The organism is Mucilaginibacter hurinus (assembly GCF_003324525.1).
GTDB classification, from domain to species: domain Bacteria; phylum Bacteroidota; class Bacteroidia; order Sphingobacteriales; family Sphingobacteriaceae; genus Mucilaginibacter; species Mucilaginibacter hurinus.
In genome coordinates, this window is record NZ_QGDC01000009.1 from 1 (window position 1) to 178,667 (window position 178,667).

At 45.0% G+C, this 178,667-nt stretch carries 171 protein-coding genes and 1 tRNA gene; 114 read left to right on the forward strand and 58 right to left on the reverse strand.

The annotated features are described in order from the left end of the window. Nucleotides 1-96 precede the first annotated feature (96 nt). From DJ568_RS14895 to DJ568_RS14905, 3 genes are read right to left on the reverse strand one after another with little or no spacing between them, the layout of a single operon-like run. On the reverse strand, nt 97-1,290 hold the full coding sequence (locus tag DJ568_RS14895; RefSeq protein ID WP_114006095.1) for a metallophosphoesterase family protein: 1,194 nt from the start codon (nt 1,288-1,290) through the stop codon (nt 97-99). Then, entirely contained in the window at nt 1,290-2,297 is a 1,008-nt protein-coding gene (locus DJ568_RS14900) for a hypothetical protein (protein WP_114006096.1), read from the reverse strand. Before DJ568_RS14900 ends, DJ568_RS14895 begins: the two co-directional genes overlap by 1 nt. Continuing rightward, nucleotides 2,278-3,537: a hypothetical protein gene (locus tag DJ568_RS14905; protein WP_114006097.1), complete on the reverse strand. Its 1,260-nt coding sequence runs from the start codon at nt 3,535-3,537 to the stop codon at nt 2,278-2,280. The genes DJ568_RS14900 and DJ568_RS14905 overlap by 20 nt, the downstream gene beginning before the upstream one ends. 412 nt (nt 3,538-3,949) lie before the next feature. Between DJ568_RS14905 and DJ568_RS14910 the strand changes: the two genes are divergently transcribed. From DJ568_RS14910 to DJ568_RS14950, 9 genes are all read left to right on the forward strand, one after another. Beyond that, entirely contained in the window at nt 3,950-4,531 is a 582-nt protein-coding gene (locus DJ568_RS14910) for an RNA polymerase sigma factor (protein ID WP_158534946.1), read from the forward strand. Nucleotides 4,532-4,625: 94 nt separating this feature from the next. Beyond that, complete coding sequence (locus tag DJ568_RS14915; protein WP_114006099.1) at nt 4,626-5,798, forward strand: FecR family protein; 1,173 nt, start codon at nt 4,626-4,628, stop codon at nt 5,796-5,798. A gap of 202 nt (nt 5,799-6,000) precedes the next feature. After that, entirely contained in the window at nt 6,001-9,318 is a 3,318-nt protein-coding gene (locus DJ568_RS14920; protein WP_233496701.1) for a TonB-dependent receptor, read from the forward strand. A gap of 29 nt (nt 9,319-9,347) precedes the next feature. After that, nucleotides 9,348-10,967 carry a RagB/SusD family nutrient uptake outer membrane protein gene (locus DJ568_RS14925; RefSeq protein WP_114006250.1) on the forward strand — a complete coding sequence of 540 codons (1,620 nt, stop codon included), beginning with the start codon at nt 9,348-9,350 and terminating at the stop codon, nt 10,965-10,967. A 23-nt stretch (nt 10,968-10,990) separates the two neighbouring features. Next, nucleotides 10,991-12,115 carry a SusE domain-containing protein gene (locus tag DJ568_RS14930; protein ID WP_114006101.1) on the forward strand — a complete coding sequence of 375 codons (1,125 nt, stop codon included), beginning with the start codon at nt 10,991-10,993 and terminating at the stop codon, nt 12,113-12,115. A 77-nt stretch (nt 12,116-12,192) separates the two neighbouring features. Next, a complete protein-coding gene (locus DJ568_RS14935) occupies nt 12,193-13,389 on the forward strand; it encodes a glycoside hydrolase family 76 protein (protein ID WP_114006251.1) in 1,197 nt (398 codons plus the stop codon). A gap of 40 nt (nt 13,390-13,429) precedes the next feature. Continuing rightward, a complete protein-coding gene (locus tag DJ568_RS14940; RefSeq protein WP_233496702.1) occupies nt 13,430-15,793 on the forward strand; it encodes a GH92 family glycosyl hydrolase in 2,364 nt (787 codons plus the stop codon). A 24-nt stretch (nt 15,794-15,817) separates the two neighbouring features. Next, nucleotides 15,818-17,023, forward strand: a complete 1,206-nt coding sequence (locus DJ568_RS14945; RefSeq protein WP_114006102.1) for a glycoside hydrolase family 76 protein — start codon at nt 15,818-15,820, stop codon at nt 17,021-17,023. Between the two features lie 43 nt (nt 17,024-17,066). Then, the gene (locus DJ568_RS14950) at nt 17,067-18,281 is read left to right on the forward strand and encodes a glycoside hydrolase family 76 protein (protein WP_114006103.1); all 1,215 of its coding nucleotides are present in this window, start codon (nt 17,067-17,069) and stop codon (nt 18,279-18,281) included. A gap of 98 nt (nt 18,282-18,379) precedes the next feature. Here DJ568_RS14950 and DJ568_RS14955 read toward each other — a convergent pair whose 3' ends face one another. The 3 genes from DJ568_RS14955 to DJ568_RS14965 all read right to left on the reverse strand — a co-directional run bounded on the left by DJ568_RS14955 (nt 18,380) and on the right by DJ568_RS14965 (nt 21,897). Beyond that, nucleotides 18,380-20,302 (reverse strand): SulP family inorganic anion transporter, encoded by a 1,923-nt coding sequence (locus DJ568_RS14955; RefSeq protein WP_114006104.1) that lies wholly within the window; start codon nt 20,300-20,302, stop codon nt 18,380-18,382. A 245-nt stretch (nt 20,303-20,547) separates the two neighbouring features. Continuing rightward, a complete protein-coding gene (locus DJ568_RS14960; RefSeq protein ID WP_199560998.1) occupies nt 20,548-21,225 on the reverse strand; it encodes a cupin domain-containing protein in 678 nt (225 codons plus the stop codon). Between the two features lie 87 nt (nt 21,226-21,312). Next, nucleotides 21,313-21,897, reverse strand: a complete 585-nt coding sequence (locus tag DJ568_RS14965; protein ID WP_114006105.1) for a DUF421 domain-containing protein — start codon at nt 21,895-21,897, stop codon at nt 21,313-21,315. A 25-nt stretch (nt 21,898-21,922) separates the two neighbouring features. On the opposite strand from DJ568_RS14965, the gene DJ568_RS14970 reads away from it, so the two are divergent. After that, nucleotides 21,923-22,699, forward strand: a complete 777-nt coding sequence (locus DJ568_RS14970) for a helix-turn-helix domain-containing protein (RefSeq protein WP_114006254.1) — start codon at nt 21,923-21,925, stop codon at nt 22,697-22,699. 62 nt (nt 22,700-22,761) lie between these two features. Beyond that, nucleotides 22,762-23,157 carry a DUF1398 domain-containing protein gene (locus DJ568_RS14975; protein WP_114006106.1) on the forward strand — a complete coding sequence of 132 codons (396 nt, stop codon included), beginning with the start codon at nt 22,762-22,764 and terminating at the stop codon, nt 23,155-23,157. A gap of 65 nt (nt 23,158-23,222) precedes the next feature. Here the strand turns inward: DJ568_RS14975 and DJ568_RS14980 are convergent, their stop codons facing one another. The 8 genes from DJ568_RS14980 to DJ568_RS17265 all read right to left on the reverse strand — a co-directional run bounded on the left by DJ568_RS14980 (nt 23,223) and on the right by DJ568_RS17265 (nt 32,996). Further along, the gene (locus DJ568_RS14980) at nt 23,223-25,685 is read right to left on the reverse strand and encodes an AsmA family protein (protein ID WP_114006107.1); all 2,463 of its coding nucleotides are present in this window, start codon (nt 25,683-25,685) and stop codon (nt 23,223-23,225) included. A 155-nt stretch (nt 25,686-25,840) separates the two neighbouring features. Beyond that, on the reverse strand, nt 25,841-26,188 hold the full coding sequence (locus tag DJ568_RS14985; protein WP_114006108.1) for a HopJ type III effector protein: 348 nt from the start codon (nt 26,186-26,188) through the stop codon (nt 25,841-25,843). 94 nt (nt 26,189-26,282) lie between these two features. Then, entirely contained in the window at nt 26,283-27,971 is a 1,689-nt protein-coding gene (locus tag DJ568_RS14990; RefSeq protein WP_114006109.1) for a PepSY-associated TM helix domain-containing protein, read from the reverse strand. A gap of 6 nt (nt 27,972-27,977) precedes the next feature. Further along, nucleotides 27,978-28,259, reverse strand: a complete 282-nt coding sequence (locus tag DJ568_RS14995; RefSeq protein WP_114006110.1) for a hypothetical protein — start codon at nt 28,257-28,259, stop codon at nt 27,978-27,980. A 4-nt stretch (nt 28,260-28,263) separates the two neighbouring features. Further along, nucleotides 28,264-28,593, reverse strand: a complete 330-nt coding sequence (locus DJ568_RS15000) for a hypothetical protein (RefSeq protein WP_114006111.1) — start codon at nt 28,591-28,593, stop codon at nt 28,264-28,266. Between the two features lie 59 nt (nt 28,594-28,652). Further along, nucleotides 28,653-29,873, reverse strand: coding sequence for a DUF4374 domain-containing protein (locus tag DJ568_RS15005; protein ID WP_114006112.1), 1,221 nt, complete (start codon nt 29,871-29,873; stop codon nt 28,653-28,655). A 4-nt stretch (nt 29,874-29,877) separates the two neighbouring features. Further along, on the reverse strand, nt 29,878-32,235 hold the full coding sequence (locus DJ568_RS15010; RefSeq protein ID WP_114006113.1) for a TonB-dependent receptor: 2,358 nt from the start codon (nt 32,233-32,235) through the stop codon (nt 29,878-29,880). 605 nt (nt 32,236-32,840) lie between these two features. Beyond that, complete coding sequence (locus tag DJ568_RS17265; protein WP_158534947.1) at nt 32,841-32,996, reverse strand: hypothetical protein; 156 nt, start codon at nt 32,994-32,996, stop codon at nt 32,841-32,843. A gap of 435 nt (nt 32,997-33,431) precedes the next feature. Here DJ568_RS17265 and DJ568_RS15015 point away from each other — a divergent pair, with 435 nt between their 5' ends. The 9 genes from DJ568_RS15015 to DJ568_RS15055 all read left to right on the forward strand — a co-directional run bounded on the left by DJ568_RS15015 (nt 33,432) and on the right by DJ568_RS15055 (nt 48,571). Next, nucleotides 33,432-33,794, forward strand: coding sequence for a response regulator (locus DJ568_RS15015; protein WP_114006114.1), 363 nt, complete (start codon nt 33,432-33,434; stop codon nt 33,792-33,794). Nucleotides 33,795-33,840: 46 nt separating this feature from the next. After that, nucleotides 33,841-35,922 (forward strand): PAS domain-containing sensor histidine kinase, encoded by a 2,082-nt coding sequence (locus DJ568_RS15020; RefSeq protein WP_114006115.1) that lies wholly within the window; start codon nt 33,841-33,843, stop codon nt 35,920-35,922. A 147-nt stretch (nt 35,923-36,069) separates the two neighbouring features. Then, a complete protein-coding gene (locus tag DJ568_RS15025) occupies nt 36,070-36,456 on the forward strand; it encodes an SPW repeat domain-containing protein (RefSeq protein ID WP_147238770.1) in 387 nt (128 codons plus the stop codon). Nucleotides 36,457-36,458: 2 nt separating this feature from the next. Further along, complete coding sequence (locus tag DJ568_RS15030; RefSeq protein ID WP_114006117.1) at nt 36,459-36,665, forward strand: hypothetical protein; 207 nt, start codon at nt 36,459-36,461, stop codon at nt 36,663-36,665. Nucleotides 36,666-36,889: 224 nt separating this feature from the next. Beyond that, a complete protein-coding gene (locus DJ568_RS15035) occupies nt 36,890-38,809 on the forward strand; it encodes an NAD-binding protein (RefSeq protein WP_114006118.1) in 1,920 nt (639 codons plus the stop codon). Between the two features lie 5 nt (nt 38,810-38,814). Continuing rightward, entirely contained in the window at nt 38,815-40,353 is a 1,539-nt protein-coding gene (locus DJ568_RS15040; RefSeq protein ID WP_114006119.1) for a TIR domain-containing protein, read from the forward strand. A gap of 3 nt (nt 40,354-40,356) precedes the next feature. Beyond that, the gene (locus DJ568_RS15045) at nt 40,357-43,425 is read left to right on the forward strand and encodes a WD40 repeat domain-containing protein (protein ID WP_114006120.1); all 3,069 of its coding nucleotides are present in this window, start codon (nt 40,357-40,359) and stop codon (nt 43,423-43,425) included. Between the two features lie 2 nt (nt 43,426-43,427). Next, entirely contained in the window at nt 43,428-46,067 is a 2,640-nt protein-coding gene (locus tag DJ568_RS15050) for a TonB-dependent receptor plug domain-containing protein (protein WP_114006121.1), read from the forward strand. Beyond that, nucleotides 46,064-48,571, forward strand: a complete 2,508-nt coding sequence (locus DJ568_RS15055; protein ID WP_114006122.1) for an MFS transporter — start codon at nt 46,064-46,066, stop codon at nt 48,569-48,571. The genes DJ568_RS15050 and DJ568_RS15055 overlap by 4 nt, the downstream gene beginning before the upstream one ends. Here DJ568_RS15055 and DJ568_RS15060 read toward each other — a convergent pair. From DJ568_RS15060 to DJ568_RS17270, 4 genes are all read right to left on the reverse strand, one after another. Beyond that, nucleotides 48,568-49,254, reverse strand: coding sequence for a hypothetical protein (locus DJ568_RS15060; RefSeq protein ID WP_114006123.1), 687 nt, complete (start codon nt 49,252-49,254; stop codon nt 48,568-48,570). The two genes, DJ568_RS15055 and DJ568_RS15060, sit on opposite strands and share 4 nt — an antisense overlap. Before the next feature lie 299 nt (nt 49,255-49,553). After that, nucleotides 49,554-50,108, reverse strand: a complete 555-nt coding sequence (locus DJ568_RS15065; RefSeq protein ID WP_114006124.1) for an REP-associated tyrosine transposase — start codon at nt 50,106-50,108, stop codon at nt 49,554-49,556. A 307-nt stretch (nt 50,109-50,415) separates the two neighbouring features. Further along, entirely contained in the window at nt 50,416-54,348 is a 3,933-nt protein-coding gene (locus DJ568_RS15070) for a hybrid sensor histidine kinase/response regulator transcription factor (RefSeq protein ID WP_114006125.1), read from the reverse strand. A 198-nt stretch (nt 54,349-54,546) separates the two neighbouring features. Next, complete coding sequence (locus tag DJ568_RS17270) at nt 54,547-54,861, reverse strand: hypothetical protein (protein ID WP_158534948.1); 315 nt, start codon at nt 54,859-54,861, stop codon at nt 54,547-54,549. 57 nt (nt 54,862-54,918) lie between these two features. Between DJ568_RS17270 and DJ568_RS17120 the strand changes: the two genes are divergently transcribed. Continuing rightward, on the forward strand, nt 54,919-55,056 hold the full coding sequence (locus DJ568_RS17120; protein WP_158534949.1) for a hypothetical protein: 138 nt from the start codon (nt 54,919-54,921) through the stop codon (nt 55,054-55,056). Here the strand turns inward: DJ568_RS17120 and DJ568_RS15080 are convergent. Next, a complete protein-coding gene (locus DJ568_RS15080; RefSeq protein ID WP_114006127.1) occupies nt 55,053-56,336 on the reverse strand; it encodes a sugar MFS transporter in 1,284 nt (427 codons plus the stop codon). The two genes, DJ568_RS17120 and DJ568_RS15080, sit on opposite strands and share 4 nt — an antisense overlap. Nucleotides 56,337-56,508: 172 nt before the next feature. Between DJ568_RS15080 and DJ568_RS15085 the strand changes: the two genes are divergently transcribed. The 6 genes from DJ568_RS15085 (at nt 56,509) to DJ568_RS15110 (ending at nt 61,771) form a co-directional block, all read left to right on the forward strand. Then, a complete protein-coding gene (locus DJ568_RS15085) occupies nt 56,509-57,351 on the forward strand; it encodes a sugar phosphate isomerase/epimerase family protein (protein ID WP_114006128.1) in 843 nt (280 codons plus the stop codon). A gap of 187 nt (nt 57,352-57,538) precedes the next feature. Then, nucleotides 57,539-58,498, forward strand: coding sequence for a D-2-hydroxyacid dehydrogenase (locus tag DJ568_RS15090; RefSeq protein WP_114006129.1), 960 nt, complete (start codon nt 57,539-57,541; stop codon nt 58,496-58,498). A 136-nt stretch (nt 58,499-58,634) separates the two neighbouring features. Continuing rightward, complete coding sequence (locus DJ568_RS15095) at nt 58,635-59,492, forward strand: sigma-70 family RNA polymerase sigma factor (protein ID WP_114006130.1); 858 nt, start codon at nt 58,635-58,637, stop codon at nt 59,490-59,492. Nucleotides 59,493-59,540: 48 nt separating this feature from the next. Then, nucleotides 59,541-59,993, forward strand: coding sequence for a cold-shock protein (locus tag DJ568_RS15100; RefSeq protein WP_114006131.1), 453 nt, complete (start codon nt 59,541-59,543; stop codon nt 59,991-59,993). 163 nt (nt 59,994-60,156) lie between these two features. After that, nucleotides 60,157-60,351, forward strand: coding sequence for a cold-shock protein (locus DJ568_RS15105; protein WP_114006255.1), 195 nt, complete (start codon nt 60,157-60,159; stop codon nt 60,349-60,351). A gap of 121 nt (nt 60,352-60,472) precedes the next feature. Beyond that, nucleotides 60,473-61,771 carry a DEAD/DEAH box helicase gene (locus DJ568_RS15110; protein WP_114006132.1) on the forward strand — a complete coding sequence of 433 codons (1,299 nt, stop codon included), beginning with the start codon at nt 60,473-60,475 and terminating at the stop codon, nt 61,769-61,771. Between the two features lie 120 nt (nt 61,772-61,891). Here the strand turns inward: DJ568_RS15110 and DJ568_RS15115 are convergent, their stop codons facing one another. Continuing rightward, nucleotides 61,892-62,113 (reverse strand): VF530 family protein, encoded by a 222-nt coding sequence (locus DJ568_RS15115; protein WP_114006133.1) that lies wholly within the window; start codon nt 62,111-62,113, stop codon nt 61,892-61,894. Between the two features lie 94 nt (nt 62,114-62,207). Here DJ568_RS15115 and DJ568_RS15120 point away from each other — a divergent pair, with 94 nt between their 5' ends. The 11 genes from DJ568_RS15120 (at nt 62,208) to DJ568_RS15170 (ending at nt 75,451) form a co-directional block, all read left to right on the forward strand. Further along, nucleotides 62,208-62,798, forward strand: a complete 591-nt coding sequence (locus DJ568_RS15120; RefSeq protein WP_114006134.1) for a tetratricopeptide repeat protein — start codon at nt 62,208-62,210, stop codon at nt 62,796-62,798. Nucleotides 62,799-62,933: 135 nt separating this feature from the next. Further along, nucleotides 62,934-64,820: a PAS domain S-box protein gene (locus tag DJ568_RS15125; protein WP_114006135.1), complete on the forward strand. Its 1,887-nt coding sequence runs from the start codon at nt 62,934-62,936 to the stop codon at nt 64,818-64,820. 596 nt (nt 64,821-65,416) lie between these two features. Further along, nucleotides 65,417-66,490: an L-rhamnose/proton symporter RhaT gene (gene rhaT / locus DJ568_RS15130; protein WP_114006136.1), complete on the forward strand. Its 1,074-nt coding sequence runs from the start codon at nt 65,417-65,419 to the stop codon at nt 66,488-66,490. A gap of 29 nt (nt 66,491-66,519) precedes the next feature. Next, nucleotides 66,520-68,640, forward strand: coding sequence for a bifunctional aldolase/short-chain dehydrogenase (locus DJ568_RS15135; RefSeq protein ID WP_114006137.1), 2,121 nt, complete (start codon nt 66,520-66,522; stop codon nt 68,638-68,640). A 7-nt stretch (nt 68,641-68,647) separates the two neighbouring features. Then, on the forward strand, nt 68,648-68,962 hold the full coding sequence (rhaM, locus tag DJ568_RS15140; RefSeq protein ID WP_114006138.1) for an L-rhamnose mutarotase: 315 nt from the start codon (nt 68,648-68,650) through the stop codon (nt 68,960-68,962). A gap of 9 nt (nt 68,963-68,971) precedes the next feature. Next, nucleotides 68,972-70,246 (forward strand): TIM barrel protein, encoded by a 1,275-nt coding sequence (locus DJ568_RS15145; protein WP_114006139.1) that lies wholly within the window; start codon nt 68,972-68,974, stop codon nt 70,244-70,246. Next, the gene (locus tag DJ568_RS15150) at nt 70,246-71,640 is read left to right on the forward strand and encodes an FGGY-family carbohydrate kinase (RefSeq protein ID WP_317047549.1); all 1,395 of its coding nucleotides are present in this window, start codon (nt 70,246-70,248) and stop codon (nt 71,638-71,640) included. Before DJ568_RS15145 ends, DJ568_RS15150 begins: the two co-directional genes overlap by 1 nt. After that, a complete protein-coding gene (locus DJ568_RS15155; RefSeq protein WP_114006141.1) occupies nt 71,631-72,368 on the forward strand; it encodes a (Fe-S)-binding protein in 738 nt (245 codons plus the stop codon). Before DJ568_RS15150 ends, DJ568_RS15155 begins: the two co-directional genes overlap by 10 nt. Beyond that, complete coding sequence (locus DJ568_RS15160) at nt 72,365-73,738, forward strand: lactate utilization protein B (RefSeq protein WP_114006142.1); 1,374 nt, start codon at nt 72,365-72,367, stop codon at nt 73,736-73,738. The genes DJ568_RS15155 and DJ568_RS15160 overlap by 4 nt, the downstream gene beginning before the upstream one ends. Then, nucleotides 73,735-74,313, forward strand: a complete 579-nt coding sequence (locus DJ568_RS15165; RefSeq protein ID WP_114006143.1) for a LutC/YkgG family protein — start codon at nt 73,735-73,737, stop codon at nt 74,311-74,313. Before DJ568_RS15160 ends, DJ568_RS15165 begins: the two co-directional genes overlap by 4 nt. A gap of 106 nt (nt 74,314-74,419) precedes the next feature. Continuing rightward, complete coding sequence (locus DJ568_RS15170) at nt 74,420-75,451, forward strand: GntR family transcriptional regulator (RefSeq protein ID WP_114006144.1); 1,032 nt, start codon at nt 74,420-74,422, stop codon at nt 75,449-75,451. Between the two features lie 1,129 nt (nt 75,452-76,580). Here the strand turns inward: DJ568_RS15170 and DJ568_RS15180 are convergent. Beyond that, the gene (locus DJ568_RS15180; protein WP_114006146.1) at nt 76,581-78,491 is read right to left on the reverse strand and encodes an AMP-dependent synthetase/ligase; all 1,911 of its coding nucleotides are present in this window, start codon (nt 78,489-78,491) and stop codon (nt 76,581-76,583) included. Nucleotides 78,492-78,619: 128 nt separating this feature from the next. Between DJ568_RS15180 and DJ568_RS15185 the strand changes: the two genes are divergently transcribed. Beyond that, nucleotides 78,620-80,746 (forward strand): alpha-amylase family protein, encoded by a 2,127-nt coding sequence (locus DJ568_RS15185; protein ID WP_114006147.1) that lies wholly within the window; start codon nt 78,620-78,622, stop codon nt 80,744-80,746. Between the two features lie 167 nt (nt 80,747-80,913). Here the strand turns inward: DJ568_RS15185 and DJ568_RS15190 are convergent, their stop codons facing one another. The 3 genes from DJ568_RS15190 to DJ568_RS15200 form a co-directional block, all read right to left on the reverse strand. Further along, on the reverse strand, nt 80,914-81,240 hold the full coding sequence (locus DJ568_RS15190) for a HesB/IscA family protein (RefSeq protein WP_114006148.1): 327 nt from the start codon (nt 81,238-81,240) through the stop codon (nt 80,914-80,916). Nucleotides 81,241-81,522: 282 nt separating this feature from the next. Continuing rightward, nucleotides 81,523-81,936, reverse strand: a complete 414-nt coding sequence (iscU, locus tag DJ568_RS15195; protein WP_114006149.1) for a Fe-S cluster assembly scaffold IscU — start codon at nt 81,934-81,936, stop codon at nt 81,523-81,525. 103 nt (nt 81,937-82,039) lie between these two features. Further along, nucleotides 82,040-83,251 carry an IscS subfamily cysteine desulfurase gene (locus DJ568_RS15200; protein WP_114006150.1) on the reverse strand — a complete coding sequence of 404 codons (1,212 nt, stop codon included), beginning with the start codon at nt 83,249-83,251 and terminating at the stop codon, nt 82,040-82,042. A gap of 207 nt (nt 83,252-83,458) precedes the next feature. Here DJ568_RS15200 and mce point away from each other — a divergent pair, with 207 nt between their 5' ends. The 5 genes from mce to prmA all read left to right on the forward strand — a co-directional run bounded on the left by mce (nt 83,459) and on the right by prmA (nt 87,495). Then, the gene (gene mce, locus DJ568_RS15205; protein ID WP_114006256.1) at nt 83,459-83,869 is read left to right on the forward strand and encodes a methylmalonyl-CoA epimerase; all 411 of its coding nucleotides are present in this window, start codon (nt 83,459-83,461) and stop codon (nt 83,867-83,869) included. Nucleotides 83,870-84,199: 330 nt separating this feature from the next. Beyond that, complete coding sequence (locus DJ568_RS15210) at nt 84,200-84,448, forward strand: type B 50S ribosomal protein L31 (protein ID WP_114006151.1); 249 nt, start codon at nt 84,200-84,202, stop codon at nt 84,446-84,448. A 65-nt stretch (nt 84,449-84,513) separates the two neighbouring features. After that, the gene (locus tag DJ568_RS15215) at nt 84,514-85,698 is read left to right on the forward strand and encodes a GlmU family protein (RefSeq protein ID WP_114006152.1); all 1,185 of its coding nucleotides are present in this window, start codon (nt 84,514-84,516) and stop codon (nt 85,696-85,698) included. 28 nt (nt 85,699-85,726) lie between these two features. Continuing rightward, complete coding sequence (gene tpiA, locus DJ568_RS15220; protein ID WP_114006153.1) at nt 85,727-86,491, forward strand: triose-phosphate isomerase; 765 nt, start codon at nt 85,727-85,729, stop codon at nt 86,489-86,491. A 167-nt stretch (nt 86,492-86,658) separates the two neighbouring features. Further along, entirely contained in the window at nt 86,659-87,495 is an 837-nt protein-coding gene (prmA, locus tag DJ568_RS15225) for a 50S ribosomal protein L11 methyltransferase (protein ID WP_114006154.1), read from the forward strand. A gap of 106 nt (nt 87,496-87,601) precedes the next feature. Here prmA and DJ568_RS15230 read toward each other — a convergent pair whose 3' ends face one another. Then, nucleotides 87,602-88,051, reverse strand: a complete 450-nt coding sequence (locus DJ568_RS15230) for a hypothetical protein (protein ID WP_114006155.1) — start codon at nt 88,049-88,051, stop codon at nt 87,602-87,604. 210 nt (nt 88,052-88,261) lie between these two features. On the opposite strand from DJ568_RS15230, the gene DJ568_RS15235 reads away from it, so the two are divergent. Together DJ568_RS15235 and DJ568_RS15240 are read left to right on the forward strand one after the other, a co-directional pair. Beyond that, entirely contained in the window at nt 88,262-89,617 is a 1,356-nt protein-coding gene (locus tag DJ568_RS15235; protein ID WP_114006156.1) for a UDP-N-acetylmuramate--L-alanine ligase, read from the forward strand. Between the two features lie 73 nt (nt 89,618-89,690). Then, complete coding sequence (locus DJ568_RS15240) at nt 89,691-90,032, forward strand: helix-turn-helix domain-containing protein (RefSeq protein WP_114006157.1); 342 nt, start codon at nt 89,691-89,693, stop codon at nt 90,030-90,032. A gap of 18 nt (nt 90,033-90,050) precedes the next feature. Here the strand turns inward: DJ568_RS15240 and DJ568_RS15245 are convergent, their stop codons facing one another. From DJ568_RS15245 to scpB, 3 genes are all read right to left on the reverse strand, one after another. Next, on the reverse strand, nt 90,051-91,181 hold the full coding sequence (locus tag DJ568_RS15245) for a GNAT family N-acetyltransferase (protein WP_114006158.1): 1,131 nt from the start codon (nt 91,179-91,181) through the stop codon (nt 90,051-90,053). A 64-nt stretch (nt 91,182-91,245) separates the two neighbouring features. Further along, complete coding sequence (locus DJ568_RS15250) at nt 91,246-91,446, reverse strand: hypothetical protein (RefSeq protein ID WP_233496703.1); 201 nt, start codon at nt 91,444-91,446, stop codon at nt 91,246-91,248. Nucleotides 91,447-91,577: 131 nt separating this feature from the next. After that, complete coding sequence (scpB, locus tag DJ568_RS15255; protein ID WP_114006160.1) at nt 91,578-92,138, reverse strand: SMC-Scp complex subunit ScpB; 561 nt, start codon at nt 92,136-92,138, stop codon at nt 91,578-91,580. A gap of 124 nt (nt 92,139-92,262) precedes the next feature. Here scpB and DJ568_RS15260 point away from each other — a divergent pair, with 124 nt between their 5' ends. Both DJ568_RS15260 and DJ568_RS15265 read left to right on the forward strand, forming a co-directional pair. Next, a complete protein-coding gene (locus DJ568_RS15260) occupies nt 92,263-92,949 on the forward strand; it encodes a ferritin-like domain-containing protein (RefSeq protein ID WP_114006161.1) in 687 nt (228 codons plus the stop codon). Nucleotides 92,950-92,960: 11 nt separating this feature from the next. Beyond that, nucleotides 92,961-93,821, forward strand: a complete 861-nt coding sequence (locus DJ568_RS15265; RefSeq protein WP_114006162.1) for a ferritin-like domain-containing protein — start codon at nt 92,961-92,963, stop codon at nt 93,819-93,821. A gap of 53 nt (nt 93,822-93,874) precedes the next feature. Here the strand turns inward: DJ568_RS15265 and mqnC are convergent, their stop codons facing one another. The 3 genes from mqnC to DJ568_RS15280 all read right to left on the reverse strand — a co-directional run bounded on the left by mqnC (nt 93,875) and on the right by DJ568_RS15280 (nt 97,445). Continuing rightward, nucleotides 93,875-94,999, reverse strand: coding sequence for a cyclic dehypoxanthinyl futalosine synthase (mqnC, locus tag DJ568_RS15270; protein ID WP_114006163.1), 1,125 nt, complete (start codon nt 94,997-94,999; stop codon nt 93,875-93,877). A gap of 242 nt (nt 95,000-95,241) precedes the next feature. Continuing rightward, on the reverse strand, nt 95,242-95,562 hold the full coding sequence (locus DJ568_RS15275) for a hypothetical protein (RefSeq protein ID WP_147238772.1): 321 nt from the start codon (nt 95,560-95,562) through the stop codon (nt 95,242-95,244). 377 nt (nt 95,563-95,939) lie between these two features. Next, a complete protein-coding gene (locus DJ568_RS15280) occupies nt 95,940-97,445 on the reverse strand; it encodes an ATP-binding cassette domain-containing protein (RefSeq protein ID WP_114006165.1) in 1,506 nt (501 codons plus the stop codon). A 90-nt stretch (nt 97,446-97,535) separates the two neighbouring features. Here DJ568_RS15280 and DJ568_RS17415 point away from each other — a divergent pair, with 90 nt between their 5' ends. Together DJ568_RS17415 and DJ568_RS15290 are read left to right on the forward strand one after the other, a co-directional pair. Further along, complete coding sequence (locus DJ568_RS17415) at nt 97,536-97,700, forward strand: hypothetical protein (protein ID WP_199560999.1); 165 nt, start codon at nt 97,536-97,538, stop codon at nt 97,698-97,700. A gap of 14 nt (nt 97,701-97,714) precedes the next feature. Beyond that, nucleotides 97,715-98,176: a PA2169 family four-helix-bundle protein gene (locus tag DJ568_RS15290; protein ID WP_114006167.1), complete on the forward strand. Its 462-nt coding sequence runs from the start codon at nt 97,715-97,717 to the stop codon at nt 98,174-98,176. Between the two features lie 138 nt (nt 98,177-98,314). Here DJ568_RS15290 and DJ568_RS17275 read toward each other — a convergent pair whose 3' ends face one another. Further along, a complete protein-coding gene (locus tag DJ568_RS17275) occupies nt 98,315-98,515 on the reverse strand; it encodes a hypothetical protein (RefSeq protein ID WP_114006168.1) in 201 nt (66 codons plus the stop codon). Nucleotides 98,516-98,656: 141 nt separating this feature from the next. Beyond that, nucleotides 98,657-98,875, reverse strand: a complete 219-nt coding sequence (locus DJ568_RS15300; RefSeq protein WP_114006169.1) for a hypothetical protein — start codon at nt 98,873-98,875, stop codon at nt 98,657-98,659. A 281-nt stretch (nt 98,876-99,156) separates the two neighbouring features. Here DJ568_RS15300 and DJ568_RS15305 point away from each other — a divergent pair, with 281 nt between their 5' ends. The 3 genes from DJ568_RS15305 to DJ568_RS15315 all read left to right on the forward strand — a co-directional run bounded on the left by DJ568_RS15305 (nt 99,157) and on the right by DJ568_RS15315 (nt 101,647). Then, nucleotides 99,157-99,729 (forward strand): RNA polymerase sigma factor, encoded by a 573-nt coding sequence (locus DJ568_RS15305; RefSeq protein ID WP_114006170.1) that lies wholly within the window; start codon nt 99,157-99,159, stop codon nt 99,727-99,729. An 11-nt stretch (nt 99,730-99,740) separates the two neighbouring features. Next, entirely contained in the window at nt 99,741-100,847 is a 1,107-nt protein-coding gene (locus DJ568_RS15310) for a S1 family peptidase (protein ID WP_114006257.1), read from the forward strand. A gap of 149 nt (nt 100,848-100,996) precedes the next feature. Then, nucleotides 100,997-101,647 (forward strand): YceH family protein, encoded by a 651-nt coding sequence (locus DJ568_RS15315; protein WP_114006171.1) that lies wholly within the window; start codon nt 100,997-100,999, stop codon nt 101,645-101,647. Between the two features lie 51 nt (nt 101,648-101,698). Here DJ568_RS15315 and DJ568_RS15320 read toward each other — a convergent pair whose 3' ends face one another. The 4 genes from DJ568_RS15320 to DJ568_RS15335 form a co-directional block, all read right to left on the reverse strand. Next, nucleotides 101,699-101,935, reverse strand: a complete 237-nt coding sequence (locus tag DJ568_RS15320) for a hypothetical protein (protein ID WP_114006172.1) — start codon at nt 101,933-101,935, stop codon at nt 101,699-101,701. An 18-nt stretch (nt 101,936-101,953) separates the two neighbouring features. Then, on the reverse strand, nt 101,954-103,096 hold the full coding sequence (locus DJ568_RS15325) for a putative sensor domain DACNV-containing protein (RefSeq protein WP_114006173.1): 1,143 nt from the start codon (nt 103,094-103,096) through the stop codon (nt 101,954-101,956). Between the two features lie 1,407 nt (nt 103,097-104,503). After that, nucleotides 104,504-106,501 carry a PAS domain S-box protein gene (locus DJ568_RS15330; RefSeq protein WP_114006174.1) on the reverse strand — a complete coding sequence of 666 codons (1,998 nt, stop codon included), beginning with the start codon at nt 106,499-106,501 and terminating at the stop codon, nt 104,504-104,506. Between the two features lie 165 nt (nt 106,502-106,666). Next, the gene (locus DJ568_RS15335) at nt 106,667-107,587 is read right to left on the reverse strand and encodes an AraC family transcriptional regulator (RefSeq protein WP_147238774.1); all 921 of its coding nucleotides are present in this window, start codon (nt 107,585-107,587) and stop codon (nt 106,667-106,669) included. 293 nt (nt 107,588-107,880) lie between these two features. On the opposite strand from DJ568_RS15335, the gene DJ568_RS15340 reads away from it, so the two are divergent. Genes DJ568_RS15340 through DJ568_RS15350 form a run of 3 tightly spaced genes read left to right on the forward strand, consistent with a single transcriptional unit; the run spans nt 107,881 to nt 111,615 of the window. Then, nucleotides 107,881-109,017: a DUF5005 domain-containing protein gene (locus tag DJ568_RS15340; protein ID WP_158534950.1), complete on the forward strand. Its 1,137-nt coding sequence runs from the start codon at nt 107,881-107,883 to the stop codon at nt 109,015-109,017. After that, nucleotides 109,017-109,961, forward strand: a complete 945-nt coding sequence (locus tag DJ568_RS15345; protein WP_114006177.1) for an alpha/beta hydrolase — start codon at nt 109,017-109,019, stop codon at nt 109,959-109,961. The genes DJ568_RS15340 and DJ568_RS15345 overlap by 1 nt, the downstream gene beginning before the upstream one ends. 22 nt (nt 109,962-109,983) lie before the next feature. Further along, on the forward strand, nt 109,984-111,615 hold the full coding sequence (locus DJ568_RS15350) for an RICIN domain-containing protein (protein ID WP_114006178.1): 1,632 nt from the start codon (nt 109,984-109,986) through the stop codon (nt 111,613-111,615). A 289-nt stretch (nt 111,616-111,904) separates the two neighbouring features. On the opposite strand, the gene DJ568_RS15355 is transcribed toward DJ568_RS15350, so the two are convergent. Beyond that, the gene (locus DJ568_RS15355) at nt 111,905-112,729 is read right to left on the reverse strand and encodes an SMP-30/gluconolactonase/LRE family protein (RefSeq protein WP_114006179.1); all 825 of its coding nucleotides are present in this window, start codon (nt 112,727-112,729) and stop codon (nt 111,905-111,907) included. A 575-nt stretch (nt 112,730-113,304) separates the two neighbouring features. Here DJ568_RS15355 and DJ568_RS17560 point away from each other — a divergent pair. Both DJ568_RS17560 and DJ568_RS15360 read left to right on the forward strand, forming a co-directional pair. Beyond that, a complete protein-coding gene (locus DJ568_RS17560) occupies nt 113,305-113,433 on the forward strand; it encodes a hypothetical protein (RefSeq protein WP_262510685.1) in 129 nt (42 codons plus the stop codon). A gap of 560 nt (nt 113,434-113,993) precedes the next feature. Next, nucleotides 113,994-114,197, forward strand: coding sequence for a hypothetical protein (locus DJ568_RS15360; protein WP_114006180.1), 204 nt, complete (start codon nt 113,994-113,996; stop codon nt 114,195-114,197). Between the two features lie 198 nt (nt 114,198-114,395). Here the strand turns inward: DJ568_RS15360 and DJ568_RS15365 are convergent, their stop codons facing one another. From DJ568_RS15365 to DJ568_RS15375, 3 genes are all read right to left on the reverse strand, one after another. After that, a complete protein-coding gene (locus DJ568_RS15365) occupies nt 114,396-114,584 on the reverse strand; it encodes a hypothetical protein (protein WP_114006181.1) in 189 nt (62 codons plus the stop codon). Nucleotides 114,585-114,748: 164 nt separating this feature from the next. Further along, nucleotides 114,749-115,252: a hypothetical protein gene (locus DJ568_RS15370; RefSeq protein WP_158534951.1), complete on the reverse strand. Its 504-nt coding sequence runs from the start codon at nt 115,250-115,252 to the stop codon at nt 114,749-114,751. A gap of 26 nt (nt 115,253-115,278) precedes the next feature. Further along, nucleotides 115,279-115,932, reverse strand: coding sequence for a S24 family peptidase (locus tag DJ568_RS15375; protein ID WP_114006183.1), 654 nt, complete (start codon nt 115,930-115,932; stop codon nt 115,279-115,281). Nucleotides 115,933-116,037: 105 nt separating this feature from the next. Here DJ568_RS15375 and DJ568_RS15380 point away from each other — a divergent pair, with 105 nt between their 5' ends. The 15 genes from DJ568_RS15380 (at nt 116,038) to DJ568_RS15435 (ending at nt 123,243) form a co-directional block, all read left to right on the forward strand. Further along, on the forward strand, nt 116,038-116,286 hold the full coding sequence (locus DJ568_RS15380) for a hypothetical protein (protein ID WP_114006184.1): 249 nt from the start codon (nt 116,038-116,040) through the stop codon (nt 116,284-116,286). 157 nt (nt 116,287-116,443) lie between these two features. After that, nucleotides 116,444-116,881 (forward strand): hypothetical protein, encoded by a 438-nt coding sequence (locus DJ568_RS15385; RefSeq protein ID WP_114006185.1) that lies wholly within the window; start codon nt 116,444-116,446, stop codon nt 116,879-116,881. Then, entirely contained in the window at nt 116,881-117,120 is a 240-nt protein-coding gene (locus DJ568_RS15390; RefSeq protein ID WP_114006186.1) for a hypothetical protein, read from the forward strand. The genes DJ568_RS15385 and DJ568_RS15390 overlap by 1 nt, the downstream gene beginning before the upstream one ends. After that, nucleotides 117,110-117,271: a hypothetical protein gene (locus DJ568_RS17280; protein ID WP_158534952.1), complete on the forward strand. Its 162-nt coding sequence runs from the start codon at nt 117,110-117,112 to the stop codon at nt 117,269-117,271. Before DJ568_RS15390 ends, DJ568_RS17280 begins: the two co-directional genes overlap by 11 nt. 14 nt (nt 117,272-117,285) lie before the next feature. Further along, complete coding sequence (locus DJ568_RS15395; RefSeq protein WP_114006187.1) at nt 117,286-117,738, forward strand: hypothetical protein; 453 nt, start codon at nt 117,286-117,288, stop codon at nt 117,736-117,738. An 11-nt stretch (nt 117,739-117,749) separates the two neighbouring features. Continuing rightward, nucleotides 117,750-117,914 (forward strand): hypothetical protein, encoded by a 165-nt coding sequence (locus tag DJ568_RS17285; RefSeq protein ID WP_158534953.1) that lies wholly within the window; start codon nt 117,750-117,752, stop codon nt 117,912-117,914. Between the two features lie 182 nt (nt 117,915-118,096). Continuing rightward, nucleotides 118,097-118,285 (forward strand): hypothetical protein, encoded by a 189-nt coding sequence (locus DJ568_RS17290; protein ID WP_158534954.1) that lies wholly within the window; start codon nt 118,097-118,099, stop codon nt 118,283-118,285. Nucleotides 118,286-118,302: 17 nt separating this feature from the next. Beyond that, entirely contained in the window at nt 118,303-119,178 is an 876-nt protein-coding gene (locus DJ568_RS15400; protein WP_147238776.1) for a hypothetical protein, read from the forward strand. A gap of 3 nt (nt 119,179-119,181) precedes the next feature. Next, the gene (locus DJ568_RS15405; RefSeq protein ID WP_114006189.1) at nt 119,182-119,994 is read left to right on the forward strand and encodes a hypothetical protein; all 813 of its coding nucleotides are present in this window, start codon (nt 119,182-119,184) and stop codon (nt 119,992-119,994) included. After that, nucleotides 119,981-120,193, forward strand: coding sequence for a helix-turn-helix domain-containing protein (locus tag DJ568_RS15410; protein ID WP_114006190.1), 213 nt, complete (start codon nt 119,981-119,983; stop codon nt 120,191-120,193). Before DJ568_RS15405 ends, DJ568_RS15410 begins: the two co-directional genes overlap by 14 nt. 253 nt (nt 120,194-120,446) lie before the next feature. Beyond that, nucleotides 120,447-120,866, forward strand: a complete 420-nt coding sequence (locus tag DJ568_RS15415; protein WP_147238777.1) for a hypothetical protein — start codon at nt 120,447-120,449, stop codon at nt 120,864-120,866. Between the two features lie 247 nt (nt 120,867-121,113). Then, nucleotides 121,114-121,533 (forward strand): hypothetical protein, encoded by a 420-nt coding sequence (locus DJ568_RS15420; protein WP_147238778.1) that lies wholly within the window; start codon nt 121,114-121,116, stop codon nt 121,531-121,533. Between the two features lie 187 nt (nt 121,534-121,720). Next, nucleotides 121,721-122,080, forward strand: a complete 360-nt coding sequence (locus tag DJ568_RS15425) for a hypothetical protein (protein ID WP_147238779.1) — start codon at nt 121,721-121,723, stop codon at nt 122,078-122,080. Nucleotides 122,081-122,203: 123 nt separating this feature from the next. After that, the gene (locus DJ568_RS15430) at nt 122,204-122,587 is read left to right on the forward strand and encodes a hypothetical protein (RefSeq protein ID WP_114006194.1); all 384 of its coding nucleotides are present in this window, start codon (nt 122,204-122,206) and stop codon (nt 122,585-122,587) included. 149 nt (nt 122,588-122,736) lie between these two features. Next, nucleotides 122,737-123,243 carry a hypothetical protein gene (locus DJ568_RS15435; RefSeq protein ID WP_114006195.1) on the forward strand — a complete coding sequence of 169 codons (507 nt, stop codon included), beginning with the start codon at nt 122,737-122,739 and terminating at the stop codon, nt 123,241-123,243. Nucleotides 123,244-123,545: 302 nt separating this feature from the next. On the opposite strand, the gene DJ568_RS15440 is transcribed toward DJ568_RS15435, so the two are convergent. Next, a complete protein-coding gene (locus tag DJ568_RS15440) occupies nt 123,546-124,640 on the reverse strand; it encodes a Fic family protein (protein ID WP_158534955.1) in 1,095 nt (364 codons plus the stop codon). Nucleotides 124,641-124,945: 305 nt separating this feature from the next. Between DJ568_RS15440 and DJ568_RS15445 the strand changes: the two genes are divergently transcribed. The 22 genes from DJ568_RS15445 (at nt 124,946) to DJ568_RS15555 (ending at nt 146,681) form a co-directional block, all read left to right on the forward strand. Further along, a complete protein-coding gene (locus DJ568_RS15445) occupies nt 124,946-125,524 on the forward strand; it encodes a hypothetical protein (RefSeq protein ID WP_114006197.1) in 579 nt (192 codons plus the stop codon). Then, complete coding sequence (locus DJ568_RS15450) at nt 125,517-126,683, forward strand: PBSX family phage terminase large subunit (RefSeq protein WP_114006198.1); 1,167 nt, start codon at nt 125,517-125,519, stop codon at nt 126,681-126,683. The genes DJ568_RS15445 and DJ568_RS15450 overlap by 8 nt, the downstream gene beginning before the upstream one ends. Then, the gene (locus DJ568_RS15455) at nt 126,680-127,285 is read left to right on the forward strand and encodes a hypothetical protein (RefSeq protein ID WP_114006199.1); all 606 of its coding nucleotides are present in this window, start codon (nt 126,680-126,682) and stop codon (nt 127,283-127,285) included. Before DJ568_RS15450 ends, DJ568_RS15455 begins: the two co-directional genes overlap by 4 nt. An 11-nt stretch (nt 127,286-127,296) precedes the next feature. Then, nucleotides 127,297-127,491 (forward strand): hypothetical protein, encoded by a 195-nt coding sequence (locus DJ568_RS15460; RefSeq protein ID WP_114006200.1) that lies wholly within the window; start codon nt 127,297-127,299, stop codon nt 127,489-127,491. A 20-nt stretch (nt 127,492-127,511) separates the two neighbouring features. Then, nucleotides 127,512-127,940, forward strand: coding sequence for a hypothetical protein (locus DJ568_RS15465; RefSeq protein WP_114006201.1), 429 nt, complete (start codon nt 127,512-127,514; stop codon nt 127,938-127,940). Next, nucleotides 127,940-128,347, forward strand: coding sequence for a hypothetical protein (locus tag DJ568_RS15470; protein WP_114006202.1), 408 nt, complete (start codon nt 127,940-127,942; stop codon nt 128,345-128,347). Before DJ568_RS15465 ends, DJ568_RS15470 begins: the two co-directional genes overlap by 1 nt. Beyond that, nucleotides 128,344-130,587: a SprB repeat-containing protein gene (locus tag DJ568_RS15475; protein WP_114006203.1), complete on the forward strand. Its 2,244-nt coding sequence runs from the start codon at nt 128,344-128,346 to the stop codon at nt 130,585-130,587. Before DJ568_RS15470 ends, DJ568_RS15475 begins: the two co-directional genes overlap by 4 nt. A 5-nt stretch (nt 130,588-130,592) precedes the next feature. Continuing rightward, nucleotides 130,593-132,554: a hypothetical protein gene (locus tag DJ568_RS15480; RefSeq protein ID WP_114006204.1), complete on the forward strand. Its 1,962-nt coding sequence runs from the start codon at nt 130,593-130,595 to the stop codon at nt 132,552-132,554. Nucleotides 132,555-132,556: 2 nt separating this feature from the next. Next, nucleotides 132,557-135,118, forward strand: a complete 2,562-nt coding sequence (locus tag DJ568_RS15485; RefSeq protein ID WP_114006205.1) for a hypothetical protein — start codon at nt 132,557-132,559, stop codon at nt 135,116-135,118. Between the two features lies 1 nt (nt 135,119). Beyond that, nucleotides 135,120-135,362, forward strand: a complete 243-nt coding sequence (locus tag DJ568_RS15490) for a hypothetical protein (protein WP_114006206.1) — start codon at nt 135,120-135,122, stop codon at nt 135,360-135,362. A gap of 398 nt (nt 135,363-135,760) precedes the next feature. Beyond that, nucleotides 135,761-136,864, forward strand: a complete 1,104-nt coding sequence (locus tag DJ568_RS15495; protein ID WP_114006207.1) for a Clp protease ClpP — start codon at nt 135,761-135,763, stop codon at nt 136,862-136,864. Next, the gene (locus DJ568_RS15500) at nt 136,864-138,258 is read left to right on the forward strand and encodes a fibronectin type III domain-containing protein (RefSeq protein ID WP_114006208.1); all 1,395 of its coding nucleotides are present in this window, start codon (nt 136,864-136,866) and stop codon (nt 138,256-138,258) included. Before DJ568_RS15495 ends, DJ568_RS15500 begins: the two co-directional genes overlap by 1 nt. A 14-nt stretch (nt 138,259-138,272) precedes the next feature. Then, nucleotides 138,273-138,878, forward strand: coding sequence for a hypothetical protein (locus DJ568_RS15505; protein ID WP_114006209.1), 606 nt, complete (start codon nt 138,273-138,275; stop codon nt 138,876-138,878). A 56-nt stretch (nt 138,879-138,934) separates the two neighbouring features. Beyond that, on the forward strand, nt 138,935-139,489 hold the full coding sequence (locus DJ568_RS15510) for a hypothetical protein (protein WP_147238780.1): 555 nt from the start codon (nt 138,935-138,937) through the stop codon (nt 139,487-139,489). 13 nt (nt 139,490-139,502) lie between these two features. Further along, nucleotides 139,503-140,633, forward strand: coding sequence for a phage portal family protein (locus tag DJ568_RS15515; RefSeq protein WP_114006211.1), 1,131 nt, complete (start codon nt 139,503-139,505; stop codon nt 140,631-140,633). After that, complete coding sequence (locus DJ568_RS15520; protein ID WP_114006212.1) at nt 140,611-141,162, forward strand: DUF6712 family protein; 552 nt, start codon at nt 140,611-140,613, stop codon at nt 141,160-141,162. Before DJ568_RS15515 ends, DJ568_RS15520 begins: the two co-directional genes overlap by 23 nt. After that, nucleotides 141,163-143,145 carry a sialate O-acetylesterase gene (locus DJ568_RS15525; protein WP_114006213.1) on the forward strand — a complete coding sequence of 661 codons (1,983 nt, stop codon included), beginning with the start codon at nt 141,163-141,165 and terminating at the stop codon, nt 143,143-143,145. 2 nt (nt 143,146-143,147) lie between these two features. After that, the gene (locus tag DJ568_RS15530) at nt 143,148-143,963 is read left to right on the forward strand and encodes a hypothetical protein (protein ID WP_114006214.1); all 816 of its coding nucleotides are present in this window, start codon (nt 143,148-143,150) and stop codon (nt 143,961-143,963) included. Between the two features lies 1 nt (nt 143,964). Beyond that, on the forward strand, nt 143,965-144,384 hold the full coding sequence (locus DJ568_RS15535) for a M15 family metallopeptidase (RefSeq protein ID WP_114006215.1): 420 nt from the start codon (nt 143,965-143,967) through the stop codon (nt 144,382-144,384). Between the two features lie 13 nt (nt 144,385-144,397). Continuing rightward, complete coding sequence (locus DJ568_RS15540; RefSeq protein WP_114006216.1) at nt 144,398-144,742, forward strand: hypothetical protein; 345 nt, start codon at nt 144,398-144,400, stop codon at nt 144,740-144,742. A gap of 177 nt (nt 144,743-144,919) precedes the next feature. After that, nucleotides 144,920-145,561 (forward strand): hypothetical protein, encoded by a 642-nt coding sequence (locus DJ568_RS15550; RefSeq protein WP_158534956.1) that lies wholly within the window; start codon nt 144,920-144,922, stop codon nt 145,559-145,561. Nucleotides 145,562-145,784: 223 nt separating this feature from the next. Beyond that, a complete protein-coding gene (locus DJ568_RS15555; RefSeq protein WP_114006219.1) occupies nt 145,785-146,681 on the forward strand; it encodes a DUF808 domain-containing protein in 897 nt (298 codons plus the stop codon). 60 nt (nt 146,682-146,741) lie between these two features. On the opposite strand, the gene DJ568_RS15560 is transcribed toward DJ568_RS15555, so the two are convergent. Then, nucleotides 146,742-147,761: an LLM class flavin-dependent oxidoreductase gene (locus DJ568_RS15560; protein ID WP_114006220.1), complete on the reverse strand. Its 1,020-nt coding sequence runs from the start codon at nt 147,759-147,761 to the stop codon at nt 146,742-146,744. 221 nt (nt 147,762-147,982) lie between these two features. Next, entirely contained in the window at nt 147,983-148,174 is a 192-nt protein-coding gene (locus DJ568_RS15565; RefSeq protein ID WP_114006221.1) for a hypothetical protein, read from the reverse strand. A 331-nt stretch (nt 148,175-148,505) separates the two neighbouring features. Between DJ568_RS15565 and DJ568_RS15570 the strand changes: the two genes are divergently transcribed. Genes DJ568_RS15570 through DJ568_RS15580 form a run of 3 tightly spaced genes read left to right on the forward strand, consistent with a single transcriptional unit; the run spans nt 148,506 to nt 150,411 of the window. Then, complete coding sequence (locus DJ568_RS15570; RefSeq protein ID WP_114006222.1) at nt 148,506-149,492, forward strand: YihY/virulence factor BrkB family protein; 987 nt, start codon at nt 148,506-148,508, stop codon at nt 149,490-149,492. A gap of 59 nt (nt 149,493-149,551) precedes the next feature. Then, nucleotides 149,552-149,983, forward strand: coding sequence for a hypothetical protein (locus tag DJ568_RS15575; protein ID WP_233496704.1), 432 nt, complete (start codon nt 149,552-149,554; stop codon nt 149,981-149,983). After that, complete coding sequence (locus DJ568_RS15580; protein ID WP_114006224.1) at nt 149,980-150,411, forward strand: DUF1810 domain-containing protein; 432 nt, start codon at nt 149,980-149,982, stop codon at nt 150,409-150,411. The genes DJ568_RS15575 and DJ568_RS15580 overlap by 4 nt, the downstream gene beginning before the upstream one ends. 98 nt (nt 150,412-150,509) lie before the next feature. Here the strand turns inward: DJ568_RS15580 and DJ568_RS15585 are convergent, their stop codons facing one another. After that, nucleotides 150,510-150,884 carry a hypothetical protein gene (locus DJ568_RS15585; protein WP_114006225.1) on the reverse strand — a complete coding sequence of 125 codons (375 nt, stop codon included), beginning with the start codon at nt 150,882-150,884 and terminating at the stop codon, nt 150,510-150,512. A gap of 148 nt (nt 150,885-151,032) precedes the next feature. On the opposite strand from DJ568_RS15585, the gene DJ568_RS15590 reads away from it, so the two are divergent. Further along, a complete protein-coding gene (locus DJ568_RS15590; RefSeq protein ID WP_114006226.1) occupies nt 151,033-153,006 on the forward strand; it encodes a DUF4365 domain-containing protein in 1,974 nt (657 codons plus the stop codon). A gap of 291 nt (nt 153,007-153,297) precedes the next feature. Here DJ568_RS15590 and DJ568_RS15595 read toward each other — a convergent pair whose 3' ends face one another. Continuing rightward, nucleotides 153,298-154,917 carry an RICIN domain-containing protein gene (locus DJ568_RS15595; RefSeq protein WP_114006227.1) on the reverse strand — a complete coding sequence of 540 codons (1,620 nt, stop codon included), beginning with the start codon at nt 154,915-154,917 and terminating at the stop codon, nt 153,298-153,300. A 361-nt stretch (nt 154,918-155,278) separates the two neighbouring features. Here DJ568_RS15595 and DJ568_RS15600 point away from each other — a divergent pair, with 361 nt between their 5' ends. Beyond that, on the forward strand, nt 155,279-155,830 hold the full coding sequence (locus DJ568_RS15600; RefSeq protein WP_114006228.1) for an alpha/beta fold hydrolase: 552 nt from the start codon (nt 155,279-155,281) through the stop codon (nt 155,828-155,830). 255 nt (nt 155,831-156,085) lie between these two features. Here the strand turns inward: DJ568_RS15600 and DJ568_RS15605 are convergent. From DJ568_RS15605 to DJ568_RS15630, 6 genes are all read right to left on the reverse strand, one after another. Beyond that, a tRNA-Ser gene (locus DJ568_RS15605) sits at nt 156,086-156,170 on the reverse strand. Nucleotides 156,171-156,267: 97 nt separating this feature from the next. Then, a complete protein-coding gene (locus DJ568_RS15610; protein ID WP_114006229.1) occupies nt 156,268-157,248 on the reverse strand; it encodes a YihY/virulence factor BrkB family protein in 981 nt (326 codons plus the stop codon). 11 nt (nt 157,249-157,259) lie between these two features. After that, entirely contained in the window at nt 157,260-157,667 is a 408-nt protein-coding gene (locus DJ568_RS15615) for an acyl-CoA thioesterase (protein ID WP_114006230.1), read from the reverse strand. Continuing rightward, on the reverse strand, nt 157,667-158,722 hold the full coding sequence (mltG, locus tag DJ568_RS15620) for an endolytic transglycosylase MltG (protein WP_114006231.1): 1,056 nt from the start codon (nt 158,720-158,722) through the stop codon (nt 157,667-157,669). Before mltG ends, DJ568_RS15615 begins: the two co-directional genes overlap by 1 nt. A gap of 15 nt (nt 158,723-158,737) precedes the next feature. Then, the gene (locus tag DJ568_RS15625; RefSeq protein WP_114006232.1) at nt 158,738-159,043 is read right to left on the reverse strand and encodes a rhodanese-like domain-containing protein; all 306 of its coding nucleotides are present in this window, start codon (nt 159,041-159,043) and stop codon (nt 158,738-158,740) included. Further along, nucleotides 159,024-159,818 (reverse strand): PASTA domain-containing protein, encoded by a 795-nt coding sequence (locus tag DJ568_RS15630; RefSeq protein WP_114006233.1) that lies wholly within the window; start codon nt 159,816-159,818, stop codon nt 159,024-159,026. Before DJ568_RS15630 ends, DJ568_RS15625 begins: the two co-directional genes overlap by 20 nt. 287 nt (nt 159,819-160,105) lie before the next feature. On the opposite strand from DJ568_RS15630, the gene DJ568_RS15635 reads away from it, so the two are divergent. Next, on the forward strand, nt 160,106-161,083 hold the full coding sequence (locus DJ568_RS15635; protein ID WP_114006234.1) for a D-alanine--D-alanine ligase: 978 nt from the start codon (nt 160,106-160,108) through the stop codon (nt 161,081-161,083). 300 nt (nt 161,084-161,383) lie between these two features. Here the strand turns inward: DJ568_RS15635 and DJ568_RS15640 are convergent, their stop codons facing one another. Beyond that, nucleotides 161,384-161,920 carry a hypothetical protein gene (locus DJ568_RS15640; RefSeq protein WP_114006235.1) on the reverse strand — a complete coding sequence of 179 codons (537 nt, stop codon included), beginning with the start codon at nt 161,918-161,920 and terminating at the stop codon, nt 161,384-161,386. A 50-nt stretch (nt 161,921-161,970) separates the two neighbouring features. After that, entirely contained in the window at nt 161,971-162,402 is a 432-nt protein-coding gene (locus DJ568_RS15645) for an acyl-CoA thioesterase (protein WP_114006236.1), read from the reverse strand. Nucleotides 162,403-162,660: 258 nt separating this feature from the next. On the opposite strand from DJ568_RS15645, the gene rpsO reads away from it, so the two are divergent. From rpsO to DJ568_RS15660, 3 genes are all read left to right on the forward strand, one after another. Next, nucleotides 162,661-162,939: a 30S ribosomal protein S15 gene (gene rpsO, locus DJ568_RS15650; RefSeq protein ID WP_114006237.1), complete on the forward strand. Its 279-nt coding sequence runs from the start codon at nt 162,661-162,663 to the stop codon at nt 162,937-162,939. Between the two features lie 133 nt (nt 162,940-163,072). Then, nucleotides 163,073-165,199, forward strand: a complete 2,127-nt coding sequence (gene pnp, locus DJ568_RS15655; protein ID WP_114006238.1) for a polyribonucleotide nucleotidyltransferase — start codon at nt 163,073-163,075, stop codon at nt 165,197-165,199. A 185-nt stretch (nt 165,200-165,384) separates the two neighbouring features. Next, nucleotides 165,385-165,657, forward strand: coding sequence for a hypothetical protein (locus DJ568_RS15660; RefSeq protein WP_114006239.1), 273 nt, complete (start codon nt 165,385-165,387; stop codon nt 165,655-165,657). A gap of 475 nt (nt 165,658-166,132) precedes the next feature. On the opposite strand, the gene DJ568_RS15665 is transcribed toward DJ568_RS15660, so the two are convergent. Further along, a complete protein-coding gene (locus DJ568_RS15665; protein WP_114006240.1) occupies nt 166,133-167,371 on the reverse strand; it encodes a hypothetical protein in 1,239 nt (412 codons plus the stop codon). A 203-nt stretch (nt 167,372-167,574) separates the two neighbouring features. On the opposite strand from DJ568_RS15665, the gene rpe reads away from it, so the two are divergent. From rpe to DJ568_RS17565, 6 genes are all read left to right on the forward strand, one after another. Continuing rightward, nucleotides 167,575-168,243 (forward strand): ribulose-phosphate 3-epimerase, encoded by a 669-nt coding sequence (gene rpe, locus DJ568_RS15670; protein ID WP_114006241.1) that lies wholly within the window; start codon nt 167,575-167,577, stop codon nt 168,241-168,243. Nucleotides 168,244-168,406: 163 nt separating this feature from the next. After that, nucleotides 168,407-169,474, forward strand: coding sequence for a 3-phosphoserine/phosphohydroxythreonine transaminase (serC, locus tag DJ568_RS15675; protein WP_114006242.1), 1,068 nt, complete (start codon nt 168,407-168,409; stop codon nt 169,472-169,474). Between the two features lie 94 nt (nt 169,475-169,568). Further along, entirely contained in the window at nt 169,569-170,519 is a 951-nt protein-coding gene (locus tag DJ568_RS15680; RefSeq protein ID WP_199561000.1) for a D-2-hydroxyacid dehydrogenase, read from the forward strand. 405 nt (nt 170,520-170,924) lie between these two features. Next, complete coding sequence (locus tag DJ568_RS15685) at nt 170,925-171,305, forward strand: hypothetical protein (protein WP_114006243.1); 381 nt, start codon at nt 170,925-170,927, stop codon at nt 171,303-171,305. Nucleotides 171,306-171,390: 85 nt separating this feature from the next. Further along, the gene (locus tag DJ568_RS17295) at nt 171,391-171,546 is read left to right on the forward strand and encodes a hypothetical protein (protein WP_158534957.1); all 156 of its coding nucleotides are present in this window, start codon (nt 171,391-171,393) and stop codon (nt 171,544-171,546) included. 205 nt (nt 171,547-171,751) lie between these two features. Continuing rightward, nucleotides 171,752-171,874: a hypothetical protein gene (locus DJ568_RS17565; RefSeq protein ID WP_262510686.1), complete on the forward strand. Its 123-nt coding sequence runs from the start codon at nt 171,752-171,754 to the stop codon at nt 171,872-171,874. Here the strand turns inward: DJ568_RS17565 and DJ568_RS15690 are convergent. The 3 genes from DJ568_RS15690 to DJ568_RS15700 are packed head-to-tail and all read right to left on the reverse strand — an operon-like array spanning nt 171,869 to nt 174,622. Then, nucleotides 171,869-173,260 carry an MBL fold metallo-hydrolase gene (locus tag DJ568_RS15690; RefSeq protein ID WP_114006244.1) on the reverse strand — a complete coding sequence of 464 codons (1,392 nt, stop codon included), beginning with the start codon at nt 173,258-173,260 and terminating at the stop codon, nt 171,869-171,871. The genes DJ568_RS17565 and DJ568_RS15690 overlap by 6 nt on opposite strands. 34 nt (nt 173,261-173,294) lie before the next feature. Beyond that, nucleotides 173,295-173,840, reverse strand: coding sequence for a hypothetical protein (locus DJ568_RS15695; RefSeq protein WP_199561001.1), 546 nt, complete (start codon nt 173,838-173,840; stop codon nt 173,295-173,297). Nucleotides 173,841-173,845: 5 nt separating this feature from the next. Beyond that, entirely contained in the window at nt 173,846-174,622 is a 777-nt protein-coding gene (locus DJ568_RS15700; protein WP_114006245.1) for an SAM hydrolase/SAM-dependent halogenase family protein, read from the reverse strand. Nucleotides 174,623-174,722: 100 nt separating this feature from the next. Here DJ568_RS15700 and DJ568_RS15705 point away from each other — a divergent pair, with 100 nt between their 5' ends. The 4 genes from DJ568_RS15705 to DJ568_RS15720 all read left to right on the forward strand — a co-directional run bounded on the left by DJ568_RS15705 (nt 174,723) and on the right by DJ568_RS15720 (nt 178,140). Next, on the forward strand, nt 174,723-175,682 hold the full coding sequence (locus tag DJ568_RS15705; protein WP_114006246.1) for a PhoH family protein: 960 nt from the start codon (nt 174,723-174,725) through the stop codon (nt 175,680-175,682). A 147-nt stretch (nt 175,683-175,829) separates the two neighbouring features. Beyond that, a complete protein-coding gene (locus DJ568_RS15710; RefSeq protein ID WP_114006247.1) occupies nt 175,830-176,774 on the forward strand; it encodes a phosphoribosylaminoimidazolesuccinocarboxamide synthase in 945 nt (314 codons plus the stop codon). A gap of 52 nt (nt 176,775-176,826) precedes the next feature. Further along, nucleotides 176,827-177,204, forward strand: coding sequence for an STAS domain-containing protein (locus DJ568_RS15715; protein WP_114006248.1), 378 nt, complete (start codon nt 176,827-176,829; stop codon nt 177,202-177,204). 21 nt (nt 177,205-177,225) lie between these two features. Then, a complete protein-coding gene (locus tag DJ568_RS15720; protein WP_114006249.1) occupies nt 177,226-178,140 on the forward strand; it encodes a ribonuclease Z in 915 nt (304 codons plus the stop codon). Nucleotides 178,141-178,667: the final 527 nt, after the last annotated feature.

Sequence of the window (178,667 nt, forward strand, 5' to 3'; positions counted from 1 at the left end):
TGGAAAATCATCTTTAAATAACTACTTTTGACAACGCTTCTACAGCGTTTGCTGCGCTCGTTCGCCAGCACTTTGGGTGGTCAATTTGCCACGGAATCACCTGGTCAACTTCTCCGTATTATACAGGAAGTGTCCGGAATGAAAAAGTTTTTTTTCTCTAACAAGATTATAAAGCTTATCAGAAAATGCAGGATTGTCATAGCGAATCACACTCTTTACATTTTTCTGAGTTACATCGGTTTCATTATCACTATCACTTGCCTCGGGCTCCGATGGAATATCCTTGATATCTTGAATTACTTGAGTATTTGCTTTATATAAAACGAATCTATCTAACTGCTTAGCATTTAAATTATTTCTCGCGTCCCAAAAATATTTTAAGTCGTTGCCACTATATGGCTGTAATGCGAACATTTTATTTTCGAGTGCTATTTCATCACCCGTAGTTAATATATAAGCTTTAAAGGATGATTCATATTTAATGGTTGAGAAAGTACCACTGTCAGAAGTATAAATTGACAACACAGTTTTAGCGTCCATGATATGCTCATTCCCAGATACAATAAGCTTTATTTCTTGACGCTCGATTTCACTCAAAAGATGTTGTCGATTTTCGGTTTCCCACTGACCATTATTGCTATTATCATAGCCAGCAGTTAGGTTATGATGCCAACATGCCACCCATTGTTTTCCACTGTCAATACTTTGTTTAAGTTGATTGATTTCTTCATTAAACTTTGAAATAGGAATATGTCCTAGGCCGCCCCCTGCATTGATTTTATAGTTTGAATTGAAACCCACGAAGACAACAGAATCAACGATCATGTGATCAACTATAACATTGTCAAAAGGAAAATCCTTTAAAGTTACGTCCTTGTAGAATTCAGCAAAGTTCTGGAACTTAATAGAATTTAAAAGGTGTGAATTTCGGTTAGGACGTTGTTCAGTTTCATTTTGCAAAGATCTTCTATGAACGTCGTGGTCACCGGGCAGCAGTAGAAGCCTTTCAACAGGAATATTGAGATCACCCATAATTTTTGTGATCAGTCTTTTTGCTTCAGAAAATTGAATCTTCTCGCCGGAATCCGAGATGTCTCCTGTTATCAGGAGGTGAAGGGTTTCATTTGGGAAATCCTTTTTAACAGTATCGGTAAATGTTGCAACATAATGGGTCGATGCTGCTTCATCGTCTGTGGTAAGGTAAGAATCCAATCTTGCATTTGTAATACCACCATCGTCAACTTTTGTGCTGATGTGCAGGTCTGAGATATGAATAATAACGTTGCCCATTAAAATTGCTCTAAGTCGGTTTTGATGTTGTACCCGAGTTCCCGATTATTTGATTTATTGATTGAAAAGACAGCGATAGTTGCATCCTGCCTTAAAATATCAGCTTTGCTTAATGTTTCAGTTTTAATTATTGAGACATTGCCTAAATATTTGCCTCCGATGAATTGAATTAAACTTTTCACAATTTTCACCTCAGTGCCTAAGCAGACCAAATCAGATACTACTATATATTCCCTATTTTCATCTATAGTTTTGTCAAGGGTATTGTAGATTTTATAAATAGGACCGATTTTATCAAGAATTAAAATATCTAATTTCAGCAGATTTGACAAGACAGAAACTATATAAGCACTATTCATACTTTGACAAACCAGGATGGGATTATTCGCTAATTTTTCAGCCCATTCCTCCTGTATTTTCAATGCGAGTTTATAAATTGAAAAGAGCATGAACTCCTTTTCGTAACTGATGAATTTTTTAATGTCGACGTATGAAGTCAAATAAACGTAGGACGATGTATGAGGTTGAGTATGTGGGTTTATGTATTGTTTTATCTTTTCCTTAAAGGCATCCGTAAATAATTCGTGGGTGTTTATTACTTCATCTGTAAATGGTTCGTGCTCAGATTCAAACAGGAAAAATTTTTTATAAAGGTCGCCATCTAGAAAGTTCTTACTATTTTGAATCACTGATAATCCGAAATCGTCTACAATGTTCTTTTTTATGTTTTTCAGGTGAATATTGTACCCTGCGCCTTTAAGTTCGATAAGGATTGCGTGTAGATTCGGCTGGCAAGCATTTATTCCTTTGAAGTCAAGGACTATATTTTTTAACTCCTGGTTTTCAAAACCTTTCAAGTATTCAACCACCCTGTTTAGGGTAACTACTTGCAGCCTGTTTTCAAGCATGCCAATATTGTCCTCAGCTATGAAGTTTGAACTAACGACTTCTTCAGCGTGCAAATTGAAATATAAAAATCCCTTATGTTTAATCGCTGATATGATCATTTTCTAACGTATTAGGGATTTCCACTTCTATATGTACACCTCTAAATCTTACCGGAAAAAATCGTAAAGAAGAATACTTGATATCTTCACTATATTTTGAGACAGATTTTTCACAGAAAGCAAGGAATAACTGCTTTATTGCTTCCGCCTCTTCGGCTATTTCCTGCTCGAATATTTCCTTGGTTATTTGCTTTAGTTGAAAGGCTAAGTGGTAGGAAAAGATTTTTTTCCGGTAAAGTTGTAAGCCATATAACTCGTCAGCCATTCTTGAGGAAACAATTATTTGCGTATTGTCGCTGTGAATTCTAAAATAACCTTTGCTTTCTAAAACTACGGTAAGCATTAAATCAAAAAGACCATGACGATCTTTTAAAGACGAATAAAATAGGGTATCGTAAATAGTATAAAGTCCACCTAAAATATTCTCAGAAATGTTCTTTACAGTTATATTTTTAAGCAAAAGCGTCTTCAAACCTTCAGGCTCATAAAAGGCCGTTTTTGGTTTTAGCTTCATTGATTCGGCAAAACCTACACCATTGTCAGTTATAGAAAACTTGGTTTTAAACCGGTCAACAAACATTAGGGCAAAGGCAATCGATTTACTGTGCAGAACAGAATTGGTAATTAACTCAGACAGAATGTCAATGTAGGTGTTGTATTGTTCAGCAGTATAATTATTATCAAAAAGTAAGTCCTGAAAGTGTTCCCTTACCTTATAAGTGAAATGGGATATCAAAAAATCTCGTTGTTTTTCTTCTGATGATAGATTTTTCAATACTGATTTAAGCTCGTCTTCATCCAGTGAATAGGCTCTTACCTTATGCTCAGGGCGCATTTCTTTTCCGCTAAATGCTCCCAAGTAAGCCTTATTAAACTTTAGTATATTTCTACCCTTAGGAAAATTTGGGTTTTGATTATCTCCTGCGATGTAAAAGAAGTCACATCTATATAGAAATTCTAAAACATTTACTGTTGCCCTATTATTGAAAAGCAAAAGTTCTAATGGTCTGCGATGGAATTTGCTCAACTGCTCGATTAAGCTGAGTAATAGTGGAATTGCTATAGGATCGATTCTGTAGGTTGAATCGTAAATTTTTTCATCGCCGTTTTCAAAGAGTTTCAAGATAACCGGTTCTCTGCTTTGAAAATAATAGTTAGCTACATCTTCCAAAAACTCGCTATAGAATTTGTAGGGAGTGAAAGTCGTATTTGCCTGAAGTATTGGTTTGACAGTATCCATTGTTCGTAGAACTAATTTAAGGATTATCTTTATTTCGTAGCTAGACTTTCGTAAACTATAAATATAACAATTTAGGTATTTATCTTTTGGACGTAATGTAAATGACTACATACACGTGAGTGTTGCTGATCAACGGAATTTTCAAACCATGCGTGGTTGCAATTATATCCCACTCCAAAGGGTCTGCTGAATTATCGTTTGTTATAGAATATATATTAGTGGGATTATTGAAGTTTAGCTCCTGGATTGTCATAAGGCTTAAATTGTTTACTAAACATACTTAATCTTTCAATAAGTGTCAGAGAAATTAACCTCACCGCCGCAATCCCCCACAAAATATTTTAATTGTAAATATTATAATACTTTTTACATTTATACGCTTCAATTATATCACGTTAAAGTTCCCGGCATTTTGAATAACCAAGTTTCAGATAGTGATCTTATAAACCAACTGGTATCGGGTGATGAAGCTTCATTTACTGTTATTTACAACCGGTATAGTGCAAAGGTGTACCGGTTGGCTTTCAGGTTTTTAAAAGACGAGGACCAGAGCGAAGAAATAGTACAGGAAGTGTTTATAAATTTATGGCTGAGCCGCGACAAGTTGACCCCCGATGGCAACCTTTGGCTGTATTTATATGTGATTGCCAAACGGCTGTCGTTAAACGCGCTGCGGCAGGTTTACCGGTCATCAGATCTTTCGGAAAAGCTGCTGAAACACATCAGTATTGAAGACAACCATACCGAGGAGGATGTGTTGGCGCATGACCTGGAAGTATTTACCGAAAAGATTATTCAGCAGCTGCCAAAACAGCAGCAGCTTGTTTACAAGCTGAGCCGGGTAGATGGTTTATCGCACAAAGAAATAGCCGAGCAACTGCACATTTCGCAAAATACTGTTAAAAACCACATGGTGAGTGCCTTAAAAACATTAAAAGACCAGCTGAAACAGTCGGAATTTGTGTTTCTTATCGCTCTGCTGTTCTGCAAATAATTTTTTTTTGTGATCGACTAGTCCTTTACCGCTTTATCTGTGTTCTGTAATTATAACCAAGGCTAACCGGCCGTATTATAAACTTACAATATATATGAACCAGGACAGATTACGTTTGCTGCTGCGCCAGTATTTTAATGATAGTATAAGTAAGGCAGACTGTCTTGAATTATTAAACCATCTTGATAAAAACCCCAACGAAGTAGCCGGCTTTATTGACGAAACCTTGCCCGACCTTTCGGCAGGCGAGGTTTTTAGTGATGACAGGGCCGCGGCGGTACTCAACCGCATTAAGGCCGACGCCCGTTTCCGCCGGGAAGCCAAAGTGGTTAAATTTTACCAAAAACGCTGGCTGCAGGTTGCAGCTATGCTGATAGTGGTGTTGGGTGTGTACCTGCTTGTGGTTAACAAAACACAGGATGCCGAAAAAAATACCATTGCGGTTGTGCCGGCAAAGCCGATTGTGCCGGGGGGCAGCAAAGCTACCCTTACCATGGCCAATGGCAACGTTGTAGTGCTGGATAATGCGGCCAATGGTATTATTGCCGATGATGGTGCTGCCCGTGTTATTAAGGCGGCCAATGGCGAAATTGTATATAAAGCGGGTGATAATGCAGCGGGTAAACCACTTGCTTATAATACGTTAACAACACCCCGGGGTGGCGAGTACCAGGTAACCCTGCCTGACGGTACAAAGGTTTGGCTGAACGCGGCATCGTCCTTAAGCTATCCTGAAAGATTTGACGGTACCGAAAGGCATGTTAAATTGACCGGTGAAGCTTATTTTGAGGTAGCTAAAAATAAAGAAAAGCCATTTTTTGTAGAGGTGAACAAGGTAACCGTAAAGGTACTGGGTACGCACTTTAACGTTAATGCCTATAACGACGAAAATGAAATAACAACAACCCTGTTAGAAGGAGCCGTGCAGGTTACAAAAAACAACGCCCATAAAGTATTAACACCGGGACAGCAGGCGGTGATCAGCAACGGCTCCAACAATATTCAGGTATCTGCCGCCAATGCGGACGATGCCATAGCCTGGAAAAACGGCTACTTTACCTTTAATGATGATGATATTGCCGGGATAATGAAAAAAGTTTCGCGCTGGTATGATGTTGAGGTTGAGTATCGCAGCAGCCGCACGGATCAAAAATTTGGCGGTACCTTTTACCGCTCAAAAAGCATAACGGAGTTATTGCATCACCTTGAAAAAGTAGGAAATATTCACTTTAAAATTTCAGGAAGGAGGATAATTGTTATGGACTAGAGTTTACACCATAAAAATTATCTGGAAAAAATAAACCAGGAGCGTTCGCACCGCCCCCGGTTTTAAAGCCTGTTGGCTTACCAGGTAATTGAACGAATTGCAGCTAATACAAATCAATAATTAACCTGATAACCAAATGTATAAAAATTTTACTGCTTTTTGCGGCAGGAGGCCTTGCCGCATTTATAAACCTCTGCTCGTCATGAAACTAATATTGCTATTGCTGACAGCAACCTTTTTACAGGTGTCTGCAGCAACATATGCCCAGAAGGTTACGCTCGAAGTTAAAAACGCGGGCATAAAGCAAATATTCGAGCAAATACAGGCTCAAACCCAGTACGACTTTCTGTATAATACCGATGACCTTAAACTGGCGCACGGCATTAGTATAAAGCTAAAGAATGTGCCTTTAAAACAAGCGTTGGATAAATGCTTTGACGGCCAGCCGTTAACCTATACTATTGAAAATACCACCATCCTTATAAAACGGGTGCCCGCGGTTACCATTACCAAACAGCAGCAGCGAAAAACCGTTACCGGGACCGTTACGGATAGCTCAGGCATAGGGCTGCCCGGTGTAACCGTAAAAGAAAAAAACACGCAGAATGCCGTGAGCACGGATAACCAGGGCCGCTACAGCATTGAGGTGGCGGATGAGGGTGCCGTGCTGGTGTTTACCTTTATTGGGTTTGATAGCCGCGAGGTTGCCGTAACGGGTAACGATCCGGTTAACGTATCGCTTACAGAGAGCAACACTGCCCTTAATGAAGTAGTGGTGGTGGGCTATGGTACGCAAACACGTTTAACCTTAACCGGCGCGGTTAACCAGATAAAGTCTGAAAACATTGCCAACAAGCCCGTAACCAATACCTTCCAGGCATTGCAGGGTGAGGCGCCAAACTTAATTATACAGCAAAACCAGTTAAACCCCGGCAGCAATGTAATTGTAAACATCAGGGGCATAGGCACACTGGGCAATAACGATCCGTTAATTGTGATAGACGGGATTATAGGCGGCAACCTGAATACGCTTAACCCTAATGACATTGCCAGCGTATCGGTACTTAAAGATGCCGGTTCGGCCGCAATATATGGTTCGCGCGCTGCTAACGGTGTGTTACTGGTAACTACCAAAAGCGGTAAAATGAACCAGAAAACCACGGTAAATATTAACGCCAACTATGGTATACAAACCCCGCGGGTACTGGTAAAAAAAGTAGGGGCCTGGGATAACGCGTATTTTAAAAACGAATCGCTGGTAAACTCTGATCTGCCGCCGATATACACCCCGGATGATATTCAGCAACTGCGCGACCAGGGTAACGGTACCTGGGATGTTGAGCATATATTAAAAAACGCCCCGCTACAATCGCATAACTTTAGCATAGGCGGCGGCGGGCAAACCAGTTCGTACTATGTATCGCTCGGTTATCAGGATCAAAAAAGCAACCTGATAGGTAACGGGGGATCGGGCGCCGATTTTGGTTACCAAAAGTACAACGTGCGGGTAAACCAAACCTCTGTTTTAGGCAGGTTTAAAGGCAACATTATACTTAATTACACCAAAACCCGTAACAAAACCAATAGCGTTGGTGATAACAATATTTTTGCCGACGCCAACCGCGTGCCTTTAAATTACAGCTGGACGGACGCCAACGGCAATTACCTTACCAACACGGTAGCATCGCAATATAACGAGTACGGTGTGCTGGAAAAAGGGGGCTTTAACCAGGCTGATAACGACGAGATATTTGCCAATTTAAACGGGCAGCTAACCATTACAAATGATTTAAAACTGACTGCCGTTGTAGGCGGAACGCTTACCAATAACGGCAACTTCTTTAAAAGGACACAGGTAGACTACCTCCCTACGGGCGTGTATGGTAATGACCGTACGGTGTTTGATAATAATGCAAAGTCGTTTTTGCTGAATACACAAATTTATGCCGACTACACCAAGCGTTTTACCGACCATAACCTTGCGGTAAAGATGGGTGTGTCTAATGAGTCGTTTAACAGCAGGGGCTTTCAATTGCAGAAAACATTAACCGACCAATTTTTAGGTACGCCTACTACAGGTACAATTGTTGACCCGGTTAACTCGTACAACAGTTTGGATGTTACGGAGTCGAGCCTTAACTCACTGTTCGGGCGTATATCCTACTCGTACAAAAACAGGTATTTGTTAGAGGGTACTTTCCGTGTGGACGGATCATCAAAGTTTGCACGCGGCAACCGTACAGGTTTTTTCCCGTCAATAAACGCGGGGTGGTTAATATCCGACGAAGCCTTTATGCAGCCGTTAACCAATGTGGTTAATACCCTTAAGTTGCGTGCTACTTATGGTATACTGGGTAACCAAAACGTTAATGCGTACCAGTACCAAACCACTTATTTTAACTACACCAGCGCCTATGGCTTTAACGGTGTGCCGGTTGGTGGCGCAGGCTATTTGTTAAGCAACCCACTTTTAACCTGGGAAAAAGCTGCCACCTTTAACGTAGGTGTTGATGCAAGTTTCTTCAACAACAAGTTGGATTTGTCATTTGATTATTTTGACAAGATAACCCGCGATATTTTACAGCGCAGGTATGATGTGCCGCTGTTGTTTGGTGCAGGCCTGGCCGATTATAACGTGGCTAAAGTGAAAAACAGGGGCTGGGAGTTAACCTTAACTTATAATGTTAAAAGTCGTAATGTTAGCCAAAGCTTTAGCTTTAATGTTGGCGATAGCAAAAACACACTGTTAACCCTTACGGGCGGCGCAAGCCAGGAAATAGTGCAGCAGGATGTATTTAGTTTGTTGCGCAGGGTAGGCGAGCCTATAACCCAATACTATGGCTATGAAACTGACGGATTTTTCCAAAACCAGTCGGACGTAAACAACTATCCAAAACCGGCCGGTTCAACAGTAACCCCCGGCGACCTGAAGTTTGTTGATCAAAACAATGATGGTTTGATAGATGATAAGGATAAAGTGGTGTTAGGTAATCCTTTTCCACGGTATACCTTTGGTTTTACGTACAGGCTGGCTGTTAAAGGCTTTGATTTAAGCTTATTTATACAAGGTGTGGGCAAACGCGACGCGTTTTTACGCGGCGAACTGGTTGAGCCGTTCCACTACAATTACGGTGCAACCATGTATGAGCATCAAACCAATTACTGGACGCCAAACAACCCCGATGCGAGATATCCTAAACTTGCGGCTATCGGCTCGGCTTCAAACTCTTACAACTGGCGTAACGGATCTGATCTTTACAAATATGATGCGGCCTACATCCGGCTGAAAAATGTAAACCTGGGGTATACCTTCCCAACGGCAATGTCTAGCAAAATAGGTATTCAGAAACTGCGTGTGTCGCTCATCGGCCAAAACTTGTTAACGCTTACCAAACTAAAGTTTATTGACCCGGAAACCACCGAGTTTGATAACAGACTGGCAACAAACTCGCTTTCAAACAGCGCGCGTACATACCCGCTGCCGGTATTTTATGGTGCAGGTATAGATGTTACCTTTTAATAATGGATGATATTTTAAAAAGAATAGCGATGAAATTTTTAAAAAAGCTCTTTATCACATTGCTGGCTGCTGTTGCGGTAACAGGATGTAAAAAACTGGACCTGGCGCCTTCTGACAGGTTCTCTGAACTTAATTTTTGGACCATAGAGCCAAACGTATATAACGCTTTGTATAACAACTACAGCCTGATGTATAATGCCAACCTGTATTTTTATAACGAAGCCCTGTCTGATAATGCATTTTCATCTTCCGGCGATTACAATGTAATTGCCAGCGGAAACTCAAATTCCAATCTGGCCAAGTTTCAAAATGATTGGGAAGATTACTACCAAACTATAAAGTCATGTAATCTCTTCCTGGCGCATGTTGATGAAAATACCACCATGAGCACCGAAGTTAAAGACAGGTTGAAGGCCGAAACGCGCTTTATACGGGCCTTTGCGCATTTTAACCTGGCAAAATGGTATGGTAACGTGCCGCTGATTGACCGCGATATAACGCCGGAAGAAGCGCAAACCATTGCGCCATCTACCAAAGCACAGGTAATGGATTTTGTAATTGCCGAGTTGGGCGCGATAGCTGAAGTATTACCATCAAAAAATGAGCTTCCCCCGGCAGAAAATGGGCGTATCACCAGTGGTGCGGCACTTGCGCTGCAAGCCCGTGCCTTGCTGTACCAGGGCAATAAAATGAACGAGGTGGTTGCAGTTTGCGAAAAGCTGATGAACCAGCAGGCCGTTTATGGCACCTATGGCCTTGTGGGTGATTACAGCGCCCTGTTTAGCAACCCGGCTACCAACCGCACCAATGACGAGGCCATCCTTTCGTTACAATATGTACCCGGTGTACGTACCTGGAATGAAATGTGGGATTTTGCGCCGCGCTCGGTGGGCGGGCGTGTAAGCTCAATGGCGCCGACGCAGGAACTGGTTGACGACTACCTGATGGCTAACGGAAAGCGTATTGATGAAGCCGGCTCAGGTTATAACGAGAATACCCCATACATTAACCGCGACCCCCGTTTAACTGCTACCATTGTATATGATGGCTACAACTGGACGGGCGCTGTAAATAAAACCATTTACATAAAACCGGGTACCGATCCCGACGGTGCGCGTTTAGACGAGTACAACCCGGCATCGCAAAGCGCCTCGCCTACAGGGTACTACTGGCGTAAATACTATGACCCGACGGCTTTACCCAATTTTGTATCGGGCCTTAATTTGCATTTGCTAAGATATGCAGAGGTGTTGCTGAACTATGCCGAAGCCAAAAACAGCCTGGGCCAGATGGACGCTACCGTATGGGACAAAACCATACGCGAGCTTCGGAAGCGTGCGGGTTTCACTGATGCCGGTGCACTAAATTATCCCGGCAACGACGGCATGACCGATATAATAAGGCGCGAAAGAAGGGTTGAAACGGCTATGGAAGGTTTGCGTACCGATGATATTTACCGTTGGAGAATTGCCGAAGATGTATTGAACGGCTGGGCGCACGGTGCCAAATTTTCATCAGACCCAAGTACAGACAATGGTTATATACGGGCCCAGGACAGGAATTTTGATCCGGACAAAAACTACCTGTGGCCAATACCTGCCCGCGACCTTGGCCTTAACCCCAACCTGAAACAAAACCCCGGTTATTAATTTACAGCTTAAAAAATAACACAATGAAAAATATTTTATTGTATTGCAGCATGGCCATTTTGGCCGTGCTTGCAGTAACTTCCTGCAAAAAAGATACGAGGAGTTTAAATTCAAATATCGGCTCGGTAAGTACGTTAAACCTGCCCGAAAACGGGGCGAATATTGATCTTAAGGATACGTCTGTTACTGCAGTGCAGTTTACCTGGGAGCCTGCCAGTGCCGAAGATGGCGGGGTGGTTTTATATGAGATAGCCTTTGCCAAAGAAGGCGGTGATTTCAGCGCGCCTATTTATAAGGTGATATCTGACGGTGCCGGTATACAGCCGCGTGTAACCATTACCAATAAGGAATTGCTTAAGATAGCTGCTTTCGGCGGTATAGAAGCTTTAAGTTCAGGCAAAGTGAAGTGGACGGTTATTGCATCAAAAGGCACTAACAGGAAAGCCAGCAACGTAAGCAGTATGATTGAACTTGAAAGGCCGGCCGGCTTTGCCGAAATTCCGGCGAACCTGTACATCACCGGCAGCGCTACCGAAGGCGGGGAGGACATCAGCAAAGCTATCCAGTTAACACAAAAGGAGGCGGGTGTATTTGAAATGTATACCTCGTTAAAAGCGGGAACTTACTGGTTTACCGACCAGCAGACCGCCGGTGGTAAAAAATACTATGTGGATGGCGATCAGCTTAAAGAAGGCGATAACCCGGTAACTGTAAGCGGTGAAGCCAAAACCCACAGGTTGAACCTTGATTTGAACGTAGCCGAGTTTAAATCATTGGAGGTGCAAAATATGGCCGTGTTTATGTCGGCCTACAACACCGAGATAGGCACCTTAACTTACCAGGGCAACGGTACCTGGGCCATAGCCAGCATGCCTGTGGAATTCTACCAGTTTTCGTGGGGCAGGGATGAGCGTTACAAATTTAAATTATATACCTCGGCAGGTGTTGAGTGGTACGGCAGCGCCAACCAAAACAACGTAGCCCCTGCGGGTCAGCCGGCCTCATATTTTTACCTGCTGCCAACAAATGATTCTCAGTGGGATTATACCTATAAATTCGATCCATCGGCTGATTTGCATAACGTAAAAGTGGAAGTGTTTATGAAAGCCGGCGACGCTTACACCCACAAAGTAACCGTGGTAAACTAAGCATACAACCCTTATCGCAATAAGTGATAATTATTAAATGATCCGTGCCTCCGGGCACGGATCTAAACAAACTATTTATGAAAAGTGTATTTTTTTATTGTTCAGTTGTGATAACGTCATTGGTGCTGTTGTCATCGTGCGGAAAAGAGACTGTTAAACCGGCTCCGGTAAAACCTGATACTACTGTTACCCCTCCGTCTGAGTCAAGATATCTTACCCAGGCTATTGAAACCAATGCCTTTATTAAGGGCAACCTGCTTACGCCATACGGTAACTACCGTATAAATACCACCACTACCGAAAATACGGCATACGAATGGTATAACGTAAGTCAGATTTATGCTGATGCCGCAATGGTAGCAGCGGGCGATAAAAATTACCTGGCATCTATGCACAAAACTTTTGACTGGATGAAGAACATGTGGGATAAAAACGATCCCAACGGCGGATACTTTGCAGCAGCAAACCTGGATGGTGCCAATGCCGGGGGCGACAAATATGTTGATGATAACGGCCTTACCGGTATGGTTTACCTGGATTGTTATGACCTGGCCGATAATGACAGGAAGGCTGATTATCTTGAAGCGGCAAAAAAAGCGGCCAACTGGATGATGCACAGCGGGCTGTGGGATGATACACATGGCGGCGGGTTTTGGTGGAGTACCGCAAAACAGAATAAGCCTACGCAAACTAACGGGCTGGCCATGCAGCTTTTTTTACGATTATATAAAATTACGGGCGAAACCTACTATCGCGATTGGGCGGTATCTATACATAACTGGCTTAACAGCAAAATGTACGACAGTAATACCGGCCTTTACATTTGGATGTATGACAGTGCCGGCAAGCATACCGAGATATTTGCATATGACAATGCAATTATGCTCGAAGCATTTTTAATTTGGAAGGATGTGATGAATGATAACGCCTACCTGGGCAAAGCGCAGGCCATAGGCAACGCCATGAATAAAACTTTATGGGATAAAGGTTATAACGTTTACATTTTTAATACAAAGGATATACGCGTTACACCGGCATGGTGCGGATGGGCATCGCAGGCCATGATAAAACTGTACGAGGCCGACAAAAATACGGCCTGGCTCAGCTACGCCAAAGGAAATATAGATGCCATTAATAATGTATTGCGCAGTACCGCTAACAAAGGGTATTATCAATTTGCCGGCCTAAACGGTGCCGGAAGATACACGAACATGGAAGGCGTTGACCAGGCCTGGATGCAGCGCATACAAGCAATGCTGTCCAAATACAAATAGCAGGCATAAGCGAGGTTTAAAATTAAAATCTAAAATTTCGATGAAAACAGTCAACCCTATAAAGTATATGATATTCACGTCGGCGATGGTACTGCTGATGGCCTGCGGGGCACAGCGCAGGAGCGTGCTGACGTATGTCGACCCGAACATCGGCACGGCGCACAGCCGCTGGTTTTTTTACACACCTGCGGCCATCCCTTACGGCATGGCCAAGCTGGCGCCGTCCACCAACGGCAGCTACGGTAATGCGCAAGGCTGGGAAGCAGTAGGTTACGATACACGGCACAACTCGATAGAAGGCTTTGTGCATTTTCACGAGTGGCAGGTAGGGGGAGTAAGCGTAATGCCCGCCACCGGCGAGCTGAAGGTAAAGCCAGGCAAGCTGGAAGACCCGGACGGCGGTTACCGGTCGCGGTTTGACCGGAAGAACGAAACAGCCGAACCCGGGTATTACAAAGTATTGCTGGACGATTACGGCGTAACGGCCGAGCTGACGGCCACCAAGCACGTCGGCTTCCACCGGTATACGTTTCCGCAGCACGACAAGTCAAGGATACTGTTCGACATCGGCAACGTACAGGGCGAAAGCGGCGAAGTACGCGATGCCGGTATAAAAATGATTGATGACACCCACTTTGAAGGCTTTGTGATCACCTACCCGAAATACGTACAAAAGTACGACGAAGGCGGCATAGTAGCGATGTACATTTATGGGCAGGTAAGTAAAAAGCCCGGTGCGGTAGGCAGCTTCAACGCGCAGGGCATCCGGCACAACACCACCTCGGCCGGCGGCAAAGGCGCGGGCCTGTTCCTGGAATATAAAACCGGCGATAAAGAAGCCATAGAGCTCAAGGTAGGCCTATCCTACACCTCGGTAGCCAATGCCAGGATAAACTACCAGGCAGAAGCCGCGTCACTCACGTTTGACCAGGCCCGGCAGCAGGCACGGGAAACCTGGGAAAAAGAGCTGGGCAAGCTGTATGTAGAAGGCACCAACGATAAAGACAAAGTAAAATTCTATACCGGTTTGTACCACGCGCTGCTTGGCCGCGGCAGCGCCAGCGACGTCAACGGCTCGTTCCCCCGGTTCGGCGGCGCAATAGGCGTACTGCCCAAAGACCAGAAAGGGAACTTTAGCTATAACTTTAACAATACCGACGCCATCTGGGGCGGTTTCTGGAACATCACCCAGTTATGGACGCTGGCCTACCCCGGGCAGTACAACGACTTTGTACACACCCAGCTGGAGATATACAAAGACCGGGGCTGGTTTGGCGATGGCATAGCCAACAGCAACTTCGTATCAGGGGTAGGCACCAACTTTGTAGGGCTGGCCATAGCCGCGGCCTATAATGCCGGCATCCGCGATTATGATACCGCGCTGGCCTACAAAGCCGTAAAAGCGAACGAGCTGGAGTGGGCAGGGCGCAAGGTAGGGTCAGGTAAAATGGATACCAAAGCCTTTGTAGACCATGGCTATTCACCCTACCTGGAAGCCGATATAACCGACTCAACAGGTTCGCACTTTTCAGCCTCGCACACCATGGAGTACAGCTTCAGCGCCTTTGCAGCGGCGCAGATGGCAAAAGCCATGGGCAAGCAGCAGGACTATGCGCAGCTGATAAACTATGCCGATGGCTGGAAGAACCTGTTTGAACCCACCAAAAAGCTGATCCATCCCAAAAAGGCCGACGGCACCTTTATAGACCGTTTCGACCCCTACGAAGCGTGGCGCGGTTTCCAGGAAGGCAATGCCATCCAGTACACCTTTTACGTACCACATAACCCTAAAGCCCTGATAGAGGCGATCGGCAAAGATGAGTTCAACACCCGGCTTGACGGGATATTCGCCACGGCGCAAAAAAGCGGCTTCGGCGGCGGCAAGACCATCGACGCGTTTGCCGGCATCAAATCATTGTATAACCATGGCAACCAGCCCAACCTGCACATCAGCTGGCTGTTCAACTTCTCGGGCAAGCCGTGGCTGACACAAAAGTGGACCCGCGCCATATGCGATGAGTTTTACGGCACAGAAAGCATACACGGCTATGGGTACGGGCAGGACGAAGACCAGGGTCAGCTGGGCTCATGGTATGTGATGGCCTCATTGGGTTTGTTTGATGTAAAAGGCTTTACCGATGCCAGGCCGATCATACAGCTGGGCAGCCCGCTGTTTGATAAGGCGACAGTAAAGTTAGGCAACGGCAAAGCGCTGACGATAGAAACCAAAGACAATTCGGCCCAGAACATCTATGTACAATCGGCGGAGTTTAACGGCAAACCGCTTAACAATTGCTGGCTGTACCTTGATGAGCTGATGCAGGGCGGTAAGCTCAGGCTGGTAATGGGCAATAAACCTAAAATTGACTGGGGGGTTAAAACACCGCCGCCATCTGTTCAGTAAAACAACACTTAACAAACATATCCTATGAGTTTTAGCGACAAAACATTGAAGCTATGGGCGTGCTTTGCCCTGATTTTTGCAACATCTGTACAGGTGTGCCCGGCACAAACCAAAGCTAACGCCAAAATATATCAACAAAGGGCCGATACATTTTACGATAAAATATGGCACAGCTATCGTGCGCCGGCCTATGGCCTGTTTACTGAAAATTTTGGAGCAGGCAAAGCAGATAGTCTTACTTACTTTCAGGGGGCGGGTGTCGAGCAGAAGGAGGTAAGCTACCTCTGGCCGTTTTCGGGTATGTTTTCTGCTACCAACGTAATGCTTAAAATGCCCGGATTGCGACAAAAGCACCTGGCTTACCTGGATAGTTTGGTAACAGGCGTGGAGCAATACCGTGATACCACGCGCAAGCCGCCGGGCTACCAGGCTTATCCGGCGCGGTTTGAAAAGGTAGACCGGTATTATGATGATAATGGGCTGGTAGGGATAGATTACGCCGAAGCGTACTTGAATACTAAAAACCCGGTTTACCTGAGCCGTGCAAAGGAGGTGTTTACTTTTATATTAAGCGGTTGGGATGAAAAACTTGGCGGCGGCGTAACCTGGCTCGAAGGTCACCGCGATCAGAAACCCGCCTGCAGTAATGGGATGGCGGCTTTAACTGCGCTAAAGATATACCAGGCCAACAGGGATTCGTACTATTTGGAGTGGGGTCAGAAATTCTACAATTGGATGTATGACAACCTCCGGGATCCGGCCGGGGTATATTGGAATGATAAGAAAATGGACGGCAGCGTCCTTAAAACCCAGTGGACGTATAATTCCGGTTCTATGCTGGAGGCTTCGGTATTGCTGTATCAATTTACCAAAAATAAAAAGTACCTGGCCGAGGCGCAAGCCATAGCCGCAGGCACGTTAAATCATTTTTCAGGGCAAAAGCGTAGCAAACACCTTGATCTGCATATTGATCTGCCATGGTTTGTAACCGTGCTTTTCAGGGGCTATGAAGCACTTTACCATGTCGACGGTAATTACAAATACATAGCCGCAGTTGAAAACTCATTAAACTACGCGTGGACCCATGCGAGGGACAAGCATGGCTTGATAACCAAAAGCTGGACACCCGACAAAGCGGAACTTCAAAAACCAAAATGGCTGCTTGATGAGGCGTGTATAGCCGAATTATATGCGCGTTTAAGCCTGATTAATACTAAAAAGGAGAAATAATATGATCTGAGTGAAATAGCAAACAATTTAAAAATCAACTCTTATGAAAAACAACCAATCAATTAAATGGCTGGCAGCTATTATGCTGCTGGCTGTTGTAACCTCATGTAAAAAACAAAACCTGCCGGCTACAGCATCTTCGGGCGGGCAAGACAAGTTAAAGAACAACGGCCCCAGCTCCGCCTACTGGCAAAAAGCGCAGGAAACGCATAATTTTGTGTACGGGAACATTTTAACCAGCTACAATAGTTATCGCGTTAATACCACAACAACAACCAACACCGCGTACGAATGGTATAATTCAAGCCAGATATACGCCGATGCAGCCATGATAGCTGCCGGAGACGCAGCCTACGCCTCGTACATGAATAATGCATTTGCCTGGATACATCACATGTGGGACAGCACCAGCCCCGTGGGTGGATACTACGCAGCCGCCAACATTGACGGTACCGGGGCAGCCGGCGATAAGTATACCGATGATAACGCGCTTGCCGGTGTAGTATACCTGGATGCGTATAATGTAACCACGGGTACTACGCAAACCAACTACTTAAACTCGGCTAAAGCCTGTGCCAACTGGCTGATGAACAGCGGCCAGTGGGACAATACCTATGGCGGCGGATTTTGGTGGAGTACTGTGAAAGAAAGCAAGCCGACACAAACGAACGGATTGGCCCTGCAGCTGTTTTTACGGCTGTACCAGATAACGGGGCAAACCTTTTACCGCGATTGGGCCGTATCTGTTAAAAATTGGCTGCTTAACAATATGTATGATTCCGGTACCGGCCTTTACATCTGGAAGATTGACGGCGCCGGGTCGGGCACAAAGCACTATGAAAAGTTTACGTATGACAATGCCATTATGATTGAGGCTTTTTTACTGTACGCGCAAATAATGAGCGATAACAGTTTTACCACCAAAGCGCAAAACCTGGGTATAAGTATGAATACCACGTTGTGGAACAGCACCTACCACGTATATATTTTTAATACGGCGGATGGCAGGATAAACCCCGCATGGTGTGTATGGGGATCGCAGGCCATGATAAAGCTTTACCAACGCGACGGCAATACGGCCTGGCTTGATTATGCCCAGCAAAATATTGATTACATGAACACCTATTTACGTAACAGTACAAATCACGGCTATTACCATTTTTGCAATTTCAACGGCTCCAATATCGAAACACGGTTTGAGGGTGTGGACCAAGCCTGGATGCAACGTACGCAGATCATGTTATCAAACTACCGGTAATTATTGTTGATCCCCTGTTACACTATATAGCAAACAGCCTGAAGTTGAAAAACCTCAGGCTGTTTAATTTGAAGGCAATATAGAAGTTGCAAACCTTGCTACGCGTATTGTTTATGTATATCGTTAACAATCCACGTTACGCTTTCTTTAAAGGTTTTAAATTTTTGTTCTTCCTTCACCAGCAACGGTATAATTTCTAATTTCCTTATCAGGTATTCGGGTTGTTTTTGTAAGCCGGTAAGTAAAATTTCGATGTTATTACTCTTTAGATCATTAAAAATATCTTCTAAAGCGTACAGGCCGCTCTGGTCAATATACGGTACCTTTTCCATCCGGATAATAATATACTTTGAGGTTTCGGGAACTTGTGATGACAGTATCTGCAACTCATTTGTGTAACCAAAAAAAATAGGGCCGTCAAGGTGTTTTATAAATATTTCGTCCTTAAATTCTTCAGGCAAACTGTCTTCATCCAGCCATGGAAGATCATTGCTCGGGTCAATTTTGTTTACGCCTGATTTGGCAGTAGATATTTCCCCCATTTTTTTCATAAATATCAATGCGGAAATAACCAGCCCTATACCTACGGCAATTACAAGGTCCCAAAAAATGGTTAACAACATTACAATAAGCATAACTACAACATCACCCACAGGCATTTTACGTATGGCTTTTAAGCCGCGGTAATCCATAATGCCAACACCTACAGTAATTAGCACTCCGGCCAGTACCGCCGCCGGAATCATGGATGCTACCGGCGCTAAAACCAGCAATATGAGTAGTAAAAGGCTGGCTGCAAAAATGCCCGAAAGCCTTGTTTGACCACCTGAGTTAACGTTAACAATGGTACGTATAGTGGCACTGGCACCCGGTATACCCCCAAATATGGCCGACATGCTATTACCAATACCTTGTGATATAAGCTCCTGGCTGCTGTTATGCCTTGTTTTGGTGATATTGTCAACAATAACCGAGGTAAGCAGCGAGTCGATAGAACCTAATAAGGCCAGCGAGAATATTGCCATTAAAAACGGCCGCACAGCTTCAAAGCTAAACTCGGTAAACATGGTGAAGTTAAACGTAGGGAAGCCCTGCGGAATTTCCTCAATCGACCTTAAATTAAGCCCCATAAGTACCGCGATGGATGATACCGATATAAGCGCTACAAGTGTGCTTGGTATTGACGATGTTATGGTTTTTAATCCGTGGATAAATGAGTTTTTAGTTGGGATGACAGCGATTAGTTTTTGAAACCCGTATATCACCACAATGGTTGCACTAACTATCAGAAACTCTATCCAGTTAAAGTTTTGTATAGCCCTGCCCAGGTTTTTTACCACCCCAACGGGCGATTTAACCTGTGCCTTGCTAATAGCTACAGCTTCCTGCCGTACATCGCCAGGAGTGATTTCTTTAGCCAGCATTAATTTGGTTTCAACACTGTCTAAAGTTTTCAAAGAGATAACGCTGGAGGCATCGTCCTTTTCAAATATTTTGCTGATGAGATGCGCTTCAGCTTTGGGTATATTTTTTTCTATCAGTGCCTTATCGGTTGCAGCATCATAACCTAATAACGGTAAAATTTGTCCGATAATAATAATGATGCCGATTCCTGTCATAAAACCTGATATAACAGGGTAGGGCACGTATTTAATGTACTTGCCTATGCCCGCCAAACCCAGTATAACCTGCACCACGCCTGCTAAAAAAAACACCAGTAATATAGAGGGTAAAGCTTTTTCTAAACTGCCGTTAAACGCCTGGATAATGTTAGTTATTACCACCATACTTACCGCCGTCATAGGGGCAGTAGGGCCGCTAATTTGCTGTTGAGTTGAACAAAACAGCGACGCGAAAAACCCAATCGCAATAGCACCAAACAAACCCGCCGCCGCGCCCATGCCCGACTGCTCACCAAAGGCCATAGCCAGTGGTAAAGCAACTATGCCGGATGTAAGGCCTCCAAACAGATCACCTTTTAAATGTTTAAAAGTAAAATAACCACTTAAGCTTGTTTTCATAAATATTAATTTTAAACCATAACTGTTTAACTACAAAATAAGATAACTGCGCCGCAATTTGCGTACATTAATCTTCTTTAGCAGTTTAATTGACAACCAAGCAGGCGGGTTCTTTAAATATAGCAATAATAGTTTGGTAAGCAGCATTTTCAGCAAATAAATAACAGGCCTGGGCGACGATTGCAAAATTCAAAAGGCGCTTCGCCAGCCCCGTAACAGTATGTAGCTTATACCCGTGCCGTACCTTACGACGATATACAGATAGTCAATAAGAAGACAGATTCTTCTCTAGCTGTAACGCTGTGCGGAATATGTGCAGGAAGTGAAAGCATTTGCCCGTTTTCGAGGTTGATAGATTCGGTTTCGGTGCTGAAGGTAATGCCGCCCTCCAGTACTTGTACCGTGATTATGCCGGGCGCGGTGTGCTTTTTTAATTCAGCGTTTTCATGCAGGCCTATCATTATTATGCGTAAGCTGTCTGATTTAAATAGCACTTTGGTGTCGCGGTCGCCGTTTACCCATTTATCACCAAGCTTTAGCTGGTCTATTTGCTCACGTAAGTCAACTGCAGCTAGTTCGGTGTCTAACGCCGTGGTATCTCCCGGCGATTCTTGGTTTTCGGGTTTTGTTGCCAACGCAGATACCATTTGATCAGTAAGCGGATCGCTCGAGATGCCGTATCCATTTACCAAAACCCCCTTTAAGTCGTGTTTGCGCGATGATATGGCATAAACAACTGCCGAGTCGCCCGGGTCTGACGGGCCTTCAAACCGGTATGACTTATCAACTACAAAATCTTCGGGGCGAATTTCCAGGGTGTTGCCATGGCATACCAGACAGTTCTCTTTCAAATTAAAGTCAACTGTATATCCGTTTTCTTTCAGGTATGCAAGTACTTCGGTAACTGTGGTCATGGTATTCATAAAGGTTTGACAGGTAATGTGATACCCGTTACCAAATGTAATAAAATACTGCTGTAAACCTGCCGGGTTTAAAATGCTGACGCAAAATTATAGAGGATGATCAATATCTTTTAATGAGGTATGGCTTACACCATCGGCTTTTTTAATTACCGTAAGTTCCCCATTAAGTTCCATTACCACGGCCTCAACCTGGTCAACATCAAGCATCCGGTATTTTCGTATCTCGGCGTACACTTCCTCTTCAGTGAGTACTTCCTTGTCCATTGCCTGCGTTAAAAATCTGCCGCGGTAAAAAACCATCGTAGGTGATGAATTTATAACTTTTTCAAGAACTTTTGATTCCTTCGCCGTCCATGCTAACACGTATTGCAGTATAATGATTACCGACAATGCTGTTGCGCCTTCCGCAAGTGTTACTTTTCCTAAAATTATTGATGATAAGGTTGATCCCAGGGTTACTGTCACTACAAAATCAAACGCCGTAAGCTTGGCGAGTGTCCGCTTGCCTGAAATACGTATAAACAGGAATAATACAAAGTAAGCCAGCAATGCGCAAACGGCTACGTGCCAAACGCTTTCCCAATTTTTAAACAATAGTTCTTTCATGTAGGTGTTAACACGTACCGGCTGGCATTGTTGCTGTATGTCAGCAGATAATGCTGAATTTTTCATTATCAAACACTATCTTTATTTTACAATGAGTTACCACATCAGCCAGCCAATCCCGGCGTTGCGTGCGTATGTGCGTTACCTGGCCATTTCTTACAGTGAAGCTCCGCAGGTGTATAAGGTATTGCCGGATACCTCTTTAGTTGTTGGGTTTCAGTTTAGCGGGCGGCTATCGCACATTACCGATGGCCATGATAAGCCGTTGCACAACAGTGGAATAACCGGCTTGCTGGATACTTACCGTGTGTTTAAAAATGACGCGGAAACAGGCAGTGTATTGGTTGGTTTCACAGAAACGGGTGCAGCCAGTTTTTTTGAGGCGCCGCTCCACGAGTTGTTCGGGCAAAGCCTTTCACTTGAGCATTTTTTTGAAAAGGCGACTATTAGTGAAGCAAGGGATAAACTTTATACCGCTACAGACGACCAGGCGAGGTTAAAAATTATCCAGGGTTTTTTGCTGAGCCAACTAAAAGAGCGCGAAGAAGACCGGTTGGTAACCGGGGCACTTCAACACATTTATGGCTCAAGAGGTACTGTACGGATAGCTGCCCTGGCAGCAAAGCTGCACACCAGTCAGAGCCCGTTAGAGAAGCGTTTCAGGGCGGTTGTAGGCGCATCGCCTAAAAAATTCGCCTCCATTGTGCGGTCGCGGTATATGTTAGAGGCCCTAAAGCATAATAATCACAATATTGCAGAACACCTTTTGGCTTATCATGACCAAGCACATTTTATCAAAGACTTCAAAAAATTTAGCTCGGTGACGCCCGACCAGTACCTCAGGACAATTTTGAACGGGCAGAAATAAACGATTTTTTACAATTCGCGCCGCCCTGGCAAACCTAATTTTGGGTAATAAAACAAAAAGTCATGTTTACATTGCAACAAATTAAGGCCGCACACGCGAAAGTTAAAACGGGTGCCGATTTCCCACGATATATACAGGAAATAAAAAGTTATGGTTTAAGCAGGTACATATTTAATGTAACCGACGGAGCTATCGTGTATTATGGCGGTAACGGGCATAAGGTTGCCGGGCCGCCAGTATATACGCCTAAAATTATAAACCCTTCGGCGTCGCCGGATAGCTTGCGTAATATTATCGCTGTTCATCAGCAGGGAAAAACAGATTTTGCAACCTTTTGCAGCCAGGCTGCGGGGGCAGGTGTGAAACAATGGGTAGTTGATACCGAACGTATGCTATGTATTTACGAAGATGCTAATGGTAACGAAATGGTGGCTGAGCCAATACCGGAAGCTTACTGATTTTTAACAGACTTGCAATTACAGTAAGTTGATAAAGGGCACATTACGGGCAACAGGCGTAGAGATTAACTTTTTTCCTTGTCCTGCCCTTTTTCATCGTCTTTCTTTTTATCGCGCCCTAACTTTATTTTGATACCACCATCTTCGTCATCAACGGCGCGCAGGTGTACAACAATACCGCGCATGCGTTTCTTTTTACGTTCCTCTATATCGGTTATTTTATAGTCATCCTTTGGATTGCGCAGGGGCACTGCCAGCGCTATATTGGTGCCCTTGGTGAGTGAATACACGCCGGAAACATCCATATTGAGCACGCTGGAGCTTATTTGCATTGGCCGGATGGTAACCAGGTTGCCGCGCATATCAAACGTACCGCCCAGGTTATAAAAAGCAATATTATCCAGGTTGCGTAGCGGGAATACAAACTTGCCTACTTTTTTAATCGGCTCAAAGTTAAGCAGCGCGCCTTTAGCGATATTAAAGCTTACCACCCCGTTTACCGAACGTGCTACGAGGTCGCCGGTATTACTTATGCGCCCGGTTACACGTGCTGTGGACGACAGGTTGCCACGCAGGTTTTTTGACGTAAGGCTTTCTAGCCCAAAGTTGCTAAACGAGTAAAAAAACTGGCTGATATTAACGTTGCTAACCGTGCTGTTAAGGGCAAACGTATTGTAGCTGCCGTTTTGCACAAGCTTGCCGTTAAGCTTAATGCCGCCGCCTGCATGCCGCAGGTTGATGTTTTTAATAATAACGCTGTTATCGCGCAGGTAAAGGTTTGCAATACCGCTGGTAGCTAAAAACTTGCGGTAGTAAATTTTATCTGCCTTAAGGTGTATTTCGGCAGCACCTTTTGTAAACGCTTCCTGCAGCTGAGCGGCATAGTTTATTTTTGATGATCTGCGTGGTGCGTAGCGCTTGCCTGCCCGGGCATTAAGCAAACCCAAAAATTCGCCAAGCCGTACCTCCGGACTGTAAATGTTCCAGATAAGGTTGATTTTTTCGGGCGAGTTGTAATACAGGTTCAAAAAGTTATCAACCCGTCCGTCCATGCGTACAATACTTCGGCCGCTCATTAATTGTATGTTACGCAGCAGCAGGTTGTCCTTACCAAAATAAAGGCTGAAAGATGTATTGGTGAATTTAAGGTTGCGTGGCACGTAAGTTACATCAGCACCGCTTACCTGTATGGTGCCGGTTAAAACAGGCTTATGAATTTGATAGTCTACCACATCGGCATTATAACGCAAATTTAATTTTGCCGCTCCCTTGCCAAATTTAAGCGGATCGCCGCCGAGCGAATTGTTTAAACTAACAACCGGGAACGACGATTTAAACGTACCCACCGCTACGGGTTTAATTAGATTGATGATCATGGTTGTATCGGCGGTGAAGGGCATTTGCTGGTAACTGCCCTTCAACTTAAACAGTTTGATGGCCGAGTTTTCGTCACCATTGGCTTTACCTTTATCAAAGTTGTTGGTAAATACACCATCAAAGTAGCAGCTGTCAACCTGTCCGCCCGGGCTGGTAAGTACATTGTCACGCACCTGGCAGCTCACGTCTATCTTAGGGTCGCCGCCGCTGCCGAAATCGCCCGCTATAACGGCCTGCACTTTAAGCGGCTTTTGCAGGTTAAACATATTTAGCTTTTCGGTAATATTGGGCGCCAGCAGGGCTGACGCGTTTTTCCAGAGCAGCTCATCAGCTTTTATATTGATAGCAAACGCTACCGGCTCTTTCCCGGTGTTGAAAGTGGCGCCAATAATAAAATCATCACTGCCTATTTTAAGGTTATTAGGCTTAACGTTTATAACACCGTTTGCGGCATCATACCTTACATCAAACGGCCCGGCTACACGTTTGCCCTGTAAAAAGCTGCCGCGCTGGGTATTAAAAGCCATGCTATTAACCCGGGTATCTAAATCAAACCTGCCATCCCAGTTATCACCATCATAATCAAGTGCGCCGTTTAGTTTATTTACCTCGAATTGAAATTTTTTACCCGCCCGGATGTTATCCATGGTAAAGCTCACCTTATTTAAATTTATCCGTTTAACGGTGGCCAGGCCGCTTTGGTCGGCTTCAGGAGCACCGGGCTGGGGTTTGCTTTTTTTAAATACCGACGTGTTGCTGTAACCCAGGCTATCGGTATACAAATAAACCGCCGCGTTATTGATAACCACTTTATTAATAACCGCCTTACCTTTTATAAGCCCAAGCGCGTTTACGGTAACGCCAACATCCTGTGCCTGCAATAGCGTGTGGCGGTGTGCGGCCCACTTATTGTCTTTCAGGGTTACATTTTTTAGCGATAAGGATAAATCCGGGAAACCTGCCAGCAGGGTAGGGTCCATGTTGCCTACTGTGAGCGTGCCATTAAGGCTTTTGTTAAGGCTCGCGGTAACCAATGCGAGTACCTCTTTTTTATTATAACTGATGTAACCGGCCAGTGCAATAAAAACTATCAACACCAGTGCAACAAGGCCCGCAATTAGTTTAAGCGTAAGGGATGTCCATTTAGGCATAAAAAACAATCAGGCGCAAATAGCGGCCATGTGTGGGTAACACCGCTTTAACAGCAATTGTTTATTAATTTGTAAACGGTATAGCTATAACGGTGCCGGCTGCCTGCGCATACTGATACAAAACTAATATTTTGCTGGTAACTGTAAACAGGGGGTTAGCGGGTAGTGAGTGCATCGCCTTCAAAGGCTATGCCTTGCCAGCCATGCGCCATAAATTGCCGTATATTTTGGTGGTCTGTGGCGCTTGGATGGGCCAGTACTGCCTGGTAATGCTCGCCGAATAAATAAAGCGTGTCTTCGGCGCTCAGATGGTTAAGCTGGGCAAATGCAAACACCTTGGCGCTACCCTGGTTTTGGGTGGCCTCATTATAAGCATCGCCATTTTTAAACGCAGTAGCATGGTGCTCGTAATACGTCTCAATAAAATTGATAACCTCGGCAAAGTTAACCGACTGGTTTTTTAAACCGGCTATAAGTGCGCTTATTTGTTCGTGGGTTGGCATGTGCTTTTTGTTGCGAAAATAAACTTAAAAGCGATACATCCCTACATCAATGTGAAACAACGTGATAAATCATCGGCACTTATCGCCTGTTTTATCAGGCAATGCGTACCGGTTCGGCTTTGGACTTAGCTGGAATGTTTTTTTGCTGCCTATGCCTGCCGGTTGTGATTTTGCGGTACACTACGCAGCTTATGATGCCCAGGGTTAAAAACAGCGCGTCAATAAATAAAATATCCAATGCGCCCCGCTTATATGTTTGCCAAAACCAGTTATCGCGCACAATACCATCAAGCACCGGCAGCAGCAGGCACAATATAGCTGATAGTAAGGTTGATTGCCGGTTTACAGCATCGAGGTTGCGCCAGGCTAAAAAATAAATACCCAAGGCCAGCCACGAGTAGAAAAACCAGTGATAAATATCTGCCTGCTCGGCGTTTTTTATAAACAGCAGTACGATCATGGTAAAGGTGGTCACGGGCAGCAGGCTAAGGCTTGATGACATGTAAACGTTAGCCGTCCAGAAGTTGAATTTGCGTTTATGCGCAGGTGTATTTTTTTTATCGCGTGCTACCAGCCATATCAGTACCCCCGAGTTGATAACAATGCATCCCAATATCCCTAAAACAAAATACATTACTTTGAGTGGTCTTCCGCCGTAATCTCCAAAGTGTAAGTGATACAGTGTCCCTTTCATCTGGCTTACGTAATCTGCCGGCTCAAGCGGCGATCGTTCTGATAATATTTTACTATCGCGTACGCGGTACACCAATTCGCCCTGCCCGTTCATTTGGGCGCCGGTATGGGGTTTTCCCTGTATAACCACGTGCATATTATAGTCGCCATAATTGCGGATGGCTACCAGGCTTACATCGCTCTTTTGCCATTTTTTTTCTGTTTGCGATACAAGGTTATTTAAGTTAAAGCTTGTTGCCAGGGGTTTATATTGGTATTTATAATCGGAGTTTAAGCCGTAGCCTAAATCCTTATATATCTTTTCTTCGTCGCCATTATAAAAAAGTTTGGTGTAAGGCACTATTAAAAACGAATTGAAAATAAGCACCACCCCGGTTATGGCAAACATAAGCTGGTAGGGGAAACCAATTACCCCTAAAACGGTATGCAGCTCGGTCCACACGTTCTTCCATTTGCTCCATGGCCTGAAAGTGAAAAAGTTTGATACCAGTTTATCCCAATGGAGCATTAATCCCGTTATCAGCGCAAACAGGAAGATAAAGGATATAATGCCCGCCAGCATATACCCGAAAGGCACGCCGATACGAAAGGGGAGCACCTGATTTAACTGCGCCAGGAAATGCAGCCGGTACAAAAATTCGCCCATTGTATATGACGACGCATAGTCGGCCTCTTTTTGTTTTGCAAAATCGTAGCCAAAAAATGCCGAGTCATCATTGCCGCCGCGGCCCCTGCCACGGCCCCGTTTGCGTTTTCCGTCGGACGGGGCCTTTGCTTTAGTAGCCTTAACCGTGCTATCATGCGATGCCGACATGGAAACATAGGCCCCTGTATGATTACGCTGGATGGTAAAGTCAAAATCGCGGCCCTTCAGGGTGTGTTTTTTGGCAAGCGAATCCAGCAGATAATTAAAATCCTTGTTAACCTGCACATCTGCAGCGCGGTTGGATTGGTTTTCTTGCCACGCGGCAATGTCGTCCTTAAAAAATGAGAATGATCCGGCAAAGAACATTACATACAGCACCCCGCAAATGATAATGCCGCTGATAGTGTGCGTGTTAAAATAAATGTTATATTTTCTGTTATCCATGGCTAATTATATAGGGAGATAATAAATGCCTGCAAACACAACTGTTAATACGGTATACAGCGCCCAGGTTTTCCAGGCCTGCCTTATCAAAAAGGCAAAGAGCAGCAGCACAGCCCAAAGCAGGTAGCCGGTAATAAATGAGGTTATTATAACATCTTTAGGCAAAAAAATACGGGTTAGCGCCGCATGGAAACTTATGGTTACCAAGTACCCGCCCAATGAACCTGCCAAAATCTTTGAAAATTTGGTCCATGCTGATTTGGTTAAGTATTTTTTATTTGCCGGCATGGTATCAAAGTGTGTTTTCCATAATAGTGCTGCAAACGTACAGCAGCCCAACCACAGGCATACGCAGGTAATTAACGGGGGCTAGCACCACACTCAGGCATCCTACACCCATTAGCCCGGTTAAAAAGCCGCAAATGCCGCTCATTAACCCCAGCGTGCTAACAAACCCCGCGAGTGCTGCAAGCACCAACAGGAAACCTGCAACCCGTGATAGCTGCTTATTTTGTAGCGCGATTGTTAATACAGGCCCCGCCGGTTTTTTTTTAGCTGAGGCAGATGTTATTTGCCACAGGTAAAACCCGGCAAACAGTGTTAGGTAAAAAGTGCTTATCATAAGCGGTAAATCAATAGTCGGTGACCAACTGGCCACCGATTACAACTTGTCAGGAATAATTATTTTAAATTTTGGATAGCAGTTATCACGCCCCCCTCTACTTTAAGGCCGCGTGTTGCACTTGCTGTGCTTGCATCTATTTTATAAACATAACTGTTGCCATTTTTCAGGTTTACCCCCAGGTAGCCTATTTTACCATCTTTAGGTGTGTAATTATTGGTAGTTATATTGGCTATATCGCCTACAGCCGGGAAACCGGTTACTGCTTTGTACGTTTTATCAACCACATTAACAATACCTACGCGCAATCCAGCTGGGAAAGACGTCTTTTCAACTTTGGCTTCCGACTGTACAATGTAGGTGTTATTGCCAACATACATCCAACCTGTAATGTTCATACCACCACTGGCGGCTTCTACGTCAAAATAATAGCTTTGATCAAATTCGGTAGTGCCGGCTTTAATCCTTAATACTGCCGATGGTTTAGTGCTTGAAAGTTTATTATCTGTAGTTGCAGCAGATGGAGAGAACCCATAAACGTCGCCATTTTCCTGCACTGACAAACCATCACGGAAATAGCTACCGATAAAGCTCGCCCTATCGTCAGTTATCACTTTTTCAAGCTGCATGTTATCGTAGTTGAAAATTGCGATAAACGCTTTATCAGGGTAAGCGGTATTAAAGCTTCTGTCAATAATAGTTTGATAAGGGGCAAAGACTTTCTCGCCGACTTGCTTAAGCCAGGTAAAATGCGCCAATTCGCCTAAACCTGTCAATTCAAGGGTATTAACAACACCTTCGCCTACAAGCGTTAAGCTATTGGTACTAACTTTATACCAGCTTGAATTAGGTGAGGCAGCATTTCTTGAAATTTTGAACATTAATATATCGTCCTTAACGGGCGCAAAAGCTTGCACGGTTTCTGACTGAAAATTGGTAAGTTTTTTTAGTTTCCCATTCTCTACGCTATAAGCGGTAACCGCCCCGGGGTTGCCCTGGCCATACAGCATGCTGAAGAATTTGTTATTGTGTGTTACATAGTAACGGTAAGTGCCGTCTTGTTCAACGCCATTGCCTATGATAGTTGTTGTGCCTGTATCAAGATCTGCCGTAGTAAGCAGGTAATCGGCCACGCCCGTTGACGCCGTTGGGCTCACTGTAAGGATATAAGTTCCTTTTTCGGTGGGCACAACCGGGATAGGATTATCTTTTTTATTGCTGCTGCATGATGCTAGTGTGGCCGCCGCAAAAAGTAAAGCAAGTGTGTTTTTAATTTGCATGATATTATATTTTAAATGAATTGAAGAAATAGCGAAAATTGAGGTAAAAGCCACGCCCAGGCTTTTGCAGGCTAAAGTTGTCGTATAAATTAGTATCAGTGATATTTCTCACTTCCAGCCCCACATTGTATCGACCGCTTTTAAATGAATAAACAGCGCTTAAATCATGACTCAATTGCATGGGAACAACATATTTTTCATCAAGCACGTCTCTACCACCGGCACTTGGCCAATACAACCAAAATGCATGAACATATAGGAGATTATATCCCAGGTTAAGTGTATTGCCTTTACCTTTGAAATCTCTAAGGGTAACTGTGATGTCTGCATTGCCAAAAAAATAAGGGATATTGGGCATTTGATCGTTATATACACTACTTTTCACCATCACACCACTCTGATTCAGAACCGAGTCCTGCTTATTCTGCAAAAACTGATAGGTTAGCGTGGTGCCTGCAGAAAGCCATTTTTTATAAGAATACCGCATCTCGCCTTCCCCACCTATCACAAACACCCCCTTAGTATTGTCTAACATTAGAGCTGTCTGATTTTGATTAAACCTGGTGTAGATATAATTATTAGAGTAGCGGTAGGTAGCATTCGCGTTTATCAGGAAGTGGTGGTCACGGTTTACGTTAAAGCTATAACTCATGCCCAGGTTGGCGTTATTGCTTTCCTCAGGGTTAAGTGAAGCGTTACCAACTTGCAATTCCATATCACCAAATAGTTCATTAGCCTCCGGTAAGCGTTGCGCTTTCTCGTACGATGCTTTAAGTTGGAATTGGGACGATAAAAATAAACTTGCCGCGGCACCAAAACCGAACCGGTTAAAACTATTTTGACCAGCTGATTTTTGATGAAGATATTTACCGAAAAGGGATACACTCCACTTATCTCTTTCGTTAAAGCTATAAGCTAATCCCAATACGTTTTTACGTACTTTCTGTTTAGGGCCGGGTAGGAAATTTACGCTGTAAGTATCCCTGCCTGTACGGGTAAAGGTATTGAACACATTGCTTAACGCTAGATTTTGATTATCTGATAGTTTATAATTGGCTGTCGCGCTTAGTAAGCCATTGTTGTTCTTATACCGTGACAGACTTTTTGAGCGCTCGCCGGCGTTAGTATCTAATTTAGGTTTTGAGTTACCATACCAGTCATACTCTACCGCCACTGTGTCTATATTCTGTTCTGTGCCAAGGTTGTAATTTCCGTTTACTGTAATGTCCAAACCTTTTATTAAATTAAGTTTACTGTATTTTAAACTTGGCATTACAATATTACCACGCCTATGCCAGCTACCATAAGGCAGGTTCATACGTACGCTGGTTTGAAATTCTTTATAGTTTTGCCCTAACGTTACGCCTAATAGCAGTTGATCGGCCCAACTTTTGCCAACAACGCCCACATTAGCAATTAATGTTTCATTATGGTAATTATCGTGAAAACGCCTTAATCTGGCTTTCGGGTTATATGCTTTTGTATTTATATCGGCAGCCTCTACGGTTACCTTATAGCTATTGTCTGAATAGTTCTGGAAAGCGTTAAGCCTGAAAGTGAAGCCCTTTTTGTTAGTCACCGCCGCATTTATAACACTGCGGTGGGTATTAAATGAGCCGTATGAATAGGAGGCATCTACATAGTTTTTAAACCTGTTTCCGGTAACAATATTAATGGCGCCCCCTAAAGCGTCTGATCCAAGCCATATAGGCACTACGCCTTTGTAAACTTCAACTCTGTCGGCTATGTTAATGGGGATGTTGTTTATCTGGAAAGATGAGCCGAAGTTATCCATGGGTACCCCGTCAATAAAATAGCGCACACGGTTACCTGAAAATCCGTTTAACGACAGGTTAAAAGTTGAGCCTACGCCACCGGATTCCCGTACCCGGATGCCCGAAACACGGTCAAGTGCTGACGATAGATCCAGCGTGGTGTTATATAGCTGCTTTGCGTCTACAGCGGTTACATTAAACGCCAGGCGGTTTATTTCCTGTACTGCCGTGCGGCCGGTTACCTGCACAGTTTGCAAGCCCTGGCTGGCCTCGTTAAGCGCAACATTAACGGTGCTTTCTTTATTGGCGGTTACTGTCGTATTAATTTCGGTTTGCTCAAAACCTACCGCCCTGAAAGTAACAGTATAATTGCCTGACGGAATTTTTGTGAAAGCGTAAGCACCATTTAAATCCGATGTGCCCGTTTTGCTAAAGTTAGCGCCGGTGAGTTTGACGGTTATAGCCGGAAGGGCTTCGCCGGCCTTGTCATGAATGGTGCCTTTTACTGAACCCTGGGGTTGCTGGGCAAAAGAACATAAAGTAATGGCGCAAAAATGCACCAAAGCAAAAATTTTTTTAATTTGCATTGTTTTTTAAAGTCACGTTTAAAAAGCGCCCCTTTCGGGGTTAGCCGCACAGCGCCAACTGTGCGGTATTTTTTTGTGCAAATATATCTTTATTTAGATTAAATACAAATAAGGTTTTAAATTTCTTGTTGATTAGTGCGAGGCGACTGAATAGACTAATCAAAACTCCAAGTCAAAGTTGATGCCGCTGCCAGGCATCTTCCATTAACGCAAAGTTCGTCCAAAAAAAGCCCTGCCAAGCCCGCAACGTCATTTGCAAGGCACGAAGCAATCTGTACTCAAGAACGTTATTGCGAAGCATGAATCAATCTCGTTAGACAGTTCAGTCAGTGCTTCGTTAGGCTTGGTAAAGTGCTTTGCCGAAAGCCAGTGGATGTACTTTCTTTTTTACCGCAAAAAAGAAAGTACCAAAGAAAAAGCTCCCGGCTGCGCCTGACCCTGTTAAAGTTAATGCTAAAGGACTGCCAGTGCTACCCGTGCCAGCCGATGCCGGTTTTTGCTGTGAACCTCTGTTCGTCAGGCTCTATTATATACATACGTGTGGCTGAAAGCCCTGCCAAGCCGCAACGTCATTGCGAGGAACGAAGCAATCTCTTTTATGCTTGTCATCCACGCAATACTTCGTTAGGCTCGGTAAAGTGCATTATCAGCGTCAGTGGATGTACTTTTTCTTTTTCCGCAAAAGAAAAAGTACCAAAAAGAAAACTCCCGGCTGCGCCTGACAGCCCCACCCAACCCTCCCCCAAAGGGAGGGCTTTCAAAAAGTTCCCCTGTTGGGGGAGATTTAGAGGGGGCTCGATGCCGGTTTTTTTTAATAAACCTCTGTTCGTCAGGCTCTATTATATACATACGTGTGGCTGAAAGCCCTGCCAAGCCCGCAACATCATTGCGAGAAACGAAGCAATCTGTTTTGCCACTGCATGTGCAACTTGCTTTAATAGACCCTCGTCCTCGTGATGACCCGTTGCGACTGCAGGGCAGCGTTAATAAGTTTCCCTCATGGGGAAGATTTAGAGGGGGGCCGATGCCGGTTTTTAAATGAACCTCTGTTCGTCATGCTCTTTTTTGACTTTTTAATTTTGAATTTTAACTTTTTTCTCCTGTTTGCTTATGAGACATACTTTCCTTAAATCTCTGAAAAACACGTTGTGCTGATTGTTAATTCATGCTATTTTTGCGGTACCCTAATTAAAACGATGATAAAGAAAGTACTCTTAGTTGAAAACGACCGGGATACGCTCGACATCTTAATTTATATCCTTGAAGACAAGGGTTATCATGTAATATCTTCTGCAACCGGCGCCGTGTTAAGCAGGATACATGAGTTACAGCCCGATATAATTATATTGGATGAATGGCTTGATAATGGTGAGTCGGGAAGCGAGTGGTGCCGCAGGGTAAAAGCTGATAATTCAACGGCCGGTATCCCGGTTTTATTAATATCAACGCATCCCCGGTTAGAAGATATCGCCCATGCGGCGGGGGCGGACGGCTTTATAAAAAAGCCCTTTGACATAAACGGGTTTTGCTCCACTGTTGAGAGGTATCTTAACAGCTAACGCATTTTACCCAAACCTGCAATTGATTTATTTGTTATTTAGTACTATGGCTGATAATCCTGGTAAATCCGCAACACAAACGCACTCCACTAATCTTGCCGATCAGGCACCCGCGCTTGTGTGGCTTGCGGATGCGAACATGCTGAGATATTCATTCAACAATAGGTGGCTTACATTTACGGGCCGCCCTCTTGAACAGGAGTTGCAAAACGGCTGGACGGAGGCTATACACCAGGAGGATGTTATACGCTGTTTTTCAACCTATAGCGCTTCTTTTAAAGCACAAACCGAGTTTACGGTACATTACCGGTTGCGCCGGCACGATGGCGCATACCGTTGGCTGGTTGAACAGGGAGTTCCGCGGTACGCAGCCGATGGCGCTTTTACTGGCTTTGCAGGTTCATGCCTGGATATTGACGAGGTGCTTAAACAGCAACTGGAAGATTTATATAAGCCATCAATGATTGAGCAGGCGTTGAATGAAGAGCTTGCCGCCACCAACGAAGAACTATCGGCTACCAACGAGGAATTGGTTACCACCAATGAAGAATTGGTTGAAAGTCAGCACCGCCTTGAAACGATGGTTGACGACCTGGCCGGCCGCGACCAGAAAATACGCAGCATTGTTGAAAGCGCGCCCTTCCCGATAGGCGTTTACATCGGGCGCGAGATGCGCATCGAACTGGCTAACCAGTCTATCATCGATGTATGGGGAAAAGGCAGTGATATAGTTGGACGCACCTACGCCGAGGTACTGCCCGAACTACGCGACACGGGTATTTATGAGCAGCTGGACCGCGTGTTTACCACCGGCGAACCCTTTCATGCCCGTAACCAGCGGGTAGATCTGGTGGTTGATGGCAAACTTCAGCCGTTTTATTTTAACTACAGCTTTACGCCGCTTTATAGTGCCGCAGGCGAAATTTACGGCGTAATGAATACCGCTGCCGAAATTACCGACCTTGTAGTGGCCAAGCAGCAAGTAGAGCAAAGCGAGCGTAATTTGCATAATATGATATTGCAGGCGCCGGTTGCCATGTGCATTTTACTGGGGCCTGATTATGTGGTTGAGGTAGCCAACGAAAAAATGATTGAGTTGTGGGGCAAGCCGGTAAAGGCTGTTTGGAACAAACCCATATTTGAAGGTTTGCCTGAGGCCCGCGAGCAGGGGCTTGAACAACTGCTTTTTGATGCCTATCATAACGGTGTTGCCTACCATGCCAGTGAGCAGCCGGTGCAGCTATTGCGCGACGGCACGATTGATACCATTTACCAAAACTTTGTTTATGAGCCATACCGCGATATAGACGGTACCATACTGGGCGTTATAGCCATTACTATTGAGGTTACCGAGCAGGTAATGGCGCGACGCGAACTTGAAGCCCGCGAGGCAGAACTGCTGTTAACAAAACAGCGGCTGGAGGAAGAGCTGGAGGCGGGCAAAAAGCTGCAGGCCCAAAAAGATAGTTTTATAGGTATAGCCAGCCACGAACTTAAAACGCCCCTAACATCGCTCACCGCGATTATACAGATTGTGGGCAACAAGCTTAAAACGTCGGCAGATCCGTATATACCAACAGCGCTTGAAAAAGCCAACGCCCAGGCAAAAAAGATGGCAAGCCTGATTAACGGCTTTCTGAATATATCCCGTCTTGAAGCCGGGAAGATAGTAATGGACAAACAGCAGTTTAATCTGCATAAATTACTTGAGGAAACGGTGGATGATTTGGGAATGACCACCCAGGGGCATACCATTGAACTGGCAGACAGCGCGACAACGGAGGTTTTTGCCGATCGCGAAAAGATCGGATCGGTTGTTTCTAACCTGATCAGCAACGCCATTAAATACTCACACAAGGGTACCAGCATAACCGTACGATCGCAGGTTGAAGACGGCTTTGTAAAGGTAAGCGTTACAGATACAGGTGTGGGCATAAGCAGTAATGATATCAATAAACTGTTTGAGCGTTATTACCGTGTTGAATCGTCGCAAAACCGCCATATCTCAGGGTTTGGCATAGGTTTGTACCTAAGCTCAGAAATCATCAAGCAACACCAGGGCCGTATTTGGGCCGAGAGTGAAGAAGGGATTGGTTCCACTTTTCACTTCACACTGCCATTGCCGTAAATCCATTTTTAAAAGGCACCTGCTCATCATGATAACGATACCATTACTGGCTTGATAAGTTGCACTCCAAAATTTCACTTTCTGCGTCCATTTTGGTACGATAAATGTATAATGATTACTGATGATACATCTAAAAATCAATATACTATGAAAGCAGCAATTTCAACAAAAACGCATGCCGTATTGGATTATGTCGGCGGCATCTTAATCACATTCTCCCCATGGATATTCGGATTTGCACATTTGGGCGGGGCGCCGGTATTTATTCCTGTTGTATTGGGTGCGTTGCAACTGGTAATGGCTATTTTCAGTAAGCATGAGCTCGGGTTGTTTAAATCTGTACCCATGCAATTGCACCTTACTATCGATATGTTTGCCGGATTTATTATCCTGGTGTCGCCATTACTATACGGCTTTTATCACCTTGTATTTGTGCCGCATTTACTTTTGGGTATGATGTCTTTTTTCGCGGGCTTGCTTACGCGGCACTCGCCATTGTACAAGTTGGAGCAATTTGACGAACGGGGGTATTAATCATGAAAAGGATATTATTAGCCGCATGTATGTTTGCCGCGGTAATGGCAACGTCATGCAATCCGCAGGGCACGTCGCACAGCGCTTCAGGCGCCGAAGCCAGTCCCGGTAATGATGTAGATACTTTAAGTGAAGCTGAACGTGATCCGGTGCCAACTGAGGCAGACTCGGCGGGCAGGGTGGGTGACACTACCAGCCTGAAGCAATAATTTGAAAGGCCTGTTTTATACAGGCCTTTTTTATTTCCTTTTCTCTACATCGCATCTTCTAAATTAACAATAGGTTAACATGTGCAGGCGATATTTCACAATTGTTAATTTGATTAAGGTAAAGCCGTTCACTATCAAATTTATTCACTATTTTCAACCCGAAATTTAAGCCGCCGGCTTGCCCTTAACTTTAATTTAAACATTATTAATCCCGTTGTCCCGCAATGAGCTCTGAAGCTGAAAAGCCTTTAAAAATCCATCCGTTTATTGCAGTATTGGCCGTTGTGGTAGTTTTTGTGTGCGGCATCATCGGGTTTTACCAAAAACTTGGCGCCGATTTCACCATTTTAGGCGTGCTCTACTCCATATTGGGGATGTTCTTTTTAGAAAATCCCGACCCTGTTCCGGATAATGTTTATATTTTAATAGCAGAATACCTGGCCTCCGCGGTACTTATTCTGAGTATCGTATCGCTTATCTTCCATAAGCTCCGCAAGGCGTATGTAGTTGCGCGCGTCAGGTTGTTTTATCGTAATCACATCGTAATATTTTCGCTTACGCAGATCGGTCGTAAAATAGCGCTTGAGCTGCTTAAAAACGGCTACAAAGTGGTGGTGATTGAAAAGGATGAAGCACTTTTTATAACGGAGATACAGGAAAGCGGCGGTATTGTACTTGCAGAAAAAAATGTCACCAAAGAATTTGAGAATGCGCTTGTGCGCCGTGCCTCAGCCTGCGTGCTGGCCGGTACCGATGATCTGCACAATATGAAGCTTGTAAATTCGCTGATAAGTTATTTGCATGATAAGGCCGCAGACCGTGTTACAAAAATAATGATCCACGTTAACCAGTCGGATAACATCAACGTGTTAAAGGACTACCTGGATATAAACAACAAGCATGAGCATTATGATCTGGAAACGTTTAATGTGAGTGAGTTAGCCGCCCAAAAGATATACGACCAGTACACCCCGCACAAATATTTTGTTGACGCCGAGAAGGAGGAGGAACAGTCAATAGCCATTATAGGCTTTAATGCCGCCGCACAGAGTTTCCTGTTAGAGAATATCATACTCAGCCACTCGCCGGTTATGGCCAACCTTACTATTTACCTGCTGGACAGGAATGCCGATACCGCCATTAACCAGTTTGCATTTAAGCACCCATACTATGCAGATTATATAAACCTGGTGCCCGTAAAGCTGCTGAATGATAGTTTTTACGCCAATTTTACGTGGTCAAAAAAAGACATAGAAAAAATAAGCAAGGTAAAGGTGGCTTATATGTTCGGCGATTCGGAAGCGGCGCTGCTGACAGCGTCTACCAATTTGCGCCAGTTTTTTTACGCGCAAACGCTCAACTTATCGCAAACCCCCATCATTGTTTGCATGCCCGAAGATTCGGATGTAATGAACCTGTTAGATGAGGATGGGGTGAGCGTTGTGCTGAGCAAACAGCTTAATATACAGCAATTAAGGCTTATAAGCGATACCTGTACCAGCGAAGCACTTATAGAGGAATCAGTGCTGACGGACAGATTATCGAGAATTATAAATTTTTATTATTCGCTTAAGTATGAATTTTCGTCGGAATTAAAGCAAAAGTTTAATTTTGATAATGGCAACCAGGCTATTATTGATGTACTTGAGAAAGAGCTTATTGCGCTGCCCGAAAACAGGGATACGGTTACTGAAAACATAGTTGAAGACTTTGTGCTGAAATACCTGGCCGACAAAACTTTTGTATCATACGATGCGCTTAAAAAGCAATTGTCTATTCAAAAGCGGTGGAATATTTTATCGCACCGCAAAAAAGACTCAAACAGGTACGCCGCACGGCAAATAGCCATGAAGGTTATCTGGCTTGAACGTATAGGTTGCTGGCCGCTTAACCGTGCTAATGTGCAGCGCTTTTACCCGCGCCTTGCGCCAATGGAGCATAAGCGCTGGAGTGCCGAAAAAATTGTTTTCAACTTTAAGTACGGTCCGCTTCCGGCCGACAAGCATGACAGGGTTATTTTAAAAGACATATTGAAGATCCATGACCAGATAATTCCTTTTGAAAAACTTACAGAGAGTGAGAAAGAAAAGGATCTTAACCTTTTTATGTTGCTGCCGCTATTAAATTCAATTAAGGGAAGTTAATTACTATGCAGTTCGCAACCGACATATTTATCAGTTACGCCCATATAGATGATGAGGCCCTGATTGAGAATCAGAAGGGCTGGATATCAGATTTTCACCGTGCGCTGGATATCAGGCTGGCGCAGTTACTTGGCCGTCGCCCGGTTATTTGGCGCGACCCTGCCTTGCAGGGCAACCATATTTTTGATAAGCAGATAGTTGACCAGTTTAGTAATGTGGCCATCATGCTATCCATACTTACGCCGCGCTACGTAAAATCTGAGTGGTGCATGCGCGAGGTGAATGAATTTTACGATTCGTGCCAGCAAAATATCGGGTTTAATGTTAATAACAAGGCCCGTATATTCAAGATCATTAAAACACCTGTGCGCGCCGAACTGCACCCCGAAAAGATACAAAGCGTACTGGGTTACGAGTTTTATAATATCGACCCATCTACAGGCCGCACCAAGGAGCTTTCGCAAACTACCGGCCAGCACGTTGAAACCGCCTATTGGGATAAGCTGGACGACCTGGCACATGATATTTGCGCTTTCCTTGAAACTCTTGAAAACCCGCAGGCCGCGTCATTACACAGTGTGCCCGCGATAGTTGCCGGAGGTAAGTCTGAAGATGATAAGGTTTTCCTTTGCGAATCAAGCTATGATACGCAGGAGTTTCGCGACAGCCTTAAGCGCGAGTTGCAGGGCTACGGGTACCAGGTGTACCCTGATAAGCAGTTGCCGCTGATGGCACTGCCTTTAAAAGAAAGTGTTGCACAATACCTCGACAATTCGTCGCTCACGATACACATGGTGGGCGAAAACTACGGCATTGTGCCGGAGGGCGCTCAAAAATCAATAGTAGAAATACAAAACGACCTTGCATCGGCCTACAGCGCCGCGCATAGCACACCCCGCCTGATATGGGTGCCGGAAAACGCCCAGCCTGTTGATGAACGGCAGATAAGTTTTGTTGACAAGCTAAATAAAGGGGGCGACGGCGTAGCCGGGGCCGACCTGATAAAAGGCAACCTGGAAGAGTTTAAGAGCATTGTTATAGATAAGCTTAACCGCATGAAGCAAAAGCGCGAGCAGGAAGCGCAAAAGCAACAAGCCGAAGTTGCAGCCTCAGCCCAGGCCGGTACTGATGTTGCAGTTGAAGGCGGCGCAAAGGTTGTTTACCTTATTTGTGATATGCTTGACCTTGAGGCCATACAGCCTTTAGAAGATTACCTGTTTGATAACGGTTACGAAGTAGTGCTGCCCATTTTTGATGGCGACGAATCAGAGATACGGGAAGACCATATAGAGAATTTAAAGACCTGCAAGGCTGCCATTATTTTTTACAGCAACGCTAATGAACTATGGCTGCGCAGCAAAATGCGCGATTTTATGAAAATAAGCGGCTACGGCCGTACCGAACCGCTTGCCGCGAAGGCTGTGTTCCTGTCGCAGCCGGAAACCCCTACAAAGGGAAGGTTCAGAACGCTGGAAGCAGAAGTTATTAACGGATTGCAAGGCTTTCCGGAAGAGCAGTTAAAAAAATTATTATCGAAAATTTAAGATATGGAAGCCATGACAGATGACACTACATTCTTAAATCCGTTTCCCGGCCTCCGCGCATTCGAGGAGCATGAGGACATCTTGTTCTTCGGCCGCGAAAAGCAGGTAGACGAGTTATTAAAAAAATTACGTTTGGTGCGCTTCCTCAGCGTTATCGGTTCATCGGGCAGCGGTAAATCGTCGCTTGTAAAATCGGGGCTGATACCCGCGTTGCACGCCGGCTTTATGTCGGGCGCGGGCTCTAAATGGAAAATATGTTCCTTCAGGCCGGGTAACGATCCTATCGGCAACATGGCCGCATCGCTGGTTAATAACGTGCTGTATGATGATATACCCGGCGAAGAGGAAAGGGCGTTATATACGTCTATAACCGAAAGTACGCTGCGCCGCAGCAATTTTGGCTTAATTGACACCTACAAGCAGGCGCATGTTGAAAAAGGGCAGAACCTGCTGGTACTTGTTGACCAGTTTGAAGAGCTTTTCCGCTTTAGCAATTATGAGAAAAAAGCTGCCGAGGGGCGGCGCGATTCGGTAGCCTTTATTAACCTGCTGATAAAAGCCGCCGAGCAAAGAGAGATACCGATATATGTGGTATTTACCATGCGGTCGGACTTTTTGGGCGAGTGTACCGAGTTCAGGGGGCTGCCCGAAGCTATTAACGAAGGCCAGTACCTGGTTCCGCGCATGACGCGCGAAGAGCGTCGCGAGGCCATCACAGGGCCGGTAGCCGTTGGGGGCGCTACCATGTCGCCGCGGTTAATTAACCAGCTGCTTAATGATGTGGGCGACAACCCCGATCAACTGCCTATATTACAGCATGCCCTAATGCGCACCTGGGAAAATTGGCAGGTAAAAAACGGCACATCAAATGATCCTGATCCGCTTGATACCGTTAACTACGAAGAGATAGGCACCATGGCGCGCGCGCTGTCGCAACATGCAGAAGAAGCTTACGCCGAACTGACTACTGATCGCCAGCGCGAAATATGCGAGATAATGTTTAAGGGCATTACCGACCAGGGCTACAACGTTACCGGTATACGCCGGCCGCGCAAACTGTCGGAAATAAGTAAACTGGCTAACGCAAGCCACCAGGAAGTGATAGATATAGTGGAGATATTCCGCAAAAAAGGCCGTGGCTTTTTAATGCCACCTTCCGGAATTGAACTGACCGCCGATTCGATCATAGATATATCGCACGAGAGCTTGATGCGTGTGTGGGAGCGGCTCATTGCCTGGGTTGACGAAGAGAACCAGTCATCCCAGATATACCTGCGCCTGTGCGACGCTGCACATATGTACGACATAGGAAAAGGCAGTTTACTGCGCGACCCGGAACTGCAGCTAACCTGGCGCTGGAAAGAGGAAAACCAGCCCAACGCTGTTTGGGCGGCCGGCCATAACAACCAGTTTGAGCAGGCAATGGCCTTCCTTGAAAAAAGCAAGCAGCAGCACGAATATGAGCTGGCCGAAAAAGAACGTTTGCAGAAACAACGGTTGCGCCGTACCAGGCGAATTGCCGCCGTAATTTCTGTAATAGCACTGGCTGCTGTCGCTTTAGCGGTATACTCGTTAGAACTGAAGAACCTGGCTACCCGGCAATCTAAAATTGCAGAAAAGAAAAGCAAAGAGGCTATTGCCCAGCGTAAAATTGCGCTAGCCCAGCAGCGCAATGCCGAGTTAAGTAAAGAGCAGGCGCTATTGAGCAGGGAACAGGCGCTTGAACAAAAAGGTATTGCCGAAGGTGCCAAAAAGAAATCAGAAATAAGCGAGAAGAACGCGCTGGTGCAGAAAACACTGGCCGAGCAGCAAAAAGCGTATGCCGAACGCCAGAAGTTGGTTGCCGAGATGAATGCCAAACTGGCCAAACAGCAACAAGGTATTGCCGAAACGCAAACCGGCAAGGCGGTAGCTAACGAAAAGCTGGCGCTTGAGCAAAAGCAAATATCAACGCGCCTGCGCGACCTGGCCGAGTCACGCAACCAGGCCTATGAGGCCATGATGTTGCTTAACGATAACAAAAGGGAAGAAAGCGAGCGCCAGGCACTGGCAGCGTACAAGCTGAATGCCGATAACAACGGGCCGCAGCAAAGCAACGATATTTACTCGGCATTGCACTATAACTGGGTTGCCGGTATTAATAATAAAAACCAGTTTACCGTGCATAAAGCTTCGGTGCGTAATATACTGGCGTTGCCGCAAAGCGGGCAAATGCTGTCGGCAGATGAGTCGGGCTGGTTGTATTTGCTGGGTGAGAACAATGGCACCCTGCAAGCAATTACCAGCTACAATTTAAGCCAGGATGTACGGGTAATAGCGTCTGTACCCGGTACCCAAAACGTGGTGGCCATTACTGCCGGGGGTAATGCCATAGTATTACAGGTAGCCGGCAACACCATTAAAGAAATTTCACGCGCGGCGGTTGAGGGTATTGCAAAATCGGCACTGGTTGCCAATGATAAAGTGCTGATAGTTACCGGTAAAGGTATAGGCAACTACACTATAAACAATGGCTTGCTCAGCTTAAATAAATTTACCCCCGGTAATAACTATACTGATGTTGTATCAACATCTGCAGGCATTTATTTAGGTGCCGGTAATAATATACAGCAGTTTAAAGCTTTGGCCGATGTACCGGGTAATCCTGTAGCCACGTACAATACACGCTCAAAAGTTTTATGTGTAGCTACCGACGCTGCCAACAGTTACATTGCTGCAGGTACCTACGGTGGCGATCTTTGGATTAAACGGATAAAACCCGATGCTAAAGAAGCGAGCTTTAACCTGCATACATCGGCTATCAATGATATACAGTTTAGGCCGGGTAATGGCGGCATACAACTGGCAACTGCCAGCAGCGACCAAACGGTTAAGCTGATAGATGTAGCATCGCTGATGCAATCGCGCAGCACTGCGGATATAATTACCCTCAGGAGCCATGCAAAGTGGGTGTATGAGCTGGCTTACAGCAATGATGGCGACTTTTTATACACGGCAAGCGAAGACAAAAAAATTATAGGCTGGCACGCCACAATGGCCGGCATTTACAATGACCTGAAAAAGAAGAAATAATAATGGCTAAACAATTACGCGGTATATTATTGCTTATCACTTTTTTAACTGCATCATACAGCGTGCACGCCCAGGATTGCGGCGTTACGGCTATTACCGATGCGGAGGGCTTGTACAATGTGGGTAAGTTTGACGAATCGGTAACACGGCTTAATAACTGCCTCAACAGTAATGGCTTTAATTACCAGGAAAAGGTACAGGCATACCGGTTGATGGCCATGTCATACCTGGCAACAGACTCAACAGTTACCGCAGATGAAGTTATCCGTAAAATGCTGTCGCTTAAAAATAATTTTGATGTAGACCCGCGCGATCCTGACCGTTTCCGCATACATGTTACTTATGTGCGCGCCATGATGCAGGCCAACCTTACTTCTTCTGTATCAAAAAAGGCCGAGGATATTGAGCTCGCACCGGCTACCATCAGTATTATTACCGCCCAGGATATACTGGACAGGGGTTATACCAATATCGAGCAGCTTTTTCATGACCTGCCGGGTTTTGATATTTCGCGCACCTCGGGCTTAACCTACGCCGTAATGTTTCAGCGGGGCTATCGCGGCGCTGCCAATACCGACCGCACCCTGCTGCTGGTAGATGGGGTAGAGGATAACGAAATGTGGTCAAACTCGGCCTTCGCTACCCGCCAGTACGCATTAAGCAATATCAAGCGGGTTGAAGTTATTTACGGCCCGGCATCTACCATTTACGGGGCCAATGCCTTTGTGGGGGTAATCAATATTATTACTAAAAGTGCGGATGATTATTTTAAGGTGAACCCGGCCAACCCGGAAGAATCAACAAAGGCTAAATATCGCGTCACCGGTCAAATAGCTGCAGGCAGCATGAACTCCCGGTATGGCGACGTTACAGTAGCGATGAAAAAAAATGACCTGTTCTTCTCCGTAACAGGACGTTTGTATAAAGGTAACGATAACGATCTTTCCGGATACCCCGACTGGGACAACAAATGGAACGCGGATGAATTTGGACCAAACAGGTACCTGAACGTATTTACGCAAAATTATACGCAGGCGCTTGCGGATACCTATAAGAAAAGCGACCCCAATGGCTTGTATCACTATATAAGTGCCGACAGTACGAAGATAATTCCTACAGAAGCGGCCATAAGACGCGCAGACTCGCTTGACCAGGCCAACTACAAAAATGGTACAGGCATTAACGGCCACAACACCGCCTTTACCGATCCTGTTAAAGATTATTCGGTTGCGGCCAAGCTGCAGTTTGGCGATTTTAAGCTGGGCTTACAGTATCAGCATTGGTCGGAGGGTGTATCGTCAGATTATAACGACAAATTTTACGCGGTAAATGCAGCGCTCACAAGCTGGGGTGCGCGTCAAACTTATTTTTACGCCCGGTATGACCGTAATCTTTCCGAACGGTTAAATTTTACCAGTTTCAGTTATTACCGCTCAAGCGACTTTGGCGACGAAGCCCACAGTACCCAATACCTTGGCTACGCCAATGGTAACGTGTCATTTGCCAATTTCCTGGCGGGCACTGCGCCAAGCTTTCGAACAACTTACTTTTCGCAACAGTCTGAACAGTTCCGTACGGATAACCGCATAAACTATGTAATAAGCGAAAAGATAGATGTAAATTTCGGGGTAGAGGTACGTAAAGGCTTGTTCCAGGGCGATTACGTACGGTCGGGAATAGCTGACCCTATTACCACCGGAACCGCCGCGGCGGGTATAAAGGGCGGCAACTACTATTCTGTTTTTGATGTGGGCGTATATAGCCAGGTAAGTTACCAGGACAGGCCCCGCAGGCTAAACCTGTCTGCCGGCGGCAGGATGGACAACAACAAAATAAACGGTAAATTTGGTTACGGCACCGTATTTAACCCGCGTTTGTCGGCCGTTTATTATCCCGGTAAGTTTATTTTTAAGGGCATTTATTCCGAGGCCTTTTTGGATGCATCGGTGTACAACAAGTTTTCAACCTCTACCGTACGGCTGCTCAACAACCCCACGCTTGAACCCGAGCGCGTAAAAAACCTTGAGTTTAGCGCAAGGCTGGTTATTGGCGCTAAAAGCTATATACAGGTTGCCTATTATAATGCAAGGTATAGCAATATTTTAGGCTCAGTAAATGTGCCGTACGACACCACGGGCACGCGCACTACGCAATTTCAGGCCATCGGCAAATCGCGTATACAGGGTATACAGTTAACCGGCGAGCACTTTTTTACCGGTTACTTCTCGGTATTCGGTAACGCCACTTATACCAACCCACAAAGCCTTGTTGCCGAAAAATGGACGCGCATAGGCGATATCAGCGACTTTTCGGCCAACCTGGGCGGCAACCTTCGCCTGTTGAACAATAAACTTACGCTTAACCTGCGTGCCAATTATGTAGGAAATAAGCCTGCCGGTAAAAACACTACCATCAGCGGCAGTCCGTTTGCGGTAAACGAAGGTTATACGGTGTTTAACGGCGCTGTAAGCTACGCAGTTACTAAAATGTTTACGGTGCAATGCGCTGCAGACAATATCACCGGAGTTGATTACTATTCGCCGGGTGTACGTGCGGCGAGCGGCGTACAACCGTCGCGGGTGCCGCAGCCGGGCCGTATTATATTTGTAAAGTTAATTGCCAACGTAGGTAACGCATTATGAACCAATTGAAGGCTTCATCGGGCCTTTTTGCTCACAGTGCCGAGGAAAAAATGAACCTCAGGCTGCTGTTTATGCTTTCCCTGTTTACCGGCATATCCACATCATTGTACTTTGTTGCAGCTAATACCCTGCTTATTCAAAACAGCAGTGTGGCTAACTTGCCTTATGCCTACATGATATCAGGTGTGGTAGGCTTCCTTATTATCAAGCTGTACAGGGCGCGGCAAAAGCAAACAGATATAGTACGCTGCTACACCGAAATGATATTCTGTTTTGCCGTGGTAAGTATTGTAATGTATTTTATCGTTATCAATTACGGGCGGTACAAAGCGTTTGGGATATATGTGGCTTACCTGGCATACCTCTTTAACATGCCTTTTACCATTATTTTTTCGTTAGGATTTTTTTCTGTTTGCGCGCGGGTTTTCAACCTGTCGCAAAGCAAGCGGCTACTGGCCCTGGCCGGTACCGGCGATACCATAGCATCCATAATAGCATACCTTGCCGCCTCGGGCTTAACACACCTCACCGGCAACAGTAACAACCTTATGCTATTTGGCGGGGTTTGTATTTTGCTAAGCTTTTTCCCATTGTTTATGCTTAACCAGTACAACCGCAATAAGCTGAGCAATACGGTGGCGGTGTCGGGTTATGTACCTCAAAAAATAAACGTAGCGTTTTTCCTGAAAGATAATTTTTACCGCCTTATTGCCGGCGTTACCTTGTTTTCGGTGGCTGCCATTTACTTTGTTGATTATGCTTACCTGGTTTCGGTACAATTTTTAGCTAATGACACCGGCTACAATATTGCCACCATACTTGCCATATTTTTCACGGTAGTGAAAATCGGCGAGCTGGTGTTCTCGGTAATATCCGGGCATGTTTTAAGCACAAGGGGTATAAAATTTGGGATGGTGCTGCTGCCCGGTATGCTTGCCGGCTGTTTTTTGCTGGCTTTTTTAGCCGGATTTGCCCTGCATTACTCGGTGCTGCTTACCGGCCTTATCTTTTTGGCCAAATGGGGCGAGCGCGTTATCCGCAAAGCCTTTTTAACGCCGGCAACAAAGGTTATTTACCAGGTAACGGGCAGGCACCAGCGTATGCAGATAGAAGCTAATATTGATGGGTTGCTTAACCAGGTAGCCACTGTTGTAGCGGGCTTGCTGCTGGTGTTTTTTTCAAACATATTTTTAGCAAAAAACACCATGCCGTACCTAACGGCCATAGCCGCTATATGTTTTTTAGCGGGACTGGTTTGGCTGGTGCTTACCGCCAGGCTGCATGTTAACTACAAACGTAAAATTAAGCGTTACCTGCTTAACCTTAAAAATACCAAAGCACCGCCGCCTGTTGCGGTTAAGCGCTATGAAATCAGCGCCGATGATGCCAATGGCATAGCGGGCCTTTACCCGCAGCTGCATACCAAAATAGGCGAGGGTATTAAAGCATCGTCCACTAATGCCGGCAGGTTAGGGCAAATCGCGGTGTACAACCCCTCCGTTACATTGCAGGGTACTGACGAGGCGCTAAAGCAAAAACTTATAGCAGCTTATCATGTAAACGCTAATTATTTCAGTCGTGCTGAAATCATTAATTACCTGGGGCTGCAGGGCATCAGTTTTAACCTGTTTCGCGAACTTTGGGATGCGTCGGACTTTGAACTGCGGGTAAGGCTGGTAGCCGTGTATAGTCACGGTGAGCGGTATATTGAGGACGACGCGTATTTTGAGGAATTGTGCATAAACTATGCCCACGAAATGGTATGGACGATGTGCGCCGCCTATGATACTGAGGGGTTAAATAATGCCGTACTGCAACAGGAGTTTGAAATGCATTACGCCAAGGTGCGTAAACTTATGTTTGAGCTGCTGAAATGTATATATGATCCGGTTTCAATTCAGCTGATAGCCGAAATTTTTTCAGCAGAAAACGAGGATACGGAAAACCAGTTATTTGCGCTTGAGTTGCTTAACAATATCATGAGCCGCAGGCTGCGTAATATTTTGATACCGGTACTGGAGCCTGTTGACCACGAGCAAAAGATGAAGGCTGTAAGGCATGTTGCGCAGGTTACCAAACGCAGCAGCGCCGCACGCCTGAAAGAGGTTTTGTTGAAGGACGACAGCCTGATAAATATGGCGATTGCCGAATTTGCCCTTGTAAATTATTTTGCCTTAACCGCCGACAGGGAATTTACCGGTACATTAGTTAACAGCCCTAAGCCAAACATTAAACTAAAGGCTACGCAACTGCTGCAAGGCGATAAGGAAGATGAATTGGCTAAATACGAGGTAATAGCTAACCTGAAACGATATTACCAGCTAAATAATGCCGAAATTGCCGCGCTTGAAAATTGGGGGCTTTACTGGTACAGCAGTAAACAGAAACATGCGCTTGGGCCGCGTACACGTTTAAGAGACAATGCTTACCTTGTTGATATTGATTTGGGCGAGAAAGGCGGCATTATCATTGATACTTACGCGCTGGCTTTACTGCTGGCCTAAAAGTTATCGGGCGAGTAACCTATCATTAAAAATCTGTCGCCGTTTACTTCATTTATATTAAATTTTTCAAACACATCTACGTTCAGTTCTTTGCCTGCGGCGGCTATCCGGGCAACTTCCTTATCAGAGTAGTTTACTTGCGTAGCTATGCCCCGTAAAATAAACGGGTGGTGCTTATCAGCGATATCTTCAGGATATTTTTCGGCAGTTATCATGCGCACTATCTGCTCGCCTTCGGCGGTGTAGCCTCCCTGCTTGTCAGGCTGTACGCCCTGCGCGTATTTATTAAAAAAGTAGTACACAATAGGGGTGCCGGTTGTCCACCACAATAGTATTTTTTTTCCCTGCTGTTTTTCCAACTGCCTGCAATCGTGCATCAGCTGCAGGTATAACGATTTAACCAGGCCTTTGCCCTTATGGTCGTCATGGCAGCCGCTCAGGCCAAGGTAATAGGTGTCTTCGCCGTTAACCTTTTCAGGATTTACCATAAAAAAGGCCAGTAACTCACCCTCATCACCACGTATAATATAGATGTCGCGGTTATACAGCACAGTTTTTTTCACCAGGTGCATGCTCGATTTATAGCTTGGTGCCGTCAACTCGTAAATCTCATCAATAAGCGACTGGTCATCCTTAAAATTATTGATGAATACAATTTTGTGCGATAAAACTTCGGTTTCCATTATTGCGATACGCGGTTTTTGTTATTTGGTTATCAAATATAAAGTAAAATCTAAGACCAGTAGACAAATTATTTGTCTACGCTACTTCTTAAAAGTAAGTAGGTGCCCATTGCTCTCCAACTCAACTTTTTACAATAACTGGTTTAAGAGTTAGCGCAGCGCTCTTAAATCCGATAAGAAAATGAAGGACTCTGTCCGGGTATGAACCACCAACTTGTTTAAGAGTTAGCGCAGTGCTCTTAAATCTGATTAGAAAATGGAGGACTCTGTCCGGGTATGAACTCAAATGCTCCTTGAAATTATCTTATTACGTGTATTGGGATCAATCCATCGGTATCGCTATAGTAATCAACAGCGCTGCTATATTTATAGTGCTGCGCTTCCGTTACTATTCCTGCTTTAACCGGGTTTTGATGGAGATAATCAAGACGCTGATCCATCATCAGGTTTGTGCTTAACTCAATAGGATGATTATCCTGCTGCCAAAATTGGTAAACATCATTGTTAATATTCTTCGAACCGGCCCGTTTAAACATCCATAGCATCCAATCCTTACGGCTTTCCTGCAAGTTTTCTTTAATAGCTGCTATGATTTGCCAACTGGTGTATTTTTTAAAATCGCGCATAATGTCACTCAGCTTTACGCCTTCTTTCGCGGAGGCGATTAAATGTACGTGGTTGCTCATAATAACCCATGCGTGCAAACGCAAACCCTTGTTTTCAATGCAAAACTTTAAACTTCCCAGTAGGATCTCCTTGTAGGCTTCCCGGGTGAATACGTCAATCCAGTTTACAACTGCAAAAGTTATAAAGTGCGGCAGTTCGTTGTTGCCGAAGCGATAGCGTGTAGCCATTGTATTATATTAGTTGCTGAAGATATGCATTTGATAGTAGCAGACAGGTATTCTTAATAATCCGTATACTACCCAGACGAAGTCTCGCTAATTCTTTATGATTTAAGAGCGCTGCGCTAACTCTCAAACCAGCAGAGGGATATTCTTAATCATCCGTATAGTACCCAGACGGAGTCTTGCTAATTCTTTTATGATAAGAGCGCTGCGCTAACTCTTAAACCAGTAGATGGTTAATTTTTAACCAGTAGACAAATTATTTGTCTACGCTACTTCTTAAAAAGCAAGTAGGTCCCCATTGCTCTCCAATTCAACTTTTTACTGTCATTGTATTTAAGTACTCCGATGGCGACATGCCGAACTGCCTGGTGAAATTACGCCGGAAATGATCGAGCGAGCTATAACCGACCATGCTTGATATACGGTAAAGTTTATAATCGGTTTCGGCAAGTAATTCGGCGGCGCGTTTAAGGCGTGTAACATTAATCAGCTCATGCGGCGACATGTTGGTAATAGCGCTTATTTTACGGTAAAGGGTGCTGCGGCTCATATTCATTTGCCCGGCCAGTAATTCAACATCAAGGTTAGTATTTACAAGGTTATCGCGGATAAACTTGTTCAGCGCCTCTAAAAACTGTTCATCGGCCCTGGAGTGAGCTATGGCCTTAATAGGGGCGAGGGGAGTATTGGCGAAATGTTCCTTTACCTTATCGCGGTTGGTAAGCAGGTTTTTTATTTGCACCAGCAGGTGCTTGGGCATAAAAGGTTTTTCAATATAGGCGTCGGCTCCCTGTTCAAGCCCATCTATTTTAGCCTGCATGGTGTTTTTTGCAGTAAGTAATATAACCGGTACATGGCTGCATTCCAGCTTTGATTTAATGCGCAAGCATAACTCCAGCCCGTCCATTACCGGCATCATTACATCGCTTATTACCAACGCTACGGGTTGTTGTGCGAGTAAATCTAGCGCCTCCTGCCCGTTGGGGGCCGTTAGTACCTCGTAAGCAGGGTTTAGTACACTGCTTACAAAATGCAATATATCGGCGTTATCATCAACAACCAGTATAACCGGTCGGTCAGCTGCCTCATCCTTCGTGGCTTCGTTAAAATAATATGACTGCTCAGGTGGCGGCGCTTGTTGCTGCTGCGCCAGGTTGTGGGGCAGGGCAGGGAGGCTTAGCTCAAAAACATTCATGTCATCTTCAGGCTCTTGCAATACCAGTGTGCCCCTGTTTAACTCGGCCAGCGACCGGGCCAACGCCAGGCCAATGCCGGTACCCGTTTGCCGTTCTGTTTCCTTCAGCCTGAAAAAGGTTTCAAACACTTTGTCCTTTAAGTCGTAAGCTATTATATGGCCGTCATTTTTTACGCTGATTGTAAATTTTTCACCCGTATCAACCAGCGTTACATATACCCGGCTTTTGGCATACTTTATAGCATTATCAAAAAGGTTGCTTATAATTTTATTCAGCGCTTCCTTATCCGCGTAAGCGAAATAGGTTTGAGGCGCGTTAATGGTAAACAGCAGCCTTTTTTGTTCGATAGCAGGTTTAAACCGCAGGTAGTGGTCTTTCAGCAAATCGGTAATATTGCATTTTGTAATATTCATGCTGAAGCCTTTGTTTTCAATCTTCCTGAAATCAAGCAGTTGATTAGTTAGCTCCAGCAGCAGGTCGGTATTCTTTTCCATAATCTCCAGGTTCTCCTGTATAGCAGGCGCGTGGCTTGCTTCAATAACCTGGTCAAGCGGGCCTTTAATCAAGGTAAGCGGGGTGCGTATTTCATGGGCTATGTTCGTAAAAAATTCAAGTTTGGCCTGGTATAGCTCCTTTTCCTTTTTTGCGACAGCCCTTTGGTGATAATGCCGGACTATGAAATAGATAGCTGTGCCGGCTATTGTAATGTAAAATAAATAGGCCCAAATACTTGCCCAAAATGGCGGCAAAACTTTAATAATAAGTACAGCAGGCTTACTGTGCCAATCGCCGGTGTTTGATGCTTTTACCGAAAAGGTATAGGTGCCTGCCGAGAGGCCCGTAAAGTATACCTTGCGGTTAGTTTTTAAGTATGTCCAGTCGTTGCTTAACCCAGCCATGTGGTAAGCGTACTGCGTTAACTCGGGCGTGGTATAGCTAAGCGCGGCAAAATCAATACTGAAGGATGATTTATAGGGCAGCGTTATTTCGCGGGTGTAGATAACAGACCGTTTTAAAGGGGATTTGGTATTAACGGCCACCTCCTCATTATTCACCTGGAAACCGGTAATATAAACAGGCAGCGCGGCGCGGCTGTCTGTAAATTCGGCCGGATGGAAGCTGATAAGACCCTTTGCCGTGCCAAAATACATGCGGCCATCGGCATCCTTGTATGCCGAATGGCTGTTAAACTGATCGCTGTAGAGCCCGTTGGCGGTGGTGAAGATCTTCAACTTCGCGGTAGACGGCTTGAAACATACCAATCCCCGCGATGTGCTTATCCACAGGTTGTTGCGTGCGTCTTCCAGAATTGACAGCACAACATTGCTGGGGAAGCCGTTTTCGGTAGTATACGCGGTAAACCGTTTACGGTCACTGTCCAGTTTACATAAACCTTTTGTGGTGGCCACCCAAATGGTTTTATCAGCCGACTCAAACACTGAATTTATCCAATTGGAGTTTAGGCTACGACTGTTATTGGCAGTGTAGCGGTAATTACCGCTTCGGCCTGTACGCGGATCAAAAAAGTAAACACCCTCTTTAAATGTGCCGGCCCAAAGTACGCCGCGGCTGTCTTCGCGCAGGGTAGTGTAAAAGCAATTAGCCACTTGTGTTACACGGTCAAACCGGTTGAGTTTAGGATTAAAGTAAAACAAGCCCGACAGCGTTCCTGCGTAAATAACGCCGGCACGTGTGCGGTACAGGCACGAAACGTTTTTACTGAAAATATTACCCTTGCCCAGGTAATCGGTGCCGGTATCATAATGGCGCACTACTTTGGCGCTTTTGCTATCCCACAGGTCAACACCGTAGGAGGCACCTGTCCAGATTTGGTCACCGGCTACCAGCACCGCGGCTATATTATTAAGCGCTATGCCCGACGCGTTGCTGGGCTGGTAGTTGGTAAATACCCCGGTAGCGGGCGTCATTTTGTTTAAGCCCGACTCGGTAGTGCCTATCCACAAATCGCCGTTTTTATCCTGGGCTATATTGGTTAATATATTGCCGCTGGTTGAGTTGCCTGCATAGCGCGGCGTGTAATTTTTAAAAGCCGAATATTGCCGTGGAAAATAATGTACGCCACGGTAATTGGTACATATCCAGATGCCGCCTTCCCTGTCTTTATACAAGGCGTTGGTGGTATTGGTAGCAATTGAAAACGGGCCGTCATTATCTTTAACAGGCAACAGGTAATCGCCGTTTTTCGGCGTATAAATAAACAGCCCCGACTCGGTGGATATCCAGTAATCATCCTTAGTATGCCGTACAAAATCAGTTACAAAGGGCCGGTTTTTAGCATTTTTGGTTACAACGTCCTTATAACTGCCACTGCCGGTATCAAACAATTTAAGGCCATAATTCATGGTGCCCACCAGCAGGTGCCCGTTACCGTCATATTCAATTTTTTGTATCCACTTGCTCAGCGAAGCTTTGGAGTTTTTAAAAACATCAAACCCGGCAAAGCTGTTGGTTGACCGGCTGTACCTTTTAAGCAAGCCGCCAATAGTTGATATCCAGATGGTGTTATCGGGCGCCAGGCATACCGATGTTACAGCATAGCCGGATTCATTGTATTTGCTGATGCGGCCTGTTTTACTATCCCTGCGGTACAGGGTATAATCGGCTATATACCACAGATCACCCTGCTTATCGGTCTGTATTTCGGTAACGGAAGTGGCGGAAGTTTCTTTGATGACATGGAATTGCTCCAGCACAGGGTCATACCGGCATAAACCGCGGTCGGTACCTACCCATAATACGTCGTCGGTATCGGCATGCAGGCAGTAAATATAATTGTTGCTTATGCTTAATGAGTCGTGCGCCTCGTTCCGGAATACTTTAAACAGGTAGCCATCAAACCGGTTAAGGCCGTCTTTGGTGCCAAACCATACAAAGCCCTGCTTATCCTGTATGCTGCTGGTAACCGAGTTGCTTGATAGGCCATGCTCAACCTGGAAGCCCCTGAAATCATACGACTGTGCCCTGCCACGACCGGTTGCCACAATAACAAAAAAAAGTGCGATAAATAGTTTACCGGTGAAACTCATCCTTTACCCCGAAATCATGTTTACATTACTATTGGTAATAAGGCAGGTTAAAAAAGAGACCCAAAACAACGTATAAATGAAACAAAATAAAGTTTCCAGTTACCGTATTTTGGAGATAATTGGTATGTGTAAATGTACCAACAAATTGCCATAAATAAAACTAACCCGGAAAAATCGGAGGGCTTTTTATTCATTGGTTTAACGGTAAATGTGGTTAGCAAAGGCCGGAGTGGTTACCGGCCTTTCATTAAATGCCCAGGTGGCTTTATGCCTCACCCCATTAACGGTAGTATTTATAGCAGGGGCTATGCCACCCTCTCCAATGGAGAGGGTATAATTGGCATTGCAAGTTGCAGTGTCATTCACGGGGCGAGGTTTATGCAGAAGCCTCACCCGATTAAGGGTTGTATTGAAAGCAGAGGCTGTGCCGCCCTCTCCATTGGAGAGGGTATAATTGGTAATGCAAGTTGCAGTACCATTGATGGGTGAGGCTTCGACGTGCGACTCACCCAATACACGATAACATTTAACGCAGAGCCTGTACCACCCTCTCCATTGGAGAGGGTAAAATTGGCATTGCAAGTTGCAGTGCCATTGGTCGGTGAGGCGTCGACATGTGCCATAGATACGGTACCGGCTTATCCGCGTTGCATTAAAATTGACGAGAGGGAGTATACCTCGCACGGCGCCGTTGATGGCTATCCCTAAACCGGAAGGTTAAGCCGTTTGCGGCCAGCTTTGTAGCCCCACACAGCGAAGTATAGTATAAACAGGTAACATGGCAGTAGTATAAAGTACCCGTACTGCTGGTTGGTAGCTTCACTTAACCAGCCGTAAACCAGCGGGCCAACGGCAGCGCCTGCCACGCCCATTATCAGCAGTGCCGAGCCTTTGCTGGTATGCCGGCCAAGTCCGTTTAACGATAGCGGCCATATGGCGGGCCAAAGCAGCGAGTTGCCAAAACCGAGCAGCGCCAGGCACCATAATGAGGTATATCCTCCGGATAACAGGGTAAAGCTGGTAAGCGCAACGCCCCACAGCGCGCAAAATATAAGCGCGTTGCGCTGGCTGATGAGCTTTGGCATCAAAAAGGCGCCTGCCAGGTAACCGGCTATCATAATAACCAGCGCATAGGTGGCAAAATATTTAGCAAGGCGAAAGCTGGCGCCGTTAAATTCGGCATATTGTATAATGGTATCAACTACCAGCACTTCGTTATTAACTGCACAAAATATGGCTAATGCGCCGAGTAGCATGTAGGTGTGCTTGTATAGCGGCGCATCGCTGCGCGGTATTGAATTCTCGGCAGCCACAGTTTGATCTTTGATTTCGGGCAGATGGATGAACTTTACCGCCAGTATCAGCAATAGCAAAACCGCCATTATAACCAGGTAGGGCCCAACCAGCCGTGCCGAAAGATCATCCAGCACAAAGTTTTTTTGTTGAACGCTAGCAGTAAGCAACTGCCGGTGCACAAGGTCAATCTCGTCGGCGTTGTGCACCAATACGCCAATAAGCAGCAAGGGTGCTATAGCCCCCGCGGTTTTACCGCACACACCCATAATACTCATGCGTGAGGCCGCGCTTTCAATTGGCCCAAGCGTTATAATGTAAGGATTGGCCGCTGTCTGCAGCAAAGTTAACCCGGTGGCCTGCACAAACAGGCCAGTTAAAAAAACGATGTATTGGCGGCCGTTAGCGGCAGGTATAAAAAGTAGCGCCCCCAATGCCATTAAAAGCAACCCCAGTATCATGCCGTTCTTGTATCCCATTTTACTGTGCAGGTATGATGCCGGCAAAGCCATCAAAAAATAACCGATGTAAAAAGCAAAGGTAACCAGCAGCGCCTGTTGTATGGTTAGTTCACAAATCAGCTTAAAATAAGGGATGAGTATAGAGTTGGCCCATGTGATGAATCCTAAAGCAAAAAATAACGCGCCGATAGTTACAATAGCGCCATATCTGCTAAATAAATTGCTATTGGTCATGCTTTAGGCGTGGGGATGATGCTTTCAAAAATGCCATATTAATTTAAAACAGAAAAATAAATGTCATTGAAGTAATGTACAGACATAAAATGCAAATAAATAATATATTAGGCCGCAAGTGATGTAACGATGTACTTAACGTAATTAATTAACCATATAACCATAAATACCCATGAAATTTGGCATTAACACTTTCTTATTCACCTCGCCATTTACTACTGATAGCATAGCACTTTTCCCTAAATTTAAGCAATGGGGGTTTGACAGCGTTGAACTGGCCATTGAAGATGCCGCGCATATTGATGCCGCCGCGGTGCGAAAAGCGCTTGATGATAACGGACTTGTTTGCGATTCTATCTGCGGTGCGTTCGGCCCCGGCCGCGACCTGCGCGGTACCGCCGAAGAGCAACAAGGCTCGGTCGACTATATCAAAAGCATATTGGATATTATGCCCACGCTTGGCTGCACCATCTTATCAGGGCCCATGTACTCCACTGTAGGCCGTACCGAACCGGTTGAGGACGCCGACTATAAGCAACAGTGGGACACAGTAGTTGGTCACCTGAAACAACTGGCGCCTTATGCGCACGAGCGCGGGCTGAAACTGGCCATTGAGCCGCTTAACCGCTACGAAACCGATTTTATAAACACCGTTGACCAGGGCCTGAAAATGATAGCTGATGTAAACCACGAAGCGGTGGTGCTGCATTATGATACCTTCCACATGAATATTGAGGAAAAGGACCAGGCAGATGCCATTGTACGTGCGGGCGACAAACTCGGTCATTTCCACGCCTGCGGTTCCGACCGCGGCACCCCCGGGCAGGATCACCTGGACTGGACTGCACTGAGCAATGCGCTTAAAAAGGTAAACTACAATGGTCCCATAGTTATCGAATCGTTCACTACCGACGTAAAAGTTATAGCCCGTGCTGCTTCCATCTGGCGCAAACTTGCGCCTTCGCAGGATGACATTGCTAAGGAAGGATTGAAGTTTTTAAAGAGTGTATTATAGATCGTTGTGCAGCCTCACCCATAAAAGGTATAGCAAACTGCAGTTCTGCGCAAACCCTCTCCAATTGGAGGAGGTACCATTTGCAGTGCGCTTCGCACTGCCTTATTGGGTGAGGCGTTCGAGTTCTTTCATAGGGAGAATATGTTATATGGTTCTTATCTTTGTGAGGTAACCATCCGCTCCGCCCATGCAAATAACCATTCTCGACGGCCACACCCTTAACCCCGGCGACCTTAGCTGGGACGCGCTAAAGCAATTTGGTAACGTAACCATATATGAGCGCACCGCGCCGCATGAATTGCTTAAACATGCCGAAGGTGCGGACGTGCTGCTTACCAACAAATGCCCCGTAGGCGGCGAGGCTATGGAGCAGTTACCGCAGCTGAAATACATTGGCGTAACGGCAACCGGCTACAATATTATTGATACCCAAACAGCTAAAAGCAGGGGCGTGGTTGTAACCAATGTGCCGGGCTACAGCACTGCCTCGGTGGCGCAGCTAACATTTGCTTTGCTGCTTGAACTTACACACCATGTACAGCGGCACAGCGATACGGTGATGGCGGGCAAATGGTCCGCTTCCCCCGATTTTAGCTATTGGGATTACCCGCTGATGGAGTTGGAAGGCAAAACCATGGGCATCATCGGCTTTGGTACCATAGGGCAAAAGGTGGCCGATATTGCCGCGGCTTTTGGTATGAGGGTTATTGCCAGCAGTCGTACCCACACTAACCAATCGCACCGCGTTAACTTTAATTGGGCAACGGTTGAAGAACTGCTGCAACAGGCCGATGTAGTAAGCATACACTGCCCCCTGGTGCCCGAAACGCAGGGGCTTATGAATAAACGAAATTTACAGCGCATGAAACCGTCGGCGTTTCTATTGAATACTTCACGCGGGCCTATAGTTGTTGACCATGACCTTGCCGAAGCGCTAAACAATGGCATTATTGCCGGCGCCGGCCTGGATGTACTTTCGGCCGAGCCACCCCCGGCTGATAACCCGCTGTTTAAGGCCAACAACTGCCTTATTACGCCGCATATTGCCTGGGCCAGCAAAGAGGCACGTACCCGGCTAATGGAAATTACAGTTAATAACCTGGCCGGCTGGGTAAACGGCAAGGCGCAGAACGTGGTTGACAAATAAATTTAAATAAAAAAGTGAATTTTAAGTGCATATGTTACTGGAAATAAGCATAATGTAGGTGTGGCTGCAAAGTAAAAGTGCCGGATAACAGTTTAATTACATTGAGTCCATAATACTTTCGGTACCTTTGCCTAACATGAGGCAACTGAAAATCACCCAATCCATAACCAACCGCGAATCACAATCACTTGATAAATATCTAACAGAAATAGCTAAAGTTGAGCTGATAACCGCTCAGGAAGAGGTGATACTGGCGCAAAAGATACGCGAAGGCGACCAGGCCGCGCTTGAGCGATTAACCAAAACCAATTTGCGTTTTGTGGTATCTGTAGCCAAGCAATATCAAAACCAGGGCCTTACACTGGGCGACCTGATTAACGAAGGTAATTTGGGCCTGATAAAAGCTGCCGGCCGTTTTGACGAAACTAAAGGGTTTAAGTTCATCTCATACGCCGTATGGTGGATCCGCCAGTCGATACTATCGGCTGTTGCCGAGCAATCGCGCGTGGTGCGCCTGCCTTTAAACCAGGTAGGGTCGCTTAACAAGATACGCAACGCGTCGTCAAAGCTTGAGCAGCATTTTGAGCGACCGCCAACACCTGAGGAACTGGCCGAGGATCTGGAAACAACGCCCGAAAAGATAGCCGATGCTTTAAAAAATGCGGGTCGCCACGTATCCATGGACGCGCCTTTTATAACCGGCGAAGAAAATACCTTGCTGGATGTATTGCAAAATGAAGACGCCGGTACTGATGATAGCCTGATGGCCGATTCGCTGGCACAGGAAATCAAACGTTCGTTAGGCATATTGGCACAGCGCGAACGGGCGGTTATCGAGCTGTTTTTTGGCCTTAACAGCACCGCCGCGCACTCGCTGGAAGAGATTGGCGAAAAGTACGAATTAACACGTGAGCGCGTACGCCAGATAAAAGACAAAGCCTTGCTGCGGTTAAGGCAAAATTCAAAATCTAAATTACTTCAATCTTATTTGTAAGGTTTTAGCTATATTGTAACCAAATTAAAAAGAACATTTAAATTATATATGGGTAGATCAACGGAAACGTTTAGTAAAAAAGAGAACGAAAAGAAGAGATTAAAGAAGCAGAAGGAAAAGAAGGAACGCGCTGAGGAACGTAAAGCAAATGCCGCTAAAGGCAAATCCCTGGACGAGATGATGGCGTACGTTGACGAGGATGGTAACATTACCGATACTCCGCCCGATCCGTCAAAAAAGAGAAAAATATCTTCGGAAGATATACAGATAGGTACGCCTAAGCAGGAAGATTTGCCGCAGGAAGACCCGGTAAGGAACGGTAAAGTTACGTTCTTTAACGAATCAAAGGGTTATGGTTTTATTAAGGATACCCAAAGCCAGGAAAGCATTTTTGTGCACATCAATGGCCTGGTTGAGCAGATAAAAGAAAATGACAAAGTAAGCTTCGAAGTGGAAAAAGGCCCCAAAGGCCTAAACGCTATCAAAGTAAAAAAGGTGTAACATCACTATACTTATGCAAAGCCTGTTAGTTAGTTGCTGACAGGCTTTGCCTGTTTAAAGTGCCGGCACTATAGTCATCTGAATTTAACAATAGTTAAATATTTTTACCAAAAGATAAATTAGCCGATTGTTATATGTACCTTGCGCACTTATTATAAATAAAATGCAAAACGAAGGAACAGTAAAATTTTTCGATACCGTTAAAGGTTTCGGATTTATCTCACAGAGTGATAACAGAAGCGATGTTTTTGTACACTCAAGTGGCCTAATCGACGAGATTCGTGAAAACGATAAAGTATCGTACGATGTAGAAGAAGGCAAAAAAGGCCTTAACGCGGTAAATGTGCAGGTAATTTAAAAAATCAGTATAAAATTAATCGTTAAAGCACCTGTCCGTTTGGGCAGGTGCTTTTTTGTTGCGTTTGTATGCGGCTTGGCTGGCATTAAAAAGGTAGTTTTGCCGTAACAAAGAACAACACATGAGCTGGCCGGACAAATTAAAACTAAAAAAGCAACTGGTAATATCGTTAACCGAAGCAGGATACCCGGGGCCTAAAGAGGTGCAGCTTAAAACCTTGTCGCGTATTGCCGGCGGTCAGGATGTAATTGTGGTGGGTCCCGAGGGCAGCGGCAAAACAACAACATACGTAATGGCGGTGTTAACCCGCTTTAACTACAATCCTGACGGGGTTCCGCGGGTGTTGATATTAGTGCCTGATAAAGACAGTGTGCTGGCCGTTGCCGAACAGTTTAGCCGCCTTAACCGTAATAAATCAATTTCCATAGTTGAGCTGTATGCCGCCCCGGGCACCGAAACACAAATGAACGCCCTGGCAGATGGGGCCGATATTGTGATAGCAACGCCCGACCGCGCCCGTGCCTTGTACCTGAAACTGGGCCTTAACCTTAACAAGATTGAGCTGATAATAATTGACGACGCCGACCTTGTGGTAAAACAGGGCTTGCAGCTGCCCGTAGCCGAACTAGCCAACAGCGCGCAGAAGTGCCAGCACCTGGTGTTTACCGAGGTAATGCACAACAGGCTGGAAAAAATGATTGATCCGTTTATGAACCTGCCCGCCATGGTTGAGGTGGAGCAGGCAGGCGTTGCGGCGATGGACACGCACCCGCAGGTATTGTACACCCTGCCCAACTTTGGCACCAAGTTAAACCTGCTGTACCTGTTTATGCAGGACGATGAGGTATTTACCAGGGTAGTAGTATTTGTAAACACACGCCCCACAGCCGAGAAGATTTACCAAAACCTTGGCAAATATTTAAAGGACGCGGTTGCAATATTAAATCCATGGTTTTTTGAGCAAACCGGGTTTGCAACTATAGAAGAATTTAAACAGTCGGCAGTGCGTTTACTTATTGCGGTAAATGATAACGATAACTACCTTGACCTGGACGATATTCCTTTTGTGATACATTTTGAACTGCCGGACGAAAAGGAAACCTACATAAAGCGCGTAACGCTCGAAGCGCCTGCGGCCAGTGGCGACGAAACATTGTTTTTAACTTTTGCTACCGACCTTGAGCTTAACGCCGTTAAAAAAATAGAGCAGGCCACCGGCCAAAAAATGCAGCCTGCCGACTTGCCCGATGACCTGGTGATTGACCAGGGGAAAAAAGCAGCTAAACAGGCCGATAACCTACCGGAAAAAGATACCGGGACAGGCGAAGCTTTCCATCAAAAAAAGGCCAGTAACTCAAAAACCTACAACTACAGTTCGGGCGAAAAAGCCAAAATGAATAAAAAGCGGAAGCACGGCTAGCAGATTGAATCAGATTCAGGAAAACAGATTGAATCAAGATTTAGGAAGTAAGAACCAGGAGAGAAGGCGAGATGTGCAGATGTACCCTGTCAGGCGTCTGGTCTGATAACAGGTAACACATTATTTAGCCGCTTGAAATTTTGTACTCAAGTATAATTCTTCAACCTTCTTTCGTGCCCACTCTGTTTTGCGCAAAAACTTAAGGCTTGATTTAATGCTCGGATCATCATTAAAGCAATTGATGCGGATGCGCCAGCCCAGTTCCGGCCAGCCATAATGGGCCACCAGTTCGGTAAGTATGGCTTCAAGCGTTTTGCCGTGTAGCGGGTTGTTGGGCTGCATAGTGTAAATGTAGCGATTTATTATATTAGCGTTAAGATAACGTAGTCACCGTACCGTGAATTTAAATAACACAAAAATATTAGTGTGCTTACTAATGCTTGTTACAACGGCTTGTAAACGTAAGGGACCACCGCCAGACTGTATCAGTTTAAATAATAAAGGCGCTGAGTACTTCGGTGACAGTTACGGTGAAGAAACTAAACTAAACAATGCTATCAAAATGTATAAAAAGGCAATAGCGTGTGATTCACTTTATGTTATTGCGCATTTGAATTTAATGGTTGCTTATGGTGAGAAGCACAACTATAAAGAAGAAAGTGCAGTTATTGATAAGCTTTTAAAACTCACTAATAACGACCCTGCAATTTTACTTCATAAAGGGATGTATTTGAAGAAGACAGGCAAGGTTGATTCAGCAACCAAAATCTTTTATTTGGCGAAAAGTATTTACGATAAGAGATTATTAAAAGAACCCGGAAATGTAGAACATATCAAGCGTATGATAGAAGTGATTGCCTTAATTCATGGGAACGCTAAAGCAATTAAGGAACTTGATAGACAAATCGAGCTACATTCGGCACTTTCACAACAATTATCAGAAGAGTATTTCTTATACAAAGATTTTGACGGACATAACCCTCTTAACGACGCGACGACAACTGAATATCCGGCGAAGCAGCAATAAAGTATCTATAATTAGAAGACGATCTTAAACAGCACTATATTTAGTGTCTTTTCTTTTAGTAATTTAGTTTATGATATATTGCTGCAGCACTAATTATAACGTAGCTTTAAAATTCATCGCAATTACCTTACACGAATGATCAAACCAATACCCGGAGAAGAATACAGGGATATTTTTTACAATACCTCTGCCGCGATGCTGGTTATAGCACCTGATGGTCCGGTGTATACTATACTCGATGTAAACCAGGCTTATCTTAATTCCACCAACACCACCCGCGAAACATTGGTGGGTAAATCGGTTTTCGGTGCCTTCCCGGCTAACCCTACAGATGCCGAGTCGAAGAATATCGAACGCACCATTGATTCGTTTGAGCAGGCCATCAATACCAAAAAAGCACATACCATGTATAACTACCGGTATGATATACCCATACGCGGTACTGATGCGTTTGAAGAACGGTACTGGACAACCAGCAACACCCCAATACTTGACCCGGAAGGTAATGTAAAATATTTTTTGCATTCGCCGGCCAATGTTACTGAGTTGTACAAGCTTGGCGAACGCGAAAACAAAGCCAAGGAAGAGCAGCAAAAACTGCTTACCCTGGTGGCCAACAGCGTCGACCTGATGTCTATCCTTAACATGGATGGAACCAACTCGTATATAAATGAGGCCGGGCGCAATATGCTGGGTTTTGAAAGCGAAGAAGAAGTTGCAACAACGCCCATAGCAGACCTTCACCATCCTGATGATTTTGCCTACGTGCAGCGTGAGGTATTGCCCAATGTAATACGTGAGGGCCGCTGGACCGGCATTATGAAGGTACGGCATTTAAAAACCGGCGAAATATTTCCTGTATTTAACAGCTGCATTCGTATTGACGACCCTGAAACCGGTACGCCGATGGCGGTAGGCGCCGTAATGCGCGACATGCGACCGGAAATAGCCGCCAAGCAGGCGCTGGCCGATAGTGAACACCTGCTGCGCAACATCACCACGGCGGCTCCTACAGGTTTATGGATGGCCGATGAAAATGGAAAAATTAACTATGTAAACCAAACCTGGCTTGACTGGACCGGCCTTACCTATGAGGATTGCACGGCTGGCAGATGGGTTGATGCCGTGGTGGCGGAAGATAAGGCAAACGCTGCTGAAGCATTTACCAGTAGCATAGCTAACAGGGTATTATACCAATCAGAGTTCAGGATAAACCACGTAGACGGCACGGTGCACTGGTGTATAGCAAACGGCAGCCCGCAGTACCGTACAGACGGTACCTTTGCAGGTTATATAGGAGCCTGCGTGGATATTACTGTACAAAAGCAGTTACAGCAGCAAAAGGACGATTTTATAGGTATCGCCAGTCATGAATTAAAAACGCCTGTAACCAGTGTTAAAGCGTATACCCAGGTGTTGGAGCGTATGCTGCTAAAAAAAGGCGAGACTGTGGAAGCCAGCATGATAAGCCGTATGGACTTACAGCTTAATCGCCTTACCAGCCTCATTGGCGACCTGCTTGATGTTACCAAAATAAATACCGGCAAGCTTCAGTTTAACGATCGTGAGTTTGATTTTAACGAACATGTAAAAGAGTTAATTGAGGACTTGCAGCGCACCACCGAAAAGCACACCCTGATAGAAGATCTTAAACCCACCGGTATGGTTTACGGTGATAAAGAGCGCATAGGGCAGGTAATAACTAACCTGGTAACCAACGCCATAAAATACTCACCAAACGCCGGCAAAATCATCATACACAGCGCAATTGAAAATAACGAAGTAACCCTTTGCGTACAAGACTTCGGCATCGGCATCCCGCAGGAAAACCTCGGGCAGGTGTTTGAGCAGTTTTACCGTGTAAGCGGCACCATGCAGCATACCTTTCCGGGCCTTGGCCTTGGCCTGTATATCTCATCAGAAATAATTAAACGCGAAGGGGGCCGGATATGGGTAACCAGCAAAGTGGGCGAAGGCTCAACATTTTGCTTCGCTCTGCCAATTGCTAATCCGGACCGTTGAAGTGCTAAAACAGTTTCTTTCACTGGTAGAGGGCACGGCGGTGAAGCGCCATGATTTTACTTTTTCATACTGTACAATCAACAAAAAAACCGTCATTGCGAGCTACGAAGCAATCTCTTCTTTAAAGGTGCAGGTTGAGCTGAATTATAGATCTGCCTTGTTTCCGCCTCACCTAAATTCTCTCCAAAGGAGAGGACTTTAAAAAAGTATTTAGCCCCCTCTCCCTAGGAAAGGGCATGGGGGTGAGGCGCCATAATTTTACTTTGTCAGACGGTACAATCAAAAAAAAACGTCATTGCGAGGTACGAAGCAATCTCTTCTTTAAAAGGTGCAGGTTGAGCTGAATAATGAATCCGCCTTAATTACGCCTCACCTAAATCCTCTCCAAAGGAGAGGACTTTATAAAAAAGCATTCAGCACCCTCTCCTTTGGAGAGGGCGGGGGGTGAGGCTCTACAGTCAGGACGGCTAAGGACAGTTCCTTTTTGATATTATTTAATTTAGCCCCGGCCAACCAGGTAGCTGTCGTAGCTTTTTAGCATCGGTTAGACGTACCAGGTATAATAGTTAATTTTCATAATTATAAACCACACATAAATGCAGGCAATATTTGGCGTTATTTTTCACTTGATAGGTGGTTTTGCCTCAGGCAGCTTTTACTTGCCTTACAAAAAGGTTAAAGGCTGGGCCTGGGAGAGCTATTGGATAGTGGGCGGGCTTTTTTCGTGGCTGATTGTACCGCCGCTGGCAGCATGGTTAACCATTCCCGGGTTTGCTGATATTATTGGTGCCTCTACCGGCAATATACTGGGCTTAACTTATTTAATGGGGCTGTTGTGGGGTATAGGCGGACTAACCTATGGTTTAGGCGTGCGCTACTTGGGTATGTCACTAGGCAACTCAATCGTACTGGGCTTTTGCTCGGCATTTGGTGCGCTGCTGCCGGCTATATATTATGATTTTAACCCGGCGGATGGCAAGGTGAGCTTTACCGGTATGCTGCAAACGCAGGGCGGTTCCCTGGTGCTGATAGGGGTGGCTGTATGCCTGTTGGGTATTTTTATATGCGGCAGGGCGGGCATGCTGAAAGAGAGAGAAATAACCCCAGCCGAAAAAAACGAAAGTGTTGAAGAATTCAGCCTGGTTAAAGGGCTTATAGTGGCCATCATATCGGGCACGTTAAGCGCGTGTTTTAACTTTGGCATCGAGGCGGGTAAATCAATGGCAGATGCAGCCAATGATTTATGGAAGGCTGCCAATCCCGGGCAAGGCGAGTTTTTGTTTCAAAATAATGTAATCTATGTAGTAATACTTTGGGGCGGGCTTACCACTAACCTTATCTGGTGCGTCATGCTTAACATTAAAAACAAAACTTTTAACAATTACACCAATGTTAAAACGCCTTTATTACGCAACTATATTTTTTGCGCCATAGCCGGTACCATGTGGTTTTTGCAGTTCTTTTTTTACGGCATGGGCGAGAGCAGGCTGGGTAACGGTGCAAGCTCATGGATACTGCACATGGCCTTCATCATATTGGTAGCAAACTTTTGGGGGCTGTTGTTAAAAGAGTGGAAAGCGGTAAGCAAAAAAACATTCAGAACTTTTGTACTTGGTATATTAACCATCATCCTGTCGGTATTCATCGTAGGATACGGTAACTCATTGTAAATAAATTAAATAAAAAAAGAATAAATATTATGTCTGTTGATAAAACACGGTTTAAGCATGTAAGCTATTTATGGGACGAAGCAGAAGCGGCCAGGCTGGCGGGGGATGAAGTAGCCCTGCTTATTTACCGCTCGAATTTACTGGGTGCCGATTTACGCCTTACCAACTATGGCGGCGGCAACACCTCTTGCAAAGTGATGGCTAAAGATCCTTTAACCGGTCAGCAGGTAGAAGTGATGTGGGTAAAAGGTTCAGGCGGCGATTTGGGCACGCTGAAAAAAAGCGGCCTGGCGGCACTGTATGTCGACAGGTTGCGCAGCCTTAAAAACGTTTACCGCGGCGTGGAGTTTGAAGACGAAATGGTTGAATTGTTTAACCACAGCATATATGACCTGGCATCTAAAGCGCCATCAATAGATACGCCATTGCACGGTTTTTTACCCTTCGCGCATATTGATCACCTGCACCCCGACGCGGCCATCGCTATCGCGGCAGCAAAAGACGGTAAAAAAATTACTGAAGAGCTTTTTGGCGGTACTATTGGCTGGGTTGAATGGAAAAAGCCGGGCTTTGAATTGGGTTTGCAGCTAAAGGCCTGCCTTGATGCTAATCCGGGCATACGGGGTATTATGCTGGGTTCGCATGGCTTATTTACCTGGGGCGACACGGCTTACGAAAGCTACATCAACACCCTTGAAGTAATTGAAAAATGCGCCGAATACCTGGAGCAGAACTACGGCAAAAAAGGGCCTGTTTTTGGCGGTGCAAAACTGCAAAGCCTGCCCGAAGCTGACCGTAAAAAACAGGCTGCTGCACTAGCGCCAATTCTGCGCGGCTTTTGTTCATCTAAAACGCAGATGATCGGTCATTTTACTGATGATGCCCGTGTACTGGAATTTATCAACTCAAACGACCTGGATAGACTGGCACCTTTAGGTACCAGCTGCCCCGACCACTTTTTGAGGACTAAGATCAGCCCGTTAGTGCTTGATCTGGAAGCGGGTGAGGATTTAAGCGATGTGGCGGCTGTAAAAGAGCGGCTTGCACCGGCTTTTGAGGCTTACCGCAAAATGTATGAAGATTATTATAACACCTGCAAGCATCCCAACAGTCCGGCCATCCGTGATGCCAACCCGGTTATCATACTGTTTAAAGGCGTGGGTATGTTCGCTTTTGCCAAGGATAAACAAACGGCGCGCGTGGCGGCAGAGTTTTACACCAATGCCATCAATGTAATGAAGGGTGCCGAAGCGGTATCTGAATATACGTCACTGCCGCGCCAGGAAGCCTTTAATATTGAATATTGGCTGCTTGAAGAAGCCAAACTGCAGCGTATGCCTAAACCTAAAGCACTATCTGGCAGGGTTGCACTAATAACCGGCAGCGCTGGTGGCATAGGTAAAGCCATTGCCAAAAAACTAGTTAGCGAAGGCGCGGTGGTGGTGCTAAATGACATGAACGCCGAACGTTTGGATAGTGCTGCCGAAGAATTTAGGGGCTTATTCGGTAAAGACTCTTACACCACAGCGGTTATGGATGTTACTAATACCGAACAGATACAGGCAACAATGGACATCGCCGCGCTTGCCTTCGGCGGGGTAGACCTTATTGTGAATAATGCCGGTTTATCCATTTCAAAAACAATAGGCGACCACACAACAAAGGACTGGGATTTATTATACGATGTATTGGTAAAAGGCCAGTTTTTGGTAACCCAGGCAGCTGTGGCCGTAATGAAAAAGCAGGATATAGGCGGCGATATCGTTAATATCGTTAGCAAAAACGCGCTGGTAAGCGGCCCTAACAATGCCGGTTACGGCAGTGCTAAAGCAGCACAACTGCACTTGAGCAGGCTAAACGCTGCCGAATTAGGCGGCGATAAAATACGCGTAAATGTAGTTAACCCCGATGCGGTTATCAGCGACAGCAATATATGGGCAGGCGGCTGGGCCGAGGGACGTGCAAAAGCCTATGGCGTTACCGTAGAAGAGTTACCTGCCTACTACGCCAAACGCACCTTACTTAACGAAATTATACTGCCGGAAGATATCGCTAACGCCTGCTTTGCCTTTACCGGCGGTTTGCTCAGCAAATCAACAGGTAATGTGCTGAATGTTGACGGCGGTGTAGCCGTGGCATTTGTAAGATAGATAAACCATGGAACGCATTGCATTTAAAATGAAGCTGCATGAGGGCTGTGCCGCAGAATATAAAAAGCGGCACGATGAGATATGGCCCGAATTGCCCCGGTTTATAAAAGACGCGGGTGTGCATGATTATTCGATCTTTTTAGATGAGGATACCAACACGCTTATCGGCGTACTAAAAGCTGATAACCCTGCTTTGATAGCTGAATTTGGCAAAAGTGATTTAATGCAGCGTTGGTGGCGCTACATGAGCGATATTATGGCAAGTAACCCGGATGGTTCCACCGTTGTAATGCCCTTAAAAGAAGTATTTTATTTAAAATAACCAGTTATAATGCAATTAGAGAAGAAGATAATTGAGCAGCACAACGATGGGTTGATAAGCGGGCACCAAAAAAAGTTTGATTACAGCGCCGGCAGCGTAGCCAACATTAACAATGTGCTGGCAAAGCTGGCAGCTTTTCAAATTGCCATACCCAGCTGGGCGCTGGGCACCGGTGGTACCCGTTTCGGCCGCTTTTCGGGTGGCGGCGAGCCACGCAGTTTAGAAGATAAAATGGAAGATATCGGCTTGCTGCATGCACTCAACCGCTCAAGCGGCGCCATATCGCTGCATATCCCCTGGGATATTCCAAAAGATGTACAGGCTATAAAAGCATTGGCCGCGCAATATGATTTAAAGTTTGACGCCGTAAACTCCAATACTTTCCAGGATCAGCCGGGGCAGCAGCACAGCTATAAATTTGGTTCGCTGCAGCATGTAGATAAAGCTGTGCGCCAGCAGGCTATAGATCATAATATTGAAGTGATCCGCCACGGCGAGGCTTTAGGTTCTGATTCGTTAACCGTTTGGCTGGCCGATGGATCATGCTTTCCAGGGCAGCTCAATTTTCGCAAGGCGTTCCAAAACACGTTGGACAGCTTGCAGCAGATATATAAAGCATTGCCTGCTAACTGGAAAATGTTTGTTGAGTATAAGGCATTTGAGCCTAATTTTTACTCAATCACTGTTGGCGATTGGGGGCAGTCGTTATTGTACGCTACCAAACTTGGTCCGCAGGCATACACGCTGGTTGATTTAGGTCACCACCTCCCCAATGCCAATATAGAGCAAATTGTATCGCTGTTACTGATGGAAGGCAAACTGGGCGGCTTCCATTTTAACGATTCAAAATACGGTGATGACGACCTTACAACCGGCAGCATTAAACCTTATCAATTGTTCCTGATATTTAATGAACTGGTTGACGGCATGGATGCAAAAGGTATGGACCATGCTACCGGCCTCGGCTGGATGATAGATGCATCGCATAATGTAAAAGACCCGCTTGAAGACCTGCTGCAATCAGTAGAAGCGATTATGATTGCCTATGCGCAAGCGCTTACGGTTGACCGTGAGGCGCTAAACAAAGCACAGGCAAATAACGATGTGGTTGCCTGCCAGGAAATTTTGCAGGAAGCTTTCCGTACCGATGTGCGTCCGCTGGTTGCCGAGGCACGGCTGCGCGCAGGCGGGGCATTAGCGCCGGTTGCTTTATTCAGGGAGTTAAAGGTGCGCGAGCAGTTAATAAATGAACGCGGACAAAAAACGGTGGCTACCGGCTTGTAATGATGGCGGCGATACCGGTTATAGCGATATTTGATATTGGCAAAACCAATAAAAAGGTTTTCCTTTTTAACGAGGATTATAAGGTGGTGTATGAGCGTACGGCACGTTTTGCCGAAGTGGCCGATGAAGATGGTTACCCCTGCGAGGACCTGCAAACATTAACTGATTGGTTTTTTGCATCGTTGCAGGAAATTACTTCGTTAGATAAATTTAGCATCAAGGCGATAAATTTTTCTACTTACGGCGCAAGCTTTGTATATATAGATGAGTCGGGCCGGGCGCTTACACCTTTGTACAACTACCTTAAACCATACCCCGAACAGCTAAAAACGAAATTCTACGCTGATTATGGAGGTGAAGTAACACTATCCGGCGAAACCGCTTCGCCTGTTTTAGGAAGCCTTAACTCGGGGATGCAGCTATATCGCTTAAAATATGAACGGCCGGATGTTTTTAAGAAAATTAAATACGCGCTGCACTTACCGCAATACTTAAGTTTTTTAGTAACCGGTGAGGCATATACCGACCTCACCAGTATCGGCTGCCATACCGGCTTGTGGAACTTTAAAGCCAACGATTACCATCATTGGGTTAAAAACGAGGGCCTGGTGGTTAAGTTTGCCGCCGTTGCCCCCGCGCATATTACCGCAAATGTTAACTATCACGGGCATAATATTAAAGCGGGATCGGGCCTGCACGATAGTTCGGCTGCCTTAATACCTTACCTGGTAAGTTTTCACGAACCCTTTTTGCTGCTATCAACCGGCACCTGGAGCATTAGTCTGAACCCGTTTAACCACGCGCCGTTAACGCAGGATGAGTTGCTTAATGATTGCCTGTGTTACCTGCAGTATAAAGGCAAGCCGGTAAAAGCCTCAAGGTTTTTGGCCGGGCTTGAGCATGAGGAGCAAACCGCGCGTATCGCAAAACATTTCAGATCTCCGCATAACGAATATAAACATGTACGTTTTGATGTAGATGTGTTATTAAACCTTCAGCAAAACGCGCCGTTAATACCGGCACAGCACAACGGGCTTAAAACTTCAGTATTTCCGCAACGGGATCTGTCGGTATTTGCTAATTATAGCGAGGCCTACCACCAGTTGATGCTCGATTTGGTGCAGCGGCAGTACGAATCAACACGGCTGGTGTTAAAAGGCACCGCGGTGAAAAAAATATTTGTGGATGGCGGCTTTAGCAAAAACTCCATTTTTATGCACCTGCTGGCCTCAGCCTTCCCCGATATGGAAATATATGCGGCCTCAATGGCGCAGGCTACGGCTATGGGTACCGCCCTTGCCATACACAAAAGCTGGAACCGGCTGCCCTTACCGCATAACCTCATTACATTGCAATACTTTTCGGCAACCAGCGAGATAAAAATATGCGCATAGGTTTATTCATACCCTGCTACGTTGATCAGTTTTACCCTAAGGCCGCTATCGCGACATTGCAGCTGCTTGAAAAATTGGGGCTTGATGTTGATTTTCCCTTAAGGCAAACCTGCTGCGGTCAGCCTATGGCCAATTCCGGCTTTGAGCATTTAACCGGCGGTTGTAACGAGTTGTTCGTTGATAATTTTGCCGCGTTCGATTATATCGTTTGCCCTTCAGGCAGTTGTACGCTGCACATAAAACAGCATCTGCACTCGCATAAAAACGAAGCCGCCGCCACAGCCATCCGCGGTAAAGTTTATGAGCTGGTTGAATTTTTAACAGATATTATCAAGGTGAAACACCTGGAGGCAAGCTTTCCGCACAAGGTAGGCTTGCACCAAAGCTGTCATGGGCAGCGCGGGCTCCACCTGTCGCAAATGACGGAACTTGTAGCCGCACCGTATTCAAAACCCATGCAGTTGCTAAACATGGTAAAAGGCATCAACATGGTGCCGCTCAAACGCGCTGATGAATGCTGCGGCTTTGGCGGTACATTTTGTGTAACGGAAGAAGCCGTATCCGTAAAAATGGGCAAAGACAGGGTGGAAGACCATGTTGTTGCCGGCGCGGAGTACATCACAGCGGCAGACCTGTCATGCCTGATGCACATGGAGGGCATATTGCGCCGGCAAAACAGCCCGGTAAAAGTGATACACATAGCCCAAATTTTAAATGCAGCCTTATGAAACAGAGCACGATGGACCACGCTGCAAGGGCAAACGATTTTAACAGGGATGAGGAACGGGTTAACTGGCATGATGAAACGTTATGGTGGATACGCCAAAAGCGCGACCTGTCTGTAAACCGTTTGCCCGAATGGGAAGAACTGCGCGAAGCCGCATCGCAAATAAAACACAACGCGTTATCAAACCTGCATGGCTATTTACAGGCATTTGAGGCTAACGCCATTGCCAACGGCGTAAAAGTGCACTGGGCAGCAAATGCCGATGAGCATAACCGCATTGTGCATAATATTTTAAAAAGCCACGGCATAAACCGTATGGTAAAAAGTAAGTCAATGCTTACCGAAGAATGTCACCTGAACGACTATCTTGCCGAAAATGGTATTGAAGTAATTGACTCCGATTTAGGCGAACGTATTGTACAACTGGCCAACGAGCCGCCCAGTCACATTGTGTTGCCATGCATCCACAAGAAAAAAGGAGAAATTGGCGACCTGTTTCACCGGCACTTAGGATCTGCCGAAGGCGAGACGGACCCGCAAGTACTTACCGAAACCGCCCGCCAGCACCTGCGCGAAGTGTTTTTAACACGCAAGGCGGCGTTAACCGGCGTAAATTTCGCCGTGGCCGAAACCGGCGAGTTTGTAGTTTGTACCAACGAAGGTAACGCCGATATGGGCGCACACCTGGCAGATGTACATATAGCAGCCATGGGTATTGAAAAGATTATACCGTTACGTAAGCATTTAAGCATATTTTTAAGGTTGCTCACCCGCAGCGCCACCGGGCAGCCCATCACCACCTATTCCAGCCATTTTAAAACGCCTGCTGCAGGTAAAGAAATGCATGTAATACTGGTTGATAATGGCCGCAGTACGCAGCTTGGCCGCGAAGACTTCCGTAATTCCCTTAAATGCATACGCTGCGGCGCCTGTATGAATACCTGCCCTGTATACCGGCGCAGCGGCGGCCACAGTTACCACAGCGCCATAGCCGGCCCCATAGGTTCAATACTGGCGCCCAACCTGGATATGAAACAACACGCCGATCTGCCCTTTGCCTCAACGCTTTGCGGCTCGTGTTCAAATGTGTGCCCGGTTAAAATAGATATTCACGACCAGCTGTACAAATGGCGGCAGGTTATTGTAAAAGAGGGCTACGCGCCCGAAGCAAAAAAACTAATGATGAAGGGGATGGCGCTAACCTTGTCGTCGCCGGCATTTTACCGGTTTGCGGGCAAGGCCGGCCGTACTGTGATGCGCCTGGCGCCATTTGCTGCCGGAAACAAGTTAAACCCCTGGTACAACCAGCGCGATATGCCCGAAGCCCCGGCACAATCATTTGCCGAATGGTATAAAAAAAACAGGTTATGAGCAGCAGGAGCAATATACTCGCGGCCGTATTGGCCAATCAGCCGGATAACTCGCCGTTGCCTGATGTAAGCATTTTTAATGACCTGTACACCAGTGAGGATGCAGTGGAGAGGTTTATTGCAACAGCTATGGGTATTGGCAGCAGTGTACACCGTGTAGCCGGTATTGATGAAATAAACAAAGTAATAAGTGAGCGGTTTACGCACGGCCCGGTGGTATCAAACCTGTCGGGCATAAACAATGCATTAGCTGTTGATGACGATAATTACCATGCCGCTGATGTGGAGCTGAGCGTTTTTAAAGTCCGTTTGGCTGTAGCAGAGAATGGTGCCTTGTGGTTAACCGAAGAGGATATACAAAAACGGGTTTTGCCGTTTATATGCCAGCACCTTGCGCTGGTTGTTAACGCGGCTAATATAGTGGGCAGCATGCACCAGGCCTATGAACGTATAGGCAATGCCCGGTACAATTATGGTACCTTCATTTCAGGCCCGTCAAAAACAGCAGATATCGAGCAATCGCTGGTACTGGGCGCACACGGGCCGCGAAGTTTAACCGTTTTTATTATTGACTAGCACAAAAACACCGGCCTTGGCAGCATTGGGCAGCGGGGAGGGCATATCGCCGCTAAAATTGCTAAATTAGGCAATATTTTAGGTATTGATACCATACTATCTGCTCATGAAACCGCTAAGCATCTTTGAATATATTTTTATAGACGAGTATTCGGCCACGCCCAAATACCTGCAGATCTCCAATTCAATAATGAAGGCGATTGAGGCAGGGCAGATAACTAAAGACCAGTTGCTGCCATCTATCAACGAGTTGAGTAATGTGCTTGAGGTATCACGCGATACAGCCGAACGGGGTTATAAGCACCTGAAAAAGATAGGCTTGCTGGGTTCGGTGCCGGGTAAGGGCTACTATATTATTAACACCGACCTGGTGCAAACCCTTAAAATCTTCCTGCTTTTTAATAAACTGAGCGCGCATAAAAAAATCATTTATGATGCTTTTGTAAAAGCCATAGGCGACCACATAGCCGTAGACTTTTACATTTACAACAATGATTTTAGCCTGTTTAAAAAGCTGTTGAACGAAAAAAAAGATAGTTACTCGCATTACGTTATTATTCCGCATTTTTTAGAGGACAGGGACAATGCGCATGAAGTGATAAACACTATCCCTAAAGAAAAACTGGTGTTGCTGGATAAGCAGGTTAAAGGCGTAAACGGAGAGTATGCGGCGGTTTATCAGAATTTCGACAAGGACATTTATACTGCTTTAGAGAGTGCGCTTAGTCGGCTAAGTAATTACAATACGTTGAAGGTGTTATTCCCCAAACGCAGTTATTTCCCGGTGGAGATATTAAAGGGCTTTAACCGTTTTTGCCATCAATATGCCTTTACGGGTAAAGTTGTGTATGATATAGGGGCCGAGCCGATAGCTGAGGGGGAGGTGTATATTATTTTAATGGAGGACGACCTGGTCACCGTTATCGAAAAAATTATCAGTCAGAAATTAATTGTTGGCGAGCAGGTAGGGGTAATATCCTATAATGAAACCCCGCTTAAAAAAATAATCCTGAACGGGATCACTACCATATCAACAGACTTTGAAAAGATGGGTGCTATGGCCGCTGAACTTATCCTGCAAAACTTAAAGCAACAGGTTGAGGTTCCTTTTTATCTTACTTTAAGGGCATCGTTGTAGGTGAACGTCATCGCGAGGCACGAAGCAATCTCTTTAGACTGTTCAGCCAGTGCGTCGTTAGGATCGGATGTGTGCCATATCATTGCCAGTGGATGTACTTTTTCTTTTTCCGCAAAAGAAAAAGTACCAAAAAGAAAACTCCCGGCTGCGCCTGACCCTGTTAAAGTTAGTGCTAATGCACTGCCAATGCTACCCGTGCCAGCCGATGCCGGTTTTTGCGGTGAACTTCTGTTCGTCAGGCTCTATATTCTCTTTTGTAATGTCTTTAAACTAATTAAGTATATAAATAACCGTCATTGCGAGGAACGAAGCAATCTACATGCTTGTCATACCTGCGGCGCTTCGTTAGGCTTGGTAAAGTGTTTTGCCGAAAGCCAGTGGATGTACTTTTTCTTTTTCCGCAAAAGAAAAAGTACCAAAAAGAAAACTCCCGGTTGCGCCTGACCCTGTTAAAGTTAGTACTATGGCACTGCCAATGCTACCCGTGCCAGCCGATGCCGGTTTTTGCGGTGAACTTCTGTTCGTCAGGCTCTATACTCTCTTTTGTAATGTCTTCAAACGAATTAAGTATATAACCGCCATTGCGAGGTACGAAGCAATCTACATGCTTGTCATACCTGCGGCGCTTCGTTAGGCTCGGTAAAGTGCTTTGCCGAAAGCCAGTGGATGTACTTTTTCTTTTTCCGCAAAAGAAAAAGTACCAAAAAGAAAACTCCCGGCTGCGCCTGACCCTGTTAAAGTTAGTACTATGGCACTGCCAATGCTACCCGTGCCAGCCGATGCCGGATTTTAAGGTGAACTTCTGTTCGTCAGGCTCTATACTCTCTTTTGTAATGTCTTTAAACTAATAAGTATATAAATAACCGTCATTGCGAGGAACGAAGCAATCTCTTTAAGGCTTGTTACGCCGAATATTTCCTTTATTAATGCAAGACCTCTTGCAGAAAACAATGCATACACCCTTACAGAAATGACGTTTCAGGCTTGGTAACGTTCTTTAGTGACGACCTTATTAGGAACTGCGTTTATGAAGCCATAGCATGTGGTGGCGCAGAGATTGCCTTGTCCCTTGCAATGAAAGCCCGGTGATAACTAAGATTTTTACTTTTGAATTTTGACTTTATCTTTATCAATCCCCAATCTCTTCGCCAGCATACAATCCCTCAATCACATCAGCGTATTTCTTTTCAATCACTTTGCGTTTGGCTTTCATGGTAGGGGTTATCTCGCCTTCTTCCATGCTGAATGGCTTGCGTTTTATGGTGAAGTTTTTGATACGCTCAAACTTGGCCAGTTCGTTGGATAGCTGGCGTATATCCTGGTTTATCCACTGGATGATCTCGTTGTCGTCAATAAAAGGTTCCGGCTTTTCAAACCAGGCATCTTTGAGGCCGAATTTTTCCTGCATGGCATCTCTTGACGGAATTATAATAGCAGTAACATAATCACGTTTGTCGCCCAACAAAAATACCCCCTCAATCTTCGGACTTTTCAGGTAGGTATTCTCTACCGGCGTGGGGTAAATGTTTTTCCCGTAGGCGTTAACCAGCATGTTTTTCAGCCTGTCGGTTATTTGCAGGTTGCCCTTAAAAAAGCGGCCGATATCACCGGTATGAAACCATCCGCCCTTATCAATAGCCGCGGCGGTTTCTTCGGGCTTGTTCCAGTAGCCTTTCATTACACAATGGCCCCGCACAATAATCTCGCCCTCTTCCGACTGAAAATCGGGCTTAAAGCTTTCGTGCGTTTGTACAGTATATATCTTCTTGGTATCCACATTTTGTATGGCTACCTCAATGCCGGGTATAATACGGCCTACCGTGCCATAAACCTGGCGGTCATTCTCGGTAACTGACATTACCGGCGATGTTTCTGTAAGTCCGAACCCTTCGAGTACTTTAATACCGAGGTCACCAAAAAACTCACCTACATTTTTAGGCAGCGCGCCGCCGCCAGACAGGATGAACTTTAAGCGCCCGCCTGTTTTTTCTTTTATCTTACCAAATACCAGCTTATCGGCCAGGGCGTGCTGTGTGCTTAACCATATACCCGGCGTTTTACCGGCCTCTTTTGTTTCGCGGTATTTACGGCCAATGCCTAACGCCCAATTAAATATACCTGTCTTAACACCGCCTCCGGCCGTGCCTGCTTTTACTGCTTTATCCTGTATGCGTTCAAGCAGCCGGGGTACGCAGTTCATAATTGTAGGCTTCACTTCGGCCATGTTTTTGGCTAGCAGGTCAATGCTTTGCGCAAACACCATTTTACAGCCTACCGTCAGGCAAACATGATAGGTGGCCGTACGCTCAAACACGTGAGACAGCGGCAAAAACGACAGAAATACATCATTTTCAGTTACCACGGTTATTTGCATCAGGCTGGCCCAAACGTTGGCTGTAAGGTTATCATGCGTTAGCATAACACCCTTGGGCGTGCCTGTGGTGCCCGATGTGTAAATCAGGCATGACAGGTCTGACGGCAATATCGCTTCGCGCGCAATATCAATGGCTCGCCGGTGTGCCGCTACTATTTTCAGTCCCTCATCAATAACCTGTTTAAAGTTGATAACCCCCGCTTTAAGTACAATATTTATATGCTTGGCATGGTCGTCAAAGGCCGGTATTATACGTATTAATTTAGGGCAGTTGTTAGCCACTTTTGCTACTTTACGGAGCAGGAACGGGTTACCCACAAGGATGGTGCGCGCGCCCGAGTCGTTCAGGATATATTCAATATCGGCTTCGCTAAGGGTAGGATAGATAGAGGTGTTTACGGCGCCTATCTGTTGCAAAGCCTGGTCGTAATAAACAAAATCGGGTCCGTTTTCAATAATCAGGGCCAGGTGGTCGCCTTTTTTGATACCAATGCTCAGGAACCATGCCGATATGGCGTCGATCTTTTCAAGGGCTTCTTTATAGGATATATCCACCCAGGTACCGTTTACCTTATGACTTAAAAACGGATGCGTATCGGGGTGCACGTTAGCAACAACGTTGCGTATTAAGCCGGGAATAGTAGTAAGCTTATTTTCGAAGACCATTTACTAACGGGGTTTATAGCACAAATCTATATTATTTTTGCAAAATGTCTGATTGTATGAAGTTATTAAGTTTTTAGTTTTGCCCATCTGTTAAACTAATCAAATTAATAAATCAGACCTCCCGTTACATGAAAAAATATCTTTTGCCGCTATTGCTGACAGGTATACTTAATATCTGCTGCGCGCAAACAAACCTTGTTCCCAAAAAGGTGATAATGCAGGGGTTTACTATGGGGCCCTATTGGGACGGCACGGCATGGGATACCGCGCATACCTGGGGCGTACCGTGCCCTAACGATAAGCAATCATTGCCGCAAACCGATGTTTGGTTTTACGACAGGCTTTCGCAAAAGGCTAATGAGATAGCCGCAAGCGGCATTACGGCGGTGTGGCTCCCCTCGTTCCCTAAGGGCAGCGGTGGTTATTACGGCTTTGCTTTGAAACCCAAGTACGCGCCGGGAGGAATATATGATGTAGGCTACGGCATATTTGATGATTACGACCTGGGCGATAAAGTTCAGAACGGCACTTTAGAAACACGTTACGGCTCGCGTAACCAGCTTACGCGTTGTATAGCTACCCTGCGTGCCAACGGGTTAGAAGCTTACCATGATTTTGTGGTGAACCAGCGTAACGGCCTTAACATAAAGCCGGTTGCGCCGCATTACCAGGTGTTAGGATATAAAGACGCTTATGGTAATGATAACGGCGGCAGGTTCCCCAAATACGCGGGCGACTTTGCCCAGTACGGCACGATACCGGGTGCCCCCGGCGATACCGACCTGCCATCGCTGTTATACCCGGACGGCACGCCTACCGGCGATAAGGAAACACGCTGGGGGCCTGATTTTGCACACATAACAGGGCAAAAAAACATAAACGGTACTACCGGGGTGTGGTGTGCCGAGCAGATAAAAATTGCCGGCGACTGGCTGGTGCGCGCTACCGGGGTGCAGGGCTACCGGCTTGATAATGCCTCGGGCATATCATGGAACTTCCTGCGCGACTTTGTGAATTATGGCGCTATGAAGGGCAAGTTTTCAATGGCCGAACTGGTGGGTACCTGGTACAGCAACTACCAGCTACAGGAGTGGCTGGAAAAGAGCATTGGCGAAAAGGGAAACAACTTTACCATGATGGACCAAATGCTGCAGCCGCTGCTTATTGCTATCTGCAAAACTGACAAGTATAAAATTGGCGCGCTGCAATCTAAATACCTCAGCTGGAACAGTAAAGATAGCAGCCGGCTGGTAAATGCCATTAACCCGCAGCAAAAGCCGGAGAATCCCGGCAAATTCAGCGGCTACCGCAGCGTAATGGCTATTGACCCCGAGCAGGCAGTTACAGTGTTAAACGAGGCAGATATGGAAACGCCGATAGGCACCATGCCGCGCGTTGCGCTGCCTAAAGAGTGTTTGCTGGGTTACGCTTACATCCTTACTATTGGCTATGGTACACCGCTGATAGCCTCAAAAGACTGGAATACCGACGCGGGTAGCTACGGGGCCACCATGATAGGTAAGAAAACGCTTAATCAGCATTTAAATAAGTTAATATGGTGCCATAACTTTATTACCACAGGCGGCCTAACCAACGAGCAGGTGGCGGGTAACGGGTATGTTTACGCCTTTCAAAAAACAGGTGGAAGCCAGGCCATGGTTTTTTTAAACAGCGATCAGCAAAATGATATTTCGGTAACGGTAAACACCACTATACCCAATGGTACTGTTTTGACAGACTATACCGACCATGACGCTAACGCTACTGTAACAAACGGACAGATAACTGTAAAGGTACCGGCCAATATTAATGGCAGGGGTTACCTGGTGCTGGCTCGCCCCGGTATAACAGGTACTTATAAAATCCCGTCGGCCGATATTACACAGGAGTGGGAAGGAAATAAGGATTTGGGTATTAAACCGGCAAGCGGTACCCGGCAGGAAGTATGCCGTATATGGGTTGATGGCAATAAAAAACTTACATCAAAAATGCTTGACTATTATACCGCGGGATGGTCGCGCGGCAGCAACCTGGTGCTTGAGGTTTGTAAACTGCTGCCGGGTAATACGCTGTCGAAGCCGGTGGCGTCGCGCACGTTTACATCCGCGCAGCCGGGGCAGGAGTTAACATACACCACAAAGGGTACACCTGCCTGTTACGTTATCAATATAAAAGGAAACAACCTGCCTGCAGGCGAAAGCAACTGGTGGTTTAAACTGCAAAATACCTATACGGCACCGCCGAAATTTAATTAGCATCCAAGTTGCAACACAATGCCTTGCAAGTGTGGCGGAAGGGCTGCGGCAGGAGCGGCTATGAACTGCAAGGAAAACGCCCCCTCACCCTTGGAAAGGGCGGGGGGTGAGGCACAAAAAAAGGCACCCGTTTGGGCGCCTACTGCTATTTTTTTGTTTCCTGATATTTATACCGAAAAACTTTCTCCGCAACCGCAGGTACGGCTGGCGTTGGGGTTATTAAAGTTAAAGCCCTTGCCGTTCAGCCCGTCGCTAAAGTCAAGCTCGGTGCCGGCCAGGTATAAAAATGATTTCATATCAAGCGCCATGCGTATGCCTTTATCCTCAAAAAACTGGTCGCCCTTTTTTTCTTCATTATCAAAATCAAGGTTGTACGATAAACCTGAGCAACCGCCACCTTGCACAGACACCCGCAGAAAGTACGACGCATCAAGCCCCGAATCCTGCATCAGGCGTTCTACCTTTTCTTTTGCTTTATCAGTTACTGTTACCATTTCATTATTAGTATCAAGTAGTTAGTATCAAGTCGCAAGTATTTTTTGTATTAAATAACTTTTAAGACAATCTTGATAACTGATACTTAACATTTTTTATTCGTATCAAGTCGCAAATATTTCTATCATGTATTAACGGTTCTAAATAGTCTTTAAAACCTGATACTCGCTACCTCAATACTCAACTTTTATTTATCAGTATCAAGTCGTAAGTTGTATCAGTGTCGATATTTCTATCTAGTCTTGATACCTGATACTCACTACTTGATACTATACACCAATTTAGTGATGCGATTTCTCCAACTCTATCGGCTGCATACCGTTTTTTACGCGGTAATCGTTAATGGCCGATTTTATAGCGTCTTCTGCTAAAACCGAGCAGTGAATTTTTACCGGCGGAAGGGCAAGCTCTTCAACAATGTCCATGTTGTCAATCGCCATGGCGTCGTCAATGGTTTTGCCTTTTAGCCATTCGGTAGCCAGTGATGATGAGGCGATGGCCGAACCGCAGCCAAATGTTTTAAACTTAGCGTCGGTAATGATGTTGTTATCATCAACCTCAATCTGCAAGCGCATCACGTCGCCGCACTCAGGGGCGCCAACAAGGCCGGTACCCACTTTGTGGCTGCTTTTATCCAACGTACCCACATTGCGGGGGTTGGTGTAATGATCAATTACTTTATCTGAATATGCCATTGTCTTTATTTTTTTAGTTTGTGAATGATTGATTTATAGTATAAACCTGCATTCATATAATATTTTTAATTCGCACCTGCGCTTTAGCGCATCTGCATATCAATTAATGTTCTGCCCACTCAATTGAGTTAAGGTCAATGCCTTCTTTAAACATTTCCCACAGTGGTGAAAGTTCGCGCAGATGGTTAACCGCTTTTTTGGTCACTTCTATCGCGTAATCAACCTCTTCTTCCGTGGTAAAGCGTCCTAAGCCAAAACGTATCGAAGAATGTGCCAAATCGTCTGACAGGCCTAAGCTTTTTAATACGTATGACGGCTCAAGCGAAGCAGATGTACAAGCCGAACCTGACGATACTGCCAAATCCTTCATTGCCATCATCAGGCCCTCGCCCTCAACATACTTAAATGATATATTGGCCACATGCGGCAAGCGGTATTGCTTGTTGCCGTTTACATAGCTCTCTTCAAGTTCTGTTAATGATGCTTCCAGCTTGTCGCGTAATGACGATAGGCGCAATGCCTCTGATGCCATTTCCTGGTTAGCTATTTCACATGCTTTACCCAGGCCAACAATACCCGGTACGTTCAACGTGCCCGAACGCATGCCACGCTCATGGCCACCGCCGTCCATTTGGGCTGTAACCTTAACACGCGGGCCTTTACGGCGTACGTACAAAGCGCCAACACCCTTAGGGCCGTACATTTTATGTGCCGATAACGCCAGCAGGTCAATCCCGTCGGCATTTACATCAACAGGTATTTTGCCTACCGCCTGGGTAGCATCTGTCATAAATAAAGCGCCGTGCCTGTGGGCAATGGCTGCAATCTCTTTAACGGGCTGTATAACACCAATCTCATTATTGCCGTACATAATGGATACCAGGATGGTCTCGGGCGTCATGGCAGCTTCCAGCTGGGCAAGGTCAACCAAACCATCCTCTTTAACAGGAAGGTAAGTTACACGGCCACCCAGTTTTTCAACATGCTTGCAGGCGTCAAGTACGGCCTTATGCTCGGTAACCGCGGTAATAATGTGGTTGCCTTTATCTTTATACATCTCAAACACGCCCTTAATAGCCAGGTTGTCTGATTCGGTAGCGCCTGAGGTAAAGATGATCTCTTTTTCGGTGGCGCCAATTAACTTTGCCACTTGTTCGCGTGCGTAGTCAACACCTTCTTCGGCTACCCAGCCAAAATGATGGTTGCGGCTTGCCGCATTACCAAACTTTTGTGTAAAGTATGGAATCATCGCTTCAAGCACCCTGGGATCCATAGGGGTGGTTGCGTTATTATCTAAGTAGATAGGAATGTTCATTGTATATGTTTAACATTACAAAGATATACAAATAAATTATTTAAAATTGTCATACGGAGGTTGATTTAAGTAGTGCGAAAGGTGGTTTGTATAGCCGGAATGTTTGAAAGTCAGACAGTCAGAAAAGACAGGTTAAACCGTATGTCGATCCCTGCCACAAATATCTTCCGGACCTTCGGGCTTCCCTGGCTTCCGGACCTAATAAAAATGAACAAAATAGAACACATCGGCATCGCCGTAAAAGACATCAAAACCGCGGGCAGTTTGTATGAAAAACTGTTGAATACTTCAGTGTATAAAGTAGAGGAAGTGGCTTCTGAATTTGTAAAAACCGCTTTTCTGCAGGCCGGGCCTAACAAAATAGAACTGCTCGAAGCCTCATCTTTAGATAGTGCTGTAAGCAAGTTTATTGAAAAGAAAGGAGAGGGTATACATCACATCGCTTTTGAGGTAGATGATATTGAAGCGGAAATGGCGCGTTTAAAAGCTGAGGGATTTATTTTATTGAATGATAAACCTAAGCCAGGCGCCGATAATAAGCTGGTTTGCTTTGTGCACCCTAAAAGCGCGGGCGGGGTGCTGGTGGAGTTGTGCCAGGAGAACCCCCTAACCCCCTGAAGGGGGAATTTTTGATGTTGAATTTATGAATAAATATCATGTCAATTAAGGCTGCTGCCTTTGTTGATGTTGTCACCCATCGCTGGTTTAAGAGTTAGCGCAGCGCTCTTAAATCCAATCAGATAAATGCAGGACTCCGTCCGGTTGTGAACTTGCTTGTTATTCTAAAACATTCGTCTTGGCGGTCGCTTGCAGAGCACCATGCGCATACGAGCCAACCGGCGCTTTGCTTAACGCTAAACGGGTAGCGAAACTATTTTAAATTAGCCTTTTTACATTATAAATAAATAACTATATTTGCGCCTCTTTTAATAGAAGAACTATATAACAATGAAAAAAGATCTGCATCCATCAAATTATAGGTTAGTTGTTTTTAAGGATATGTCTAACGACTATTCTTTTTTAACCAAATCATGCATCGATACCCGTGAAACAGTAAAGTGGGAAGATGGCAACGAGTATCCGTTAGTTAAATTAGAGATTTCGCACACTTCGCACCCTTTTTATACTGGTAAAATGAAACTGGTAGATACTGCAGGCCGTATTGATAAATTCCGTACACGTTACAACAAAAAGTAACTGTTGCAGTAAAATATATTTACAGGTCCCGGCTGTGCAGTCGGGACTTTTTTTATTTTTGCGCCATGGCAATCATCCTTTTTGACGATAACGCTCATCATACATTACTGCCGTTAACCTTTACCCGCCCGGTTGCCAATTTGCGTATTGGTATTTTAACCATTGCCGAAAAGTGGGCCAAGTATCTTAAAGCCGACTACTCATACCACACGCAGGATTATCTGCAGGCTAAATTTCCGCTGCGTACAGAGGGGAATAATATTTTTATTAACGGGGCAGTTTGCCCCGACGACGCTTTAACAGCCGCTGTAAACAATCTGCAGCCCGGCGAAGCTTTAAAAAAGGATGATATGCTTATAGCGGTTAGGCTGGACGAAGCCGCGGCTAAAAGCTTTGATGTTAACAACAATTTTGAGAAAACAACCCCCTACGAAGAAAGATTTACCTTTATACGCCACCCCGAAGACATTTTCAGGCAAAACGGCGGGGAATTAGAAAAAGACTTTGACCTGCTTACCAAAGGGCGTACAAGCGCCGCCATAAGTAAAACCAATACCATAATTGGCGACAGGTTTTTTGCCGAGGAAGGCGCGGTTGCCGAGTGCTCAACCTTTAACACCACTAATGGGCCCATTTACCTGGGCAAACAAACCGAGGTATGGGAGGGCGTACATATACGCGGAGGATTTGCGTTGTGCAATAACTCGCAGGTTAAAATGGGCGCTAAGATATACGGGGCTACCACAATAGGGCCGTATTGCCGTGTTGGCGGCGAAATTAACAACAGTGTTGTGTGGGGCTACTCATCCAAGGGGCACGAGGGTTTTTTGGGCAATTCGGTATTGGGCGAGTGGTGCAACATAGGGGCAGACACTAATAACTCAAACCTTAAAAATAATTACGAGGAGGTGCGGTTATGGGATTATGCTACCCAGCGTTTCCGTAAAACAGGCTTGCAGTTTTGCGGCCTTATCATGGCCGACCATGCCAAGTGCGGTATAAACACCATGTTTAACACCGGTACGGTGGTAGGGGTTAGCGCCAATGTATTTGGCTCGGGTTACCCGCGCAATTATATACCTGATTTTGCCTGGGGCGGTCCGCAGGGGTATGAAGTATATAGCTTGCAAAAGGCTGTTGCCACTACCGAAAGGGTTTTTGCCCGCCGCGACGGCCGTGAGTTTGACAAGGTTGAGCAGGATATAATGGCCAGGGTTTTTGAACTGACCGAAACGTACCGTAGGTTTTAAATAGTAACAACAATAAGATTATATTATCATGAGGAAAAAAATAGTAGCCGGAAACTGGAAAATGAACCTGGATTATAACGAAGGGTTAGCTTTATTTTCAGAGGTCATCAACATCGTTAAAGATGAAGCCACCGGCAGCCAGCAGGTAGTGGTTTGCAGTCCGTTTATTCATCTGCACAGCCTGGTACAGTTAGCAAAAGGTTACAACAATATTGCGGTAGGCGCGCAAAACGCCCACCAAAATGAAAGCGGTGCTTATACCGGCGAAACATCAGCCAAACAGGTAAAATCAACCGGCGCGGAATATGTAATATTAGGCCATTCAGAGCGCCGCCAGTATTTTGGCGAAACAAATGAGCTGCTTGCCGCTAAAACTGATACCGCGCTAAAGAATGACCTGAAGCCTATTTTTTGCATCGGCGAAACTTTGCAGGAGCGCGAGGCCGGCTCACATTTCGGCATTATCAAATCGCAGTTAGAAGAGGGTGTTTTCCACCTGGATGCCGCGGCGTTTGGCAAGCTGGTTATAGCTTACGAACCTGTTTGGGCCATAGGTACAGGCGTAACGGCTACATCAGAGCAGGCGCAGGAGATTCATGCTTACATCCGCAAGGAAATTGCTGACAAGTACAGCCAGCAGGTTGCTGATGATACAACCATACTTTACGGCGGAAGCTGCAACCCTAAAAACGCTGCCGAACTGTTTGCACAGGCGGATATTGACGGTGGCCTTATCGGCGGCGCGTCACTTAAATCGCGCGACTTTGCCGATATTGTTAAAGCGTTTAATTAATTAGATTTGAGTTCCGATAAGCTATCGGGATAAGATGTGAGATATGTTACTCCGGGTAAGTTTGCCTGTTCGGTACCATATCTCACCTCTTTTGGGTATTGTACTTTTTACGATATTGTGCCTGTCCCTCAGTAAACGTGTTCTAATTCCCCGTCTGATATTCACCCATGGACTATTACGAATTACATTTTAAACTTGAATCGGCTGAAGAATACCAGCAGGACCTGCTGATAAATGAACTGGCAGACCTTGGCTTTGATACCTTTGAAGACGTGGACGATGGGTTTAAAGCATATATTCCGGCTCTGCAGTTAAGCTTGCAGGGGGTAGAAGACCGTTTGCTGCTCTACCGGGATATGTTCGGTTTTAGTTACGAGACAAACCTTATACCCCAAAAAAACTGGAACCAGGAGTGGGAGAGTAACTTTGAACCGATACAAATACAGGATAAGATATTTGTACGGGCTACGTTCCACGCTGCCAGGCCGGAGTTTCCGTATGAGATCATTATCGACCCAAAGATGGCATTTGGTACCGGGCATCATCAAACCACCAGCATGATGCTTGAGCTGATGCTGGAGAACGATTTTGCCGGCAAGGCTGTGCTGGATATGGGCTGCGGAACGGGCATATTAGCCATTATGGCTTCAAAGCTGGGTGCCTCGGCTATAACCGCAATTGATTACGACCCGGTTTGTTATGACAGCACGCTTGAAAATGCCGCCTTGAATAATGTGGCTAATATAACCGCACTATGCGGCTCAAAGGAGGTAATACCCAATGAGCAGTACGATAGTATACTGGCCAACATTAACCGTAATATACTGCTTGACCAGATGCAGCGTTACAGCGAGGTTTTAAAGCCACAAGGTGAAATATATTTCAGCGGTTTTTACGAAAAACCTGACCTGGATATTATTGCTGATGAAGCCCGCAAGTATGGGCTGACGCATATTACCCATAAAAAGAAACAGGATTGGGTGGCCGTTAAGTTTGTGAAGTGATGCATCTTAACCTATTTAAAGATGCTGGTTTAGTGGGATAACTTATATTAAAGTGAGATTTAAAAAAGAGCGTATGTTATTTCTGATAACATACGCTCTTTTTCAATTAAGGCACTAATGTGAAGCCTGACAAATGACTTTCCATGACAACCTGATTGTGTAATGGGTATGGTCCCTGGAATGTGGGTGATATCGTAAATGACATATTCATAGACGTGGTCCATGTATGCGAGCCGAAATCGCGATAATATGATCCTGAGTAAAAATCTTGATAAACGGGTGTCCACTCTGGCTCTCCCAATGTTAATGTATAATCGTTGGTAGCCGTTAAAGGGCTATACTCTTGTGTGGTGTAATTCACTTTTAACAGATAAGCTTTAATGTTATTCCATCCCGGCGAGCCGCTTATTGGTGTAAACTTTAATACAAATACCGCTTTTATAACATCCGTTTGAGGTTTGCTCGATTTTTTAGGCGGTTTTGTATCCGCGAACGAAGTTGAACATACAAACATGGCAATAGCAATAGCCAAACTAAGCCTTAGCATTTTTTTCATGATGAGTAATTTAGATTATGAATAGGTTAATTAAAAGTAAATGTATAAAATTAAAAGAAATATAATAATGAAATAATTAGTTAAAAATTAATTCATCACTGATTATACTTTGTGATTTGATATATCAAATTTCTAAAACGTCAATGGACTTCAATTAGGCTAAAATATCTTAATATTGCGTTTTTGTTAGCTCGCACGAATTTTAATCAAATGAGGGTACATTTTATCGCTATAGGCGGCAGCGCCATGCACAACCTGGCCATTGCCCTGCATAAAAAGGGTTTTACGGTTACCGGGTCTGACGATCATATTTTTGAGCCGTCGGCATCGCGGCTGGCCGGGTATGGTTTATTGCCTGCTGCTGAGGGCTGGTATCCTGAAAAGATAAGTACCGGGCTTGACGCTGTTATATTAGGCATGCATGCCCGTACCGATAATCCCGAATTGCTCAAGGCGCAGGAGCTGGGGTTAACTATATACTCGTATCCCGACTATATATACGAGCAATCAAAAAACAAACTGCGGGTGGTAATAGGGGGCAGCCACGGCAAAACTTCCATCACATCCATGATATTGCATGTGCTGCAGCAGGCGGGTAAAAAGTTTGACTACCTGGTGGGCGCACAGCTTGATGGTTTTGAAACCATGGTGGGCCTTACCGAAGATGCCCCGGTTATTATTATTGAGGGTGATGAATACCTGGCATCACCTATAGACAGGCGGCCTAAGTTTCATATTTACAAAGCCAATATCGGCGTTATCAGCGGTATAGCGTGGGACCATATCAACGTGTTCCCCACATTTGATAATTATACCGAACAGTTTAAAATATTTATTGAAACCATACAGCCGAGCGGCAAACTTATTTATTGCAAAACCGATGAAGTACTAAATGATGTTGTTGCCGGGCTTGAGACCGGGATTGATAAGTTGCCGTATGCCTTGCCGCCGCATGTTATTGAAAACGGTATAACAAATATTATTTACGACGAAAAAATATATCCTTTACAGGTTTTTGGCGAACACAACCTGCTCAATATTGAGGCCGCGCGACTGGTATGCCGCCAGCTTGATATTGATGCCGATGCGTTTTACACTGCTATGGGAACCTTTAAAGGCGCGGCCCGCAGGCTTGAGCTGGTTGGCAAAAATGACCTCGCCGCCATATATAAGGACTTTGCCCATTCGCCATCAAAATTAAAGGCTACTATACAAGCAGTAAAAGCTCAATTTGCTGATAGAGAGTTGATTGCTTGTATTGAACTGCATACATTTAGCAGCCTTAACGAAGATTTTTTAGCGGAGTACAGCGGCACTATGGCGCAGGCCGATACTGCCATTGTATTTATTGATAAAAAAACCTTTGAACAGAAGAAACTTGAGCCTTATGGCGCCGACACGGTAAAAAAAGCCTTTGCCAACCCCCGCCTGGTGTTTTTTGATGACCCTGAGCAGTTATTGCAATATATAAACCATATTAAATTAATAAATTGTAACCTGTTGATGATGAGTTCAGGCAACTTTGGCGGGCTTGATTTAGCTGAGGTAAAAAATAAATTATTGTAATTATATTATTTTATTAAAATTAAGTTTTAACTTTATTAACTATTGGGAAACCGATCCTTAATTAATCATTGAAATGAAAACACTGGGAAAAAAGATCAGGCTACTACGTCATCAAAAGGGATGGAGCCAGGAAGATGTTGCGAAGAAATTAGACATTTCTATTCCGGCATTTTCTAAGATCGAAACCGGCATAACCGATATAAATTTATCACGCCTTGAGCAAATAGCCACTTTGTTTGAAATGTCGGTAGTGCAACTGCTTACATTTAACGACACGGAGGCCGAACAAAAGTTTGTTAATGAACTGGAAACCATCCACAAAAAGTTAACCGAGCGCGAAACCGAGGTAATTGACTTGCAGAAAAAAGTGATAGAGCTTTTTGAAGAGCTTAGGGTTAAAAAGGTTACCGCATAAAATACTTAAAGGCCGTTTTTACATGGCCTTTTTAAATTTGCACCGCATAGTTAAATGCTTTTTACCAAATACCGCCCCAACGGCATGATGGATAGAAAGCATTTTCTCGTTAAAGTCGCCCACCCACGATAGTTCAAGCTCGTTGTATCGTTTTAATGGCAATACATATTCCTTTAGTTTTATAAAGATACCCGACTCAAGCCCGTGGTTTTGGTATTTCTTTTTGGTGCCCATTACAATAGCGCGCATACGGGTTACACCTTTCCACCTGTAATACAAAAATTTTAGTTTGCCAATAATATCCAGTTTACCGTTTAACGGCTTTATCATTTGGTTGGCGTCCGGCAGTATTATAATAAACGAGGCCGGTTCGCCATTTACGTAGGCAAACCAAATAAGTTTCTCGTCCATTATCGCTTTCATTTTTTCAAAGCTTTGCAGCACAGTAGCCTTTGTAATAGGTGCAAAGTTTTCAAAGTCATGCCAGGCATCATTATATATAGCAATAAAATCAGCCGCAAAGCGGTTAATATCCTTTACTTTAAAATGCCTGAACTCGTATCCCGGTTTTTTTATTACCCAATTGGCAATTTTGGTAAACCGCTCGTCAAATGGCTTGGTGGTATCTAAATGGTTGGTAATTTGCTCATACTCGGTAACAAACCCATAATCCTCAAAAAATTTACGGTAGTAGGGCGGGTTGTAGTTCATGCCGTATGATGGTGGGGTAAACCCTTCAACCAGCAGGCCCCAAAAGTTATCGTTTTCTCCAAAATTAATGGGCCCATCCATGGCTTCCATGCCCTGGGCGGCAAGCCAGTTTTTAGCTGTATCAAATAATGCGAAGGCCATAGCCTGGTTATCTGCACACTCAAAAAAACCTATACCGCCCGTAGGTTGCTCATAGTTATACGCTTTTTTGTTGTTTATAAAAGCGGCTATACGTCCTGCGGGCCGGCCGTTATCATTATATAATACCCAGCGGGTGCAGGTGCCGTGGGCATGAAAATCATTTTTTTTAGGGTCAAACACCGCTTCAATATCACTATCAAGCGGACAAACCCAGTTTGGGTCGTTTTGATAAATAAGGCGGGCAGTATCTAAAAATGCTTTACGGGCTGCTTTGTTGTTAACCTCTTTTATAACCATACAACGTAATAACGCCAAATATAAAAAAAGCATCCGGTGAGTTTCCGGATGCTGCAGCTATATGCTAATATTTATAATCGTCGTCGTCATCGTCATCATCGTTGTATGACATGTAACCATCAAGGTCATCTAGTGGCTCTTCAAAATCGTCGTCATCAATCATCCTTTTTTTAGGTGTTGCATCATCAGCCAGGCCGCTTTGTTTTCTCTCGCCGGAAATTTTAGAAGCGGGGCTCTTTGGAGTTTTCTTTGGCGTTCCCATCATTATAGCGTTAGGGTAAAAGTTTTATCAAATACTAATGTCGGTTTCGTGTTTAATACTAATTGCAGGTAACACGGTGTCGTGTTCAGTAAAAATAATCAAAATCCAATTTCTTATAAAAAAAACTAAAATAATTATTCGGCAGCTTCGCCAATGGTTGATGACGAATCAGTAAGCTCTTTAATATGAGGCAACTCATTAATAGAGTTTATGCCAAAATAATCCATAAACAAATTGCTTGTGCCATATAAAATAGGCTTTCCTACCGTTTCAGATTTGCCTACAATAGCTATTAATTCCTTCTCCAGCAGCTTTTGTATCGAGTAGTCGCAGTTAACGCCGCGTATTTGCTCCACATCAATTTTGGTTACCGGTTGCTTGTATGCTATAATTGCCAGTGTTTCCATGGCGGCTTGGCTCAGCTTCTTTTTTGCGCGCTGCGCCTGCAGCAGGCTCACCATAGCATGGTAGTTTTTTTTGGTTAAAAACTGGTAGCCATTATTCAACTTCACCAACTCAATAGCCATCGTCTCGTCATCATATTTCTTTTTGATGTTACCCAGGTTTTTTATCACGTCCTCGGTGGTAAAGTCGCGCTCAAAGGTGGCTTGCAGGCAATACAAAATCTCTTCGGTACGTATGCTTTGTTCCGATGAAAAGATGAGGGCCTCAATATGTTGTTCAATATTTTCCATCGGGTTTTAAGTTCAAATAAGGGTTGTATTCGCTGAGGTTGTGGTTATTATATTAATAATAAAAACTGTACGGTCAAAAATACGGTATGTTCCTAATATAATTATTTAATCATTTATCAACATTATGAAAACAGAAACACAACTTAACCAAAGCGATGCAGGAATGGCCAGGCGGGCCTTTTTGCGTTATGCAGGTGCGGGCGTGGCGGTTGCTGGTTTGGCTGCCGTTGGCGCTTGTAAAAAAGACAAAAATAACCCTAACAACGGGTTAACCGACGTAGGATCGGGCGACATTGGTGTATTAAACTATGCTTACGCGCTTGAGCAGCTTGAAGCGGCGTTTTACATACAAGTAGCCGATACAAGCGGCAACGTGTTTAACAATGACGAAAAAAGCCTGCTTGGCGAGATACGTGACCACGAGGTAGCGCATCGCGAATTTTTTAGAAAAGCACTTAAAGACAAGGCTATAAAAGATTTAACCCCTGATTTTAGCGCGATTAATTTTGGCGACCGTACCAGCATACTTACTGCCGCAAAAGCCTTTGAAGATTTGGGTGTAACTGCTTATAATGGTATTGCATTTAAAATAACCAGTGCAGATATTTTAACCGTTGCCGGTAAAATAGTATCTGTTGAAGCCAGGCATGCCGCGTTGATAAGCAACCTGATTAACCCGGGAAGCTTTGTTAATGCCGACCAGGTTGACCTTGCAACCGGACTCAACAAATCAAACGGGCCTAACGCGGTATTAGCTGCTGCCAATATGTATCTGAAGACTAAGGTTAGCGCTTCAAGTTTTAACTTTTAATATCCATCGCCATGAATTTATTTAATATAATAGAAGAAATAGAAAAGGTAGACCCCGAGGTTAGCGAACGCATTAGTCCGCGCCGGGCAGCTATCAAAAATATAACAAGCTTTGGCTCAAAAGTTGCCGCGGCATCTTTACCGTTTGCTTTTGGCAGTTTGTTTAAAAAGGCTTACGCGCAATCATCGCCTTCAGAAGTTATCGGCGTGCTGGATTTCGCGTTAACACTGGAGTACCTTGAGGCTGAGTTTTATAAAGCAGGCCTGGCTGCAACAGGCCTGGGTATGCCTGCTGCGGACCGCACAAACTACTTTGAAAAAATATCAAGGGATGAAAACGCCCACGTTACTTTTTTACAGTCAACCATTACCGCATTAGGTGGCCAGTTTACGCCTAAAAGCGCGTTAAAATTTGACTTTACCGGCGGCGGTGCTTTTGGTAATGTAATGTCAAACTACGAAACATTTTTAAAGGTGTCTGTAGCTTTTGAAGATACAGGTGTACGTGCCTATAAAGGACAGGCCCCTAAGTTGTTGGGTAACGAGGTTGTTTTAGGCGCAGCTTTAGCCATACATGCTGTTGAGGCGCGCCATGCCTCGGCTGTGAGGTATGTATTAAATGATAAACTGGGTTTAGGCCTTCGTCCGTGGATAGTAAGCACCGGGTCAAAAGGTAATGATACAGGTGTAGCCGGCGTTGACGGAAATTACAACGGCGAGCAGGAAATTATGCAGCTTGGCATAAATATTACTGATTTGCCTAACACCGGCAACAGTAAAACAATACAGTCGGCAACGGCTTCGTTTGACGAGCCTTTGACCAAAGATCAGGTACTTGCGTTACTGATACCGGCCTTTATAAAACCGGCATAATAATTATATAACGATAAAAAAAGCGGTCCCTGCATTAGGGGCCGCTTTTTTTATTAGTAATTTATCACTTGTTCCTCTATTTCGACAGGTAAATCGCGCCACTCGTACCTTTGGTTGCGCAACTGCGGCTCAAAGCCTGCTTCAATAATAGATTGCTGTATGCCTTTGGCCGTAAACCTGTGCGGCGCACCTGCTGCCGATACCACGTTCTCTTCAATCATTATTGAGCCAAAATCGTTTGCACCCGCGTGCAGGCAAAGTTGTGCCACCTGTTTACCAACCGTTAGCCATGATGCCTGTATGTTTTTAATATTGGGCAGCATAATGCGGCTTAACGCTATCATGCGGATATATTCGTCGCCGGTTACGTTGTTGGTGATGCCACGCACTTTACGCAGCAGGGTACCATCGTCCTGAAAAGGCCAGGGAATAAAAGCGATAAAGCCATAATGGTTTTCGGGTTTCTCACTTTGTACCTCGCGTATCCATACCAGGTGCTCAAAGCGTTCCTCAATGGTTTCAATATGGCCAAACATCATGGTAGCCGAACTGGGTAAATTCAGTTGATGCGCGGCCCGCATAACATCCAGCCACTCACGGCCCCCGCATTTGCCTTTTGATATCAGGCGGCGTACCCGGTCATTCAGTATTTCGGCACCGGCGCCGGGAAGTGAGTCGAGCCCCGATTCTTTCATCGCCTTCAGCACATCGTAATGGCTCATGTTCTCCAGTTTGGCAACGTGCGCAATTTCCGGCGGACCCAGGGAGTGCAGTTTTAAGGTAGGGTATAGTTGTTTTAATTTGCTAAACAGATCGGTATAAAAAGCCAGCCCCAGATCGGGGTGGTGGCCGCCCTGTAACAGCAGTTGGTCGCCGCCGTATTTAAAGGTTTCCTCTATCTTTTGCTTATAAGTTTCAATATCGGTTATATACGCCTCATCGTGTCCCGGCCGGCGAAAAAAGTTGCAGAATTTACAGTTGGCAATACACACATTGGTAGTGTTCACGTTACGGTCAATCTGCCAGGTAACCTTACCGTGGGGCACCTGCACCTTACGCAGTTCATTAGCTACATAGGCCAGCTGCGCGGTAGGGGCGTTGTGATACAAATAAACCCCCTCTTCCAAACTCAAAAAATCAAATTGAAGGGCGCGTTGCAGCAGTTCGGCGGTATTCATATACAAATATAAGGGTTGTGTGATTATGGTTGGTGTAAGCGGGTTGTAAAAGTTTGACTGATCGGGGTGGCGATTACTGCTTCATTTCTGCGTTTCTCTGTTAGGAGTTTTTGCTTTTCAATTTCCTGTCAGCTGATGAACCTGCCGAACCACACCACAACTCGTCATTTCGAGGAACGAAACAATCTCTTTACGCTTGTCACAATAAGCATTTGGATACATTATTAACTTCTGCTAATACATCATCCATGCAGTGCTACGTTAGCATTGGTAAAGTGCGTTATCATCGTCAGTGGATGTACTTTTTCTTTTCCCGCAAAAGAAAAAGTACCAAAAAGAAAGCTCCCGGCTGCGCCTGACCCTGTTAAAGTTAGTGCTGATTCACTGCCGGTGCTACCCGTGCCAGCCGATGCCGGTTTTTGAGGTAAACTTCTGTTCGTCAGGCTCTTTTTTGATTTTAGAGTTTTTACTGTTGACTTTTTCTTCTGTTTGCTTATGAACCTTCCAAACCACAACACAACCGTCATTGCGAGGAACGAAGCAATCTCTTTATGCAAGTTCACTCATTTGATGTAAAGATGTCTAAATACCTAACTGGTTTAAGTGTTAAGCGTAGCGTCACTTAAATCCACAACATAAATGAAGGACTCCGTCCGGGTATAGCATTGTATCATTTCAGAATAACTAATGCCCATATGCGAGTACGAGAATCATCTGTTATAAAATTAAAATATCGTGTCCTTACTTTCGTAAGCGACGCCTCACCCCCAACCCCTCTCCAAGGGAGAGGGGCTTTTCCTCGCTTATTGATGTTTTCAAGTCCTTTCTTTAGAGAGGGTTTAGGTGACGCTCCCGTATTTGTACCAAAGCATCTCCACCTATTCCTTTTCAAGTCCTAACCTTTGGAGAGGATTTAGGTGAGGCCTCTTCAACCTCCAAATCAAACCACTTCACCCTTCTCCAGCCTCAGCACTTTATCCACGCTATCCGGTATCTCATGCTGATAATGGGTAACATATATCAGGGTAACATCTGTTAAGCGGCATAATTCGTCAACTACTTTTTTAAAGTGCAGTTGCTGGTGGCTGTCCAGTCCCTGGCAGGGTTCGTCAAATATCAGCAGGGGTGGATTTTTTATAAGCGCGCGGGCCAGCAGGCACAGGCGCTGTGCGGCGGCAGGTATGTTTTTTAGCGGCATATGGGCGTATTTGTCTATCTCCAAAAGCTTCATCCAGGCAAGGGCTTTCTCCTGCCGTTGCGGGCTGCTCTGCCTGAACAGGCCCAGTGTGTCAAAATACCCTGATTCAATCACTTGCAGGCAACTGTTATCGGCAGGGAAATACTGGTATAGCTCGGGCGATACAAAGCCGATTTTGGCTTTAATATCCCATATGCTTTCACCTGTGCCGCGCTTTTTATCAAACAGGATAATATTGTTGGCATAGGCCTGCGGGTTATCACCATTAATAAGGCTTAATAAAGTTGACTTGCCAGCGCCGTTAGCGCCAATCAATGCCCACCTATCGCCCGGTTTTACCTCCCAGTTTACATGGCTCAATACGTTATTGCTGCCATATTTTGTGCTCACATCCTGCATTTTAATAATGTAAGTGTAAGGGCTTTCGCGGGGCACGTCAATAAGCTGTTGTATAGCCGATAGGTCAACATGCACGTTATTGTAATGGCTGAAATCTTCGGGCTTAAAATCTTCGCGGTTAAAAGTTTGGATAGTGGAGCCCCCTGCCAACACCGCTATATTGGTTATGGCCGCCGGCATTTCACCGGGTGCGGCAGTCATAATCACGGTGATGCCTGATGCAGTTATCTCTTGCAAAATGCTGTCAAACTCCGCCCTGGTTTGCACATCAAGCCCTGCCAGCGGGTTATCCAGTAACAGCAGCATGGGGTTTTTAAGCAGTGCCGATGCCAGCCGCAGGCGTTTGGTTTCCCCGTTTGATAGTTTGATGATCTGCTTTGGCAGCAGGGTGTCTAAATACAGCAGTTTAACCACTTTGGCCTTGTTCCAATAATCATTGCCGGGCAAGTGTACAATGCTGTCCAAGTAATCACCCGCGGTAAGCGCGTCTTCCGAGTCAAACGAATTGTAGCGCTGCTGGTAATAAAAATCGGTAGTGTTACTCAGGTTTTTAAAATGGTGCCTTGGCTCAACCAGCGCCAGTAATTTATGATAAGTAAACAGCCCATCCTGCAGGCCGGGGCTATGCTTTAAATACTCGTTAAAATAGTGGTGAACTATCTGCCCGTTACTCACGTTTAGCTTACCGGCAATGGCCTGCAACAGCGCGCTCTTGCCTGATCCGCTTTCGCCAATCAACGCCCAGTGCTGGCCCCTTTTAACTTCAAAATTAATATCGCTGAATAATACTTTGTTTATAGAGCGTATGGTAATGTGGTCGAGTGATAAAAAATCGGCTGATTTAGTCATACAGGGCTAAAGTAAGAAATTAAGAAATGCTGATGATGAAAAATGGGTCTGATTATTGTATTGGTAAATCGTACCAAAATAATTACACCTATGAAAAAGCTAAACTTGTTATTAATTACCATGGTGATGTTTTCACTGGGCGGGTGCTCGGTAGTGGGCGATATTTTTAAAGCCGGATATTATGTAGGGATTATTGTGGTGGTTGTGGTATTGCTGCTGCTTTGGTGGGTAGTTTCCTTATTCAGAAAAGGTTAATCAGCTAAATTGTTATGGATAATACACAAATAACCATCGAAGCACTTAATGATCTGGTGCAAATAAATAACGACCGCATCAGGGGCTTTGAGCTGGCCTTGAAAAAGTTAACTGATAACGATGCCGGGTTACGCCGTTTGTTTTTAGATTGTATTGCCGATAGTCATCGTTTTAAGATGCAGTTAGGCACCGAGATAGAAGCTTTAAACCAAACCAAGGATATCGAAAATACAACCACATTTGGCGGAGCTGTACATCGTGCCTGGATAGAACTTAAGGGCGCCTTTAGCGACACGGTTTCGGCCCGCAGCATACTTGAGGAATGTGAGTTTGGCGAAGACAGTATATTAAAGGCTTACCAGTTGGCACTGGACGACGAAAATATGCCGGCCTACATCAGGGAGATGTTAACCGCGCAATACGATTCGTTGCAGGATTCGCACGAGGAGATACGCGCGCTGCGCGACAGCGCTTGACAATAATTTATTACGTCAGTAATGGCGACCAAAACTCACCGTTAGCCGATGATAACAAGCTCGCTTACCATATAGGGGAGTAGCGGGCAAAAAAAAACCGGGCCAAATGGTCCGGTTTTTTTTGCCTGAATGCAAAAATTACATTTTAGCTGTGTCAGCAGCAGCAGTGTCAACAACTGCAGTATCAACAACTGTAGAATCAACAACAGTAGTAGAATCAACAATTGTAGTAGAATCAACAACAGTTGTATCAGCATCTGATGAACCAGAACCTTTACAAGCTGCAACTGATAAAGAAACAGCGATGGCTAAGAAGCCTAATTTAAATGCGTTTTTCATTTTAATTTTTTTAAAAGTGATTAATAGTTTAACGTTAATACCAAAACTACAAAAAGGTAACCCATTAATTTAAAAAAAAATTAACAGGTTACCTTTTTAGTATAAATTTCACAATTTTAAAGGGTATTACCCTTTTTCAAATTAGTGAGTTTCAGTTTTTTCAACTTCAGTAGTTACAGTAGTATCTGTACCTGCAGAATCAGTAGTAACAGTTGAATCAACTGAAGTAGTATCAGTGATGATAGTTGATGAATCAGTTACAGTAGTATCAGCACCGTCACCTTCTTTGTTACCACCACAAGCAACAACTGAAAGAGAGATAGCTACGGCTAAAAAGCCTAATTTGAATGCATTTTTCATTTTTTATGAGTTTTTAGTGTTTGTTACGCTTAATACCGCTTTTAATAAAAGGTAACCCCAAAAAAAGTTATTTTTATGTAAAGTGCTTGTAATCAGTGTTTTTAAATTTATTTGCAATGGGTTAACCGGCAGTAGCCAAGGTAAACACAGGTATTTTAAAAAAAGTGCCCGCTAAGGGTTACATTTACCTCCTTATGGTATTAAGCACTACATGTAACTTTTATCATATTAATTTTTTTTTATGAAGTATGGGTTACATTTTCGCATAAATTGTATTAACAGTGAATAGCAAGGTAAATAGTTCTGCACCAACTGATAGTGAAGCCATTTTAGGTATCCTCAACAATTCCGAGGCCATATTAAAGCGGTTGTACCTGGCCTACTTTCCGATGGTGATGCAGTTGATTATAAATAATAACGGTAACCAGGACGATGCGAAGGATATTTACCAGGAAGCTATTATTGTTCTTTATAATAAAATCAAGTCGGGTGATTTTGAATTGAGCAGCAAACTCAAAACCTACATTTACTCGGTAAGCCGCAGGTTATGGTTAAAAAGGCTTGCACAAATGAGCCGCTACGGAGGCGATATTAAGGATTTTGAAGAATACTCTGCCCATGATGAGGACGAGGCTGAAAAACACACCGACCGCGACATCCAGTTTGGTAAAATGGAAAACGCCCTAAAGTTGTTAGGCGAACCCTGTAAAACCATTATGGAAGATTTTTATATCAACAACAGATCAATGCAGGATATATGTGAGCGCTTTGGGTATACCAATGCCGATAATGCCAAAACACAGAAGTACAAGTGCCTGCAAAGGTTAAAAAAGCTGTTTTTTCAGCAAAACTAAATAAAGAGGTAATGAGCGATAGTAAATTAATTGAGGCGATTGACCGCTACTTAAGCGGAGAGATGAGCGGAGAGGAGCGTGAACGCTTTGAGCAATTGCGTGCAGAAAATGCCGCTGTGGATAGCCAGGTTACCGAGCATAAGCATTTTGTAGGCCTGTTAAAGCAGTATGGCGAGCGTATTGAGCTTGAAAACCGTCTTAACGCCATACATGATGAAATTGATGTTGATACGCTGCATGAAGATTTATTTATACAGCCAACCTGGATAGTAAGGTTGTGGCGTCATCATCACTCAAAAATATCTGTAGCGGCATCTATAGCCATTATTGCAGCATTAACTACCTTGTTTTTTACAGGTAAATTCAACAGTAACGATTCCAAATATGAGTTGTTAAGCCGCGAGATAAATGGCGTTAAGCAAAATAACGCCCGGCAGGACCGTATTAACAAAATGCTGAGCAAGGAGCTTACAGGCGTTAAACGGCAAATGGCTAACCCCGGCAGCTACAGGGGTACCGGCTTTGCCCTTACAGGTAATGGCTATATAGTTACCAATTACCATGTTGTAAAAGACGCTGATTCTGTTTATGTGCAAAATGTTGACGGCGAATCGTTCCGTGCCAAAATTATTTACAGCGAGCCGGCGCAGGATATAGCTTTCCTGGCCATAAACGATCCGGCCTTTACCCCGCTGGGAACAGTGCCATACAGCTTTAAAAAATCAAAAAGCGACTTAGGGGAAGATGTGTTTACCGTTGGTTACCCTAAAGATGCGCTTGCTTTCAGCTCCGGCTCGTTAACGTCGCCTGAGGGTTCAAACGGCGATACCACCTCATACGAGGTATCAATAGCGGCAAGGCCCGGCAATAGTGGTGGCCCGCTGCTTGATAGCAGGGGTAACCTGATAGGTATACTTACCGGCAAACAATCGCGGTATGAAAGCATGACCTTTGCCCGTAAATCAAGCTATTTGCTGGATGCAATAGACGCCATCCCGGCTGATTCGCTTCAGAAAAAACTTAGTTTAAATACTAAAAATGCTTTAGCCGGTTTAACACGCACACAGCAGATAAAAAAACTGCAGAATTACGTGTTTATGGTTAAAGTTTATAATTAAGCCAGTCACCCTAATAACCATATTGCAAGCCCGGACGTTTAACTGCTCCGGGCTTTTTTTTGTCTCTGTTACCGCTGGCAGGCTTACAAAGCCCGGCAGCTGTTACCGCCGTGCCGTAACATTTGCCAACAACTCATATATTTGCTGCCATGGATACCCCGCAAACATTACCTGTTTTAACTGATACCGAGCTGCGCGTATTGGGCGCTTTGATGGAAAAATCACGCACTACGCCCGAGTATTATCCGCTTACATTAAATAGTCTTACTACAGCCTGCAACCAAAAAACAGCACGCAAACCTGTGGTTGAATATGATGATGATACTGTTGTGGCCGCCTTGGATGCGCTGAAAAAGAAAGGATTAATTTCTACAGCTACAGGCGGATCAAGCCGGGTTACCAAGTATAAACACAATTTTGCAATTGTATACCCGCTGGTGCCCGCAGAAATTGCCGTGCTTTGCCTGCTGATATTGCGCGGGCCGCAAACACCGGGCGAAATAAACACCAACTCAGGCAGGTTATACGAGTTTGAAACATTAGACGAGGTGCAGGAGCTGCTGGATAAATTGGCCACAGGCGACACCATGTACATAAAACAATTGCCAAAACGACCCGGCCAAAAAGAGGTACGCTACATGCATTTATTAGCCGGCGACATTGAGTATACGGAGGATGATTTTGTACCCGAAACAAGCCAGCGTTCAGCGGGTGCACTCGAAGCCAGGGTAGCGTCACTTGAGCAGCAATTGGCTGAATTAAAGGGAAACTTTGATAAACTGATGAAGGAGCTGATGTAAGCACCCCTCATAAACCATAGCTGTAGTTAATTATCAACCCGCTGGTTACTACTAAGCGGCGTTAAATGATTGCTTAAAGGCCACCAGTACCTGTAAATATATCTCACGGTCAAGCCCAAAACTCGCAGGCTGCTCCGGCCGCAGCGCCACGCCTTGTTTATAGCGCAACGGAAAAAACAGGTTGACAAAATCCCGCAAACTTATTTCATACCGCAGCCACCCGTGGCGCCGGTATATTTCTTCCAGCCGCATTTCAAACAGCGACGCGCTTAAAGGATCTTTGCTCATCGGGCTAAATTACACTTATTATAGCAGCAAAATATCTATACGGTGCGCATGTACCGCATTTAACCCCGGCGACCATGAAAAAATGGTAAAAAGACCGTCCTGCGAAGCTACCAGGGCAATAGCGTCGCGCTGGTCGTGCACAAATTGTGCTGCAGCAAGGTGGCGCGTACCTCCATTTTGGGCCGGATGCAGGCGCTGCACCTTGCCGTCAAGTACCGGCTCTGTCACTATAAGCTCATCTACCGGCGCACTCTCTTCAGAGCGGGCTATTTTAGCCCCGAAGGCCAGCAGCTGGTGGTCCTGGGTAATAATGGTAGCCCCGTCAACAGCGGTAAAGCCGCCTACAATTTTAATAGCCTCAAGCATCCCTTCCTGCCATTCCAGTTTATCGCCATCCTGCTCTTCACGTTGTGTAAGCGCGGTTACTACAGCGTAAGGCGGGTTTACCGGGTAATTCATTGGCTGTACAATGGAGCGCTTCCACGCATCAGACTCGGCGGGTACTACCAGCACCAATCCGCCACGCCCATGCTGGCGCATGGCTGCGGCAAGTTGTATCAGTACATTAACATTATTTCCGTTACGGTACGGCAAGGGCAGCCCCAGCAGGGATGTAAGCAGTTCGGGGCAATCGCCAATACCTGATGTTTCCTCGTCAACAATCTTTATCTCATCGCCCTTTAAAATAGCTACGTTTACAAACTTGCCGAAGCCATCAGTACGTTTATGTTTTATAACAAGCAGGCCCGGCTCTGCCACTTCAAGCACAAAGCATATACCCGGTATGGTGTGGGTGGTGCCCCATATAAAAATCTCGTCATTTTCATGCCACACGCCCAAATGCACACCCGGCTGCTCAACCGCCGGTGCCAGCTTTATCAGATTTTTAGGCGTTAAACGCAGCCTTTTACCAAAAGCAAGGGGCTGGTCTGACTGTGAGGGATGCAGTAACGCAATGGATATTTTAGGCGGCCGGCCTTCCTCGCGGCGCAGGCTAGCCCAAAATGCCGCATCAATAACGGCTTCAATTATACGCGTTTCGGGCTTAAGCGCCAGGTTTGGCTCATCAAGTTTACGCGCCGCATGCAAATGCTTGGCAAAATGCTCTTCAATTGTAGCGGCTACCATGCGTGCCGCAAGGTAAGTAGGTTCTGACAGCATAAATTTTTATCCGGGCTTGGTAGTAATACAAAGCTAACAGATTAAATGGCATTGCCCATCTGCCCACAAAATGTATGCTTAAATATTGCGCAGGGTTTACACAGGTAGTAGCGAGTCCGGGGCATGCATCGTTCAGGGGTTAGCGATATAAGAAGCAATAGCAAAATATCCCAACGTATACATCCTCTGGTTTTTCAAATAGCTCACAGCCGCTACTAACGACGCACTGCTGAGCAGTCTGAAGAGATTGCCTCGTTCCTCGCAATTACAATTGATGTAGGATCGTAGTTGAGTAATAACAAAAGAGAGTATCCACTGGCTTTCGGTAACGCACTTTACCAAGCCTAACGAAGCACCGCAGGGATGACATGCATAAAGAGATTGCTTCGTGCCTCGCAATGACGTTCTTAAGTTAGATTACTTCGTGCCTAGCAATGACGGTTGTATTTGCGGTTCCGGAAGGTTTATAGGCAGACAGGGGGAAGTCAAAATTCAAAAGTTAAAATTCAAAATAAAAAGAGCCTGATGAACAGAAGTTTACCTTAAAAACCGGCATCGGCTGGCACGGGTAGCACTGGCAGTGCATCAGCACTAACTTTAACAGGGTCAGGCGCAGCCGGGAGTTTTCTTTTTGGTACTTTTTCTTTTGCGGGAAAAGAAAAAGTACATCCACTGACAACGATATAGTACACATCCGAACCTAACGACGCACTGCTTGAGCAGTCTGAAGAGATTGCTTCGTTCCTCGCAATGACGGTTGTATTTGCGGTTCCGGAATGTTAACAGGCAGACAGAAAAAAAGTCAAAATTCAAAATTCAAAATAAAAAGAGCCTGACGAACAGAAGTTCACCTTAAAATCCGGCATCGGCTGGCACGGGTAGCACTGGCAGTGCTTTAGCATTAACTTTAACAGGGTCAGGCGCAGCCGGGAGTTTTCTTTTTGGTACTTTTTCTTTTGCGGAAAAAGAAAAAGTACATCCACTGGCTTTAAGCAATTACTTTACCAAGCCTAACGAAGAACTGGCTAAACAGTCTAAAGAGATTGCTTCGTTCCTCGCAATGACGATCTAGTTGCTTTTGCGAAAAAATCAAAGTACGTCCACAGGCTTTCAGCAAAGCACTTTACCGAGCCTAACGAAGCACCGCAGGGATGCCAAGCATATAGAGATTGCTTCGTTACTCGCAATGACGGTCTTGAGTTAGATTACTTCGTGCCTAGCGATGACGTTCTTGAGTATAGGTGCTTCGTGCCTGGCGATGACGTTCTTGCGAATAGATTGCTTCGTTGCTCGCAATGACGTTCTCGAGTATAGATTGCTTCGTGCCTCGTAATTACGATTGCGGGCTTGGTAGCGTTTGTCGAACGTGAAAACTACCCCGGCGCACGCTATAAGTCAATAACTTAATTACACATCCTGCTTATCCGCAGGTATCTCAAAAAAGAAGGTTGAACCCTTGCCCGGCTCGCTGGTGAGCCAGAGTTTGCCTTTATGGCGACTAACAATTTCATGACTGATGTACAGGCCGATGCCCAGGCCTGACATATGCGCTGCAAGGTTCTCAACCCTATAAAACCGGGAGAAAATACGGTCGTGCTGCTCAGCATCTATGCCTATGCCAAAATCCTGTACAGACACCCTTATTTTATTACCGGCAGCCTCCGCGCAAACCAAAACACGGTTGCTGTTGGGCGAGTATTTAACCCCGTTTGATATCAGGTTGATGATCACTTGCTCTATGCGCTGCTGGTCGGCGTATACGTTCAGCGCAGTTTCATGGCAGGTTAGTTCAATTTTATGTGATGTGTGCGTTTGACCCATTACATCGGCCACATCTTCCAGCAGTTTGGCCATGTCAAAATGCGCGTAAGAGAAAGGCAGCTTACCTGTTTGTATTTTTGATACATCAAGCAGATCGCTTATCAGCGTGGTAAGCTTGCCTACCTGGTTAAGCGTTTTGTTAATAAAAGGCTTGTTGCGGTCATCGGCGGGCATATTGCGGTCAATTATCTGCAGGTAGCCGTTTATGCTGGTTACAGGTGTTTTTAACTCGTGACTCGCCATGCCGATAAACTCATCTTTTTTGGAGTTAAGTACCTTTATCTCTTCGTACAGTTTGGCATTATCTAAGGCTACTGCTGCCTGGGCGGCTATGCCTGTAAGCAATTGTTCGTGCTCCTGGGTAAACCTGCCACGTTCGGGATGGCCAAAGAAGAGGCCGCCTATGACGTTGCCGGAGTTAGAAATAACCGGTACAGCCAGGTAGCTCACTACGGGTAAATGCCCTTTGGGCATGCCGAAATGCGGCGAATTATGGCCGTACCTTGGGTCGGCAGTAATGTCATCAACCCTTACAATGCCCTGGCCCTTAAACGTGTGGTCAAATACCGCTGTATTGCGTGGCATGCCAAACTGCTCAAAAGCCTCGCGCGGGGCGCCCGATAAGGTAAACAGCGTGTATGACTCATCCTTATCATTTACCTGGTTATAAAAAAAAGCGCCAAACTGTGCCTGTGTAATCTGGGTAGTGGCATCAGTAACTTTTTGCAGGATGCTTTGGATATCCATATCCTCGGCTATTACTTTGCCAAAGGAGTTAAGTATTTCCAGGCTCTCGGCATAACGCTGCAAACGCTCTTCGGCATGCTTTTGCCTGCTTATATCGCGCGCAATTTTTGATGCGCCTATGGTTTGCCCCTTACCATCCTTAATAGGCGACACGGTAAGGGATATCGGAATCTCTAATCCCGACTTGGTACGCCTGTATGTTTCAAAATGGTCGATGCTTTCGCTGTTGCGTATTTTGCCAATTATCAGTTCTTCTTCGGCCAGCCGTTCTTTAGGTATAAGTAATGAAATATGCCTCCCGATAGCCTCTTCGGCGGTATAGCCAAACAGCTTCTCGGCAGCGCGGTTCCAGCTGGTTATTTCACCGGTAAGTGTTTTGCTGATGATGGCATCGTCTGACGATGTTATGATAGCTCCAAGCCATGCCTGCTGCTTCTCGTCATGCTTATCGTTTGTAACGTCAAGGTAGGTGTTGGTTGCGCCTATCAGGTTACCCGCATCGTCAAATACCGGTACAGGGTGTGAGGCTATGTTTCTTTTTTCGCCGTCGGGGCGCTGCAATATGATGTGTTCGTCCTCAAGAGCTTTTTTTTGCGTTATAGCGCGTGCCATAGGGCACTCATCAATAGGCATGGGCATGCCGTCGGGGTAATACAATTTCCAGGCACCCGACCATTTATCCTTTCCAATTTCTGGCTCGCGGCCCCACAGTCTTACAGCAGCCCGGTTATATGATGTTATATAACCATCTTTGTCGCAGGTGTATATAGCAACTGGTAAATTTTCAAACAAGGCAATATCCGGTATCTTGGGCCCCGGCCGGTACATATCAGACATAGACGTATTTATTCCTTAAAGGAGTTTAAGACATTTTTGTTTTAGAAATAAATAAATCATGCTTTCAAATATATAAAATTATTTAAAGGGCCGCTTTAGCCAGGCCGTTAACCGTTGATTACGCTATATAACTGCCCGGTAGGCCTGCGGCGGATATTTGTATAATTAAGCCGGCCCGGTGGCGCCCTCTTTAAACATGTTACGGTACCCGGCAGGTGTTAAGCCGGTATATTTTTTAAATACCGTAGCAAAATACTGCGACGATGAAAAGTTTAGCCCAAGCGCTATGCTGGTGATGCTTGTATTATTATGGCCAACAAGCAGGCGTTTTGCACGCTCTACCCGTTCCCTTAATACATAGTCCATAGGCGATATGCCCATCTCGCGCTTAAACCAGCTTTTAAAATGCGACTCGGACAGGTACTGCTGCGCCGCAAGTACGCTTATGGACAGGTCGTTAACCAGATTTTCATTTATAAACTGTTTAACGTTTAATATCCGGGTTGCATTTGCCTTATTTTGTACAGGGGTAGCGGTGCTTTTAACCACGGTTATAAGCAAGTTAGTAACCAGGTTGTATACAATTAACTTGTTAAACTCACCCATCGGTTGCTTACCCGCCTGCAAAATATCGTCAAGCAGTTTTTTTATACCGGCCGTGCCCCTGAAATGCCGCGAGGGAAGTTGGGTAATGGCATCGATCAAGGTTTTAGCGTATGCGCTGTTATATCCTAAAAAGTTTTCTCCTTTTTTGGGCACATGTAGTTGCAGCCAGTACAGTATGCCCTTATCTTCCGGATAATCAGCCGTACTATGAGGCTCGTTGGGGAAGGTTACAAAAACATCGCCGCCTTTCAAATGATATTCCTGGCCTGCAACCTCATACACCTGCTGCCCTTTATCGCAGTAGCAAATTTCTATCATCCCCGGGTGTATATGCGTTTCCAGCTGCGGGCGTACCCCCAGGTAAGAATACCTGCCTATCAAATGCACATGATCAATCCCCGTATCTGCAAAATTGATAATAGTACGTTCGTTGTTTTTCTGCAAAGCGTCCATAGGCTTATCACTTCTGTATTTGAGCACGCGTAACCTTCCCCCGGTTGTGAATGTAAATCGTTTATAACCCCAGCGATGTTTGAGATAGTGCTATCGAACTTTGGCGAAAGTTAAGCAGATTTATCGGGAAAAAGTTATTTTTTGTAATGCGCGAAGTTGAGAAATAGCAATTAGCGTAACTATAGCTTTTAAGAATGTTTGAAATAGTACTATCATACTACAGTGAAAGGATGACAAGCGATATTGCTTTAATTTTAAAGCCCAATAATAAGCAACATTTCTAAGGCCCGTTTATAGGCGCCGTTACTAATTTTTATACCGTGATAAAACCATTACGATTTTCGGCTTGCCTTATATTTGGCGTGCTAGCCATTACAGGTGCAATTGCACAGCACAAGGGTACGGTTGCCTATAAAGACACCGTAGTAACCAACTTTTTTAAGCGTGGCAACGGTGTTACCGCCGCCGACGGAGGCTTTTCGACCCATCTGCCCGACGGGCGTACCCTGTGGACCTTTGGCGATGCCTTTATTGACAACATTGACCCTAAAACCGGGATGGTGCCATGCCTGTTCCAGGTAAACAATGCTGCGATGGTGCAACCGCCGAACAACTGGCGATGGGAAGATACCCAAACGCTTATTGGTGATGAAACGCCGGGCGTGCCCTTTGGCCGGTCGTTATTTAAAAGTCCGCACAAAGGGGAATTTTACTGGCCTGTTTCGGCAACGCTTATAGAAGATACTATCTATATATTTTGCTCGGGAGTAAAACTTACCGGCGAGGGTACCCTTGGCTTTGATTACTCCGGCCGCAATGTGCTTACCAAAATGAAATACCCTGAAATGATTGTAGTAGGGTATCATCAATTACAGGAATTTTACGGCGTACACTACGGCGTAGGCTTTGTGCAGGATGCAAACGATGGCCATACCTATGTATACGGCATAAAAGGGGTAAAGCAAAATAACAACCTGCACCTGGCCAAATTTGCCACCGCCAACCCTAACGGACCCTGGCAATGCTGGACAGGCACCGGCTGGACGGATGATATGTCAAAGTCGGCGATTGTTAAAAGCAACGTAGGCTCAACACCTAATTTAATAACGGTACGCAATAAAATTGTGTTGGTAAGCAGCGAATTTAGCATGGGTTGCGATATGGGGAAAAACATTTATACCGCTACTGCAGGCAAGGTAACCGGGCCTTTTACCAATCTTAAAAGCATTTATACCATTGACGATACGCTAAACGGCCACTACCCGTTTTTTTACGTGCCCGTAGCGCATCCGCAGTATATTAACAACAGTAACGAAATTTTAGTTACTTATTGCATTAACGGATATGGCACTTGTGCACCGGCTTGCGTTGACGGTAAAATGGACCCCAACCGGTACCGCATACGCGGCATACGTGTACCGCTTGACTTAATTGACGCCGGGATAAAGAAAAAGTGATGAGGGCATTAAAAGGATTACTCATTTTTGCGGTATGTATTTGCTGGGCACAGTTATTATTTGCACAGCGTTATTTACACCAAGCTTATAACCAGGCAGATAGCGTTGTTAATATACCTTATGGCCAGGCAACCAATTACCAGCATAAAACAGAGGAACTTTTACTTGATTTTTATGAGCCCCGGGGCGATAAGGCTAAAAAGCGTCCGCTGATTATTTATGTGCATGGCGGCGGCTTCCAGGGCGGTACGCGCAAGTGGCCGTCTATACGCATTATTTGCCAAAAGCTGGCCATGCGGGGCTACGCGGTAGCCAGTATTGATTACCGGCTCGACCCCACATTTGGTATTAAGCTGTTTTCAACTTACAAGGAGCTTCTGCCGGATACAAACCGCCGCGCCATGACCGACGCCATGCATGACCTGAAGGCTGCTATACGCTTCTTCAGGGCTTCGGCACAGCGGTACCGTATTGATACCGCCAATATTTTTATTGGTGGCGAATCGGCCGGCGCCATTACCGCCATGATGGCTAACTATGTGGATAAACCGGCCGAACTGCGGTTGTACCCTAAAGCCAATCCAAATAATATCGAAGGGCAAAGCGGCAATGCCGGCTACAGTTCAAAAGCAAGAGCAACGCTGTGCCTGTGCGGCGCACTGCCCGATACAACGGCTGTTGAAAGCCCCGGTGATGCGCCATTTTTATGGGTGCACGGCGAAAAAGATTCGTTTATACAATTGCCCTGGGCGCAGGAGGTTGTTACACGTGCGGCAAACATTGGCCTGCATTATAAAAAATACATTTTTGAAGGTGCCGAACATTGCCCATGGTACTTTGGCAACACCAACTGGCAAATGTATCTTGATAAAACGGTAGGGTATATAGCAGAGTTTTTATACCCGTTGGTAACCACAGGGAAGCATAAAACACATAGAAAATAAATTGTATATGCCATATATCAACATGAAAACCAAACCAGCGCTGCTTGGAGCTGTTGCCTGGTGTTTGCTTATGCTGCTGCAAGGCTGCAAAAAAGAAGAATTTAAAACCCCGCAAAACGCCGATAGCCGCCTGCGCCCGAACAACACCCGCGCCATAGGCGATGAAATGCGCGGCGCCATACCATCAGGCAGTTACCAGATTGTAACCGATGTTAGCTATAATGCGGGTAAACAGGTACTAAGCGTGGTACGCGCCGGCGTGCGCGAAGGTGATAAAATTGAGCAGCGCGATTACTTTCCGGGGACGGGGCAGGAGTGGGTTGCGCAAAACATGGGCGGTAACGAGTATGTGATAGTGAGCACCCAAAGCGGGCTGGCTTTGCAGGTGCCGGTAACTTACGCGCCCGGCGTGCAACTGGAACTGGGCAAGCTGAATACAGGGCTGGCTAACCAGCGCTGGGTAGGCAAATACCTTGGCAACGGCGTTTACCAGATACGTACCAAACTTAACGTTAACCTGGGCATCAATGTAGAGGCTGACTCGGCCATGAACGGTGCCCGCATAACGCTGAATAACCTTAACAGCCGGAGATCGCACTTTTTGCTGTACCGTACAGCGTACCGCGATATGCAGGCCACCAACTTTTTTAAACGCAGAAGCGGCTGGGTATCCGGTGATGGCGGCTTTTCTATCCCGCTGGATAATAATAAAGTGCTGTGGACATTCGGCGATAGCGGGCTGGATACTTACCGCCCGTCAGACAATACCGTGAGCTGCCTGTTTTCGGTACACAACGCGCTTATTTTACAGGATAAAGACCGGTGGAGTGCCGCAGCAGCGCCCACTATTGTTGATAATGCCTCAACTGATAAATCCACTTTTAAAATACCCGGCTCAAAAGCTTTTTTTTGGGACGGCAGCGGCGTGCAGATAAAAGACACCATTTACGTGGCCTGTTCGGGGCTTGAGCCCTCAAACGCGCCCGATGCCTGGCTGGGCGTGAAAGGGTTGCCCAACATCTACATGTTTAAGATGAAATATCCTGAAATGACGGTTGCAGGCTATCACAAGGTGCAGCCCGAAGTAGGCAAGTTTGATTTTGTAATAGGGCTGGTAAAAGATGAGGCGTCAGGCTACGTGTATGCGTTTGGCCGCAAACAGATATTCCTTGAGTTTAGCATACATGTAGCGCGTTTCCCTATCAGCAACCCCAACGCAAGGTGGACGTTTTGGGACGGCAGCAAATGGGGCGACGACATCAACAAATCTGCAACCATTGGCGTAGGCGATTCGCCCGGCACAACGGTATTCAGGGTGCGCAATAAATATGTGGCGTTAAGCACCGAAATAACTTTTGACTGTGATGACGGCAAGCGGATTTTTGCGTCATACAGCAACAGCCCTACCGGCCCGTTTACACAGCGTAAGGCCGTGTACACCATTCCGGACCGTTACAAGGGCCACACGCCGTTGTTTTACACGCCCGCCGGGCATGGCGAGTACCTTAACGAACGGAACGAGGTGCTGATAACCTATTCGCTGAATGGCTATGCGCCTTGCGTTCCTAATTGCTCCGGACCGCGCTCTATACGTGATAACTTTACAGTGCAGGCGGCAAGGATACCTATGAAAATGATTGACCCAACGTTTTGATGTTAATATAATGAAATTCCGGCACCGGCGGCGACTGACAGCTATATAGTATTTACCAAGTGGAAAGGGTATAAAAAGATAGTTTAAGCGCTTGCCGGAGTGTCCGGTAGCCTCACCTAAATCCTCTCCAAAGGAGAGGACTTGAAGATGGGTGGGTTTTGTATGGTTTTGCTTCGGGTTTTTTTGTTGAGATGGGAGTGATTGTTTTTAGCCTCACCTAAATCCTCTCCAAAGGAGAGGATTTGAAGTTAAAATTATTGGGGTAACTAAGTGTCTTAGTGTTGGGGACCTACTTTTCTAACCGATAAGCTACAACAGACTTGCCGAAAAATGTAGGCACATATATCGTCCGGGTTTTGGCGTCGTAGCCGATATCAGCTGTTTGTTTGCCAGCCTTTTCGGTATCAAGTATGGTGGTTTTGGTTCCATTAGCCTGCACATAGTACATATACCCCTGCCACGCGCTAACTATAAAATCGCCGTTGCCAACCGGTTCAATGCCGTCGCCGCCGTGTTCAAGCACAGCGAGTTTGCTTACGGTTTTCGCGGCGTCGGCTTTATACACGCCGTCGCCGGTTACGATGTATAAGTTTCCGCTAACGTATTTAATTCCATTAATGCCTTTTAAGTTGTCGAGGTATAAGGTGCTGTTATCGCCCTCTACTTTAAATACCTTCCCGTTTTTTGAGTCGGTTACATATACTATACCTTTAGTGTCGGTGGTTACGTCGTTAAGCCACTCGGCTCCGGATATCTTTGTTTTTTTACTGACTACGCCCTTTTTTATATCAATGGCCACTACTTCATCCATATCCGCCACGTACAGCGTATTGTTATGTTTTGCCATACCTTTTGGCGAATTAAGGCCGGTTATCCAGCTGTCATTCATAATTTTTCCGTCGGCAGATAAACGTGCTATGCCACCCTTGCCGTCATGGTCCCAGGGTTTACCGTCAATAAGGGCTACATACAAAATTTTGCCGTCGGCGTAAACAGATTCGGGTATGGCCAAAACACTATCGGTAGCCCATACTTGCTTTACAGTATGCTGGGCAGATGCTGTACTTACAGCAAATAAAGCTGCCGCTGTTAAAAGTTTGGTTAATGCTTTCATAAATGAGATTTTAATTCAAAAGTTAAAATTAAAAAGTTAAAATCCGCGTAATCAAAAAATTAATAAAAATTAGCGGGTAAAAGAGAGCCAGACAAATAGAGGAAAGTCAAAAGTTAAAATTCAAAAGTGAAAATGAGCCTGAGGAACAGGAGTTCACCTCGAAAAACGGGCAACGGGCCCCCTCTAAATCTCCCCCAATAGGGGAGACTTTTTTAAAGCCCTCCCTTTTGGGGAGGGTTGGGTGGGGCTGTCAGGCGCAGCCGGGAGGTTATTCACGAATGTTTGTTTTTTTAAGGGGTTCATGAGATCGCTACGCTAAGTTTTTCTTTGGTATCTTTCGTTTTTGCGGGAAAAGAAAAAGTACATCCACTGACGATGATCACGCACTTTACCAAGCCTAACGAAGTACTGCGTGGATGACAAGGATAAAAGAGATTGCTTCGTTCCTCGCAATGACGTTGCGGGCTTGGCAGGGCTTTCAGCCACACGTATGTATATAATAGAGCCTGACGAACAGAGGTTCACCTTAAAAACCGGCATCGGCTGGCACGGGTAGCACTGGCAGTGCATCAGCAGTGACTTTAACAGGGTCAGGCGCAGCCGGGAGTTTTTTCTTTGGTACTTTCTTTTTAGCGGAAAAAAAGAAAGTACATCCACTGGCTTTCAGCAATTACTTTACCGTTCCTAACGAAGTACTGGCTTAACTGTCTAAAGAGATTGCTTCGTTCCTCGCAATGACGCGAGGGGGTATGGATTGCTTCGTTCCTTGCAATGACGTCGTTAGGTATAGATTGCTTCGTTCCTTGCAATGACGATTGTATTTGCGGTTACGGATGGTTTATAGCCAGACAGGAAAAAAGTCAAAATTTAAAATGAAGAAGTCAAAAAAGCCTGACGAACAGGGGTTCACCTTAAAAAACCGGCATCGGCTGGCACGGGTAGCACTGGCAGCGCATCCGCACTAACTTCAACAGGGTCAGGAGCAGCCGGGAGTTTTCTTTTTGGTACTTTCTTTTTAGCGAAAAAAAAGAAAAAGTACATCCACTGGCTTTCAGCAATTACTTTACCGTTCCTAACGAAGTACTGGCTTAACTGTCTAAAAAGATTGCTTCGTTCCTCGCAATGACGCGAGGGGGTATGGATTGCTTCGTTCCTTGCAATGACGATTGTATTTGCGGTTACGGATGGTTCATAGCCAGACAGGAAAAAGTCAAAAGTTAAAATTCAAAAGTCAAAAGTTAAAATTCAAAAGTCAAAAGTCAAAATGAGCCTGACGAACAGAGGTTCACCGCAAAAACCGGCATCGGCTGGCACGGGTAGCACTGGCAGTGCTTTAGCATTAACTTTAACAGGGTCAGGCGCAGCCGGGAGTTTTCTTTTTGGTACTTTTTCTTTAGCGGAAAAAAAGAAAGTACATCCACTGGCTTTGATGACGGACAATGCCATGCCTAACGAAGTACTGGCTTAACTGTCTAAAAAGATTGCTTCGTTCCTCGCAATGACGTCCTTGGGTATAGATTGCTTCGTTCCTTGCAATGACGATTGTATTTGCGGTTACGGATGGTTCATAGCCAGACAGGAAAAAGTCAAAAGTTAAAATTCAAAAGTCAAAAGTTAAAATTCAAAAGTCAAAAGTCAAAATGAGCCTGACGAACAGAAGTTCACCTTAAAAACCGGCATCGGCTGGCACGGGTAGCAAAGGCAGCGCATCCGCACTAACTTTAACAGGGTCAGGCGCAGCCGGGAGTTTTCTTTTTGGTACTTTTTCTTTAGCGGAAAAAGAAAAAGTACATCCACTGGCTTTGATGACGCACAACCCCAAGCCTGACGAAGCACTGATGGGGATAACAAGCATAAAGAGATTGCTTCGTTCCTTGCAATGACGTTCTTGGATATAGATTGCTTCGTTCCTTGCTATGACGTTCTTGGGTATAGATTGCTTCGTTCCTCGAAATGACGGTGATAGTTGGAGTTACGGAAGGTTCATTAGCAGGAGCCCTTTAAACCCAGCAGGAGCTCTTACAGATATTTTTGCCTGATCACATTAGTTATATGGTCGTGATTTTTTTCAAACTCTTCTTCTGTCGTGTCGCCGGCCAGCAAATCATTTCTAAGCTGCTCTAACAGTATGTTAAGGTCGTCAAAATTCAGTACGTCGACACGCGAAATATCTACCCGCTGTGTTTCGGCAACTATTTGATTTACCGGTTCCGGCTGCGGACTTGGTACTTGCACCAGCGCGGGGTTTGGCTCTGCCGGATCCCTATCTTCGGTAATAACCAGGCGTTTCTCTTCTATAAAGTACCGTTTTGTTTGTATCTCGTAGGAGCGTGCGGCGGAAGAGTTACTTGATATGACTTCGGCTGTAGTTCTGTTTTTTGCTTTAGGTTTATCAGCAGCTTCTTCCTGCAGCTTTTTCAAAACCATTTGCAAATTCTTCCGTCGCACATACCGGTCCAATATTAAAGTCATTACCAGACAAAATATCAACGATATGTATATGTAATAACCAATGTCACTCATAACAAGTTATAGTATGCTTAATAATGCTAATAATTAGGTTTTTTTAATATATCAGTTAACAGGCAAAGCCTGCGTATCCGCGACTTTTTAATGGTTTTAGCCGCGTATTTAGGCTTGCCGTTTATTTGGTCGAGCTGGTTATCACTCCACAAAATTACGCTGTCTTCGTCCTCATCCTTTAACAGGCGTTTGTACATGCGGTAGTCGCCGTACTCAATGTAGTATATCTCGCCCCACTCAATATCCCGCACATCGGTTATAGGTCGTAATACGCACCACGAGCCGTTTTCAAGAGTAGGGTACATGGAGTGGCCGTGCACGGGCAGGGCAAAGCTTTCTTTAGACGCGCCGGGTATGTGCAAATGCCCAACTACCTTAACGTCTTTGGCATCGCCATACATTTCAACAATGGATGCCGACACCGGTATATTATACATAGGTATGCCCTGCATATTTTCTGGCAACTCGGAAATGGCGGCGATCTCGGGCGTTTGTTTTACATTTGTAAAAACTTCGGGGAAGGTCTGGTAAAGCTTTTCTTTAAAGTTGCTGTCCAACACATCTTTGCGGAAATGGTAGCCAAGGTTCTGTCGCGTCATATTCAGCTTCAAAGCAATGTCATTTATCTCGTAACCGCGGCCTTTTAACAGTAGCTTATGTTTTTCGCCTTCTTTTTCCATACCAGTTCAATGTTGATAACTTTTTGTGAATTATATTTTGCAAATGGAAAATAATATTTTACATTTGTGTATGTCAAATGACAATGACAAATAAACAAAATATAAATGATTACTACAAATGCAATACACAGGGAATATGAGGTTGATGATGTGATAATCAATTTCATCATTAAAAATATGCCCAATAACGGCTACGCCATAGTAGGCAGCAAGTTGGGGATACCTGACCGCCGGACCGTGCGCAATGAAATTGTACAACGCAAAAAGCGCTATAGCCGGGCAATTATTGAGGCTTGCCTTGAAATTATTGAGTTTGTAACAGGGTTGCGGCCATACGCTAACGAAATGGCTTAGCAACCAGGTGAGTAGAAAGATAAAAGCCCGGGCGGCAACCCGGGCTAATAATTAACAATTAATTCAAATACAGAATGGATGCAAATGTAACAACTGAAAAGCAACTAAGCAAAAACACAGTGTTGGCGGATGTAAAATCCTTTAAAAACGAGCAACAATGTCAAGCTTAAAATTTTTGCCGCAAAAGGTTCAGGATGAACTTTGGTGGCTGATCATGTCGGCCGAATACGATTATGAACGTATAAGTATAGCCGACCATGAACTGGATGATGAACGGTTAACGCTATGGCTTGAGGACAAGAGCGATTTTAAAAACACGCTTGACGAATGCCTGGTGGTTGAGATACCGGTTAAAAAATTCGCCGCGCTTATTAAAGCCGAAAACTTAAACAGTTACGAGGGTGTTAAGGTGCATCCTACAAAAAAAATAACCTATGCTGCCCGGATTGAGATTAACGAGGCAATTACCTGGTACCACCATGATGCTACGCTGAGGGAGCAGCGCTGGGCGCGCGAGGCGATGCTGAAAAGCATTTTAACTACCCTTATTGAGACCGGCACCCGTGACATTGCTTTAACTGATTGGGGGGAATAATGGAAGTGAAGGCAATAAAACACACGGTGTACCCTGACGGGCATTACGGCAGGTATATGGATGTAAAACGCAGGCAAAACGTAATAAACGAGCAGGTTGAGCGGCTGCAAAGAACCATTAAAAAGCACCGGCGCCGCGAGGCGCTGGGCATAATCAGTTGCCTGATTTTGCTGCTGACCACGCTAACCTGCATGTTTTTTTTACCGGTTATTGCGCAGTGTCTAGGCTATGGTGTATAACCATAACCGGCCAGACAGGGAACAGTTTCCGGGCTGGACAGATGAGCAAATAGACGCCCTGTACGACAGGAAGACACGGCAGGCAAAAAAAGCATTTATTATGGCGCTGATTGTATTGGCCGCGTTGCTGCTGATACCGGCAATTATTTAACCGTATAGTATAAAATGATAACACCTACTACCGGCTTTACAGCCCTTTCACAAGCCAGCGCTGGCGTTGCTACAGCCGACCTAGATAGCGGCAAACTGCCCGACCTGGCCACCGCCGTTGCGCAATCATTTAACCTGGTTGCGGATTACTGGACACCACAAGCCGCAGGCGAAAGCAAACGGGTGTTTTTTGATACCGTAGCCATGCGGAAGGTGGCAGGCAGGGAGGGGGAAGGGATGGTTGACCTGGAGTGTGCTTACTTCTGCGAGCAAACACATGGTTGCTTAACAAGCCTTGCCAATGGCTCAAAACGGCTGGTTAACGCGCTTAAAACTTACGGGGTTGCCAGGGGCACGCCTTTGCTGATAACTTACCTGGGCAAAACGCAAAATAAAACCAATGCCCATCAGTCTGACAACTGGTCGGTACGGATACTGAAGCTGGACGGCGGGGCGGTGTATCAGTAACTATTAACCAGATGCTGATACTTAAAGAAGATGTACGATCAGCCTGCCGGCCTAAAAATGTTTACGGCCGCAAAGGCGAAAAGGTAGTTGAGATTGCCCGGCACCACCATGGGCTGATAGTAAAGGGACGGTTTGGACGCTTTCCGGTACCGGTACAAAAGATATTAAAAACATAGGCGCACGTTCTTTATTGCCAGGCAAGGCAACCAGGGAAGGTAAACCGGCAGCGCCGCCGGCATTAAAAAGGGGTGAGGCCGGGCACGCCTCACCCCTTTAAGCGTAAGCAAAATACGCAGGGCTTTTGCAGCCCTCTCCAAGGGAGAGGGTACGCAGGGTAGTGCTATTTGCAGTGCTGTTGATGGGTGAGGCCTCACCCATGAGCGTCAGCGTAAAACGTAGGGCTTGTGCAGCCCTCTCCAATGGAGAGGGTACGCAGTGCATTGCAATAGGCGGTACCGTTGATGGGGTGAGGCCGAGCACGCCTCACCCTTCAAGCGTGAGTGAAATACGCAGTGCATTGCTATTTGCAGCACCGTTGATAGGGTGAGGCACCAACTCAGCAAAATGACATTTGCTGCAGAAATAGAACCGCGGGAGAGGAACATGATGAACTATATATTACTTATAAACAATTTTTGGCGCATACATGAGGGCGATCCCGTCGGAACGGTTGCTGGTTACCTGTACTTCCATTTGCTGGATGTTTGTAACAAGCAAAACTGGCGTAATCCCTTTAAGCGGCAAAACACACGTGTATGTGGTGATATAGGTATAACCAGTCCTACGCTGCTTAAGGCGCGTAATGAATTGAAACAGCGCGGCCTGATTGATTTTAAAAGCAGGGGTAAGGGCGATAGCAACGTAATGTACCGGCTGCTGCTGCCACAGGTAAGGTATGAAAGCAACAACGACAATAATTTTACTACTTCTTTTGATACTTCGTTTACTGCCGGCTTTACTACTTGCTATAACTTAAGTAATACTAAAACAGAAAATGAAAACCTGCTTGCTGATGAACATGACCGGCTGCGCCGCGCTGAGCTGACTTTTGAAATTGAGGCCTTTAACCAAACACAAAGCGTCCTGAAAGAAAAAGGTTGCGCCCAAAAAGAAAAGGAGCCTGCCGTGGCCGATGCTGCCGGCGTGTTTAGCCGCATGTACACCAGTAAATGGCAGCTGTGCCTGCGTAACCCCATAACGGCTACTCCCGAAGCCAGGCTACAAAAATTTAACCTGTTTTGGGAGATGAATGTTGACGACTGGCGGCTGCGCGGTTTCCCGGCCTGGGGCGAAATGCTTAACCATTTTTTTAACTGGATACCCGCCCACCAGGCAAAAAGCCGTAAAGCGGAGCGCCCGGCGGGTAACGCACCCGGGGTTACACGCGGCACCGGCGCTGTAATTAACGCGTTTACAAAAAATACCTACAAAGGCAATTAACTCATGGAAAAAGCTATTGTAAAAACTAACCCGGCAACCAATGTGCTGCTGCAGCTGCCGGTGATTGAGCAGGTAAAGCAGGAGGTATTTGCGGCTGTTAACGCATCCATAGCCAAATGCTACGCCGACCTTAACTACGCCGTACCGCACGACACCAATTACCTGGTGAATGAAGTAACGGAGATCATCTTTGAAAAATATCCGTCGCTGCGCATTGCCGAAATACCATGCGCTTTTGCCGCAGGTATACGCAGGGAATACGGCGAGTTTATGGGCCTTAGCGTAATTACGTTTGAAAATTTTATACAGGGATATATCAGCAGCGAACAGCGCCGCCGGTTGGCCGAGCAGAAAAACCGCCTGGCAAACGTGCCTGAAAGCGAGCCCACGGCCGAAGAAAAATACAAAACCGCCCGCCAGCTTGCTGCAGACGCCTATGAGCGTGTAATGCTGGGGCGGCCAATAGGCTTATCGGCCGTTACAGTGTACGGTATACTGTATAATATGGGTTTAATTGGGCCCGATTATACCAGGGGGATGGTAAAAGCCGCCGTACCTGTATATGAAAACCAGCTGCTGACCGTAGCGGTAAATGCCCCCAGCTTATTTAAGAAGCGCGAGTTGAATACCCGGCTGGAGTTGCTGCGCGATAACATACAAAAGCAACAACTCACTGACGAGCAGCTTGCACAGGTGCGCCGTACCGCCCGTGCCATGGCCGTTACCAATTACCTGCGCGATCTTGCCCTTAACGGGGAAGATTTAACCCAATTGATGGACAATAAATATAAGGAGATAAATAATGACCGATCTTAAAAACATTATAGCCCAAAACATAAAAGCCCGCCGCGATGCCACCGGCTTAAAGCAGGAAGCTTTTGCCGCCGAAGTTGGTGCAACACAAAAAAGCCTGTCGCATTACGAAAAGGCCCGCTGCCTGCCTACTATCGATAGGTTGATAAGCATTGCCCGGTACACCGGGGTAACGGTAGATTGGTTGTTGCAGGAGCATTAAGCGGGCGAGAAAATGAAAATAAAAGAAATAAATACTACCTTGTAGCAAGTATTTCTGCACCATACAAAGCCTGTACACCTGTTAACTTTTGCAAATGCTATTATTTTATGAAAGGGGGCTGGCTGTTGGTAAAGTAGCCTGTTCAATTATATAACCCGTTATGAGTAAAATAAGCAAGTGTTTACTATTCATGTTATGTATTTCATTAAGTGCTTGTAATCATGAAAACAAGTACCAAACAGGGAATTATAACATGGAAATTAACATGTATAGCCAATGTAAAGTTAATTTTAATACAGGTGTAATTAGTGTTCTTGTCAAAGAGGATTCTACCTACCGGGATACTATTGAGTTTAGTAAAGAGGAACGATCAGCCATTGCGGAGGCGTTTAATAAAAGGAAGATGTTCGAACTTAAAGGTCATTATGCTTATGCCGGGGATATTGTTATAATGCCCCCAAGCACTATTGATATAAAAATATTTGCTGGTAATAAACCAAAAGGAGAAATCAGGGTGTTTTATGACGCCGAAATCAATAAATGGTTTCCTTTTGGAACAAGGTATAACGTTATTAAATTTACAGATGAGTTAAAAAAACTGATCGAGAGCAAAAAGGAATACAAAATTGCACAACAGGTGAGTGTAAAAAGCAGTAGAGGGTTTTTGCTTTAATAACTAAACCATGGCGGCTAACACAAAGTTATGTGCAGGTAACTGCCAATGCTCGGCCATCGCAGTTCGTAAGCCAATTTTATTCTAAGCGATGTGTTCAACCTTGCCAATCCGTAATCAGGGGCTTTGTATTATTACAACAAGACAACGTGTTATGAGTAAAATAAGCAAATGTTTGTTATTCATTTTAGTTACAACCTTGAGCGCTTGTGATTATAAAAACAAATATCAAACAGAGAATTATAACATGGAAATTAACATGTATAGCCAATGTAAAGTTAATTTTAATACAGGTGTAATTAGTGCTCGGATTAGCCAGGACTCCACCTACCTGGACACTATTGAGTTTAGTAAAGAGGAACGATCTGCTATAGCGGAGGCGTTTAATAAGAGGAAAATATTTGAGTTTAAAGGTGAATACTCTTATTTTACCGGTCCAGCCATTATGCCTCCTTCCACTATCGGCATAAAGCTTTATACCGATAACAAATTACAAGGCGAAATTACCGTATTTGATAATGCGAAAATAAATTATTGGTATCCTTTCGGGAAAAGGTACAACGTTATTAAATTCAGAGATGAGTTAAAAGAATTGATCGAGAGCAAAAAGGAATATAAAATGGCCCGACAGGTTATAATAGAAAACAGTAAGGGTTTTTCCATTTAATAATTAATTTACTCTTGCGATAGTATTTAATCAATACGATATGATACTCTGCTAAATTAAAATAACGCTATATTGTAGAGTTTAGTCGCAAACTTCGGCACGGTCCGCATCGGGCGAATTAGCTTTTTGAAATATGTATTTAAAAAATATAATCCTGCATAAAACTGCTGCGGAGCCGGAAATGCTCATGCAAAAGATAAGCTCGCAGCTTGTTAAGCAACATTATATTATTACCAGCCAAACCGGAAGCGCCATAACGTTTAAAGATGATATGTGGCAAATTCGTTTAAAAAGTAAAATTTACAGCAAAGTAGACAAGGGTATAATTGAAATTGAAACTTCGGGCACCGATACCATAATTAAATACACTTATTATATTTCTTACATAGTTGAAATAGTAGTATTATGTATTGCACTAACAGTAAGTTTTATGATCCGGCAGTATTATGTAATTCTTTTTATACTGCCTTTCTTAATACAATTTGCTGCACGAACGGTAACTCTCCCGGAGCGCGTAAGAGAGATGATTACAACGATACTGGAGTGAACCGTTTTGAAAACTTGCATAGTTTATGTCGAACAACCAACTCAAAAGCGTCATTAATTATTTAGCCTGATGACTGGTATCGTTATAAATATTCACACCTTTTAATTGCAGGAACTTTAAATAATGAAATTTATATTAACATATATCTTAACTTTTTTGGGTTTGTCGCTGATGATGTGTTTAGCTAGCGGCTCAGTGGAATGGTTGGCTTATATTATATTTTTCAATGCATTATATGCTATAATTTCAGGCATTACGTGGCTGGCCGTTAACCAGGTTATTAAATCAAATAAACTGTACTGGGTATTTTTTAAACTGCTTTTCGGTTTAACCATCTTAAATATATTTATTTACGTTTTTACTGGTAATATCCCAACAATACTGTTGTTGGGTATAGGCGATAACGGAATGAACTGGAGTGATAGTTTCTTTTTGCACGTTATTTATATTTTGTCCTTTGCCGTCGCGATATCTAATAAACAGAAGCTTGCCACTTTAGTTAAATAGGCTAGCGCTGTTTAAACTCTTATAAGATGGCCGTGCGTGTATGTTGCAGTTAACCTGATATGTGCAGCAAACAGGTATGAAAACGCAGCAGATACTTGGAGATTGCCTAATTAACCGTTAAATTATACCGTAAAGCGCGATTGAAACTAATGAAAATCCTTATCCTGTTTCTTGCCCAATTGCTTTACTTAAACGCAATAGGCCAATCAATTACTATAAATGCTGTTGTAGACATAACATTTCCGGCTAATACGGAGGTTTTAACGCCATCCCGCCGTGCAGCAGTAAAATGGCCTGACAGCAGTTTTGATCTTATAGAAAGCCCGGGCGTGGTTGGCTTTGCAGATAGTGTTATTATAATAGCAAATGCCGCTGCCGGGCCGGTGAATCGGCGCGGGGTTTATGAGATGAAAGCAGGATTGGATGAAGTTTACGGATGGGAACCGCCGCCTAATTACATGTCGGCAATTCAAAATATCAAAGGTAACCAGGTACTTATCATTTATTATGAGCGGGAAAATTTAGGCTATTACCATTACTACACGTATACAAACGGTGCCGGATTAGTAGGAAGACTGGAGTTCCAAAGTCGCAATAAATCAAAAGCAACCATGATTTTAAATCAGTTGTTAGGGAGCATAAAATTTAAACTTTGAGGCACTTATATCACTCAAACTAAAAAGCTTGCAATTGAATAGACAACTAATAAATAGGAATGATAAATATAAGCAATGAAGGTAAATGAAAGGTTTATGTAAGCGGGTATATAGATGATTTTACCTTTCGGTTAAAATGAAAGACGCTGATAAGATGAAGGAGATACTCGCCAAAGTAGGTATAACAGACCAGCAAAATGTGGAAGCTATTTTGAAGCAATTGGAAGAGGATGAAAAAGGAAAACTATAAAAAATTATGGTTTTGCCAAATTAAGCTTATCTGTTGTAAATAGGCTTCGGAGTTATTTAATTATGTCCATTAAATCCTTAAATATAAATATTCTATTTCTTGCTGCGCCAGTTAACTCTTTAAGTATTCCCGCATTAACAAATTTATCAAGCAAATTAAATATAGTTTGATTGCTACTAGAGCTTAATTGCTCTCTGATCATTGGAAAGGAAACAACAGGATTAGCAAAAATTATATCCAAAAGCATTATACCAAAGGCAGATTTCATTGTAGCTATTTTGTCTTTATTCTCTTTATATAGGGATAGCATTTTATCTACTTTGTTTTTTGTATCCTCAGCTTGAACTTTTATAGCTTTTAGGAAATAGATGATCCAACTCGTCCAATCCTCTTTTTCATCAACTAACCGCAGGTTATAATAGTATTCTTCTTTATTTCTCTCGAAATATTCACTTATATATAAAATTGGATAATTTAATACTCTTCTCTGATATAGCATGATTGGAATTAATAGTCTTCCAATTCGGCCATTGCCATCTAAGAAAGGGTGAATAGCTTCAAATTGATAATGAGACACGGCTACTTGGACTAAAAAATCAGGTTCTTCATCTGAGTTAATGTATTTTTCCCAATTTCCAATCAATGTCGGTAATTCCATAACAGGCGGTGGTATATATATTGCATTGTCAATAGTTGACCCCGGTTTACCGATATGCACAGGTATTCTTCGAAAGTTGCCTCTGTCTTTGGTTTCACCTCTAACGGATTTTAATAATATATTATGTAATGCCTTTATTAGGTTTTCGCCCAGAGGTCTTTTTTCTAAAAGAGTAGTAGCGTATTCAATAGCATACTTATAATTTATAATTTCTCTTATATCTTCTTCTTTAGAAATACTTTCATTTTTTCTCCCTTCGGCTTGATACTTGAATACCTCCTCTATTGTTGCCTGCGTTCCTTCTATCTTGGAACTTGCAACAGCTTCTTTGGTTAATAGCGGTGTTGCCAATATTTTTTGATTAGGTATTAATCCCAAAGATCCTTTTAATTCACCTAAAGCGTTATTCGCTTCCGATAAATATCTTATTAGCTTCAAGTAGTCTACATTGGGTGGCAACAAAGGGGGAATGTTAGACGTTTTTTTCATATTCCATTGTAATAGAATATAAATATACATATTCCATTATAATTCATTATACTGGAATAAGAAAAATCTTATTCCAGTATAATGGAATACTTTTTACTATTGGAAAACTACACATCACGAGCCGTTTTTATATATGATCTTTGTTCCCACCACCTTCACCCTCACAATCTTAGTAAAATAAATCCCCCTAAATATTAGCTAAAAAAATTAGCATTATTTATCTTTGTAAAGCCCTCCCGGTTCCTTCCCGAATACCAACAATTATTTCATAACGGCGCATTGCTGCGCCATAAAATTATTTATGCATGCCGGCATCAAAGCAAAATAAAAAGGCTGTGGCTAACAGCGCGGGCACCCCTGCAACTTACATGTGTGAATATGCGCTACAGGCGCATAAACTGTGCCTGTTAGGTGCTACGGATGCGCAACTGGCCGACTTTTTTGAGGTAGATATTGATACCCTTGATAACTGGAAAGCCACGCACCTGGAGTTTGCCGATACCTTGCAAAAAGGTAAATATTATGCCGACTCGGTAGTAGCGGCCTCGCTGTACGATAAGGCTAAGGGCTACAAAATAAAAAAGCAGGTACCGGTAAAGCTGGTTACCAAAACGCCCGTGCTGGATAAGGATGGCGAGCCTACCCGGTTTGTTGAGCAAACCGAGCGGGTGGAGGTGGTTGAGGTAGAAGAGGATGTACCTGCCGATAAGTCGGCGGCCGTTTTTTGGCTGGAGAACCGGCAGCCCCGGGAGTGGCGCGATAAATCACCGGCCGACGCGCCGGGCGCCGCATCTGCATCGCATACCGTGAAAATAGAAATTATTAACAGCGGCCCCGCGCCGGTAAACAGCGAAAAGGATATAGCGCTTACACAGCATGTTTAAAACCTCGGTATTATTTACGCATAACTACAATTCGGCCGCGCATGTAGTGGTTAACCAGGGCGGCACATCGTCTGGCAAAACGTACGCGGTGCTGCAGGTGCTGTTTTGTTTGGCGGCGCAGCATCAAAAGCAGGTAATTACCATTGTAGGGCAGGATATACCTAATCTTAAAGCAGGCGCCCTGCGCGATGCGCTGGCCATTTACTATGATACGCCGGTATTGTTATCCATAGTAAAGTCGTACAATAAAACCGATAGGGTATTTGAGTTTTACAACGGTTCTGTTATCGAGTTTAAAAGTTACGACAGTGCGCAGGACGCTAAATCGGGTAAGCGGGATTACCTGTTTATAAACGAGGCTAACGGTATAAGCCACAACGTGTACACCGAACTGGCCCTGCGCACGCGCAACAAGGTGTTTATTGATTATAACCCCAACGCCGAGTTTTGGGTGCATGATCATCTTATTGGCCGCGACGATGTTGAGTTAATTATATCCGACCATCGGCACAACCCTTTTTTACCCGACGCCATCCGCCAGAAGGTGGAATCGCTGCGCGATGTTGATGTGGAGTTATGGAAGGTATACGCCCGCGGGATGACCGGGAAAATACTGGGCCTTATCCTCAACAACTGGTTTTTGGTGGATGCCATACCAAACGATGCTGCCAGGGTAGCCATGGGCCTCGACTTTGGTTTTACCAATGACCAAACCGGCTTAATTGATGTGTACAGGCAAAATGGCGAGCTATGGCTTGATGAGCTGGTTTACGAAACAGGCCTTACCAATACCGATATAGCCAAACGGCTGGATGAACTGGGCGTAAGCCGCCGTACCGAAATTGTGGCCGACAGTGCCGAGCCAAAATCCATTGAGGAGCTAAGGCGGCTGGGCTGGCATGTGGTAAAAGCGCAAAAAGGCCCCGACAGTGTAAAAAATTCCATTGATATACTGCAGCGGTTTAAGCTGAATATTACGCGCCGCAGCGTTAACCTGCGCCGCGAACTCAGCAGCTACAAATGGCGGGTAGACCAATCGGGCAGGAGCCTTAATGAACCGGTAGACCGCTTTAACCACCTGATTGACCCCTTGCGCTACGTAGCGCTTAACAAATTAAAAATAGGAACTTTTAAAGCACCCAAATACTCTAAAATATGAAATTACCCATATCATTTAAGTTTAAAAAAGGCAAAAAGATAGCTGAGCGGAGCGCAGAGTTGCCCACAAGCTGGGCTGATATAACACTGGGCCAGGCTATAGCGCTGTCGCAGTTTGACGGAAACAGGAAAGGTGCCAAAATGGAACTGCTGTCCATCATAACCGGGTTGCCCGTTAACGAGGTTAAGGCGCTTAGCGAATGGGAGCACTTTGAAGACTGCCTTGCCTTTATTACCGAACCTGCCGACCTATCAGGATTTGCCATACCTGATAAGGTGACTATTGACGGTAGGGCGTATAAAGTGCCTGTTAACTTAAAAATAGAAACTTACGGCCAAAAAATAGCGCTGGAGGAACTGCTGCGCAACGCCGAACCGGGCCCGGATGGCGACGTAAATATTGTGCCGATGATGGCCGAGGCGCTGGCCATATACTTTTACCCGATTATTACCGGCGAACCCTTCAGGGATGAAAGGGTAGAGGACTTTGTGCAGCTGATGCACCAGTTACCCGTAAAATACGCCTACCCCGTGGCAGGTTTTTTTTTGATGAAATACGCCGGATTATCGATAACGAAGCAGCCAACCTTGGCCGCAAGCTAAAAACCGAACAGGTGCAGGCAGGTATAGAGAGCCTTGACGTATTTGGCGCCCTAAACACAGTTGACGCGCTGGCCGATGGCGACATTATGAAGTGGGAAAGTATTTGCCAGATGCGCTATGAAAAGGTGTACGTAAAGCTGCTGCTTAATAAAGCCAAGGCCGAGTACCAGGAGAAGTATACCGACATAATGAAAAGTAAAAGATAGTTAACCAACCCAATATACCTATGTATTTTATTAATGATATAAAAGATATCGCGGCTGCCGAAGGCATGGGCTTTTACCATGGCCCTAAAGATTTTCAGAACCTGAAAGACCAGGATACCGACAATGTTTACCCGGCCTGTTACCTGCATTTTCCGGTACGCGGCAGTAACACGCGCAAGCTGCAGGGCTTTGGCGAAACCAGTTACTTTATTGAACTGCTTTTTGGCGACAAATCCGACCTGAGCTGGACCATGGAGCAGCATACCGCGGTGATACAGGCCATGGAAGCCCGGGCGCACACTTTTATGAATAAGCTGCTGCGGTCGGGCAAATTCAGGGATGTAAGGGATTACCATATATACGAGTGCATTAACCTGTTTGATATTAACCTCACCGGGATAATAGCCGAGGTAACCGTAACCCCTTTTGACAGGAGGGCCAACTGCTGATGGAAGCTATTAAGCCCGACAGCACCCTGATAAGACAATATCTTAACCAGTTAAAAGATGCTGTTATAGCCCAAAGTAAACTAAAAGGGAGCGGACAGTTTATTGAGCTGCGCCTTACATCAGCATCGGGCGGGCAATTGCTGGTTAACGCGGCCATGTTAAAAAGCGGGCTGGGCATAGCGGCTGTAGACGCACAAAAACAAGGTTTGTATACCCTTAAAGAAGCGGTAGGGGCCGATAAGCAGGCAAAGGGCATACCCGGCAAGCTGCGCGATTATGCCGCCGCCCCGGCCGAAGACGGCCTTGAGCTATCAAATTTAATAACTGATGATAAGCTTAACCACTTTGTTGGGCAGCTATCAACCAAATATCTACAGGAAGTTAACACTTTATTATTCCAGGCATGAGCTATATTTTAATTGACACGTTTATGTGCAGCGGATACCAGATGAGGGTATACCAGATGAGTAATCCGCCTTATAATATCTTAAATCATTACGAAGGCCCCGGTGGTACGGTTATCGATTTAAATTACGTTAGCCATAACCGGCTTACGCCCGAGGGTGCTTTACTTCGCCAGGCTTGCCATGGCACCACTAAAGTTACCGTATCTGCCATAAACACAGCGCCTTTTGCTGTAAGCGAGGTGGAGTATAACTCGGCTTCGTGCGGTTTTGTGCCCGGCGGCGGGTGCGACCTCGCCATAACCGATGTGGTGGTGATAAATACCAGCGGCCCCGGTGAAAACGACGGGCAGGCCGAAATATTAGTAACCGGTTTTACCGAAGGTGAAGAAGAGGATTTAGAGTTTTCGGTAGATAATGTAAACTGGCAATCATCCAATTTTTTTGCCGGCCTGCCCACGGGTTCGTATACAGCTTACGTGCGCGACCAGGGGGCCCGCCAGGCCACTAAACCCTTTAAAATATTTCAGGGTGCAGATGGGCCGCTTGTTATCAGGGATATCAAAGTTACAAACGAAACCGGCGAGGGCACGCATGATGGCAGTGCAACCATTACGGCAACAGGCCTTAATACCCCATTTACATATTCGTTAAATAATATCCATTACCAAAGCTCAAATGTGTTAACGGCACTAGCGCCGGGTACATATACCTCTTATGTTAAGGATGCCGGGGGGGTAATTGATCAGCAGCAGTTTTCGGTAGGGCAGTTTACAGGTTTTGTGCTTGCCACACCTGCGGTACAGGTAGCACAAGGCAATGTATCGCGCTGGAGCGCGGCTTTTAATCCCGTTATCTTTAAGTTCCGCCGCCGCGATTTTATGATACAATCTATCGGGCTTAAAACCATTAGCTCGGTTCAGTACCCTGAGTTGCTGCTGGATACCATACCTGCAAAGTTGCAACCGGGTAGTGATATATACGTTTACGCAACTAATTATACAGGTACTTTTACCGTTAAGGCAGTTGCCGGCAATGCGGTTGTAATTGATGCCCCGTATATTGCCGATAGCGGCACCGGCTACGTTATAGCCAATGCCGAAAAACCTAACTACCGCCTGGAGCTGGTTGTTAGCGCCGGCCTGCAGGCTAAACAGTTTACCGGCGTGTTTAGCAATGATAACACCGGGTTAATTGTTTGCCAGCTGCAAAGCCGGCTTAAAACCTTTCTGGCAACAAAAAACTCGTTTTTGTATAACACGCCCAATATGCGCGATGTTAACGCGGCGGTGTCCTACACGGTGAAATACCGCGAAGTATGGGATGACCATGCGCCGGCTTACACACCCCTGGCCGAAACCTTTTATTGTACCAACGCCGCTAAACAGCTGCAGGATGTTTACGGCGGCAACATGGCCCGGTACGTGCCGTTTTTAGCCTACCCGCCGGGTAACGCCAAAGCAAAGTTTTTAACGCTGTTTACCAGGCCAACGCTTTTTGCAGGCTACCCATTTGATTTTTCGTTTATATATGCCGAACAACTGGCCGATAAGGCTTTAAAAAAGGTACAACGCGTTTACAATGTAAACAAGCAGGTACTGCCTTACAACACGCTGCTTGTAAATGAAAACAGCGAGGCGCTGTATTATGATGATGTTTTATTGTACAACACCACCGCACAGCCCAGTGTTACCACGCTTGCAGCCGGCACGGGCATACACCGCGTAAGGGTTGATACGCTGGAGGCCACGGGCAGCTATGGCAGGTTCCATATAAGTTACAAGGAAGGTGCGGCAGAACACATAGTTACCGAAACAAAGGAGTTTTTGGTAGATGGCAGTTGCCGCAAAAACCCGGTTTACCTGTGCTGGCTCAACACGCTTGGCGGCTGGGATTACTGGCTGTTTGACAGTTCGCAGAAAGTGGATATTGGCATAAGTGATGTTAAAACCTTTGATAAGTATATTGAAGATTATGAGCGTGCCGACGTGCTTACCGAAACTGTTAGCAAAACAGCGCGCACTAAAATTACGCTGGGTGCCAACAGTGTACTGATAAGCGAAATTGAGGCCCTTAAAGGCATTATGTACAGCCCCAAGGTATTGCTGCTAACCGGCCAAGGCCCCGTAAAATGGATGACGGTACAGGTTGACAGCGGCTCGTTTGATTACGAGACCAAACATAACGTAGCCGATATTGAATTAAGCATCATGCTGCCGGTATTAAACATTCAAACCATTTAATAACTATGGGACAACTGTATATAAACGATACGCTGATGGACGTTAGCGATAAAACAGTGATAGCCATTACCCGGCAAATAAATGATGTTGGCTCGATAGAAAAGGTAAAAGGCGATACCACCAACCAGTTTAAGCTGCCCAAAACACTGCATAACCTGAATGTGTTAGGCTTGCCCGGCGACATAAACCTCTCTGAAAAGAATGAATACAAGCTGCTGCCGGCTAAGTATGTTGAAGACGGTGTAGAGCTTATACCCAAGGGCTTTGCCACTATTGAGGCCGTTAATGAATTTATTGAGTGCAAAGTACTATCAGGCAACGTGGAGTTTTTTGATTTGCTTGAAGGGAACATTAACGAGCTGGAACTGCCGGGTACAGATCATGTGTGGAATGGACACACCATAACCATGGCCATGGGCAATACTACCGGTTTTATTTACCCAATAGTTGATTACGGGCTTTTGCCGGATAACAGCATGGATGTAGACTATCAGCATATGCGGCCGGCTATTTTTTGCAGTACTATTATTGACGCTATTATATCACGTGCCGGCTTTACCAAGGCTGGCAGGATATTCAATGACCCTGATTACCTGGCGGAGATTATACCCCTGCCGGATGGGTTAAAGCAGCCAGACAATTCAAAGTTTGATTTTACAGCAAAAGTACTTAGCCTGCAAAGAGCTGAACATGGTGAATATTTTAAGGTGACGCTGGTTGATGAAACTGAAAATCCGGTAAACAATGAAGGCGGGCATTGGGACAATGCCAACAACTGGTATGTATTTGAGAAAAGCGCGACTGCCAAGTTTAAAATTAAGCTGCGTATAGCAAGTTCGAGCCCAAGTGAAAAGGACTTTAAGTTGGGCTTGCGTATGAATGGCGAAGTAATAACCTACGAGTTTATCGGGGGGACTTTCCAGGTACCTAAGTTTTTTGCCAGCGAAACGGTAAAAGTGAAATGGCCTGATACGAACGAAATATCAATCGAAAGCGACTTTATGTTTTTTCCCGCCGATACAAAGGTGGAGGTATGGGGCTGGCGTGAAAAGGGTTCTCCGATGGGGGGCAGTTTCGTTCTCATAGTGCCCTCAGATGATAGCCAATTTACGCTTGAGATAGGCGATGCCTTGTATCGCTCCGAAATTTCTATCGCCAAGTCGTTGCCTGATATAAGCGTTAAGGATTTTTTTAAATCCTGGATGCACCGGTATTGTCTGCTTGCCAATTCCGACACAGTCAACAAAGTTATACACCTGAACTCTTTTGATGAACTGGAGGCCAATATACCACGGGCAAAGGATTGGTCGGATAAAGTGACGGGGGAGACTGACGAGTTGACTTTTACCTTCTCTTCTTATGCTAAAAATAACCACTTCAAGTATAAAGAAGATGAAAACGTGCCTGTTGAGTCCGGGCAAGGCACGCTGACTATCCAGGATGAAACGCTGGAAAACAATAAGGATATTGTAACGCTGCCATTTGCGGCAACCACTATGACAGCCGCAAAGCTCAATGGACTTGCCATCGCGTCGATAAATAAAATTGACCCGACAAATACGGATGACAATGGTAATATCAAGCCGGAATATCGGGTAAAAACGCAGCCGCGGTTATTACGCATTTATAGAAAAGACATGATAAGCGCGCCGATACGATTTTTTGACCCGCCGAACGGTATTGTTACCCTCGGCCAAATTGATGTGCCTTTAACTTATTTTTACTTGGACGGTCTTCGCAATCTTGATTTTAAAAGTCTATTAACCGACAAGTACAAACAGCTTAGCGTTGCGTTACATCACGCGCAGGTAATAAACACCACACTTAAATTAAATAACCTTGATATAGAGGAATTTGACCACCTGATACCTGTGTTTATCAGGAAGTATTCCCGCTACTTCTACGTCAATAAAATAAGCAACTACATCGACGGGCAATTAACCAAAGTTCAACTGATAAGAATATAAACATGGCAGATATTACAAAGAAAATATTGATAGATGTAAGTGTTAAAAACGGGAAGGACATAGCCTATACCGTAGCTGAGGCTAAACAATTACTTGAAAATTTAGACAACATTCCGCTGTCGGTAAAAGCTATTGATACGGCTATGGAAGGGTTAAATAACTCTCGTCTTACAGCTAAAGTAAAGGATGTTGAGACTTATAATGCGGCTTTAGGAGCACTAAAAACAAAAGCTGCTGAAGCTAAGGGTGAAATTGACGCCTTCGGTGACCAGGTTCCGGATAATAATAAGAAAAAGTTTTTTGAGGATCTGAACAGCATAATGGAGGCGGGCACGGCCATATCATCCATAGCCATAACATTAGGTGCCGACCAGGCTAAAGTGGAAGCCCTGGTAGCCAAAGCTATGGCGGTGACAACAGTTGCCACGCAGGCAAAAACCGTAGCAAAGGGTGTATTGGCTGCAGTTGAACTGGCGGAGCAGCTAAGGCTCAAAACTCAAATTGCCCTGCAAACAGCTTATAATGCTGTTGTAGGCACTTCTGTTGGTGTAATTAGGGCGTTCAAGTTGGCGTTGGCCAGCACCGGTGTAGGCCTCTTTCTGATAGCCATAGGTACGTTAGCCGCTTATTGGGATGAGATAAAGGAGGCGGTATCTGGTGTCACTAGCGGCCAAAAAAAGCTACTCGAAACAGCGCGGCAAAACACAGAGGCCGAAAAGGAAAAGTTAAATCACATTGGCAACCAGGAAAATGTTTTAAAGCTGCAGGGGAAATCCGAAAGGGATATATTAGGTATGAAGGTGAAGCAAACAGAAGCTGCCATTACTGCCTACGAAAATCAATTGCGGTCGCAGGGTAAAATAGATGAAGCCCAGATAAAAACTTCGGCGCGTAACAAAGAGATTCTATCAGGGATAATCACTTTCCTTAACCTGCCGATGATGATTTTGCTTAAAACAGCAGATAAGGTTATGGAACTTTTGGGTAAGGGAAAAACCAATTACGCCGGGGAATTAAGCGATTATTTGGCAAGTTTCGTTTTCGATCCGGAGAAGGTGGCGGCTGATGCGAAAGCAGTTAAAAAGGATACCGAGCAAGCGATAGCGGATTTGCGTAATCAGCGTGCAGGCTTCCAATTGTCCATCAATCAAATTGATAAAGATGCTGCCGCTAAAAAAGTTGAAACAGGAAAGAAATCAAATGAAGATGCCAAAAAACTGGACGAAGAGCTTGAGAAGAATAAGCTTGAGCAACTTCAAAAAACAAGGTCGGCCAATGAGCAGGAAGCTGAAAGTATTAAAAGGAAGTATGATGATCTTGAAAAGCGTGCCAGGGGCAATAAAGATCAATTAAAGCAAATAGCTGAGCAAAGGAAGTTTGATGTGGATGCGCTCGAAGCTAAAATTAAAAAAGAAAATGACCAAAGGGCGCTGGATGAAGCTAATGAGCAAAGGGATAGAGAAATCGAAACATTTCAAAAGAAATTATCGACAATAAAAGCGAACGCAGATGAAGAAAATAAACTACGCGAGCAGATTTTAGATACCCAGAGGCAAAAAGAACTTGCAAAGTTAGATTTAAGTAAGCAGGAAAAGGACAAAATTGAGCAAAAGTACCGTGACCTGGCTCAAGAAAATAAAGACGCTTATAAGGCTGCAAAGAATAAGGAAGAACTTGATAACTTAAAAAAGACAGCCGAAGACGTAGAAAAAGATCCTAATGCCAACCTCGACGATAAGTTTAAGGCAAAACAGGATGTGCTTGATGAGGAAATGCAACAGGCCATTGATGCAGCCAATAATAAGGAAGAAGCTATACTTGCCATAAAGGCTGATTATAAGCAAAAAACTATCCAGCTTGAGGAAGATAAAGCCGCAGCCGAAAAAGCCCTACGCGACAACTTTTTAAAAGAATCGGGCGATGCGGTTGATAGTCTCGGGCAAATACTCGGCAAGCAGTCAGGATTGTACAAGGCGGCTTTCCGTGCGCAACAGGTGGCTACAGTGGCCAATATAGTAGTTAATACGCAAAAGGAAATATCCGGAATTTTTTCAAGCCACTCAACAATGGGGCCGTTTGGTACCATAATTTCTATAGCCAAGGCTGTTGCGGCAGGTATCCGGGCGGCCAAGGCTATTGCAGCGGTAAAAGCGCAAAAGTTTAACCGGGGCGGTGTGTTCTGGTCAGACGGTGGGGGCAGCATGGTTACCGGCCCCGGCAGCGGCACGTCCGACAGTATAAATGCCCGCCTCAGTAACGGCGAAACGGTAATCAACGCCCGCTCATCGGCTATGTTTACCCGCGAACTTAACGCTATTAACGTGGCAGGCGGCGGCCGGCCGCTCATCAGAACATCGGCTCCGGTTGCCGCGCTGGCCGCCGGCGGTGTGTTCGACGGGGGGTACTCGGCTAACTTTCAAACCCCAAGCATTGATTACCAGGCCATGGGTGATGTAGTGGGGCAGGCACTTGTGCGCAACTTTCCGCAGGTGTATGTAGACGTGGTTGACGTGACCACCAAGCAAAACTTAGTAGCTAAAACAGAAGAAAGGGTGGTATACTAATATGAAGGTGATTGACACTTTGCTGGAAATGGAGAAGCTCGGTTTCCTGAAAGAACTTTGCAAGGGCGGCGTTATCAGCCCCACTTTTGTGTTGTATAAAGACCTTTACCTTTTTGTGGATAGCCGGATAAAATGCGGCCAGTCGCGCACCCAGGCGGTAACCGATGCTGAAGAGCAGTTCGGTATAAAAAAAACTACTGTTTATAAGGCGATGAAGCTGATGAGGAAGACGAGCGTGAGGTAAGGCTTCGCTGAAAAGCGAATTCAAAAGTCAAACATCAAAAATCAAAAATTCAGCTGTTTTACAGGGTCTTCTAAAAGGAGGCCCTGTGTTAATAAAAGCTAAAACATATGCTTTGCCGAAAAGAGATCGCTTCGTGCCTCGCAATGACGATTTGTATATATATGAATTTTAGTTTAAAGATAGGGATAAAAGAGAGTGTCGAGGCTGACAAACAGAGTATACCATAAAACCGGCATCGGCCTCTCTAAATCTCCCCCAATAGGGCAGGTCTTTATTTTTATTAAAAAAAAATAAAAACCTGCTTTAAGCTTTAAAAACGCCCTTTCCGCGATATAGCGGACACAATATGCTAAAATAATTAGCAATTTTGAATAGTTCAAACAGCAGGAATTATTCAAATGAGCAAGCAGGCACACATATTTATTTACGGCGATATCTTCAATTACCCGGCGAGCGCGTGTACGGACAACGGCATAGTATGTCTGAAAAATGTAATCGACGTGATCAATGCAAACCCGGGTGCCGACGAATTTATCGTACACATCCACTCGCGGGGCGGAGATGTAAACGAGGGATTTGCCATTTACGATGCGTTGATAAATTCCGGTAAAAAAATCACCACCGTTATCGAAGGCCTGTGCGGATCTATAGCTACCGTGGTTGCGCTGGCCGGAACTACACGCCGAATGAACGAGAACGCCGAGTTTATGATACACAATGCCTGGTATGATCCATCGGCAATGAAGGAGTACACCGCTGATGCCTATGCCGGGATAGCAGACTTTATAAGGGAAGCCGATGATAAACTGCTTGCCCTGTACATAAAGGCTACCGGAGCGCCGGTAAACGACATCCGTGCAAAGATGGACCGCGAAACCTTTTTAAGTTCAGACGAAGCACTGGCATTAGGCTTTATAACCGAGATAGTGCAGCCCGGTAAAGCGGTTGCATACATCTACAAACCACAACAAAGCACAAAACCAAAATTAACAAATATGTCAAAAGTAAAAACCCTTGTCGCAAAGGCGACGAAAGCCTTGATGGCGTTGGCCGGAGCACAAGCCGCCGAAGCGACGCTGGAGGATGGAACAAAAATTTATTATGACGGTGACCTGGCTGTAGGTACCGCGGTATTCACTGACGAGGAACTGACCACACCAGCCGCTGATGGCGACCTTGTACTGGAAGACGGTACGGTACTAACCATAGCAGCGGGCGCCATAACCGAAGTGAAGGACGAAGAAAAAAGCGACGATAAAGCCGATGTAGCCGCACTTAAGGCACGGGTTAAAGCTTTAGAGGCAAAAAACGCTGCCCTAAAAAATGAAAATACCGAAGCGGTTAATGCCCTGGCAAAATTTAGCACCCGGCTTGCAGCCATGAAGGGCAATTACATACCACAAAACGGCGGCAATAACCCCGGCAAGTTTCGCAGTGCTCAGCAAAGCGGTAACTCAAGATTTGTACGTCCGGAAAAAAAAGCGAAAGGAGAAACTAAATAATGTCACTAATTAACGCAGAAGATTTAGCCTTTAACGGCGACGAAGTAAGAGATTTTGCTGAAGCTATTTTTGAGCAGCTTTATGAAAATCCGGTTATTGATCAAAACCACCTTATTGTTGAGGACATAGTAGCCAAAACACAAATAGCAATATTTGGCCACCTCAGTAAAATAACCAAAAAAGATCCCGGTTGCGGGCTGGGCAAGGTTACCAAAAGCATTCCACTCTCAGAGAAGTTTTGGGACCCGGTTCAAATGAAGATATGGCTATCTGAATGCCATACACAGTTTGATAATACCTTTATGGTTTACTACAAACGTAAAACCAGGGAATACCCCGACCTCACCACTACCGAAATATTCTCGATGTGGCTGGTAGACGAGGTTGCCCAGGCCGCCGCCGAGGATTTATTGCGCATAGCATATTTTGCAGATACAGCAGCCGACGAAGTTAGCGATGGCGGTGTATTTAAAAACGGTACCGACCTTACCGATTACACGCAGCTTGATGGTTTTTGGAAACAGGCTTTTGCCATTGTGGCCGCAAACCCTAAACAGCGGGTGCCGGTTGCACGTAACGCGGGTACCATGCTGGCGCCGGAGGAGGTAATTATACAAGGCAACGCGTCCGGCGGTACATTGGCTGCGGGTACTTACTATTACAAAGTTGTTGCGGTTGTAAGTTCAAACGTATCGTTGCCTGGCCAGGAAGTTTCGGTAACAACCAGCGGTTCGTCCAGCAGTGTTGTATTAACATGGCAGCCTGTTGAAGGGGCAACCGGTTACCGTATTTATCGCGGCACGGCATCAAACAGCCAAAGCGCTTACCAAACATCAACCAACCCCACGTTTACTGACACGGGCGCCGCCGGAACGGCTGGTACGCCACCTGTTACCGCAACCGCTAAAGGTTATGCTTACCAGGTGTTTACCGAAGAGGATACGCAGAACAGGGTAGCTACTAAAATATACCAGGACCTTGTATTTAAAGCCGACAGCCGCTTTCGCGGCGACGCAAACTTTGAGATACTGTCAACCCGTTCGCTGGCAGACCAATACATCCGCGAGCGACTGAATAACGACAAACTGGAAGTAGTTTACAACCGCGAAGAAAGCGGCATTGAGACGCTGATGGTACTGGGCAAAAAGGTGTTCATTTATGATATCTGGGACCGCACCATTCAGGCCGATCAGGATAACGGCGTAACCCTTAACCTGCCCCACCGTGCGCTGGCCATAAATAAAAACAACATGCAGGTAGACATAGTGGGCAAAGAAAGTCTGAAGGATTTTGATGTATTCTACGATAAAATGTCAGAAACGTCAAACATCAAAGGTGGCTACAAACTGGATGTTAAAATAGTTGAAAACTGGCGCCTGATGGCAGCCTATTAAAAGGAGGAAATTATATGAGTACCTGCGGTAAAATAACTGCCAACAGAAAATTTAATTGCGCTACCCCGCTTGTGGGTAACACAAAAGACTATGCCTACATCTTTAACCAGGATGATATAGATGTACTGGTGCGCGATAATGCTAATCCACAAATCGTTCGCAGCATAACGCTAAAGAGCGAAAAAAAAGGCTACCGGTGGGAGTCGCCGGCAAACGGTATTACCTCATCCAGCAAGCTTGTTCGTAAAAAGTACAAAAACGTTTACGAACAAGTGGTAGGCTTGCCTGTAACCGATAATAATTCGGCCATTAAAAAGGAGCTTGAATCAGCCGGGTACGGTAAATTCTTTATCGTATTAGAGAATAATCACCAGGCGGGCGATGCAATATTTGAAGGTTACGGCCTTGATTTGGGTTTGATTATCCTTACAAACGAAAAGGACAATAACAACAACGATACAGACGGCGCGTATGTGTTAAGCTTTGGTCAGGAAGAGACTGCGCGAGAAGCTCACCTGCCGGTAACTGTTGCTGCGTTAAATGACGAACAAACACCGGCATACTCATATGCCGAAACTAAGGAAATGCTTGAAGCATTGATTCAGGTAGATCCCTCATAGCTAAATATATGGGCAAAAGGGCAGATGTTTCATCTGCCCTTAAACATCAAATTCTTATGATATCCGATGAGATTTTAACCTGTTTACAGCGTGTGGACGATAACAGGCTGCTGATTGCAACGAAAAAGCCTGAAGGGTTAAAAATATTACGAGCCGCATATTACAAGGTTTACGGTGAGCACTACCAGGAGGGATGCGGCCCATGCCACGAAAAGGCATTTTATAAGCTCATGAAAATTTTAAACAATCCTAAAAGTTTTACGCCCATGGCAGAAAAGAAATATGTTTTAAAAAAGGGTTACCAGGTGTCTTTATTTGGCTCCGGAGAGATTTACACCAACAATAATCTGACAGATAAGAGAGCTGCGGCCCTGCTGCGCGAACGTCCGCAACTGGCTAAAAACTTTGTAACCATTAATGGCAAGCCTGCCGATGAGTGGCAGATTAAAACGGCTGCGAAAAAAATACCGAAAGCAACTGAAGTTACCGGCTTGATAGAAAAAGCGCATACCCAAGCCGAATTTAAAGCGGTAGTGGCCGTCGGCAATGACAGCAAGACCGGAGCCGGAGCGACTGGCAAAGAGCGTGAAAAGCTGACTAAAACCGAATAAAAGCAAAGTTTGAATGAAGATCCAACTAATTGATATTGAGAAAAGAATAATCCTGAAGGATAACAACGGTTACGGTATCGTTAACTACGACGTTGATAACGCGTATCCTCAGCGCATAAAGGCGATGATCAGGGCGTCTGGTACTGCCAGCCAGTGTTCGGGTACTTATTCGCGCTTTATCGAAGGCGAAGGCTTTAAGGATAAGTCTTTTTATAAGGCGCTGGTTAACGGCCGCGGTGTTACCATGGATAAGCTGTTGCGCAGCTGGGCTATAGACTATGCTGAATTGCGCGGGTTTGCAGTGCACATAAACTATAACGCGCTGTACCAGCCGGCCGGCTTTAACATTCTTCCTTTTGAAAATTGCCGTCTGCCTAATGAATCTAACGATAAACAGCATAACCGCATAGCAGTGTACCCGGACTGGGCGAAGCTAAAGAAAAGGAGTATCAACGAAAAAGATATTGCCTGGATAGACCGCTACAATCCGGACCCGGAGATGATTGAGGCACAGATAAGGGCGGCCGGTGGTTGGCAAAACTACAAAGGACAGGTATTCTGGTACTCTGCCGACGGCTATGATGAATATCCCCTGGCTCCGGCCGACCCGGTACTGGAAGATATTGATACCGATGCGCAGATTAAAACTTTTCGCAATAATTCGGTACGCAGCGGTTTCTTAGATCATATGCTGTTTATTCAAAAAGGAAAATTTGAAAGCGAAAGTGAGCGGGGTGACTTTAAGAAAGACCTAAAAGAATTTCAGGGGGCTAAAAAGTCTACGCAGATATTTTTGGTAGAGGTTGAAAGCGACGATGAAATACCCGAACTAAAGCCATTGCAAAGCACCGACCCGGATAAAAAATTTGAGCTTACAAACCGAACCACCAAGGATGCCATCATAGAAAACTATGGTATACCGCCGGTATTGCTAAACGCCCTCGTGCCCGGAAAGCTTGGCACAGCAACCGAGATTGAGGACGCTGTAAAGTTCTACAACAAAAAAACCAGTCGCGAACGCATCCTGATGGAAGAAACAGCCCTGCAGCTGTGCCAAAATTTTAACCCGGTGATAGCCCCGGCCGGTGGGGATTATTCGATAACAGAATTTACATTTTCAAATGGAAGCGCTAATAACAATTAATGATATAAAGGCTATCAGGCAGATAGCACAGGCTATAAATAATCCCGCCCGTATTGAGCCGCTTATACAAGAAGCACAGCAATCGGAAGTTAAGCGGCTGTTGGGTCCCGAGTTGTTGTATGATCTGCTCAAAAACTCGGGAGATGCAAAATACCAGGACCTCCTTAATGGCAAACAATACACCAACAAGCGCGGTCACGATGTACGATTAGAGGGGCTGAAGGTTGTAATAGCATATTTTACGTATGCCCGCTTTATATTGAGCGATAACCTAAAGCACACAGATGCGGGCTTCGTTGTAAAGCAAACCCAGTTTTCTGAAGCAGCCAGTCAGCAACATATAATGGCGAAATACCAGGATGCCCGTTCAATGGCGCTAGCCTACTGGGCCGACTGCGAAGAGTTTTTAAATGATAAAAAAATTAATTACCCCCTGTGGACTTATTGCGGTAATAAAAGCGGCGACGTCACATCGTCCGCTAAAATAAGCGCGGTAAGCAACAGGAACAACGATTGGAGGAATAAATAAATGGAGTTTAATCAACTGCCGATTAATGGGACGGATATCAACAGTGTGCCTGAGGGAGATGGGGTAGGAGCCAACACGAAGTTTTTCGGTTTAAATGCTGATGGCGAGTTAAGAAGTTTTAAGGCAGAAAAACTTAGAGGTGAAAATCTCGGCTTGGCCGGAACCGACATAATGCCTCCTGACGCACCGTTAGCTAACCAGTATTATGAACTTTCCGGTGCTGGTACTTACACCAACCTTCTTGATGAAAACGGCGATCCCTTAGTAGTAGCTGCAACTGGCGAAGGTGAGGCGATATTATATGCAAGGGCTTATTATACGGGTGAGTATTGGTTGTTAGACGAGAAACGCTTTGCTTACGAGCCGGCCGATTTAGCTGGCGTGATTCAAGATAGCGACCTTGGTTACACAGTTGATAATACAAAAATCAAAACAGTGCTAGCTAAGCCTATTGAGGCAAGCTCAATGTCAGCGGGCAATGTCGTGCCTGACCCCACAACACCGCAATCAGCTGTTAACCTTGCTTCCTTAATAAGTAGGGTTGTTGAGATGGTGGCCAATACATTTAAGAATAACGAAGTATTGCCATCCGGAATAGACAGGGTGGAAAGGGATGCTGCGGGTAGGGTTATCATAGCTGTTCATAGCGACGGTACAACAGAGTTTCTAGAGGTTGTCGCTAAGGAGGCTGTTAGTATAGCGGCGTCGAAAATCATACCTGACCCGTTGTTTGACTTTTCGGAGCGCGACGCTAACGGCAATGTTGGATATGCGATATTGAACGGGAAGGTAGTAGGCGATTCGGAGTATTTGAAGTGGTCCGCTTTGAACATACCTTCTTTATTCTTGCACTTCATTGGTTATGGACAGAGCCTTATTTTAGGCGGCAGTAATGTAGCGATTACTATAGCACAAATTTCAGCTAATATATTACGGTTTATCGGAGGTGTAAGGCCAAACGATGGTGGTGGCACTTCGGAGTTGCGTTATGGTTCACTAGTGCCATTGGTTGAGACTACAAGCGGTGATGGATATGGCGAAACTCCTTGCGCCGGGTTTGCCTCTCACTTATTCAAGTCTTTGAAGAAACTTACCGGTTCAACTGTCGAAAGCCAAAACATTAAATTATTGTGTAGTGCCAGCGGTGCTGGTGGTCGTACAATACTGCAACTGCAAAAAGGCTCTCTTTACTACAATGACATGATTGCCAGTGTGACGGCCGCAAAAGCGTTGGCTGCAACTGATAACCGTGTATACAATGTTCCGTTTATGGCATGGGTCCAGGGAGAGCAGGATTTAACGGACGGTACGACAATAGGTGACTACAAGGCCCGGTTTAATCAATTGTATACGGATATCAACACAGATATAAAAGCTATCACCGGCCAAGCGAATGACATTCAAATTGTGATGTACCAGGTTGCAACTAAAGGTAAGAATAATGGCGTGCCTTCAATCGGTACAGCTCATGCTGAAATATGCCGCGAAAACCCTAACTGCCATTTAGCTGTGAACGCTACTATAATGGCTTTTGTGGATAGTTCGCATTTAACCGCTATATCATCGAAGCTGCTGCTCGGTTCGTACCTGTCAATGGTTGCACGTAAGGTTGTTATCGAAGGTAAAGAATGGATGCCGCTTGATGTCGAAAGCATACATTACGCGGGTACCGCAATTGAACTTAAATATTATGTGCCACATGGCCCGATGGTGTTCGATACCGACACTTACGCGCCCGTTACTAATTATGGGTTTTCGCTACGTAGTGGCGGCAGCACCGTAACAATATCCTCGGTAACTATACTGGCAGGGAACATTGTTAGAATTATAGTTGCTGTTCCGGTAACAGCAGGCATGGTCTTATCATATGCGCTCAATATGGGTAACTTGCGGGACAGCATGGGGGATATAGAAATAGTAGAAGACGGGTTTATCCAAATTCCGCTTCACAACTGGGCTTTAACATTTCAAAAAACTTTATAAAAATGCAAACAGGAATAGCAATTATTAACGAACACGCTGATTACAGCACGCGTAATTTGATGACCATTGAAACGCTTGACCAATATTTTTCACTTAGTGGTATAACTGACCCGATAATAGTCGAGGCAGTTAAAGGCTTGTTTTATGGCCTCCAAACCGATGGTCTATGGAGCAAAGCCTACGCTGTGTATCCTCTTGCAGGTGCAACAGCTACCTCTCAACGTTACAGCATAAAGGATACGGCTGACAATGTAATAACTTGGGTAAATGACGCCCCTGGAGCTCATACAGTACTAGGATATACGGCTAGTGTAGCTCCGCGTTACGGCGAGTACGTTTTCCCATTTTCGGGAGCGCCTAATATTAGCCTAGGGGTATACAATAGCACTAACGCGCAAACGTCCGGACATCAAGCGATGGCTAAACTTGCTCCTGATAATGATAACCGTATTTACATCGGTCGATATATCTCATCGGTAACGCAGGTAAATATGGGCAGAAGCACTACAAATCCAATTGGCCCAGGTTCGTCATATACAGAAGCAAAAAAAGGTTTCTTATGCGGCCAACGCATTAATAATGCCGTAACTCTTTATGACGAAGGTGTCCAGATAGCATCCGGCACCGACACAAATAACTTCGTGGCTGGGACACGCGGGTATTTAGGGATTTCTGATCCCCAGAATGGAACGAGCGCTAACAGATGGGCTTTCAATGAGCCGATAGGCTTTAATTGGGTTGGCAGCGGCCTTACACCTCATGAACATGCTTTATTAAATGCGCGTGTAGTTGCTTATTGTACAGCAGTAGGGAGGTAGCATGTATCAATTTGGACAAGCCAGCAAATCAGTATTAATTGGCGTACACCCTAATTTGATGCGTGTGATCAAAGAGGCGATTAAAACATCGCCTTTCGACTTCACGATTGTAGAGGGAGTGCGCACAACAGCCCGGCAACAGCAGCTTTACGCGCAAGGGCGGGCAACCAAAGGCCCGATTGTTACTTACGCAGACGGTGTACGAAAAAAGTCAAACCATCAGCCAAAAGCTGATGGTTATGGCTACGCCATCGATTTTGTGCCGTTTATAAACGGCCGGACTGACTGGAATGCTGATGCTGAATTTACTCTGATTGCCCGGCATATACAAAAAGTGGGTAGTGATTTGGGCATAAGAATCACATGGGGCGGCGACTGGAAACGCCCGGTCGATAAGCCGCACATCGAGCTGGCAAAATAAAATAAATTAAACCATGACGGATATACAGAAAAGCGGGTTGGTAAAAGTATTTGCCGATCTGGTAGGCTTGTTTGATAGCAAATTACGAGCCTCGGTTACTGTGGCTTTGATAGCCGCTGTTGTATACCTGTTTATGGAGAACAAGGAGCTGAATAGGTCACGCATTGATGATACCAAATACTGGCAGGAGCGTGAGGCCAAACTCTATCAACGAATAATCAACCGGTATGACCCGCGGTTCAACGAGATAAAAGTGGTAACTGATAGTACAAAAGCTAAAGTTGACAGTACCACAGCGCGTATAGAACCGGTATTAAATAAGGTTACAGAAACCATCAACAAATTAAAAAGCAAATAAGATGAAAGGTATATTGCTAACAATTGTGCTGTTAATAACATTTATTTCGGCACAGCCTACCAGAAGTCTATACAGCGGCGGCAATCGTCGGGGTATCGGGATAGACACAAGCTTGCTAAGGCAAGAATTAAAATTGCGCCAACTGGACAGCGCCGTAACCAGGTTAAAACTTTACCGATGAAAAGTGTAACATTGGTCATCGCGGTTTTGCTAATAGTTAGCAGCTGCGGTATGTTCAAAAAAACTACCTTGAAAAAAGCGTCCACGTTACAAAATAGCGAAAGTAAAAGAGAGTATGGGCGCGACAGTAGCCTTGTCTTACACGATCGGTCAGTATATTCTTCGGACAGACAACAAGTTGACCGGTCGAGAATTACCACTATGGAAAAAGTGGAAGAGCCTGTAAATGTACGGGGCTTTGAAACGAGGTTGTCTGTGCCGCTGGATCTGGGCACCCTTTACCGTGGTATAACCGTAGTAAAAGATAATAATATTGAGGTATCGCATCTGCTTGACAGCGCATCAAATACCTTGCAAACTAATATCAGTGTTAAGGATAAGCAAATACTGGCACCTATACATAAGCAAACAATTGAAGAGAGGGATGTAACCAGTGTGAACAACAATGAGGATAGAAAAAATATCGGCAAAAAGTTGGCTGTAAACGTCAGGGAAAAAGAAGCTTCGGAAGCCAAAATTCAAGCAAAATACAGTGAACAGGCGAAAGAGCCGGCTAAAATGGGCGTTTGGTTAGGTGCAGTCGCCATAGTTTTGGTAACAGTTTTTGGATGGCTGTTATTAAGGAAGCCGGGTTTATAATCCAGGCAGGGTTAAAGTTAAAAGGGGCTGTTTGGCGTTTAATCTTACCTGTTCTTGATGCTATTCAGGCAAGAAGTGTGTTTTCGTTAGTTGAGCAGCGAATGTTGACGGCGATGTTATAGACAACAGAAAATTACAATGCTAGGGATAGACGCCAACACAGCGTCTCCTAAAATAATTTTATAGTAGTAAAACCAAATGACCCGGGCTTGCTTTATAGATTATGGCATCTGGTTTTTTTGCAGTTCTTGATGATATTACGGCATTAATGGACGATGTAGCAGTGGCTACAAAGTTGGCAACACGTAAAACGGCGGGTATACTGGGGGACGACCTGGCTGTAAATGCTGAGAAAGCCACCGGGTTTATGGCCGCGCGTGAACTGCCGGTGTTGTGGGCTATAACAAAGGGATCATTCGTAAATAAGATTATTATAGTTCCGGTTGCTTTGTTGCTCAATGCGTTTTTACCGGCAGCTGTAACGGGCATTTTGTTGCTGGGTGGTATATACCTTGCCTACGAAGGTGCCGAAAAAATAGTCCATTACCTGTTTCATCGTTCAAAAAGTGGCCATGAGGTAATTAAGGAAGCGGTAGTGGATGACCCCAATGCCGAAAAAACAAAGATCCGGTCGGCAATTACAACTGATTTTATTCTATCCGTTGAGATTGTTATTATTGCCTTAGGCAGCGTTGCCGATAAAAGCACAGCCACGCAGATACTCACCGTGTCTGCTGTAGCCGTACTGGCTACCGTTGGCGTGTATGGCATTGTGGCTCTGCTGGTAAGGATGGACGATGCCGGATTGCATTTGATAAAACGCTCGGGCGAGAAGGGGTTTGCCACAGCTTTGGGCAAGGTACTGGTAAAGGCGTTGCCGATAGTGATCCGCATACTGGCCGTTGTAGGTACAATAGCGCTTATCCTGGTTTCGGGCGGCATTTTTGCGCATAGTATCAATTTTTTACACCATCTTTTTCCGTCCGTGCCGGCAATTGTAAAAGAATTTGCTTTCGGCTTAATAGCGGGACTTGTGGCAGTTGGTGTAATGGAAATTGGTCGGGCCATAATCAAGCCGAAAAAAGGCACGGTTGATAGTACCCACAATCATACGTCGTAGTCAGCTTTAAAAAATGTTACATCCGTCCGGCTTAATCGCACAATTTGTCAAAATCAGCATTTACCGCCAGCCCAATCCCGGCGCAACGTGCTCTAAAATAGCTGATAGCGCGTGCACATTGTAGTCAACACCTAAGGTATTAGGTATAGTTAACAGCACGGTGTCGGCTTCTTGCAGGGCTTCGTCCTCGGCCAGTTGTTTTATTAGCTGGTCGGGTTCGGCGGCGTAGCTTCGGCCAAAAACCGCAACTTTGTCGGCCTCTATGTAACCAAAGCTGTCTGATGATTTTGATTGACCGAAATAAGCCCTGTCCTGGTCATTCACCAATGCAAAAATAGACCGGCTAACCGAAACCCGGGGTTCCCGCTGATGCCCGGCTTGTTTCCACGCTTCTTTGTACAACCTTATCTGTTCGGCCTGTTGAATGTGAAACGGCTTGCCGCTTTCATCAAACTTAAGGGTTGAGCTTTGCAGGTGCATAGCATTTTCGGCGGCCCAAACTGCCGTGGCGTTAGATGCCGCACCCCACCATATCCTTTCGCGCAAGCCCTCTGAGTGTGGCTCCAAACGTAGCAGCCCCGGTGGGTTTGGAAACATAGGGTAGGGGTTGGGTTCCGCAAATCCTTCGCCATCCAGCCTTCGTAAAAATTCCAGCGCCTTGCGCCTGCCCATCTCCGCGTCGGTTTCGCCGCTTGCTGGTTCGTAACCAAAGTAGCGCCAGCCGTCAATCACTTGTTCGGGCGAACCCCGGCTAATGCCCAATTGTAAGCGTCCGCCCGAAATAAGGTCGGCCGCGCCGGCATCTTCAACCATGTATAACGGGTTTTCGTAACGCATGTCAATCACCCCGGTGCCAATTTCTATTTTACTCGTTTTGGCGCCAATGGCCGACAATAAGGGAAAAGGCGAAGCCAGTTGCGCCGCAAAATGGTGGACACGAAAATATGCGCCGTCAATGCCTAGTTCTTCGGCAGCCACGGACAGGTCAATAGATTGCAGCAGGGTATCTGCTGCGGTACGTGTTTTATATGCAGGATGATCAGACCAATGTCCGAACGATAAAAAGCCTATCTTCTTCATAAATGATGTGTATGAAATAGTTGCTGTAAAGATAGTGATAGGTGATATACTAACATATTACAAACCATTAAGCCATGGTGATATGTCTTTAAAACGACAAAACTTCCTCCCGATCCCTAAGCATAGAAACGGCGCCGCTGTATTTTAAAATCATCACAAGAAGCTACAAAGACGGCAGAGTAATGTAACTGAGAAAAGGTTAGCCAAGCGTGCATAGTGGGTCAACGACCGTTTTTACTTACCGCGTTTTTTATCAATATAAAAACAGAGGCGGCAAACACAATAAGATAAATAACAGCGAGAGCTGGTTTTTCAAACCTGAAAGTTTCAACGTCAAATTGCCTCCACAATGATACACCTAAAATGATGGCAACCACAATTAGTGTAAATGATAATGCGTTCTTCTTTTCCATTCTAAATTGTATCCACGCTTAGCGTGGGTATATGCATCAAATGTATGCTAATAGACGCCGTTATGCAAATGCTTACTATAGCGTGTCTCCGCCCAACTTTTTTTAAACCGGTGCTAAGGCAATTGCGGCATCTTTAAAATTTAATGAACTATTAAGCCCGTTTCAGGTTATCAGAATATATAAAGATAATTTATGACAAAAACAAATGCCGACACCGCCGCTTGCACCGGGCACTATTATACAAGCGGTTTTTGCCTATCCGGGTGTGTAGCTTCGCGGGATTTTACAGCTGGCAATCATCACGGTTTAAGTCACACTAACCCTTACTTTTATGGCTGTTAAAGATTATTTTACAAAGCAATCATTTAAAGATGGTTTTACCATTTTAAAAGCCGCGTTTAACGGCTTTACTGACGACCTCGCACTTAAATTCAGTGCATCGCTGGCTTACTACACCATATTTTCGTTGGCACCTTTACTGCTGCTGGTAATATCCATAGCAGGCGTTGTTTTGGGCAAAGAGGCTATGCAAAACCAGTTGTTTACAGAAATCAACGGCATTGTAGGTAATGATGCCGCTAAGCAGATACAGGATATGATTAAAAGTCTTGAAATGTCTGGTAAGTCAACCATCTCGGTTATTATCGGCGTAGCGACACTTATTATCGGGGCAACTACCGTGTTCGGCGAAATTCAGCAATCTATCAATATTATCTGGCAGGTTAAACCCAAGCCCAAAAAAGGCTGGCTTAAAATGATAAAAGACAGGATATTGTCAGGTTCTATGATAGTCACTTTGGGCTTTCTTCTGCTGGTATCATTAATACTTAACGGCGCAATAACGGCACTAAGCGACTATTTAAAGAATTTTTTACCTGACATTACTGTCACCATTTTTAACATTATCAGTGTCTTTTTCAGTTTTGTTGTAATCACGGTACTGTTTGCGGTTATTTTTAAAGTATTACCTGATGCCAAAATAAGCTGGAAGGATGTACGCTCGGGGGCTATTTTTACTGCCGTACTTTTTATGATAGGCCGGTTAGTAATAGGTATTTACATCGAAAAATCAGGCACCAGTTCAACCTACGGCGCTGCCGGGTCACTCATAGTTATTTTGCTTTGGATATACTACACAGCGGCCATATTATATTTTGGTGCCGAATTTACCCGTGCCTATGTGGACTTTAAAGGCAAGCGCATTGAGCCGGCCGACTTTGCCGTGCATGTAGAGCAAAAAGAGGTTGAAAGGGACACCGACGTTGTACCGCCCAAACATGATATTGACAAGGAGGACGGTAGTGATAGCAATAAGTAGAAATTTATATTACTGACAGGGGTACATCAATCAAAATATATAGTGTTATGAAAACAACAATGAGCAGCTTACTTGGCGGCATAGCAGGTGCCATTGCGCTAAACGCCGTGCACCAGGCCGTTAAGCAGTTTTACCACGCGGCGCCCCGGGTTGACCTGGTGGGCGAGGAGGCCATGGCCAAGGGGCTCGGCAAGTTAGGTGTTAAACCACCCACGGGCAATGCGCTGTTTGGCGCAACAATGGCGGCTGATTTGGTTAGCAATGCCTTGTACTACAGTGCTATTGGCGCGGGCAAACGCAAACAATTGCCGGTTATAGGCGCCGCTGCCGGGCTGGCCGCGGGTATTGGGGCCCTCACCTTAACCAAACCAATGGGCTTAAATGATGCCCCAATTACCAAAACAAATCAAACCAAAGTACTTACCGTTGCCTGGTATACGCTTGGCGGCATAGTGGCGGGGTGTGTTATAAAGCGGCTGCGAAAAAAATGAACAATTACAATAGTACATTACAGCGGTTTATTGATGCGCAGCAACATGACTACGAAACGGCGCTGGCTGAAATAAAAGCCGGGCGCAAACGCAGCCATTGGATGTGGTACATTTTTCCGCAAATGGCCGGCCTGGGCATGTCAGATACATCACGCTTTTACGCTATAGAAAATATAGATGAAGCCGGCGCGTACCTTGCTCACGAAACGCTTGGCCCACGGCTTATTGAGCTTTGCCGGGCGTTGCTGCAACTGCAAACAGATAACCCGCACCATGTGTTCGGCAGCCCCGACGACCAAAAGCTGCAATCAAGCATGACTTTGTTTGAAGCCGTGCCTGCAAGTTCCCCGGTTTTTGGCCAGGTGCTCGCAAAATTTTATGGCGGCCTGCGCGACCAGCGTACACTCAGTTTAATCCGACAAGCGTAATAGGCTTTAGTTCATATAGTTAAATACCGGATAAGACGACACCAAGGCGCTAACTACTCTGCCTTATACCTTTAAGTAAACCTGTTCCCGGCTTCTCTTTAAACGCACCAGTGTTTATCAAGGTAGGTCACAAATACAGATTCCTGTAACAAGGTGTCCTTCATCAGCGAAGCCAGCGATTCAAGTGTCGCGCGAACCTCACCGTCATCACGGCTCATATCTTCTTCGCCGGATAATTCGCCGGTGAAGATAACGGTAGGGGTGACCGACACCCTCTCCGGGGCCTTTTCAGGCGCCGGGAAAATGATGGTACCGGCTTGCAGCATCCCGCTAACAATAGGCTCGTTACCGGCCAGCCGCGTGTTCATCCACCCGGCAACAACTTTTTCGGCATCCTCAAAGGTAAACAGGCGGCCATCCGGTTCGTATCCTTCCTTTAATCCGCAGGTTATTTTAAAACTTTTCTTTTGCATAGGTAGTGTAATTGGAGGTGTTGTGCACCGCTTTTTAGTTTATCGCAAAACGAGAAATTTTGTTTGGGATAACTGGGATTAATTAAGCAACATTCTTAAACATAACAACCTGATTAGCTATATTAGTAGTTCAAAGAACTATTATTTAATGGCATTTGACGACCTACCACAAATAGATGCGTCTTCAGAACATGATGATGAGGCAAAAAATAAGCTTTCAGGCATATTAAGTCAGAAAGCAGGTTATATCCCCAGAGAGCAGATCCCCGATAAGGGATGCGATTATCTTGTTGAGCTGATTAAAAACCGCTTGGCAAAAAACTGGCATTTTGGAGTACAGCTAAAAAGTATTGAAACACCATCGTTGATTTCTAATGGTTATGTTATTTCATACTCTTGGCTAACTTCTAGGCTGGGCTATATGATGCGAAATACCCCCATCTTCGGGCTATTAGTTATTTATGACGTTTCATCCCAAACGCTATACTATGAACATGTAGAAAAGATCTATCAGAAATTGATGGAACGCGAAAGCGATGACTGGAAAAAAAATGATAAGGTTAGTGTCCACATACCGGTTTCCAATGTTTTAGATTCAAATTCAGTTGCAACAATACATAAAACTTTTCTAAAGCGATTTACAAATCTGTCCAAAATGACGAGCGATCATGCAGCAAGCTATGATCTGCCCGTCCTGAAAATGAACTTCGTGTCAGAATACGACGTAAATTCTACCACGGATATAGTTGAAATTTTACGAAGATTGGGCCTGTCGTCAATTGCGGTCGACGATATTCCTACGATTTATGAATTAGTCAATCGTCTACCAAACAGTGAAATAATTCAACATAAAGAACTTTCGATTTTAGCTGCGCTTTCTTTTAGTGAAACGGGAAAGGTTGCAGATTCCGCCTACTATGTACAAAGAGCATTAAAAAGGTTCACCCTATCAGATGGTGAAAGCCTAATGGTGCATTTTATCAGTCTGAAAAACGATTATAGTTTAGGTACAATTGATGCTAAAGAGTTTATCGAGGAATGCAAGATTTTGCTCGGAAAAACTGATGACTTGGGTAACAAAGTCACGCTCCGCCTGAATGTTCTAAACTTTGAGTTATTGCTCATCAAAGCTTTTACCAATGTACCAGTTGAACTGGTGGAGGAAATCAGTGATCTTGCCGAGGTAATTGATAAGATGGATGAAGCAACCAACAAGTATTATCTAAAGTTATGGAATTTAGAGAACCTTGCGCTTTTTATCGGTCTTGTCCGTACACAAGGTCTCAACGAAATGATCGTCCTTGAGGAATTTGACAGCCCGCTATCTCTCGACGAACGTCTAATAGCAGCACGAAGAATAGTAGCAATGCAGGAACTGTTCACCCGTGAATTACACTCGGTAGATGAATATGCAAAGCAAACAGACAATGTACTTTTGCAAGCTTTTGCAATACTTCTGCATACCCGATTTAAGTTAAGCATGGAAATTGATTTAATAACGTTTGCTACCGATCCAAATAATCTGGAAGAACGGGAGAAATGGTTAAATCACCATCTTATGCTTGCCGATCATGGTTTTGCAGTATTTATGGGAAATAGCTTGTTAGGCCCAGCATATACATTACTGTGTCTAACCTTTGAACTTCATACGATTATGACAGAATGGTTTGGTTTTGATAGTCCTATTATCGTTTCACAGCTTGCAGTAAATTTGAAAGTGCTTGAAAATGATCTTGAACTGTCACCTTTCAAATCAAGTATATTAAACTTAATAAATCGCAAAAAAAAGGTAGGCAGACCAGATGACGACATCCATCACGGAATGAAATGGTTACTCCATTTAGACCGGGGTCAAATGGAAAATTTAGCGCAAATTACCATTCGCTCCGGTAAATTCCATAATGCAAAATTGGAGAACATGATGCATGAAATGGAAAGTTTCAAATTGTTTTATCAGCGATGTAGTGATCCGGATATTTATCCGATGGTAAGTAAAGTGCCTATCAATATCGTTTATGCAATAAAACCAAGCTTTCAATTACACAACCGTCGAACTGGACTTTTTTCTCTTACCAGTGATGATATGAGTGTGCTTTTGGAAGCCTGGAATCTTTGTAAATAGAGATAATTCCCCGCAAGATGCCGCTCGCGTTTTGCCCTTCATTTAGGCCCCTGTATCGCTGTTTTTATTTAAAAATGCATTAAAATCAATATCGCCGTAGTAATCGTTAGTAACAGCCTAGGAAGTTAACCAACGTTCTCCGGGCGGGGTAGACCAGCGGCACAAATAAACGTCTCTTGTAAAGAAAATCAACAACAAAGCCTGTTTAATCACTTATTAAACAGGCTTTGTTGCTTGTGCAAAGAGAAGGATTATAAGCGCAGAGGATTTAACGGTAAAGGCAAAACCCCTCTACTCAATTAAACTCATCGGCACCCTAATCCCCCTTGGCCGGTACCTTCCCGGGTCTTTCCTGCCGGCGGAGCATGATGTGCCGCAGTTAGAACCGTCAGAATTAACGTTGTAGGTTATCAGCAGTTCGTTTTGGGCGTTTACGTATTCGGGATGGGGTATGCCCCAGTAAAAGCGTGCGGCGGTGCCGTTATACAGGTCGGGTATGTTGTATACCTGTTTGCGGTAGGGCGAGCCTGCCGCGCCGTCGGCGGTGAACGGGCCTGTAAGGCTGTTGCTTACCGAGGTAAAGATGGCCGTACCTTCGCCGCAGTTTGTGCTTAATTCGGTGCTTACCATTACGTATTTACTGCCCACCTTGGCCACAAACGGAAATGGCGCCGCCGACTCGCCAACGGCAACCGAACTGGCCGGGTTGGTAACCCAGGCAGACCCGTTCCAATACGTCCAGGTACCGCCTGCTATTGCGGTTTTAAGGAAGCGGGCCACGTGCAGCTCGGCCACTATAAAGCCAGCCTTGGTGCCGTAGGCATATATGTAATTATCAGGCCCTACCACAAAGCCTTTGCCGAAGGAGAGGCTGCCCGTGGCAGGCAGATTGGCATAGCTGATAACAGTATTTGTTGATACCTGGTACCGCGCCCACAGGTCGGGCCCCACCTCGGTAGTGCCGTTCATGGTTGTGCAATACATGTATACAATGTCGCCAAACTGAAAGCCTGCCGTTATCCAGTTATATTTAGTGGTGCCGGGCTGACTTTTTACCCAACTACTGCCGCCGGCGCCTAACAGGGTAGCGGGTTTTGATGTCCAGTTGCTCTTGTTTTGCAGCAGGCCCACGTTGTTTACCATGGCCTGGTTGCAGGTAATGGTGCCATTGGCAAAGGTGCTTATGTTCGAATCGTCCATCATCCATAACACTTTTCCGTTTGACAGTTCGACCGAGTTAGTGCCGTCGCCGGCGTTCCACCCGGTGGCATCATCGCGCCTGAAAAAATTGGTTGACGACCGATCCATATAAGCCGCGGTTACCGGTTCAAGCAAAAAGTAACCTTCGCCCTGTATGGCAGCCGAATAGGTTTGTATTTTAATGGTAGCTCCATGCGCGGTTGAACTTGGGTCGACGTGGAAGCCCTTGGTTAAAGCCTGTTTAGCCCTGATGCGGTATACGCCATAGCCCTGGTACTCTATTTTCCACTGCTGGTTATCAGGCACGTTGTTGCCAAACGGGTACTGTATCACCGATGAATGTTCGGCAGTATTGCCAATGGTTACAGCCTGCCCGGTGTAGGCATTTATAATGATATGGTAACCGTTGCCCAGGTCGGTTATGCGCCAGTCTCGGCTGGTTTGGGCTACGTAGTTTAACTGCTTAAGTACGGCGCCCGGGCTGTAGCTATTGTTGTCGACACCTAAAGTACGGTCGCCGGCGCCCCATGTTAAGTACGTAAAAATACGGAAAGTGCCGGTAGGCACCGCGCCGGTAATGGTAGCATTGTTTTGTTTTGCCCCTGTTTTACCGGTGCCATTTCCGGCAATTGGGCTTTCGGTTTTGCGGCAGCTTGGAAAGGCCAGGGCACAGCCCAGCCACAAACATGTGATTAGTACATTGCTTTTCATAATAATTTAGATTTAATTGGTAATTAGTTATACTAATGTAGGATTATTAAACGATAACTTGTATAGGCGACTTAATGTAGATGCTTTATTTTCACGCCTTTGTTCCGTGTTTTGTCTCACCGTTAGCAGGCGGTAATGAAGCACTGCCTGCGCTTATCCTGCGCAAGGTATGGGTATGCGGATACTGCAAGTTACACAATGGTTAATGGGTGGGGATGTGTGTGGGCATGTTGTATATTGGAAGGCAGACCGTGTAAGATTTTCTACCTGTAATGACGCGTTTGCCCCTTAAAGTTGTCGTCTTTCACACTTAAATATTATAAGCCGATCATTTATTTTCGTATTTGAAGCATCAACAAAAATGGGTACTAAAAAACAGGTGTTATTTATTCAAGGCGGAGGCGACGACGGTTATACGGCTGACGCGAAGATGGTATCTGCTTTTGAGAAAGCATTAGGAAGTGACTATGAGGTACATTATCCGCGTTTGGAAAGTGATGACACCGCACCCGATTTTGGCTGGCCAAGCCAGATTGGAAGAAAGATTGACGAGCTAAAAGAAGGTGCTATACTGATCGCACATTCTGTTGGCGCTTCGCTGCTTTTAAAGTATCTTTCTGAAAATAGTATTTCCAAAAAAATATCCGGTATTTTTTTGATTGCTACACCGTTCTGGAGTGGGGATGAGGAATGGAAGCAAGGATTAAAACTTTCTGAAGATTTCCCCCAACACCTTCCCCAAGATATTCCGCTGTTCTTTTATCACTGCCAGGATGACGAAGAAGTTCCTTTTAAACAGCTTACCGCTTACCGGGAAAAGCATCCCACGGCTACTTACCGAAAAGTTAGCAAAGGCGGACATCAACTCGAAAACAACCTTGATGTTATTATCAGGGACATTAAAGAAAGATAAGTTTTGTATTTGTACGAGCGGCAGATGGTGAGGCAGTAACAAAGCGATCTGACAAATCCTATCCGATATGTACAGTGGTCTAAGCCGGCTACGGTAAATTATGGCTGAATGGAATTAATTTTAGCAAGAAACATAAACAGGTAGATTTTAGAGTCTGGTTGGCTGTCCCTTGATCTGTAATTGAAGATCCCGGTGTTGGATAGTCGGTATTATTATAAAAACGAAAAGCACTGATTTCAGTGCTTTTTGTTTTTGCGGAGAGTTAGGGATTCGAACCCCAGGACCTGTTACAGTCAACAGTTTTCAAGACTGCCGCAATCGACCACTCTGCCAACTCTCCGGGGACAAAAGTACAAAACCGGCCCAAATTGGCAAGCGGTAATGTTAAAAAAATTTAAATAATTTGTTTGGCATGTAACCAATTGTAAGTCATTGCGTTACTTGCCGTCGGGCGATTGCGGGAGGTTTTTAAAGGTATTGAATACCGGTTTTACGATCTTGATATTGCGCTTGGAAAGGTCGACACTGGCGTTTAGTTCAAACCCTATAAGGATAACCAGCGAGTTAATGTACATCCATATCATTACCACTATAAGCGTACCTATGGAGCCATATACTTTATTGTATGAGGCAAAATTGTTGATGTAATACGTAAAACCTACCGAAGTTAATATAGCCAGCAAGGTAGCCAGTACCGAGCCGGGGTTTATAAACTTCCAGCGCTGCTTGTGCGCTGGGCCGTACCGGTACAGTATAGACAGCGTTACAAAAAATATAACTACCACAATAAGCCACCGCGACAGGGTAAATACATACGGCCAAAACTCGCTGGTGGTAAACAGGAGTTCCTGCAAAAATTTAAGTACTATTTGCCCGCCCATCATGATGATGATGGCAACAAACATACTGAAGCTGATTACCAGCGTTAGCAGCAAGGCCACCCAGCGCCGTTTTAGCCAGCTGCGCGTTTCGAGCTGCAGGGATGATTTATTGAAGGCTTCCATCAGGTTATTCATGCCGTTGGTGGCAAAGTATAAGGCCGACAGGAAACCAAACGACAGTAACTTTGAGTTTTGCTTGGTAACAATATCAACAATGGTGTTTTGAAAAGCCTCATAAGCCTTTGTAGGCAATATCAGCTGTATGAGATCCAGCATCGTTCGCTGAAAATTTTCAAAAGGGATATAAGGGATCAGCGTGAACAGGAAGATAAGCGCCGGGAAAACGGCCAGCATAAAACTAAATGCCAGTGACGATGCTCTGTTACCCAGCGACCGCTGCTCTATCTCCAGGATAAAAAAAACAACTACGGTATACAGGGGCAGGGGGGCAAACCCGGGCAACACCACTTTTTTTGACCACCGTACTATATACCGGTAAAAAACAAATCGGAGTAAAAAGTGATGGACGGCTTTCATTCAGCGCAAATTTACGCAAAAAAAGATTTTAACTTTTCGGTAAGCTCTTTAGGCGCAACGCAGGGTCGGTTGGTTTTCATGTTAACAAATACCAGTAGGGTTTCGCCAACATGCAACAGCTCTTCCTTTTCATTATAAATGTGGTAAACAAAGCGGATTTTTACGCGGGGCATCTCTTCCATGGTGGTTTTGATGGTGATCTCCTCGTCATACCGGGCGGCCTTAAGGTATTTGCACTTCATTTCCATTACGGGCATCATCACACCTTCTTCTTCCATTGAGCGATAGGTCATGCCCAGGCTGCGCAGCATCTCAACACGGGCCACCTCAAAAAACTCGGCATAGTTGCCGTAGTACACATAACCCATCTGGTCGGTTTCGCCGTAGCGTACGCGTAGTTTGGTGGTATGCTCAAACATTATCTTTTGATGTTGCGTTCGTTAAGCGCCTGCTGAAACTTGCGCGCATTTTTTAAATGCTCAGCTTCGTTAGTGGCAAAGTTATGATAGCCCGAAAAATCTTCTTTGGCGCACATGTAAATGTAATTGTTCTTTTGATGATCAAGCACGGCGTTTACCGCGTTTTTTGATGGCATCATGATGGGGCCCGGTGGCAGGCCCGTATACAGGTAAGTATTGTAAGGCGAGTTGTAGGTAAGGTAACGCCTTAATACCCGTTTAATGGTAAAATCCTGCATAGCAAATATTACGGTAGGGTCGGCCTGCAGCAGGCGGCCCATTTTTAGGCGGTTTAGATATAGGCCGGCAATTATGGGCATTTCATCATCATGCAGCGCCTCGGCATCCACTATAGAGGCCAGTACAGATACCTGGGGCGGGGTAAGGTTTATTGCCGCTGCCTTGGCTTTACGTTCTTCTGTCCAAAATTTTTGATAGTGGCCATACATCTTCTCAAAAAACTTATCGGCAGGCGTATTCCAGTAAAACTCGTACGAGTCGGGCATAAATACGGTGTAAACGTTGTCTGTAGTAAAACCATAGCGTTCTACAAAAGCGGCCGAATCAAGCAGGTTAATAATTGAGGCAGAATCGGGCTCCAGTTGTTTGGCAATAAAGGCTGCAAACTGCTGCTTTTGCCTGATGTTTCTGAAAGTTACTTTCACCGGCTCCTGCGTGCCCGATTTTAAACGGTTGATAAGGTTGCGGTTGCTCATGCCTTTTTCAAGCTTGTATCTGCCCGGTTTTACCTTATTTACATATTCCATGTTATGTGCCGTCCACATAAACGAGGTGGTATCTTTAACAATACCCTGTTCACGTATGGTTTGGTACACATCGGTAAAACCCGACCCTGTTTTTATGTATAGATACTCCTGCTTATCGGTAACATTGGCGCCAAAAAATTTAAGGTAGTAGTTAACGCCTGTTACACCCAATGCTATAATTAAAATAACAACTAAAGCGATAATGAATTTTTTGATGGTGCCTGATGAAGATGTTTTTTCCTGGTCCATTTTATAAGTGGAATGTTATAATAATTTTTGAATGGCGATTAGCCCGCCGGTTAAATTTTTTACGTTTTGATAGCCATGCTGCTGTAATATAGCCTGCGCGGTACGGCTGCGTATGCCGGCCTTGCAAATAACAATCAGCTCATCGGTTTTGTTGTAACCAAAATCATCAACCTTACCGGGCAGCACAGATAGGGGAATATTGGCGCCGCCAATATTATACGTATGGTATTCAATTTGCTCCCTAACGTCAATAATTACGGGCTTTTCGCCTTTGCCAAGGCGCTCAGTAAGTTCGGCCGCACTAATCGACAGGCTGCTCATTGGTAACAGTTCCTCCCTGCGATACAGTTATGTTAATGAGTGTGCCTATGCTTGTTTTGCTGGTTGAGTCGGTACGCATGGGTGATTGGGCCACTACCACTACGTTAGTGGAGTCGGTTATTTCGCCCTCATAGGTAACCGTGCCCAACGCTAAGCCTGCGCCGCGTATGGCAAAGCGTGCGGCATCAAGGTCCTGGTTAAGCAGGTCGGGTATCTCCACTTCACTGGCGCCGGCGCCATCGCCAAGCACCAGGTCGAGGTATGAGCCCTTCGGTATTTTAGTGCCGGCGGTTATTACACGGCCGCTTAGTCGCACTTCAAGCACGCGGTCGCGGGCAATGTCTGAGCGGTAAATGGTATCGCCCAGCTTTAACCCGTAATTTCCTAATATTGATATGGCTTCGCGGTAATTGCTTTGTTCCAGGTCGGGCAGGGCAACGGTAGGCGCCAGTTGGGTAACCATGGTAAGGTATATTACGCGGTTCTCTTTTACGTTGGTACCGGCATCAGGGTCCTGCTCAATAACGGTGCCGGGCAACTGGTTTGATATGTACACCGAATCAACCTGGTATTGAAAACCTTGCTCTTCAAGCACGCTGATGGCTTTGGCAATGTCCATGCCCTTAAGGCTGGGTACCGGTATGCCCGATCCGTGGCGGGTATAATAGCTTAAGCTAAAAAAAGCGATCATCACCACGGTAAAAACGGTGGCGGCCGCCAGCAAAATAGTGTTACGAAATGAAGAGGTTTTTAAGTAAGCCCAGAATTTACTCATCTTTTATATATCGGGGTAAAGCAATCAGCTATCAAACATAGGTGAAAAATTTTAATTTTTTAGGGTTAAAGTCGGAAAGTCCGCGAGTCGGAAAGTCCGGAAAGATGATGCTACAGTTTGCCATAATTTATATAGTGCAAAGTCTTAAAGTCCGCAAGTCCGGAAAGATGCTGCGATAATTAACTATATTACATACAGATCCAAAATGGTTCTGGACTTTTGTACTTCGGACTTTCAGGGTCATCGGTTTTTCCACTTCCCCCGCAAAAAACTATATTTGAAAACGTATGACAACTAAAAACATTGCACTGCTGGCCGGCGGATATTCCGGCGAATACGAAGTATCACTTAACAGCGCCAAAAACATTGCCTCCAGTTTAAATGCATCAAAATATAAAGTATACACCATATTGCTTAACAGGCAACGCTGGGTATATGAAGCTGCCGGGGGTATGGTTGATGTGGATAAAAACGACTTTAGCATAACCCTTAACGGCGAAAAGATAAAATTCGACTTCGCTTTTATCACTATACACGGCACCCCCGGCGAAGACGGAAAGCTGCAGGGGTACTTTGATATGCTGGGCATACCCTACAACACCTGCGACTCAACCACCTCGGCAATTACCATGAACAAGGCATATACAAAAGCCATAGTGCATGATGTGCCCAACCTGCATACCGCGCGCTCAATAAAGTTGTTGAAAAACGATTTGCATGATGTGGCTACCATTGCATCGGCACTAAAGTTTCCGCTGTTTATAAAGCCCAATAACGGCGGCAGCAGTGTAGGCATGAGCAAAGTTTATAATGCTGCCGCTTTACCCGAAGCGCTCGAAAAGGCTTTCCGCGAGGATGACCAGGTACTGGTTGAAGAGTTTATACAGGGCCGGGAGTTTAGCCAGGGCATAGCGCGCCTGCATGGCAAAATAACTGTACTGCCGGCAACTGAAATAAAAAGCTCAAAGGATTTTTTTGATTACGAAGCCAAGTACACGCCAGGTGTTTCGGAAGAAATTACCCCGGCGGATATACCTGCAGATAAGGCCACACAAATAGCCGGCATACTCACTGAAGTATACATTCGCCTTAACTGCCGAGGCATGGTACGCATCGATTTTATTTTACAGGAAGGCACCAACGACTTTTATTTTATCGAGGTGAACACCACGCCCGGCCAGTCGGCCAATAGCCTGATACCACAGCAGGTACGTGCCGCCGGTATGGATGTTGGCGAGTTTTACGGGATGCTGATAGAGGGTTAAGAGGGTGAATGGGTGAGTAGTGAGTAGTGAGTAGTGAGTAGTGAGTAGTGAGTAGTGAGCAGTGGGTGGGTGCGTTCTTCTATCCTTTAGCGCCTCACCCTTTAGCGGTGGGGTAATTTGCAGCTTCGTGCAACCCCTCTCCAATGGAGAGGGTAGTACAGGCAGCGCATTATCACTGTAGTTTATAGCGAGGTTGGTAGGCGAAGCGGCCTCACCCATGAATAGTAGTGTCTACTTGCAATATACTATAAACCCTCTCCAATGGAGAGGGTGGCACAGGCAGTGCGTTTATTACTGATGTTAATGGGTAAGGCTTAGATTATTACTAATGTCAAATTCTTTGGGAATTGGTTGCCGCATACGGGAGATGCGCTGTGCTTTGCCGTACTTTCTATTGTGACTACGGCTTGCATCACCATCTAAAAATTTTGTTGTTCCGGTATCCAAATGGTAAATGGCGGTTTGCTGGTTTTTCCTGCCAAGTGCGCTGGCCTCGGCTTCATCTTCAACAATGTACGAGGCATCCCAGTAAAAAACACCCTCATAGAGCCAGCCGCCCATAACGCCTGTGGTTTTGTCAGCAATACGTATTACTTTTAGCAAGCCCTCATCGCCTACACTATTTTTTGTTTCCAGCATGCCCACAACCCATCCGTGGGTAACAAATTTTAAATCGGCGCTATAAATGGTGAAGCCATCGGGGTTTTGTTCGGCTATCTTCTTTATCTGCGCCATCCGCACCGCGGTATTATCCTTTATCTGCTCTGGCTTGTCTTTTGAACAGGATAGCAAAAAAGAGCCGGCAACGATAGTCCAGAATAATAAAAGTTTCTTCATGTAGCTAATATAGTATTATATAATGCCACATAAAAAACATAAACAGTTGCTTACCCGGCCACAAACTGTGTGTAGTGCACAATAATATCTTCGGGGATAGTTAAGCTTTTGCCCGTCTTCATATCAATCATTACAAAATCAAACCAGCCGTCGGCGCTTACCTTGCCTGATGCTTTTATAACAATGCTGAATCTTACGCGGCAACTTTTTTTACTGATGTCTTCAACGCTGGTTTGTACAATAAAATAATCGCCCATCAGCAGGGGGCGCTTGTATACTATATGTACAGCACGTACCAGCCAGCCTAAACCACGCTGCAAAAACGCCTCCATGCTCATGCCGTAGTTCACGTCCATTTGTTCATACCGGGCTGCCTGCACGTAGTCAAAATATTTGCTGTTATGCACATGCTGGTACATGTCAATATCGTCAGGGCGTACGCGTAGTTCGGTTTCAAAGGTTTTGTAGGTAGTGGCAGTCATATGTTATTCAAAAACAATGGGGTATTAAATTGTTTGTAAATTTAGCAGTTATTGCTACGACATGAAAATAGCCGACAAACGTGCCAGGCTGCGAATGCCTGGCGTCTCGCCCGGGGTAGTAGAGCGGTATAATAGTCAGTCACTAAACCAACACTCATTCACTCGGTAATAATTCTCCCTTGCACATCACAAATAATAAACTTATCTTTGCACCCACAATTAACAAAATTATTTAACAGCTTTAATATTATTCAAGTAATGTATTTAAGTACCGAAGCGAAACAAGAAATTTTCGCAAAACATGGTAAAAGCGCTGCTGATACCGGCTCAACCGAAGGACAGGTTGCATTATTCACTTATCGTATTGCACACTTAACAGGTCACCTGAAAAAGAACAAGCACGATTTTTCAACCCAGCTTTCGCTTCAAAAATTAGTAGGTAAACGCCGTGCGTTGCTTGCCTACCTGTACAAAAAAGATATTGAAAGGTATCGTGCTATCATCAAGGCTTTATCGCTAAGGGATATCATCAAATAATATGTACTAAATTTTTTTAAAAAGCCGTCTCAGATTTTAGGAGATGGCTTTTTTACTTTTGAAACAATATTTTACACACATAACAAAACCGGTGCGCTCCCGAAGATGAAAAGCGTACCAAAAACACAAAAAGATGAGTTTAAACGTAATTAAAAAGGTTATTGATTTAGGTGACGGCCGCACCATTGAGATCGAAACCGGAAAACTGGCCAAACAAGCCGATGGCTCGGTAGTAATTAAGCAAGGCGATACCATGTTACTGGCTACAGTAGTATCATCGCCCGAAGCAAAAGAAGGAGTTGATTTTTTACCATTATCTGTTGACTACCAGGAGAAATACGCCGCTACCGGCCGTATACCGGGTGGCTTTTTACGCCGCGAGGCACGTTTATCAGACTATGAGGTTTTAATTTCGCGTTTGGTTGACCGTGCATTACGCCCGCTATTTCCTGAAGATTACCATGCTGACACGCAGGTGATGATTTCATTGATATCTGCTGATAAAGACATTATGCCTGATGCACTTGCCGGTTTGGCAGCGTCAGCAGCCTTGTCTGTTTCTGATATACCGTTTAACGGACCTATATCTGAGGTGCGTGTGGCTAAAATTGATGGCCAGCTGGTTATTAACCCTACGCTTAGCCAGTTAGCTAACGCAACTTTGGAGTTTATTGTTGCCGGCAGCGAGAATGACATCAACATGGTTGAAGGCGAGTCTGCCGAGATACAGGAAGCTGAACTTGTTGAGGCTATTAAGTTTGCACATAACGCCATTAAAGATCATTGCCGTGTACAAAAAGAGTTAACTGCCGAAGTTGGTAAAACCGAAAAACGTACCTACAACCACGAGCATAGCAACGAAGAGCTTAAAAAAGCTATTTACGCTGCTACTTATGATCAGGTTTATGCTATAGCAGCTTCTGCATCAGCAAAAGAGGAGCGTGCTGCTAAATTTAAAGCTGTACGTGATGCTTATATTGAAACATTAGGCGAGATTGATGATATTACAAAAGGCCTGGCAAAAAAATACTACCATGATGTGGAGTACGATGCTATACGTAACCTTGTATTAGATGAAGGCAAACGTTTAGACGGCCGTAATACCAAACAAATACGCCCTATATGGAGCGAGGTAGGTTACCTGCCATCGGCACACGGTTCGGCGGTATTTACCCGCGGCGAAACGCAATCGTTAACTACGGTTACGCTGGGTGCCAAAGATGATGAGCAGATGATTGATGGCGCTTTCATTAACGGTTACAACAAATTCCTGTTGCATTATAACTTCCCAGGTTTCTCAACCGGCGAGGTTCGCCCTAACAGGGGAGCCGGCCGCCGCGAGATCGGTCACGGTAACCTGGCTATGCGGTCGTTAAAACGCGTTTTACCTGCCGACGATGAAAATCCATATACAATTCGCGTTGTTTCTGATATCCTTGAGTCTAACGGTTCATCATCAATGGCTACGGTTTGTGCCGGTACATTGGCCCTGATGGATGCAGGTGTTAAAATTTCGGCGCCGGTATCAGGTATTGCTATGGGCCTTATCACTAACGAGGGTGGCGACAAATATGCAATCCTATCAGATATTTTAGGTGATGAAGATCACTTGGGTGATATGGACTTTAAAGTTACCGGTACTGCAAAAGGTATAGTTGCTGTACAAATGGACCTTAAAATCAATGGCCTTTCATACGAAGTATTGAGCAACGCGTTAGACCAGGCTAAAGAGGGTCGTTTGCACATTTTAGGTGAGATGGCTAAAACCATACAGGCACCGCGCGAAGATTATAAACCACACGCGCCGCGCATTATCACCATTAAAATTGATAAAGAATACATTGGCGCCGTAATTGGTCCCGGTGGTAAAATTATCCAGGAGATGCAGCGTGAAACAGGTGCAACCATTTCTATCGAAGAAGTGGGCAACCAGGGTATCGTGCAGATATTTGCCGATAACAAAGAAGCGATTGATAAAGCCGTTACACGCATTAAAAACATTGCCTCTAAACCCGAGGTAGGCGAGATATACGAAGGCAAAGTAAAATCAATTATGCCTTTTGGTGCATTTGTTGAAATTATGCCCGGTAAAGATGGCCTGCTGCACATATCAGAAATTGACCACAAGCGCTTTGAAAGCATGGACGGAATATTCCAGGTTGGCGATGAAGTGCGCGTGAAGTTGCTGGATATTGACAAGCAAGGTAAATTGAAACTATCGCGCAAGGCATTATTGCCAAAGCCAGAGGCAACAAACTAAGCCCTGTTTGTACTTAATACACTAAGCGAAAAACCCTCGAAATGAGGGTTTTTTGCTTATAAATGCATTTTTTTGTTTTTTTGTTCAAAAATTTAAAACAAAAACTGTCGGTTTAAACTTATAAAATCGTTAAAGTGTATAGTGTTAAATAACGATGCGTATTAGCCCGGTCCCTTTTTTTGATAATGACGTCCACGCCGCTTGATCCGTTAGGTTTTCTGCATAGTAATCCTTCGGGTATAAAATCCGATGCGCAGACTGATTTGGTGCAGCTGCTGTTATACGAGATTATCCGCGTAAAGGATCTTATTGTGTACTATGAATCCATCCCCAACGGGGGAGGGCAACTTGGCGCGTCTATACTGAACGAACTGGTTACCGAGGCCTACAGCTCACTCGTGAATTACGATACCGTGCTGATGAAGAAGTATTATGATCTGCTGCTGAATTGTGATTGATTTGCGGTTTGCCGTTCACGGATCATAGTTCATAGTCCATAGTCCATAGTCCATGGTTCATAGTTCATAGTCCATGGTTCATAGTCCATGGTCCATAGTCCATGGTTATAGCTCTCTTTCCTGGCTTGCGCGATGCGCACCTGTTAAACCAGCTTTAGGACTATCTTCCATTTAATTACGTCTTTGCGAACGAAGGCGAAGCAATCTCTTTACATAGGTAAGGATGCATAGCTTAATCCCATTACTGGTTTAAGTGTTAAGCGAAACGTCACTTAAATCATTTCATAACAAAAGAGTACTCTGTCCTGGTAAGCACCGGATCATTTACAAAAAGAGAGCTTTAGGACGATCTTCTATTCAAGCGACGTCTTTGCGAGCTAAAGCGAAGCAATCTCTCCAGGCAGTTAAGGAATGCATAGCTTCAGCGATTGCTTCGTTTTTCGCAAAGACGTTTTTATTGGCTCAGGGGTTATTGTTATTCGCAAAGCGAATATTTATAGATCTTGTTATCAAATCCTGTATAAATATCCCGGTTATTATTCAATGCTATATGTTCTCCCTCATTGCTTACAGACCAAACAGTAGAGCCGGCAGCATTAAAGCGAGTTAAATTGCGATCTTTATTAAGGGTAAACCAGTTACCGGCATTATCAAAAACTATGTTAGAATAAGTAGCAAGCGTGTTACTCCATAATTGCTGGCCTGATGAACTAAATTTAGTTATAAATTCATTATGATCGTCAGATGTCAGCACAAATGGATTTTCGTTAGCGTCAAGATAAATAGAAGACTTGATACCCGATTCGTACTGACCCGGAACGTATTTCACCCATACAAAATTGCCTGAGGCGTCCAACTTTAATAAATACGTATATGCTCCTTTCACTGATTCGGGTAAGTTGATATGTTGAACAGCCGGTCCGTCATCAAAATCGGTATTTTTATCTTCCGATGAATTCATTGCGTAAATACTGCCTGATGCTGCGGCACTCATATCACCAATGTCAAATGGTTTCTCAAAATCAACTGTGCGCGTAATTAAATTGTACTTTGAAAAGGTAGGGGCATACGGCCAGCTGCTTTCCGAAGTAACACCATAAGCATTACCATTAATATCGTATCCTTTAAAATTTGTGGAACCCACAAAGGGGCCTTCGGTGTTTGGAAATACAGGCTCAATAGCACCAGCAGTATTAATTATGTAGGTGTTATAGCGTCCGCCAAGCTGGCGATGGTGCCAATATATAGAAATGTATACGCGTTGGTCATTATCAACTTCCAGTTTCTGATAGTTGCCACCCCAAAAGTCAAGCTCGTGGCCCAAACCCATAATATGTTTTGCCCAAATAAACTCTTTTTGGGCGTTCATTTTTATTACTATAAATCCTCCGCCTTTTACCATGCTAACACCCGGTCCCGGATCAGCATCTACCTCGGCAATGTCTCGGCCAACCATGCAGCCAACGTACACGTTCCCGGCAGTGTCTGATGCCAGCCGGCGTACATTTATATGATCATCAAAAATAACCTCCCACTTAAGCACAGGCTGGCCATTACATACAGGCTGCACTTCAACGATGGTATCGCCGGGTATAGTGTCTGCCCCTGTCCGTGTCGTATCGCCGGGCGGCAAAATATCTGCCTGGCGTGCTTTTTTACAAGAGGCATGAACAAGGCATAAAAGTGCCAAAGCGAACAACTGTTTAATATTCATAATTCATTGGTTTGCTATAATTAAGTTCAGGTTTAAGATGATAAAATATCCAATATTCCATAAAGTTACTTTTATATACTACGCATCTACAATAAAGACAGGGCAACCAATCGATTATTAATCATTATTTACATATAGCCTGACCGTAATAACTTTTACCAACAATTCCCTAATCACAAACGGCAAATTACTAAATTTGCGGCATGAGCCACTTAATAGCCCCTTCAATATTATCAGCTGATTTTGCAAACCTGCAGCGCGACCTGGAAATGATAAACAAGAGCGAGGCCGACTGGGTGCATGTGGATATTATGGATGGGATGTTTGTGCCCAATATCTCTTTTGGTTTCCCGGTGGTGCATGCGGCTAACAAACATAGCACAAAGCCGCTTGATGTACACCTGATGATTGTTGACCCCGACCGTTATTTAAAGGCTTTTAAAGATGCCGGCGCTGCTAACATTACCGTGCACATTGAGGCCTGTACACACCTGCACCGCACCATACAAACCATACGCGATCTGGGATGCAGCGCAGGGGTGGCCCTTAACCCGCATACGCCTGTTGCAGCTTTAGAAGATATTATTGCCGATATTGATTTGGTTGCCTTAATGTCGGTTAACCCAGGTTTTGGTGGCCAGAAGTTTATACACAATACCTACAAAAAAATAAAAGAGTTAAAAAAGCTTGCCGAATACAATAACCCCGGCCTGTTTATTGAAATAGACGGGGGCGTGGATATAACCAACGCAGCTAAACTGGTTGACGCTGGCGCTAACGTACTGGTAGCCGGTAATTCGGTATTCTCATCGCCTAATCAGTTATCGGCCGTAGCCGGCTTAAAGCATGCGCATCTGATGCACAAAGCCTGATTCTTGGGTCACAAAGTCAAAAATCTTTATTTGTTAAACAAGTGTCTCTTTTTTTAAAAAAGATGCAAAATAAGGCTGTAAACATTATCAAAATACCTAACTTCGGCGCTTGTAAGGATACAGGGTTTAACCAGTGTTCTTAGCGTTAAAATCACTAATTATCATGAAACATAATTTTGGTGCCGGTCCGGGCATTTTACCCCAGGAAGTTTTAAAGCAATCAGCAGAAGCTGTTATCAATTTCAACGGAACAGGGCTTTCTATTCTTGAGATCTCACACCGGTCAAAAGAATTTGAAGCGGTGCTTGACGAAGCCGTTGCGTTGGTTAAAGAGCTGTTTGAAGTACCTGAGGGTTATTCGGTTTTGTTTTTACAGGGAGGCGCCAGCACGCAGTTTGCTATGGTACCATACAACCTGTTAGGCGATGGGCAGAAAGCCGCTTACCTGGAGTCGGGCGTGTGGGCTAATAAGGCCTTAAAAGAGGCTAAGTTTTTTGGCGAGGTAGCCGTAGTAGCATCATCAAAAGAGGCTAACTTTACCTTTATACCAAAAGATTATGAAATACCTGCCGATGCGGCATATTTCCATGTTACCTCAAACAACACCATTTACGGTACGCAATTACACCAGTTCCCTAAATCGCCGGTGCCTATGGTGTGCGATATGTCATCAGATATCTTCAGCCGTAAAATAAACGTTGCCGATTTTGGATTAATATACGCAGGCGCACAAAAAAATATGGGCCCCGCAGGTGTTACCCTGGTGATTGTTAAAAACGAAATTTTAGGCCAGATAGAGCGCAAGATACCTGCCATGCTTAATTACAAGGTGCAGATAGAAGGCGGATCAATGTACAATACGCCGCCGGTATTTGCCATATATGTATCCATGCTTACCCTTAACTGGATAAAAGCTAAAGGTGGTGTTGAAGCCATTGAGCAGGACAACATAGCTAAATCACGCGCACTATATGCCGAGATTGAGCGCAACCCGTTCTTTAAACCTGTTGCAGCTACCGAAGACCGCTCGCATATGAACGTTTGCTTTGTAATGGAAAACCCTGATAACGAAAAGGCTTTCTTGAAACTTTGCGACGAAAAAGGCATAGTAGGCATAAAAGGCCACCGCAGCGTAGGTGGTTTCAGGGCATCAATATACAATGCACTGCCTATAACCAGCGTGCATGTATTAATAGAAGCCATGCAGGAATTTGCCGAAAAAAATAAATAGTGTTAGTAGTTGGAGATTAAAGATTGGTTGTTACTTGTCTTTAATCTTCCAATAACTAATCCCTAATCACAAGTCTCTAATCATTAATAAACACATGATCAAAATATTAGCTAATGATGGTATCGACCCGGCGGGTAAAGCGCTTTTAGAAGGTGCCGGTTTTATTGTAGATACTACTAACATACCGCAGGACGAGTTGCCTGCCCGTTTAAACGAATACGATGCCATAACTGTACGCAGCGCTACCAAAGTACGTGCAGCGCTTATAGATGCTACCCCTAATCTTAAACTGATAGGCCGAGGTGGTGTTGGTGTTGATAATATTGATGTTGAGCATGCCAAGTCAAAAGGCATAGGGGTTTACAATACGCCTGCTTCGTCATCATTGTCTGTTGCCGAACTTGTGTTTGGTCACCTGTATGGCGGTGTGCGCTTTTTGTACGACAGCAATCGCAAAATGCCGGTTGATGGTGCTACTAAATTCAACGATCTGAAAAAGGCTTATGCCAAAGGTGTTGAGCTTCGTGGCAAAACATTAGGTATTTTAGGCTTTGGCCGTATCGGTCGCGAGGTGGCAAAAATTGCCATTGGCGTAGGTATGGAAGTACTGGCTTATGACCTTTTTCCTTTTAACCCTGAGGTTGAGGTGGTATTAGGTGGCGGTACCACAGTTAAAGTAACGGTAAAAACCGCTACGTTTGACGAAGTATTAACCCAGTCGGACTTTATTACCCTACATACCCCGTTTGTCGACAAAGCACTTATCGGTACTGCTGAACTGGAACAAGTTAAAAAAGGCGTTGGCCTGGTTAACTGCTCACGTGGCGGATTGATCGAAGAGTCTGCCTTAATCGCTGCTTTAGATAGCGGTAAAGTAGCATTTGCCGCACTGGATGTGTTTGACAACGAGCCAACCCCAAGCCAGGCAGTATTATCGCATCCAAAAATTTCGCTTACCCCGCACATCGGCGCCGCTACCAACGAAGCGCAAGAGCGTATAGGTGTTGAGCTGGCCAATTTAATTATTGACCATTTTAAAAAATAATATTCCCAAACTTCACAATAGGAGAGCACGGATCACGAAAGTGGTTCGTGCTTTTTTGTTAGGGCTATAAAAGTGTATGCAAGGCAGAGTTAATAGCAGTTACCTATCCGTTCTTCGTTAGGCGTGGAAATGTAACGAAGTAGTGATGGAAGATCCTGCGAAACGGGCTTGAAGCAGCATTGATTAACGTCAGTCTGCTCTTGGCCGCAGAGGCCCATTACTTTTTGTCTTGATACAAAAAGTAACAAAAAAATCAAGTCAGCTGAAAGGCTTCTTTGCCGCACCAGGCCTTTCCCGCAAACCACGCACAACCAGGGCCGGGATCTTTTTGCCCCCATAACTGATGTCTACACTCCCCATCCTTCTGCAAAAATCTCCAATGCCCCGCAGCCGCACAGCCTCGCATTGTTTTGCCTGGTTTCGCCCGAAGCTCCTCAGCAGACAGGGGGAAGTCAAAATTTAAAAGTTAAAATTCAAAATAAAAAGAGCCTGAAGAACAGAGGTTCACCGCAAAAACCGGCATCGGCTGGCACGGGTAGCACTGGCAATGCTTTAGCAATAACTTTAACAGGGTCAGGCGCAGCCGGGAGTTTTCTTTTTGGTACTTTTTCTTTAGCGGAAAAAGAAAAAGTACATCCACTGGCTTTCGGTAAGCACTTTACCGAGCCTAACGAAGCACCGCAGGATGATAGGCGTATAGAGATTGCTTCGTGCCTCGCAATGACGGTTGTATATGATTTTTACTCAAAGATAACGTTGAGCCGGACGAACAGAAGTTCACCTTAAAATCCGGCATCGGCTGGCACGGGTAGTACTAGCAGTGCTTTAGCAATAACTTCAACAGGGTCAGGCGCAGCCGGGAGTTTTCTTTTTGGTACTTTTTCTTTTGCGGGAAAAGAAAAAGTACATCCACTGGCTTTCGGTAAAGCACTTTACCGAGCCTAACGAAGCACCGCAGGATGATAGGCGTATAGAGATTGCTTCGTTCCTCGCAATGACGGTTGTATTTGTAGTTCCAGAAGGTTAATAGGCAGACAGGAAAAATTCAAAAATTCAGAAGTCAAAAAGAGCCTAACGAACAGGGGTTCACCTTAAAAAAAACCGGCATCGGCTGGCACGGGTAGCGCTGGCAGTGCATCAGCAGTAACTTTAACAGGGTCAGGCGCAGCCGGGAGCTTTTTCTTTGGTATCTTTCTTTTTTGCGGAAAAAGAAAAAACTACATCCACCGACGATGATACAGCACACATCCGATCCTAACGAAGCACTGGCTGAACGGTCTAAAGAGATTGCTTCGTACCTCGCAACTACGTTTTTACAGTTGCGGTTTGCCAATTACAAGCCTGCCGGGTTATAACGTATAACTAACCCCTTTCTCAGGTATAGTAACCTCATATCCCTCATCCCTCACTGCAGCAGCAAACGCCTCCATGCTGCTTGCTTCGCCATGCACCAGGAAAACGTTTTTAAGGCGTGATTTATCTTGCGTGCGTATGTTATTAAGCAGGTCGTCGTGGTCGCCGTGGGCGCTGAGTACGTCGGTTTGTTTGATAGTGGCGTAAACGGCCAGGTCGCGGTCTTTAATGTGAACAATAGGGTCGCCGCGCAGCAGGCGGTGGCCAAGGGTGCCTTTGGCACAGTAACCGATGAATAATATGGTGCAGTAGTAGTTTTGTATGTTGTAAAAAAGGTGGTCCTGTATGCGGCCGCCTTCAAGCATCCCGGCAGAAGAAATAATGATGCAAGGCTCAAAATAATTAGATACCTGCCGGCTGTCTTTCAGCGTTTCTACATAAGTAAGGTTATCAAACTCAAACTCATCGCCGCGTTTATTGTAAAAGTCCTGCGCCTCGGCATTAACCAGGTGATGATATTTTCTGAAAATGCCAGTCGCCATTGACGCCATCGGACTATCAACAAATACCTTAACAGGCGGCAGTAAACCACTGGTAAATATCTTGTTAAGCGAGTACACCAAAGATTGTGTGCGGCCGATGCTGAAGGCGGGTATAATCAGCCGCCCTTGCTCTTTAACGCAGCACTTTTCAATAGTCTCTACCAGCACTTCCTCAACCGTTTTGCCCTTGGTGTGGTTGCGGCCACCATAAGTAGCTTCGGTCACCAGGTAATCAACATGCGGCAGCGGTTCGGGGTCATTCAGTACCGGGTAATTTTTGCGGCCTATGTCGCCGGTAAAGGCTATGGTTTTTTCCTCGCCGTTATCGTTCACTTTAAACACGGCCGCCGCTGCGCCTAACAAATGGCCTACCGGAATAAAGGTGAGTTCAACATTGCCGTTAAGGCGAAAGGGTTTATTAAAACCGATGGTAATAAAGCGCTCCACCGTATCCATTACATGTTTTTGCAGGTACAGGGGCTGCGCGCCGGTATTAAATTTGCCCTTGCGGTGCTTACGGCTTTTTTGGGCTTTATTTATAAATATGTTTACCGAGTCAAGCAGTAACAGTTCTGTAAGATCGGCAGTAGGCGGTGTACACAGTATCTGGCCTTCAAAGCCCAGGCGTACCAGCGTTGGCAAATTGCCCGAGTGGTCAATATGTGCATGTGTTAACACCACCACATCAATGTTGGCAGCGTTAAAGGGCAGGTCTTCGTTGCTTTGTATACTACGGTCTTTTTCGTAATCTAAACCGCAATCAATCAGTATCTTATATTGGTCAACCTCAAGCAGGTGCATGCTTCCTGTAACCTGCCGGGCAGCGCCGTGTATAGTTAAATTCATTCAGATGATAATTCATGGTTCGTGGGTCAAAGCCTTAAACTGAACCGGTTTGCCCACTATTTTTAGCCCTTTGTTTTGTTAGCAGTACAAATAGCAGTACACATACACCCAATAATATAATAATGGCAATGGTATGTGTGCGTGTTGTTGTTTGCTGTTCCTGCGCTTGTTCATCAACTTTCGCTTTCAGGTCTTCGTGTTGTTTGCGCAAGCGGTTAATGGTATTAATGTAGGCCAGCCGGTCTTTTTCGCGCTCCTGCACCTGCGTTTGTGCCTGTGTTTGCTGAAAAGTGCGATAGTCGAGCAGTATTTTAAGTTCCTTAAAAATATTGTTGTCCGCCTGTACAATATCCATCAAAATCTCGTTTGAGCGGCGAATGTCTTTTTTGGTTTGCCAGCCGAATATGCCTGTTTTTTTTGTGAGGCTTACGTCATATTGTCCAAACTTTTGTTTCCGCAGGGCAAGCAGGCTGTTTATTTTAGCGCGCTGGTGTTCGTATGCCACCGAATCGGCATTCACCTGCGCATACAAAGGCGCTGCAACAGCGCACAGTATTATAACCAGCCACAGTTTTTTCATGGTAATTATTCAAAATCGATGATTACGCTATCACCCAAATTTAAACCTAATAACCCGCTGGCGTTGCCTTTGTTTATGGCAATTTCCAAATGGTCGCTAATGCCAAAAAGGCAAAGCTTTTCGCCCTCGGGCACTTCATTGTAGTGCCAGCTTAAGTTGTTTATGGTTTCGTTACGCTTAAAGTATAACGTAAAACGCCTGCCTTGCTGTACAGTGTTAAAAAATTCTTTGGTGATGTTGGTTATCACGTTCTGAAAAGAGTCGATGTAAATTACCGCGCCCTTAATTAAATTCTTTTCTACTACGGGCTGCAGGTTCATTTTCTTTTCTATTTCGCTTACCGTCAAACCAATGTCGGTAATGGCGCCGCCTTTGGCCAGGTGGCAGGCCGCTTTAACAAAAATATCGGCCAGCGGAAAATGCAGGAATTTCAAGTCCTGCATTATGTTTATCTCATATATCTCATCCGGGTCGCGGTCAAACATCAGCGAAAAAATACCATTATCGGCTCCTACAAAATAGTGGTTGCTGTAACGCACCGCCAGGTAACGCGTAAACGAATTGTACACCGTATCAATACCTATCAGGTGTACAGTGTTATCCGGAAAGTAATGAAATGTGTTTTTTAAAATAAAGGCCGCCTGCTGTATGTTAAAGGCCGAAACACTGTTGGTAATGTCAACAATATTAACCTCGGGCAACATTTTTAATATACTGCCCTTAAGTGCGGGAAGGTAAATATCCTTATCGCCAAGGTCAGTAGTTAAAGTTATTATTGCCATTAAATTTTTAAATATTTATTGCTAATCTTGTACAAGCGATAAGCGCTACAAATATTCAATTTTTAATTCATAAAAATCAGCAACTAAATATCAATTTGTATTGAACGAAATTAAATTATCTATCGAAAACATTAACCCCGCTGTATTATGGGGGCCTAATAATGATCATTTCGAGATCATTAAAAAGCAATATCCAAAGCTTAAAATTGTTGCCCGGGGTAGTGAGGTTAAAGTATTGGGCGATGAGCACGAGCTGAATGTATTTAATGATAAGTTCAATACTTTGCTGCAGCACGTAGAGAAATACGAAAACCTGAGTATTACCGATATTGAGCGCATATTAGGCTCAAAGGTATCTGCCGCGCCAAGCGCTGATGCACCTGCAGACAAGTTTAACAACTCTGAAGTAATTGTTTTTGGCCCTAACGGTATAATGGTAAAGGCCCGTACGGCCAACCAGCGCCGCATGGTTGACGCCATTGTAAAAAACGATGTGCTGTTTGCCATTGGCCCTGCCGGTACTGGTAAAACGTACACCGCGGTAGCATTGGCGGTGCGCGCGCTAAAAAACAAGGAAATTAAGCGTATTATACTTACACGCCCGGCCGTTGAGGCAGGGGAGAACCTTGGCTTTTTACCCGGCGACCTGAAGGAAAAAATAGACCCTTACCTGCGCCCGCTGTATGACGCCTTGGACGATATGATACCGGCGGAAAAGTTGAAAGTATACCTGGAAAACCGCACCATTGAAATAGCTCCGCTGGCATTTATGCGTGGCCGTACGCTTGACAATTGTTTTGTGATATTGGACGAGGCGCAGAACGCTACCGACATGCAGTTAAAAATGTTTTTAACGCGTATGGGTCCTACAGCCAAATTCATTGTAACCGGCGACGTAACCCAGATTGACCTGCCTAAAAAACAGCAATCCGGCCTGCACACTGCGTTGCGCATATTAACAGATATTAAAGGAATCGAGATAATTTACCTGAGCGGCGAAGACGTGGTAAGGCACAAACTGGTAAAACGGATATTAGAAGCCTACGGGGATATACAGTAATTTTGTATCAAGTATCAAGTAGTTAGTATCAAGTATCAAGGCTGTATTTATTGCTTAATATTGCAAAGGTCCACTTTATAACTATAGACTACTCACTACTTGCTACTCACAACTTGATACTTGCTACTAACTACTTGATACTAAAAAATGAACGCTATAAAAGAAACGCATTTTAACCTTCCGGGGCAAACGTCTTTTTATAAGGGGAAGGTACGTGATGTTTATACAATACACCACAATTACCTGGCGATGGTGGTTACCGACCGTATTTCGGCGTTTGATGTGGTTTTGCCTGAAGCTATACCGTATAAAGGGCAGGTGCTTAACCAGATAGCCGCTAAATTTTTACAGGCCACCGCCGATATTGTACCTAACTGGGTTGTAAGTGTACCTGATCCCAACGTAACTATCGGGCGTATATGTGTGCCTTTTAAGGTTGAAATGGTAATACGGGGCTACCTGGCAGGCCATGCCTGGCGCGAATACAGCGCCGGTAAACGCGAGGTGTGCGGAGTTAGCCTGCCTGAAGGATTAAAGGAAAATGATAAGTTGCCTCAACCTATTATTACCCCCACCACAAAAGCAGCGGTAGGGCATGACGAGGATATATCGCGCGAGGAGATACTGAAGCAAGGCATAGTTGAGCCGGCAGATTACGAACAGCTTGAAAAATATACCCGCGCCTTGTTTGAGCGCGGTACCGAAATAGCAGTAAAACAGGGGCTGATACTGGTTGATACCAAGTATGAGTTTGGCAAAGCCGATGGTACTATTTACCTGATTGATGAGATACACACGCCCGATTCGTCGCGCTACTTTTACAGTGAGGGCTACAACGACCGGCAGCAAAGCGGCGAGCCGCAGAAACAGCTGTCGAAAGAGTTTGTAAGAAAGTGGTTAATTGAAAATGGTTTCCAGGGGAAGGTAGGGCAAACCGTACCGCAAATGACAGCGGAAAAGATTCAATCCATATCTGAAAGATATATAGAACTTTACGAGCAAATTACCGGCGAAAAGTTTGTTAAAGCCGCTGCCGGCGATGTGATAAAACGGGTTGAAGAAAATATAAAAACTGCGATAGCGGAACTATAATTGGTTTTTTCAACTAAAATTGCCTTATATTAGCATTATAATACTATAAACAATGAAATTTGCTGTTGACAAACACGAGAAATATATCCTGGTGAAGCTTAATGAATCAAAGTTAAATTCATTGGTTACCCCTCAGCTTAAATCAGAGCTGATTTTAATTAATACCGAAGGCCAGCGTAATGTTATCCTTGACCTGTCGCAAGTTAAATTTGCTGATTCATCAGGTTTAAGCAGTTTGCTGGTAGGTCATCGCCTTTGCAAAAATGCCGAAGGTTTATTTATACTTACCGGCTTAAACGACGCTGTTTCCCGCCTGGTTACCATTTCGCAGCTGGATAACGTACTTACCATAGTTCCTACCAACGAAGAAGCTATTGACCTTATTTTTATGGAGGAGATAGAAAAAGAATTAAAGCGGGAACTAAAATAGCCTTTCAACTGTTCTCCGGGTATGAGATTTGAAGTTACAATACTTGGAAGCAGTTCGGCCACACCAATTTACAACAGAAATCCTACATCTCAGGCGTTAAATATTAACGATCATCTATACCTGATTGATTGCGGCGAAGGCACGCAGCAACAGATGTTACGTTTTGATATTAAGGCCAGCCGTATAAGTCATATTTTCATCAGCCATTTACATGGCGACCATTACCTGGGTTTAGTTGGCCTGCTATCGTCATTGCATTTAAACGGACGCACCAAGCCGCTGTACCTGTATGGTCCGGCACCGCTTATGGAGATTATTGAGATACAGTTAAAGTATTCAGAAACCACGCTGCAATTCCCCATAACATTTAAAGCCACCGATGCTTCAATAAAAGAAGTGCTGCTGGATAACCAGGACATTATTGTTGAAACTATCCCGCTCCAGCATCGCATAGCTACTACCGGCTTTTTGTTCAGGCAAAAAAAACGGTCGCGTAAGCTCATAAAAGAGCGTATTGACCAGCTGGCTATCCCGGTGCCATACTTTTCTGCATTAAAAAAAGGCGCAGACTACACCGCTCCTGACGGTACCATTCATAAAAACGACACCCTTACCCTTGATCCCGACGAGCCCAGGAGCTACGCCTATTGTTCAGATACCTTATATGGCGAAAGCTACTTTGACCAAATCACTGATGCCACAGTACTATATCACGAGGCGACATTTTTACATGCCATGATTGACAGGGCAAATGATACCCACCACACCACCGCCCTGCAGGCAGGGGAGGCTGCCCTTAAAACCAACGCGAAAAAGCTGTTGATAGGCCACTTCTCAGCCCGCTATAAAAACTTAATTGAGCTGCTTGACGAGGCCCGCAGCATATTCCCTAATACTGAGTTAGCCATAGAGGGGAAGACGTTTGTTATAGAATAGACTGAGGGAGTTGTTGAACTGTTAACAAGCATTAACATGCGGTGGTTCGCTGTCATTGGCAAGTGTATAATTAATGCCAGTGGATGTACTTTTTCTTTTCCCAATTAATAAATCGTCATTGCGAGAAACGAAGCAATCTCTTTATGCACGTCATCCCTGCGGTGCTTCGTTAGGCTTGGTAAAGTGCGTTACAGAAAGCCAGTGCATGTACTTTCTTTTTTTCCGCTAAAAAGAAAGTACCAAAGAAAAAACTCCCGGCTGCGCCTGGCCCTGTTAAAGTCACTGCTAATGCACTGCCGGTGCTACCCGGGCCAGCCGATGCCGATTTAAGGTGAACTTCTGTTCGTCAGGCTCAATACTCTTCCGTTATAGCCTAAAATCCTACACAAACCGTCATTGCTGTAAAGGTCAGATAATTCGGCAATGGAATTAGCTTTAACAAATAAAGCTATAGTTATGCGCAACAATAATAATGACCTTACATTAAAACGTAATTATCTAAGTAAATATCGTTTTCTTATTAGTGA

Coding starts and splice junctions, on each gene's coding strand:
- DJ568_RS14895 (WP_114006095.1), bottom strand. CDS start 1,290: ATGGGCAACGTTATTATTCATATCTCAGACCTGCACATCAGCACAAAA.
- DJ568_RS14900 (WP_114006096.1), bottom strand. CDS start 2,297: ATGATCATATCAGCGATTAAACATAAGGGATTTTTATATTTCAATTTG.
- DJ568_RS14905 (WP_114006097.1), bottom strand. CDS start 3,537: ATGGATACTGTCAAACCAATACTTCAGGCAAATACGACTTTCACTCCC.
- DJ568_RS14915 (WP_114006099.1), top strand. CDS start 4,626: ATGAACCAGGACAGATTACGTTTGCTGCTGCGCCAGTATTTTAATGAT.
- DJ568_RS14920 (WP_233496701.1), top strand. CDS start 6,001: ATGAAACTAATATTGCTATTGCTGACAGCAACCTTTTTACAGGTGTCT.
- DJ568_RS14925 (WP_114006250.1), top strand. CDS start 9,348: ATGAAATTTTTAAAAAAGCTCTTTATCACATTGCTGGCTGCTGTTGCG.
- DJ568_RS14930 (WP_114006101.1), top strand. CDS start 10,991: ATGAAAAATATTTTATTGTATTGCAGCATGGCCATTTTGGCCGTGCTT.
- DJ568_RS14935 (WP_114006251.1), top strand. CDS start 12,193: ATGAAAAGTGTATTTTTTTATTGTTCAGTTGTGATAACGTCATTGGTG.
- DJ568_RS14940 (WP_233496702.1), top strand. CDS start 13,430: ATGAAAACAGTCAACCCTATAAAGTATATGATATTCACGTCGGCGATG.
- DJ568_RS14945 (WP_114006102.1), top strand. CDS start 15,818: ATGAGTTTTAGCGACAAAACATTGAAGCTATGGGCGTGCTTTGCCCTG.
- DJ568_RS14950 (WP_114006103.1), top strand. CDS start 17,067: ATGAAAAACAACCAATCAATTAAATGGCTGGCAGCTATTATGCTGCTG.
- DJ568_RS14955 (WP_114006104.1), bottom strand. CDS start 20,302: ATGAAAACAAGCTTAAGTGGTTATTTTACTTTTAAACATTTAAAAGGT.
- DJ568_RS14960 (WP_199560998.1), bottom strand. CDS start 21,225: ATGAATACCATGACCACAGTTACCGAAGTACTTGCATACCTGAAAGAA.
- DJ568_RS14965 (WP_114006105.1), bottom strand. CDS start 21,897: ATGAAAAATTCAGCATTATCTGCTGACATACAGCAACAATGCCAGCCG.
- DJ568_RS14970 (WP_114006254.1), top strand. CDS start 21,923: ATGAGTTACCACATCAGCCAGCCAATCCCGGCGTTGCGTGCGTATGTG.
- DJ568_RS14975 (WP_114006106.1), top strand. CDS start 22,762: ATGTTTACATTGCAACAAATTAAGGCCGCACACGCGAAAGTTAAAACG.
- DJ568_RS14980 (WP_114006107.1), bottom strand. CDS start 25,685: ATGCCTAAATGGACATCCCTTACGCTTAAACTAATTGCGGGCCTTGTT.
- DJ568_RS14985 (WP_114006108.1), bottom strand. CDS start 26,188: ATGCCAACCCACGAACAAATAAGCGCACTTATAGCCGGTTTAAAAAAC.
- DJ568_RS14990 (WP_114006109.1), bottom strand. CDS start 27,971: ATGGATAACAGAAAATATAACATTTATTTTAACACGCACACTATCAGC.
- DJ568_RS14995 (WP_114006110.1), bottom strand. CDS start 28,259: ATGCCGGCAAATAAAAAATACTTAACCAAATCAGCATGGACCAAATTT.
- DJ568_RS15000 (WP_114006111.1), bottom strand. CDS start 28,593: ATGATAAGCACTTTTTACCTAACACTGTTTGCCGGGTTTTACCTGTGG.
- DJ568_RS15005 (WP_114006112.1), bottom strand. CDS start 29,873: ATGCAAATTAAAAACACACTTGCTTTACTTTTTGCGGCGGCCACACTA.
- DJ568_RS15010 (WP_114006113.1), bottom strand. CDS start 32,235: ATGCAAATTAAAAAAATTTTTGCTTTGGTGCATTTTTGCGCCATTACT.
- DJ568_RS15015 (WP_114006114.1), top strand. CDS start 33,432: ATGATAAAGAAAGTACTCTTAGTTGAAAACGACCGGGATACGCTCGAC.
- DJ568_RS15020 (WP_114006115.1), top strand. CDS start 33,841: ATGGCTGATAATCCTGGTAAATCCGCAACACAAACGCACTCCACTAAT.
- DJ568_RS15025 (WP_147238770.1), top strand. CDS start 36,070: ATGAAAGCAGCAATTTCAACAAAAACGCATGCCGTATTGGATTATGTC.
- DJ568_RS15030 (WP_114006117.1), top strand. CDS start 36,459: ATGAAAAGGATATTATTAGCCGCATGTATGTTTGCCGCGGTAATGGCA.
- DJ568_RS15035 (WP_114006118.1), top strand. CDS start 36,890: ATGAGCTCTGAAGCTGAAAAGCCTTTAAAAATCCATCCGTTTATTGCA.
- DJ568_RS15040 (WP_114006119.1), top strand. CDS start 38,815: ATGCAGTTCGCAACCGACATATTTATCAGTTACGCCCATATAGATGAT.
- DJ568_RS15045 (WP_114006120.1), top strand. CDS start 40,357: ATGGAAGCCATGACAGATGACACTACATTCTTAAATCCGTTTCCCGGC.
- DJ568_RS15050 (WP_114006121.1), top strand. CDS start 43,428: ATGGCTAAACAATTACGCGGTATATTATTGCTTATCACTTTTTTAACT.
- DJ568_RS15055 (WP_114006122.1), top strand. CDS start 46,064: ATGAACCAATTGAAGGCTTCATCGGGCCTTTTTGCTCACAGTGCCGAG.
- DJ568_RS15060 (WP_114006123.1), bottom strand. CDS start 49,254: ATGGAAACCGAAGTTTTATCGCACAAAATTGTATTCATCAATAATTTT.
- DJ568_RS15065 (WP_114006124.1), bottom strand. CDS start 50,108: ATGGCTACACGCTATCGCTTCGGCAACAACGAACTGCCGCACTTTATA.
- DJ568_RS15070 (WP_114006125.1), bottom strand. CDS start 54,348: ATGAGTTTCACCGGTAAACTATTTATCGCACTTTTTTTTGTTATTGTG.
- DJ568_RS15080 (WP_114006127.1), bottom strand. CDS start 56,336: ATGACCAATAGCAATTTATTTAGCAGATATGGCGCTATTGTAACTATC.
- DJ568_RS15085 (WP_114006128.1), top strand. CDS start 56,509: ATGAAATTTGGCATTAACACTTTCTTATTCACCTCGCCATTTACTACT.
- DJ568_RS15090 (WP_114006129.1), top strand. CDS start 57,539: ATGCAAATAACCATTCTCGACGGCCACACCCTTAACCCCGGCGACCTT.
- DJ568_RS15095 (WP_114006130.1), top strand. CDS start 58,635: ATGAGGCAACTGAAAATCACCCAATCCATAACCAACCGCGAATCACAA.
- DJ568_RS15100 (WP_114006131.1), top strand. CDS start 59,541: ATGGGTAGATCAACGGAAACGTTTAGTAAAAAAGAGAACGAAAAGAAG.
- DJ568_RS15105 (WP_114006255.1), top strand. CDS start 60,157: ATGCAAAACGAAGGAACAGTAAAATTTTTCGATACCGTTAAAGGTTTC.
- DJ568_RS15110 (WP_114006132.1), top strand. CDS start 60,473: ATGAGCTGGCCGGACAAATTAAAACTAAAAAAGCAACTGGTAATATCG.
- DJ568_RS15115 (WP_114006133.1), bottom strand. CDS start 62,113: ATGCAGCCCAACAACCCGCTACACGGCAAAACGCTTGAAGCCATACTT.
- DJ568_RS15120 (WP_114006134.1), top strand. CDS start 62,208: ATGCTTGTTACAACGGCTTGTAAACGTAAGGGACCACCGCCAGACTGT.
- DJ568_RS15125 (WP_114006135.1), top strand. CDS start 62,934: ATGATCAAACCAATACCCGGAGAAGAATACAGGGATATTTTTTACAAT.
- rhaT (WP_114006136.1), top strand. CDS start 65,417: ATGCAGGCAATATTTGGCGTTATTTTTCACTTGATAGGTGGTTTTGCC.
- DJ568_RS15135 (WP_114006137.1), top strand. CDS start 66,520: ATGTCTGTTGATAAAACACGGTTTAAGCATGTAAGCTATTTATGGGAC.
- rhaM (WP_114006138.1), top strand. CDS start 68,648: ATGGAACGCATTGCATTTAAAATGAAGCTGCATGAGGGCTGTGCCGCA.
- DJ568_RS15145 (WP_114006139.1), top strand. CDS start 68,972: ATGCAATTAGAGAAGAAGATAATTGAGCAGCACAACGATGGGTTGATA.
- DJ568_RS15150 (WP_317047549.1), top strand. CDS start 70,246: ATGATGGCGGCGATACCGGTTATAGCGATATTTGATATTGGCAAAACC.
- DJ568_RS15155 (WP_114006141.1), top strand. CDS start 71,631: ATGCGCATAGGTTTATTCATACCCTGCTACGTTGATCAGTTTTACCCT.
- DJ568_RS15160 (WP_114006142.1), top strand. CDS start 72,365: ATGAAACAGAGCACGATGGACCACGCTGCAAGGGCAAACGATTTTAAC.
- DJ568_RS15165 (WP_114006143.1), top strand. CDS start 73,735: ATGAGCAGCAGGAGCAATATACTCGCGGCCGTATTGGCCAATCAGCCG.
- DJ568_RS15170 (WP_114006144.1), top strand. CDS start 74,420: ATGAAACCGCTAAGCATCTTTGAATATATTTTTATAGACGAGTATTCG.
- DJ568_RS15180 (WP_114006146.1), bottom strand. CDS start 78,491: ATGGTCTTCGAAAATAAGCTTACTACTATTCCCGGCTTAATACGCAAC.
- DJ568_RS15185 (WP_114006147.1), top strand. CDS start 78,620: ATGAAAAAATATCTTTTGCCGCTATTGCTGACAGGTATACTTAATATC.
- DJ568_RS15190 (WP_114006148.1), bottom strand. CDS start 81,240: ATGGTAACAGTAACTGATAAAGCAAAAGAAAAGGTAGAACGCCTGATG.
- iscU (WP_114006149.1), bottom strand. CDS start 81,936: ATGGCATATTCAGATAAAGTAATTGATCATTACACCAACCCCCGCAAT.
- DJ568_RS15200 (WP_114006150.1), bottom strand. CDS start 83,251: ATGAACATTCCTATCTACTTAGATAATAACGCAACCACCCCTATGGAT.
- mce (WP_114006256.1), top strand. CDS start 83,459: ATGAACAAAATAGAACACATCGGCATCGCCGTAAAAGACATCAAAACC.
- DJ568_RS15210 (WP_114006151.1), top strand. CDS start 84,200: ATGAAAAAAGATCTGCATCCATCAAATTATAGGTTAGTTGTTTTTAAG.
- DJ568_RS15215 (WP_114006152.1), top strand. CDS start 84,514: ATGGCAATCATCCTTTTTGACGATAACGCTCATCATACATTACTGCCG.
- tpiA (WP_114006153.1), top strand. CDS start 85,727: ATGAGGAAAAAAATAGTAGCCGGAAACTGGAAAATGAACCTGGATTAT.
- prmA (WP_114006154.1), top strand. CDS start 86,659: ATGGACTATTACGAATTACATTTTAAACTTGAATCGGCTGAAGAATAC.
- DJ568_RS15230 (WP_114006155.1), bottom strand. CDS start 88,051: ATGAAAAAAATGCTAAGGCTTAGTTTGGCTATTGCTATTGCCATGTTT.
- DJ568_RS15235 (WP_114006156.1), top strand. CDS start 88,262: ATGAGGGTACATTTTATCGCTATAGGCGGCAGCGCCATGCACAACCTG.
- DJ568_RS15240 (WP_114006157.1), top strand. CDS start 89,691: ATGAAAACACTGGGAAAAAAGATCAGGCTACTACGTCATCAAAAGGGA.
- DJ568_RS15245 (WP_114006158.1), bottom strand. CDS start 91,181: ATGGTTATAAAAGAGGTTAACAACAAAGCAGCCCGTAAAGCATTTTTA.
- DJ568_RS15250 (WP_233496703.1), bottom strand. CDS start 91,446: ATGATGGGAACGCCAAAGAAAACTCCAAAGAGCCCCGCTTCTAAAATT.
- scpB (WP_114006160.1), bottom strand. CDS start 92,138: ATGGAAAATATTGAACAACATATTGAGGCCCTCATCTTTTCATCGGAA.
- DJ568_RS15260 (WP_114006161.1), top strand. CDS start 92,263: ATGAAAACAGAAACACAACTTAACCAAAGCGATGCAGGAATGGCCAGG.
- DJ568_RS15265 (WP_114006162.1), top strand. CDS start 92,961: ATGAATTTATTTAATATAATAGAAGAAATAGAAAAGGTAGACCCCGAG.
- mqnC (WP_114006163.1), bottom strand. CDS start 94,999: ATGAATACCGCCGAACTGCTGCAACGCGCCCTTCAATTTGATTTTTTG.
- DJ568_RS15280 (WP_114006165.1), bottom strand. CDS start 97,445: ATGACTAAATCAGCCGATTTTTTATCACTCGACCACATTACCATACGC.
- DJ568_RS17415 (WP_199560999.1), top strand. CDS start 97,536: ATGAAAAAGCTAAACTTGTTATTAATTACCATGGTGATGTTTTCACTG.
- DJ568_RS15290 (WP_114006167.1), top strand. CDS start 97,715: ATGGATAATACACAAATAACCATCGAAGCACTTAATGATCTGGTGCAA.
- DJ568_RS17275 (WP_114006168.1), bottom strand. CDS start 98,515: ATGAAAAACGCATTTAAATTAGGCTTCTTAGCCATCGCTGTTTCTTTA.
- DJ568_RS15300 (WP_114006169.1), bottom strand. CDS start 98,875: ATGAAAAATGCATTCAAATTAGGCTTTTTAGCCGTAGCTATCTCTCTT.
- DJ568_RS15310 (WP_114006257.1), top strand. CDS start 99,741: ATGAGCGATAGTAAATTAATTGAGGCGATTGACCGCTACTTAAGCGGA.
- DJ568_RS15315 (WP_114006171.1), top strand. CDS start 100,997: ATGGATACCCCGCAAACATTACCTGTTTTAACTGATACCGAGCTGCGC.
- DJ568_RS15320 (WP_114006172.1), bottom strand. CDS start 101,935: ATGAGCAAAGATCCTTTAAGCGCGTCGCTGTTTGAAATGCGGCTGGAA.
- DJ568_RS15325 (WP_114006173.1), bottom strand. CDS start 103,096: ATGCTGTCAGAACCTACTTACCTTGCGGCACGCATGGTAGCCGCTACA.
- DJ568_RS15330 (WP_114006174.1), bottom strand. CDS start 106,501: ATGTCTGATATGTACCGGCCGGGGCCCAAGATACCGGATATTGCCTTG.
- DJ568_RS15345 (WP_114006177.1), top strand. CDS start 109,017: ATGAGGGCATTAAAAGGATTACTCATTTTTGCGGTATGTATTTGCTGG.
- DJ568_RS15350 (WP_114006178.1), top strand. CDS start 109,984: ATGAAAACCAAACCAGCGCTGCTTGGAGCTGTTGCCTGGTGTTTGCTT.
- DJ568_RS15355 (WP_114006179.1), bottom strand. CDS start 112,729: ATGAAAGCATTAACCAAACTTTTAACAGCGGCAGCTTTATTTGCTGTA.
- DJ568_RS15360 (WP_114006180.1), top strand. CDS start 113,994: ATGAGCCTGACGAACAGAGGTTCACCGCAAAAACCGGCATCGGCTGGC.
- DJ568_RS15365 (WP_114006181.1), bottom strand. CDS start 114,584: ATGCTTGTTATCCCCATCAGTGCTTCGTCAGGCTTGGGGTTGTGCGTC.
- DJ568_RS15370 (WP_158534951.1), bottom strand. CDS start 115,252: ATGAGTGACATTGGTTATTACATATACATATCGTTGATATTTTGTCTG.
- DJ568_RS15375 (WP_114006183.1), bottom strand. CDS start 115,932: ATGGAAAAAGAAGGCGAAAAACATAAGCTACTGTTAAAAGGCCGCGGT.
- DJ568_RS15380 (WP_114006184.1), top strand. CDS start 116,038: ATGATTACTACAAATGCAATACACAGGGAATATGAGGTTGATGATGTG.
- DJ568_RS15385 (WP_114006185.1), top strand. CDS start 116,444: ATGTCAAGCTTAAAATTTTTGCCGCAAAAGGTTCAGGATGAACTTTGG.
- DJ568_RS15390 (WP_114006186.1), top strand. CDS start 116,881: ATGGAAGTGAAGGCAATAAAACACACGGTGTACCCTGACGGGCATTAC.
- DJ568_RS17280 (WP_158534952.1), top strand. CDS start 117,110: ATGGTGTATAACCATAACCGGCCAGACAGGGAACAGTTTCCGGGCTGG.
- DJ568_RS15395 (WP_114006187.1), top strand. CDS start 117,286: ATGATAACACCTACTACCGGCTTTACAGCCCTTTCACAAGCCAGCGCT.
- DJ568_RS17285 (WP_158534953.1), top strand. CDS start 117,750: ATGCTGATACTTAAAGAAGATGTACGATCAGCCTGCCGGCCTAAAAAT.
- DJ568_RS17290 (WP_158534954.1), top strand. CDS start 118,097: ATGGGTGAGGCCTCACCCATGAGCGTCAGCGTAAAACGTAGGGCTTGT.
- DJ568_RS15400 (WP_147238776.1), top strand. CDS start 118,303: ATGACATTTGCTGCAGAAATAGAACCGCGGGAGAGGAACATGATGAAC.
- DJ568_RS15405 (WP_114006189.1), top strand. CDS start 119,182: ATGGAAAAAGCTATTGTAAAAACTAACCCGGCAACCAATGTGCTGCTG.
- DJ568_RS15410 (WP_114006190.1), top strand. CDS start 119,981: ATGACCGATCTTAAAAACATTATAGCCCAAAACATAAAAGCCCGCCGC.
- DJ568_RS15415 (WP_147238777.1), top strand. CDS start 120,447: ATGGAAATTAACATGTATAGCCAATGTAAAGTTAATTTTAATACAGGT.
- DJ568_RS15420 (WP_147238778.1), top strand. CDS start 121,114: ATGGAAATTAACATGTATAGCCAATGTAAAGTTAATTTTAATACAGGT.
- DJ568_RS15425 (WP_147238779.1), top strand. CDS start 121,721: ATGCAAAAGATAAGCTCGCAGCTTGTTAAGCAACATTATATTATTACC.
- DJ568_RS15430 (WP_114006194.1), top strand. CDS start 122,204: ATGAAATTTATATTAACATATATCTTAACTTTTTTGGGTTTGTCGCTG.
- DJ568_RS15435 (WP_114006195.1), top strand. CDS start 122,737: ATGAAAATCCTTATCCTGTTTCTTGCCCAATTGCTTTACTTAAACGCA.
- DJ568_RS15440 (WP_158534955.1), bottom strand. CDS start 124,640: ATGAAAAAAACGTCTAACATTCCCCCTTTGTTGCCACCCAATGTAGAC.
- DJ568_RS15445 (WP_114006197.1), top strand. CDS start 124,946: ATGCCGGCATCAAAGCAAAATAAAAAGGCTGTGGCTAACAGCGCGGGC.
- DJ568_RS15450 (WP_114006198.1), top strand. CDS start 125,517: ATGTTTAAAACCTCGGTATTATTTACGCATAACTACAATTCGGCCGCG.
- DJ568_RS15455 (WP_114006199.1), top strand. CDS start 126,680: ATGAAATTACCCATATCATTTAAGTTTAAAAAAGGCAAAAAGATAGCT.
- DJ568_RS15465 (WP_114006201.1), top strand. CDS start 127,512: ATGTATTTTATTAATGATATAAAAGATATCGCGGCTGCCGAAGGCATG.
- DJ568_RS15470 (WP_114006202.1), top strand. CDS start 127,940: ATGGAAGCTATTAAGCCCGACAGCACCCTGATAAGACAATATCTTAAC.
- DJ568_RS15475 (WP_114006203.1), top strand. CDS start 128,344: ATGAGCTATATTTTAATTGACACGTTTATGTGCAGCGGATACCAGATG.
- DJ568_RS15480 (WP_114006204.1), top strand. CDS start 130,593: ATGGGACAACTGTATATAAACGATACGCTGATGGACGTTAGCGATAAA.
- DJ568_RS15485 (WP_114006205.1), top strand. CDS start 132,557: ATGGCAGATATTACAAAGAAAATATTGATAGATGTAAGTGTTAAAAAC.
- DJ568_RS15490 (WP_114006206.1), top strand. CDS start 135,120: ATGAAGGTGATTGACACTTTGCTGGAAATGGAGAAGCTCGGTTTCCTG.
- DJ568_RS15495 (WP_114006207.1), top strand. CDS start 135,761: ATGAGCAAGCAGGCACACATATTTATTTACGGCGATATCTTCAATTAC.
- DJ568_RS15500 (WP_114006208.1), top strand. CDS start 136,864: ATGTCACTAATTAACGCAGAAGATTTAGCCTTTAACGGCGACGAAGTA.
- DJ568_RS15505 (WP_114006209.1), top strand. CDS start 138,273: ATGAGTACCTGCGGTAAAATAACTGCCAACAGAAAATTTAATTGCGCT.
- DJ568_RS15510 (WP_147238780.1), top strand. CDS start 138,935: ATGATATCCGATGAGATTTTAACCTGTTTACAGCGTGTGGACGATAAC.
- DJ568_RS15515 (WP_114006211.1), top strand. CDS start 139,503: ATGAAGATCCAACTAATTGATATTGAGAAAAGAATAATCCTGAAGGAT.
- DJ568_RS15520 (WP_114006212.1), top strand. CDS start 140,611: ATGGAAGCGCTAATAACAATTAATGATATAAAGGCTATCAGGCAGATA.
- DJ568_RS15525 (WP_114006213.1), top strand. CDS start 141,163: ATGGAGTTTAATCAACTGCCGATTAATGGGACGGATATCAACAGTGTG.
- DJ568_RS15530 (WP_114006214.1), top strand. CDS start 143,148: ATGCAAACAGGAATAGCAATTATTAACGAACACGCTGATTACAGCACG.
- DJ568_RS15535 (WP_114006215.1), top strand. CDS start 143,965: ATGTATCAATTTGGACAAGCCAGCAAATCAGTATTAATTGGCGTACAC.
- DJ568_RS15540 (WP_114006216.1), top strand. CDS start 144,398: ATGACGGATATACAGAAAAGCGGGTTGGTAAAAGTATTTGCCGATCTG.
- DJ568_RS15550 (WP_158534956.1), top strand. CDS start 144,920: ATGAAAAGTGTAACATTGGTCATCGCGGTTTTGCTAATAGTTAGCAGC.
- DJ568_RS15555 (WP_114006219.1), top strand. CDS start 145,785: ATGGCATCTGGTTTTTTTGCAGTTCTTGATGATATTACGGCATTAATG.
- DJ568_RS15560 (WP_114006220.1), bottom strand. CDS start 147,761: ATGAAGAAGATAGGCTTTTTATCGTTCGGACATTGGTCTGATCATCCT.
- DJ568_RS15565 (WP_114006221.1), bottom strand. CDS start 148,174: ATGGAAAAGAAGAACGCATTATCATTTACACTAATTGTGGTTGCCATC.
- DJ568_RS15570 (WP_114006222.1), top strand. CDS start 148,506: ATGGCTGTTAAAGATTATTTTACAAAGCAATCATTTAAAGATGGTTTT.
- DJ568_RS15575 (WP_233496704.1), top strand. CDS start 149,552: ATGAGCAGCTTACTTGGCGGCATAGCAGGTGCCATTGCGCTAAACGCC.
- DJ568_RS15580 (WP_114006224.1), top strand. CDS start 149,980: ATGAACAATTACAATAGTACATTACAGCGGTTTATTGATGCGCAGCAA.
- DJ568_RS15585 (WP_114006225.1), bottom strand. CDS start 150,884: ATGCAAAAGAAAAGTTTTAAAATAACCTGCGGATTAAAGGAAGGATAC.
- DJ568_RS15590 (WP_114006226.1), top strand. CDS start 151,033: ATGGCATTTGACGACCTACCACAAATAGATGCGTCTTCAGAACATGAT.
- DJ568_RS15595 (WP_114006227.1), bottom strand. CDS start 154,917: ATGAAAAGCAATGTACTAATCACATGTTTGTGGCTGGGCTGTGCCCTG.
- DJ568_RS15600 (WP_114006228.1), top strand. CDS start 155,279: ATGGGTACTAAAAAACAGGTGTTATTTATTCAAGGCGGAGGCGACGAC.
- DJ568_RS15610 (WP_114006229.1), bottom strand. CDS start 157,248: ATGAAAGCCGTCCATCACTTTTTACTCCGATTTGTTTTTTACCGGTAT.
- DJ568_RS15615 (WP_114006230.1), bottom strand. CDS start 157,667: ATGTTTGAGCATACCACCAAACTACGCGTACGCTACGGCGAAACCGAC.
- mltG (WP_114006231.1), bottom strand. CDS start 158,722: ATGGACCAGGAAAAAACATCTTCATCAGGCACCATCAAAAAATTCATT.
- DJ568_RS15625 (WP_114006232.1), bottom strand. CDS start 159,043: ATGAGCAGCCTGTCGATTAGTGCGGCCGAACTTACTGAGCGCCTTGGC.
- DJ568_RS15630 (WP_114006233.1), bottom strand. CDS start 159,818: ATGAGTAAATTCTGGGCTTACTTAAAAACCTCTTCATTTCGTAACACT.
- DJ568_RS15635 (WP_114006234.1), top strand. CDS start 160,106: ATGACAACTAAAAACATTGCACTGCTGGCCGGCGGATATTCCGGCGAA.
- DJ568_RS15640 (WP_114006235.1), bottom strand. CDS start 161,920: ATGAAGAAACTTTTATTATTCTGGACTATCGTTGCCGGCTCTTTTTTG.
- DJ568_RS15645 (WP_114006236.1), bottom strand. CDS start 162,402: ATGACTGCCACTACCTACAAAACCTTTGAAACCGAACTACGCGTACGC.
- rpsO (WP_114006237.1), top strand. CDS start 162,661: ATGTATTTAAGTACCGAAGCGAAACAAGAAATTTTCGCAAAACATGGT.
- pnp (WP_114006238.1), top strand. CDS start 163,073: ATGAGTTTAAACGTAATTAAAAAGGTTATTGATTTAGGTGACGGCCGC.
- DJ568_RS15660 (WP_114006239.1), top strand. CDS start 165,385: ATGACGTCCACGCCGCTTGATCCGTTAGGTTTTCTGCATAGTAATCCT.
- DJ568_RS15665 (WP_114006240.1), bottom strand. CDS start 167,371: ATGAATATTAAACAGTTGTTCGCTTTGGCACTTTTATGCCTTGTTCAT.
- rpe (WP_114006241.1), top strand. CDS start 167,575: ATGAGCCACTTAATAGCCCCTTCAATATTATCAGCTGATTTTGCAAAC.
- serC (WP_114006242.1), top strand. CDS start 168,407: ATGAAACATAATTTTGGTGCCGGTCCGGGCATTTTACCCCAGGAAGTT.
- DJ568_RS15680 (WP_199561000.1), top strand. CDS start 169,569: ATGATCAAAATATTAGCTAATGATGGTATCGACCCGGCGGGTAAAGCG.
- DJ568_RS17565 (WP_262510686.1), top strand. CDS start 171,752: ATGATACAGCACACATCCGATCCTAACGAAGCACTGGCTGAACGGTCT.
- DJ568_RS15690 (WP_114006244.1), bottom strand. CDS start 173,260: ATGAATTTAACTATACACGGCGCTGCCCGGCAGGTTACAGGAAGCATG.
- DJ568_RS15695 (WP_199561001.1), bottom strand. CDS start 173,840: ATGAAAAAACTGTGGCTGGTTATAATACTGTGCGCTGTTGCAGCGCCT.
- DJ568_RS15700 (WP_114006245.1), bottom strand. CDS start 174,622: ATGGCAATAATAACTTTAACTACTGACCTTGGCGATAAGGATATTTAC.
- DJ568_RS15710 (WP_114006247.1), top strand. CDS start 175,830: ATGAACGCTATAAAAGAAACGCATTTTAACCTTCCGGGGCAAACGTCT.
- DJ568_RS15715 (WP_114006248.1), top strand. CDS start 176,827: ATGAAATTTGCTGTTGACAAACACGAGAAATATATCCTGGTGAAGCTT.
- DJ568_RS15720 (WP_114006249.1), top strand. CDS start 177,226: ATGAGATTTGAAGTTACAATACTTGGAAGCAGTTCGGCCACACCAATT.